The following is a 230686-nucleotide window of genomic DNA, read 5'->3' on the forward strand; positions in this document are numbered from 1 at the left end:
TGTAGGATCTAGAAATTGTACTGTTTACGGAATAAAGGCAGCTAAACTTATATCAGAGATTTTAACTAAAAATAATATTTCTATTATTAGTGGAATGGCTAGAGGAATAGATTATTATGGTCATATAAATTGTATAAAAAATAATGGATTTACTTGTGCTGTATTAGGATGTGGTATTGATATTGTATATCCTAAAGAGAATAAAAAATTATATGATATTTTATGTAATGATGGATGTATAGTATCTGAGTTTTTATTAGGGACGCCACCTTATGCTTATAATTTCCCAAGGAGAAATAGAATAATAAGCGGATTAAGTGATATATTAATAGTAGTTGAAGCAGGGAAAAAAAGTGGATCTTTAATAACAGCAGGTCTTGCTTTAGAACAGGGAAAGGATGTTTTAGTAGTTCCAGGATCTATATTTTCAGGGCAAAGTATTGGAGCAAATAAATTAATAAAAGATGGAGCCTATGTCTTTACAGAAGAAAAAGATTTATTTGACCTTTTAAATATAGAAGAGTATAGTTTTATGAAAAAAGATAAAGAAAAAAAATATAATGATAAGTCTATTGAAGGTAAAATATTTAAATATATAAATGATAATCCAATACATATAGATGACATAATTAGATTAGTTAATATTGACATTAAACAATTATATGAGGTATTATTTGAATTGCAGCTTAGGGAACAAATAATTTGTTTGCCTGGCAATTATTATGTAAAATCCTAATAATTGATTATTTATATAATAAAATTTATTAGACGAAACAGTGAGAATAAGGGGGTGTAACTCTGGTATATAGCATACCGGAGACCAGTATGGGACAGAGTTTAGTTATAGTAGAATCACCAGCAAAAGCTAAAACTATAAAAAAATATTTAGGTAAAAACTATATAGTTGAAGCATCTATGGGTCATGTAAGAGATCTTCCTAAAAGTCAATTAGGAGTTAATATAGAAGAAAATTATAATCCTAAGTATATTACAATTAGAGGAAAGGGAGAACTTCTAGGGAAATTAAGAAAGCAAGCTAAAAAAAGCGACAAAGTATATTTGGCAACTGACCCTGATAGAGAGGGGGAAGCTATATCTTGGCATTTAGTTCATGCTTTAAAATTAGATGAAGATAAAAAATGTAGGATAGAGTTTAATGAAATAACAAAAAGTTCAATTAAAAAAGCAATAGGTAAACCAAGAAAAATTAATGATAACGTAGTTGATGCACAACAAGCAAGAAGAATTTTAGATAGGTTAGTAGGTTATAAAATCAGTCCTATTTTATGGCAAAAGGTAAAATGGGGTCTTAGTGCAGGTAGAGTTCAATCCGTTGCATTAAGAATGGTTTGTGACAGAGAAAAAGAAATAAACGATTTTATACCTAAAGAATATTGGACTATAGAATGTGAAGTTCATAAAATTAATGGTAAAAGAGCTTTTAAAATAAAGCTTACAAAAAAAGATGGTAAGAAAATAGAAATAAACAATGAAAAAGAAGCTCAAGCTATATTTGATGAATTAAAAAATGGAGAATTTAAAGTTAAAAAAATAAAAAATAGTAAAAAGAATAAAAATCCACTAGCACCTTTTACAACAAGTACACTTCAACAAGATGCTTATAGAAAATTAAATTTTTCAACTAAAAAGACTATGTCAATAGCTCAACAATTATATGAAGGTATTGATGTTAAAGGATTTGGAACAGTAGGACTTATAACATATATGAGAACAGACTCTGTAAGAATCTCAAAAGAAGCTAAAGAAGCTGCAGCTAATTATATAAAAGAAACTTATGGGGAAGAGTATATTCCTAAAACAGAAAGAATTTTTAAAAGTAAAAAAAATATACAAGATGCTCACGAAGCTATAAGACCAACTAATGTAGCTATAAATCCAGAGATTGCAAAACAAAATTTAACACCTCAACAAAATAAATTATATACTTTGATTTGGAGAAGATTTTTAGCAAGTCAAATGGCTTCTTGCATACTAGATTCAACATCTATAGTAATAGAAAATGGAGTTTATGAATTTAGAGCAAGTGGTTCAAAAGTTAAATTTGATGGATTTATGAAGGTTTATGAATATTATAAAGAAGAAGAAAAAAAAGTTGTTAAAATTCCAGAATTAAAAGAAGATGAAAAATTAGAAGAAAAATCTACAGATAAAGAACAACATTTCACACAGCCACCAGCAAGATATTCAGAAGCATCCTTAGTTAAAACTTTAGAAGAAAACGGAATAGGTAGACCAAGTACTTATGCTCCAATAATTTCTACTATATTAGATAGAAAATATGTAGAAAGAGAAAAGAAAACTTTAAAACCAACAGAATTAGGTGAAATAGTAAACAATATAGTTAGTGAATATTTTAACCAAATAGTTGATTTAGAGTTTACAGCAGATATGGAAAGTAACTTAGATGCTGTGGAAGCTGGAAAAAAAGAATGGACAGATGTTGTAGATAAATTTTACAGTCCTCTTAAAAAATCTATAGAAATAGCAGAAAAAGAAATAGAAAAAATAACTATAGAAGATAAAGTAACTGATGTAATTTGTGAAAAATGTGGCAAAAACATGGTTATAAAACATGGAAGATATGGAGACTTTTTAGCTTGTCCTGGATATCCTGAATGTAAAAATACTAAGCCTATTGTAGAAGAAATAAATGTTAAATGCCCTAAATGCGATGGTAAAGTTCAAGTTAAAAAAAGTAGAAAAGGTAGAAAGTTCTTTGGATGTAGTAATTATCCAGAATGTGATTTTGTAAGTTGGTTTGAGCCTGTTGAAGAGAAATGTCCAGAATGTGGTTCTTATATGGTTAAGAAGCATAGTAAAGCTAAAGGTGATTATTACCAATGTAGCAATGATGAATGTAAGTTTAAAAAATATTTAGATGAAGATAAAAAGTAGAAATTTTATAGAATAGGCAGATATTATCAGTATTTAAAATATAATGTTGAAATAAAACAACCTGTATGTTATTATAAATAAGGACAGGCAACAATTCTAAATATTTTAAATTATCACAAAATTATAAAACTAGAATAAGAAAAGGAGTAAGATTTATAGTCTAGATATTGTATGGACTAAAGCTTATGAGGAGGAAATATAAATGAACTCGTTATTAGAAAAAACAAGAATGCTAAATAAAATATTACAGAAAACAGGTACTGAACCGGTAGACTTTAATGATATATGTGAATTATTAAGTAATGTACTATCTTGTAATGTGTATATAATAAGTAGAAGAGGAAAAATATTAGGTGCTAAATTCTATGCTAATTTCGAATGCGAACAAGTTAAGAATATAGTATGCAATGAAAAAAGATTCCCTGATTTCTATAACAATAAATTATTAAATGTACATGAAACTTTATCAAATTCAGAAAATCATGATAAATGTGTTTTCTATGAAGGTGAAGAATGTGAAGTTGATAATAAGTTATCAACAATAGTTCCTATAAATGGAAACAGAGAAAGATTAGGAACATTACTTATTGCTAGATTTGGAGAAGAATTTACAGATGATGATTTAATATTAGCAGAATATAGTGCTACAATCATAGGTCTTGAAATATTAAGATCTAAACAAGATGAAATAGAACAAGAAACAAGAAAAAAAGCGGTAGTACAATTAGCTATAGGTACTTTATCTTATTCAGAATTAGAAGCTGTAGAACATATATTTAATGAATTAGATGGACCAGAAGGTTTACTTGTAGCATCTAAAATCGCTGATAAAGTTGGAATAACTAGATCTGTTATTGTTAATGCATTAAGAAAATTTGAAAGTGCAGGGGTAATAGAGTCTAGATCTTTAGGAATGAAAGGTACACATATAAAGATATTAAACGACAAGCTTTTAGATGAGTTAAAGAAAATAAAATAGTAAATAATTAAGTTATGAATAAAAAGATCTTGCTAGTAAAAACTAACAAGATCTTTATTTTATTATATAGGAAATTATAAATTTTATTAGTAAGTTTATTAGATTAAAAGTGAAGTGATTTAATTAATGGGGCATTATTTGAAATTCTACTATAGAAATTTATTAGGAAAGTTAAGTGAAGTTAATAGTTTTTCTAGTAATATCTGTTTTTTATTTGTAAAGATGTTTTAACTTGTTTTATGAATACTTTATGTGAAATAGTATAGTATATAGATAAAATTTATAATAATTAGGTAGTATTTATATTAAAAATTAAATTTATTATTGAATAACATAAATCATTATGGTATACTACCTAATGAGAAAAATACACACATCGTCTGATTTATAAATGGTTCATAAAGGTTGTTTATGAGAGAAAGGCGATGGAGGTAAAAAACCAGGAGGGAAAAAATATGTCAGTTATTTCAATGAAACAATTATTAGAAGCAGGTGTTCATTTTGGACATCAAACAAGAAGATGGAATCCTAAAATGGCTCCATACATATTCACAGAAAGAAACGGAATCTACATTATCGACTTACAAAAAACAGTTAGAAAAGTAGATGCTGCTTATGATTTCATAAGAAAAGTTTCAGAAGAAGGAAAAGAAATTTTATTTGTAGGAACTAAAAAACAAGCACAAGAAGCTATAAAACAAGAAGCTATAAGATCAGGAATGCATTTTGTTAACAACAGATGGTTAGGTGGAATGTTAACAAACTTCTCTACTATCAAAAATAGAATAAATAAATTATTCGAAATTGAAAAAATGGAAGAGGATGGAACATTCGAAGTTCTTCCTAAAAAAGAAGTTTTAAACTTAAAAAATGAACAAGAAAAATTAGAAAGAAACTTAGGCGGAATAAGAAACTTAGGTTCTAATGAAAATATAGGTGCTATGTTTGTAGTTGACCCAAGAAAAGAAAAAAATGCTGTATCAGAAGCTAAAAAACTTGGAATACCAGTTGTAGCTATAGTAGATACAAATTGTGATCCAGATGAAGTAGACTACGTAATACCAGGAAATGATGATGCTATAAGAGCGGTTAAATTAATAACTTCTAAAGTAGCTGATGCTGTACTTGAAGGAAGACAAGGTGAACAGTTAGCTGAATAATAAAATTTTTATAAATTTTTATTGTTAAAAGCAAAATATTAAGGTAGGTAAGAGTTTCAATTCTTATTTACCTTTTGATTTACGAAATGGAGGAATAAAAATGATTACTGCTAAAATGGTAAAAGAGTTAAGAGAAAAAACTGGTGCAGGAATGATGGATTGTAAAAAAGCTTTAACTAAATGTGACGGAGATATAGAAAAAGCTGTAGAAGAACTAAGAGAAAAAGGATTAGCTGCAGCAGCTAAAAAATCAGGAAGAGTAGCAGCTGAAGGTCTTATAAGTACATATATATCAGATGACAAGAAAACAGCTTCAATATTAGAATTAAACTGCGAAACTGACTTCGTAGCAGTAAATGATTTATTTGTTGCTTTATCTAATGGTTTAGCTAAACAAGTAGCAGCTTCAAATGTTGAAACTGTAGAAGCATTAGCAGAAGAAAAATTTGAAAATGAAGATTTAACTGTAAAAGAAAAAGTTACAGAATTAATAGCTAAATTAGGCGAAAATATGAACTTAAGAAGATTCAAAAAACTTACTGTAGATAACGGAGTAATCGAAAGTTATATACACGGTGGTGGAAAAATCGGAGTTCTTGTTAAACTTCAATGTGAAAAAGATAGTGAAGAATTAGTACAAATAGCTAAAGATGTAGCTATGCAAGTTGCAGCTACTAATCCAATAGCTTTAAATAGAGATGGCGTTGATAATGAAACTCTAGAAAAAGAAAAAGAAATATATAGAGTTCAAGCTTTAAATGAAGGAAAACCTGAAAAAATCGTTGACAGAATGGTTGAAGGAAGAATCAACAAATACTACAAAGAAAACTGCTTAGTAGAACAAGTATGGGTTAAAAACGGAGATTATACTATAACTAAGTATTTACAAGAAAAATCAAAAGAAATCGGTGCAGAAATAACTGTTGCAGATTTCGTAAGATTTGAAAAAGGCGAAGGAATCGAAAAGAAAGAAGAAGACTTTGCTGAAGAAGTTAAAAAGCAAATGGGTAAATAATAAATGAAAAATAAAAGAGAACACAGGGTGTTCTCTTTTTTTAAAGGCATCTTATAAATTTTAAAAATAATTTAAAAACGAAAACTAGAAAATTAGGCTATATGATTTTTGTTAATTTGGAGGTATAATATATATGGATAAGCCAAAATTCAAGAGAGTTATGTTAAAGTTATCAGGTGAGGCTTTAACAGGCGAAAAAGGGTATGGCATAGATTTTAAATTTACAAACAAAATATCTGAACAAATAAAAGCCCTAATAGATATGGGTATTGAAGTTGGAGCAGTAGTAGGTGGAGGAAACATATGGAGAGGAAGAAGTGGTTCTGGTATGGATAGAACTACAGCTGACTATATGGGAATGCTAGCTACTTGTATAAATGCTCTAGCACTTCAAGATTCTTTAGAACAAATAGGTGTTAATACTAGAGTTCAAACAGCAATAGAAATGAAAGAAGTAGCAGAACCTTTTATAAGAAGAAGAGCTATGAGACATCTAGAAAAAGATAGGGTAGTTATATTTGCTGCAGGTACAGGAAATCCGTATTTTTCTACAGATACATGTGCTGCATTAAGAGCTGCGGAAATAGAAGCAGATGTCATATTACTTGCAAAAAAAGTAGATGGCGTTTATGATAAAGATCCTTACAAATATGAAGGTGCCAAAAAATATGACAAATTATCTTACATAGAAGTTTTAGAAAAAGGATTACAAGTTATGGATTCAACTGCAACTTCATTATGTATGGATAACAATATACCTATACTAGTTTTTGGCTTAGATAAGCCAGAAAATATAATTAGAGCTGTCAAGGGAGAGCCTATAGGTACTTTAGTTAGTAATTTAGATTAATTGATTTAGGGCTACTAAAATGAATAATTATTATTTATTTTCATAGTCCTTATTATAGAAGGAGGGTATTATATGATAAAAGAAATACTAACAAAAGCTGATGAAAAAATGAATAAAACTATTGATGTATTAAAGAAAGACCTAGCTTCTATGAAAGCAGGAAGAGCTACACCAGCTATGCTTGATAAAATAACAGCTGAATATTATGGAGCTGAAACACCTTTAAATCAGTTAGCTAATATTTCAGTTCCAGAACCAAGAACTCTTTTAATACAACCTTGGGATAAAAATTCTTTAAGTGATATAGAAAGAGCTATCTTAAAATCTGACTTAGGATTAAATCCTTCAAGTGATGGTTCAGTTATAAGACTTATAATACCAGAACTTACAGAAGAAACTAGAAAAAAACTAGTTAAAGATGTTAAAAAAACCGGTGAGCAATCTAAAGTTGCTATAAGAAGTATAAGAAGAGAATGCAATGATAAATTAAAAAATCTTAAAAAAGAAAGTGATATATCCGAAGATGAAATAAAGAAATCTGAAGATGATATCCAAAGTAAAACTAATAAATTTGTAAAAGAAATAGATGATATAATAACTAAAAAAGAAAAAGACATATTATCAATATAAATATAAATAACCTGCGAAATCGCAGGTTTTTATAATAATTCTTTAAAGTGTATTACTATAAAAATAAGTTAAGAATAAAATTTATATTTTGTAAAATGCAAAAGCTTAGTAATAAAGTGTTTACTTTTTAAACTAAAAAGCCTTAGATTTTACTGAAATTTATATTGTTAGTAGGATTTAAGAAAATTTACTTATAAAAACTATAATACTAACTAATTATTTGCTTAAAGATGTTTAATACTTATAGTATACGAAAGAGAGGTTATGTTTTGATATGGTAAGTTTTTTTAAGAAAAACGATAAAGATAAAATAGAAGAAAAAGATATTAAAGAAAATAATATAGATATAACAAAAGGTAATATTCCAAGTCACATTGCTATAATAATGGATGGAAATGGAAGATGGGCAAAAGAAAGAAATTTACCTAGATATATGGGTCATAAAGCGGGAGTAGAAACAATAAGAGAAATAGTAAAAGAGTGTAGTAAGTTAGGTGTTAAATATTTAACTTTATATGCTTTTTCTACTGAAAATTGGAAAAGACCAAAAGATGAAGTCTCTGCTTTAATGAAACTTTTAGTTCAATATTTAAGAAAAGAAGTTAAAGAACTTTACGAAAATAATGTTATTGTAAATACTATTGGAGATATAGAAAGACTTCCTGATCTTTGTGTAAAGGAACTTCAATCTGCATATGATAAAACAAAAGATAATACTGGACTTACTTTGAATTTAGCATTAAACTATGGTGGAAGAGATGAAATAATAACAGCTGTTAAAAACATTTATAAAGATATAAAAGAAGGAAAATTAAAAGAAGAAGAAATAAATAATGATACTATGTCTAATTATTTATATACAAAAGGTATAGAAGATCCAGATTTAATAATAAGACCTAGTGGAGAACAAAGATTAAGTAATTTCTTGTTATGGCAATGTGCTTATTCTGAGTTTTGGTATTCACATATAAAATGGCCAGATTTTAGAAAAGAACATTTACATAAAGCTATATATGATTATCAAAATAGAGATAGAAGATTTGGAGCTGTTAAATAAATCTATTTTAGACAGGAGAGAAAAGAATGAACAGTAGATACATAGGAGCTTTAATACTAGCACCTTTTGTCATATTTTTATTTTTAGGTGGCATTTATTTAAAGTATGGAGTTTTTGTTTTATCGCTAATGGGAATGTATGAGTTTTATAAAGTAATAAAAGAGAAAAAAATAAATCCTATAAGTATCATAGGATATATATTATGCTGTGTATATTATTTAACTTTAAATGGAGAAATAAATTATAAATTAATATTCTATGTTATAGTATTTTCTATATTTGTTATGCTTTGTATACCAGTTATTGACTTAAAATATAATTTTATAGATGTAGCAACTACTATTTTAGGATTTTTATATGTAGCTATATTTTTTAGTTTTATAGTATTAGTAAATCAAAAGGCTAATGGGAATTATCTTGTTTGGCTTATATTTGTTTCAGCATGGCTTTGTGATACTTTAGCCTATTATACAGGAAAGTTTTTTGGTAAAAACAAACTTTGTCCTAAAGTTAGTCCTAAAAAAACTATAGAAGGTTCTATAGGTGGAATTATAGGTAGTGTTATAGGTTGCAGTATCATAGGTCTTATAGCTACTAATAATGGTGTTACAATAAACATAATTCATTATATATTAATAGGACTTATATGTGGAATAGTTTGTCAATTTGGAGACTTAGTAGCCTCATCAATAAAAAGATTTGCCGGTGTAAAAGATTATAGTAATTTAATTCCAGGTCATGGTGGCATCTTAGATAGATTTGATAGCATACTTTTTTCAGGACTAGCAGTATACTATTATTTAACCTTTGTACTTACTTTATAAATTTAAGGCACATTAAAATAAAATTTAATAGTTAATTTTATATTTAGCCGTATGAAACTTTAAGCTTTCTTATTTTATATAGAAGGACTTAAAGTTTTTTTGCTTTTGTAAGAAAACTATATTTTTTAGAGTATATTTTAAAAAATAAATCAATAGTTTTTAGTAAGATATGTCTTTGTTTCTCATATTAATTAGTCAATTTGAATATATTATTTTGTAATACTTAATTTGGAGGAGAGTAATGAAATATTATGATAAATATAAAAATTTAATTAAATGTATTCTTATATTTTTTATGTTTTTTATAGTTACAATTTTAATTACTAGATATTTCAAACCTTTTTTCATAATAGTTATAATTAGTTTTTTGGCCTCTCCTTTGTACAATTTTTTATGTAAACATAAAATATTTAGTAAAAAATTAAGTGCCTTTTTAAGTATTTTAATAGTTAATTTAAGCTTATTTATAATATTATTTTTTATAGGAAATTTTTTAGTTAAATATATTATAATAATTAAAAAAAATTATACTAATTTTAGCTTAGTTATATCAAATATTTGGAGTAAGTTTAATGATTTTGTAAAAACCTATGGGTTAGATTTAAATAACAAAATAAATAATATATCAGATTTTGTAGTTAACAATGAAATAATAAGAAAAAGTGCCTCTTACACTACAGAATGGTTCTTAGCTTACATTATAGGTAATTTATCAACTTACTTTATTTTAGTAGATAAATATGCTATATTTAAACGTGTTGAAAAAAGTTTATCACCAAATCAAATGGTCATGTTAAAAGATAAAATATATAAAATTAATCAGATTGTAAAAATAGAATGTGTGTTAGTTTTAATAACTACTTTTGAAACTATATTAGGCTTTAAAATACTTAATATAGATAATTATTTTATATTAGGCATATTTTCAGGAATACTAGATATTTTACCTTACCTTGGAATAGCTATAATTTTTATTCCTCTTATCTTTTATAAAATATATACCAAAAATTATATTATAGCCCTTGGGCTTATCTGTCTTTATATATTATTAATGATAAACAGAAATATAATGGAAACAAAATTTATGAGTAATAAACTAGAGGTTTCTTCTTTATTAATACTAATATCACTTTATATAGGATTTAAAATTTTTGGCTTTATAGGTTTGTTTGTAGGGCCAATGTATATTATAACAACAAAAGAATTTATTAAAATTTAGATTAGGAGCGATACAAGTGAAAAATATTTGTATACTTGGAGCAACAGGCTCTATAGGTACTCAAACTTTAGATGTAATTGAAAGGGAAAAAGATAAATTTAAACTGATAGCTGTGTCTGCTAAAAAAAGTTATGATAAAATTATAGATATAATTTCTAAATTTCATCCTAAATATGCAGTTTTAATGGAGGAAGATTCATTTATAAAAGTTAGAGATTATTGTAATAATAATAATGAAAATACTAAAATCCTAATGGGAATGGAAGGATTAGTTTATATATCTACATTAGAAGAAGTTGATATGGTAGTAACTTCAGTTGTTGGTATGGTAGGTCTTTTACCTACTATGAAAGCTATAGAAAAAGGTAAAGATATAGCCCTTGCAAATAAAGAAACTTTAGTTGTAGCAGGAGAAATTATAATGAAAAAGGCTAAAGAAATGGGAGTTTCTATTTTACCAGTAGATTCAGAACATGGGGCAATATTTCAATGCCTTCAAGGAAATAAAAAAAGTGACATTCATAAAATAATTTTAACAGCTTCAGGAGGACCTTTTAGAGGTAGAAAAAAAGAAACTTTATTAAATGTAACATCAAAAGAAGCTTTAAAGCATCCAAAATGGAATATGGGAAGAAAAATATCTATAGATTCTGCAACACTTATGAATAAGGGGTTAGAAGTTATAGAAGCTCACTTTTTATTTGATGTAGATTATGATGATATACAGGTTGTAGTTCATCCTCAAAGCATGGTACATTCTATGATTGAGTATATAGATGGTAGTATTATGGCGCAAATTGCGTCAGCTGATATGAGACTTCCTATCCAGTATGCAATGAATTATCCAAAAAGAGAAAAAACTTTAATAGATAGGGTAGATTTTTATAAACTTAAAGAATTAACCTTCGAAAAACCAGATATGGATACTTTTATACCTTTAAAATTAGCATATAAAGCAGGAAAAATAGGTGGTAGTATGCCTTGTATATTAAATGCAGCTAATGAAGCTTGTGTTGAATTATTTTTAGAAGATAAAATAAAATTCTTAGATATTGGGAACATACTAAAAGAGTGTATGAATAAATTTAAAGTTGTAAAAGATATAACTTTAGATATTGTTATTGATACAGATAAGAAAGTAAAAAAATATGTAAAAGAAAAGTATTCAAATATTTAGATTTTAATTTTAATTGGGTTTTAAAAAAGGAGGATACATAATGTATATAATATGGGCGATATTAGCCTTTGGGCTATTAGTTATAGTTCATGAATTTGGACATTTTATCATGGCTAAAGCAAACGGCATAAAAGTTGAAGAGTTTTCTATAGGTATGGGACCTAAGCTATTTGGCATAAAAGGAAAGGAAACTGAGTATTTAATAAAGCTTCTTCCAATAGGTGGATATGTAAAAATGTTAGGGGATGAAGAAAAAAGTAATGATGAAAGAGCCTTTAATAACAAATCTCCAATAAGAAAACTAAGTGTAGTTATAGCAGGACCTATAATGAATTTAGTTCTTAGTGTAGTTTTATTTGCTATAATAGCATCTTTTAAAGGATATTTATCTCCTGTTGTAAGTAAAGTTGTTCCTAGTAATCCAGCAGCTGTAGCAGGAATTCAAGCTGGAGATAAGCTTATAGGGATAAATGAAAAGAAAATAGATACATGGGAAGGGTTTGTTACAGCTTTAAGTAAAACAAAAGGAGAAGCTGTAAATATAACATATGAAAGAAATAATCAAGAAAAAACGGTGAAAATTACGCCTATTAAAGATACAAAAGAAAATAGAAGTATAATAGGTGTATATCCTACAGCAGTTGAAAATGCTACTATTGGTCAATCATTAAAACGTGGAGTTTCAGAAACTAAGTTTTTAATAAAAGAAACTTTTGGATTCTTTGGAAAAATATTTAAAGGTCAAATAAATAAAAATGATGTAGGTGGACCAGTTTCTATAGTAAGAATTTCTGGTAAAGCAGCTAAGGCAGGAATATTTAGTTTAATGACATTAAGTGCTTATATAAGTGCTCAATTAGCTATATTTAACATAATACCTTTCCCAGCTTTAGATGGAGGACATATAATATTATTCTTATTTGAAATGATTACAGGAAGAAAATTAGATGACAATAAGGTAGGGGTTATAAATTATATAGGATTTGCTATTTTGATGGCTATTATGGTTTTGGTAACCATAAAAGATATATTGTATCCTATTAATATTTAATGTACATTTAAATAAGGTCTATTTAAATAAATTGAAATTCATAAGTGAATTGCTTGTTTACTAATAATACTTTGTTTATAAAAATATAATAATAATTTAGCAGTAGGAATATCTGTAAAGATTATTTACTAATCTAATTTTGATAAATATTAGAAAACAAAATATAATCAATCTTTATATTTTGTTTTCTAATTTGATATTTAGGAGATGGGAAACACTATGGAAAGAAAAACAACAAGAAAAGTAAAAGTAGGTAATGTTTATGTAGGGGGAAACTCTAAAGTATCCGTTCAATCTATGACCAATACTGATACTAGAGATGTAGAAAAAACTTTATCTCAAATAAAGGATTTAGAAAAAGCAGGCTGCGATATAGTAAGGTGTGCAGTACCAGATATGAAGGCAGCTGAAGCTATAAAAGAAATAACAGAAAAAAGTAATATACCAGTAGTTGCAGATATACACTTTGATTATAGATTGGCTTTAGAATGTATAAAAAACGGAATAAGCGCTCTTAGAATAAATCCAGGAAATATAGGAGATTTAGAAAGAGTTAAAATATTAGCTAAAGCCGCAAAAGAAAAAAACATTCCTATTAGGGTAGGAGTTAATTCTGGATCTTTAAAGAAAGAAATCCTTGAAAAGTACGGAAAAGTATGTCCAGAAGCTTTAGTAGAAAGTGCATTAGAGCATGTGAATTTATTAGAAGAAAATGATTTTAAAGATATAGTTATATCTATAAAATCTTCAAATGTAGTAGATATGATAGAAAGTTATAAACTTATATCTCAAAAGGTATCCTATCCTCTTCATTTAGGAGTAACAGAAGCTGGAACTTTGTTTAGTGGAACAATAAAGTCTAGTATAGGTATAGGTTCTCTTTTACAACAAGGCATAGGAGATACAATAAGAGTTTCTATTACGGGAGATCCTGTAGAGGAAGTTAGAATAGGAAGACAGATATTAAAATCACTAGGACTTTTAAATGAAGGCGTTGAAATAATATCTTGTCCAACTTGTGGAAGAACCCAAATTGATTTGATTTCTATAGCAAAAGAAGTTGAAAAAAGACTTGAAGGCTTAAGAAAAAATATAAAAGTTGCTATAATGGGCTGTGTAGTTAATGGACCAGGAGAAGCTAGAGAAGCGGATATTGGTATAGCAGGTGGAAAAGGCGAAGGCATCATTTTTAAAAAGGGAGAAATAATAAGAAAAGTAAAAGAAGAAGATATTATAGATGAACTTATAAAAGAAATAGAAAATATGTAGGAATTTAAAATGTCAGGCTCTATAGCCTGATATTTATTAGTAGGGGGAATAAAAAGAGTATGGAAATTGAAAAAGTAAAAGATTGTGATAAAAATGCGATCTCTTCACAAATTCCTATAGGTAGCGATTCTAAAATAATAAAAATCCAGTATTTTAAAAGACAACAAAAACTTAAGCTTATATTAAAATCTCAAAATGATTTTGACAAAGAAAGAGAAAATAAATTAAAGAATTTCATGAAAAAATCTTTTCACTTTTTAAAGAATATAGATATAGTTTGTTATAAAGATATATCTAATGTAACTTTAAAAGATATGTCAAACAAGTATTGGGTAGATTTAATAAATGCAGTAGGTGAAACACTTCCAATTGCTAAAGAATGTTTAGTTAAATCTAAAAGAGATATTGAGGAAGATACTTTAATATTGTCTTATGGTAATCAATTTTTATGTAAATTTCTAACTAAGAATAAATTAGAAAAAAAATTAAAATTTTATATGAAATCTATATATGGATTAGAATGCAGTATTAAATTAAAGTATGATTCTACAATAGAAACTAAAGATTACTTTAAAAAGAGAGATAGTATAGATAATTCTATTATAAAAAAAGTTATAAAAGAAAAAGCTATATCAAAATCTTCATCTCCTAAAAAGAGAAAAAATACATATAAAGAAACAAAAGATAGTTCTGTTATATTTGGTAGAAGTATTAAAGAAGATATTATAGCTATGGAAGAATTAGATCAAAATTCTGGAGTTGTAGTTGTATGTGGAGAAATATTTAAAAAAGAAATAATAGAGACAAAAACCGGTAGAAAAATAGTCACATTTTTTATTACAGATCTTACTAATTCTATGACAGTTAAGTTTTTCCCAAGACCTAAGGATGCAGATGAAATAATTGAACAAATAAATGAAGGTCTTTACTGCAAAGTAAAAGGAGAAGTAGTTAACGATCCTTATGCTAGAGAAGCGGTTATAATGGCTAAAAGCATAGTAAAAGTATCTAAAATAGAAAAAATGGATGGAGCTGAAGAAAAAAGAGTAGAACTTCATCTTCACACTCAAATGAGTGCTATGGATGGAATGACCTCTGCAGGAGATCTTGTTAAAAGAGCAGCTACTTGGGGACACAAAGCAGTAGCTATTACAGATCACGGAGTAGTACAAGCATATCCTGAAGCTATGGCAGCTTCTAGAAAAAATGATATAAAGGTTATATATGGAGTAGAAGCTTACCTTGTAGATGATGGTATACCAATAACTATAGGAAATGAAGATTATAAATTAGATGATACCTATGTTGTATTTGATTTAGAAACTACAGGTTTTTCACCTATAAATGATAAAATCATAGAAATTGGTGCAGTTAAGATAAAAGAAGGAAAAATAATAGATAGATTTAGTGAATTTGTAAATCCTAAAATTCATATTCCAGATAGAATAACAGAGCTTACAAGTATAGAAGATGAGATGGTAGAGGATAAAGAAACTATAGAAGTTTTACTTCCTAAATTTATGGAATTTACAAAAGATACAGTTTTAGTTGCCCATAATGCTTCTTTTGATATTTCTTTTATAAAGAAAAATTGTAAAGATTTAAACTTAGAATTTAATAATAGTTTTATGGATACAGTTACTTTAAGTAGATATTTATTTCCTTCATTAAAAAGATATAAATTAAATACAGTGGCAAAACATTTAGGGGTATCTTTAGAAAATCATCATAGAGCAGTAGATGATGCAAAGGCTACAGCAGATATTTTGCTTAAATCTTTTAAAATGTTAAAAGATAAAGAGATATTTGATTTAAAAACTTTAAATAAAGAATTTTTAGAGAGTATAAATATAAAAAAAGAACCAACATATCATTTAATAATATTAGCTAAAAATCAAAAGGGACTTAAAAATTTATATAAATTAGTATCTAAATCTAATTTAGAATATTTTTTCAAAAGGCCAAGACTTCCTAAAAGCCTCATAAATGAATATAGAGAGGGTCTTATAATTGGAGGAGCTTGTGAAGCTGGACAAATATATAAAGAAGTTCTTAAAGGAAAAACAAAAGAAGAGATGAAAAATATTATAGACTTTTATGATTATCTTGAAATACAGCCTTTAGGTAATAATGAATTTATGATAAGAAATAAAATAGTAAAAGATAATGAAGAACTTAAAGATATAAATAGAAAAATATGTAAATTAGGTGAATTTTATAATAAGCCAGTAGTTGCTACCTGTGATGTTCACTTTTTAGATCCTGAAGATGAAGTTTTTAGAAAAGTTTTAATGGCAGGACAAGGCTTTAAGGATGCAGATAATCAACCGCCCCTATATCTTAGAACCACAGAAGAAATGCTTAAAGAGTTTGAATATTTAGGAGAAGAAAAAGCTAAAGAAGTAGTAATAGAAAATACTAATAAAATTGCAGATATGGTTGAAGATGTAAAACCTATACCAGATGAGACTTTTCCTCCTAAAATAGAAGGTTCAGAAGAAGAAATAAAAGAGATGACTTTAAAAAAAGCTCACTCTATATATGGAGAAAAACTTCCAGAGGTAGTAGAAAAAAGATTAACAAAAGAGTTAAATTCTATTATAAATAATGGTTATGCAGTGCTTTATCTAATTGCACAAAAGCTTGTTGCTAAGTCTTACTCTGATGGATATCTAGTAGGATCTAGAGGATCTGTTGGATCATCTTTAGTAGCTACAATGTGTGATATAACAGAAGTTAATGGACTTCCACCTCATTATGTATGTCCTAAATGTACTCATAGTGAATTTTTTACTGATGGGTCAGTAGGTTCAGGAGCGGATCTACCAGATAAAAAATGTCCTAAATGTAATATAGATATGATAAAAGATGGACATGATATACCTTTTGAAACATTTCTAGGATTTGAAGGAGATAAAGAGCCGGATATAGATCTTAACTTTTCTGGAGAATATCAAGGGGTAGTTCATAGATATACAGAAGTTTTATTTGGTAAAGGACACGTTTTTAAAGCAGGAACTATAGGAACTATAGCGGAAAAAACTGCTTATGGTTATGTGAAAAAATATTTAGATGAGAGAAATATGACTGTAACTCAAGCAGAGATAGAAAGACTTTCTAAAGGGTGTACTGGGGTTAAAAGAACATCAGGACAGCATCCTGGTGGAATAATGGTTGTTCCTGCAGATAACGAAATATATAATTTTACTCCAGTTCAGCATCCAGCAAATGATATGGAAACAGATGTTATAACAACTCACTTTGACTATCACTCTATAAGTGGTAGACTTTTAAAACTTGATATACTAGGGCACGATGATCCTACGGTACTTAGGATGCTTCAAGATTTAACAGGAGTAAATCCTAAAAAAGTTCCTTTAGGAGATGAAAAAGTTATAAGTTTATTTACAGCGCCAGATGCTTTAGGAATTACAGAAGAAGATATAGATTGCCCTGTAGGTACATATGGACTTCCGGAATTTGGAACAAAATTTGTAAGACAGATGCTTGTAGATACAAAACCTAAAAGTTTTGCAGAGCTAGTTAGAATATCTGGTCTTTCCCATGGTACAGATGTATGGCTTAATAATGCTCAGTATTTTATAAAAGAAGGATATACTACTATAAAAGATTGTATATCTACAAGAGATGATATAATGATGTATTTACTTCAAAAGGATCTTCCTCCTAAAGATGCCTTTACTATAATGGAGAAAGTAAGAAAAGGAAAAGGACTAACAGAAGAAAGGGAAGCTTTAATGAAAGAGCATGATGTACCAGATTGGTATATTGAATCTTGTAAAAAGATAAAGTATATGTTCCCTAAAGGACATGCTGTAGCCTATGTTATGATGGCAATAAGAATAGCTTATTTTAAGGTTTACTATCCAAAAGCTTATTATGCTACATATTTTTCAGTAAGAGCAGATGATTTTGATGCAGATTTAATTGTAAAGGGAGAAGAAAAGATAAAGGAAAAAATGAAAGAGTTATATTCTGAAGGTAATAATTTAACTCAAAAGGATAAAGGACTTTTAACTATACTAGAGATATCTCATGAAATGTATAAAAGAGGAATAAGATTTTTAAAAGTAGATTTATATAAATCTGATGCTACAAAATTTCTTATAGAAGAAGACTCTATAAGGCCACCTTTAAGTTCTCTTCAAGGTGTTGGTAAAAATGCAGCTAAAAGTATTAAAGAAGCAAGAGCCGATGGAGAATTTATATCAAAAGAAGATTTAAGAATGAGAACTAAGGTTACAAAAACCGTTATAGAAACTCTTCAAAATCATGGTTGCTTAAAGGGGATGCAGGAAACAAATCAGATATCTTTATTTAATTTGTAATAGATAAACCCTTGCATTGACTTAGGTTTTACCAATAATTTATAATTTTAAATGAGGCTATACCTTTCTAACTTTTCCTTGAAATTCATATTTTACTATGATACAATTTAAATAGTATTTAGTTATATATGCTTTTTTATAAAAGAGTGGGTAGAAACCCGCTCTTTAATATTTGTAAAAAACGCAGCGAAAGTTGCGTTTTTAAATTAATAAAAATAATTGAGATTTTTATAGGTAAAGATATACTTATAAAGTATTTCGTATACAGAGTGTAAGGAGGTAATTATGAGTAAAAGTAGTATAATGAAAGAATTAAGAAAAAATATTGTTCCTATAGTAGAAGAATTAGAATATGAATTATATTTTATAGAATTAGTTAAAGAGGGAAAAGAAAATTTCCTTAGAATATATATAGATAACGATAAGGGTATATCATTAGATGACTGTGAAAAAGTTAGTAGAAGAGTGAGTGAACTTTTAGATGAAATTGACCCTATACCATATAGTTATTATTTAGAAGTATCTTCACCAGGAATAAGTAGAACATTACATACAGATAAACATTTAGAAAAGTATATAGGATATGAAATAACTATAAATTTATTTGCTCCTATAGATAAGAAGAAAAAGTTTGAAGGAAAACTATTAGAATTTGATAAGAGTGAAGTAAAGATAAGCGAAGAAGACAAAGAGGTAATAGTACCTAGAGAAAAAATTTCAAAGATCACATTAAAAGAAGAACTATAAATATAAGGAGGTTTAAAAAGGTGAACCAAGAATTTATTGAAGCATTAAAGGAAATAGTAAAGGAAAAAGGTATAAGTGAGGACCTTCTGTTTACAACAATTGAGGATGCTTTAGTTGCAGCTTACAAGAAAAATTATTATAAACATGCAGGTAATGGATATAATGTAAAAGTTACAATGGATAGAGAAAATGGAGAAATTCATGTATATGCACAAAAGAAAGTTGTTGAATTTGTAGAAGATGAAATTAACGAAATAAAACTAGAAGATGCAAGAGAAATTGATCCAAATTATGATTTAGAAGATACTATTAATATAGAAGTAACTCCTAAAAAGTTTGGAAGAGTTGCAGCACAAGCAGCTAAGCAAGTAGTTGTTCAAAGAATAAAAGAAGAAGAAAGAAGAATAGTATATAATGACTATATAGAAAGAGAAGAAGATATACTAACAGGAACAGTTTTAAGAAGAGATAAAGGAAATGTTCTAGTTAATATAGGAAAAACTGAAGCTGTACTTGGACCTAATGAACAAATTACAGGAGAAAGATATAATTTTAATGAAAAAATAAAATTATATGTTGTAGAAGTAAAAAATACTACAAAAGGACCTCAAGTTGTTATATCTAGAACTCATCCAGGACTTGTTAAGAGATTATTTGAACTTGAAGTTCCAGAAATATATAATGGAGTAGTAGAAATAAAAAGTATAGCAAGAGAAGCAGGTTCTAGAACAAAAATAGCTGTTCATTCAAATGATGAAAGTGTTGATCCTATGGGAGCATGTGTTGGTCCTAAAGGAATAAGAGTTCAAAACATAGTTAATGAACTTAAAAATGAAAAAATTGACATAATAAAATGGAGTAAACTACCAGAAGAATTTATAGCTAATTCTTTAAGTCCTGCAAAAGCTATTGATGTAGAAATAGATGAAGATAATAAATCTGCAAAGGTTGTAGTAGATGACAGTCAGCTATCTTTAGCAATAGGTAAAGAAGGCCAAAATGTAAGACTTGCGGCTAAACTTACAAGCTGGAAAATAGATATAAAAAGCAAATCTCAAGCAGATATGGCAAAAGAAAAAGAGGAAAATGATTTAGAAGTAGAATAATCCTAATGATACTTACTAACTAAATATTAAAAGTAGGTGATTAGTATGGTAAAAAAAAGAAAAATACCTTTAAGAATGTGTACTGGTTGCGGAGAATCAAAACCTAAAAAAGATCTTATAAGAGTAGTAAGAAGTAAAGAAGGAGAAATATCTGTAGATCTAACCGGTAAAAAATCCGGAAGAGGTGCATATATATGCAAGGATATTGACTGCCTTAATAAAGCATATAAATCTAAGAGACTAGAGAGAAATCTAGAATCAAAAATAGATGAAGATGTTTACGAAAGATTGAGAGAAGAGATAAAAGATGGAGAGTAAGTTTTTTCAGTTTTTAGGTATTGTGAAAAAATCAGGAAACCTTGTAGAGGGTTATAATAAATGTGAAGAACATGTAGTTAGAAATAAAGTTAGTCTTGTTATACTTTCAGGTGAAGCATCTTTAAACACACAAAAAAAGTTTACTACAAAATGTAAACTTAATGAAATACCGCTGCTTAAAGATTATGATTCACAAAGACTTTCTGATGTTTTAGGAAGAGAAAGCATAAAAGTTTTAGCTGTAAAGGATAAGAATATGGCAAATAAACTTTTAGAATTAAGCAAGGCATAGTGATATTTTTCTATGCCTAAAGAGTCGAATAACTAGCAATTATTAGTTTCGGGGGTGAACCAATTTGGCAAAAGTAAGAATTTATGAATTAGCAAAAGAATTAAATGTACCAAGTAAAAAACTTATAGAACTATTAAATGAAGAATTTAGTGTAAAAGTTAAAAATCATATGAGTGCTATAGAAGATGAAGATGCAGATCTTATAAAAGAATTATTAGGCGGTAATAAAGAAGGAAATAATGAAGATGATGAAGAAGAAAAGCCTAAAAAAGCAGGAAAAAAATCTAATAAAGATGATAAAGAAAAAGACAACAGTGGCGTTATAACTATGAATTCAGAAACTATAACTGTAAAAGAAATATCAGAAAAATTAGATAAATCTTTTGCAGAAGTTATAAAAGAGTTAATGCTTATAGGTGTAATGGCATCTGTTAACCAAGAAATAAACTTTGAAATAGCAGAAAAATTAGCAAATAAATTTGATGTAGAATTAGTAAAAGAAGAAAAAGAAGAAGAAGAAGATATTGAAGAAATATTAAAAGAAGATGAAAGCGAAGAAAACTTAGTAAAAAGATATCCAATAGTTACTGTTATGGGTCACGTTGACCATGGTAAAACTTCACTTTTAGATTCTATAAGAAAATCAGCTGTAACTTCTACAGAAGCTGGTGGAATAACTCAACATATAGGTGCTTATAAAGTTCCTGTAAATGGAGAATTCGTTACATTTTTAGATACTCCAGGCCATGCAGCATTTACAGCTATGAGAGCTAGAGGAGCTCAAGTTACAGATGTAGTTATATTAGTAGTAGCTGCAGATGATGGAATAATGCCTCAAACTAAAGAAGCTATAAGTCACTGTAAAGCAGCTGGCGTTCCTATAATTGTTGCTATAAACAAAATAGATAGACCAGGAGCTAACATAGATAAAGTAAAACAAGAATTAACAGAGTATGAACTTATACCAGAAGATTGGGGCGGAGATACTGTATGCGTTCCAGTTTCAGCACATACTAAAGAAGGTATAGATGACCTTTTAGAAATGCTAGTTTTATCTTCAGAAATGTTAGAGCTAAAAGCAGATCCAACTAGAAAAGCAAAAGGAACTGTTGTAGAAGCTAAACTTGATAAAGGAAGAGGATCTGTTGCTACATTACTTGTACAAAATGGTACTTTAAGAGTAGGAGATTCTATAGTTGTAGGCTCTACATATGGTAGAATAAGAGCAATGTTTAATGACAAACGTCAAAAGATTAAATCAGCAGGTCCTTCTACTCCAGTAGAAATACTTGGATTATCAGAAGTTCCAGAAGCAGGAGATAAATTCTATCAAGTAAAAGATGAAAAAACTGCAAGAGAAATAGCTAATAAGAGAAAAGAAAAATTAAGAGATGAATATTTACAATCAACTCATAAAGTTTCTTTAGAAGATTTATATAATCAAATTCAAGAAGGAACTGTTAAAGAACTTGGTTTAATTGTAAAAGCAGACGTACAAGGTTCTGTAGAAGCTTTAAAACAATCTTTAGAAAAACTTTCTACAGAAGAAGTAAAAGTTAGAGTTATCCATGGTGGCGTAGGTGCTGTAAATGAAACAGATGTTACACTTGCAACTGCATCTAATGCTATAATATTAGGATTTAATGTAAGACCAGATAATAATGCTCTAGCAGCTTCTGAAAAAGAAGAAGTTGAAATTAAAACATATAGAGTTATATATGATGCTATAGATGATATAAAATCTGCTATGATAGGTATGTTAGAACCTGAATATAGAGAAAATGTTATAGGAAACGCTGAAGTTAGAAAAGTATATAAAATATCTAGCGTAGGAACTATAGCAGGAGCTTATGTTCAAAACGGTAAATTAGCTAGAAATAGTAGTGTAAGAGTTATAAGAGATGGAATAGTAATATTTGAATCAGAACTTGCATCTTTAAAGAGATTTAAAGATGATGCAAAAGAAGTTGCACAAGGATATGAATGTGGATTTAGCGTTGAAAAATTCAACGATTTAAAAGAAGGCGACGTTATAGAAGCTTATGTTATGGAAGAAATAAAGAAAGATAAACTATAATTTCTGCATTATATAAAGGAGTGGTATACGTGGCTAATTATAGATCTGGTAGAATTAACGAAGAGATGAAAAAAGAAGTAAGTAATATAATTCAAAATAAAATAAAAGATCCAAGATTAAGTGCTATGGTAAGCGTAACTGGAGTAGATGTAACTAAAGATTTAAGTTATGCTAAAGTTTATGTAAGTATTTTTGGAAGTGAAACATCTAAAGAACAATCCTTAGAAGCTTTAAAAAGTTCTGTAGGGTTTATAAGAAAAGAAGTAGGTAAAAAAGTAAAATTAAGATGTACACCAAAAATAATAATAGAATTAGATGAAAGCATTGAAAAAGGCATGCATATAGATAAGATCCTTGATGAAATAAAGGAGAACAAAAAGCATGATAATTAATGACATTTTAAACAAGATAATGGAGAGTAATAATATAAATATTACTTTCCATACATCTCCTGATGGAGATTCTTTAGGAAGTGCATTAGCTCTTTATCAAGGGATAAAGAACTTAGGGAAAAAAGTTGATATACTTTCTAAGGAAGATATGCCAAAGACTTTTAAGTTTTTACCTTTCTCTAATAAAATAGATGGTAAAAATTATAAAGTAAAAGAAGATGTAGATTGTGTAATTGTTTTAGATTGTGGAAATGTTGAAAGAATAAATGCAGAATTAGATTTAGAAAATAGAAACTATTTTTTAATGAACATAGACCATCATATGTCCAATGAGTTTTATGGAGATTTAAATTATGTAAATACCGATGCAGCAGCAGTATCAGAAAGTGTTTATGAAATATTAAAAACTTTAAAGGTTACTATAGATAAAGATATAGCAAAGTGTTTATATACATCAATTATAACGGACACAGGGTCTTTTAGATATCCATCTACTACGGAAAATACTCATAAGGTAGCTGGAAATCTTATAAATACTGGGGTGGATTTTAGCTCTATTCATAGAGAAATATATGAAAATAAAGATTTTACAAGATTAAAACTATACGGAAAAGTTTTTGAAGAAATGAAACTTGTAGATGAAAAAATTTGTGTAATGAAAATTACTTACTCTATGTTAAAAGAAATTGGTTTAGAGGAAGCTAAGGATACTTCTGATGTTATTTCTATGGGAATGCAGGTTGGATCTGTAGAAGCTTCAGTTTTACTTAAAGAAGCAGAAGAAGGTATAAAAATTAGCTTAAGATCTAAAAAATTTGTAGATGTAAGAAAAGTAGCAGAAAAATTTTCTGGAGGAGGACATGTAAGAGCCTCAGGAGCATATGTTAAAGGAAAAACTTTACATGAAGTAGAAAAAATGATTATTGAATCTATAAAAGAAGAGTTGATATAATATGAATGGTGTAATAAATATACTAAAACCTTCAGGAATAAGTTCTTTTGATGTAGTAAGAAAAGTTAGAAAAATAGTTAAGCAAAAGAAAGTAGGGCACACTGGTACCTTAGATCCATTAGCATCAGGGGTTCTTCCTATATGTGTAGGTAAAGGGACTAAAATTTCTGATTATTTAATGAAAGATAAAAAAATCTATAGAGTAGAAATGAAGCTTGGAACTGTTACTGATACCTATGATAGGGAAGGTAAAGTTATAGATGAAAATGATGTAAATCTTTCAAAAGAAGAAGTTATAGAAGCTATAAAAAATTATATAGGGGAAATAGATCAAGTACCACCTATGTATTCTGCTATAAAAGTTAACGGTAAAAAACTTTATGAATTAGCTAGAAAAGGAATAGAGATAGAAAGAAAATCTAGAAAGATTAATATATATTCTATTAACATATTAAGTGTAGATTTACCTTATATAGTTTTTGATGTTAAATGTTCAAAGGGGACTTATATAAGAAGTTTATGCTATGATATAGGAAGAGACTTAAAATGTGGAGCTGTTATGTGGAATCTTCAAAGATTAGAAACGGGAGAATTTAACATAAAAGATGCTATAGAACTTCAAAAGTTAGATGAAAATAATGTAGAAGATTATTTAATTCCTATAGATGTAGCTTTAAGTTTATATGATAAAATATTTATAGATGAAAGATTTGAAAAGCATCTATTAAATGGTGTAACACTTAAAGATAGAAGTATAATAGAAAATATAGAAGAAGATAAGTTATTTAGAACATATTTAACTAACGATAAATTTGTTGGGTTAGGTATGAAAGATAAAAGAGGATTTAAAATATATAAGATGTTAATTTAGGAGAATATATTATGGTTATAGAAGATAATTTTACTAAAAAATTAGATTATAATACTTTTATTGCCTTAGGCAGTTTTGATGGAATTCATAGAGGTCATCAAAAACTTATAGAGCAAGCTGTAAAACTAGCTAAAAAATATGATTCTAAAAGTATGGTGTTAACCTTTAAGGAACATCCTTTAAATACAATAAATAAAGAAGCTGCTCCTAAAATTATACTAGATAATAAGATGAAATCAGAAATACTTAAAAAACAAGGAATAGATATAGTAAATTATATAAATTTTAATAAAGATTATATGGAGATGTCTCCTGAAGAATTTATAACAAATATAATTAGATTTTATAATGCTAAAGGTATAGTTGTAGGATTTAACTTTAGATTTGGATATAAAAATTTAGGTGACGTAGGACTTCTTAAAAAATTAAGTGAAAAATTAAACTTTAAACTTAAGATAGTAGAGCCTGTAACTTATAAAAACGAAGTGGTAAGTAGCTCTAGAATAAGACATGCCATAGCTCAAGAAGGAAACATGAGAAAAGCTAATGAAATGCTTTCAAAATGTTATACTTTAAGGGGAGTTGTTAAAAAAGGAAAGCAACTAGGTAGAACCTGGGGGTTTCCTACAGTTAATTTAAGTTATGATAATAAGTATATACTTCCAAGAGGAGGGGTATACTATACATTGGTAGAATATCATAATAATGTATATCAAGGGATAACTAATGTAGGATATAATCCTACTTTAGATGATGGTAAATTAAGCATAGAAACTCATATGTTAGGTTTTGATAAAGATATATATGGGGCAAAGATAGCTATAAAATTTATAAAAAAAATAAGAGAAGAAAAGAAATTTGCTTCTACAGATGAATTAGCTTCTCAGTTAGAGAAAGATAAAAACTATGCTCTATCCCAAAAATATAAATTGAATTGTGATAAATTAATTTACAAGTAAAAGTTAATTTGTTATAATTGTGGAGTGAACCTTATGCTAAGAATACTGAACGCCGACGGTACTCTTGGAATAGGGAGATAAACAATTTGGAGGTGCACTTATGAATAAGGCAAAAAAACAAGAAATAATGACTAAACATGCAAGACATGAAGGAGATACAGGTTCTCCAGAAGTACAAATAGCATTACTTACAGAAAGAATTAATCATTTAAACAGCCATTTAAAAATGCATAAAAAAGATCATCACTCAAGAAGAGGTCTTTTAATGATGGTTGGTAAAAGAAGAGGTCTTCTTAACTACTTAATTAATACAGATATCCACAGATATCGTGCTATTATAAAAGAATTAGGTTTAAGAAAGTAAGATACTAGAGCGGCTAAGACCGCTCTATTATTTTAAGAAAAGTTTTAAAGAATATTATGTTATTTATATAGTGATAATAATATTAATAAATTAGTTATATATCGAGAGGAGGTAAGCGCATGGTACATACTTTAAAAACTTCTGTAGCAGGAAGAGAAATGAAAGTAGAATATGGAAAAGTAGGTATGTTGTCTGATTGTGCTTTATTTATAAGTTATGGCGATACAGTAGTTATGGTCAACGCTAATGCTTCAAAAGAACCAAGAGAAGGAGTTGACTTTTTTCCATTAAGTGTTGAGTATGTGGAAAGATTATATTCTGTAGGTAAAATACCTGGAGGCTTTATAAAAAGAGAAGGTAAACCAACAGATACATCTATATTACATGCAAGAGCTATTGATAGACCTTTAAGACCATTATTTCCAAAAGGATATAGAAATGATGTTCAAATAGTAAATACAATAGTATCTGTAGAGCAAGATAATCTTCCAGAAATTTTAGCTATAAATGGCTCATCTTTGGCATTATGCCTATCAAGTATTCCATTTGCTACACCAGTAGGTGCAGTTTCAGTAGGATTAGTAGATGGTGAATTTGTTTGCAACCCTACAGTGGAAGAAAGAGAAAAAAGCACTATGAGCTTAACAGTTTGTGCAACTAAAGATAGAGTTATGATGGTTGAATCTGGCGGAGAAGAAATACCAGAAGATGTAATGTATGATGGTATAATATTTGGCTTTGAAGAATGTAAAAAAATTGTAGCTTTCCAAGAAAAGGCTATGAAAGAATTTGGAAAAGAAAAGGTTGAACCTAAATTATATAAAGTAGATGAAGAAATAGAAAAAGAAGTTAGAGAATTTGCTTTTGATATGGTTAAAGAAGCTATGTATATCATAGATAAAGATGAAAGAAACGAAGCCATGGATAAAGTTAAAGAAAAAATTGAAGAAGAATTTGGTGAAAAGTATCCAGATGCTGGTGCTGATATTAGTGATGTAGTATATAAAATGCAAAAAGAAGTAGTAAGAAATATGCTATTAAATGAACATAGAAGACCAGATGGAAGAGCTTTTGATGAAGTAAGACCAATAAGCTGTGATGTATCATTACTTCCAAGAACTCATGGAACAGGTCTTTTTACAAGAGGATTAACTCAAGTTATGACAGTAGCAACTTTAGGTGCTGTAGGTGATTCTCAAACATTAGATGGTATTGCTGAAGAAGAATCTAAAACATATATGCATCATTATAACTTCCCAGCTTATAGTGTAGGGGATACTAGACCTTTAAGAGGACCTGGTAGACGTGAAATAGGTCATGGAGCTTTAGCTGAAAGAGCATTAGAGCCATTAATTCCTTCACAAGAAGATTTTCCATATACTATAAGATTAGTATCAGAAGTTTTAAGTTCTAATGGATCTACTTCTCAAGCAAGTGTTTGTGGTAGTACATTAGCATTATTAGATGCAGGTGTTCCAATAAAAAGACCAGCAGCAGGAATTGCTATAGGACTTATAACTAGTGAAGACTTATCTAAAGAAGAAATTTTAACTGATATTCAAGGATTAGAAGATTTCTTTGGTGATATGGACTTTAAAGTTGCAGGAACTGAAGTTGGAATAACAGCTATCCAATTTGATACTAAAATACATGGTTTATCAGAAAAATGTATAAAAAATGCATTAACTGCAGCTAAAAAAGCTAGAATGAAGATATTAGGTATAATGGGCGAATGTATATCAGGACCAAAAGAAGAGTTATCTAAATACGCTCCAAGAACTGAGACTATAAGTATAGATCCAGAAAAAATAAGAGACGTAATTGGTGCTGGTGGAAAAGTTATAAATAAAATAATAGCTGAAACAAATGTTAAAATCGAAATAAAAGACGATGGAAAAGTATTTGTAAGCTCTAGTGACGCAGAAGGTGTTAAAAAAGCTTTAGCTATAATAGAAAGCTTAACTAAAGATGTTAAGATTGGAGAAATCTATCTAGGAAAAGTTACAAAAACAACTAACTTTGGTGCTTTTGTAGAAGTTTTACCTGGAAAAGAAGGCTTAGTTCATATATCTAAGTTAGACTTTAAGAGGGTAAACAAAGTAGAAGATGTAGTTTCTGTTGGCGATGAAATATTGGTAAAAGTAACTGATATAGATAACCACGGAAGAGTTAACTTATCTAGAAAAGATGCTATAGCTAAAAAAGAAGAAGAAAAAGAAGATTAGAAAATAGAAGGGCATGATTGCCTTTTTATTTTTTTATATGTTGTATTATATATTTTAGGAGGAAATGTAGTGTATAATTTGATTAAACTAAATAATGGTTTAAGAATAGTTCTAGAAAATATAGACTATGTAAAATCTGTTAGTGTAGGTATGTGGATAGAAAATGGTTCAAGAAATGAAAACAGAGATAACAATGGTATTTCTCATTTTATTGAACATATGATGTTTAAAGGAACAGAAAATAGAAATGCTTTTGAAATAGCAGATTGTATAGAAAGCATAGGGGGACAAATTAACGCCTTTACAGGTAAAGAGGCTACTTGTTACTATGTTAAAATATTAGATTCACATATAGATTTAGCTTTAGATGTTTTATCTGATATGATTTTTAATAGTAAAATGTTAAAAGAAGATATTGAAAAGGAAAAAGGAGTAATCATAGAGGAAATAAATATGAATGAAGATTCTCCAGAAGATGTTCTTTCAGATTTACATAGCAGTGCAATATGGGGAGAAGATCCAGTTTCTTATCCTATATTAGGAACTATTGATACTGTAAAATCATTTACTAGAGAAGAAATAGTAGATTATATGAATAGATACTATATACCAGAAAATTCAGTTATATCTATATGTGGTAATTTTGATACTAGTAAAATTCAGAATATGGTAGAAAAATATTTTGGAAGCTGGAAATCAGATAAAAATAAAAAAATAACTACATATTCTAATCCTAAGACATTTAATAGTAATCTTTTTAAAAAGAAAAATATAGAGCAATTACATATAAGTTTAGGTATGCCAGGTGTAGAACTTGGTAATGATCTTGTGTATCCTATTATTTTGGCCAATAATATTTTAGGAGGAGGAGCTTCTTCTATATTATTTCAAAAATTGAGAGAAGAAAAAGGATTTTGTTATAGCATATATTCTTATATGTCTTCTTTAAACAATACTGGTGTTAATGTTGTTTATGCAGGTTTAAATCCTAAGTATGCAGAGAATGCAATTTATCTAATAAAAGAAGAAATTAATAACTTTTATAAAAAAGGTATAAGTAAAGAAAAATTAATTAAAGCTAAAGAGCAATTAAAAGGTGGATATATATTAGGAATAGAAAGCACAAGCAGCAGAATGTTTAATAACGGTAAATCTGTTTTATTTTTAAATAGGATAAATAAGCCAGAAGATATTATAAATAAAATAGATGCAATAAATGAAGATAGTATAAGAGAAGCTATGGATATAGTTTATTCAAAGGGAATTTTAAATTCAGCCTTTGTAGGAGAAAATTTAGATTTAGATAAAATAACTAATATTATAGAAAAAAGTTCATATTCTTTTAAACAATCTAAGAAGAATTTCATATAATATATTTTGTAATAACTTCTAATTTTTTATCATAGTAATCAGTATAAATAATGTGATAAAATCTAGGAGGATTATTATGGATGATAATATAAAATATTATAGTGACATGGAGAGATATGAAATAATAAATGTTAATGATGGAGATAAATATGGATTTTTAGGTCAAAACGACGTAGTAATAGATGAGGATGGAAATTTAAAACTTTTAATAATAAACGAAAATAAAAGTAAATTTGGATTATTTGCTAAAAATCAATTTTTGGAAGTTCCTTGGGATCTAGTGAAAAAGATAGGGTCAAGAACAATAATATTAGACGCTGAAAGCGAGGATATAAAAAAAGCTCGTTAAGGAGTTGGATGAATGATGAAAATATTAGTACAAAAGTTTGGAGGAACATCTGTATCAGATGAAAAAAGAAGAAAACTAGTAGTTAAAAAGATAATTAAAGCAAAAAAAGAAGGTTATTATCCTGTAGTTGTTGTGTCTGCCATGGGTAGGAAAGGACAACCTTATGCTACAGATACCTTAAGAAGTTTAGTTGGAGATGAATTTTTAGGACAAAATATATTAGCTTCAGATTTACTTATGAGTTGTGGAGAACTTATAAGTACTGTAGTTATGAGTAAAGAACTATATAAAAGTAAAATAAATGCAGTGCCACTTATGGGTGGTCAAGCTGGAATAGTCACAGATAAAGAATTTAATAATGCCTCTGTAATTAGAGTAGAAACAAATAAAATATTAGATTTATTAAAAGAAGACAAGGTTCCAATAGTTGCAGGATTTCAAGGACAAAGTGAAGATGGATTTATAACAACTTTAGGAAGAGGCGGAAGTGATGTTACTGCAGCACTTTTAGGAGCAGCACTTAATGCTAAAAGCGTTGAAATATATACAGATGTAGATGGAATAATGACTGCAGATCCTAGAATAGTTTCTGATGCATCTTTAATAGAAGAAATAAGTTATAATGAAGTATTTCAATTTGCAGATCAAGGAGCTAAAGTAATACATCCAAGAGCTGTAGAAATTGCTATGAAATCTAATATACCTTTAGTAATTAAAAATACTTTAACAGACTGCGATGGAACTACTATAAGCAGTGTAGGAAATAGTAATTCTAAAAATGTAATAACTGGAATCACACATATGAGCGATAGAATGCAAGTAAATGTTCAACTAAAAGATAATAGTGAAAATAAAAGTTATAGAAGGCTATTTAATATATTAGCAGATAACTTTATAAGTATAGATTTAATTAACGTATTTCCAACTGAAAAAATATTTACTATAGATGATAAAGATTTTGATAAATTTGAAGCTTTAATGAAAGAAAAAGATCTTAAATATTCTTATGTTAAAGGATGTAGTAAAATTGCTATAATAGGAAGTAGAATGAGAGGAATTCCAGGTGTTATGGCAAAAATATTAAATGCTTTATCAAGAGGAGATATTGAAGTTTTACAAACTGCAGATTCTCATACTACTATATGGTGTTTAGTTCCAGGAGAAGATACTAAAAAAGCTATAAAAGTATTGCATGATGAATTTGAATTAGGTGTATAAATCTTCCTTAAAAAATTAGATATATAAAAATAAATGAATACTCTCTCTACCATATGAGCAAAATAATCATATGGTAGGAGGGAATTTCATGTCAGATGAGAAAAAAAATATTGAAAAAGAAAAAAGAGAATCAATAAAAGAGTTAGGTACTTTAAATGATTTACCTAAACAAGAAGATAGAATACAAGTGTTACCTATAATAGGCCAAATTGAAGGGCATATGGCAGTATCACCTCAAACTAAGGCCACCAAATATGAACATATAATTCCGCAACTTATAGCACTTGAGACTTCTAAAACAGTAGAAGGAGTTTTTATAATATTAAATACAGTAGGTGGAGATGTTGAAGCAGGTCTTGCTATATCTGAAATGATAAGAAGTTTAAGTAAGCCTACAGTATCTCTTGTTATAGGTGGAGGTCATTCTATAGGAGTGCCTTTAGCTACTTCAGCAGATTATTCATTTATATCTCCTACAGCAACTATGATAGTTCATCCTATAAGAATGAATGGATTAGTTATAGGTGTTCCTCAAACTTTTGATTATTTTAAAAAGATGCAGGAGCGTATATTAGAATTTATAGTAAGAACTTCAAAAATAGATAAAAAAACTTTAGAAGGCTTTATGCTTAAGACAAATGATTTGTTAAATGATATGGGAACTATATTAATTGGAAAACAAGCAGTTGATTGTGGTATTATAGATGAAGTTGGTGGTATAAGCAAGGCTTTAAAGAAATTGGATAGTTTGATAGAGGAAAATAATAAGTAATTATAAGCCATAGAATTTTAAAATTCTATGGCACTTTAATGCTTTTATAAGTAAAATATTTCTTTGTTTTTTATAAAATCAATATTTTTTCTTTTAGAATTTTATTTAAATGTGCCTTAATGAGAATTTTCTATTAACAAACATATCTTTGATATTTTAATAGAAAGGAATAATTAATTTTAGTGTAGAATTTATATAAGGAGGTGGATGAAAAGTGGCGAAAAAAACAAGAAGAAAAACTAAAAATACTAAAGAAAATAATAAATCTAAATTAAAAGGAAGTAATGATATAAATGGAATAATACTTATTTGTTTAGGGATTTTTGTGCTCTTTAGTGTATTTGCATCTAATTCTATGGGAATAGTAGGTGTTTTTATAAAAAAGATACTTATAGCCATGGTAGGCTTAGGCGCTTTAACATTTCCAATTCTTATGATATTTATAGGAGTATGTATTATATCTAAAAAGAATAAAATTAATTTTAATTCTAAGTTTTATGGAATAGTTATATTTTTAGTTACAACCTTATTGCTTATACAGATGGTTTTACTTGAAGAATATGATGGAAATAATGTTGTACAAGTTATGGAAAACTTTTATAACAGTAAAGATATCATTCATGGAGGACTTTTATCTTATTCTTTAGATAAACCACTTTTTAAACTTTTTGGAAGTGTAGGATCTTATATAATATTTTTATGTCTTTATATAATATCTTTTATATTAATATTCCAAGTTTCTTTAAGTAGCGTTTTTAAAGGAGTAAATTCAAAATCTAAAGATTTTACTAAGAAAATTAATGTTAAAGATGGCTCCGAAGATAAAAAAGAAAAAATGTATAGTGAACCTAATTATAAGGATGATGAAGACAGTAAGAAAGATAAATTTATAAAAAATGTTACTAATAAAATTAAAATTTTAGATTTTATGAAATCTAAAGATGATATAGAAGACTCTAGGGATAAAGATAAGAAAGAAGAAATAAATATAGTAGACAGTAGTGAAGACACAAATAGTAGAGAAAGCAGTAATATGCCTTTAGAAGATGCTGTGTCTATTGATGAGGAATTAAATAAAAAATTAGATCATGAAAGTAAAAACCCTATTGTAGATTATACATATCCAGGCTTAGAACTTTTAAAGGAAAATAATAAGTCTAAACTTGGTAAACAGGATAAACAAGAATTATTAGAAAATGCTAATAAATTAGAAGAAACATTAAGTAGTTTTGGTGTAGAGGCTAAAGTAATTCAAGTAAGTAAAGGTCCATCAGTTACTAGATTTGAACTTCAACCAAGTGTTGGTGTTAAAGTTAGCAAAATTGTTAATTTAGCAGATGATATAGCTTTAAATTTAGCAGCTTCAGCAGTTAGAATAGAAGCTCCAATACCAGGTAAATCAGCTGTTGGTATTGAAGTTCCAAACAAAGTTTTAACTCCTGTATATTTAAGAGAAGTTATAGAATCAGATAAGTTTACAAACTTTAATAAGGGGCTAGCCTTTGCTCTTGGAAAAGATATAAGTGGAAATTGTGCAGTGGCAGATATTGCAGGAGCTCCCCATCTTTTAATTGCAGGAGCTACAGGTTCTGGTAAAAGTGTATGTATAAATTCACTTATACTTAGTATTTTATATAAATATTCACCAGAGAACGTAAAACTTCTTATGATCGATCCTAAGGTAGTAGAACTTAGTATATATAACGGAATACCTCATCTTTTAATACCCGTTGTTACTGACCCTAAGAAGGCAGCAGGAGCTTTAAATTGGGCTGTAAATGAAATGGATAAAAGATACGAACTTTTTGCTCAAAACAATGTTAGAAGTATAGAAAGCTATAATAAATTATATGAAAAAGGTAAAATAGATAATAAACTTCCATATGTGGTTATTATAATAGACGAACTTGCAGATCTTATGATGGTATCAGCAAGTGATGTGGAAAATTATATAGCAAGACTTGCACAAAAGGCTAGAGCGGCAGGAATGCATCTTGTAATTGCAACTCAAAGGCCATCAGTAGATGTAATAACTGGTATGATAAAGGCAAATATACCTTCTAGAATATCCTTTGCAGTATCAAGTTCTATAGATTCTAGAACAATACTAGATATGTCTGGTGCAGAAAAGCTTTTAGGAAAAGGAGATATGTTATTTTTCCCATCAGGAGATTCAAAACCTACTAGAATACAAGGAGCTTTTATTTCTGAAAGTGAAGTAGAAAAAGTTGTTGAAAATATAAAGAAAAGTCAAGGAGAAGCAGACTATAGAGAAGAAATAATAGATAAAATAGATACAGCAACTAATGTATCTAATGGAGAAGAAGATGAACTTTTAGGAGAGGCTATAAAAATAACAGTTAACCAAGGTAAAATTTCAGCTTCCTTTATACAAAGAAGATTAAAAGTAGGATATAATAGGGCAGCTAGAATTATAGAACAGATGGAAGATAGAGGGATAATATCTCAAAGGGAAGGTAATAAAGCAAGACAGGTTGTTATAGATGAAAATGACCCTATTTATGGAAAGTATTTTGATAAAAATTAATTATTAAAGATAAATATATTTTATAGTACTTGTAAAATAATTAAAGTAGTTTTAAAATAGTTTTTAGGCATGTAAAAATAAATAATAAATTTATTTTTATGCTTTTAGGCACTAATTTTAAATAACTTTAGGAGGGCAAATAGTAAGTGAATAAGTTTAAAGTGGCACTAATAAGTTTAGGTTGTGACAAGAATAGAATAGATTCAGAAATAATGCTTAGTAATTTAAATGGAGAAGGAGTTATAGTAGAGGATCCTAAAGAAGCAGATGTAGTCATTGTAAACACTTGTGGGTTCATTGAAGAATCAAAGCAACAATCGATAAATACTATTTTAGAGATGGCAGAATATAAAAAAAGTTATAATTGCAAGGTTTTAATAGCTACCGGTTGTTTAACTCAAAGGTATAAAGAAGATATAGAAAAACTTATACCAGAGATAGATATAATTTTAGGAGTTAATGATTATGATAAGCTTTTAGATAGTATAAAAAGATTTATAAAAAAAGGAGATAAGAGTTTTTATTATAATTATAGTGATAAAGTTATAAATGAAGGAAGAAGAATTTTAACTACTCCATCCTATTCTTCTTATGTAAGGATAGCAGAAGGTTGTAATAATTTTTGTACATACTGTATTATCCCTAAAATAAGGGGTAAATATAGAAGTAGAAAGAAAGAAAACATATTAAAAGAAGTAGAAAATTTAGCATCTCAAGGAGTAAAAGAAATAATACTTATAGCTCAAGACACTACTATGTATGGAATAGATTTATATGGTAAAAAAATTTTACCAGAGCTTTTAAGAGATATTTCAAAAGTAGAAGGTGTAGAGTGGATAAGAATACTTTATTGTTATCCAGAAGAAATAACAGATGAACTTGTAAAAGAAATGGCAGATAACAAAAAAGTCTGTAAGTACTTAGATATTCCTATTCAGCATATAAGTAATAATATATTAAAAAGAATGGGAAGAAAAACTAACAAAGAGGCAATATTAAACATAATAGAAAAACTTAGAGAAAACATAGAAGGTATAACTTTAAGAACTTCTTTAATTGTAGGATTCCCAGGAGAAACTAAGGAAGATTTTGAAGAACTTAAAGATTTTATAAAAGATACAAAACTTGATAAAGTTGGAGTTTTTAAATATTCAAAAGAAGAAGGAACACCAGCAGCTATTATGGAAAATCAAATAGATGAAGAAGTAAAAGAAAAAAGAGAAGAAGAAATAATGATACTTCAACAAGGGGTTTCAAGAGATATAAATAGCGATAAAATAGGAAAATGCTATGATGTATTAGTAGAAGAATTTAAAGATAATATGTGGTATGGAAGAAGCTTTGAAATGTCACCAGAAATTGATGGAGATATATCTTTTAAAGGTAATAAAGATATAAAAATTGGTGATATAATTAAAGTTATGATAACTCATGCTTTAGAATATGATTTAATAGGAGTTGTTCAGGATGAATCTTGCAAATAAATTGACAATTTTAAGAATTTTTTTAGTTCCTATATTTCTTGTTTTTATTACAATTAAAGATATACCCTATGGTACAGTTATAGCTACAGCTATATTTATAATTGCTTCTATAACAGATAAACTTGATGGGTACATAGCAAGAAGTAGAAACCAAGTAACTAAATTTGGTAAGTTTATGGATCCTTTAGCAGATAAGCTTTTAGTTACAGCAGCATTAATTTGTTTAGTAGATTTTCAAATAATACCAGGAGTAGTTGCTATAATAATAATCGCTAGAGAATTTGCAGTAACAGGCCTTAGAACTATAGCTTCTTCAGAAGGTATAGTTATAGCAGCGAGTAAATGGGGAAAATTAAAAACAGTTATACAAATAATAGCCATAATATTTGGCCTTGTAAATTTAAATTACCATAACAATATATCTATATTAAATTTTATAATGGATGTAACAAATAAAAATTTACAAACAATCACTGATTTTATGATGATTCTTGCAGCTATTATAACTATAATATCTGGAGTAGATTATTTTGTTAAAAATAAAGAAGTAATTAGACATGATAAATAGGTTTAGTTATATATTTACTTGTCAATAATTAAAATAAAAGTTCCTTGAAGGGGCTTTTATTTGTATTTATTATTAAGGCATATTTAAATAAATAACTAGATAGTTTTTAGCTGTTTTGTAAAGTGATTTTTCTTTAGAATACACTTATAGAGGGATTTCTAGTGAAAACTAAAGAGAAAGTTTAAAAAAATAGCTTTGAATTTTTAATATATTATTTATTTTAATATGCAAAATGTTAAATTATATATTTACTACAAAGTTTAAATTTATGATTTTATTCTTGACCTTACTCTAAAAATAATATATAATTTTAATTAGAACGGATGTTCGTAAAATTAAGGAGGTAGGTTATTTTATGGCAAATAATATAAATACAGATAAATTAAAAGCAATAGAATCAGCAATGTCACAAATAGAAAAACAATTTGGTAAAGGTTCAGTAATGAAATTAGGAGAAGAAAGCATATTAAATGTTGAATCAATATCTACTGGAAGTTTAGATCTTGATATAGCCCTTGGAATAGGGGGAGTACCAAGAGGAAGAATAGTAGAAGTTTTTGGACCTGAATCTTCAGGTAAAACAACAGTAGCTCTACATATGATAGCAGAAGCTCAAAAGGCAGGAGGCACAGCAGCCTTTATAGATGCAGAACATGCCTTAGATCCTGGCTATGCTAGAAATTTAGGGGTTGATATTGAAAGTTTAATAGTTTCACAACCAGATACTGGAGAACAGGCTTTAGAAATAACAGAAGCATTAGTTAGATCTGGTGCAATAGATATAATAGTTATAGATTCAGTAGCAGCTTTAGTTCCAAGAGCAGAAATAGAAGGAGAAATGGGAGATTCTCATGTAGGACTTCAAGCAAGACTTATGTCTCAAGCATTAAGAAAATTAACCGGTTCTATAAATAAAACAAAATGTGTAACAGTATTTATAAACCAATTAAGAGAAAAAGTAGGTATTATGTTTGGAAATCCTGAAACAACTCCCGGTGGTAGAGCACTTAAGTTTTATTCATCTGTAAGACTTGATGTAAGAAGAATAGATTCTATAAAACAAGGAGATGCTATTTTAGGAAATAGAACAAGAGTAAAAGTAACTAAAAATAAAGTAGCTCCTCCATTTAAAAAAGCAGAATTTGATATTATGTATAACGAAGGAATTTCAAAAGAGGGAAATATATTAGACGTTGGTGTTAGAGAAGAATTAGTTCAAAAAAGCGGGTCATGGTATTCTTATAACGATACAAGATTAGGGCAAGGAAGAGAAAATGCTAAACAATTTTTAAAGGAAAATCCTAAAATGTCATTAGAAATAGAAAATAATATCAGAAAAAAATATAATTTGCCTATAAATGTAGAAGAAAAGGAAGCTTCACAAAATAATAAAAAAACTGAAACTACTAAAAAATAAATTTATTAATTAAATATATTTTTGCTTTAGAAAATAAAAAAATATTAATCTTCTATATTAGTTGATATCAGCTTGACAATGGAAAAGTTTTAATATAAAATTAAGACAAAATCTGGTTTAGCATATATGGTCCAATTGAATAGTATGACACCTTTTCTAAGCTTCATGTTACTTAATATATAAAGCTCAAAAAAGCAAAGGAGGTGTTTTAAATGGGTCCTATATATATAATAGTTGCAGTAGTTATAATAATAATATTGTTTATTATAGGTTTGTATGTTGTAGATAAAAAAGCTAAAGATAAACTATCGAAAGCAGCTGAAGAAGCTCACAGATTGAGAGAAGATGCTGAAAGAGATGTTGAATCTAAGAAGAAAGAAGCTATATTAGAATCCAAAGAAGAAGCTCATAGACTAAGAGCAGAAGTAGAAAAAGAAGTTAGAGAAAGACGTAACGAGGTTCAGCGTCTTGAAAGAAGAGTAATTCAAAAAGAAGAATCTTTAGATAAAAAGGGTGAAGCTCTTGAGAAAAAAGAAGATTTCTTAAGCAAAAAACAAGGCGAAATAGAACACAAAGAAAACAGTATCCAGGAGCTTTATGATAAACAAAGAACAGAACTTGAAAGAATTTCTTCACTAACTAGTGAAGAAGCAAAGGAAATATTATTAGAAGAGGTTAGAAAAGAAATAAAACATGAATCTGCAATGCTTGTAAAAGAAATAGAAACTAAAGCAAAAGAAGAGGCAGAAAAGAAGGCTAGAGAAATCATTACATACGCCGTTCAAAGATGCGCAGCAGATCATGTAGCAGAAACTACAGTACACGTAGTTAATCTTCCTAACGATGAAATGAAGGGAAGAATTATAGGTAGAGAAGGAAGAAATATCAGAACATTAGAAACACTTACTGGGGTTGATTTAATAATAGATGATACACCAGAAGCAGTCGTTTTATCTGGTTTTGATCCTATAAGGAGAGAAGTTGCCAGAATTGCTTTAGAAAAATTAATAGTAGATGGAAGAATTCATCCAGCAAGAATAGAAGAGATGGTTGAAAAAGCTAAGAAAGAAGTAGAAAGTGATATAAAAGAAGAGGGAGAACAAGCTACCTTTGAAACTGGTATACACGGTCTTCACATGGAATTAATTAGATTACTTGGAAGACTTAAATATAGAACTAGTTATGGTCAAAATGTTTTAAAACATTCCATAGAAGTAGCTTACCTATCAGGACTTATAGCTTCAGAACTTGGCATGGAACCAACACTTGCTAAGAGAGTTGGATTACTTCATGATATAGGTAAAGCTGTAGATCATGAAATAGAAGGTCCACATGCTATAATAGGAGCTGAAATGGCTAAAAAGTACAGAGAATCACAAACAGTTGTAAATGCTATAGCAGCCCATCATGGTGATGAAGAACCTAAATCTCTAGAGGCAGTGATTGTTCAAGCTGCAGATGCTATATCAGCAGCAAGACCAGGTGCTAGAAGAGAAACTTTAGAGGCCTATATAAAAAGGCTTGAAAAGTTAGAAGAAATTGCAAATCAGTGTGAAGGTGTAGAAAAGTCATATGCAATTCAAGCTGGAAGAGAAATTAGAATTATGGTTAAACCAGAAGTAATAGATGATGCAGAATGTACAGAAATGGCTAGAAATGTTGTTAAAACTATAGAAAGCGAATTAGAATATCCAGGACAAATAAAGATAAATGTAATTCGTGAAACTAGAGCCATAGAGTACGCAAAATAAAAACAAAATAATAAAAATAAATTCCTTTTAATTTTAAAATTTACTAAGATTTACAAAAATTAAAAGGAATTTTCTATTTTTTGTAGAATATATATACTAAATAGATATGACAATAAACAAAAATAAAGTTAATATAGGAGGTTTACTTATGGAAGTATTAAAAGTTTCAGCAAAATCAAGTCCAAATTCAGTGGCAGGAGCTTTAGCAGGGGTACTAAGAGAAAGAGGAGCTGCTGAAATACAAGCAATAGGAGCAGGTGCTATAAACCAAGCTATAAAAGCTGTTGCTATAGCTAGAGGCTTTGTTGCTCCAAGTGGTATCGATTTAATATGTATACCAGCATTTACTGATATAGAAATTGATGGTGAAGAAAGAACGGCTATAAAACTTATAATACAGCCTAGATAAAATTCACATAATATTTAAATATAAAGGGCTTGAATTAAATTCAAGTCCTTTAATTTGCGTTAAAAATATGTTAAATTATAATAGTATAAATATGATGTCAGATAAAAGGGAAAAAATTACACTGAATTATATATAATTATGAGGAAGACTTAAGAGGAGTGAGTGTATGAATATAAAGGCTATTCTTCAATTGATGAGGCCTAAACAGTGGATAAAGAATTTTTTTGTGTTTGCAGCTATAATATTTTCTGGAAACCTATTAAATTTAAATCTACTTAAAATTAACATTGTAACATTTATATTATTTTGCTTAACATCATCAACTATATACGTATTAAATGACATAGTTGATTTAGAAAAGGATCAAAAGCATCCAGAGAAAAGAAAAAGACCACTTCCAAGTGGAAAAGTATCTAAAAATACTGCTATAATTTTAGATATAGTTATATTTCTTGTTGTAATGTTTACATCTTATAAGTTTGTTAGTTATAGAATAATGCTTATATATATGACTTACATAATAACTAATATAATGTATTGTTTTAAGCTTAAAAACGTAGTTATATTAGATGTTATGCTTATAACATTAGGATTTGTACTTAGAGTTGAAAGTGGAAGTATAGCTACAGGGGTTAGAGTATCTCCTTGGTTATTTTTGTGTACTATATTGTTGTCTTTATTTTTAGCATTAAATAAAAGAAAAAGCGAAATTATAACATTAAAAGACAAGAGAGGATCCCACAGAAAGATTTTAGAAGATTATTCTATAGAATTATTAGATAATATGCTTACTATTGTAACGCCATCTATATTAATATCTTATTGTTTATATACTTTTAGTTCTGTACAAAGTAGAAGTATGATGTATACTATTCCTTTTGTATTATATGGTATATTTAGATATCAATATTTAATGACTAAAAATAACATTGGTGGCAAGCCAGAAGACGTATTTCAAAAGGACATCCCTTTTTTAGTAGATATAATACTATGGGTTTTGTCAATTGGTGTTATAATATACATGAAGCTTTAGGAGAGGGGTATATATAAATACTATGTATGGAAGTTTAGAAGTAATGAGTAATAAAAAAAATAGTAATAGTACTATTTATTATAAAATTATTATGATAATATCACTTTTATTTTGTATTTTATGGGTAAGTTTTATAAATACAAAGCCATTTTCAGATTTTCAGTATTATTATAATTTATCAGTTCAAATAGCAAATGGTGGTTCCTGGGGAAATACCTATACATCTGTAGGTTATTGTATAATACTTGGAGGAATATTTAAACTATTTGGAGCAAGTGTATTAAAGGCTAAAATATTTAATATAGTTCTTGCTTTTTTAAATAATTTTATTTTTTATAGATTATTAAAAAAATTAGATATAGATGAGAAACGTATGAAGATAGTTTTTACTATTTTTGCATTTTTCCCTAACAATATATTTTATACTAGTGTACTTGGAACAGAAATATTATTTACTACAATGCTTTTATTAGTTACTAATGTTTATTTTGGTAATTTTAAATATAAATATATATTACTAGGAGTATTAACTGGTGTAATAACTATAATAAAACCATTTTTTATGGTCTTTGCCTTTGCAGTATTTTTAGTTGAACTTTTAAAAGAAAAAAAGTTTTTACATTCTTTAAAATGCAGTTTAACTATATTTGTAGTTTCAGCTATATGTATAGCTCCTTGGATTTATAGAAATACAAAAATGATGGGACAATATACATATGTATCAAATAATGATGGTATAGTATTATACATAAATAATAATTCTGAGAATACTTTTGGAAGATGGATGGCAGCTGCAGATGTTAAAGATTCTTTAGTTAAAAAGGAAGAATATAAAAAAGCTAATATGACTGAAAAAAATCATATGTTAAAAAAAGAAGCTAATAAGTGGATAAAAGCTCATCCAAAGGAATTTTTAGTATTAGGTACAAAAAGACTTGTTAATACATATTTTTTAGGTGACGATATAGGATATAGTACCTATGGATCTGGTTTAAGTAGTCAAACTAAATTTAAAATGGTAGTAAAATCTACTATTCTTAAAAATATATTTTTTATACCAGCTATAATATATATATTACTTTATAGCATATTTATACTGTATAAAATCATAAAAAGACAAACAGAAACTTTAAATAAATTTAATTTATATATTACAGTAATATTTTACATGTTTACAACAATATATTTTGTAACAGAAGGACAAGCTAGATATGCCTTTCCTTTAATATTTATAATTATATATTTTTGGTTTTATATAGTAAAATATTTAGTATTACTATTTAAGGAGTTTATAAAATGATATATTTAATATTAGCATCGGTTTTCTTAAGTTCTTTAGGACAAATACTTGTAAAATACGGAGCAGGAAATTTAGATTTAAATTTTGCTACAGGAGCAATAAGTAGTATAATTCAAATTTTGAAAAACGTACCGGTAATGGCTGGAATAATAACTTATGGACTAAGCTTTCTTTTATGGATAAAAGTACTTAGTAAAGTTGAACTTAGTTATGCATATCCTATGGTTAGTTTAGGCTATGTTTTAGTTATGATATTCTCTTATTTTGTTTTTAAAGAAAATATAACTTTTATAAGAGTTTTAGGAGTTGTTTTTATAATAACAGGAGTAATATTAATAGCAAGAAGTTAGTGTTTTATATTTAATTTAATATATAGGTTTAATAAAGGGAGGCAAAGTAATGAATTTATCTAAAAAAGCTACTAAGATTGAACCATCTTTAACATTAGCAATAACTGCAAAAGCTAAAAAAATGAAAGCAGAAGGATTAGATGTAGTAGGATTTGGAGCAGGAGAGCCAGATTTTGATACACCTTCAAACATTAAAAACGCAGCTATAAAAGCTATAGAAGAAGGATTTACAAAATATACTTCAGCATCTGGAATAGATGATCTTAAAAAAGCTATAGCAAATAAACTTAAAGAAGATAACAATCTTACTTACAAAAACAGTCAAATAATTGTAAGCACAGGAGCAAAACAGTGTTTATCTAACGTATTTGAAACTATATTAAATCCAGGAGATGAAATTATATTAGGATCACCTTATTGGGTAAGTTATCCAGAACTTATGAAGTTATATGAAGGTGTTCCAGTATTTATTGAAACAAAAGAAGAAAAAGGATTTAAATTTACTGTTAGTGATTTAGAAAAAGCATTAACTTCAAAAACTAAAGGACTTTTATTAAACAGTCCAAATAATCCTACAGGTACTTTATATACTGAGGAAGAATTAAAAGAAATAGCTGAATTTGCTAAAAAACATGATCTTATAATAATTTCAGATGAAATATATGAAAAACTTGTATATGGTGATGAAAAACATGTAAGTATAGCTTCTTTATCAGAAGATGCTTATAATAGAACTGTTGTAATAAATGGTATGTCAAAAGCTTATTCTATGACTGGTTGGAGAATAGGATATGCAGCAGGACCAGAAGATATAATAAAAGTTATGAGCAGCATTCAAAGCCATACAACTTCAAATCCAAATTCTATAGCACAATATGCATCTGTTGAAGCTTTAAATGGAGATAAAACTGCATTAAATGCTATGGTAAAAGAATTTTCTAAAAGAAGAGACTATATGGTAGATAAAATTAACGCTACTGAAAACATTAGCTGTGTTAAGCCAAAGGGTGCTTTTTACGTAATGGTTAATATTTCAAAGCTTATAAATAAATCAGTTTGTGGGCAAACTATAAAGGATTCAATGAGTTTTTCTAAAATACTTTTAGAAGAAGAAAATGTAGCTGTAATACCAGGAATAGCTTTTGGATCAGATGAATTTATTAGACTATCATATGCTACATCTATGGAAAATATAGAAAAAGGTTTAAATAGAATAGCTGATTTTGTAGGAAAAGCACAATAATTTTATTAGTTTTACATTAATTTTACATTTTAGTAATTAAATGTGTTGAAAACTGTAGAATTAATGGTATAATTATAAATGTGTGCTATTAAACAAATTCATAAAAAGAGGTGGAGAACAAAATGGTAGAAAGAGAATTAGTAGTAAATGCTTCAACTGGCTTACATGCTAGACCAGCAACTTTACTAGTAAAAAAAGCATCATCATTTAAATCAGATTTATCAATCGAATTTAATGGTAAAAAAGCTAATATCAAAAGTCTTATAGGAGTTCTTTCTTTAGGAGTAGTGAAAGGCGCTAATATAAAACTTGTAGCTTCTGGAGATGACGAAACTCTAGCAGTAGAAGAATTAGCTAAACTAATAAATACATTAGAATAATATAAAAAATAAAAGGCTCTAAGAGGGCCTTTTATTTATAAGCTTTTCTTTTAGTGCTTAACCAAAAATAAATTAGATAAATACCAGCAACTCCTACTAAAATGTAAATTATTCTTCCTATGAAGTTGGCAGGTTCTCCAAAAATAGCTCCGATTAAATTAAAATTAAATAATCCTATAAGTCCCCAATTTAAGGCTCCTATTATAACTAATATAAATGATAGTTTGTCTATTAAACTTAATTTATACATATATGTATCCTCCTTTAAGGATGTAATTTATATCTTACTAAAGTATATTAGTTATGATAAGAAATAGAACTATAAATTTTTAAACTTAATTCTTATAAAAATAAATCATAAGTTAAATAAGATGGGGATATTTTCTTAAAATTAATAAATTAAATATTAGAAAAAAATAAAATTAAATATAATTGCATTTAATTTTTAATACATATAGAATGGAATTCTAACATTATACGAATATAATGTTTTTAAAAATAAAAAATATATGTTATAATGTGAATGAAAAATAATTATATATATATAATATACGCACGGAGGGATAGAATAAAATGAGAAATACATATAACAGTCCTTTAAATAAAAGATATGCATCTAAAGAAATGAGTTATTTATTTTCAGAAGAGATGAAATTTAAAACTTGGAGAAAGCTATGGGTAGCTTTAGCTGAAAGTGAAAAAGAATTAGGACTAAATATTACAGATGAGCAATTAAAAGAATTAAAAGATAATATTGAAAATATAAATTATGAAGTAGCAGAAGAAAGAGAAAAAGTAGTAAGACATGATGTTATGAGCCATGTATATGCTTATGGAGTTCAATGTCCAAGTGCTAAAGGAATTATACATTTAGGAGCTACTAGCTGCTATGTAGGAGATAACACAGATTTAATCATAATGAAAGAAGCACTACTTTTAGTTAAAAAGAAATTAGTAAATGTTATAAATTTATTAAGTAACTTTGCTTTAAAATATAAAGAAATTCCTACATTAGGATTTACTCATCTTCAACCAGCTCAGCTTACTACAGTAGGTAAAAGAGCTACATTATGGATTCAAGATTTAGTAATGGATATTGAAAAATTAGATTTTACAATAGATAGTACTTTAAGATTTAGAGGAGTAAAAGGAACTACAGGAACCCAAGCAAGTTTTATGGAACTATTTGATGGAGATGAAGAAAAAGTAAAAGAATTAGATAAAAAAGTAACTGAAAAATTAGGATTCTCAAAAGAATTTATGGTTACAGGTCAAACTTATACAAGAAAAGTTGATTCTGTAGTTTTAAATATGTTATCTGAAATAGCTCAAAGTGCTTATAAATTCAGTAATGATTTAAGATTACTTCAAAATATGAAAGAAGTAGAAGAACCTTTTGGTAAAAATCAAATAGGATCTTCGGCTATGGCATATAAGAGAAATCCAATGAGATCTGAAAGAATGGGAGCACTATCAAGATATGTTATAGTAGATGCATTAAACCCAGCAATAACTGCTTCAACTCAATGGTTTGAAAGAACATTAGATGATTCAGCTAATAAAAGAATATCTGTTGCAGAAGCTTTCTTAGCTTTAGATGGTGTACTTAACTTATATATGAATATATCAGAAAACATGGTAGTTTACGAAAAAGTTATAGCAAGTCATGTTGATAGAGAATTACCATTTATGGCTACTGAAAACATAATGATGGAAGCAGTTAAAAAAGGTGGAGACAGACAAGAACTTCATGAAAGAATAAGAGAACATTCTATGGAAGCTGCTAAAAGAGTAAAACAAGAAGGTCTTGATAACGACCTTATATCTAGAATTATAGAAGATGATTCTTTTGGACTTTCTAAAGAAGAAATATTAGCTTTAATAGATGCTAAAAAGTTTGTAGGTAGAGCTCCAGGTCAAGTAGTTGCTTTTGTAAATGAGGCAGTTAAGCCTATATTAGAAGAAAATAAAGATGCTTTAGGAGAAAAAGCTGAAATAACAGTATAAAATATTTAAATAACAAAGGCATGACATTAAGTCATGCCTTTATTTTTTTTATACTAGTTTTTGGCTAAGAATTCCTTCTAGATTAAGTTTTTGAACTCTTTTTACTATTTCTTCTTTATCTGTTGTATAAAGACCTTGAGCTTTCATTCTTTCAAAATATTCAGCCCCTGCAAAAGTATATCTATTTCTTCTTCCTTCTTTTGTAGTAAGTTTATAATTTGCATAAGCTATTAAATCACCTATAGCAATGCTCTTTGGAAGTATAAGCATTGGCATGCCTAGGCCATATCTTACAGCATTATGACCTGCAAGTGACCCCAAACAGATAGCTTCTGCATGTTAGAGCAAAGTGCAAATTTAAAATTAATTATTTTTCGAACTTCCAAAAAGTTTTATGTGTAAAGATCCAGTATCACCATCCCAAGTTATTTTCTCTACTAGAGAAGATATTAAATACTTTTTAGCTTTTAAATCTACTGTATCTATAGTTTTAGAAAAGCTCTTTAAATTCTCTATTATTAAGTCTAAATCTAGATTTACTTTTGATGATTTTAATTTATCATTTTTAAAGGATTCAATTTTAGATTCAGCCCTTTTTATTTCAGCTTCTCTTTTTTCTATTTCTTTTGATATATATTTTGATACTGTTTTAGAAGGATTTAAGGATAGTTGTTTTACTAAACTTTCTATAGCTTTTTTATTTGATTTAATAGAAGATTTTAATGTTTTTAATTCATTAGCCTCCTCTTTAGAGGAATAGATTTCTTTTTTTACTGAATTTAGCTCTTCAATTAAATTCCCCTTATTTTTAGTAATAGTTTTTAATCTATCTATAACTACAGTTTCTAATTCCTCTGTTCTTATATTTCCATTATCACAAAGCTTTCCTTTAGATTTTTTTTTATTAGAACATATATAAAAATAAGTTCTTTTCCCATCTTTATTTTTAGGTCCATGGGATATTACCATATTAGAGCCGCACTTAGAGCATTTTACTATTCCAGTTAATAAAGCTTTGTGAGTTTTGCCAAGTTTTGGAGCTTTAGCTTTATTTTTATCTAATATACTTTGAGTTTTAAGCCAAATATCAGATTCTATAACTCCTTTATGTTTAGCTATTACTGCAAGCCATTCTTTTTTATCTCTGTATTTATAGAGGCCTTTTTTCTTGTTATAAGTTAAAACACCATGAATTCCATCAGGGGTTCCTATACAAGTTATACCTTTTTCTCTTAAATAGTTAAATATTTCTTTACTTGATTTTGCATAGCAAGGATTTTGTAGAAGAAAAGATAAGCTGCTAGTATCAAAGGAGCCACCTTGTCTAGTTTTAAAATTATTTATCATAAGATACTTATGAAGTTTTCTTATTGATTTTAGTTCTATATATTTTTTAAATATAAGCTTTACAAGTTTAAGTTCTTCTTTTTTAGGAGAAAGTTTAAACATACTTCTTTCTTTCATTTCTTCATCAAAGAAGGATACTTTTTCAGATTTAAAACCTAAAGGACTTTGACCACCAAGCCAGCGACCGGTTTTAGAGAGTTCTAGCATATTATCTCTAACACGTTCTGCTATGGTTTCTCTTTCTAATTGAGCAAATACAGATGCAATATAAACCATGGCTTTTCCCATAGGAGAGCTTGTATCAAATTGCTCTTTTATGCTTACAAAGCTTATATCGTTATTTTGAAGTAATTCTAAAGTAGAAGAAAAATCAGCTACATTTCTACTGATACGATCTAATCTATAGCATATAAGAGTATCAAATTTTTTCTTTTTAACATCTTTAATTAACTGTTGAAATTTAGGTCTGTTAGTATTTCCACCACTAAAACCTTCATCTTCATAAATTAAAAATTCATCTATATCTAAATTAGTTTTTCCGTAGTTTTTACATAGATTTATTTGGTTTTCTATAGATTCACCTTTAGATGTGAACACAGATTTTCTACTATATATTGCAGCTTTCATATTTAAACCTCACATTTATATTTAAATTTTTAATATATCTATTTTAAAAATATCCTTATATTAGTTTTATTTAAATAGAAAGCTATTTATTAATATTTAAAGTAATTATTAATAGATAAGTTGTATTTAATACAAATTATTACACTAGAGACTCGTAAATGTATAATATATTACACTTTCTTACTTTTTATGATAAAATATTACACTTTTAAGAGGGAATATTTATAGAATATCATTTTCTGTTATATATTATTATTTATTAATAATGATTATAAGTGATAATCTAGAAAAGAGGAGTGTTTTATTATGATTAAGAAAAAATTATTAAGTTTAATTATTGGAACGGTTATTTGTACAGGTATGTTTGCCACGGCAAAGCCTACAACTGTTTCAGCAGCTTCACCGGCTACGGTTGCTAAGCCTATAGCAAAATTAATTAGAAATATCCTTAATACTTTTGGAGTTCCAAGTTTACACCAGTCGGGATTGGAGGCTGAAGCAAGAGCAGGAGCAGATGTGGAAAATTTATTTTTTATTCCACCTAAGTTTGAAAATAATAAGTTTTGTATAAGTGCATATAATTTTTTTAATAAAACAGGAAATGATATTATGAATAAAGTAGTGCTTTATACAGAAGACGGTGCAGCGCCTAGAGTTTATAATTTAAGAAGTGGTGATATGTTAGAGATAGATACAAGTCCAGGTACACCAGACTATATATTAGAATTCTTTGCACCGGGAAGTAGTCAGCCAATGGACACAATTTATTTAACAGAGGGTACTAAAAATCAAAATACAGGAGTTGCTTTAGCACAAAATAATAATATATATTATTTACAGAAAGAAAATAACAGAGTTATAAACGATCGCTTAATACAAGAATATTATGGAAATTATGATCCTAGTGCTTTAATATATATGCTGGATTCAGATAGAAAAGTTAGTCTTATAGAAAATACTATTAAATATGATAATAGGTGGGTATATCAAAGAGCTTATAGAAAAAGTAGAGAAATTGCAAAAAGTAGTGTAAGTACAGTTCATTTTGGACTTAAATCAGTATTATATTCTTGGTATGTAGGTAAAGATACTAACGTATTTACTATAGAGGAAAATGATTTAGTAAGATCAATTCCTGAATTAAATAACTGGTAAAAAGTAATTATAATATATAATAATGAATAAATAATTTTTATATTAAAAAATAAAACCATCCTAAATTTCATTTTAATTATAGGATGGTTTGTATACTTTTTTAGCTATTATGTATTTATTGTAGAATGTATGTTAAAAGATTTATCCAACTCTTGTACCATTAGGTACTGGCTTTTCAGGTTGTGCTAAAACAGGAATAATGCCGTCTGCATATCCAATATCAAAAAGCATTCCTTCAGAAATTTCTCCAGCCATTTTCTTTGGAGCTAAATTAACTATAAATAGTGCTTGCTGCCCTTCAATTTCTTTTGGATTTTCTCTTTCACCTTTCATTCCTACTAAGATAGTTCTTGTAAATTCACCGAAATCAACAGTTAGTTTAACTAATTTATTTGATTTTTTTACATCCTCAACTAATTTAATTGTTCCAACTCTTATATCGACTTTATCAATTGCATTCATATCTATACTCTCTTTAACTGGAGCTGTCATAATAGGTCCTCCTTTTTAGGCATATAAAAATAAATAATTTATCTTTATTCCAATTTAACGTATTTAACTAATTATAACATAATAAGAAATATTAAGGGTTAAGGATAGTGAATCTATCTATAATTCATCATGTAATTTTATTTGAATTATAAGTAGCAATTATTTAAAATATAGTTAGTAATTATTTAAATATATAACGTAAATTTAGTCTTTTATAATTTCTATACATTCATAAACTTTATCTGGGTCTGAGCCTATTCTTAATCCTTCATTTAAGCTATTAATTTTATTTATATCTTCTATAGTTAATTTAAAATCAAATATATCTGCATTTTCTTTTATTCTCCAAGGAGTTGTTGATTTAGGAATAGTTACAAATCCCATTTGTAAATTCCATTTTAGTATAATTTGAGCTATTGTTTTTTCATATTTTAAAGAGAGATCTTTTAAAAGCTGTATTTTAAAAACCTTACCCCTCATTAAGGGTGACCATGCTTCTAATTGTATATTCTTATTTTTACAGAATTCAATTAATCTATTTTGAATAAGTTTAGGATGAAATTCTATCTGATTTACTGCAGGCATAATTTCAGCATCTTCCATTAAATTTTTCAGCTGATTAACTGTAAAGTTACTTACTCCTATAGCTCTTATGCGCTTTTCTTTATAAAGTTTTTCTAAAGCTTTCCAAGTTTCTTTTTGCATCTTACTTGGCCAATGAATTAAATATAAATCAAGATAATCTGTACCAAGTTTTTTTATAGAAGATTCAAAAGCTTTTAATGTTTTCTCATAGCCTTGATCTGTTTTCCAAACTTTACTTACTAAGAAAATTTCTTCTCTAGGAACATTACTTTCTTTTATAGCAGTACCTACAGCTTTTTCATTGTCATAAAAAGAGGCTGTATCTATATGACGGTAACCGATTTTTAAGGCTTCTTTTACTGAATTTATAGTTATATTTTCTTCTTCCAGTTTGTATGTACCAAAGCCAAGCCAGGGCATTTTTACTCCATTTCTTAAAACTGTATAACTTTTTATATTTTTCATTTAAATCAACCTTTCATATATAATATAAATTTGTATGAAGTGAGCTCTGTCATATAGAAATTGATAAATTGTGTTGTTTATTATATTATAATAGTTAAATATTGAAAAAACATATTTATTTGATACTATTTTTAGAGAATTATATTTTAAATGTAATAAAAAAAAGGAGACTTATATACATATGAAAATGGACAATACAGATATTAAAATATTAAGAGAACTTCAAAAAGATAGTCGTTTATCTATTAGAGAATTATCTAAAAGGGTAAATCTATCACCACCTTCTGTAGCAGAAAGAATAAGAAAGCTAGAAGATAGGGGAGTAATTGAAGGTTATACTATAAAAATAAATGAGAAAGCTTTAGGGCTTAATATAGAATGTATCATTCAAATTGATTTAAAAAATAGTGGATTTGAGAATTTTAAAAAATTTATTTATAATCATCCTCGTGTAAAGTTTTGTTATAGAATAGCGGGACATTCTTGTATACTTGTAAAATTAAGCGTTGAATCTATATTAGAAATTGAAAAGTTTGTTGATTCTGTTGCAGCATTAAATGCTACAACAACTACTAATATTATATTTTCAAAGGTTCCTACTGATGAAAGTGTAGAGAAATTTTTTGTGAATATATAATATATTTAGTATAATATGGAATAAAGGAAGTGAAAAATATGATCTCTATAACAGCAGCAATAATTTTTATTTTATTTGGTTTTATTTTAATGAAGTATCCACCAAAAAGTATAAATAAAGTATATGGATATAGAACACCTTTAGCAATGAAAAATCAGGATACTTGGGATGAATCTCAAAAACATAGCGGATTTAGCATGATGATACTTGGAGCCTTTAATGGAATTATAGGTGTTTGGTCAATTGCTCTGCCAAGAGGTATTAATAATGAAAAGGTACAAACAATAATTTTATTAGTAGGTGTTGTAATTATGATAATTTTTGAAGAAATGCATTTAAGAAAATTATTTAATAAAGATGGAAGTAGGAAGAAACGGGGGAAGTAATGATAGGTTTAAGTTATGTGTAGAGTAGATTGATGACCTTAAAATTAGTGATTTAATAAAATATATTTAAAAGAGGAATATGATAGCCATATTCCTCTTTTTGGTATGAAAAATAAGTATTTATTTAAGGTAGAACTTAATGTTATCTTTTTATTATTATATTAATTAGCTATGTGTATAGAAGATGTAATAATTGGAAGGTAGAATCTTTTCTTTTTATTTATATGATAACAGCGAAGGATAACAATATCATTGATAATATAAGCATTATTACTAATAAAGGAGCTATGAATTTTAGCCATCTATCATAGGTTATATCTACCATTGACAAAGCTGCTAAAATAATTCCTGTTGGAGTTATAAAAGTTATAAGTCCATGGCCAAATTGAAAAGCACTTACTATAATAGCTCTTGAAATTCCTACAGTGTCAGCTAGTGGAGCCATTATAGGCATAGATAAAACTGCAAGTCCTGATGAGGAAGGAATAAATAATCCTAAAACCATAAAAATAAGTAGCATGACTATTGCAAAAACTGAACTATTCATTCCTTGAACAGAGTTAGAGAAAAAGTATAATAATGTATCTGAAATATTACCATTTTCAAGAACTAAATTAATAGATCTAGCTACTCCTATTATTAATCCAACACCAATTACATCTCCAGCACCAGCTAGAAAATTATCTACACATTCTTTTTCTTTTAAATCAGATATGATACCTACTATTATTGAAATAACTAAGAATAAAGCAGTCATTTCTGTAAACCACCATTTTCTCACAACAACACCATATACCATAATTATAAAAGCAGATCCAAAAAGTATAAGTATTAATTTTAATTTAAAATTAAGTTGAGGTATTTCTTTTTTATTATCATTATTTGTTAAAAATTTTGCTTCAATTTCTTCCTTTTGATCAAAGACCAGTGATTTAGATGGATCATCTTTAACTTTTTTAGCATACCTTAATACGTAGATTAAGGATATAATAAAAGCAATTACAAGTCCAACCATTCTAAGACCAATACCTTCAGTAAAGCTTATGCCTGCTGAATTTGATGCTATTACAGTTGCAAAAGGATTTACAGTTGAAAACATTGTACCTATTGTTGAACCTACATATATAATAGCTATACATACCATAGAATCATAACCGGTTGCTAAAAATATAGAGGTCAATATTGGATATAATGCAATTGTCTCTTCTGCAAATCCAAAAGTAGTTCCTCCAAGTCCTATTAATAAATTAACTAATATTAATAATATAAATTCCTTTCCTTTGGTTACTTTTGATAAACTGGCAAATCCAGATTCAAAAGCTCCTGTGGCATTAACTATAGATATAAGTCCTCCTACTACTAAGATAAATAAAACAATATCTATGCCATTGGCAGTTCCTTTAACTGGAGCTTGAACAATGTCTGATATTTTTTGAGGTGTTTGCTTAATTCTTTTGTATGTGTTAGGAATTGCAATTGGTTTATTAATACTTCCATCAATGAATTTATCTACTTCAATTTTTATATTTAAATCATCTAATGTTTTTTGTGTTGGTGGTTTAGTTGAAACGTTTCCATTTGAATTAGTTATTTCAAATTTTTTAGTTTCTTTTTTATAGTTTAATTTTGAATAATTACCGGCTGGTATAACATAGGTCAATATATCAGCAATAATTAGAACTATAAATAAAACAGTAAATGCCGTTGGAAATTTTAATCTTTTTTTCTTTTTCATAGGTAGTCCCCCCATATTAAAATCTATACCTTATTGTAAATATATAAATAAAACGGTAAAAATTATGCAATTTTAAAAAATTATAACTCAAATTATGCAATTTGTCTACCATTTATTATAATAAATGAATAAAAATAGTTAAAATAATTCAATAAATCTATATTTAAACTTATAATTCTGTGGAAAACTTAAAGTGAATTTATACATTTAGCTTTATTGTAATTATATGGTATAATTGTTAGGTTATACGAAAAATCTATGGAACCAATATTAGTAGTTTTATTGAAAATATATTAGCAGTTATATATTTTATACTTATGGTTCCACTTTTATATTTAGTATTTAAAGAAATAAAGAAAAAGGATGTTAAGATTAATAAATAATATAGGTAGATTATTTATTTAAAATTTTTTAAAATGAATGATAAGTGTAAAGATTATTGAAACAAAAGGATCAATGAAAATCTATGTTAGTTAGGTATAATTGTACTATACTAAAAATTATCGAGGAGGGATTAATTTGAATAATATATCAGATAAAAATCAAGAGGTAAATAAAGAAGCGATATCACTTAATTCCTATGAACAAATGGCGGAATATTATTTTAAAGATGTAGATACAAAACCATATAATGCTTACTATGAAAGGCCTGCAACGGTATCATTAATTCCAAAAGTAAAAGGAAAAAAGGTTTTAGATGCAGGCTGTGCAGCAGGATGGTATACTAAATACTTATTAGAAAAAGGAGCTGCTGTAACAGCATTAGATTTTAGTCCCCAAATGATAGAGATGACTAAAAAAAGAGTAGGGGATAGTGCTAAAATTATAAGAGCGGATTTAAATGAGCCACTAAGTTTTATCCATGATCAATCTATGGATGTTGTTTTGTCATCACTGGCACTTCATTATATTGAAAATTGGGATGGAGTATTAGGTGAATTTAATAGAGTTTTAAAAAAAGAAGGACAAATTATTATTTCTGTTCATCATCCATTTATGGATTTTACAGTATTTAATAGAGAAAATTACTTTTTGACAGAATTATTAGACGATGAATGGGATACTCCAAGTGGAAAGGTAAAATTGCAATTTTACAGACGACCATTAAGTAAAATTATAATGTCTATTATTGATTCAGGATTTACAATAGAAAAATTATTAGAGCCTATGCCTACAGAAGAATTTAAAAATAAACTGCCAGATGCATACCATAGATTAACTAAGAAACCTCAGTTTTTATTTATAAGAGCAAGAAAGAATTAATAATTTTTTTCGTATCTGTGATTTTTATCTCCTTTTATAAGATTTGATTTATTAATTTAGTATAAATTGGAACATATTAAGATAAAGAAATGTTATCACCACTTACATATATAAATCATATATTAGTAAGCGAGATAGATTTAGGGGAAGGTAAGGCTTGTGATAAGAAAAAAGGTTAAGAAAGTTAGAGTTTATTATCCAACTTCTGAAAATAAAGATGAATTTGAAAGAAGAATATCAAGAGCCTTAATTAAAGTTTGGTGTGATGATTGTCCTTTAGAAGTAATTGATAAAATTATAGATAAACTAGAAAAAGAGAATAAAGGGGCTTAAGTCCCTTTTTAAATTTTTAATAATATTATTATAAAAAAAGCTTAAGTTTTTAAGCTTTTTTTATTTTTATATTTAAATGGTATGTGACACTTATTTTTATCAGTTGTGATTTTTACTGAATATGGAAATATAAATAATTCGTTTTAAAAAGCTATATTAAGTAAAAAATATTTCTTCTTATCCAAATACTCCTCTATGAATAAGGTGTATATTTTGAGGGGAAGTTACTTTCATATTTATATGACCAGAAGTCTTTTGTCCAACAATTCTTATAATATATTTCCCGTCTTTAGGTGTAGTTAAATTTAGTGTAGATTTTCCATCAGATTTATGAATAGCTAAACTTTTATAGTTTGAATCTAAAACTACAACATAAAGCTTTCCTTTAGTAATTTTAGAGTTATCTACTATTTTTATTTTGTTACCCTTTGTAGATTTAAACTCCATTATATTCCATCTGCCTGAAAATTTACCAAAATCAAATTCTCTACTGTCCTTTGTTTCCTTTCCAGCAGGTAAATTTGTAACATTAGGGTCTTCTTCTTCACTTGCTAAATAATATTTAGAATCAATATTAACATAAACAGTTCTATATACACTTATTGCTAGAATTACAATGGCTAGGATAACTAAAGTAGGACGAAAATTTCTTGGAATATTAAATTTTTTCATATGAACCTCCATTTTTATAGTTGATTTATTTTTTATAGTGTTAGGATTTATGTTTAATGGAAAGTAGCTAGTATTAAATATTTTAATAAAATTATATATTATTATTTTACATATTATCCATTTATTATATTGAAATTGTTTATAATTGTCAATTTGGAAAAAATAATATTTTATAAAAAAAAGTATTGATTTAAATTTTTCTTTGTAATATCATTGTATAAAATGAAATATTTGGAAATAGAATATTCAAAAATAAAAAGTTTGTTTTATTTTCAAAATTAAATCCTTTACAGAAAAGAGGTTTGTTTATGAATATACTAAAAATAAAAGAATTATTAAATGAAATTAATAATATTTTAAAAGTGGATAGTGTAGGGATGCATGAAATATATGATGATAGACTTCATCCCTTGTCTACTACTAAAAATCCCTTTTGCAGTGTAGAAGAGTGGAAAGCTAAACATGAAAAGTTTAAAGTTAAAGTTTCACAAGAAGCATCTTTAAAAAGAACAATGAATAAAGAGATTGTTTGTATAGAAGATACTTCTAAAGATCCTGAATCTTCCAAAGAATTCTTTGAATTTGGGATTAAAAGTTTAGTAGTTTTTCCTATTATAAAAAATGATACAGTAATAGGATTGATTACTTGTATATCAATAAGTAAACCTAGGATTTTTGAAAAAGAAAAAATTGTACAAGTTGAAAACAAAATAAAAGAATTTATAGAGAACAAAGAACAGATAAAAGATAACAGATAAAAGATAACAGATAACAAATAAAAAATAATAAATATGGAAAAAAGACAGAAAACAAAGAAGAAAGAACAGATGAAAAATAATGAATAGGAAAAGATTAGAAGAACAAAAATTAAATAGTAGATAAAAAACTAAGATTAGAAAAATAAAAGTTAAATGAGAAAGAAAAAATAAAGATTAAAAAATAAAGATTAAAAAATAAAAATATTAGATAGAGATATTAAATAAAATATGGGATACTATGGGATGCTAGATTAGGTATTTGTTTAAAAGTCTAAAATCATTAGGGGGTTTAAATAATGAAAGTATGTGAAGCAGTATTAGACTATTTGATAAAGAATAATATTAAAACTTTATATGGCATTCCTTGCGGTACATTTAGTGCTATTGTGGATTGTATAGATGATTTTAATGAAATAGAATTAATAATACCTAAAAATGAAGGAGCAGCAGGATTTTCAGCTACTAAATATGCTAAAATTTCAAGAAAATTAGGGGTATGCATCTTAGGTGGTTCTGTTGGAGTTGCCAATGCTATGAATGGTATAGCAGAAGCTGAGCAAACTAAATCCCCAGTACTTATAATAGGTGGATATGTAAATCAGCCAGATCAGAATTTAGGGGCGATTCAGGAATTAGAAGGACATAGATTAGTAAAAGATATAGTAAAACACTATACTGTAGTAGAAAATGAAAAAGAAACTTTAACTAAAATAAAAGAAGCTATGGAAAAAGCATTAGAATATCCAAGAGGTCCTGTTTTTGTAGGATTGCCTATAAATATACAAAGACAAGAATATACTGGTGAAGATATAGAAAAAGTATCTATTAAAAATGGTGAAACTGATTATGCTTCATTAGATAAAGCAGTTGATATGATAAATGATTGTAAAAATGGGGTTATACTTTTAGGTGGAGGATGCCGCAAAGTATCCGATAAAATAAAAAAACTTGAAGAAAAATTAAACTGGAGAATATTTTATACGAGCGGTGGTAAAGGGATTATAGAAGATGATTATAGATTAAATATGGGAAACTATGGATTTTGTAGTACAAAGTTAGCTTCAGAATACATGAAAAGAGATGATATTGAATGCGTATTAGCTCTTGGTTCTCAGCTTGGAGAATTAGCTAGTAATTATTTTGATAAAACTTTATTTAAAAATAGAAAATTGATACACATAGATGTAGATAAAAGAGTTTTCCAAAAAGCTTTTAAAGCTGACTTACCTATAACTTCAGATTTGGATAATGCCTTAGATTATTTATGTAAAATAGATAAAAAAGATTTAAATAACGATATAAAAGAATTAAGAAATAAGCCTTATGTTAAAGATCATAAAGGATTGTCTGTGAGACTTTTATACGAAAACATAACAAATATTCTTCCTAAAAATACTTTTTATATGCAAGATATTGGTTTATCTATGGCTTTTGCCTATAAATACTTAAGTGTTCCAAAAGGGGGAGGGTTTGAATGTAACCCTACCTATGGTTCTATGGGAAGTACTTCAGGAGCTTTAGGGGTAAGTAGATTATATAAAGATCGTGTAATTGCTGTGTTTATAGGTGATGGCGCTTTCTATATGAATGTAATGTCAGAACTTTTAACTGCTAAAAAATATAACATGAATATAATCTATTTTGTAATTAATAATTCAGCTTTAGGGCTTGTAGCAAAAGGCCAAAAAATGGTATATAAAAGAGCACATAGTGGATTTTATGATGAAGATGTAGATATCCACAAAATAGTTGAAGCTATGGGGATACCATCTGTTAGAATAGATGATTTTAATCAAATCAAAGATTTAAAGGATTTATTAAAAGATAGAAAAGGGCCTATGGTAATAGAGGTTATTACTGATCTATCTGAAAACATATATATTGATAGATTTAAAACCTTAAAAATAGAAACAAAATAATAAAAAGGTATAACTACTAAGAAAACTATTCATTTTACTGAGAGATCTTAATTAATTTTTTAAAATATATTAAATTAAGATTTTTTAGAAGAATGGATAGTTTTTTATTTTTATCATAAATATTTATATAAATTAAGAGAAGATGTAAGTTTATTTAGGTACTAGATAGTAATTTAAAACCCCTCTATCATAAATGTTACATATAGATATAATAAAAATAGGGTATTATTTATTTACAAATATAAATTATTTTATATTAGATGATTATTAGGTTATAATATAATAAAAATATTATTTATCGGAGGGGATATCTATGAAAGAGGTAAATGATAATAAAAATTTATATGAACAATTTTTAAAATACTCCTATTATGATTTGAAAGAATTATTCAAAAAAGCTAAAAGTAAAGAAGAAAAAGATTTTTATATGGCTTTATCTAATATTGTTTTGAAAAAAGAACATAAAAAGGTTATAGGTAAACAATAATGGCTACTTATACTATATTTGCTGGAGTTAACGGTGCAGGAAAAACTTCTATATATAAGTCTACTTATTATAAGGAAAATAAAGATGAAAAAAGGATAAATACTGATGAAATGGTATCTAGAATAGGTTCTTGGAAAGATAATAATCTTCAAATTAAATGTGCTAGAGAAGCAATAAAGCTTATAAACTATTATATAAGGAATCATATATCTTTTAATCAAGAAACTACTCTTTCGGGTAAGAGCATTATTAGAAACATAAAGAAAGCAAAACAAAATGGATTTTATATAGTTATGAATTATATAGGGGTGGATAGCCCTGAGATTGCAAAAGAAAGAGTTGAAATTAGAGTTTTAAAAGGTGGACATGGGATACCAAAAGAGGCTATACAAAGAAGATACTATGAATCATTAGATAATTTAAAACAAGTATTAAATTTATGTGATGAGGTAAATATATATGATAACACAAAGAGTATCGAAGAAATAGCTTATTTAATTAATGGAATAATTGAATGGAAAAGTGAAAATATTCCTAAATGGAGCGAAGAAATTTTTAAAAAACTCTAGTATATTTATAAATATATTAGAGTTTTTTATTTATAAAAATATATTTAAAAGAACAAAGGATTTAGCCTATGTTAAAACCCATCTATCATAAATGTTACATATAGATATAATAAAAATGCTACTGATGAAACTAAAAATACAGTAAGAAAAGTATAGTATACTTTTTTACTAAATTTATTTTTAAAAGTAGAATTAATTTTTCTTTTTAATATAAAATAGAGTATTATTAATAAAAACCATATGTAAATAACAATTTTGTCTTTGTTCAAGGTATCACCTTCTTATATTAAAGTTGTATTACTACTTAGTACATATATAATATATAAAGTAGTTTTTTATAAAATTAAGGCAGAGCTTTGTTTTTATAAATTTACTTGTGTTTACATATATGGAATTATTATAAAAAAATTATAACATAGAAGATATAGGATTTGCTAGTTACTAGTATGTTATCTTAAAGATAGGCTATTATTTATTTACAAATATAAAATATTTTATATTAGACTAGTTTTTTTACAATGCAGATATATAAGTAGAAAAATGGTGGCTAGATTTGTATTATATATATTAGTTTAAAGATATAATCAATAGTATTTTAAAATTAAAGATATATAATAAAATAAGAATAGTGTACATCTTGATTTAAAGTATAATAATTAAAGTTTAACATAAAAATAAGTCTATCTACTTTTTTAATAAATATATAAAACTTGACTGCAAACTCTATATTTAATATATTGAAGTTAAGAGTATTACGTTTAAAGGTAAGTGGTTTATAGCCTATATTATAAGTGAAATTATCAAAATGATAATTAAGATTTATTTTTAATATCAAATGATTTTAGGAGGACATAACCTATGGTTAGCATAGAAACTTTAGATAATATTAGTAAAGATGATTTAGAGAGTATATTAAAGGTGTGGGAGTCGTCAGTAAGAGCAACTCATACTTTTTTAAAAGAAGAGGATATAATATCATTAATACCTCAAGTTAAAGAAGGAGTAAATTATGTTAGTAAATTTCTATGTGTAAGAGATGAAAAAGGGATAATAAAGGCATTTATGGGAGTAGAGAATGATAAGATTGAAATGCTATTTATAGATGGAAATAAAAGAGGCAAGGGTATAGGCAAAAAACTTATTAGTTATGCAGTTGAGGTTTTAAATATAAAGTATGTAGATGTAAATGAACAAAATATGCAAGCTGTAGGATTTTATAAGCATATGGGGTTTGATGCATTTAAAAGATCAGAACTTGATGATGGAGGCAATCCATTTCCTATTCTCCATATGAAACTTTTATAGGCTATATTATAATAGTTACGAATAAAACATAGAATAATTTCCATATAACTAAGTCATATGGAACAAATAAGCTTTCGTATTATAAAGTAATATTTATAATAGGAAAGCTAGTATTACGGATATAATAATTACTACAATAAATATAATTAAAAATTCCTTACTATTATCGTCTTTCATTTAAAATTCCCCCATAGTTACTCATCTATCAAAAATAGTTCTTCTACATTTGTTTTTAAAAGTCTTGACATTTTTATTGCTAGTTCTAAAGTAGGATTATATTTGTTATTTTCAATTGCATTTATAGTTTGTCTAGTTACATTGAGAAGGTTTGCTAAATCTTCTTGGGTGTATCCATATTTCTTTCTTAATTCTTTAATTCTATTCTTCACTTTTTCCACCCATTTTTTTCTTAAGTATAAGAGAACTTACATTTATTACAACACTTTGAGTTATAAATAATAAGAGCGGTAATCCAGCTTCAGAGTATTTAAAATAGTTATAAATACTCCAAATGATTAGAAAAATTGTTGTATATGCATAGGCTATTTTCATACTTTTTGATGTTATATATAGTTCCATTTCATCCATCTTTTTCATAACGCATTACTCCTTAAATGTAAAATTGTTTTTACATTCACAGTATATTATTATCAATAAATAATGTCAAGAACTTTTTACATTTTGTATTGAGAGTATATTTAGTATTATCTAGGTTTTAGTTGAAATTTTTAGATATGATATTGTATAACTTAAGATCATATAGAATATATACTTAAAAACTAAAAATAAAATAATTTAATAAATATAGGTTTATCAAATATAATTTTTCTTCAAATTTTAGTTGAGATTTATAAAATAATAAAATTAAATTATAATAATAATGTAAAGATTATTAAAGCGTTATAAATGGTAGTATATTAAAAGTAACTGTACAATTATACTAAGGAGGAAAAATATGAGTGATATTAAAAAAAGAGATATTAGAAATGCTGTTCGTTCTAGTTATGGGAAAATAGCTATAGAAAAGGGAAATAAGAGTGGATGCTGCAGTAAAACTATTAAGCTAAAAAAATCCTCTAAGGATATATCACGTAAAATTGGATATTCTGATGAAGAAATATCGACTATTCCAGATGAAGCTAATATGGGATTAGGTTGTGGGAATCCTCAGTTAATAGCTAATATTAAAGAAGGAGAGACTGTTATAGATCTTGGTAGCGGAGGAGGAATTGATTGTTTCTTAGCTTCAAAAAAAGTTGGATCTAAAGGATATGTTATTGGAGTTGATATGACATCTGAGATGATTAGTAAATCAAGAATTATTGCCAGTAAACATAGATATAGAAATGTGGATTTTAGATTAGGTGAAATTGAAAATCTTCCTGTAGCTGATAATACTTCAGATGTGATTATTTCAAATTGCGTTATAAATTTATCTCCTAAAAAACAAAGGGTATATGATGAAGCTTACCGAGTACTAAAAAAAGGTGGAAGACTTGCTATTTCAGATATAGTACTTATGAAAGAATTAACTGAAGAAATGAAGCAAGATGAGAAGCTTTATTGTGGATGAGTTACTGGCGCATCTTCAGTTGAAGAATTAAAAGTATATTTAGAAAAAGCAGGTTTTAGTGATATTACAATTGAAACTAAAGAAGTTTCAAAAGAATATGCTGAAAAGTGGGGACATAACTTAAAGGTTGGAGAATACATTATGTCTGCATCAATAAAAGCAGTGAAATCATAAAACTTTAAATATTATTTATATGAGAAAAATTTATGTTTACATTTAAAATATATTTTCATTAATAGCCTAAGTTAATACTTGTAATATTTTAATTATGAAATTGAATTTTCTTATATAATTTAAATGAGCTTTGGAATAAAAGATATTTAAAATCTTTTTTATCCCACAGCTCATTATTTTTACATTCAAGCTTATAAAAAATATATTAAGATTTCTTAGTCAAGTGATAGTTTTTCTAGTAATATATGCTTTTGCTATTTATCCATTTACAATTTCTCCGCCGTTTATATGCATAACTTCTCCAGTTGTGTAAGATGAGTCATCAGATGCTAAGTATACATAAGAACTTGCAAGTTCAACAGGCTGACCCAGCCTACCTAAACTTGCCTTTGCTCCAAACTCAGCAACTTTATTAATATCAAAAGATGAAGGAATTAAAGGAGTCCAAATAGGACCAGGAGCTACTGCGTTAACTCTTATATTTTTGGGAGCTAAAGATAAAGAGAGTGAACGGGTAAATGCAACAATAGCTCCTTTAGTTGAAGAATAATCAAGTAAAAGTTCATTTCCTTTATATGCAGTCACGGAAGTAGTATTTATAATTGAAGCCCCTTCTTTTAAATGAGGCAGAGCTGCTTTTACTAGATAAAACATGCTAAATATGTTTGTAGCAAAAGTTTTTTGAAGTTGATCTGCTGTTATATTTTCAATGCCGTTTTGAACATATTGAACAGCTGCATTGTTTACTAATATGTCTAATTTATTAAACTTAGCTATTGTATCTTTTATTGATTTATTACAAAAGTTTTCATCGGTTATATCTCCAGGTAATAATAGACATTTTCTACCTAAGCCTTCTATAATCTTTTGAGTTTCCTTGGCATCTTCATGTTCATCATAATAAACTATAGAAATATCTGCACCTTCTTTAGCAAAGGCTATAGAAGCGGCTCTACCAATTCCACTGTCTCCTCCAGTTATTAAAGCAACTTTATCTAAAAGTTTTCCGGAAGCTTTGTAGTTTGGGTTATCAAAAATTGGTCTAGGTTTCATGATAGACTCTATTCCAGGATGCTTTTGTTGATGTTGACCCTCAACAGATTTAGGAAAACTATTTATAAAATTTAAATCATCATTCATTTCAAAATCCTTCTTTCATTAATATCAAATATTTTATATCTTACCAGATAGTGTGATTAATACATTATCTATAGACTATGTAAGCAAATAACAAGTATCGAGGCACATTCAAATAAATAACTAGTCAGTATGCTAGTTTATTTTCATATGCCCAATTGGATTTTTATATTTTTTAGGTTTATAATTTCAATATAAAAATAGTATTACCATAGATAAAAGACTGTATTCTATTAAAAAAAGATATAGACAAGCTTAAAAGCTTGCCTATATCTTTTTTTATATTTCTATCTACTTTTTTATTAATTTAAGAGCTTATTTCCACTGATAAGTTTAGACCTATGCAAAGACATCTTGTTTAGTAAATTTAAAGTGAGCTATACCATAACAAATTATAGTCCATGCTATTAAAACAAGAATAGATAGTTTTACATTTATAAAGGTTATACCGGTGAATCTGTTGATATTTCCAGAAAGAAGCATTATACCATTGCTATAGGTTGTAAATAAAAAGGGAAGTATTTTTGTTATAAAAGGAGACTTTGGAGAGCTGCCTGAGTTTGTTAACATTAAAAAATTAGTAAATGTTAATATTATTATAACTACAAAATTTATAGATGTTGATGCAGAAGTATTTTTAACAAAAACAGATATTAAAGTTGCTAAGGATGCAGTGGCTATTATAAATAGAATTTGAAGACATAAAGATTCCATAAGAAATTGCCACATAGGGATAATGTGAGAGTGAGTGCCTATTTCAGCAATTCTCTGAATTCCTTTAATATGTTTAAAATCAAAGCCTACAACTACTGGTGATAGTAAATTACCAAATTTAAATACAATACCTATGATTATGAAAGTTAAAAATTCACAAAGAAATAAAGATAATGTTATAGATATTATAGAAGAAATAAATTTTGAAAATAAAATTTTACCTCTAGAAATTGGTTTCGTAAGAAGTACTTTTATTGTTGGAGGGTTATTTGCACCAGAAACTGTGTCACAGCAGCCTAGTATAATTATTAATGGTAAAAACAATATATTTAAAAATGAAAAGATCTCAGATGAAAATTTTGTAGCATTAAATTTATGGTTATAATCATTAGGATTTATATTATGATTAATATAGTAGTTATCCATATCTATTTTATTATTTATTGAGCTTTTTTGGGTAGTATTATCTTTGTATATGTTACTTTTTAGGTTTTGTAAATCAGTTACTTCTTCTTTTAAAATCTTTTTCCATTCACTCTTTTGTGGAGAAGCTAGTTTTTTTAAGGTCTTTGTATTTATTTTAAGATATTTATTTTGATTAACTAGACTTTGTCTTTCCTTAGTAGATAAAACAGAATTATTCAATCTTTTATTAATAGAAAGTAGGGATTTTTCGTTTTGCTGTATTTTTAATTTAGGTTTGTTAGATGAAGCTTTAAAACTATTAAATGTATTTAAATAAGATAGAAAGATTGTTACACAAAGGGTTGCTAGTATTAGTAAAATTCTTTTTTTCTTTATAATCTTTTGTAATTCATTAGTTACTAAATTAAATAACATTTACTTTTCCACCTCCGATTATGTCTATAAATTTTTCTTCTAAAGATGTATTATCTTTATCTAAAGTATCTATGGATTTAATTTCACCCTTATCAATAAAAGCAACTTTAGTGCAAATATTTTGTATCTCTGAAAGAATATGAGATGAAATTAAAACAGCGGTGCCATCTAGAGATATTTTCTTTATAATATCTCTAAACTCTATAATACCAATTGGATCTAAACCATTTGTTGGTTCATCAAGTATAAGAAGTTTAGGGTTTGATAGGAGAGCTTGACCAAGTCCTAGTCGTTGCTTCATTCCTAATGAATATTTTTTAACTTTTTTATCTATATCACTATTTAAATCTATAATTTCTATAATCTTTTCAATTCTTTCTTTAGAGATATTTTTATACATTCTAGCTATTTGCTTAAGATTTTCTCTACCAGTCATATAACCATATAAATCAGGATTTTCTACTATGGATCCAACATTTTTAAGAGCAGTTTCTATATTTTTTTCTACATTATGACCCATTATAAAAATCTTTCCTTTAGTTGGTTTTATAAGACCTACGATCATTCGTATTATTGTTGTTTTGCCTGCACCGTTTTTACCTAATAAACCTAAGATTTCTCCTTCATCAATAGTAAGATTTACGTTTTTAATTATTTCATTTCTACCAATGTTTTTCTTTAAATTTTCAATTGTTAATACATTCATTTTAAAAGTCTCCTCATGATTGTTTATTAAGGTATTTCTCCTTAAATGTATAATAGTATTTTTTTTACTAGATAAACCATTATTTCGACAATAAGATTTATTAATTATACTACTATTAACTTGAATTAATGTCAATATTATGAAAATAATTACAGTAGTAATTATTAGATATTAAGTAAATTTAATAGAATTTTTTTTATTTAGAATAGAGGAGTAGTGTGAATAAACATATATTCTCATAGGATTAAATATAAAGAAAGCTAGATAAAGGCAAGGGTAAAATGGAGCCTTGCACTTATCTAGCTTTTTATTTGATGTAAGTTTATTATTTTTCAATGGCTAAGTTAGTAGAGAAAATTTGAATTTTTCTATATAGCTAAAAAAATATTTATTTAATACATAGGGCATTAATGCTTTTTATTCTTCATTTTCTTTATCTTCTTCATCTTTTCTTAAGTTAGAAGTGGAGCCTTTATCCTTTGAGATTTTTCCTAATTTAAACTTGTCTAATTCTTTTTTTACGTCTCCGGTCATATAGCTTAATTCTGTAGCGGCAGTTGAAACTTCTTCTGTTGATGCTGTCATCTCTTCTGAGGATGCTGCGATTTCTTCTGAAGAGGCTGAAATTTCTTCTGCAATACTGCTAGAATTTTCTATTGTTTCTATTATTGAGTTCTTTTCTTTATTTATAAGAGAAGCTGATGAATTAACAGATTGTATTTTAGGGATAACATTTTTTACTGCATCTATTATATTGTTAAAGGAGATAACTCCTATATCAATCGTTTTACCGGATTCTTCAAGTTTAGTGCTGACTATTTTGCTAGATTCAATTATTTGATGATTTTCTCTAGATATAGTATCTATAAGATTACTTATTTCTTCTGAGGAATCTTTACTTTGTTCTGCAAGCTTTCTTATTTCATCTGCAACTACTGCAAATCCTTTTCCAGCGGCGCCAACTCTTGCAGCTTCTATGGCAGCATTTAAAGCTAAAAGATTGGTTTGCTCTGCGATGCTATTTATAAGGTCTGTTATGTTGTTTATTTTTCCTATGTTTTGTCCTAATTTATTGAGTTTTTTAACGAATTCATCAAAATTAGTTATTACTTTTGAAATAGAAGACACTAGGTCAATCATTTTTTCATTGCTTTCATTAGCAGTTTTTTCAATGCCAGTTGATGTAGAATTTATATCTTCTATGGAAAGTAGCATTTCATTTAGTGATTTTTCAAAATCGTTTAGTACAGAAGTTATTTTAGTTAAATCATTAGCTTGTGATCCTGTACCTTCTGCAACGTCTTGAATAGTTCTGCTTACATTTTCTGATGAAGAAGACATTTCCTCTGATATAGCACTTAAATTTTCTGAATGAGAATTAACTTTTTCGATACTTGACTTTACAGATAAAACTGTATGTTTTATATCTTCTTGCATAGAGTCAATAGCCCTAGTTAATTCTCCAACTTCATCATTTTGATTTAAATATTTTTTCTCTACATCTTTTGAATAATCACCAGATGCTATGATTTTTAAGTGAGATACAGCTTTAGTTATAGGGTTTACAATTGATCTTCCAATAAAATCAGAGAATACAACTCCTAAAATTAAGAAAATAAATGAGCAAATTAGCATGTAAATCATTATTCTTTTTACACCACTCATTAATACATTTTTAGGCGCTGTAATTCCTATAGACCATCCTGTAAGGTTTACTTTAGTAAAGCCTAAATATTTTTCCACTCCTTTATATTCATAGTCTCCAACGCCAGTTTCTCCGGCTATCATTCTTTCATATACTTTACCTAATTCTTTTAGTGATTTATCAGATTTTGATTGATTTAATATGTTATTACCACTTAAAACTAGCTGTTTATCTTTATCAGCTATGGTTTTACCTTCTTTATTTATCATAAATGTTAAACTTTTATCGCCATAACTAATATCTTTAACCATATTGCTTAGGGTCATTCCATATTCTATTCCAAGTAAAGCTCCTATAACTTTATCATTGTTATCTTTTACAGGAACTGCGAAAGTTATAATCATGCTGTTGTCTGCTTTACTTGATATTGGATCTGAAACTGCAGCATTTCCATTTAAGCATTTTTTAAAATATTCTCTATCGGATATATTAAATTTTTTATTTTCAGTGGATATAGCATTTCCTTTACTATCAGACAAAGTCATTCTTAATATATTTAAATCTTTTGCTTTTTTAGTTAGTATTTTTCTCTTTTCATCCCATTTTACTTTAGGGTCTTTAATTTCATTTATATCTGCTATTTGTTTTAATGAGTTTAATTGTCCTTGTAGTCTACTTTCAACTATTTGAGATGCTTCTTTAGCAGCATCTGGTAGGGTAGAATCAATATTTTTAACAAGTATTTTAGAGGATACAAAATAAGAAATTAATCCAAGACCTATACTTATACAAAATATTATTATTGCAAAATAAAGTAGAAGTTTTTTTCTTATCCCCATACCATTTTTACTCTTAGTCATTTTATCACTCTCCTTATGTCGTTATTATTCTAAAGTCATAAAAACAATATAATATTTTACTATATATTTTCGGTATTTTTAGAGTTTAATTTACCATTTTATAGTATAAATATTCATATATGTATATATTTTGAAGAATAATACATATGTTTACGTTTTCTTGAGATGTATATAAATTGAGATTATTTTTTGAAATCTTAAAATAATAATTTTCATATATAGGATGAATAAAAATGAATGAATTTTGGAATTATTTTGTAAATATATTATTTTGTTTTTAAAAAAAAGTTTATAAAATTTAAAATAAAATAAATCTCTTAATATATTTCTAAAATTATACAACTTCATTACATTGTGATTAATTTATTATTACATTGTTAAATTATGATTAATGCATGTATTAGTATTTCAAGGATATTTTATATCATTAACGTATCCTTGGATAAATTGTAAATATTATATAAAAAGGAGGAGGTTATATGAAGAGTAAAGCACAAATAAGTTTATTAATCCTTGGGATTGCATTTATAGCACTTGGGATATATAGAAAAGAAGTAAGCCTAATTTTAAAAAAAGCTATTAAGTTATGAATGGAGTGTATTGGAATTGGGTAATTTCAAAAGAAGAATAGTTCAATTTGCTACAGCTTTGGTAACTAATATAAATTTAAAAGGTTTTACTAAAGGGACTATATATAGAGGAAATAGCAAGAAAATATGTGTGCCTGGACTAAATTGTTATTCCTGTCCTGGAGCAATAGGATCTTGTCCAATAGGATCTCTCCAGTCAGTTTTAGGAGCAGCACGGTTTCATATTTCCTATTATATATTAGGGTTTTTAATATTTATTGGTGTTCTTTTTGGAAGGTTAGTTTGTGGGTGGATGTGTCCTTTTGGATTAATAGAGGACTTATTATATAAAATACCTTCTCCTAAGTTTAAAATTCACAAAAGACTTAGATTTCTAAAGTATTTAAAATATGTGATTTTATTAGTATTTGTAATTATAATTCCTATGTTTTTCACAAATAGTTTTAATATGGGAGAGCCTGCATTTTGTAAATATATATGTCCATCAGGAACGGTCCTTGGAGGAATCCCTTTAACTTTAATAGATAAATCATTAAGACCTGCTTTAGGCTTTTTATTTCAATGGAAGGTTAGTGTATTAGTTTTTATAAGTGTTTTATCAATTATAGTATATAGACCATTTTGTAGGTTTATTTGTCCACTTGGAGCCATATATTCTTTGTTTAATCCAATTAGTATTTTTAGTTTTAAAGTTGACAAAAATAAGTGTACAAGCTGCAGAGCCTGCAGTAATAAATGTAAATTAGATATAGAAATTTATAAAAAGCCTAATAGTTTAGAATGTATAAGATGTGGAGAGTGCATTAAAAGTTGTCCTACAAAAGCTATAAAACCTAGTTTTTCTATTAAAAATTCAAGTAAAAGTTCAAGTGAAAATTTAAAACAAAAATTAATGTAAAACTTAAATATCATTAAAAGAAGTTTTAGTGAAAATCTAAATAAAGGTTTAAATAAACTACTATCAAAACCTAAAAGAAAGGATGATATAAAAATGAAAAAAGTTTTTTTAGCTGCATTGCTTTGTATAACCTTAGCTTTATCTTTTACAGCTTGCAGTTCAAATTCAAGCGAAAAATCAGATGATACAAAAGCTACAGTAACGGAAAACCAAGATTCAAAAGAGGTGGAATCTGATGAATATATTTCTCTTGATACTATGAAATCTGTACCAAAGTTTAAACTTAAAGATGTAAAAGGCAAAGAAGTAAGTAATGAAATATTTAAAGATAAAAAACTTACTTTAGTTACATTTTGGGGAACATGGTGAGGCCCTTGTATAGGTGAAATACCAGATATGCAGGCTGCATATAGTGAAATTAAAGATAAAGATTTTAATATAGTTGGTATTGTGGAAGATGGAAAAGACAATGAAGATGGCGTAAATAAGATTTTATCAGAAAAAAAGGTTACATATACTAATATAATTCCAGATGATAAATTTTATGATGATTTTGTTTCCCTTGTAGGGGCATTTCCTACTTCAATATTAGTTAATGATAAAGGTGAAATTCTTAAAGCTAAATTACCAGGAAAAGATGTAAAACAAAAAAGACTATCCATATTAACTAAACAGGAAATATTAGATATATTTAAGGAGAATTCAAAAAAGTAAATTTTTCCTATATATAAAGCATTATTTGTTTCTATAAAGATGATTATTAAAAAACACTTAGTACAATATTAAATTTAAAAATGATGGGGGAAAATAAATGAAATTTAATAAAATAATTCTTATAGCTAGTTTAGTTGTAGTTACTACAATGAGTACTTTAGGATGTTCTAATTCATCAAGTAATAAAGATAAGAAAAATGAAAGTGTTAAAACAGAAGCTACTTCAACTAAAAAAAAGGTTGAGGGAAGTATTATCAAAGATTCAAATACACTTATTGATGAAGATGTTAAGAAATATTATGATGATTACTTAATTAAACATAAGAAAAGTATGGAAAAAACTATAAAAGAAAGACCAGAAGTAAAGGATATGGCTGAAGAAAATTTCAAAAAGATTGAAAAAAATCTTCCAACTTTCATAGAATTAAATCAAAAGGCAAAAGAGAGTTGTGCTAAAGGGTTTTACGTAGAAGGTACTATAAAAAGTTCTATGGAGAATAATGGAGAACATAAATTAAATATTAAAAGTTCTAATGGAAACAGTCGTAAGGAAGAACATATTGATGGTAAATTAGCTTTTTTATCAATTTATTCTAAAGATAAGGATACAGCTATAGATTATGATGCAAACAAAGATAAAGTAAAAAAAGTTACAAAGTTCAGTAAAAAGCATAGCGGTGAGTATCCATATCAATATGGTTATTTTATACACCAAGGAACTAATGCTCCAAGTGCTGATTTAAAATATATTGATTATAAAGGTAAAAAAGTAGTTTATGGAGAGAATAAATTTGAATCAATTGATAACGGTGGTAATAAATTTAAAATAATTTCAAAGTATTGGTACGATGCTAAAACAGGAATAATAATAAAAGAGCAGCAAGAGTCTTATAATGGTGATGGTAGTAAGTCAACTTATAGTACTGAATATACTATTAAATTTAATCAAAAATTTGATAAAGATACTTTTACATTTGATAAGAGCAAGTTAAAGAAATAATTATATAGTTAAGAGCTAAAAAGGGTAAATGGAATATATATTCACTTGCCCTTTTTTTATTCTTTATCTTCTGAAGTTTCTTTTAACTTAAATTTATCTAGTTGTTTTTTCGGCCCTCTGTCATGTGGTTTAATAAAACAGCAGCATTTGAAACTTCTTCTGTATTAAATACCTATGTCTATTGTCTTTCCTCATTCTTTTAGTTCATTGTTAACTTCTTTACTAAGGGATGTATATAATAAATTTTGATGTGTTAATCCTAAAAGGAAATGTGGTGGCCTTTATATAAATATTAAATTTGTTTATATATATGTGTTAAAATTTCTAAAAAAACTGATTTTTTATAGTATAATATTTTAATATGATATAGAGTATTAAGGAATATAAATATTAAAAAATTTTAAAGTTAATGGAATTAATAAAATAGATATAGAAATATATATAAAGCCTAATAGTTTAGAATGTATAAGATGTGGGGATTGCATTAAAAGTTGTCCTACAAAGGCTATAAAACCTAGTTTTTCTATGAAAAATTTAAGTGAAAGTTCAAATGAAAATTTAAAAGAAAAATTAATGTAAAACTTAAATATAATTAAAAAGAAGTCTCAGTGAAAATCTAAATAAAGATTTAAATAAAGTACCAGCAAAACCTAAAAGAAAGGGTGATATAAGATGAAAAAAGCTTTTTTGGCTCTATTGCTTTGTATAACTTTATTGTTATCTTTTACAGCATGCAGTTCAAATTTAAGGGAAAAATCAGATGATACAAAAGCTATGATAGGGGAAAATCAAAATTCAAAACCTATAGTAATAAAAAATAAAGATTCAAAAGAAGGAGAATCTGATGAATATATTTCTCTTGATACTATGAAATCTGTACCAAATTTTAAAGTTAAAGATGCAAAAGGCAAAGAAGTAAGTAATGAAATATTCAAACATAAAAAACTTACTTTACTTATATTTTGGGGAACATGGTGAGAGCATTGTATAAGTAAGATATCAGATGTGCAGGGTGCATATAATGAAATTAAAGATAAAGATTTTAATATAGTTGGTATTGTGGAAGATGGATACGACAACGAAGAGAGTGTAAATAATATTTTATCACAAAAAAAGGTTACATATACTAATATAATCCCAAATGAGAAATTTTATAATGAGTTTGTTTCTCTTATGGGGGACTTTGGTGGTGCAATACTAGTTAATGATAAAGGCGAAATTCTTAAAGCTAAATTACCAGGAAAAGATGAAAAACAAACAATACTACCAGTATTAAGTAAACAGGAAATATTAGATATATTTAAGGAAAATTCAAAATAAATTCAAAGTATTCCTACGATGCTAAAACAGGAATATTAATAAAACAGGAATTATGATAAAAGAGCAGCAAGAGTCTTATAATGGTGATGGTAGTAAGTCAAGTTATAGAACTGAATATACTATTAAATTTAATCAAAAATTTGATAAGGATACTTTTACATTTGATAAGAGCAAGTTGAAAAAATAATTATATATTTAAGATCTATAAAAGGTAACTTAAATTTTAAATTAAAAAAGATTAAAAAGCTTAATTAATATCTAAAACACAATTATTTATATTAAAATTGAAGGTAAGTAGGTAAATTTGTTTTTATGTAAATTTATCTACTTACCACTTTAATTTTATTATAAGTATATCTTAACAGTACAGATTCAAAAGTTTCTAGGGATGTTTATACAAAAATTCTCATATACTTTTTTAGTTTTAATCTTTTTAATGAAATGAGGCTTTTTAAAATTATATATTTTTAATTTTTTATATTTTTACTTTTAAAAAGTAGAATCCTTATCAGTTTCATCAGTTTCTTTTAACTTAAATTTATCTAGTTGTTTTTTTACGTCGTCTGTCATGTGGTTTAATTCAACAGCAGCATTTGAAACTTCTTCTGTAGAAGCTGCCATTTCTTCAGATGAGGCAGCAATTTCTTCAGAGGATGCTGAAATTTCTTCTGCAACACTGCTTGAGTTTTCTACTGTTTCAACTATTGAGTTCTTTTCCTTATTTATATGTGATGCTGATGAATTAACAGATTGTATTTTAGGTATAACATTTTGTACTGCATCTATTATGTTTTTAAAAGACTGAACACCTATTTCTATTGTTTTTTCTGATTCTTCTAGTTCATTATTAACATCTTTACTAGATTCTATTATTTCTTCATTTTCTTTAGAAATAGTATCTATAAGAGCATTTATTTCTTCTGAGGAATCTTTACTTTGTTCTGCAAGTTTTCTTATTTCCTCAGCAACTACTGCAAATCCTTTTCCAGCTTCACCAACTCTTGCAGCTTCAATTGCGGCATTTAAAGCTAAAAGATTTGTTTGCTCTGCAATGCTATTTATAAGATCTGTTATGTTATTTATCTTACCTATATTCTTCCCTAATTTATTAAGTTTCTTTATGAAATTATCGAAGTTAGTCATAACCTTTGATATTGAAGATACCAAATCACCCATTTTTTCGTTACTTTCATTAGCTGTATTTTCTATATCATTAGATGTATCATTTATATCTTCTATAGAAACTAACATTTCGTTTAATGATTTTTCAAAGTCGTTTAATATAGAAGTTATATTAGTTAAATCTTCAGCTTGTGATCCAGTGCCTTGTGCAACATCTTGAATAGTTGTGCTTACATTTTCAGCGGAAGAGGACATTTCTTCTGATATAGCACTTAAATTTTCTGAATAGGAATTAACTTTTTCTGTGCTCTCCTTTATAGATAAAATAGTATCTTTTATATCTTCTTGCATAGAGTTAATAGCTCTAGTAAGATCTCCAACTTCATCATTATATTTTAAATAGCTTTTGTCTACATCCCTTGAATAATCACCAGAAGCTATGATTTTTAAATGTTTAACAGCTTTAGTTATAGGGTCTGAAATAGATTTTCCAATAAGGTAGGATAGAGCTATTCCAACACCTAAGAAAATTAATGAAAATACTATCATGTAAGTCATTATTTTATTAACGCCACTCATTAATATATTTTTAGGGGCAGTGATTCCTATGGACCACCCTGTAAGTTTTACTGGAGTAAAGCCTAAATATTTTTTTACACCTTTATATTCATACTCTCCAACACCAGTTTCTCCTTTAACCATTCTTTCATATATTTTTCCTAAGCTTTCTAATGATTTATCAGTTTTAGATTGATTTAATATATTTTCACTACTTAAAACCAAATCCTTATTTTTGTCAGCGATAGTTTTTCCATCTTTATTTATTATAAAAGCGGCACTATTTTCACCATATTTTATATCTTTAATCATATCGCTTATACCTAGTCCGTTTTTTAATCCAGCAAGAACTCCAATAACTTTATTATTACTATCTTTTATAGGTACTGCAAAAGGGGTTATTACTGTGCCTTTATCAGTTCTGCTTTCTACAGGACTTGAAACAGCAGCATTTCCTTCTAAGCATTTGTCAAAGTAATCTCTATCAGAAATATTAAGCTTTTTATTTTCAGTGGAAATAGCATTTCCTTTAGTATCAGATAAATTTAATCTTATCATATTTAAATCTTTTGCTTTTTTACTTAATATTTTTCTCTTTTCTTCCCATTTTACTTTAGGGTCTTTAATTTCTTTTATATCTGCTATTTGCTTTAGTGAATTTAAATCGCTTTCTAATCTACTTTCAACGATTTGTGATGCTTCTTTAGCAGCATCTGGAAGGGTGGAATCAATATTTTTGATTAATACCCTAGAAGATATTGAATAAGAAATCAATCCAAGACCTATAGTAATACAAAATATTAGTAGTCCAAAATAAAGTAAAAGTTTTTTTCTTATTCCCATATTAATTTTATTTTTGTTCATTTTCAAGTCTCCTTATAATATAAATTATTACTAAGTTACTAAAACTAAATAATAGTTACTATTATTTATATTCGGATAATCTTTCTTTTAGTTTACTATTTTAGACAATAAATTTTATTTTTTATTAATATTTTGTAAAACGATATATATATTTGCGGCTATATATGAGATGAATATTGTTCTTATAAGATAGAAATTTATAAAAACCTAATATTTAAGAAGCTATAAGAGGGGAGAGTGGTACTAAAAGTTTTACTATATAATAGATGGAACTTTTAGGGGATATGTATACAAATAATAAAGGTAGGAAGATATAATTATATCTTGTGAACGTTTTAATCTTAGCGTATATTTTAATAATGTAGTTAAAATATAATTATAGAACAATAAAAAGAAAAATTTAAAATGACTAAATAAGAAAAAGTTTTTTCTAAATTTAGTCATTTTAATAATATTAATTTAGAAGATTTAATCAAAGGTTATAAGATTCTTTTATATTGATTTTCAAATTTTTATTAAAGTTTATAGAGTTTTTTCATATAGTTAATTTAAAAGTTTTAATTAAAGTTTATAAGAGTTTTTATATATTATAAATTGATTAAATTAAAAATAAGTTATTTTAAGAAAGAGTTTTTTGAAATTTCTCTAATATATTTTTATTCTTCAGAAGTATTGCTATCATCTTTATCTTCATTTAATAAAGCTTCTTCTAATTTAAATTTGTCTAATTGTTTTTTTACATCTTCAGTCATGTAGTTTAACTCTACAGCAGCATTTGAAACTTCTTCTGTAGATGCTGTCATTTCTTCTGATGATGCAGCAATTTCTTCTGAGGATGCAGAAATTTCTTCAGCAACACTGCTTGCATTTTCTACTGTTGCAATTATTGAGTTCTTTTCTTTATTTATAAGAGATGCTGATGAATTAACAGATTGAATTTTAGGAATAACATTTTGTACTGCATCTATTATGTTTTTAAAAGAATTAACTCCTATGTCTACTGTTTTTCCGGATTCTTCTAGTTCATAATTAACACCTTTACTAGATTCTATTATTTCGTTATTTTCTCTAGATATAGTGTCTATAAGAGCGTTTATTTCTTCTGATGAAGTTTTACTTTGTTCTGCAAGTTTTCTTATTTCTTCAGCAACTACAGCAAATCCTTTGCCAGCTTCACCAACTCTAGCAGCTTCAATTGCAGCATTTAAAGCTAAAAGGTTTGTTTGCTCTGCTATGCTATTTATAAGTTCTGTTATGTTATTTATCTTACCTATATTTTTACCTAATTTATTAAGTTTCTTTATAAAATCATCAAAGTTAGTTGTTACTTTTGAAATTGAAGAGACTAAATTAGCCATTTTTTCATTACTTTCATTAGCTGTTTCTTGAATACCATTTGAGGTATTATTTATATCTTCTATAGAAACTAACATTTCATTTAAGGATTTTTCAAAGTCATTTAATGTTGTGGTTATATTAGTTAAATCCTGTGCCTGTGATCCTGTACCTTCTGCAACATCTTGAATTGTTGTACTTATATTTTCAGAAGAAGAAGACATTTCCTCGGATATAGCACTTAAATTCTCAGAATGGGAATTAACTTTTTCCATACTTTCTTTTATAGATGAAACAGTAGTTTTTATATCATTTTGCATAGATTCAATAGCTCTAGCAAGATCGCCTACTTCATCATTATATTCTAAGTATTTAGTATTTACATCTTTTGTATAATCTCCAGAAGCTATTACTTTTAAATGGGCTATAGCTTCAGTTATAGGACCGGAAATGGATTTTCCTATAATAAATGATAAGAAAATTCCTAAGGCCATAAAAATTAGTGAAAATATTACCATGAAAAGCATTATTTTTTGAACGCCACTCATTAGTACATGCTTAGGGGATATAATAGCTATAGACCAACCGGTAATTTTTATTGGAGTAAAGCCTAAGTATTTTTTTACACCTTTATATTCATACTCTCCAACGCCAGTTTCTCCACTAACCATTCTTGTATATATTTTTCCTAAACTTTCTAAGGAGCTATCTGTTTTAGACTGTTTTAATAGATTTTCACTATTTAATACTAAATCCTTGTCCTTATCTGCTATAGTTCTTCCTTCGTTATTTATCATAAAAGTAAAGCTTTCTTCGCCGTATTTTATGTCTTTTACCATATCACTTAAACCTAAGCCATCTACTACCCCAGCCAAAGCTCCTGTAACTTTCCCATTGTCATCTTTTATAGGAACTGCAAAAGCTATTACTATGTTTTTATCTCCCTTACTTACTATTGGATCTGAAATATCAGTTTTTCCTTCTAAACATTTTTTAAAATAATCTCTATCAGATACATTGAATTTTTTGTTTTCAGTAGATAAAGCATTTCCTTTAACATCTGCTAAAGTCATGTTTAGCATATCTAATTCTTTTGCTTTTTTAGTTAATAATTTGTTTTTTTCTTCCCATTTTACTTTAGGGTCTTTAATCTCTTTTATGTCTGCTATTTGTTTTAATGAATTTAAATTTTCTTGTAATCTACTTTCAACTATCTGAGATGCTTCTTTAGCAGCATCTGGTAAGGTAGAATCAATGTTTTTAACTAGTATTTTTGAAGATACTAAATAAGAAATTAATCCAAGACCTATACAGATACAAAATATCAGTAGTCCAAAATAAAGTAGAAGTTTTTTCATGATGCTCATTGTGTTTTTGTTTTTACCCATTTGTCACTCTCCTTGGCCATAAATTAGTATACAATAATAAAATTAACAAAATGTTTTCTTTTATTTATTTTCGACAGTTATTTAGCTTAATTTACTATTTTAGACTAAAAATATTAATTTATAGTAATCTTTTATAAATTAATAGATATTTTTAAGCTTTTTTAAGAATATGTTCAAATTTCAAATAAATTTAAATTGAATTTAAGATGAATTAATAGGTTTTATATAATAAAAGGATATGTCCTAATGTTTAATAGAATAGTAGATAGTTGTTTATTTAATATCAGGACTATATTGTAGAAGATGGATGAGAAGGGTAGGGGAAACGGTATTATAAAGATTAATAATGAAAACAATGATGGTAAGGAAAATAAATATTAAAGATAGGGAGATTACATTCTTTAAAATAGAAGTGTAGTTAGTTACTTTGAAATAAGTGAGTAAAAGGACTCGTAAATTTATTAATAGGAGTCCTTTTACTATTTTTAAATACCTAGATGAATTAAATAACAGTTTTCTTTTTCTAATTTATCAGCTAATAATAACATTTTTTTAAAAATCCCAATAATCATAGTTCTTTCTAGTTCTATTTTTTCATAAGTATTACTAGTTAATTCGTAATTCCCAGTTAATTTGAACTTTCTAGGGGCCTCAGAAAATATTTTAATCCACCGGTTAAAAATATTTTTTATAGAAACTAATATATTATTAATTAGAGGGTTCTTCTAATCTGAATTTATCTAGTTTTTGTTTTACGTCCTCTGTCATATGAGTTAACTCAACAGCAGCGTTTGAAACTTCTTCTGTAGAGGCTGTCATTTCTTCCGATGATGCAGCGATTTCTTCAGAGGATGCTGAAATTTCTTCTGCAATGCTACTTGTACCTTCTACTGTTTCGATGATTGAGTTCTTTTCTTTATCAATAAGAGATGCAGATGAATTAACAGATTGTATTTTAGGAATAACATTTTGTACTGCTTTTATTATGTTTTTAAAAGATTCAACACCTATGTCTACTGTCTTTCTTGATTCCTCTAATTCATTAGTAACTCCTTTACTAGATTCTATTATTTGATGATTTTCTGTAGAAATAGCATCTATAAGTGTACTTATTTCTTCAGAAGAATTTTTACTTTGTTCTGCAAGTTTTCTTATTTCATCAGCAACTACTGCAAATCCTTTTCCAGCTTCACCAACTCTTGCAGCTTCAATAGCAGCGTTTAAAGCTAAAAGATTTGTTTGCTCTGCTATGCTATTTATAAGTTCTGTTATATTAGTTATTTTACCTATATTTTTTCCTAACTTATTAAGTTTTTTTATAAAATCATCAAAGTTAGTTGTTACTTTTGATATTGAAGATACTAAGTTAGCCATTTTTTCGTTACTTTCATTAGCTGTATGTTCTATATCATTTGATGTATTATTTATATCTTCTATAGAAACTAACATTTCATTTAATGATTTTTCAAAGTTGTTTAATATTCCGGTTATATTAGTTAAATCTTGAGCTTGTGATCCAGTGCCTTCAGCAACATCTTGAATAGTTTTGCTTATGTTTTCAGAAGATGAAGACATTTCCTCTGATATAGCACTTAAGTTTTCTGAATGTGAATTAACTTTTCCCATACTTGCCTTTATAGATAAAACCATTTCTTTTATATCTTCTTGCATAGATTTAACACCTTTAGCTAGTTCACCAACTTCATCATTATATTTTAAATACTTTTCAGGCACTTCTTTTGTATAATCCCCTGAAGCTATAATTTTTAAATGAGCTATGGCTAAAGTTATAGGAGTTACAATAGATTTTCCTATAAAATCTGATATAAGAATGCCTAAACATAGGAAAACTAATGAAAATATTAGCATGTAAAGCATTATTTTATTAACGCCACTCATTAATACATTTTTAGGTGTAGTAATTCCTATAGACCATCCTGTAAGTTTTACTGGAGTAAATCCTAAGTATTTTTTTGTACCCTGATACTCGTATTCTCCAACACCGGTTTCACCCTGTATCATTCTTTCATATATTTCTCCTAAGTCTTCTAAGGATTTATCAGTTTTAGATTGAGATAATAAGTTTTCACTACTTAATACTAGATTTGAATCTTTATCAGCTATAGTTCTTCCTTCATTATTTATCATAAAAGTAAAACTTTCTTTTCCATATTTTATATCTTTAACTATATCGCTTAAGCCTAATCCATCTTTTACGCCAGCTAAAACTCCTATAATTTTACCAGTATCATCCTTTATAGGTACTGAAAAAGGTACCACTACGTTTTTATCTGCTTTGCTTACTATTGGATCTGAAACATTAGCTTTTCCTTGTAAGGATTCTTTAAAATATTTTCTATCAGATATATTAATTTTTTTATTTTCAGTAGATACAGCGTTTCCCTTGGTATCAGAAAAAGTCATGTTTAACATATCTAATTCTTTTGCTTTTTTACTTAGTATTTTTTCTTTCTCTTCCCATTTTATTTTAGGATTTTTGATTTCTTTTATATCAGCTATTTGTTTAAGTGCATTTAAATCGTCTTGTAATCTACTTTCCACTATTTGAGCTGCTTCTTTAGTAGCTTCTGGTAAGGTAGAATCAATATTTTTAACTAATATTTTAGAAGATATTAGATAAGAAATTAATCCAAGACCTGCACTAATACAAAATATTAGTATCCCAAAATAAAGTAGAAGTTTTTTTCTAATTCCCATTTTAGTTTTATTTGTGTTCATTTTCCTCTCTCCCTATAGCAAAAATTATTAAATAATATTTCCTATTATCTATTTTCGATTATTATCTAGCTTAGTTTACTAATTTAGACCATAAATTTTACTTTATAACAAAATTTTATAAAAATATACAAATGTTTACGTTTTCTAAAAGTCGAATTTTGAATAAATTTATAATTATTTTTATTCAATTTTAAAATAGAGGAAAGTAAATAGAATTTTATTGATATAATTAATTTATATATTATGTTTTAGTAAGTTGTGAAAGTAGTAGTATAGGTAACCTAGATTTTTAGAGATTATTGTAATAGGGGTAAAGATATATAAATGTAGCAAATATGAAAATGAATTAATATGGCGGTATTTTAAAAGGTACCAGTAGATAGTAATAATAAAGGAGAAAAACTATTATGGATAAGAAATTAATTTTAAATAAAACAAAAGAATTTGTAAGAAGAAAGTTAGAGGGGGAGGGCTCAGGACATGATTGGTGGCATATTGTTAGAGTGTATAATAATGCTTTAGATATTGCTAAACAAACAGAAAATGTAGATTGTTTTGTTGTTCAGTTAGGAGCGCTACTTCATGATATAGCTGACCATAAATTTGGGTATAGTGATGAAGATAGAAGAAAAATCATTTTAGATTTTTTAAAGACCTTAAAAGTACAGGATGAAATTATTGAAGAAGTTGTATACATAGCTAATAATATTTCTTTTAAAGGTGGAACCAATAAACATGAGCTAGCTACAATAGAATCAAAGATTGTTCAAGATGGTGATAGACTTGATGCAATTGGAGCAATAGGAATAGGTAGAGCCTTTTCTTATGGAGGATATGCAAAAAGAACTATGTATAATCCAAACTTAAGAGAAGAAAATGAAAAAGAAATAAGAGAATGCTGTGACAGTGATACTATTAGCCACTTTTATGAGAAATTATTATTATTAAAAGATCTAATGAATACAGAAATTGGTTATAAAAAAGCCCAAAGAAGACATGAAATTATGGAAGAATTTTTAAATAATTTTTATGCTGAATGGAATGGTGGAATTTAATGTTAAAAAGATAATTAGATTTATATTTTGTATTTTAATAATGAATCTAGAAAAGTATATATTAGATAAAACTAGTTATATGAAAAATTTTGAAATTATTAAATATAATTAAACTAAATGATTTAGTGATGGTAAATTAGAAGGGAAGATTAGATGAAAAATAAAGATACTGCAAATATAGAAGTTAAAAATCTTATAAAAGATGCTTATTATAATTCAAAAAAGCATGGATTTTGGGAAGATGTTGATGTGAATAAATTAAGACCTTTTTTTAAAAATAAGGGAGGAATTTTAAATATACAAGATGTTAACTCTTTAAGTAACAGACTAATGCTTATAACAGGAGAGGTATCAGAAGCTCATGAAGCCCTTAGAAAAAAAGATTATGAAAATTTCAAAGAGGAGTTAGCAGATATAATATTAAGAGTTTCAGATTTAGCAGGAGGATTAGATATAGATTTAGAAGAAGAACTTAAAAAGAAAATGGAGAAAAACAAAAATAGACCTTATAAGCATGGAAAGGAATTCTAAGGGATATTATTTGTAAATAAATTGCAAATATAATGAAAAAAATTGATAAAGTGGATAAAAGAATAAAATTCTGTTATTTAGATTGTTTATTTTTGAAAGTCTATTGTTTTTAGTTTATTCCATATGTATAATTATATATATTATAGAAAATATTGACAAAAATTATAAAATAAACCATAATGGTGTTGGCAGTAAAATTTTATTTCAACAACGGGGGGAGAAACATGAAAAAACTTAAAACAATAATGACTATGATGTTGATAGCAGTTTTTGTTTCAACAGGATTAGCATTCACAAATGTAAAAGTTAAAGCTGCAAGTGGACAAAATATAGTAAGTTATGCAAGAAAATTTTTAGGAACTCCATATGTATGGGGAGGAACATCACCATCAGGTTTTGATTGTTCTGGATTTGTACAATATGTGTATAAAAATTGTGCAGGAATATCACTTCCAAGAACAACACAAGCTCAAATTAATGTAGGTACACCAGTATCAAGAAGCCAGTTACAACCAGGCGATTTAGTATTTCCAAGTACAGGGCATGTAGGTATATATGTAGGTAATGGTCAAATGATTCATTCACCTCATACTGGTGATGTTGTAAAAATAAGTTCAGTATATGCATTTTATGCAGGAAGAAGAATAAGTGGAATAACTTCATCTCCTTCATCAGGAGGATATACAAAAGACTTTATTGGTTCAGTTCAAAGAGATTTAAGACATTGTAGATGCTATTCTGGAGTAGCAACAGGAGTAATAGATCAAAAAACAAAAGAAGCTATATGGAAGTTTAGAGGAATTGTAGGGTTACCAGTTAATACTACTTTAGATAGTTCAGTAGTAAATGCGTTAAATCAAATTGTACATAAGCCAAGATTAAGCGTTAATGACAAGCGTGCTTATGCTATAAGATTTGTTCAATGGTGGATTGGAAGCAGTCCTAAAGATGGTTTATATAGTACTAAAACTAAAGAAGAGGTACGTCAATGGCAAATAAGAGCAAAAATATGGAGTTCATCTGGAGCAGATGGAATCATAAGAAGTAAAGATTGGGATGCAATATTAGCAGACTAATAAAAAGCAATATATGTTAAGGTAGGTATAAATTTTTATATCTACTTTTTATTTATATACTTTTTTTAGATAAATAGTAAATTAGTACTTGTATATTTTTGTAATAATTTGTAGAATAATATACATCATTGTAGAAATTATTGACAATATTGAAGAAATAATACATAATTTATCTCATATTCATATACAATTTAAAATAGGGGGAAAAGTATGAAGAAATTAAAAAAAGTACTAACAATATTATTAGTAGCAGTTTTTGTTTCAACAGGATTAACATTTACAAATGTAAAAGTAAAGGCTGCAAGTGGACAAGATATAGTAAGTTATGCAAAAAGATTTTTAGGAGTACCATATGTATGGGGGGGAACATCACCATCAGGTTTTGATTGTTCTGGTTTTGTACAATATGTATATAATCATTTTGGAATATCGCTTCCACGAGTATCAGAAAATCAAGTTAATGTAGGTACACCGGTATCAAGAAGCCAGTTACAACCAGGCGATTTAGTGTTTCCAAGACCTGGAGCACACCATGTATGTATATATATAGGAAATGGGCAAATAATCCATGCACCTCAGCCTGGTCAGGTTGTAAAAATAGTTCCAATATATTCATTTTATGCAGGAAGAAGAATAAGTGGAATTCAACAATATCCTAAGGTTTCAGATAATGCTAGACCAATAAAGTATAGTCAAATGATAATAACTCCTGATTCTCAAGCAGTAAGAAGTGCTCCAACTGATTCAGCTTCAGTTGTTAGAACATTAAGACATGGAGATGTAATAGATGTATATGCAGAGTATAAGGGATGGTCATTAATAGCAAGAGGAAGACAACAGCAATGGATAAGATCAACATATTTAGCAAGTAAAGTACCAACAGCAGATACAGGAAGAGAAAAACCAATTAAAACTGGATTAATGATGATAACTCCAGATTCACAGATAGCAAGAATATATCCAAGTGATACAGCTACAGCGTCTAGAACTTTAAGTCATGGAGATAGAGTAGATGTATATGCAGAACATAATGGATGGTGTTTAATAGGAAGAGGAAGAAAAGCACAGTGGATAAGAGGTACATATTTAGCACCAGTAGTACCAACAGCAGATACAGGAAGAGAAAAACCAATTAAAACTGGATTAATGATGATAACTCCAGATTCACAGATAGCAAGAATATATCCAAGTGATACAGCTACAGCATCTAGAACATTAAGCCATGGAGATAGAGTAGATGTATATGCAGAACATAATGGATGGTGTTTAATAGGAAGAGGAAGAAAAGCACAGTGGATAAGAGGTACATATTTAGCACCAGTAGTGCCAACAGCAGATACAGGAAATGAAAAACCAATAACAACAACTCGTTATAAAGTTATATCATCTTCAATAACAGCAAGAATATATCCAAGTGATACAGCATGGAGTTCTAGAACTTTGACAAGAGGAACTGTAGTAGATATATATGCAGAATATGGAGATTGGTATTTAATAGCAAGAGGAAGAAATGCACAATGGGTTAGAAAAAATGCTTTACAACCAGTTTAATTGTGTTAAATTAATATAACTAAAAACTAAATAAGTGATTTAAAACCTTGAGAACTTAAAAACTTTATTTTATGGAATGAATTTTAAATTCTTAAGGTTTTTTATTATAAAAAATTAAGTTGAGTTTTACGTTTACTATATATCTTTCATTTGTTTTAAGGATTTTAAGTTTTGGAGTAGGATTTTTAATTTCTAATTTAAGAATCCTATTTATTTTTCTATAAAGGGTCATTCATGAAATTGCTAAAATATGAGCAGCTTTTGATTTATTTCCGCTACAAAGTTTTAAAGTGTGCTGAGTAATTTTAGTTTCAACAGATTAAATCCTGTAAAATTAGATTTTTTACCTTGAATAAAAAGGGGTTAATTGTAAATAGTGGACATGAAATTTTAATTATATTTGCTGAAACTGTTTGTGTAGCTGTCCATAATGTGATTATTTTATAACCGGATACATAATATATTTTACAAGAAGTATTTATTTAAAAAAAGCGTAGCAGATTAAGCTGGAAATTAATCTGCTACGCTTTTTATTGTCTGTTTTAGAAAAGCATAAGCTAAGCTTAAGGTTGTTTATTAAGTAATACAATCTAACTTATTTAAATCTAATAAAGTTTTTTTACTTTAGTTTGCTCTTAAATCAATATCACCATTGTCGCTGGATATTTTAATTGGAATATCACTATTTCCTATTTTTTTATTAGAACTTTGTTTGTTACTGTCTTCATCTTTTTGTACGGATAAACCAAAATCATTAGATATTTTTCCGTATTCAGTTTTTAAATCAAAATTACCAGCTTGTTTTTTAGGTAAATTGACATCTATAGCACCATACTCAGATTTTAGATTTAAACCTTTAGTTAAGGGGTTAGAACTAGTTAAAGATATTTTACCGTTAGTTGCAGAGACATCTATTTTACCTAATACATTTTTTAGTTTAATATCTCCATAGCTATTTGAAGCGTTAAGATAACCAGAAATATCGTTAATGGTAACATTTCCGTTTTCAGAAGTAGTATCTACATTTCCTTTTATACTATTAACAGTAGTTGCTCCGTAAGAGTTTTTTAAATCTAAATCTCCAGTTATATTTTTTATAGAGATATTACCGTTATCACTAGAAACTTTTGCTCCTTTAGTTAGATTAGACACATCTATATTGCCATAGTTATTAGATATTTTAGCATACATTTTTTCAGGAATTTTAACATAAAGATATAAATCAGTATTAATGGGGCCATTATTTTCTTGATACATTTCATCAGTAGTTATATTTATAGTACTGCCTTCATCTATATTTACTAAAGAATCAATAGCACTAGCCATAGCTTTCTTGTTATTACCATAAATTGTTCCTTTAGCTCTAATTTCTATAGTATCTGTTTGGGATTTATCTATATATATATTTCCAATATTAGATTTTATATTGACAGTATCAGCATTTTTACGTTGAACCTTATAAGTTTTATTGAAATTTTCCGTAAGTTTATAATTAATTTTTCTTAAATTATTAAATCGAATGTGATCTTTATCAAAAGTCAGTACATTACTTGTTATAAACAATCCACCACATATAAAGATTAGAATAATAAACATAAATATGCTAGATCCGGTTATTCTAAATTTTTCATGGGCCTTATTAGAGAAAAATTGACATAGCAAAATTTCTACGCCTAAAAATATAAAGATGAAAGGCCAAAATTTTATAACACGGCCTACTAAACTTAAATCAACGAAAGTTCCTATTAAAAATATGATTCCTAAAAAAATCAGTGTAAATCCTAAAGTTATAGATCCAACTTTCCATTGACGCATTGTTTATTGGCCTCCTTTTTTATGGGGAAGTAATAATCTTTTGTTTCCGCTTAAAAGTTTAAGTCCAAAGAATATTAATATAAAAGATCCAATAGCTGTTTTAACATAATTTTCTATATGATAATCTATATTTATGTTAAGAATAGGGAAAACCATATTGTGTAGTAAGGACCATACTCCTATAATTATAAATCCATAAGCTATTATTTTAGGTAATTTACCATTAAAGTTAAAATCAAAACTTAAGGAATCATCAATTGGTGTACCAAGATATAAAATTTTTCTAACATCAAATATGCTGTAAAACCAGATTATAGGCATTAGAAAATTAAATATATGAAGATTAGTTAACTCACCTAAAAAAGCGGCACCTAAAAAGCATGACATAAGCTGGAGGCCTTTCTTTTGCACTCCAATATATAAATGACCAGCACCAGGTAATAATGAAAATGCATAAGCCCAAAATTTTTTGTTTTCCATAAAAAACACTCCCTAATTTAATTTTTGTTAAGCATGAAAAAATAAATAATAAATTTTATTTACTTTAATCTGCCTTATATATTTAGTATAGGACACACTTCTTAATTAAAAGTAGAAGAAAATATTAACATTACCTTAAAATAGTAATAAGTATTTCTTACGAAAAGGTAAATGTTTTCATATTTAAGGAGTTCATTATATATTAATATTTTTTACAGTAAATATCCATTGAAAATGCATGAAAATTCATGGTATTATTAACATATATAAGTATATATTGCTAAAAAACATTTCACTTCACTAAAGTATACACTCATAAATTCCAATCCTCTAGAGAGTAATCTCTGGAGTTTTTTTGTTGTTTGATGTGAAATTCTTGAAAATAGCTGTATTTCATGATTTGAAGTTTTTTATTTTAATGTATCAACTTTTTAATTTTACTACATAAAAGGTAATGTATTATAAATTGAAAATAAATAGAGGGTAAAGAATAAATTTAAAAAAGGATGAATATTTATGATTCAAATGATAGATGCTAAAAAATTATTAAAAGGTAGTTTAAATAAATTAGGAATGACTTCAAAGGATACTTTTGTCTTTGGGGAAGAATCTACTCACAAAAATCATTATACTAAAATTATAAAGTTTAATTATATATTAAAGAGTGTAGAGGAATTTAAACTTAAAAAAGAAGCGGATTTGATATCTAATGTAACTCTAAATAAAGTGCTTTATTATGGAAAGGATTTATTTGATTTAAATGAAAAAAAGAATTATATAAAGATATATAAATTTGATTGTGATGAATTTAAGGATGATTTTATTACTAAAATAGAGATAGGAAATTGTAAAGATAAAATAGATTTAAGATTTGGTGGTATATTAACTGGAATTGATTATAGGTATGCTATCCTTTTGATTCCAGACTATGAGGTGAATGGAGAAAGCTTTTTTAAAGATGCATTTCTTATTGATTCAATTTTAAAAAAGAGTTATTCATTTAAAAATATTATAGGGCAAAAGGAAGAAGTTTTAAAAATAGATAGTATATTAGTAGATTATAGTGGAGAATACATAGCTTTTAAAACAGGAAGAATTGGAGATTTTGAGAAAAAAGAGTTTTATGATGAGTATAAAAATGATTTAGTACAGAGTAGAAAGGTTAACAATATAATAGATAAAAGTATTACATTAGAACCTAAAAAGTTTAAGGATATAACAGATGAATGCAGTACAATAGAACCTAAGAAGTTTAAGGAGATAATGGATAAAAGTGTTACGGAGTTTATAGATAAAAAAGAGATCTATGACAACGAAGAAGATTTGATTATATGTGAAAAAGATGAATTTATAAATAAAGTAAAAAACAAAGTAAATCTAAATAGAGATAGAATTATTGAGAAATGTAAATTTGATAAGTCTGTAAGATTAATTAGTATGGATAATGATAAAATATATTACTTATTAAGGGATTTTAAAAGCAGTTTAAAGTATCTAAAAAGCTATGATTTTAAATCAAAAGAAATAAAGACTATAGAAGTAGAAGAAAAGTATGATTATATAGAAATGCATAACAATAAATTTTATGGTTTTATTAAAAAAGAAGATAGCTTCTTTGATGTATATAGTATTAGAGACAATTATAAGATACTAGAAAGTGATGGAGAAGCTTTTTATGTAGATGAAAAAATACTTGTTTCAGGAAATATTATTTTAAAAGATGATAAATTTACCCGTTACTTAAAAGTATATAATGTAAAAGATGGCAGTATACTAGATAGTTTTGAATTCACAAATATGTGTTTTGATTTTATAGAAAAAGTCATAGTATTTTGGTAAAGGGAGAAGAAAGATAATAATAGCTTCATAAATAGTAAGATAATAATTTATATATATGTGGTTAAACAAGATATAAAATGTTGATAGTTTATTAAAAATGGATGGTCTGTGAAAGGCTATCCATTTTATTTTAGGTTATGTATAGCATTGTTATTAGGATCAATAGAAGTTTATGAAGTTAAATCCATACACACCTAAAAAAGAAATAAAAGATATTAAAAAAGAAAGTATGTAAGATAAAAATTTAGTGAATGAATTATTAGAAAAATTATATAATATATTTCTTAAAGGTGATAACAATATACATATTATTAAAAGATATATATTTATATATTTAACTAAAAGAAATCCGCTAAAAACACATATTAATGTTATTAATAACTGAGGAATAAATTTTTGCATTATTAAATCACTAATAGAGTAGGGTAAATAGAATCCATTATTTTTAATATTGGCTTCAGATTTATTTAAAACAGATAATAAGTTATCTCCAATTACTAGAACTATTTCAATAGCAATGAATTTAACTATCAATTTATCAGCATATAGATATACTAATAATGAAATAATAAAGCATACTAAGCAGGAGTTTATTAGTAACTTTTTATTACATATAATTCTAGAAATTTCTTTATAAAAATAAAATTTATAATTAGTAGAGTATTGTTTTTCCATCAAATGTAGTGATGAGTTGTTTTTTTTGTTAAAGGTAACTTTATCTTGGGACATTGAGTCCATGTTTCCATAAAAAAAACCATCAGATAGGTTAGTAATAGATTTATAATAAGGAAGTATATTGTCATATTTTATATAATCAATTTTAACCATATAAATAATTAAAGCTATTGTTAAAGCTGTACTCATTATAATGGAATCATAATAATATATTGCTGTTAGTATTAATATTATAACTACTCTTAAAAAATCAGGGCGTTTTACCTGATGTATAAAAAAACAAACTAAGTTAGAGATTATATTAATTAAAGATGCTACTATAATAATCTTTCTAAATCCATAGATTTGAAGATTATTCAGTAAAATAACACCTATAATTAAAATAGACAAAAAAGTGGATTTTAGTATTATAAATAATTTTAAATCATTAACTGTTAAAACTTTTAATTCTATTAATTCAGGTCGTATATTCATAGTTGGTGCATCTTGCATAAGTTTTGCTATACAATATATAAAAATTATAACTGGAACATATTTTATATATTCAGGTTTAAGTGTAGATATCATTTCTTTAAAAGTTACAATTAGAAAAACTACTATTATTAAAAAAGCTAGAGTTTTTAATTTGTTTTTCTTTATTATTTTTAACATCTTTCTTTTTAAATTTAATAATGTAAACTTAATAATATTAATTTTCATAGCTATCCCTTATCATTGTTGTAATATTTTTTTTAGTTAAATCTCTAGGCACATAGTCTAGTAACTTACCATTTTTTAAAATAAGATATACATCACAAATTTTATTTAAACTTTCAATATCATGGCTAGATACAATAATTGTTTTGTCTTTTTCTCTTTCTGACATTATTAAATTTTCTACTGATTCAACTTGAACAGGATCTAATCCGTTGAAAGGTTCATCCATCAATATATTAGGTTCATTTCTAATTATCCCGATAGCAATACTCATTCTTTGTAGAGTTCCTTTAGATAAAGTATCAGGAAATGAATATTGATATTTTTCTAATTTTAAAGTATCTAATAAAGATTTAATTTTATTTATACTTTCTCTTTTAGAAAAATTTTTTATATTACACATTAGTAAAAGGTGTTCTTTTAATGTAAGGTCTGAATAATATACTGATGAATCTCCTATGTATGTTATTGGTAAGCTTAAAAAATCTTTGCTATTTATACACTTGTCATCTAAAAAAAGATTACCTTTATTACTTCTTATTAAACGACAGATTGTTTTTAATAAAGTTGTTTTACCTACACCATTTTTGCCAATTAAACCGTAAATTTTATTATTATCAAATTTATAGGATATATTTGATAATATTTCATTATTATCATAATCCATATAAATATTATCTATAGAAATCATTTTAGAGCTCCTTTGTTTAATTTTAATAAAATAAAAAATATAATCACTAAAGTTTTATTTTAAAAGAATAGAGTATAACATAATTGGAATTTCACATTTTTTATTCAATTAAATAACTGCATTATTAATTTGTATGTATACTAAGTGTATAGTAAAATAATATCATTATTACATATTTTATACAATATTCTATAATAAGGGAGAAAACCAATGAGTTGTTATTATTTAAAACAAAAAATAATTTAATCTAAGGACTGCTTAGTTTTAAATAACTAAACAATTCTTAGATTATTTATTTTAGGGGAATTAGATTTAAAATTAAGACAAATTTAATTTTTTTTCATGAAAATTAAGTCTATCTTAATTTTTTTATTTTATTAGCTTTGTTATAATAAAGTTACAAAAAATTAATGTATATACACTAAATAATAAAAAACGGAAATGTTATTTAAAATTTAGATTTAAATTATTATAAGCAAAGGATGAGAATATGATAGAAATTTCAAATGTTACGAAAAGTTATAATGGAAAAGTTAATGCAGTAGATAATTTGAATTTACGAGTAAGAGACGGAGAAATATTTGGATTTTTAGGACATAATGGAGCGGGAAAGACAACTACTATAAAAATGATAACAGGTATATCAGATCAAGACAGTGGTTCTATACTTCTAGATGGAATAGATATAAAAAAGGAACCTTTAAAGGCTAAAAAGCAATTTGGATTTGTTCCTGATAGTCCAGATATGTTTTTAAAACTAAAAGGAATTGAATATTTGAATTTTATGGCTGATATATACGACGTTCCAATAGATTTAAGAAAAGATAGAATTAAAAAATTGAGTACTAGATTTAGTATGGAACATGCACTTGGTGATAAAATTCAAAGTTATTCCCATGGAATGAGACAAAAAATAGTTATTATGGGAGTGCTTATACATAATCCATCTATATGGATTTTAGATGAACCTTTAACAGGATTAGATCCTAAGTCAGCATATATATTAAAAGAAATGATGAGAGAACATGCAGATGCTGGCAATACTGTTTTTTTCTCCACCCACGTTTTAGAAGTAGCAGAAAAAGTTTGTGATAGAGTTGGAATAATTAATAAAGGAAAACTTATGTTTTGTGGAAGCTTAGATGAACTAAAAAACAATATAAAAAACAATGACTCATTGGAAAATATATTCTTGGAGATGACTAAAGATGAATAAGCTATATATGTTAACAAAAATTTTATTGAAAAATAGTAGTGGAGAAAAATCAAAGAAAAAAAATAATAGAGCTTATTCCATATCAAAATTAGTTTTACCTTTATTAGGTATACTTTTTATGATACCTGTAGTTAATTCTATTTCTAAAATGTATGATGTTTTTGCTAATACTAATCAGCAAGATGTTATAATTAATGCAGGATTTTCTATAACAATAGTTGTAATATTTATTTTTAGTATCCCTTATATTTTAACAACGTTTTATTTTACAAAGGATATAGACGTGTTATTACCTTTACCTTTTAAATCCTATGAAATAGTGGGTGCAAAATTCATTACAGTATTGATATATCAATACTTAATGGCGTTACTTTTTTTAGTGCCTTCTTTAGGGGTGTATGGATATAAAAGTTCTTCAGGAATAGTTTACTGGATTACAGCAATCTTTTTGTTTTTGATATTACCTATAATACCATTAGTTTTATCTTCGTTATTTAGCATGGTAGTAATGAGATTTACTAATTTAGGAAAGCATAAAGATACACTTAGGGTTGTTGGCGGAATATTCTCTATTGTAATATTTTTGGGTATCAACTTATTAAGAAGTAATGAATCAAGTCAAGGAAAAACATTAGAACTAATTGCTCTTGGAAATAATTCTTTAGTTAAAACTATGAACTCTGTACTTCCTATAGCTAAATGGGGAACTCGTTCTTTAGTAGGAAATTCAATTAATGAAGCTATTTTAAGTTTATTTTTAGTTGTTTTAGCCAGTGTATTATTTATAATACTGTTTATAATCATCGGGCAAAAACTTTATTTGAATAGTATAATTGGAAGCTCTGAATCATTTTCAAAAAGAGAAAAATTGGATGATTATTATATTGGAAAAAATGTAAGTAAAAGTTCAAAGTTTAAAACTTATGTGCTAAAAGAAATGAGAATTGTACTTAGAACCCCAGCTTTTTTATTAAACTGTATTGTACCAGGTTTAATTTTTCCGATATTTTTACTAATAGGGATATATACAAAGCTTGATTCATATTTTTCAAAGGAAACTATAAGTGCAATCTTTTCAAATAAAGAAATAACAGGTTTGGTTTTAACTATAAGTTTTGCTGGTTTATTACTTTTATCATCTAGAACTATGATAGCAAGTACTGCTATATCTAGAGAAGGTCAAAATATGTTTATAAACAAGTATATTCCTATAAGTTATAGAAAACAAATATTGGCTAAAATTCTTCCAGATACTATTATGAATTCTATTAGTACTTTGCTAATTTTACTAATACTTGTTTTTATAATAAAGATACCAATAATGATTGCTATACTAATATTTATAATAGGCTTATTAGCTAGTATTATAAGTAGTGGTCTTGGTATGATAAAAGAAATTAACAATCCTATTTTAAATTGGGATAATGAGCAAAAAGCTGTAAAACAAAACAAAAATGCTATTAGTATTTTCTTTACATGTTTAATTTTAGGTGGATTAATAGTCTTTTTAGCTATTAAGTTTAGACCAAGTGCAACTATAGCAGTTATATCTATAATAATAATTTCATTAGTAGCAATTACAGGAATATTTAATCATATATTTACAACAGGAGAAAAAAGGTATTCTGAAATAGAATAAGGAGATTTCCTAGTATCTTAGTTTTGAAAATATAATAAATTTACTAATTTTATTTTAGTATAAAGCATAACAATAACACTACTTTAGAGCTTTATTTAAAAGACTTTAAAGTAGTGTTTTGTATGTGTATAAATTGAAAAGATTATAATGTTATGAAATGTTTATAGAAATGGTATCATTTTTCCCAAAATGCTATCTTTGTCTATTATGTCCTCTATTTCATAAACAGGAACTGAAAAATAAGGAAATCCTGATTGTCTTGGCCCTATTTCATATTGTTGGAAATAAATCATCAAATTTTTGTCTGCTATAAAATAATCTTGATCAGGTTTTACTCCTTTATATCCATCTTTATAAAGAACTGTCTTTTGCTTTTTTAGTTCTCTTTTTCCTATTTTTGATATTATGTTTATATAATCACTGTCCTTTTTAAATAAATCTTTAAATTCATATACTTTTCCTGTGTCAACGTCAAAATTTAGAGACTTTATGGAATTTATAGGATGAGCTCCTTTAAAATCTCCAAGTCCACTTAAATTAAAGCTTAACACACCTCTTTGATTATTTTTAATTTCATAGGATCCCATAATATATGTTGGAATATCTTCATAGTTAAGATCCGATATAAACTTTTTAGTAAAATTATAAATTTGTGAATTGATTTTTCTTTGCAATAAAAGATTATTCATACAATATACCATTGGATAATAAAAATTTATTCTAGGTGTTATAGTCCTAAAGGTGTTTGTCTTTACAGGAAACTCCATAATGACCCTCCATTAAATCTTTTATCTATATAGTATTCTTCAGTAATATTAAATGTTACTTCCCTAAAAAATTAGCTTCTGGTACAAAGGGTACCTTAATTTTATAACCATTTTTCTTTAAGAATTGTGCTTTTATTAGTACAAGTTCTGTACTTACTTCAAGAGCACAGGCTATTTGTTTATATGTAAAGTTCTTTGATGCTAAATCTAAAAAAGTATCAGTTTTAATAAGAAGTTCTGCTGCAAAGAAATTTGCTTCTATTTCTTTTGTAGATGTTTTAAAGGTTGTATATAAATTATCTTGGAACATATTGAGGAACTGTTTTTAGAAAAATCCACATGGAATAAAACTGCTTTTAAATGTCAAATTAGCGAGAGGACTTTAAGCAAATATAAAAATAAAGGGATAGATGAAATAAGAAAGATGTTTGATTTGGGGAGAGCGTTTGGCTAAGTTAAATGGGTTATTGTGAAATTATAGATATCTTGTGGTATAATAAGGAAAATATTTGTTTTGCTGGAGGATTATATGCTATATATACTAAAAAAATATTTAAAAGTAAAAGCAGAAAAGGATTATGCTATTTTTAGTATTAGAAATTTGATAGTTTGTATATGGATGGGATTATTATTTTATATGCAAGGAACTAAAGGACAGCTTCCACAATTAAATTTTTCTATTAGTGTAGTTTTTTCAGTTATTTTAATAATTTTTTCTTGCGACTGTATTACAAACAAATTATATACTTCTGTAAACAAAGAAATAACTAAAGAGGATAACTTTTATAAGAAAATAATAGCTAGCAATATAGCAGTGTTTTTAAAGAATATTTTTATTTTATTATATTATTGGGTATTGTGGATGTATACTTTTTAGGTTTTATCCAGGGGTTAAAATTAATTGGTCAAGTTATGATTTTAATAATTTTAAGTTTAGGGCTAGGAAATTTTATATTTATTTTCCGTAGTAAATTTTCTTCAAAAACTAAAAAAGATGTTACATCAGTAATTATTTCTATGATTTTAGGATTAGGTTTAAATTATCTTTATTATAAAGTAGGAGTCATAGTTCTATTTCCAGTAACTTTGATTATATATGGCTTATCATTAGTCTTCAATGAAAAAGAAAATAGTATAAATAGCTAGAAGTTTTTTATTATAAAAAATAAGAAAGGAGGTTTTTGTATGAATAAGAAAGTGATAGTTTGTCCTATAGGAATTGTATGTTTATTATTTGGAGTATTTTTATTTAGAAAATTTTTTATGTTTCTACCATTTTCCTATGAGGATTCTAATATCTTAGGGATAATGACTTTTATAGGTATAATTGGATTTTCATTTGGGGGAGTAGTACAAAATATAAATACTTTAAGAAGAAGAAAAGGAAATGTTATAAATATTATTTTATCTATAGTTTATATTGCAATATTTTTAGTTACTACTTTTTGCTTGCTTATTGCACTAGGATTTGGCCCCTTTAATCCAAATTCTATATTGTATAAGCTTTTTTTAAAGCCATAGTATGTGAAATGTGTTCTAAATATAACATAGTATATGGAGTTTTATTATAAGTTTTTTAAAAGTTATACTTTCCACTAAAGTAACCCTCCATTGAAAGTATAGTAAAATCAATGATATCATTAAAATATAGAAAATAAATACTTTTAGAAACAAGTTTTGTAAAACTAAAAAATTCAAATATATAAGTCTTAAGAGGAGAAATCTCTTAGGGCTTTCTTTAATTTAACTCCAAATGTTTGTCTGGCAGTGTATTGTATGATTTTAAATTTTAAAGAGGGGGTATTTTAATGTATAGACTTTTGAAAAAATACAGAGCAGGGGATAAAAAGGTTATAGAAAAAATAATAGAAGGATTTGTTCCTCTAATACTTAAAGAATCTTCAAGGTATATAGTTAAATGTTACGATTATGAGGATTTAGTTCAACATGGATAACTATCAGTTATAAAACCGGCCAATATGTACAAAGGCAGCGGTGAAAGCTTTAGATTTTACTGCATAAAGGCTATAAAGCAAAATTATAAAGCTCTTTTAAAAGGTGAAATAAAACATCACAGAGAAATTCCACAGGAAAAAGATGATATATTCTTATAAGTTTACTGTAGAAGATGAAGTTATAGCTTATGAAAAAACAAAGGAAATATATAAGGCAATAGACACGTTAAGTGAAAGAGAGAAAAATATTTTAAATGGATTTTATATAGAGAAAAAAACTATAAAGGATATTGCCAAAGAAAATGGCAGAAGTTACAACAACACAAGATATGAAAAAGATAAAATGGTAAAGAAACTTAAAAAGCAATTACAAAAGCAAATAATAGATAAAAAATAATAAATAGCAATTATAGATGAAACTTCTTTTCCCTTTGTCAAAGGAGTAAGCGACCATTAACAAATCAGAGATTTTAGTTTAACATTTAAGTAACTCAGATTTATTCTTCCTATTGTTAATGTAATTCCTTCTCCACTTGTCTAAGGAGTAAGCGACTATTGACAAATCAGAGATTGAGGTTCTTTCTATTTAGGGGGCGTGAAAATATGTATGATAGTTTAATAAAGCTTTTAGTGATTTTAAAAAAAAGGTTATAGCAGCTACACAAAACCAAAAATGGAGGCCTTAAATTTTATGTTTAGGGCCTTTGTTTTTTACTATATGTATTAGTTTGAATTTTTATAAAGATTTTTAAATATACTTTAAATTATTTAATTTTATCAGGATCTAAAACTGTCATTTCAATAACAGTTCCACATTTAGAACAAAATGTTACTTGTAAATCAGATCCTCCTAATCCTGTTTTTGAATTTAAAGATTTAACGGCAGCTACTCCACTTAACTTTCCTTTCTTTAGTATATTTGATCCACATTTACTACAAGTCTTATTCATATTACATAACCTCCTAAATTTAAAAAACTATAGTTGTAATAATTAATTTTTTTAAGATAAAAGTATGTTTTTATCTTATATTAATTTTTCGTCCATTTAATTACTTTTTTTACTATTTTAAACTTTGAAATTATATTTATTAATTATAGTAATTTAGAAACTTTATTTTTTTACAAATATATAAGTGAATTCATATATATAGGTGAACAACAAAACAAAGAAAGAAGGGGGATTTTAAAATGGCAGTAGCAGCACATAAAAATGATTCAGATATAGTATTAACTTTAGATGCAGGTTTAGATAAAGATGGGAAAGCAATATTAAGACGCAAAACAATATCAAAAATTAATGTAAATGCTAAGGATGAAGATCTATTTACTATAGCAACTGAAGTAGAAAAAGTATTAATGTATGAAGTAAGAGAAATCAATAGAGTAGATAAGAGTGCATTAGTTCAGGAAGGCTAGGCACAATTGATAATTTAAAATTAACAAATAACAATTGGAAATAGAATTTATAATTAACAATGAGCAATTAACAATTACTGTTGAAATTCCAATGGAATTTCTTGAACTATATTATAAAGAATTTTGTCTTAAAAAATTCTAACCAAAATTGTTAATTGTTATCTGAAAATTGCTAATTGAAAAAAGGGGGGTTTTTAAGTGAATAGAACATTAAGCATGAAGTTTATAACAGAGGAAGGAAAGAAAATTTCTTTTTCTATAAGTGATGTAAAAGAAGGTTTAACTAAAGAAGATGTATCTGGGTTAATGGATGTTATAGTTGAGAAAAAAGATGCCTTTGCATATGATTCACCAATCGTAGCAAAAGATTCTGCAGACATTATAGAAAGAACTACAGAAGAAATATATACAGCATAAAGCATAGGGTATTTAACATAAATGAGCCTCTACTTTTTAAAAGTAGAGGCTCTAATTATATTTGACAAACTATAATATAAAAAAATAAATTAGATTTCTTTCTCTTTCTCCTGTAGCTTTTCAACATATTCTAATCCTAATTTAACAAGCATTAGTTAAAGCTACTCTACTGTTTTTAGAGATGAGTTTTCCATTGAGTGAAAGTAGAGGGGCAGATATTGATATGGAATAGTATGTCAATGAGGATTGCAGTGAAATTTTAAAAAGTTAAATAGAATATAGGTTAAGAGAGTTATATATTAATACATAATATCGGTAGATTGTGAAGAGAATAGTGTTCTTTGAAAATTGAATAATATGGTGAAAATAGTGTGTGTAGATATAGAGATATTTAAAGAAAAATATGTTAATATATTATATATATGTATTTATTTTGTAGTTAGAGAAGATTGGGGTGAGAAAATATTTTATGGATACCAAAATAAAGGGTATAAAAATAGGAGAAAAAATTATTTTAATTGGAGATATTTTAGATTCGATAGAATTGTGCATTAAAAATAAAAGTCAACTTTCAACACTAATTTTAATTTATTCAACAATGGATAGTATGGCATATTTAAGTAAATCTAGTACAAAGAATACCGTTGCTAGAAAGGATTTTATAGAATGGACAGAAAAATATTTAGTGAAATATTTAGACAGTAATTGTAAGGGGATTGACTTATATGCAGCACGATGCGGTGTTTTACATTCATTTATAGAATCATCAAGTTTATCAAATGAAAATCAAGCAAAATTAATTAAGTATTCATGGGGTACAGCTGATAACAGTTTATTAAAAAAGGTTACTGATTCAAGGTATATATCATTAAATATAGAAAGTTTTTTACAAGCTTTAAGAAGAGCAGTTGGTGATTTTTTAAAAGATGTTATTGAAAATAATGATATGACAATTAACTTTGAAAATAATTCAAAAGACTATTTTAAAAATATAAATTTAAGGAATGTAAATTAAATTACTTTATTAGTAGATATGTTTTATAATGATTTAAAAAATAAACTATATTTAAAAACACCGTATTATTCAACTTTGAATTTTACGGTGTTTTTATGTCGTAATATAAAAGTATTATGAATTAATATAATGAGATAAATTAGATGAAATAATATACATAAAAAGTATTAAAAGTAATTTTAAGGTTGATATAAATATATATAGTTTTAACAATTTACTAATGAATACTAATTTTTATAGGATATCAGAAAGGGGTAGTAAGTTAGTATTTTTTTGATGTTTGTACTTTAAATTCTTTAGTAGCTAGCATATAAGCTTTAGGGTATAATTATGAAAAGGGAAAATTAAATGCCATGAGTTTGAAACAACTATAAAGTTAATTCAATATCTATGGCGGCTAAAGATAAAGAAATAGTAATTAACAGTAAAATTGAAAAATAGACTTAAAGAGGTGACTATCAAATGATAAAATTAGAATTTAGATTAGCAGAAAGAGAAGATTTAGATAATATTTTTGATATGTTTAAAGATGCTATTAATGAAATGAAGAAAAATGGTATTGACCAATGGGATAATATATACCCAGACAGGAATATACTTGAGGATGATATAGCAAAAAAGGAATTATATATAGGTGTATCTGAAGATGCAGTTCTATCTGCATATGTTTTAAACCAAGAATGTGATGAGCAATATGCTAATGGTACATGGAAATATCCTAATTCTACATATTATGTGATTGATAGATTATGTGTCAATCCAAAATTTCAAAATAAAGGAATTGGAACTTCAACAATGGAACACATAGAAAATGAGGTTGGAAAAATGGGGATAGATACAATTAGATTAGATGCTTTTACGTTAAATCCACATGCTGTAAAATTGTATGAAAAGTCAGGATTTTCAAAAGTGGGATTTACTAATTGGAGAAAGGGAAAATTCCATCTTATGGAGAAAAAAATTAATTCTTTCAAAGGATTTAATTTTACTACTAACAATTTATAGGGTATGATTGTTAATAATTAAGAAAGAATTGTAATTTATTGTGAGGCAAAAATGTTTTATTATAGATATTTTGTAAAATAGCATATAATTAACTTACAAGCTAAAAAATATTATTTATAACTAACTTTTATGGAGGAAATATATAATGAAAACAATACTATTTATAACTGACTTATATTATAAAGCAAAAGGAAGACTTTATTATGAAGAAGATTTATTTTTAACATCTAAACTAAGAGAAGATTTTAAATTAGTTATTTGTCATCCTGAAGATATTGAAGATTTTGAGAAAAATTTTGACTTAATAGTATTTAGAAATGCTGGTCCAATAGCTAATTTTAAAGATAAATATCAAGAGTTTCGTAAAAGAATCCTTTCTAATAATCTTAAAACTTATAATTCGTTTAATGGTAAGGCGGATATGAATGGTAAAGAATATTTGATAGATTTAACAAATAAGAAATTTCCAGTGATTCCAACCATTGATACATTGAATTCTTTTGAAAAACTACCTAATGCAACTACTTACGTTATAAAGCCAAAAGATGGTGCAGATTCAATAGGTATGAAGTTTTTATCCAAAGACGAAGTGTTTGAACAAGTTAGATCAGACAATAAAGATACTTTAATACAACCTTTAATCAACTTTGAATATGAGGTATCTTTCTATTTTATTGATAAACAATTCCAATATGCATTTTATGCACCAGATAAAACTAAGAGATGGGAACTTAAAGAATATATTGCTACAGAAGAAGATTTAGCATTTGCGAAACGTTTTATAGAATGGAATAATCTAAATTGGGGAATTCAAAGAGTAGATGCATGTAGAACTAAAGAGGGAGAACTTTTACTGGTAGAGTTAGAGGATTTAAACCCTTATCTTTCTCTTTTAGAGTTAAAAGATGGGACATGTAATAACTTTATAGAAGCATTGAAAAAATCACTTCATAAAGCTATTGAAGCATAAATTTAAAATTAGAGGTTTAGGCATATTAAAATAAATTAGCATACTGACCAGTTATTTATTTGAATGTGCCTTAGATAAAATTTTTTAGTAGATAGCTAAGCTTAGTACCCAAAGTTCTTATTTAACTCAATAAATTAATAAACAAACAATTTAAAAAACACCGTAAAATTCAACTTTGAATTTTACGGTGTTTTTATGTCGTAACATAAAAGTATTATTAATTAATATAAGAAGATAAATTGGATAGCCCTATAAATTTCTTAAGCTGCAGAAGGTTTCTTTTTTAAACTTGACAAATATTATAAATTATAGTACCATTTTCCTTGTTGTTCAACTACTATAAAGTATAGTAGTATAAAATAAAGTAAAATAAAATATAGTACATAGAAAGTGAAAGGAGACTTATTATGAATGAACAAAACAAAAAAATGGTATTGCTGGGGAGTGCGCCAATTCCAAAGGCACTTATGGCACTTGGACTTCCCACAATGATTGGAATGTTAATCAATGCCTTGTACAATCTGGTAGATACTTACTTTGTAGGTGGTCTTGGAACTGATCAGATGGGGGCAATTACTGTGGCTTTTCCCCTTGGACAAGTTGTGGTAGGTTTAGGATTACTTTTTGGAAATGGTGCTGCGGCATATCTTTCTAGATTGCTGGGGCGCAAGGACATTAAAACTGCAAACAAGGTTGCAAGTACTGCATTGTATAGTAGCGTTTTAACTGGGCTAATTATTATCATCTGTTTGCTTCTTTTTTTAAGGCCAATTTTGAAGCAGTTAGGTGCCATTGAAAGTGTCATGCCTTATGCGATTACTTATACTAGTATTTATATTACGTTCTCAATTTTTAACATATTCAATGTTACCATGAATAATATTGTGTCAAGCGAGGGTGCTGCCAAAACAGCTATGTGTGCGTTGATGTTAGGAGCTATACTTAATGTGATTTTAGACCCAATTTTTATTTATGTTCTTAATATTGGGGTTGCCGGTGCAGCTATTGCTACAGCAATTTCACAAATTGTTTCAACTTTAATTTACTTTTTTTATATCATTAGCAAAAAGAGTATGTTTTCCTTTAATATCAAAAAATGCAGTTTTTCAAAAGAAATCATGTCTGAAATTTTGAAGATTGGAATTCCTACATTGATATTTCAAGTATTGACAAGCCTTTCTATTGCAATGATCAACAGTGGGGCAAAAGAATACGGGGGTTCCGCTCTGGCTGCCATGGGACCGGTGACAAAAATCATGACTGTTGGTACTTTAATTGTATTTGGATTTTTAAAGGGCTTTCAGCCTATTGCAGGTTTTAGTTACGGTGCAAAAAAGTATGATCGTTTGCATGAAGTAATTAAAATTTCCATTCTATGGTCAACTATATTTTGCATTATTTTTGGTTTAATAGCCGCTATATTTTCTAAGGGTATTATGTCACTCTTTACCAAAGGAGATATGGAAATGATTCATGTAGGCCAAATTGCCCTTAGGGCAAATGGCATTTCCTTCATGTTGTTTGGTTTATATACTGTATATTCATTTTTGTTTCTTGTTATGGGAAAGGCGAAGGAAGGCTGTTTCCTTGGTGCTTGTAGACAGGGAATTTGTTTTGTACCAGTTATTTTCATTCTCCCAAGACTTTTTGGATTGAATGGTATTCTTTATGCACAGCCTATTGCAGATGTAATATCTGCCCTTGTAACTGTGTTTATGGCTGTCCATCTTCATAAAGAATTGGTTGTTGCAAAGTCAAATAGAACTATTTTATCAGAATAGTAGTATTAATTATGACAAGTGTTAAAATTGAACTCAATATGGATTTTTGCTTTACTTGCCTAATCCAAATATTCCATTTATGAAAGGAGTAAAACTATAAATTTTACTCCTTTTAAGTTTTTAGGGAGAATGTACCTCTACCTTCTCCTATTTTTGTATTTAAAACAACTATCTCTAAAGCTAAATGTCCTAAGGACAGTTATTTTCATGTGGAATTAAAAGCCAAATCCTCTTAGAGTTAAAGTTTTTTTAAACTAAGCCATATCATCTCGAAGTGCATCAATGATATTTTCTTTTTTAATCTTGTCTGTTGCATACAGCATTGTAATAAATACCACAATGAATACGGTAAAGGCACTGATTCCTATACTGATCCAAGGGAATACAAAATGGATATTTTCTGCACCACCTTTAATCATTCCTTTGTAAATTAGCCAAGAAGAAAGTATGGATAAGGGAAGACCAAAGAGTAGGGCTTTTATCCCATAAAAGGCGCATTCAAAGTTCATCATCTTTTGGAAATCTTTTTCAGACATTCCAACAGACCTAAGCATTGCAAGTTCTCGTCTTCTAAGCTTAATATTGGTTGAAATAGTGTTGAACACATTGGCAACTGCAATTAAAGAAATCATAATTATAAAAGTATAAGAAAACACATTGGCAATGAATATCATATTACGGTTAGAATCATTTATTTCATGTACATTTAATAACTTGTAGCCATCTGTAATTCCTTTAGCTTCAATTAATGTTTCCATTTTATCCATGGACTGTGATGGATTTTTTGATTTAAATGTAAAGCCTTTAGCAGTTACATCTGCTTTTTTAGTTTCAAATTTTTCTTTCATAGAATAGGGAGCCATTATTCTAAAAAAGAAGGGACTTTTTGCTCCAGAGTTTTTAAGCATTGGTGGTATATCCGGGGGAACAAATTTTTCTAGAAACTTAATGGTTACCTTTTTACCCTGTTTTGTATTTGTTTTGCCATTTATTTTTGGAGCTATGGTAAAATTCATAGAAGAATTTTTAAATATATTACCATAGGAATCAGAATCATTTCCTTTAGTGGTTGCACCCTTCATTGTTGCAACACTTATTAGTTTTGGATCTTTTCCTGTATATTCTTTTAAGGGTAATCCTAGATCTTTAATAATATTAAAATAAGTCTTATCATTAATAAATTGAAGATCTACTCCAATATCAACCTTTTTTCCTGTGGAATGAGAATCTTTTGATTTAAAGTAATTGTCTGAAAGAACATTATCTTTAACGGTTGAGGAATATCTTAAAACCTTTTGGCAAGAGCTTTCATAAACACCATCTGTTGTTTTAAGTTTATCGTAAAGGTCTAACATTTTATTATCTTTCATATCCGTTGCAGAAAGAGTAATGTCATAAGTAAAGCTTTCTTTTGCTTTATCTGATGTTTGTTTCATATAGGTTACAAAAGAACTAGTGGATATAAATAGAAGTATACTTAAAGCAAGGGATAACACAATGCTACGATAGCGTTTCTTGTTTCTTTTAAAATTCTTTAGAGCAAGGATTCCCTCTAAACCATAAATATGTTTGGCAAATTTTGAGATTTTCACAGTTTTATTTTGAATTTTAATTTCCTTTGTTTGACGAATACATTCCATAACCGGGGTACTTGCAGCCTTCCTTGCTGGAATATAGGCTGAAATTAAAATAGTAATCATGCTAAGGGTAGCGGCTAAGATGATTGCTGGAGCGGATATTTTTAAGGTTAAAGGTACATTGCTGTATAAAATATTTGAAAAATTCTTGGCTACAACTGAAAGTACAAGTCCAATGCTACCTAAGCCTACTATAATGCCAATAGGTATTCCAACTGCACTGATTAAAAGACCTTCAAATAATACGGAATTTCTAAGCTGCTTTTCTGTAGCTCCAACGGAAGATAAAATTCCAAATTGGTGTGTCCTCTCGTTCAGCGAAATATTGAAAGCATTATATATGAGGAAAATGGAACCTATCATTATAATGATACTTACAATGGCGCCAACTGAATATAAAAGCGTATTGAATATATTACTATCGGAAAGTCCCATAAAGCGTAGTACGTTATCGTTGAACTCGTAAGCATAATTTTTACCTGTGTCTTTTGCGTAAGAGTGAACACTTCTGGGATTTTTAAGTGTAAGAAATAAACTAAAGCTGTTTTCTTTGTACTTTGAATCTGCTTTAGTTATCAAAGTATAAAAAGGTGTAGAAGAATTTTGAAAACCGGGTTTTTGAGAGATGCCCACAATTTTATAAGTTCTCTTATCTTTTTCTACAAGAGTTTCCTTTCCTAAAGTGTAAGGATCCTTTTGACCTAGGGTTTTGTTACCACTTATACGATCTCCTATATTAAGGGAAAGGGTATCCCCTATAGATATTTTATCCCCACCTCTTATTAGTATGCTTGTTGGAATAACAATTTCCTTACTATTTTTTGGCAGTCTTCCGGAAATTAGGTTTATAGGTAAACTGTCAAAGGACTTATTATTAAATCCAGCTAGAAAAAGGTAAGGCTTTTTTTCGTCTTCCACTCCCTTAAGTTTTGCATAGCCTATATTTTGAAATGTTACGCTGTTAGAGATTTTCTCATTCTTACTTCTTTTTTCTACAAAGGAAGAAGGTGTATCTAAAAACTTAACGTGCCAATTGCCGGATTTATGGGCTGCACCATTTGCCATATAACTTAGTAGGGAAATCCCAAAGGTAGCAACAGCTGTAATCATGGCAGCAGATAAAATAACTCCTATAATAGTTACAAGAGTTCGTGTGCGGTTCTTTTTTAGTCCTTGAAGAGCGACTTTGTTAAAAACGTTCATTACTTTTAACCTGCCTTTCATCTCGAACTACTTTACCGTCTGCTATACCAATAATACGGTCTGCTTGAAGAGCGATATTTTCATCATGGGTAACAATAATAAGGGTCTGATGATATTTATTATGGCTTTCTTTTAAAAGACGGATAATCTCATCACCATTTTTGCTATCCAAACTACCAGTAGGTTCATCTGCAAGCATAACTGCTGGTGCATTCATTAAAGCTCGACCAATTGCAATACGTTGTTGCTGGCCACCGGAAAGCTGGTTTGGCAAATGAGTTTTACGACTTTCAAGTCCTAATAAATTAAGTAAGTCATTTAGCCTTTCTTGGTTGACTTTTCTTTTGTCCATCAAAATAGGCAGGGTGATGTTTTCTACTACATTCAAAGTAGGAATCAGGTTATGAAATTGGTAAATAAGTCCTACTTGACGCCTTCTAAAAATAGCAAGTTTTTCATTACTTTGTCCATATATATCTTGTTCGTCTAAATATATTTTTCCGCTTGTTGGAACATCTACACCAGCTATGGCATGAAGCAATGTAGATTTGCCAGAGCCAGAGGAACCAATTATTGCGGTGAATTCACCCTTTTCAATTGTAAGGGAAACATGATCAAGGGCGGTAACTTTGTTTTCTCCCTTACCGTAGATTTTACATAAATTTTTAATTTTTAAAAACTCCATTATGTGAGCCTCCTTTTTATGTTCTACCCATATAATAGAACTTTCATCTTACATCTTAGTGACTTTTAGGTGAGAGATTTGTCACTTTGGGAAACGAATGGAAAATAATGCGCCACCTTTTGGGTGATTTTTGGCAGTAATAGTTCCACCCTGCCTTGATATAATCATGTGGCAAAGAGACAATCCAATTCCGTATCCTGTGGTCTCAGAGTTTTTTCCACGATAGAACCTCCTAAAGAGGCAAGGTAAATCTTCTTTTTTAAAGCCTTTGCCGTTGTCTTTAATTGTAATCTCAGTAAAGAGAGGGTTGTCCTCACAAGCAATATTAAGAGTACCCTTATCTCCGGCGCCTTCCATGCAATTTTTTATGACATTTTGTATTGCTTCACAAAGCCAACCTAAATCCCCTAAAATTTTTATGTTTTTTGGAATATCCATTTCTAAAGAAATATTATGGAGCTCCATAGGAATTAAAAGAGGGTGAAGTGCGGTATTTATTAAGTGGTTCACATGGATTTCTTCTTTTTTAAAAGCTACAATACCAGCATCTAAACGGGATAACTTTAAAAGGGAAGTAATAAGCCAATCCATCCTAAGAAGTAATTCTTCAGCTTCCCTTAATAAGTTTTTACGTTCTCTTTCATCAGGATTATTTCTTAACAATGATAAAATCAAATTCACTGATGTAAGGGGAGTTTTAAGCTGGTGAGCTATGTCAGCCAGTGAATCAGAAAGATGCTCTTTTTCTTTTTTTAAGGCATCGTTTTGTTCACGAATTCGGAGCATCATTTTTGTTATTTCGCTGTGCAAAATGGAAAGTTCCCCTTCCTCCGATTCGCCAATATGTAGATGGTCAGCATTATGAAGCACAAGATCAATTTGCTCTGAAATTTTAGCAATGTTTTTATACCTTAACTTAGTAAATATAAAAAAAGCTGTACCAAAAGCTATTGTAAAAGTAATAGTAAGGATTCCTGCCCACTTATTTATTTTAAATCCTAGTATTATAAAGGTTGTAGCCATTAAAGAGAACAAAATGGCAAACTCACAAAAGTCTTTATTTCTAAGCATAGGTGCCTCCCAATCTATATCCTGTGCCTCTAACGGTAAGAATAATTTTAGGTTTTGTAGGGTCTTCTTCTATCTTCTTTCTTAATCTTTTGATATAGACTGTCAGTGTATTGTCATTTACAAATTCTCCTGCTGCGTCCCATAGTTCATCAAGGAGCGTTCCTCTTGTGATAATACTTTTAGGATTATTAATAAAAACCAAAAGCAAGCGGTATTCTAATGCTGAAAGAAAAATTTCCTCTCCATCTTTTTTAACTATTCCCTTTGTTGTATCCACATTAAGCCCATGAATTTGAAAATCTGGCATGGAGTGGCCGTTTTTTCGTAAGGCGGTTTTAATTCTTGCAATCAATTCACGAGGACGAAAAGGCTTTGTGATATAGTCGTCAGCACCCATATTAAGCCCAGTAACAACGCTTCCTTCATCGCCGTAAGCTGTTAGAAAGATAACTGGAATATTTTGAGCTTCTTTGATTTCTGTACAAACTGTAAAGCCATTTCCGTCAGGCAAAGAAATATCAATTAAGCTTAAGTCAAATTTGTTATGGGAAAGGGCAGTAATGGCTTCACTTCGAGTAGGGGAGTGAGTTACTGTAAATCCTTCCGAGCTCAGTAAAAGTATAAGGTTTTTAGCAATTGCTGTATCGTCTTCAACTAAAAATATATGTTTCATTTATTTTCACCTTTCTTTAAATTATTGATTATATATAAGTACCATGAGAAATAAAAGGTAATTTTCTAATAATAACACCTCATCATTTATTTTATTATTTCACGGTCAATAATACATTCAAGATCTATGAAATGTCTTTATATATTTTCCATAGCTTTATTGTATTGGTTTTAACAGAAATATACAAGCTTGGCTATATTATTTAATGTTACAAATCATTTGTATAATAGTAGAAATAATCATTGAAATGGAGTTGAATTTTTGTTATACTTTTTAGCGTATTGTAAAAAAATACATATAAGTAAATTTAAACAATAAAGTAAATATTTTAACTGTAAATTTACTTAGAAATTTTTAAATTATAACAAGATTAGGAAGTGACATAATGAAAAAATATTTAAGAATGATTAGAAATATAGTATTCTTTGGCCTAGTATACGGTATTATGCAAGTTATATTTATGTTTTTGTATGGAATTATGTATTCTTTGGTATGTAATACTAAATCATCTAAAGCTGTTGAAGAGGCTATAACAAATAATCTTTATATAGTAACTGCGGTTGGATGTGCTATAACACTTATTATTTACATGTTAGTATTAAAAAATAAAAAAGAAAACCTAGGGCAAAGATGTAATTTTGCAAAGATAAAAGGTTCTTATATAGCAAATTCAATTATCCTTGCTATAAGTACAAGTTTAATTTGTATTCCTATGGTGTATTTTTTATCAAGTAAATTTAAAAGTTACGGTCAAGTATCTGAAAGTATAGTTTCAGCCCATGGATCTCTTTTATCTATGATATGTATCATAGTATTAATTCCAATATTTGAAGAGATATTATTTAGAGGATTAATATTTAATGAGTTAAAGAAAAATATGAATATTGTTATTGCTGTAATAGTACAAGCTTTAATTTTTGGATTAGCCCATGGTAATATGCTTCAAGGCATATATGCATTTATACTTGGAGTAATATTAAGTATTTTATACATTTATACTAAGTCAATTTGGTCAAATATAATTGGTCATATAGTCTTTAATTTATTTGGTTCTTTAATTTTACCAATGATATTATCGGATAAAGAGAGTTATATAGCTATATGTTTAGGAGCAGGAATTATAGTTACAATAATTCTTTTAATCAATATGCTTAAAAATCATAAAAAAACAACAACAATCAACCAATTTAGTTAAGATAGAAAGAATGATCTATAAAGGTCATTCTTTTTATTTTGGAAACATATTCCGATTTATAGTAAAATAAGATTAATATAATATATCTTTAAGTAATAAAATATAAATCCTCATTTGAAAGGGTGATTAATTATGGAGAAAAAAGTGAGCATCCTTAAAGTAATGAAAAAAATATTATTATGTATTTGGTGGCAGGATATTAAAAAATCTGGTTTTATACTAAGAATTCTTAGCTTAGCATTTTCTGGTTTTTTAAGCTTTTGCGTTTATGCATGGCTATATGAATCTAATATGAATTTGTTTTTAAAAATAATTATAGGTTTTTATCTTATATCAAATATTTTATTATATTTTCCTGGGAAAAACTTATGGTTACATAAACGGGATAAACTTAAATATGATAACCTTAAAGATGATATATCTGAAGCTTCCTGGTACTTTATTCCTGATAGAATTTATTTTCTCTTTTCATTTATTATTCTTTTTATATATTTTAGGAAGATTCAAATAAATAACAATGGTAAAGTTAAAGAGGAAAACCATGAGGATAAAGTTAGTGGATGATATACAAAAAATATAGCTGTATAGAAGGGGATTAAAAAAAACAAATAAGCATATAAATTTATGAGAAAATAAATTTATATGCTTATAAAAGATTTCTACTAAGTATGAGTAATATTATTTGTAATTATACTTTTACTTTAATATAGTGCTATTTATAAGTAACGCTCTTGTTTGGATATAATGTAGTTCCTCCAATATGAACTCTTATATTATTAGTTAAAGGAACATTATATTCATTTACAACTGTTCTCCACCATTCCCATGCAAGGCCTGTACATTCTCTTGCCATTATTCTTATATTTTTTGAATTTGCAGGAAGTGGTATCTCTGTTGAAAAATGAGCTGTTCTATCACTCCAATTTCCATTCCAATTTTTATGAACTATTACCTCTTTTCCTTGTTCATCATAAGAAAATTCATCCCAACTTACTACGAATTGAGCAACATATGCTCCAGTATGATCAAGAGTTATTTTTCCCTTAGAATATTCTGTGGATTTAGTTTCAACATATTCTGTGTTATTATGGATAGCTGCAACAGAATTATCTTTTACAAAGGTGCTTGTATATGAAATTGGATAGCCTGGATTTTTAGCACTAAATTTTGAATTATTTAAAATTACTTCTCTTATTTTATCAAAATCTTTTGTTACTACCATATTATGTTTTTCTGCATCTCCGCCTAATACTACAGCTGTAAATGAACTATTATTTAAAATATTTTTGTATTCTACATTTCCTTTTACATCTACATTTTTGAATCCAGATTTTACTGCAGCTGAGAAAGCAGCTTTTACATTGTTACTTTTAGATGTTGTTTCTAATTTTACATAAATTGTTCTACCATAAGCTACATTTGATACTAAAACAGGAGGTGCTGATTTGCTTACTCCTTTACGAGTTAACTCATTATAAGTAACACTCTTATCAAATAAATCTGATGGATTATTAGGAAGCTCAGCACTTACAGTATAAAATATTTGTTTGTAAGCTACCACCATCACTTTTTTCTCACCACTTTGAATAGCGCTAAAATCAATTCCAAGTTTTTTAGTTGCATCACTAGCATTAATATTAAGAGCTGTAGATAACTGAGATTTACTATATACCATAGATTCGTTATATTGCATTCTAGCTGGCAAAGTTCTTGAATCTGAATTTTCATTAAGCCATTTAGTTACTTGTCCATCAATAGCACCAGTTACATTACTGTAATTTGGATTTTGAACTTTCACAACATTATTTTTTCCAAGACCAGGTAAATCTACGCTAATATTTATAGGCTTTCTCTTAGTTACTAATAAATTAGGTTGGTTATCTACAAAATCACTGTTTGCAAGTTGCAATGCTCCAGGATATGTTCTATCTTTCATTGAATCAATAACTGAAATATCCACAGGTGAGCTTGTAAGTGATCTTTTAATACGTTCAACAACAATAAATTTATCTGCTGTTTTTTTACCATCTTTAGGTACAAAGCTTTCTATCTTATCTCCCTTAGATGCTAAAACTTCATTTTTGTTGTAATCTAAATTACCTATTCCGTTATTAATAGCTTCTGCATTTCTTTGAGTTTGTGATACTTGTCTGTTTGTTTGACTAGCGAAAACACCAATTGGTTGACCAACAATGCTTAAAACTAATACTCCTGAAAATAATGTTTTGAAGCTTCCTCTTATTTTTTTGAAAATTTGCTTTTTCATCTTACATTCCCCCCTTATTAAGATTAAATAGTTGTTTTTTTAGTGTACTTATAGCATTAAGCTATATTAAGTAATGAGTTGTTTGAATGTCTTTGTTTATTACATTTATTATATTATGAAATTTAATTTTATTTTAAAATTTATCACAAAAGCTTAATAATTTGTCACAAACTATCGGATTATGTTTCAAAATATGCTTTTAAGATTCCAAAGTGTTAATAATATTCATAATTTTCTTAATAATAAGATTTTAATGTTAAAACATTAACTGATTTTTTAGGAAGAGGAAAAGGTAATTAAACTGATTAATAAGTTTAATTATTAAAATATTAAATGATTGTTTAAGAACCTGGATGAATCTAATAATTAAAATTGGCTGTTAAGGTGGATTTGGTGGAATGGAAAATTTGAGGGTTTCCCCTATGTATAAGTTAAGATAAAATACTGTAAATATTAATAATTAAAATCACAAGATTTATTTGGAAATATATTCTTTATATAGTAAAATAGTATCAATATATTATTATGTTACAAAGGAGAAAAACAAATGAGCTTCTATTATTTAAAACAAAAGAGGATTTCTATTACTAATAAATATTACATATATGATATTTCTGAAAAGCCTGTGTTTGAAGTTGTAGGAAACAAGATTACTGGATTAATTGATCAAATTTCTCTAGGATTTTTTCACTTAGGACATAGGTTTTGTGTTAATAATTTAAATGGACAAGAAGAATTTATACTTAGGAAGAAGCCATCAGTTATTTCCTCTAAATATGAGATATTAATAAATGATTCCGTAGTTGCTTCAATAATAGAAGGAAAAACATGCTTTAAACCTAAAATTTATATAACTAGTGATTATGGAAAGTTTGAAATCAAAGGTAGCATCTGGGCTAAAAATTTTACCATTCTTAAAGATGGATATGAAATAGGAGAGTTTAAGAAAACATTTTTTGATTTTACGGATTCTTATGAGATTTCTATATACAAAGAAGAAGGGGAATTATATAAGATAATTTTAGGTATTATAATAGCACTTCATAACTGTGGATATCAGGAAAAACCATATAGATAGTATATAAAAATAATAAAAATCAATACCGACATATTTGCTGTTTAAGGATAATTTCATAAATAATGATAATTTGTCTTTTAGTATTATTAAGTTTTTATTCACACTTTAAAAGAGGGGATATCTTATCTTTAAAAACTAGGGAAAAAAAGAATAGGACAAAAATGTAATTTGTATTTATTTAGAGAAACTTATTAGATTAGGGTGTTATTACTTTATAAAACTATATAAATCTGTGTAGGCCAAAAGATAACCTGTTGTGTAATATATAGTATTTTAAAACAAGGAGTAGTTTAATTGGAGAAAATATTATGAGAAAGATAAAAAGAGTTTTGTTTAGAATTAGAAATAAAAAAAAATATTTATTTAAAAATGGGACAACTTTAAGTGAAATGTTAAAATATGAATTGAAAGATAATAAAAAATTAATTAAGGAAAAAGAAACATCTTTATGGATTCCATCAGTTAGTTCTTTTATTAAATTATTATTGCTATTTTTAATAATTACAATAATATGTAATATAGGTGCATCATCTTATATATTATCACGTTTAAACTTTTATATTATTAATAAAATTAATGTTCCAATTATTAAAAGTAATACACCTATGTTTCAAAATTTAATTGCAATTAATACTGGAATAGGAGCTGTTTTAATAGGAGTAGCATTTTTTGTTGCCCAAAGTTTAATGGATAAAGAAGAACCGGATAAGGCTAGGGTGCTTCTTTATAAAAGTAAATTTTATCCTTTATTAAGCAGTGAAATTTTTACTTTCTTAATATTTTTAACTGGAAACTTAAATTATATGATTATAGTTGTTACAATGTTATTAGGATTAGCAACAATATATTCTCTTGGTAATACAGTAAGTATATTGATAAGAGCTAATAATTTAGAGAATGCCAAAAAAGAAGTTTTTGTTGATATATTAAAAAGGAGTTTTATAAAAATATGGAATAATGAAATTAATAAAAGAATAAGTAATAATAAATTTCGACAAAAGATACAACAATTGGTTAAAATATATAGCGGTGTTATTTCAATAAATAAGTTTGGAGCTATAAATAAAAATAAATATGTTAAAATCAAATCTCCATTTAAAGGAAGACTCGTTGATATAAATTTTTTAGAATTAAATATGTTAATTGATACAATTATTAATAAAACGTCAACAATAGACTTAATTTCAACTTTACATGAAGGAAGTTTAGATATATATTCTAATACCGAAAGAAAAATAAATGAACCAATAATAGTTATTACAGCAAGTATTTATTGTAAAATAACTGAAGAAACTACTTTATTAGAAGTAAGAAAAGATATTATTGAAGATAATGTTGCATTACTAGATGAAATTATTAGTAACATTAAGTTTATATTTATTGTTAATAACTATGAAGATAGTGAAGAAGAAGCAAGATTTGAAATATCTAAATTAAAACAGAGATGTCTACATTTAATTGGAATTGAAAGAGAAGACGAGTTGAAAAAAAATCTTAACTTATACAATCAGTTAATTAGAGAATTATATAAGTATATGAAGAAACAATATGGAGGGTTTTTTTCTAAACAGCAAGCACAAAGTGAAAGAACAGCTTTTTTTGGAGAACGCTTAAAGCCTTTAGATTGGATTTCAGACGATATCCGTAAAATATTTGATGAAGGACTAAAATCTGAAAATAAAGATATTATTAGAATCGTAGCATATACTCCGATTTCCTTAGCGCAACTTTCAATTAAGCAGGGAGATCATTTAATATATCAAAGTTTTATTTACTATCCAGAAATAATGTATATAGAAGGATATAAACAATTAGAAGATAATAAAGAACTAGCTGATTTTATGATTGATAGAAGTTGGAAATATATAACTGAACTATCAGATTACTACCTTGTTAATTTATATGATGAAAAAGAGTTATCAGACAAAGATTTTAATGATTTTTCATTTTATTTGTTAAAAGTATTTCAAAATTTATTAAAGCAAAGTTTCGATTATAGGGATATAAATAATTTTAAAATATTTTTAAAAAAAATGTTAAAGCTTTTTGATAGATTAGATACAGGATATTATATTAGAAATTTTCAATACAATAAAGTTGTATGTGATTTTTTAAATAATTCAAAACAAGAAGTACTGTTTGCTCTTGGAAGTTGGATTCTTTATGAATACAGAAAATTTAATGATAAAAAAATTCTTCATTTTTTTGAGAATATATTAATTAATTTACTTTCTGATATAACTGAAGTTACAAATTTATTTATAAAGGTTCATACGTTTGAGAAAGAAGATATATGGCAGTGGTCAAACTGGGAGTTTGATGAACACAATGATGATGATGAATGGTATAGTATTGGTATTTTAGACAAATTAGAAGTATTTTATTTAGTAGTATGTTTGAAAATTTTGGAAAATAAAACAGAAAATCAAATTAAAAATATAAAATTACCTTTTTCAAGAGAGTTAGCTTTTTTAGCGGAAGGTACAAGAAGTTTGATGAAAACTATTAAATCTATAGAGTCTGAAAAACATAAATGGCTTAATGTGCTATCGGAAGAAGCAATTTCAAAATGTGAGCAATTTAAGAATTTATTAATGAAATCAAAACAAGAGCAAGAAAATCTTGAGCAAGAAAAGAAAAGAAATACGAGAATTTCTCAAAAAAAGGTTAAAGAATTCAAATGTAATTTTATAAAAAATGTTGAATCTACATATGGATTTAGAAGTATTTTATCTTTTTATGAGTTGATAAAATTTGAAATGCAAACAGTTTTAACTGGAAATAATAAAAAATTTGGAATTAATACTTTTTTTGATAAATCAGCTTTTTTTGATGATGATATTGAGCCTTATTTTCAATTTAGGGGACTAGATGATGCTTTTAATTTTGGTAGAAGTATAATTGAAGGTGAAAACAAAACAATTATTAAAAAAATGAATGAATTAGTGGATATAATTGATAAAAGTGAATTTGAAAATTATTTAGATGGGGTTGAAGATATTTCTAAATTGATATTTATATCAGTTAATAATGCGGCTTATGATTTTTTTGAAAGAAAATTTGATAATAATAAATATATTCCTAAGTGGCATAGAGAATTTGGGGAAAATAATGCAAAAAAATATTCAAAAGAGATTACAGGGATATATAAGCATAAAAATTATAACATTCCTGTTTATAATGTGTTTTGTGATAAAAATGAATTTGAGATTTTTATTGTTGATATATCTAAAATAGGAAAAATGATACAATATTCACCTATAGAAAATGAGAAAGATCAGTCAGAAGTATTTAATTATTTTACTATTGATGTACAAGAAATAGTAAAAGGGTCACAAAAAGAAAGAGAAATTTTAGAAAATCCCCCTAATTGGTTAATTAAAAAGGGTGATTCAAATAAACAGTCATTATATATTGAGGAACGAGTTATTATACAAATTTATGAAAGGTTTGACTTTGTTTTAGAAGAAAGTGCACCAGGGGTTAGAATTTGTATCAAATAATAAGAATCATAGTGAAATGTAAATTGGGGGTAAATAGAAAGTTATTGCATTAAAAAGTTTTATCAATTAATAATAATAATATAGTTTACTCCTCAAAAACAAAAAAATTGTATTAGATAATATTTATACTAGGTTATCTAAAATAAGGATTGAAATTTATTTTAGTGATATACCTTTTTAGAGTCATATTATGAGGATAATATAAAAATAAATAGAGGATTATGTAATGAAAGGATATTTTGATGAATAAACATGTATTTCAAATAAATCTTAACACTGATGTTCTCCATAAATTGAGAAATAAAGTAAATGAACAACAAAATATTTCATATAATAAAACATATAAAAAGAAGTATCGTGCATGGGATAAAATTTGTGCAATAATGAACAGGCTTGATGATACAGTATATTATTTAAATGGACTTAAGTTAAATACTGGTATATATACTAGAAGTGCATTTGATTTTTATAACTTTATGAATGCTGCGTCTGTAGTAATAGATTGTATAAAAGAGTTATCAAAAATTTTTGATGTACCGAACGATAAATTTAAAAAGTCAACAGAGATTTTTAATCAGTCTGGTAAGGATGGTAAAGGAACAGATGAGAAATATTTTGAATATTTGCGTTCTTTATGTTCAGTTCATCCAGTAGAAACAAGTAGGCATAAAAGATATCAAGATAACGACGTTGAATGTAGTCCGTATGTAATTTGGAATAATAGAAGAATATGGATTAATGATAACTGTGATATTCATGCAGTTGTTTATACAAGTAAAGATAAAAATATAAATAAAAGGGTTCAAATATATATACCACAAATATTTAAATATGTTAAAACAAGGCTAGAGTTTGTTGGAGAAATAATAAACGCTATTGATAAATATCAAAAGCAAGTTATTTGTGATTTGAGGAATACACCTATAAAAAAAGAAGAAGAATTTGATAATTATGTTGAGTATCTAAGAAATTTAAACAAAGAGTTGAAAGAACGATTTGGTTTAGAAGTTTGGCATCCCTTTGATAACATTATTAATTTATTTGAGCTTAGGTTATCAAATCCACAAAACCAACATAAGATAAATTTATATCTAAATGTATTAAGATATGCTATTTCATTTGAACATAATAGTATTCAAAATATGAGTTATAAAGGTTTTGAAAATAATGGATTATTGTATCCTGAAAAAAATATAGAAACATCACTATATATTCAGTTACAATCACCTTATAGTGGAAGTGATGAACGAGGAAGATACAATTATAATTTAGAGAAAATTAGTTATTTAAGTTATGATTCAGGTTTTGATAACAAACAATTGGCGTATATACAATTGGAAGAAGCATGTCCGTTTTTTGAAAAATATGTTTCATTTGAGAATGCTAAAGGTGATTTTGAATGTTATGCATTAGTTAAACTAGCATTGTATTTAGAATGTTTAGAAAATAACTGTATGATTAATAAAAATGTTCCTAATGATTTAAAATATCGTGAAAGGCTATTATCTGATGACGAAGAAAAAGAATTGTTTAATAATAAATAATTTTAAATATATAAGTATGATATATTTTATAATATAAAAGGGAGAAAGTATTATGATAGTTACGACATGGAATAATGGCAGTTATAATTCTTCTGGTTCAGGATATGGGGTTAGAATTTCTAAATTAAATAGGGCTGAATTTTTCAATGAATCTTGGGATAAGGTAGTTATTCATATTGGTGAAGTAGAAAATACTGTTGATATACATATTAACAATACTTTTTGGGGGAAGTGTCCAGAATTACGAAGTATTGAGATAGGTAAGTATTTAATTAAGAAAGGATTAAATACTTGGGAAAAGGGAAATCCTCATAGGGTTTTATTAATTCATAAACATAATAATGAGTTTATATTAAAGGTTGATAATTAATAAAACTATAGTAATATCTTAAAATAAAGTAAGGATATATGACGTTTTATTAAATTTATAATACAATTACACCATAGGTACTTTAAATTCCCTAAACAATAATCTTCCTAGTTCCTTGCACTTTGCTTTAACAAGCTTCTGTATGTCCTACGAATAATCCGGACTTTTCTCCAGCACAGAACATATTGTCAAGACCCTTTATTTTCATGTCATCAGTTCTTGGAGCTACAGATAAATATCTTACAGAATTACCTTTACCTCCTGCATAAGGGTCTACATATTTTACTTTTTCAAGGCCTTTTATTTTTCTGAGTTTTTCTAGAGGATAATAGCAAGTCATGAGTTTTGCATGACCTGTATCTAGTACTACGATATTTTCTGCAAATTCTCTTAGAGCATATTGCTGACAGACTTTAATTTGTAATTTATCTAAATTTATATCTTCTTTTGGAACTTTTAAAACTAATACGCCAGTTTTTTCTAGTTCATCTACTAATTCTTTTGACATGGTATCTTTTGAAAGTTTACAAGAACCACTAAAGGCACCTAAAACATCTTCTTTTCTTTCTCCTTGAAGATCATCTATTCCAGCCCTTTGACTTAAACTTATTCTTGGTCCAAAAGCAGGACATCTTAGTATACACATAGAGCAGCCGTTTCCGTATCTTAAGCAGTTACCCATAGGACCTGTGGAACCTGTAGTTTCTATAAATACGTCACCTTCTACATAAGTTCCATCAGATAAATAGATTCCTTTTATTTTATTGCCATCTTTTTTTACATCTATAACCCTAGATATTAGATTTATCTTTATACCCATAGACCTTACATAATCTCTTACTGCCGGTTCTATTGTGTTAACATCATAAAGCCATGCATGTTTATGTCCTGGGAAATCTATATTTTTATGTCTACTATTTTCATCTGTAATGTTTATTAAATCGCCACATCCTAAAGCCATAAGTTCTTCTGAGGCTGTGTATCTTCCGTTATTTCTCATTATTCCGCCTACGTTTCCAAGACCTAAAATCATATCAGTTCTTTCAAAAAGGCTAACGTCCGCTCCTGCCTTTTTAGCACTTATAGCAGCTGCACATCCTGCCCAACTAAAATTGTTCCATAATTATTTTAAAAATTCAATGCTAATTTTCCCCTTATTATTATTGGCATTACTATTCCATACTACTTTTTTTACTATAGATTTAATAAAATTTTGTTTTTCTGTAATATCTATTTTATCAAAGTTTTTTAAGAATCTTCTTATATTATTAGATAAAACAACCACGTTTTCTCCGTCAACTTTTGAAAACATTTTTTGCCTTTCTATTTTTAATAGTTCTTCATTTAAAGTTGTATTTTTATTTGCAAGTTCATTTATTTTTTTAGATACTATATCTATAGATGGACCTTCAAGAAGAACCAATTTATCTGTTAAAGAATTTATATCCTTATTATTTTTATTAATTTGTTTTTTTAGATTTTTAATTATATTTGAATAGTCTATAGAGTTATTTTTTTGTTTTAAATAATTATCTAATGTAGTATTGTCTACTGATATTTTTCTAAATGTATTTATAACTGTTTCTTCTACAATATCTATTCTTAACCACTTAGAGTTACATTTTTCTTTAGTTCCTTTTTTAGAACATACAAAATATACATTTCTAGTTCCATCTTTTCGTTTATGCCCAGGTCTTATATACATGCTGTTACCACAACTACATTCAACAAGATGTGCTAAAAAGCTTTCATTCGATATTCTAGGCTTAGATTCTATTGCCCTATCTTTTATATTGCTATTAGCAGATATAAATGTTTTAGAATCTATTACAGGTTTATGATTGGAAACAGCTACAAACATTTCTTTAGCATTAAATAATTTTTTGCCTTTTTTTCTAGGTCTACGATTATAAACTAGATATCCATTTCCATTTAGTTTTCCAAATATACTATATCCAATAGATTTTAAGTAGTTTGCGCTTAGTTCATTTGATTCTACATAAGTTGGATTACTTATAATATTTGAAACTGTTTTAGGTGATATATTGAGCAGTTTCCCAACCTGGTATGTAGAGTAGCCTTCAGCTATTTCTTTAAATACAGATTCAATAAGGTGTTGTTTTTCTTCTATTAATTCTAAATAAGTCTCTTTTTTACCATTATTATTAACTATAGTTTTACTTTTATATCCAGTAGGTGGAGTTCCGCCACTCCAACGTCCCATTTTAGCAAGCGATTTCATATTATCTTTAACTCTTTGAGCGATATTCATTCTTTCCATTTCTGCAAAAGATGCTAAAAGCATCATCATCATTTTACCAATAGGAGTAGAAGGATCAAAACCTTCAGTAATACTAACTAGTTTAACATCATGATTTTCTAACTCATTAAAGGTATTTACGAAATCAACTATGTTTCTTGCTATTCTATCAACTTTATAAACAGCTATTATATCAAACTGCTTATGTTTAGCAAGTTCTATCATTCTTTTGAAAGCTGGTCTATTGGTATTTCCTCCTGAAAAACCTTCATCTTGAAAAATTTCAAATGTACATTTTTCTTTTCTCCTAAAATAATCTTTACACATATCTATTTGATTTTTTATACTTTCTCCTGTATCTGTTTCTCTAGATTTACGAGAATATATAGCTATGCGTTCCATTTATTAATTCTCCTTTTTTCTTTGATTTCTTATAAGAGTAAAAGTTGCATTTAATGCACTTTCAATTTGTAACTTTTCAGTATCGGTTAATTCTAAGTCATCAAGAAGTAATTCATCACTTGATAATATAAGTTTAATTGTTTGTTCTATATCTGTTACTATGTATTCTTTATTAGTTTCTGTAGCCATTAATTCATCTACAGACACATTTAAAGTATTAGCAATTTTTTCTGCTGTATTAGAATTCAAACTTTGTCTTTTACCACTTTCAATTTGTGAAATAGTAGAAACACCTACTTTCGCATCTTTAGCCAATCTGTAAGCACTCATACCTTTTTTTTCTCTTATTTTTTTTATATTTAAACCCATTATAGATATATTCATTTTAAATTCTCCTTTATGTTTAATTATAAATATTTCCGTAATCAAAAATATTTTATCATTATGTTTACCCATAGTCAATTAATTTTTGTACTTTTATAGGGTTGAAATTTTCGAAAGCGAAAATAATTTAAGCAATAAAAAGGATTTATGAGAATTATCAAAATGGTTTTGATAAATAACAAAAAATAGTAATATATATGCTTTGAATATTTTCGTAATGTGAAATATAATCAATACATGCTTTCGATAACGAAAGGAGGTCAAGGATGAATAAATTAAAAGAAATATTAATAAATAAAAAAATATCAACTTATAAATTAGCAAAAACTGCAGGAATAGGACAAGCTACTGCACATGGATTAGTACACGGAAATAGAGAACCTAGAATTTCTACAGCTAAAAAAATAGCAAATGTTTTAGATTGTTCTATTGAAGATATATTTTGCAAGGAGGCAAAGTAATGAAAATTAAAGTAAAAGTTATTTATGTGGATGGAGTAAAAAAGATTATCATAAGTAAATGTTAATGCATATCATGATATTGAAAAATATTGTAGGAGGTAAATGTGAACATAGAGGATATAGAAGTTGAAGTAATATCAACTGAAAAAACTCCGGCTTTGGTAACAGAAGCAGTACTAAGACTATATGAAAACAATGCTTCAAAAATATTAGATATGGATGAAGAAGAATAATATAACAAATAAGGATGTAAAGTGATTAACTTATGTGAATTTAGGTTTTATGTTTCATAAAAAAGTACAAGCTATAGAAGGGAGATATAATGTTGAAAAAAATAATTTTAAGATATTTAAGTATAAGAAATTTTAAAGGTATAAAAAATCTAAACTTAGAGTTTGGACAAGGTACTAACATATTTGGAGAAAATGGATTAGGTAAAACTTCAATACAAGATGCTTTTACATTTTTATTATTTGATAAAGATAGTAAGGATTCAACTAAGTTTGATGTGCAACCATTAGATAAAAATAATAATCCTATTCACAACTTAGAAACAGTAATTGAAGCAACACTAGTAATTGATGGTAGAGAAATAGTTTTAAAAAGAGTATATAAGGAAAAATACAGTAAAGTTAGAGGTACAGCTAATACAGAATTTAAAGGCTATGAAAATAAGTATTATGTGAATGAAGTACCTAAAAAAGTAACTGAATATAAAAAATTTATAGATGAGTTATTAAATGAAAAGATATTTAAATTAATAACAAATCCTATGTATTTTTCAGCATTACCATGGAAGAATAGGAGAAAGATTATATATTCAATTATTGAAAATGTAGATAATATAGATGTAATAAAATCAAATAAAGACTTGAAACCATTAGAAAAACACATAAAGGATAAGATGTTAAATGATTTTATGAAAGCTAATAAGTCTAAAATAAGACAACTTAACAAAGACAGGGAGCAAATACCTTCACGAATAGATGAGCTTAATAATTCAATGAAAGAACTTGATTTTGATGCTTTAGAGTTTCAAAAGAGAAGTATTACTGCGGGAATAAAAAACATAGATAAAAAAATAATAGATAAAAGTGAAATTAATAAAGGTTTGATAGAAATTAAAAATAAGATACTTGAAAAAGAATATAACTTATCTCAATTAGAATATGAACTTAAATTGAAAGGTAATAAACCTAAAGAAAATTTAGAATCTAAAATAAGAATGACTGTACAAAGAATAAAGCATTCTAATACTAATATTCAAGAATTAGAAGGAGATATTCAAAGAAGAGACACACATATAAAAAATACTTTAAAACCTAAAAGAGATAAACTTTTGAAAGAATATAGGGATATTAAAGTATCAACTTTTGAAATAGATGAAAATAATTTTATATGTCCTACTTGTAAAAGAAAATTTGATAACGAAGATATAGAAAATAAGAAGATAGAACTTGAACAAAACTTCAATATATCAAAGGCAAAGAAATTAGAAGAAAACATAAAACAAGGGAAAATGGTTGCAGAAGAAAAAAAGGACATAGAAGAAAGAATTAATTTATTACAAAAAAGATTAGAAGTTCAAAGAGAAAATATTAAATTATATCAAAATACATTAGAAAATTTGAAAAGTAAATTAAATAGTATAAAGGATGTAAATATAGAAGATACAGAGGAAAGTAAAAAACTAAAAGAAGAGATAGAAGCATTAAAGAATCAAGTGGAAGACTTTAAACAAGTAGATATATCAGAACTAAAAAAGAAAAAAACAGATTTAAGTATGGAATTAGAATATATAAATAGTCAATTAGCTTATAAAGAAATGAATCAAAAAACACTAGATAGAATTAATGAATTAGAAGAAAAAGAAACTAAATTAAGTGAAAATATAGCAGAACTTGAAGGGTTAGAGATTCTTTCAGAAGAGTTTATAAGAAGTAAAGTTAAGTTATTAGAAGACAAGGTTAATAGTAAATTTAAATATGTAAAATTTAAAATGTTTAATAATCAAATTAATGGAGGGTTAGAGGAGTGCTGTGAACCTTGCATTGATGGAGTTACATTTACAAGTAATTTAAATACTGCTGCAAAGATTAATGCAGGGCTAGATATAATAAATACTTTATGTAGCCATTATGGTGTACAAGCTCCAATATTTATAGATAATAGAGAATCAGTTAATCAGCTTATAGAAACTAATTCTCAAATAATTAATTTAATAGTTAGTACAGATAAAGAATTTAGAGTGGAGGTAATGTAAATGACAAATAAAAATAACAGTTCAGTAGCATTATTAGAAAAGGAAATGGTATATCAAGTAGGAGAAGAAGAAGTTAAACTTACAGGGAACATAGTTAAAAATTATCTAGCAAGAGGTAATAAACAAATAACAAACAAGGAATTAGTTGTTTTCATGAACTTATGTAAGTATAGAAAGCTTAATCCATTTTTAAATGAAGCATATTTGGTTAAATTTGGAGAAGATGCTCAAATAGTTACAGGTAAAGAGGCTTTTATGAGAAAGGCAGAAGAAAATCCAAGATATAAAGGTCATAGAGCTGGAATAATTATTGTTAGAGATAAGAAGGTAATGGAACTTGAAGGATGCTTTAAACTATCAAGTGATACATTAGTAGGTGGATGGGCTGAAGTTTTTGTTGAAGGAAAAGAAAAGTCAATAGTATCTAAAGTTTCAATTGCTGAATATGGAAAGCATCAAAGTACATGGAAGAGTATGCCAGCTACTATGATTAGGAAAGTTGCACTAGTACAAGCGCTAAGAGAAGCATTTCCGGGAGATATTGGTGCTTTATATTCTAAGGAAGAAATGGGAATAGATGAATCTAAAATTGTTGATGTTCATCAAGAAGTTAAGGAAGAGATAAAAGAAGAAGCTAATAAAGAAGTTATTGACATAGAAGATACAGAACCAGTAAAAAATGAAAAGCATAAAGAAGAAAAAGAAGAATTTATTGAAGCTGAAATTGTAAATGAAGAAGATGAAGAGCAGGAGGCTCCATACTAATGATTAAAGTATTAGCTTCAGGAAGTAAAGGAAACTGTTACATTATTGAAGCAGGTAAAGAAAAACTTTTGCTTGAATGTGGAATTGATTGGAGAAATATACTTAAAGGCTTAAATTGCAGTGTTGAGGGAGTTAAAGGATGTTTAATAAGTCATAAACATTTTGATCACTGTAGAGCTTTTAAAAGAGTGTTAGAGAACATAAGAAAGATATATGCTCCAGTAGAAGTGTTTGAAAAATATAAGTGCCACAATTTGCATAAGACAAAGATAATAGAAAATAAAGATAAATTTAAAGTAGGAAATTTCAATATAAGGGCATTCAATTGTCAGCATATTAATTCAGATGGTTCACAGTGCCAAAATTTAGGCTATTTAATACAACATGAAAAGATAGGAAAAATACTATTTGTAACGGATACTTGTTATTTAAAATATAAATTTAAGAATGTGGACCATATCCTTGTAGAATGCAATTATTCGGAAAAATACATGGAAGATTTAGAAGCATATCAGAAAAGAACAGTTAAGTCTCATATGAGCTTGCAAACATTAAAAGAGACGCTAAAAAGCTGGGATTTATCTAATACCAAGACAATAACATTAATTCATTTATCATTAAATAATAGTAATCAAACAGAATTTAAAGAAGAAATTGAAGGTTTAACCGGTATACCTACTTATATTGCAGTACCAGGTATAGAAATTTAATAGGAGAATTTATGATGCAAGGATTAACAACAATAATATTTTTGATAGCAATTATAGTAATAGTTGCTAAATTATTAGGAGGAAAAAATAATGAATAAAGTAAATTTAACTGGACGTTGGACAAAAGATTTAGAGCTTACATTTTTACCAGGCAATGGTACAGCTGTAGCAAAAGGGATTCTAGCAGTGAATAAAAAATTTAAAAAAGAAGGACAACCTCAAGCAGATTTTTTACCAATAGTTATTTGGAGGAAACAAGCAGAATCAACATCTAATTATTGTGGCAAAAAAGGTGATTTGATAGGTATTTCAGGAAGAATTGAAACTAGAAATTATACAAATAAAGAAGGCAATACAGTATATATTACTGAAATTGTAGCAGAAGAAACTGACTTTTTGAATTTTAAATCTAACAATATTACTGGTAATGTTGATAATAATCAAGTTGAAGACTATGGAAAAGATATTACTCCAGTAGATGAAGGAGATATACCTTTTTAACAGAGGTGATTTTAGATGCTAGATAATTGGTATGTATTATGTGTAGCTATATTAAATAAAAAGCCATTAAGTATTGAAAAGGCTTTTGAAATTTATAGAACAGGAAAAATAGATAAAAGAAGAAAGTGGAAAGTTAAAGATTTAGAGGATATATATATATATTAAAAAGAAAAGGGATAACTTATGTAGAATTAGCAGAAATATATGGTAGTAATGATAGCAGTATATGTTATCAATTAAATAAATTTATTAGAGAGAATAAATATATTAAGAAATAAGGATATATGAAATACAATTTTGGAAATTAATTATCAATTGATAATCATATGAAAGGAAGCTTTGAAATGATTAACTTAAAGGATCTATATGAATTACAAAAAGAATTAGATGATTATATTTTAGAGAATAAGAAAAAGAAGATAGATGAAAAAGAACTTCTAACAGATACAATATTAGCTTTACATGTAGAAGTTAGTGAACTAGCAAATGCAACCAGGATATTTAAACATTGGAGTAATAAAGGTCCTATGGAACGTGATGAAATTTTAGAAGAATATGTAGACGTATTACATTTTTTCTTATCAGTTGGTAACCAGTTAGGATTTAAACATAAAGAAATAGAAGATGCCTTTTTTAAGAAAAGGCAAATTAATATAAATAGAGTAAAGGAAGGGTATTAATGAAATATAGGTTTACTGATGCAGAAATAAAAAAGCTTCTTAAAAATCTTGTAATAGTAGTAGATACAAGGGAGCAAGTTAATAAACACATACTAGATTATTTTGATTTAAAGAAAAAAAGGTATATAGTTCAAAAATTGGATCAGGGAGATTATTCAGCTTATATAGAATCAAATGAAGAAACTAAAATATTAGGGGTTAATAGAGATTGGTATTTTTCAGATGAAATTGCAGTAGAAAGAAAAGGATATGTTGATGAACTTATAGGGAATTTTGTTGATAGAGATAGGTTAGAAAATGAATTTTTAAGATTAGATAAATATAATACTAAAACTGTATTTATTATAGAAGATAAAAATGGATATGAAAAAATACTAAAAGGAGATTATAGAAGTAAGTATAGGCCAGCTAGTGCAATAGGTACAATGGAGACTTTTATAGCAAGATATGGATTGAATTTGCAGTTTATAGACAAAAAATATAGTGGATTTAAGATACATCAAACACTACACTATCATATAAGAGAAATACTAAAGAATAAAGGATATATAGAAAAGTCAGCTTAGGAGGTGGAGGTTTGGAAATACAAGATATTGATTTGAAAGAACTTATAGAAACAGAAACAGGAGAAAAATTTAATAAACAAGGGTACGTTAAGTGCCCTTTTCATATGGAAAAAACACCTTCATTAAAAGTAAAATTTAATTCAAATACGAACAAAGATTTCTTTAAATGTTTTGGCTGTGGATCTTGTGGTGATGCAATTGATTTTATAGAGAAATATAAAAATTTAGATTATATAAAGGCCAGAGAATATTTAGGTTTTCCAATAGAAAAAACTGAAAAAGAAAAAGATAAAGATAAAATATTAAATAGGGTTGAATGGGAACTTAGAGAGTATAGAAAAGGTCAAAAATTATTAGGGCTATTTGAATTTATTGGACAAAAGGGAGAAATACTTTATTATAAAGCAAAATTTGACATAGGAGAAGGTAAGAAACAATTATCTTATTATCATATAAAGGATGGAAAAGTAATAAACAAAAGAGGTACTAATGAAGTTCCATATAATCTATATAATGTTTTACAAGCTATAAAAGAAGATAAAGTAATAATAGTTGTTGAAGGTGAAAAAGATGCTAATACAATAAATTCTCTCTTAAAAAATATAAATTATGTATCAACTAGCTTAAAAGGGTGTAAAGAATTAGAAATATTAAAAAAACATAGATTAAGAATTTATGTTATTGGTGATACTGGACAAGCTGGAGAGAAATATAAGTGGAATGTTTATAATACATTCAAAAATTATTGTAAAGAATTTAAATTTATAAATCTTCCAGGAATAAAACAGTTAGGTGATAACAAAGATGTAACTGACTGGGTAGAGATTGGCCATAATAAGAAAGATTTAATTACAGCATTTAATAGGAGTTTAGATTTAAAAAATAAATATGAGCTGCAGCAAGATACAGGAGGAATTTATAAGACAATATTTAAAGAGAAATCAGATGATGTATTAGAAATAAAAAAATATATTACTGATTTTAGATTAGTTGAAGCAACTAGGATTGAATTTGTTGAAGAAGAAGAAGAAGGAATAAAATTAAAATTTAAAAGTATTACAGGAAATATTATTGAAAGAACAGGCAAAAGTACAGCATTTGATGATGTTAAATCTTTTAAGCACTTTTTAGGATCTATGGATCTTGTTTTTGATGGAAGAATAGAGGATTTAAACAAATTAAAAGGATGGATAAATAAATTTTTTGCAATAGAAAATCAAAGAGTTTATTCAGGAATTAAATTTATAGAAAAAAATGAAAGATTAATGTTTGTAGAAAACAATGGAGCTATAACTGAAAATGGAATAAATAAAAATATTAAAAGTGATGGAAGAAATAATGCTGATATATTAGAAATTAATTCAATAGAAAAAGGTGAGTTAAAAGAATTAATTAAACATCTTTTTAAATTTGCAAGTCCTGAAAAATCTATAAGTATTATTGGAACTATTATAAATAATTTAGCAGTATATCAATGTGAAAAGCTTAAATATAAATTGCATCACCTTTTAATAGTTGGTGAAAGTGGTTCTGGTAAAAGTACAATACTTGAAAACATAGTGGCTCAAATTTTAAATTATCCTAAGAAAGATATAAAAGCTATAGGATTAATAAGTAATTTTGCATTAATAAAGAGTTTAAGTGATGGAAATTATTCAATGTTATTTGATGAATTTAAACCTTCTAGTTTAGATAGATATAAAATATTAAATTTAAGTGAAACACTTAGAAATTTATATGATAGAACAACTATAAGTAAAGGTAATAAATCTTTAAAAACAACTGATTTTAATTTAAGTAGGCCAGTAATAATTGCAGGTGAAGAAAGTTATCCAAACCAGGAAAAAGCATTAATAGAAAGAAGCTCTATAGTTTATTTATCTAAAAGAGAAAGAACAGAAGAAAATACAAAAGCTATGGAATGGTTAATAAAAAATCAAATATTATTAAACAAACTAGGTAGAAGTCTAATACAATTAATTTTGGAAATAGGAGTAGATGGCTATAGGAGAATAAGATGTGATTGTAACTCTGAAATGAAAGGGTTAAATAATAGAATTTTAAATACTGCTATTAATGAAAGTTGTGGAATAAGGATATTAAATTTATTGTTAGAAAAGCATAGATTAAAACAATTAACTGAATTTGATAAGTATATTACTAAAAATATAAAAGTTGAAGTTTTAGAAGGTGCAGGAGATACACAAAGCTTAGTTGAAAAAATGTTACTTTTGTATAATGACATGATAGATGATGGAAGAGCGCTAAATTCTGATGATGTAGTTAAATATAGAGGTGATGGATTATTTATTAAAACGTCCGAAATGATAAATCAAATACATGAACATGTAGCAAGAGTAAATGCGGACATTATTCCATTAAAGTTAAGAGATTTTAAAAAGCAAGCTAAAAAAGCTGGATACGTAATAGGGTTTTCCAATAAGTTAATAAGAATAGAAAAGAAAGTTATTAGATTTGATACTTATGATGTTGAAATGTTAAAAAAATTAAAGATAAGTGCAATTGTTCCGCCAGATTTTACAGAAGTTATAGATGAAAAAGAAAAAATTATTCCTTTTGATTTAGGTAACAAAAAATAAAAAACGTTACCTAAGTGTTACTCAGATTGTTACCCATTTAAAGTATTGGTATTGCTATTATATATATATATAGTAACAAAGTAACATAAATATAAAAATAAACTACAGGTACGGATAGTTATTTATATATGTTATAAAAAGATAGGTACATTATTTTTACAAAAATGTTACTAAAGAAAAATACATCTTAGGTGTTATAATTGGTGAATTTAATACACATTAAAACAGTAACATTTTGTACTAAATTGAAAATGTTACTGTAAAATTAAGAGGTGATATTAGTGAATTTATATAAAAAAACAGAATACATGTTATATAATTATAAAGATTTAATTGCTAAGGAAATGAATCTTACTTTAGATATTAGAGACTTAAAATTAAATTATGAAGGTATAAGAGCAGCTCAATATAAAGAACATACAGGAAATACTAATAAATTTAATAGTAATGTAGAAAATGAAATAATATCAAAAGAAAAGAAAATTGAATATCTTGAATCAGTAAAAGAACATATACAAATAAAAATAAAGAAAATAGAAAGTGCTATTGCTGCATTAGAAGATAGGCAAAAGAAAATAATAGAATTAAGATATTTTAATAAATTAAGTTGGAATAAAATATCTGAATTAATTAATTTAACTGAAGTTAGTTGTAGAGTTATAAGAAATAAATCAATTAAAAAATTACAATTATTATTATTTAATGATAAAGTAACGTAAATATATTGATAAAATAACGAAAAACTATATAGTAATGTTTTGTATATATATAATATAATAAGAACATGGAAAGTTTAAATTACAGAGAATATTAAATTATAATTTGTGTAGTAACATAAATATTTTTGTTATTATAATAAGGCACTTGTGTACAGGAATAAGATTTATCTTACACCTAGTATATAGGTGTTTTTATTTTTAGTATATTTAATCATTTAATATAGTATATTTGAAAGGCTTTGAATGAATTTTTTAATAGTAAAAATGAACAAAAGAATTAGTGTGAGGTGAGGTGGTATTGGGTGATATAAGGGCACCAAGTAAGGAAGTAATAAAAGAGGCATATGAAACAGGTAAATATACTTTTAAAAAATTATCTAGTGAATTTGGAATTAGCTTAGGAACCATAAAAAGCTGGTCTAAAAGAGATAAAGATAAAGGTATTCCATGGATCAAGAATAAGTTAACAAAATCTACAATAAAGAATAAATATAATAACATAAAAAAGCAAGTTGAATCAGAACAAGTAAAGGATATAATAAATTCTAAATTCACAGATAAACAGAAGCTTTTTTGTATTTATTATATAAGATGTTTTAATGCTACAAAGTCATATTTAAAAGCATATGATTGTGATTATATTACAGCCAATACAAATGGTCCTCGATTACTTGGAAATGCTAGTATAAAGGAAGAAATACAGAAATTAAAAAAAGATAGATTTAATAAGGCTTTGTTAAGTGAAGAGGATATCTTTCAAAAATATGTTGATATAGCTTTTAGTGATATAACTGATTATGTTACATTTGGGAAGAAAAAAATAGTTGTACCAAGTAAAAAAAGTAATAATAAAACTACTACACTTGAAATTAATTATGTTGATTTGAAGGATAGTAATAAAATTGATGGAACTGTTATAAGTCAAATATCACAAGTGAAAAATAATATATCAGTAAAATTGAATGACAAAATGAAAGCACTTAAATGGTTAAGTGATCATATGGACATAGCAACAGAAGAGCAAAAAGCTAGAATTGAAGTTTTAAGAAATAAAGTAAAGATTGATGATATACAACCAATAAAAGTAGAATTTGTGAAAGCAAGTGAAAAAAATGAATAAGATTAAGTTTAGAATAAATGATCAATTTTTTCAATTCATAGATGATTGGGAAAGTAAATTTTATTTCCTGGTGGGAGGATATGGAAGTTCCAAGAGTTATCATGTTGCAATAAAGATTATAAAGAAGCTTTTAGAAGAAAAAAGAAAAGTTTTAGTAGTTAGAGAAGTATTTGATACTATAAGAGATTCTTGTTTTGATTTACTACAAGAAATTGCAATAAATATGGGTGTATATAATACAATGCAGTTTATGGTTTCACCAATGCAAATAAGATTCTCAAATGGTAGCAAAATAATATTTAAAGGCATGGATAAACCTTCAAAATTAAAATCTATAAATGGTATATCTATTGTATGGATAGAAGAATGTTCAGAAGTTAAATATGAAGGCTTTAAAGAAATCTTGGGAAGATTAAGGTATCCAGGTGTAAAAAACCACATAATACTTTCTACTAATCCTGTAAGCAAAAGCAATTGGTGCTATAAGTATTTTTTTCAAGATAAGAGTAATAATATTTTTATTTTAGATGATGAAGAATTATATGAAAAAAGAGTTATATTAAGAAATTATACATATTATCACCACTCAACAGTTGATGATAATTTTTTTGTACCTAAAAGTTATATAAAACAGTTAGACGAGCTTAAGATACATGATGTGGATTTATGGCGTATAGCTCGTAAAGGTAGATTTGGAGTTAATGGTAAAATTGTATTCCCTCAGTTTCAAATGATGGATCATGATAAAGTGATGAAAGAAATAGAACATATAAATAAACCTATATTAAAAAATGGAATGGATTTTGGTTTTGTTACTTCTTATAATGCTTTATTAAAATTAGCAGTAGATCATGATAATAAAGTTTTATATATTTATGAAGAGTATTATAGTAGAGATAAAACAGATATAGAAATATCAAAAGATATAGAGGAATTTAAGAAAACTAGAGAGATTATTAAAGCAGACTGTGCAGAGCCTAAAGCCATAAAGTTTTATAGGCAGCAAGGATTTAAGATGAAAGCTTGCAAAAAGTTTAAGGGATCAAGAAAACAATATACTAAGAAAGTAAAGAGATTTCATAAAATTATTTGTTCAGATAAGTGCGTTAATACTGTATATGAGTTAAAGAATTTAACATATAAAGAAAACAAAAATGGAGAAATAATAGAAGATGAATTTAATATAGATCCACATACATTAAGTGCTATTTGGTATGCTTTAGATGATTATGAAGTATCAAACTTAAAGGGAAGTGGAATGAGAGTATTTAAGTAAGGAGGAGATTATGTTTTCATTAATAAGTCCAATTAAATCAAAAGGTCCAATGACAACAATTCAATGGCTAAAAGAAGAAATAGATGAATTTTTACAATCAGAAGATAGAAATTTTATGCTTACTGGACAGAGATATTATGAAGTAGATAATGATATATTTAATAGAAGGATAACAAGGGTTAGAAAAAATGGTACACAAGAAGAAATTAAATTTAAAGCTAATAATAAATTAGCACATGGTTTTTATAAAAATCTTGTTGATGAAAAAGTAAGCTATTTGTTAGCTAAGGAGTATACTTTAAAATCAAATAATGAGCAGTATATAAAGGAGATAAGTTCTACTGTAGGGAAACATTTTCAAGATACTTTGAATGAACTTGGATATGAAGCTTCTAATAAGGGAATAGGATGGTTACATATTTTCATTAATGATGAAGATGAATTTGATACTATGGTTATACCATCAGAACAAATAATTCCTTTGTGGAAAGATAAAAATCATAAAGAGTTAGATAGACTAATAAGATTGTATGATGTAGTTGCTTATGAAGGAATTAGAAAGAAAATATTAACAAAGATAGAAGTGTGGTATCCTGATAAAGTTGAGTATTATATTAAGGATGGTGAAAATATAATACTTGATAGTGAAAAATATTTAGATGTAAAAGGAAGCATAGGTCATTATTTAAAAGATGATGAGTGGTGTGCTTGGGGGAAAATACCTTTTATACCTTTTAAGAATAATAGGATTGAAAAACCTGATATAAAATTTATAAAAAGCTTAATTGACAATTATGATTCTAGCAGAAGTGATGTGGCGAATTTTATTGATGAAGTCAAAAATATTATATTTGTACTTAAGGGTTATGGTGGTGAAGATCTAGAAGAATTTATGGATAATCTTAATTATTTCAGGTCTATATGTATTGATGATCCTCAAGATGGAGCCGTAGATACTCTTACTCCTAAAATGGATATTGAAGCCATAAAGATTCATTGTGAGCAGTTAAAAAGAGATATAAATGAATGTGGACAAGGAGTAAGTAAGGATATTGATAAGTTTGGCTCATCACCATCAGGAATAGCGTTAAAGTTTTTATATAGTGGAATAGATTTGAAATGTAATTCTTTAGAGGTGCTTTTTAAAAGAGCTTTTGAAGAATTATTATATTTTGTGAATATTTATTTAAGTCAATGTAGTAACTACACTTATGATAATGATGAAGTAGAATTAATTTTTAATAAGAATATTAAAATAAACGAATCAGAAACAATAGATAATTGCATTAAATCTAAAGGAATAATAAGTAACAAAACTATGAGAGCAAATCATCCATGGATTAAAGATGTTAAACAAGAAGAGAATCAGATTAATAAAGAAAAACAACAATGTGAAACTGAATTTAGTAAAATAGTTGTACCTAAAGAGAAGATGAATGATGTGAATAAAAAATATTTATAACTTATTTTAAAATTAAAGTCTTAAAATTAAGGCTTTTTATTTTGCCTTTTTTCTTAATTTGAAGGCGTAAAAGAATAAATATAAGAACTATATTTCAGGAGCAACACCTGTAAAAAGCGTAGATATAGGAGGTATATAAATGAAAGAACTATTAAAAAAATTAGACCTAAAGGATGATACCATAAATAAAATCCTTGAACAGATGAAGAATGACAAAATTTATATTACTAAAGAAGAAAATCTAGAAGAGAGATATAGAAAACTTAAAACTAAAAAAGAAGATATAGAAAGTCAACTTAAATCTTCAAATAGTATGATAGAAGATTTTAAAAATAGTAAGTCAGATAATGAAAATCTTCAAAACATCATTATGCAACATGAAGATACTATAAAAAATTTAAAACATGATAGTGAAGTTAAAATAAGAAAGCTAACTTTGGATACTGCTATTAATGAGGCATTAATGAAAAATAAAGTTAAGCATGCTGAATTGTTATTATCTAAATTTGATAGAGATAAGTTAGTTATCAATGATGATGGAAAAGTAATAGGATTGGATGAACAATTAAATAAATTTAAAGAAACATATAAAGATATGTTTGGAGCTAGATTAAAAGGTGCTACACCTCTAAATCCAGATACTAAACCAACTAAATCAAATAATTGGGATTACTTAGTTAACAATGCTGATAATATGACAGCAGAACAAATAGCAGAGGCATATAACAATATTAAATAGAGAGAGGAAGATTAAATAATGTCAGTAAATAGTTTTAAACCACAACTTTGGGAAGGAGCGTTACTTGCCAATTTTCACAATACATCTATAGCAGACGCAATATCAACTAAGCCAACAGATATTAAAGGCGATAAAGTAACATTTAATAGAGTTGGTGCAGGATCAGTAAAAGATTATACAGGAACTATATCTTGGGATGATATAAATACAACTCCTATAGATATGACTTTTGAACAAAAGAAATATTTTGCATTTTCACTTGCAGATATAGATAAAGTCCAACTAAAGGGAGACGTTATGAAAGCTACAACTGCTGAACATGCTTCAGTATTGGCTGAAAAATATGATAGTTATGTTTTGAATAAGTTAGCTTCAAGCAAAAGTAATTTATTAACTACTAAAAAATTAACTCCTGATAGTGTTTATGATTCAATAGTAGATATGGGTACTAAATTAAGCAAAAATAAAGTACCTAAAACGGATAGATTTGTAATAGTAGATGCAGAAATATTAGGATTATTATCTAAAGACCCTAGATTTATTATAAATCCTAATGTATTAGAAAATGGATTTGTAGAAGGACAAAAAATAAATGGTATGCAAGTAATGTCTAGTGAAGAGTTGCCAGCAGGAAACATAATAGCACATCACAAAAGTGCAGTAGGAGCGGCTAAGCAATTAAGTGAAACTGAGGCTATGAGATTACAATCATCTTTTGCAGATGGAATAAGAGGATTATGTGTATATGATAGTGTGATTCTAAGAGATGAAGCTATTGTAGTACAGCCATATACATTAGAGCTTAACTCACCATTAGTTGAAGGTGAGGATCAATAGGAGAGGTTATAATACCTCTCTATTTTTATGGGTGATAATATGGATATTAATATGTTACTAGAAAAGATAAAAAGAAGAAGTAATGTATCTATTAACCAAAAGGATGAATTACTTAATGATTTTATTGAAGAAACACAGCTTGAAATAAGTGAGTATATAAATTCAAATGAAATACCTAAGGTATTAGAAAGTGTTTTAATAGATATAGTGATTATTAAGCTTAATAGATTAGGTAATGAAGGCTTATTAAGTGAAAGTTTTAGTGGAATATCACAAACTTATATTGATGATTTACCAAAGTATATATTAAAAAAATTAAGAAGAAATAGAAAATTACCTAGATAGGATGATTTTATGAGCATAAATAGCAATATAAGAAAATTAAAGTTAGAAATTAATAAGCCTATTATAAGCGAAAGTGGTGCTAGAAAAGATAAATGGGTTTATGAAGGTAATAGTATTTTAATATCTATTTATGAAGTGGATAATAGGATAAATACATCTAGTGTTAGATATAATGAAAGTACTCATATAGGTTTGACTTCTAGTAATAACGTTAACTCTTACAATTGTAGATTAATAGATGAAAATACAATATATCAAATTAAAGGTATGATAACTCATGGTAGATTAAATCAATTATTTTTAAAGGTGATAAAAAATGGATAGCCAACAATTTAAATTTAGCTGTGACAATTTTAAAAAATCATTTTTAAATAAAGCTAAAGGAAATGTAACAAAGGCCTGTTTGGTTATATTAAAAGATGCAAAGAAAAATTGTCCTTTAGATCAATTAGATATAAAAGATAATATGTTTTACAGTGTAGTTTTAGATTCAAATAAAGTTGTGGGTACAGTAGGAAATACTTTAGAAAAGTCAGTACATTTGCATCAAGGTACAGGAGTTTATGTTAAAAATAAAAACGGAGAAAAAGTTCCAATTAAATATAATAAATCAAGAAATAAAAATGATAACTCTAAGGGTAGAAATATTGGAGCACCAAACCCATTTTTACAAAAAGCTTTGGTGAATAATATGAGTAAAATACAAGAAGTTTTAAAGGAGGGATTACTATAGAAAATATAATTATTAAGTATTTAAATAATAAGAAAAACTTAGTGGATTTGATTGGTAAAAATAGATTATTCCCTCTCTTTACACTTGATATAAATAATCCGTCTTTAGTATATAACTATACACCTATAACAACAGATTATGTAAGTCAAACACAATTAGAGATTAAAATAATATGGAATGATTATGACAAGTTAAAAGAAATTGAAAAAGAATTAAAAAGAATATTAGCTATGAAATCAGATGATTCATATATAACTTATGATGGAGTTACTTTTAAAAGTATCCTAAGTGGGGGAGGTCTTTTGTTTAGGGATGACTTACAAATATATGAGGATAGTTTGATTTTTATTATAAATTTTAAATATGAGAGGAGTTAAATAAAATGCCAATTAATAAAGATGATATAATGCTAGGTGCTGGAGAGGTATATATGTATGAATTTACTGGAGATACTATTCCAGAACATGCAGAAATAGAAAATGATGAACATAATGTAGGACACTGTAGTGGAGGGTTTAAGATAGATTATAAACCTAAAAAATATGATGTTAAAAATCAATATGGAAGAGTAGTTAAAAGTTTCATAACTAACGAACAAATAACAGCTAAAACAGGAATAATAACATGGGATCTTAATAAACTATCCTTATTATCAACAGCTACTATTGATGAAGATGCAGAGAAAAATGTAAGAACTCTTACTTTTGGTGGTGGTGGATCACTAAAGACTGTATTATTAAGATTTGTTCATGAAGAAAATGGTAAACACCTTAGATTTACAATGATAGGTCAAGGTGGTAATGGATTTGGATTAGATTTTGGTGATAAAGAAACCACTATAAATGCAGAGCTACAAGGAGTGGAACATATTAAAAACTTCTTAGCATCATTTGAACAAGAATTATAGGGGGATTAAAAATGATAGATATAGATATGATAAATGATAAACCTATAGAAATAAAATTAAAAGGGGAAGTAGTGAAAGTTAAACAGCCTACTTTTTACTTAGCTAAAAAAGTAAGAAGTTATGAAAAAAATATAGATGATTTAAGTGAAGATGAAATCTATAAGAAACAATCTAATATTCTTATAGATTTTTTGAATAATAATACTACTAATAAAAAATTTAATGATAAAGATATTGATAACATATCTTTTAATTCAATAAAAGCGTTATATAAGGAACTTATAAAAGCTATATTAGGAGCAGAAGAAGACCCAAAGTAAAAATTCCACTTCCAGAAGGAGAAATAGGTGAAGCTATAATAAATAAATATTTTCCTATTGATCAGTGGGAGAAGGAATTTACCAATACAACTGCTGATATAAAAAGTATAAGTGAATATACAGGACTAGATTTTAATAATATCTATAACCTTTCATATTCACTTTTTTTATTATATAGAAAAGAATCTTGGATATATGGATTAAAACAAACAGAAAAAGGTAGGGAGTTTTTATCAATTCTGTGGGATCTAAAGCAAGTGAAAGCTGATTATAAAAAAATAAAATCTTTTGATAATAATCTAATGGCAAAGGAGGTGGATGTAGATAAATGGCCAGTGGAGTAGAATTAGCACCTTTAGTAGTCAATGTAAGAATGAATTTAAATAATTTTAATGTAAGTATGACTACAATAGAGCAGAGAACTACAGAAGTTTCAAATAATGCTGAAAGCAAATTAAGTAAAATAGGCAAGAAATTAAGTGATATAGGGTCTAAAATGACTAGTAAGGTTAGTTTGCCTATGCTTAAAGTTGGAAGTCAAAGTTTTAAGTTAGCATCAGATTTAAATGAAAGTGTAGATAAGGCTAATAAGGTATTTAAAAATAATGCTGATGTAGTTAATGAATGGTCTAAAACATCAGTTGAAAAAATGGGAATAACTCAAACTGGTGCTTTAGAAATGGCAAGTAATTTTGGAAATATGGGATCAGCAATGGGATTGAGTTCAGAGAAGTCCATGCAATACTCTATGAGTTTAACTGAACTTGCAAGTGATATGGCTTCTTTCAACAATATAAGTATAGATAGAGCTAAGGATGCATTAACTGGTATTTATACTGGTGAAACAAAGGCATTACAATCATTGGGAATTACAATGAGCGAAACGAATTTACAACATTTTGCTGAAAGTCAAGGAATAAAGAAGAAAATAAAAGATATGACTGAAGCAGAAAAAGTACAGTTAAGATATAACTATGTTATGTCTGAGACAAAAGATAGGCAAGGTGATTTTTCTAGAAATAGTGATGAAGCTTCAAATGCTACTAAAATATTTTTTGCTTCTATAAAAGAATTAGGAGCGACTATTGGGGAGACTCTAATACCTATCCTTACTCCGATGATTAATAAAGCAAATGACATAATTAAGAGTTTTTCGGGTATGAGTGATGAGACTAAAGGATTTATAGTGAAAGCGGGATTATTTACTATAGCTTTAGGACCTGTATTAAGTATACTTGGCAAAGGAATAGGGTTATTTACTGGTATAACTGGAGCAATAGGAGCAACAGGTGTAGCAACTGCTGGAGCTGGAGCTGCTGCAGGAGGAGCCGCTGCAGGACTTGGAGCATTAGGAAGTGTAGCATTACCATTAGTTGGAACTTTAGCGGCTGTTGCAGGTGGAGCTGCTTTATATGTAAAAAACAATGAACTTATGAATGGTAGTTGTTTAAAGTCACGTGAAGAAATAGGTAAAGTTGGAAGTGTTTTAGAAGTTTTACATGGTGATATAGCATTAACAGCTGATCAAATGGATAAAATGAATATAAAACATAAGGAGTGGAGTAGTAAAATTTCACCACAAACTCAAAAAGCTTTAACTGAAACTTCGGACAAAATAGCAAATTTTAATTTTGAATTAAGGAATTCAAACGGATTAGATGGGGTTATAAGTAAAAAGCAAATAGATGGTTTAAAGAAAAGAAGTGATAGTCTTTTTAATGAAACTATACAAAAAATAAAGCAAAGAAGTCCGCAAGTTCAAAAACAAATGGGAGATTCATTTAAGGCAGATGATGGTGTTTTAGATAAAAACGAAAAAGTATTAATGAACTTTTTAAACAAATCTCAGGATAAGCAAATAAAAGAGGTTCAAGGTTATCAAAAGCAAATAAATGATATATATGCTAAAGCAGCAAATCAAAACAGAGACTTAAAAGAAGATGAAATAAAAACTATAGAACAATTAACTCAAAAAATAGGAAATGTTTCTTTAAATAATACTGTAAAAAATAATCAGGAACTAATAGCTGCTAAGGCTGATTTTAATGCACGAATAAAAAACTTGGATATGAATGGGTTATCAAAATTATTATCAGAGAAAGCTAAAGCAAGAGATAAAGAAATGAAGTCAATAAAGTTAAATTATGATAAACAAATAGAAACATTAAAACTTTATAGGCCTAAAATGAGTAAAGAAGAACAAAAAATTTGTGATGAAAAAATTAAAAAATTAGAAGGCTTAAAAACTAAATCTATTAAAAAAGAAAAAGAAAAATATCAAGGCTTTTTAAAAACTGCCATGGAGAAGTATCCTCAATTAATAGATTATGTTGATACATCTAATGGGAAAATTATGAGTGATGAAGAGCAAAATAACTACAAAAGATTAACAAGATATTCTCAGCATATGCAGGGTATGATGGGAATTAATAAAACAGGGTACTATAACATAAAGGATACAACTACAGGACAAATGCATCAGTGTTATGTGGAAGTAGACGAAGCTTCTGGAAGAATTGTTGGTAGTTGGGATAGAAGTACAGGAGAGATATATGGTAACCCTATAAAAGCTAGAGAAGATATAAATCAAGACTTAAAAGATGGTGTGCCATTTGAAAATATAAAAGGAAAATATAATGGTGTGTGGGAAAAAATATATAAAAAAGCAATAGAGATTCAAAGTGAAAAAAATCCTAATGTATTTGATTGGGTATCAAATCTTTGGGAGGATGCTAGAAGATATGTTATAGAACATCCTCTTCAAGCTTTAGGGAGTATAGTGAAAAGTGGATTAGGAATACCGGGATATGCTTATAATGGTCTTGAATATGTTCCTTTTGATGGATATATGGCTAGGTTGCATAAAGGAGAAAGAGTGTTAACAGCAGAGGAAAATGAAGTTTATAAAAAAGGTAGTGGAGATATAAAAGTTACAAATAATTTTTATAGTAGAATGGAATCTCCTTATGAGGTTGCAAAAGCAACAAAAAGAAGTATAAGAGAATTACAATTTTCATAAGGAGATGATTATATGGAGTGTAGTATAAAATTAATAAATTTAAGAAATAAAGAAGAAATAAACATAGAAAGTTATGTAAAAGAGAATGGAGTTTTATGTACTAAATTTCAAGACAACCAGCCAAAAGGAGAGTTCACAAAAATAAAAGGTGTTAATCAAATTGGACAAAGTGTCAATTCTACATCTCTTACAGAAAGAGATATAGTTTTAGAAGGCATAATAATAGGAAAAGATAGAAATCAAGTTGAAATATTTAAAAAGCAATTAGTATCAATTTTAAATCCTATGGATAAAATATTAATCCAATATACAAATGATTATGTAAAAAAAGAAATTAAAGTAGTATCTATATCTGTTCCAGTATTTTCAATAGAATTAAATACAAAAAATTTATTAGGTTTTATGGTTAATTTAGAAGCCCCCTATCCATTATGGCAGGATCAAAAAGAAAGTATAACAAATATTGAAACTTGGGAAGGTGGATTAGAATTCCCATTTGAATTAACTTCATCAGGTTTTGAATTGGCTAGAAAAGGACCTAATGAAATAGAATTAGTAAACAGTGGCCAAATGGAGGCTCCATTAGAATTTTATTTTAAAGCACCAGCACTAAATCCTAAAATAATTTTAAATAATAATCAATATATAAAAGTTAATAAAAAAATTAACGATGGAGAAATGTTGTATATATCAACTGCTTATGGAATGAAAAGAGTTGAAATAATAAAGTCAGATGGAAGAAAAGAAAATGCTTATAATTATATTGACATAAATAGTTGCTTTTTTAAACTTTTTACTGGATATAATATTATAAGTTATAGTACAGAAGGAAGTTATATTCCTCAGTCAGTTATAGTCAAGTATAAAAATCAGTATTTAAGTTTATAGGAGGTGATTTTATGTCAGAGTTTGGAGGATTTTTTAATAGTGTTGCAGGAGATAGAAGATATAAAGCAGAAGACTTTTCAAATTATTTTAAAACTTTTATAACCACAGGTGTTAACCCACATCCCCAAAGTTTAAAAGTATTAAAAAAATCAAATAGCCAAGTAGAAATAAGTGGAGGTTCTGCATGTATTAATGGATATTTATATTTAAATTCAACATCATTAATTAAAACTATACCAGTAGGGACAACTAGACAGGATAGAATAGTGTTGAAATTAGATCTGATAAACAGAACTTTAAATGTTAAGATTAAGCAAGGTACAACAAATAAGCCACCTACATTGCAACGAGATACATCTACTTATGAATTGAGTTTAGCAAAAATAAATATAAGCGGGTCTAATTTTTCTATAATAGATGAAAGAATGGATAGTAATGTATGTGGATTCATGAGTTTTACTGGAAAAGCTGATATACAACAAATATGGGATAGATTTAATAGTGAATGGAATAGTTTAAAAACAATGTGGCAAAGTTGGTTTAATAGTATGCAAGGACAAAGTATTAGAGGGGTTTATATACAGAAAGGTAGTCCATCATCAAGTAAGGTGGGAGATATATGGATACAAACACTATAAAAATAATAAATAGTAGTTTTCAATTTTTAGGAGATATAGAAGATTATATATCTTTTTATTTTGTAAGAAATTTTACTAAAGCTAAGGAATTTCAAATAGTAGCTCCCATAAAGTATATCAATATATTAAAAGATGATAACATAATTTTTATTAGTCCTAAAAAAGCTGGTATTATAGAAGAAGTTTCAATAGATGAAAGTAAAAAGATTATAACAGCTAAAGGTAGGGATTTGAAATCTGTATTATGTAGGAGAATAACAGTTCCACCAATAGGAAAGGTACATGATGAAATAAAATCTAATGTAGAAAGTGTAATAAAACATTATGTAATAAATAACTGTATTAATCCAGTAGATAGTAAAAGAAAAATGCTTCAATTGAAAATAAATCCTAACAAAAATAGAGGTAAAACTATAGCTTGGCAATCTAGATTTAAAGTACTAGATTTAGAATTGGAGCAGATATGTAATTGTGTTGGTATAGGATTTGAAGTCTATATAGATTTAGAAAAAAAGAAATTTATATTTGATATTATTGAAGGAAGAGATAGAAGCGGTGGAAATAGTACAGTTATATTTAGTGAAGAATTTGATAACATAACTGATTCTACCCATACAAATAATTCACTTTCATATAGAACTATGGGATATGTAGCAAGTCAAGATGAAGAACAGGATATAGGAATTAAAGAAGTATTTAAAGATAATGCTACAGGCCTTGAAAGAAGAGAATTGTTTATAGATGCTACAGATATAGAGGAAGATGATAAATTAGGTGATAAGGCAAAATCTAAATTAGCAGAATATGATTATATAACTTCAAATGAAAGTACTGTTATAAATTCAAATTTTCAGTATGAGAAAGATTGGAATTTAGGAGATATTGTATTATTAAAAAATACTTTAGGTAAGTCCGCTCAAAGAGTAGTAGAAGTTACAGAAATTTATGAAGGAAATAGAAAAATAGAAATAGTGCTAGGAAGTGTAATTCCTTTATTTACAGAAAAAATAACAAACGAAATTAGTAATATTTCAAGTAGTGTAAGCAATGAAAAACCTAGTAAAATTTGGAGACCTTCTATAGATAATGATGGAAATTTAATATGGAACTTAAATTCTTCTTTAGATACTCCAGATATGAAAAATATAAAAGGTCCTAAAGGTGATAAAGGAGATCAAGGGGTAAGGGGTTCTAAAGGTGATAAGGGTGATACTGGAGCAACAGGTTCAACAGGACCACAAGGTATTCAAGGTACTAAAGGAGAAGGAGGAGCAACAGGACCAAAAGGAAATAATGGAATAACTCCTATTATTGGATCAAATGGCAACTGGTTTTTAGAAACTACAGATACAGGAAAGCCGTCAAGAGGAATACAAGGAGATAAAGGAGATAAGATTAACCATCGATGGAGTGGAACGATTTTAAAGTTAGAAAACCCAGATGGTAGTTTTGATTCAGGAGTTAATTTAAAAGGGGATAAAGGAGACCGAGGATCAAAAGGTCTTAAAGGTGACACAGGAGAAAGAGGCCCTCAAGGAGTACAAGGACCAGCAGGAGATGGCCAATCCTATGTAGTATTTCAAAAGTATTTTACTGCAACGGAAGGGCAGAAAAATTTTACTTGGAATGATGGTTATGTATATCCAGTAGGTATTAATGCTATTGCTGTTTATATAAATGGAATGAGAATAGGAAATAAAGCTTTTATAGAAACAAGTGGAAATTCAATAACAACAAAAAGAGCTTTAATTAATGGAGAAATTGTATTTATAGAAGCGATGCAAGCAGTAAAGGATTTACAAGGGCCACGTGGACCTCAAGGAGTACAAGGACCAAAAGGAGACAAAGGTGAGACAGGAGAAAGAGGATTAAAAGGAGATAAAGGCGATACAGGAGCAATAGGACCAAGAGGTTCTCAAGGATCACAAGGTATACAAGGACCTAAAGGAGATCAAGGATTAATTGGATCAAAAGGAAATAATGGAATAACCCCTACTATTGGAAGAAACGGAAACTGGTTTTTGGGTTCTACAGATACAAGAAAACCATCACGAGGTATTCAAGGGCCAAGAGGAATTCAGGGTATACAAGGACCTAAGGGTGATAAAGGAAATACTGGAAGTGTAGGACCAAGAGGGGCAACAGGTAGTAGAGGACTACAAGGACTACAAGGACTACAAGGACCTAGGGGGAATACTGGTCCACCAGGAAAAGATGGAACACAAATTATAACCTCTAAAGCACAACCATCGGGACATATAAGAGGACGAGTTTGGATACAAACATTATAAAAAGGAGATGATTAAATGACAGTAAAAAAAGCTGTATACAAAGTTGATAATGGTAGTGGTTTTGATGATATATTTTTTAAAACTAGTGAAGATATGATAGTAAATCAAGTTCAATCACTTGGTAAAAATGGATACAGAAAATTACCAGGAGGAGTGATACTACAATGGGGATTTTATATGACTCCTTCTGGAGGGCATAATGATTCAACAGAAGGTATTTACTATAAATATATAAATAATCTTTCTTTACCTACATCATTTACAAATAGTGATTTTTGTTTTCTAGCTTTTACTACTAATGCTAGAAATTGGGCTTTTGGTGCAGCCAATAATAGGAGTAGTGTTAATTTAGGGTGTGCCAATATTTTGAGAGCTTCACAGAACGATAGATTAGGAATTTATTGGTTTGCAATAGGACATTAAAAAGGAGATATTGATTATGAGATATATATTTTTAGAAGATAATTACTTTGGCTTTAAGGATTCAGAGGTTAATAACATAGAAGAGACAGATGTAGAAATAACAGAAGAAATTTATAATAGATTTTTTAGAGAGCAAAGTCAAGGAAAAGAATTTACAATAAAAAATATAAATGGTTCTACGTTTGAAGAAATATTTGAAAAAGTTATTATAGAACCAGTAGATCCACAGAAAGTAGAAGCAACACCATTTGAAAAGCTTCAACAAGAAAATGAAAAATTGAAAAAACAAATGGAAGAAACACAACAAAGTATGGCTGAAATAATGAATTTAATAGCAATGCAACAAGGAACACCTAAACAGTAAAAAGGTGTATTTTTTATGTTAAAAAATAATAAATAAAATAAATTATTTTGATAGGAGGATGCTAGATATGTTTAAATTTGATAAGGAAAGTGGTTGTACAAAAATTTGGGTAACCTTAATAATGAATGGAACTTATAGCTATAATCAGGTTCCAAAACTTTTGAATCTTAGAGATTGTGTGAATGAGGTTTTGATTGAGGTAGGTTTTATAACAAAATAGATAATAAATAGTTAAGACTTTTTAAAAGTTTTTTTATTATTAATTTAACATTATATGAAAGAGAGTAAAAAATGGATAAACAAAAAATATTTAATGTAATGGTAGCAACTATAGGAACGTGGTTTACTTGGTTATTTGGAACATGGGATAACGCTTTAATAGTTTTAGTAGTATTTATGTGTTTAGATTATTGTACAGGTTTATTAAGAGGAGCGGTAAATAAGGAATTAAGTTCTGATGTAGGATTAAAAGGTATAGCTAGAAAAGTAGTTATATTTATAGTGCTTATTGTGGCTGTAATGTTAGATAGGTTATTAAATATGGGAAATTGGATGTTTAGAAGTTTAGTAGCATATTTTTATATAGCTAATGAAGGAATAAGTTTATTAGAAAATTGTACTCAATTAGGTGTACCAGTTCCTGAAAAGCTTAAAGAAATGCTAGTGCAATTAAAAAAAGGAAATAAAAAAGAAATATAAAAAGGACAGGATTAATAGTTTTGTTCTTTTTGTTTTGTCAAAAATAGTTTGAATTTTAGGAGGAATTTATTATGAAAATAGGAATCGATTGTGGTCATACCTTATCTGGATCAGATTATGGAGCATCAGGAATTAAGGAAGAGTCTAGATTAACTAGAGAAGTAGGAACTAATGTTATAGCAAAATTACAAGCTTTAGGTCATAGGGTAGTTAAGTGTTATAAGGATACTTGTAGTAGTTTAAATGATAGTTTAAGTTATAGAACTAATACAGCTAATACTAATAACGTTGACTTATATGTATCTATTCATTTTAATTGTTTCAATGGATCCGCTTATGGTACAGAAGTTTATACTTACCAAGGAGAGAGAACATCTAAAGCTGTTAGTGTATTAAATAATATAGTTGGATTAGGTTATACAAACAGAGGAATAAAAGATGGTTCAAATTTATATGTAATTAGAAATACAAAAGCTGAAGCAATGTTAATAGAATGTTGTTTTTGTGATAACAAAAATGATATGAATAGATTTAATTCTGAAAGCATGGCAAATGCAATAGTTAAAGGATTAGTTGGAAAGACTACAAGTACAACAGCTGGTGACAATAGTTCTAATACTTCAAATTCTGAATTATATAGAGTAAGAAAATCATGGGAAAATGTTAGGTCACAAGTAGGAGCTTATAGAGTTCTTCAGAATGCTATAGATGAATGTAGAAAACATTCAGGATATAAAGTATTTAACTCTAGTGGTAAGCAAATTTATCCATCAATTAAGTCTTATCCAGTATTAAGACAAGGTAATAGTGGTGAATATGTTATTAAGCTTCAACAGATGTTGATTACAATTGGTTATCCTGTAGGATATTATGGATCTGATGGAGTATTTGGAGAAGGTACATTAATAGCAGTGAAAGCTTTTCAAAGAGATTGCAATTTAAATGTAGATGGAGTTGTTGGGTTAGATACTTGGAAAGCGTTAGAAAGGAATATGAGATAAGATTTAATGGTAACTACAGTTTTTTACTATAGTTACCTTTTTGGCTAGTATTAGTATAAATTTTTGTTGAGATTATTTTAGCTAAATAAGCAATGTGAATAATTATAAATAAAAATGATAATGGTAATAAAACATATAGGATTTTTTATTTAAATAATATGATGAATTTTATTGCGTATAAAATAGTTTTACTTATTTTAATATTAATACAAAAAATCATACATATTTTTAAATTTTATGTCTAGGCTTATTTTAGTAGAGTTAACTAGTATATTGAAAAAATGTACAAAATAATTCTTAAATTACAATTATAGATATAATCTGAAGAAAAGATTGTAAAAATAGTAACAATTAAGAACTATACTATGTCGAACATAAGTTCTTGTATTTGGATTAATATTCCTGTATAATTTAATTATTACAATAAGTAATAGGGGGATTACATTTTGGTTAAGAATAATATCAAAAATACATATGAGTGTAGTAATGAGTTAGAGGGAAAAAATAAATTGATTATTAAAACTGTTATATTAAATAATAAAAGAAGGGTTATTATTAGAAAAAAATGATATAATTATACTAAAGTAGAAGGCTAACTAGGTTTATCTATAGCCTAACCTTCTATTTTATATTAGGTGTAATTTTATATGTACTGCACATCCTGCCCAGCCAGCACCAATTACTATTACTTTCATGTAATACTACACCCCCAAATTTTATGAAAATTTATAGGAAAACTATTTTAATTCATATATCATAAATATAATTAATAAAATGGTTATATAAGCTTAGAATGAAATATCAATAAATTTATATAACCAAAAGTTTAAAGAACAACTATCATAAAGACTAGTTATTTATTTAAATCTTAATTAAGCAGAGATTAACTTGAAATTATAATTATACACTTGACAATTATTATTTAATACATATAGATTGCTGCGTCAATTTTTTTAAGTTTTATTTGTTATTTAATAAATGTTAATTGAATTGTCAATTGTTATTTTCTATTTGATAATTATAAATTGAATTACCAATTGTTTTCATTGTTATTTGTTAATTGATAATTGTCAATTAGATTAAACCTCACATATCCTTTATAAATGAAAAAATCTAAACCACAAATATTAGGTTTTGATTTCATAACTTGATATAAATTCAAATTTTTATTGTTATTTGATAATTATTAATTGATTAAATAAATCTTCTTCCTCTAAATATATACTCTGGATCTGTTTGAAGTTTACAAAGTCTTTTAACTACATGACCTTTAAACCTTGCAGTACAGGTTCCGCAAACACCTTCACCACAGCACATTTTAGCATTATTACAACAGGAAGTTTTAACCTTTCCATCTAAAAATTCTAAAAGTTTATAAATGATTATATCCTGAGCTGAACAATGTATTAATCCAACATTTTTCACTTTCATTATGTTTTTAATGTTATCCTTTAAGCTTTTAGTTAATTCTCCACTAAAAAGTGTACTGCTTTCTATTAAATCTACATTATATAAATCTAAGTATTTCCTTATTAATATGTCATCATATGAAGTTTTGTCAATTATAGCTATAATCTTGTTTCCATTAGCATATAATTTTTTCATAACAGGTACCATAGGTGCTTGCCCTATACCTCTAGCGATTAAAATGCAAGTACTATCTTTAGTTTCCTTTAAATTTTTAAGGCCTAAAACTCCATTCCAAAAAGGTCCTCTTACAAGAAGCTTTTCTCCTTCATCTAAACTGGTTATAGTTTTAGTTTTAACTCCTTGAACTTCAATTGCTACCTTTATAAAGTTTTCTTGAGTATCTACATCCATTATTGAAATAGGTGCGTCATAAAATTGTGCGTCTTCCATTTTTCTTAAAAATACAAAGCTACCAGGATAAATTAAATCTTGAGCTAACTTATGAGTTACTCTTATAGTAAATATAAATGTACGGTCTTGTATGTTTTCTTTTTTTAATATGGTTCCTGTATAATTTTTTCTGCCCTCCTTAGCTTTCTTACCATTCCAAACATATTCTTGATATATACAAACTCCCTTCCAATTGATGCAATCACAGAATTTCTTTCCGGAAAGTTGGGAACACAATAAGCAATCCCCAGTTTCTGCTAGATGACAAGGGCATCATTCCTATATTAAAAGACGATAAATTAGATACATTTTCCAATATAAGATCTATTTTTTTTTGCCTTCTATTAAAGGTATGATTTTTAAATATTGACCATCCCACAGAATTTCTTTTATTATAGATTTAAATAATCTTTTCTTTTTTATAGGATCAGAAACTACATCTATATTTCTATTAAAAGTTTCTAGTGCACTTATATATGAAGTTATATCTACTTGGGCAGAAGTAAATTCATTTTCTTTTATTTTCTCTTGTTCTAACTCTAGATTTAACTTACCAGTTTCTTTGTTTATATTTGTTATTTCATCTAATATGATATTTGATATATTTTCATCTTCAATAAGAGATAGTTTCTTTACTAGGTTAGAAACAGATTTTTCTTTTTCTTTTATAGCACTTTGCAACATTTCAATCTTATTAGTAATATCATTTTTTTTAACTTCTTTTGATTTTTCTGAAGCATGTTTAAGTTTGTTAAGAAAAATTTCTTTGTTAAATAATTTAATTTGGCTTATACTATATTGTTCTGCTTGGTCTACTCTAAGATTTTTATTGTCACAGTTATTCTTATAACTAGAATTCTTGTTACTACATACATAATAACTATAAGTGGTACCAGGATTTTTTTTGCTTTTATGACCTGTTTTTACTATCATATTGCTTCCACATTTAGCACATTTAATAATACCTGATAATATTGCTGTGCTAGATGTTCCTTGTCTGCCAGAAGTTTTAATTTGCTTATCTTTTTGTTCTTCAAGTTGATGTTGTACTTTTAGCCAATCTTTAGAAGAAATTATACCTTTATGTTTTCCAACTGCTGCAATCCATTCAGATTTATCTCTTTCTATTCTTATATCTTTTGTTTTATTGAAAGTAAGAATTCCATTTTTATTAGGTATACCAAAAACATTTATATTTTGATTTTTTAAAAAATTAATTATAGATTCTGTGCTTTTAACATAAATAGGGGATGTTAATATTTGTTTTAAAGTTGCAGTAGATATATCTCCTCCATTTTTCCCTTTAATACTATTTTCAATACAGTATTTCCTCACTTGACTCATACTGCCTAATTCCAAGTATCTTAAATATATTAATTTTACTATTTTAATTTCTTCTTTATTAGGAGTTAGTTTCATCATTTGACGTTCTTTTCCCGTATCATCAATTAAGATTTCTTTTTTAGAATCAAATCCGAGAGGAGTTTGACCACCGAGCCAACGACCTTTTTTAGCTAATTGCATCATACCACCTTTTACTCTTTCAGCTAAGCGTTCACGTTCCATTTGTGCCATTGCGGCTAAAATAGATATCATAAATCTACCAGCAGATGTAGTAGTATCATATGGTTCTGTAGCACTTAAGTATATAATTCCAAGTTTATCTAATTCATATAAAAAATTATGTAAATCTCTAGCGGTTCTTCCTAAGCGGTCTAGTTTATAGCTTATTACATAATCTATTTTTTTATCTTTTATTAGTTTCATTAATTCAATAAATTGAGGTCTATCTGTAGTTTTACCACTCCAACCTTCATCTTGAAAAATTTTTAATTCATATTCTTTATTGTTGAATTTATAATCTATAAATCTTTTACAAGTATCTATTTGTGCTCCTATAGAGTCACCTTTACCAGTAAAAAGAGATTTACGTGTATATATTGCTATGGTTTTCATTGAAAGCACCTCCTATAATTATTTTATAATTAATATACTGAAAGGTAAATATGTAAAATAGGGTAAAATAAAACCCAGTACAAAGGAGCAATTTGTATTTGGGTTTATATTTATAAATATGAAATTAGAGTTTGAATATAAATTTATAATAAATTATTATTTTTATATTTTTCTAAAAGCGTTTTAAATTTAGGTTCATCAATTATACTATTATAAATAGAATAATTATAAATAACTTTAAAAGGCAAACCATTTTCAAGAGCTTTAGTTATACTTTTATAGAATCTTTCTTTTTCATTTTTACTCAAAGCAATTTCTGCATCGCAAGATAAAACGTAAGGATTATTATCTTCAATAGATTTAGCAGCTGATATTTCTTTCTCTGCTGAATCTATTTTATTTATTTGTCTATATAAATTGGCTAAATTAAGATGGATTTTAAAACTATTAGGTTTGAGCTTTAATGCCTTTTTATAAATATTTAAAGCTAAGTTATATTTTTTTTGTTTGCTATAAATAACTCCACAATTAAGTAATGCTAGATAATGATTAGGTTCAAGATTTAATACTTTAGTAAAATCATCTAAAGCTAAATTATATTTTTGGGAATTTAAGTAAATAATACCACGATTATATAATATTTTATAATTATTGGGATTAATTTGTAAAGCGCTAGTATAATCAGTTAAAGCTAAATCATATTTTTCTAACTTAGCATAAAGTGCACTCCTAATACATATTGCAGAGTAGTATTTTGGATTAAGTTTCAAAGCTTCATTACAATCCTTTAAAGCTAAATCATATTTTTTTTGTTCATAATAAATGATGCTACGATTATATAATATTTCATAATCATCATAGTGTATCTTCAAAGCTTTATTACAATCTTTTAAAGCTAAATTATTTTTCCCTTGTAGACTATATATAATACTACGATTAGATAAGGCTAGATAATGATTAGGGTTAATTTTTAATGCTTTATTATAAGCTTCTAAAGCTAATTTATAATTGCCTAATTCTTTATAAATAAGGCCTCTATTACATAGTATAGAACAGTTATTGGGATTTATATCCAATGCTTCGTTATATTTTTCTAAAGCTTTTTCATAATTTTTATTATTATATAAAACTAAAGCTTCATTAAATAATTCATTAGATTCAACTTTTTTTTTAATTTCTTTAATAGAGGCGAGTTTATCTAAAGAATTTTTAAGATCAGTTAATTGACCTAGTACAGGGTGGTGATAATTAAAGTTTTTTAGTGCAGTTTCTTTTTCTTTAAATGGCAAATCAGTTCTTGTTAATATATAATATGATGTTACACTTATAAGAAGAGCCCAGGCTCCGTCTTGAATAATTTTTAATTCTTCTGAAAAATAATCTATATCTTTTATTGCTGCATGTACAAATTTGCTTCTTACTTTCCATATTGGGTCATATATTTTACTGCGACTATATCCTAATTGCTGTTTAATAAAATTTATGAGACCTGTTTTACTAGCTGAAGGACTTATAGCAAATTTAGTTTTACACTTTGGACACGTTGCCGTATTATTTTCTTGGTTCCATAATTCTTCTGATACGCCTTCCATTGCAGTAGCCCAAAATATTAATTTTTCTTCTATGTGGTTTGTTAGTAATCCTTTCCTTAACCATCTTAATATATGGTATAGTTCTTCTGGTAATTTTATTCTTAAAAATTTTGTTAAATCAAGGTTTCTTGCTGGATTATATGAAGTTATTTTCATTGTTGAATTTTTATCAAATGGAATATTGGGACATTTAGTAATATTTATAGTGTTATCATTAATATTGGTTGCAACATCCCAAGATATAATTTCAAATGGTCTAAGTGTCAAGAATGTAAGCCAAGAACATAAATTTTCTATACATTGATTAGCAACTAACCATTCTTTTCTGTTATCATTTACATCAACAACAGCAGTAACTTTAACATGACGTTGTTCTTTTGCTTTATTAAATAGTTTTGTTAATTCTTTAGGTGGTATTTTATTTGTGGCTCCAATTATTACTTCTTTTTCTGATAAATCTTTTGTTTGGATTTTTACTTCTGTATCAGTTTCTTCTATTTCTAATTCTTCAATACTTTTTCCTACAACATTATCAGGAAAATTTACGATTGCACTTACTTTATATCTCATCTTTTTACCTTCTTTCTGTTTAGATTAGATATGAACTGTTTTATATTTGGCATATATTTTACCAATAATAATTTTTATTAATATGAAAATCTTAATAATATACAATTATAACAAAGTAGTATAAAAACATAAACAAATAATGGAATTATGTTTTTATCTAATAATTTTAAATTTAAATAATATTACTCATACAATTAGTCTATTTTACAACTTCTAGAACATATGTTCTTGTAAAAATAAAACAAAAGTGGTAATCTATAATTGATGGATGCGGAGGGGTAGTAATGAATAAAAAAATTTTATTGCTGAAAAATATAAAATCAATAATTAAAGATAATAGAAGTGTATTTGAGAAAAAAACGGTAAATAAAAATTCTTATGATAAAAATATATATTGCAAAAAGCAACTATCTAAAATTTGATAGTTGCTTAATTTAGTAATTGAAGTATTAATTGTTTTATTAATTACCAGTCTTTTTAATTTTCTCTATTAGTTTATTAACATCAAAACCTACTGATTCAAGATTTTTAAGTAAATCTTCAACTTCATTAGGGTCTAAATCATAAGGATAAGATTTATCTATTTCCATTTCATATTTATGTCCATCTATTGTAGATTTAAATATCTTTGAATTTGAATCATCAGTTCTTCCAAGGAGATAGTCAGTTGTCACGTTAAAGAAATTTGCTAATTTGAGGATGGTCTCTCTATCTGGAAACCTGTTATCTTTTTCCCAATTTGCAATAGTTGTTTTACCAAAATTAAGAAGTTCAGCAAGTTTTCTTATTGAATATTCTTTTTCTTGTCTTAAACTTCTTAAACGTTCACCAAATGTTGCCATACCTTATCCCTCCTTTCACAATAATTATAACATTTTGAGGACAATTTAAAATAATTGTACTCAAAGTGAATATTTTTTTAAAAATAATACAAAATATATATTGACAGTACCCAATAAGGGGACTATAATAAAATCGTACTCAATAAGAGTACTGAAAAGGAGGTGATTTTATGAATAGAAAGTTTAAAAAGCTTAAAGCATATAGACAATTAAAAGGAATTAATCAATCTGTAATAGCTGAATTATTAGGAGTTAGTCTTAATACTTATAATTTTAAAGAAAATGGGAAAAAATCTTTTACTTTAGAAGAAGCAAAACAAATAGCAGATTATTTTGAAACTTCTATAGATGAAATTTTTTTTAATAATTCAGTACCCAATGTGGGGACAGAAAGTTCAGCCTAATAATATTTTATCCAGTGTTTTGATTTTTAGTTTAGTAAAAGAAGGATGTAGTGTGAAAAATTTATAGATTATAATTTCATAAATTAGAGCAATGTTATCACCACTAGATAAGATAAAACATAATATGGATAGCAGAAAGTAATTTTAAGAAAGGAGGAAGAATAGTGGCTAAGATATTAGGGGTTAAAGTTGAATATCCAGAAGGTGTAGATCCTAAAGAAGGAGAGAGAGAATTACAAGAAAAAGCAATGGAAATATTAGCAGACTATTTAGTTGAAGAACTTCCTCCAAAGGCAATAGATGAAATGATTTATAGGCTAGAAAACTCTTAGATAAGTAAGGCTGAAAAGCCTTTTTAAAAAATTTTGTTAACTAAAAAATGCATATACTTACCCACTAATATGTATATGCTAGAACTTGTTAAATAGTACCAAAATCTTTGTAACTAAATGAACTAATTTGAACGGGAGTAGGCGAAGATAAGAGCCACACCATAATAAAATGAAAGGTCACTGTGATAATAGTTAGTTGATTTAGTTACAAGGAAGTGAAGAGGTACAAAGAAAGGAGAAATTTAATTATGGCAAAGCAGATAAATATAAAATATCTTTATCTTAAAAATTTTAAAGGTATTAAAAATCTAAAGATTGATTTTTCAAAAACTACTAATATATACGGTGAGAATGCAACAGGGAAAACAACTATTTTTGATGCATTTACATGGCTAATGTTTGATAAAGATAGTCAAGGAAGAACTGTAGGAGACAAGGAAGCAAATTTTCAAATAAAAACTTATGATGAAAATGGAAATATAATGCATGGATTAGAACATAGTGTAACTTCAGTTATTAATGTAGATGGTAGAGATACAATATTAACTAAAATTTATAAAGAAAAATGGACTAAAAGACGTGGAGAGGCTGAAAAGCAACTTACTGGACATGAAACTTTATACAGTATTGATGAAGTACCAGTTAAGAAAAGAGAATATCAAGAAAAAATCAATAGTATCATTGATGAAAAACTTTTTAAACTAATCAGTAACCCACTTTACTTTTCAATTAATATGAAGTGGCAAGATAGAAGAAAAGTGCTATTAGAAGTTATAGATAATATTACAATGGATACAATTATAAATTCTAAAAGTAACTTAAAGTCTTTAGAAAAGTTACTACTAAATAAAGATGTAGGGGATCTTAAAAAATCTATAGCAGCACGTAAAAAGAAATTAAATGATGAAATAAAGAGCATACCTTATAGGATTGATGAACTTAATAACTCTATCCAGGAGATTAATTTTGAAGAATTGGAACAACTTTTAGAAGCTTATCAAAATAATCTTAATGATATTGATGAAAATTTACTTGATAGCAGTAAGGTTAACAATGAAGTATTAAAGGAAAAAGACAAGATATATTTACTAAAATCTAAACTTAAAGATATTGAATATAGAGCACAAAGTAAAATTGATAACGAGCAAAGAGAACTAGAAGATAATACAAATAAATTTAACTATGAAATTAATCGACTTAAAAGAAGCATAAAAGAAGCAACTCTTAGAAAAGAATATTTAGAAAAAAATATTTCAAGATTAGAAGAGGCTAATAATGGCTTGAAAAGTAAATGGTACGAGGAAAATTCAAAAGAACTTCATTTTGATGAAAAACAATTCATTTGCCCAGTATGTAAGAGACCATTTAAAACAGAAGATATAGAAAAAAAGAAGAAAGAAATGCAAGGAAATTTTAATTCGAATATAGCAAATAAGTTAAAACAAATAAACGCAGAAGGTATTGGCAATAAGGAAAAAATAGAAGAATATCAGGAACAAATTAAAGGCCAAGATGAAGATATAAAAGCAATGAAAGAAAAATTAGCTATACAGCAAAAATCTAAGAAAGCAGCAGAAAAGATTCTAGCAGATTTTAAACCAGTCCTTAATTTAGAATTTAACGAGGATTATCAAAAGATTAAAAATGAAATAGAAATACTAGAAAAAGAAATATCTCAACCAGTAGAAGTTAATGATGAAATATCAGAATTAAAAGGTAAAAAAATTGAACTTTTACAAAATATTGATGACATTAAAAAACAATTAGCATCTAAAGAACAAAATGAAAAATTTAAAGTTAGAATATCAGAATTACAAAATCAAGAGAAAAAACTAGCTCAACAGATTGCAGAACTAGAAGGTCAGGAGTTTATGTGTGAAGAGTTTATAAAAACAAAGGTTGAACTTTTGGAAAGTAGTATAAATAACAAATTCAAATATGTAAGCTTTAAGTTATTCGATACACAAGTAAATGGAGCAGTTAATGAATGCTGTGAGGCTCTTATAAATGGAGTACCTTTTAGTAATTCAAATACAGCTTCACAGATAAACGCTGGATTAGATATTATAAATGCTTTATCACAACATTATGAAGTATCAGCTCCAATATTTATAGACAATAGAGAAAGTGTAAACAATCTTATAAAAACAGATGGTCAAGTAATAAATTTGATAGTAAGCAAAGATAAAAAATTGAAAGTGGAGGTAATATAAAATGCCAGATAAAAAAACAACAGCTATAGCATTAGCAAAGGAAGATGCTTTAAATCAAGTTACTAGTAAGATAGCAGATTTGAAGAAAAATAATGAAATAATTTTTCCTAAAAATTATTCAGTTTCAAATGCAGTTAATAGTGCATGGTTATTACTTCAAGGAGTACAGAATAAAGAAAAAAAACCTGCGTTAGAAGTATGTACAAAAAATTCAATTATTGGCTGTCTTTACGATATGTGTTTACAAGGGTTATCTCCAGCTAAAAAACAATGTTACTTTGTAGTATATGGCAATCAATTACAACTAATGAGAAGTTATATGGGAACTGTAGCAGTTACTAAAAGATTAAGCGGTATTAAGGATGTTAAAGCTTATTGTATTTATGAAGGTGATGAGTTTGAACAGGAATATGATGTAGATACTGCAACACTTAAAATATCAAAGTATGAACCTAAGTTTGAGAACATTGATAATTCTAAAATAAGAGGAGCTTTTGCAGTAATTGTCGGTGAAGATGGCCCAGTTCATACAGAAGTTATGAATATAAATCAAATAGAAAAAGCATGGGCTCAAAGATATGGTAAATCCAAAAGTGATACGCATGTAAACTTTGCTGAAGAAATGTCAAAAAAAACTGTTATTAATAGAGCTTGTAAAATGTATGCAAATACTTCTGATGATAGTGAGTTACTGATAGATGCTTTTAACAATACAGATATATCAAGTACTGAAGAAAGGTCATCAAGAAATGTTCAGTATGAAATTAAAAAAGAAATAAAAGAAAAAGCTAATTCTACACCTATAGATATTGAACCTGAAACAACCTCAGAAGTAGTAGATGTTGAGCCTACAGAGATAAAAGCAGAGCAAACTACTATAGAAGGACCTGATTTTTAATGAAATTAAAAATATTAGGTAGTGGTAGCAAAGGTAATTGCTATTTACTACAAGGGAAAAATGAAACTTTAATTTTAGAAGCTGGAATAAAATATAAGGATATTTTAAAAGGTTTGAATTTTAATCTTAATAATATAGTGGGATGTTTAGTATCTCATGAACATAAAGATCATAGCAAAGCTATGAGAGATATTTTAAAAAGTGGGATAGATACTTATACAAGTTTAGGTACAGCAAAAGCAATGCCTCAAGAAAGTTATATTGAAACTTGTTATAGACTTAACTTTATAAAATCAGAAAAACAATTTAATGTTGGTAATTTTACAATACTACCATTTCAAACTCAACATGATGCAGCAGAACCACTTGGATTTTTAATTCAACATAAGGAGCTAGGAAAATTACTTTTTATAACAGACAGTTATTATTGCCAATATAAGTTTACTGGATTAAATCACATTCTTATAGAGTGTAATTATAGTAATGAAATTCTTCAGAAAAGAGAATTACCGCAAAGACTTAAAGATAGAATTGTAAAATCTCATTTTGAATTGGGTAATGTAAAAGAATTTTTAAAGGCAACAGACCTAAAAGAAATTAAAGAAATAGTTTTAATACATCTTAGTGATAACAACAGTAATGAATTACAATTCAAAAAAGAAATAGAAATTTTGAGTGGAAAACCAACTTATGTAGCTGATAAAGATTTAGACATTGACATGAATGTATATAAATTCTAAGGGAGGAGGAATGGAGATGGATAAAGACACAAAAGAAGCACTTTCATATCGGTTGAATGTTTTATATGCATATTTAGAAGATTTAAAACTAGAAAATGCAAAAGAAGAAATATTAGATCTTTTAAAAGAAGCGCAAGATGGTGTAATAGTTCCATTTTAGAAAATGCCCTCTGCAAAGGGCATAATCTTAAAAATTATTCTATAAAACTGGATAAGAGCTCTGCAAAGCTCTTGTCCCCATTATACAACGCATATATGTAATATTTCAATATTAGTATATATCAGTATATGAAAATTTATACAAAGGGGATGGAAAAATGAGAAAACAAGAAGCATTGTATCACATAAATCATTTAATTAATTTAAATGAAGGTGATGATAAACAAGCTCTTAAAATAGCTAAAAAATCTATAAAGAAAGAATATAAATATAAGTTTTGGGCAAATGTAGTAATCTTCATAGGAATATTAATAATCTTTGGAAGCTTTGTATTGATGGCTAAGTTTATGTACTACAGATAAAAGGAGTGATAGGCATGACAAAAAAATATTATTGGTTGAAATTAAAAGAAGATTTCTTTGAAGAAGATACGATTCAATGGCTTGAGGAACAAGAAAATGGAAAAGATTATTGTTTGTTTTATTTAAAATTATGTCTTAAATCCTTAAAGTCAAATGGAGTTTTAATTCGAAATGTAGGGCAAATACTTGTACCTTATGATATTAAAAAGTTAGCAGATATTACTAATACTAAACCAGATACTGTAATTGTTGCAATGGAAATATTTAAAAAGATTGGCTTAGTTCAGGTATTAGAAAATGGAGAAATTTATATGACACAACTTGAAAATATGGTTGGAAGTGAAAGTGAGTGGGCAAAGAAAAAAAGAAAGCAAAGATTAAAGTCCAAGCATAAGGACAATGTCCCCAATTTGTCTCCACAATGTCCGACAGAGATAGAGAAAGAGATAGAGTTAGATAATAGAAATAGAGATAGAGATAGAGATGAAGAGAAGGAAGAAAATAAATTATCATCAACTAATGCTAAAAAGTTTTCAGATGTAATTGGAATTTTTAATAATAATATTCATATGGTAACACCATTAGAGTGTGAAAAATTAAAAGAATGGTCTAAAGATATTACCTATGAAGTTATTATTAAGGCAATTGAAGAGTCTGTATATTATAACAAAAGGTCTATGGGATATATAAATGCAATATTAAATAACTGGTTTAATAATAATCTTAAAAGTATAGAAGATGTAAAAGCATATTTAAGGGATAGAGATGATAAGAGAGGAGTTAAGCATAATGCAGGATATAAAGGAAATAATAAAAAACCAGAAGATGAAGGAATTGGAATTATCATATGATGTAAAACAGATACCTAAATGTCCTGTATGTGGAGAACCAATAGGAATAGAAGTTAAAACTGCATTTGGAACAATTACAGGACCTAGAAATTGTAAGTGCAGAAGAGAGAAGTTAAGGAAACAGGAATTGGAGTCTAAGAATAAAGAAAAACAAATGAGATTACAGAGAATTTTAAAAAATAGTATGTTAAATAAAAGATTCAGAGAATCTAATTTTGAAAATTGGAATCATGAGGTAGGAAACGAAAAGCTCTTTAAATTGGGCAAAAAATATGCCTATGATTTTATAAAAATGAAGAAAGAAAATCAAGGTATGCTTATTTATGGAGAACCGGGAAATGGAAAAACTTATTTTTCAGCATCCATAGCAAATGAATTATTGAATAGACTAATACCTGTTATATGTGTAGGAGCTATAGGGATTACAGAAAGAATAAGCCAAAGTAAAAGAAATTGGGGAGATGAAGGAATATTTACAGTCTTAAATAGTTTAGATAACGCTGATTTATTAATTATAGATGATTTAGGAACTGAGCCAGATAATAAATGGACCAGGTCAATGATGTATCAGGTGATAGAAAAAAGGAATAGTTCAAATCTTCCTGTGATTGTAACAACTAATATAAGCATAGATGAATTAAAAGAAAGATATGATGATAGAACTTATAGTAGATTAAGTGAAATGTGTATGTTTATAAGAAATACAGGTCCAGATATTAGAATGGGAAAAGGTAAGAAAAAGACAAAAGAGTTTCTAGAAAAATTAAATAAATAAGGTTGGAGGAAAAAGTATGTGGATTAGAAGTCAAAGTAAGGAAGTTCTGTCAGAATCAAAACAAATAATAGTGGAAGGTAAAGAAATAATAGATCAGGGTTATTTAAGATTAGGAACTTATGAAAGTAAGGATAGAGCAATTGAAGTATTAAATATGATAGAAGACAGAATTATGAATGGTAGTAGATTTGATGAAATACAGAATGGGAGAAGGAAGACTAGGGATTTTGTATTTCAAATGCCAGAAGTATAAGAAGGAGTGTATATTATGATAACTATATTAGTTAAAGAACCAGAAACAAACATCAAAGAAGATAGATTAGGGAATATTATACTTGAAAATTCAATACTAAAAGCAGCTTTTATAGAAAGTGTAAGAAAACAAGAACAGTATAAAGATTTACTAAAAGAAGGGCTGGAATTATTAGATAAACAGAAAGAAGAAATAGAAAGAGTAAGTTATAGAATTAATATGTGGTCAGATGAAGCAGTAAGATTATATAACGAGCAGGGCAATTTAGATAAGGTCTTAAAAATTTTAAATAGAGAGATATTAATGTATGAATTAACTAAGATTAAGGAGGAAATATAATTATGAAATCAACAGGAATTGTAAGAAAAGTAGACAAGCTCGGAAGAATAGTTTTACCTAAAGAATTAAGAAAGGCATTAAATATAAAAGAAAATCAGACAAGTTTGGAAATATATACAGAAGGGGAACAAATAGTATTAAAGAAATATGAACCAGCGTGTATATTTTGTGGAGAAGCTAATGAAGTTATGAATTTCAAGGGCAAAAATATTTGTGAAAAGTGTATGAAGGAGCTGAATGAATAGTGAAAATAAATGAGTTAGTAGAAAATTTAAGCTGGCCTTCAAAAGATTATATAACAAAGGATGGAATTATAAGAAGAACGGATCCAGAAGAAATATAAAAGATAGGAATAAGATTATATGAGGGTAATGCTTTGAAAAAGTTATTCTCATATGAAAATCAAATAAGAAGGTAGATTTATGAAAAGATGTGCTATTTGTGGTAGAAGTCCAGGAGAACAACACCATATAGTTAGAGCAGCAATGGGAGGAATGCTTTATGCCAAGTAAATATGGTTCAAAGAAGATCGTTATAGATGGAATTACATTTGATAGTAAGGATGAAGCAAGATACTATGAGTATCTTAAAAAGAAAAAATCTAAAGGAAAGATAGTAAACTTTGAATTACAGCCAAAGTATACTTTGATACCAGCGTTTAAAAAGAATAGCAAAAGCTATAGAGCCATGACTTATACACCTGATTTTATTATATATAATCTTGATGGTTCTGAAGAACTTATAGATGTTAAAGGATTTAGTACTCAACAAGGAGAGATTAGGAAAAAATTATTTGATTATAAATATGCTGATTTAAAACTTACATGGATTTCAAGATCTTTGAAATTTGGTGATGAATATGGATGGATTGAATATAGTGAGTTAAAGAAAAAGAGAAGTGAAGAGAAAAAAAGAAAGGAGAGAAAATAATGGGAAAACAGCTTAAAATAGTTGATAAAGATACTGGAGAAGTGATTGAGAATATAGAGTTTTCAGGAGGATACAATGTGCAATATGCTTGTAATGAAGATGTTGGAAGAATTCATAAAGTAACTAAACTTGATAATGGAAAATGGGGTAATAAGCATTGGATAAAAAATTATATTTATAGACCTATAGCTCAAAAATTAGTTGATAGATATGACTACTTTAAAGGAACAAGACCAGAACAAATATTATTTATAGAGGATGAAGACTATATAGGAACTGAAACAGAGAAGCCAGATTGGATAATGAGGATAAAAAAAGCAAATATGCAGCTTACGGAGTATACAAATTATAAATTTATAATAGAGTCTAGGGAATGGTGGATGTCAAGAATAAGCAGAGAGCAAGTAATAGCTTTAATATATAGTATGTTAAAACATATTGATGGAGATAGCTTAAAGAAACCTGATGTAGAAGGATGGAATGAGTTAATCGGAACTATGGGACAAGGATGGGAAATTACTAAGTCCCCAATACCTAACTTATTAGAGAATTTTACAAAAGAAGATTTTAAATTTTTAAAGAAAGCAGATAAGCAAGTTACAATATATGATTATATTAATTCTGAAAAAATTGGAGGATAAAAAGGGGCTTGATTGCCCCTAAAGAGAAGTTATGCAGTCAGAAAAATAATTAAGTGTGCATAAGAAGGTGAATAATGAATGGCATTAGACATGGTAAATATAGCACAGGAAATATATACTGCAGCTAAGAGGTTACAAAAGAGTGGAGATAAACTTTTTACTCTTGCTAGGCAATATGCAGAAGCGGAGCAAGAATATAGGCAGAATTTAGGAATAGAAATAATGAAACTTAGAGAAGAAAAGGTACCAGTAAGTATAGTTGGAGATGTAGCAAAGGCAAATGTATCTAAACTTAAATTTAACAGAGATATGGCAGAATTCAAATACAAGGCTGGTAGAGATAAAGCACAATCATTACAGGCAGAAATAAGTGCTTTACAGACATTATATAAAAGGCAAGAAGATATTTAGGTCATAATGTAAAACAGCAATTTAAGTATATAAAAATATAGTTAATATAGTGTTGGAGGGTTTGCATAATGATAAATAAAGATACATTAAAAAAAGTAGAAGACAGATTATATAAATATTATAGACAACTTAAGTGGATAGATAAATTAGAATATGTATGCAGAGAACTTGAAGAGCAAAAAGGGAAAATAAGAAAAGACATAACGGAAACCAATATATCACTAGAAGAAGAAAGTATAAGTATAGCATATGAAGAGAGAGTTCAAAATTCATATTCATGTTCTTCTTATGCGGAGAACGAGGTTATAAGACAGATAAATAATTTAGAAAAAGAATGGAAGTATGTAAGAAATAAACTACTTAAAAAAAAGGCTAAGATAAGAGAATTAGAAAGAGAAGTAGCTCCTTTAAAATATAATATAGATATGTTAACAGAAGAATCTAAAAAGTTTATAGAGTGGAAATATGCAGAATGTAAATCAACTGATTGGATATCAATTCAATTATATGGTGGAGTTAGAAGTACTGCTTATAGAAGGCACGAAGAAATAATTAAGGATATAGCACAATAAAAATAATGTATAAATATTTCATAATTAATAATCATATTAATGAAATAGGAGATGATAATATGAAAGAAATTTCTTGCCAAGATATAGTTAAACAAAAGTTAGATATTATTATTAGGCAAATTGATGATATTAAGAAAATAATAGGAAAAGAAAAAATGCAAATTAATAGTGAAAGTAAAAATAATACAACTGAAGAGTTTTTAAGAAAGTTTATGGATGATTAATTTTCATCCATAAACTCATTAAGAAAATCTTCTACGTTAGGAAATTGCTTCTTTATTAAATTTTGAAGTCTTAATAATTCTTGTTGGAAATCTGGTGCTAAATAATTATTTATGCATTGGATATCTTTACTATCTAGAGAGGGTATTACTATTAATAATAGATTAGAATATGAATCTTCACATAATGCTAAATACCCTTCGTTAAAATTTAATATGAAAGAATCACTAGTATTTAAAGTATTTTGTTGATAGTCATAATAAGTTACAAAATTATCACATATATCTACTATAGATCTACCCTTATCTGATAAATAAAACCATTTATATTTATTGGATTTTGTTCCGAATATTAACTTGTTTATTATTTTTTCCACAGAAATCATCTGTTTTCCTCCTTTTTATAACAACGTCCTATTAAAAAATCTAGGTAATTACAAACTTTATCAAAATTAACTTTTTTAAATTTCTTTTTTAAATAAAATTTTATAAAGAATAATTTTATAAAATCAGTTTTTGAAAGTAATATTCTATATTGTATTTCAAATTTGAATATATCTTCTAAAATAGAATGCAATATTTGTCTTGTATTCAAATTATCCTTTAGAATACTATCTTTATATCCTTTGAATCTCTCAGCAAATTGGGTTTTTGATTCATTGTAAGCTTGTATAGTTTCCATACGCTTAAGAATCTTAGATATATTGTGAGATTTATATGTTACATATATTGATAGCATAAATCCTAATAGGCTTGAAAGTGAAACTGCAAATAAAAAATATATGTTATTATTTAAATTTATTATAAAAGTATTCAAACATTATGTCACCACCTTCATGATACATTTTATCATATAATATATAAATTTCCATAAATATAAATATTTAATAAAAAATTATGGGACAAAAATAGGACAAATTTGAGACAAAATTAATAATAACATCTGTTATTATATATATAAGTTATTAGGACTAATTATCCGAATAAAGTAATAATAATTAATGGTACTGGGGTTATTTTGGAATGTATGTAAATGATAACTTATATTTATAGTAGAAGGTAAGAGGTATGATAATAGGAAAGATATTAGAGGTACGAAAATCCAAAGTACATAAAAAATTAAACAAGAATAGAAAAAATAATAAGAAAAAGAAGAAAATTAGGAGAGGTAAAGAAAATCTCTCCTTTTCTTATTATATGGAAATGATGAAACATGATAGTTATTATAGAGGTAAAGGTGGAGCAAATATAGAAGAGCCAGAGGGAGACTAATAAATAGAATGATATATGCAGCTAAAAAGAAAAAAAAAGAAGGAAAAACTCCTAAAATGTAGAAATAAATATTACATTGAGAGGAGGTAGAAATATGGGAAAGAAATTAAGTGGTTCATGTGGAACTGGTAAAAAGATAATTGAAAATTTTGAACTGTTTTATTGTAAATTAAGAAAAACAACGAGAACAGCGGAACCAAATGGCCAAACAGCTTATACGTTTGATGTTGATTTTGAAAAACAATCAGGACATTTTTGTATATGGTTAAATAAGGATAATAAAATTGATGAAAGCTCAACATTGGATATGGGGTTTGAGAAATCATTACCTTTATATAATGACCCCACACTAGAAGATCTAGCCAAAAAAATGTTAAAGTCTAATGGCATATTGTAAATGATTAATATAACAATAAAACAAATATAGTAAAAGGCACTTTTAATAGGGTGCCTTTTTTATTTATAAAAAGGATGTGAGGATATGCTAAGTATTTATACAAGCTACAGATGCAGAACTTGTAAAAATGAATTTGTAGTGCTTACAGAAGAAGTGGAACAGCAAGCTAAAAGGAATAGATACTTGGTATGTCCTTACTGTTCCAGCAGAAGAGTTAGTAAAGAGAAAATAGCAGATAGTTTAAAAGAGTGTATGCAGGAGCGAAGTTATAGAAGAGTTAAAGGGGCAATAAGGCAGATGTGAAGAGGAGGAAATGATTGTTATAAAAAGAAAAGTATAAATTTATCACAGGGATTTGTTGACTTATGTAGAATAAAAATACATGAGGTGAAAATTTTGATAAATATAAAAGAAAGAGTAAATTTGTTAAAGAAATTTATTAACTCATGTAGAATAAAAACACATGAAGTGAAAAATTTGATAAATACTAAAGAAAGAGTAAATAAGGAAAATAGGATTTTAAAAATCAGTATTTTAGTAAGTATTATTGGAAGTATAATTTTCCTTAGTGTTTTAAAATACACTTATCCTAATCTGTCTTATTCTGAATGGAATAGTATATTATCAAATTTTGTAGCTGGAGCTTTTGGAGGTATAATTACATTAACAACCGTATATATAACATTAATAGGGAATAAATCTCAAGAATATTATAAAATTAAAAAAGATATGCAGCTTAAAGTTTGTGAGGATATAATAAGAAAAATTAATGAAAGTGTAACAAGTATACAGAAATCTTTTAAAGAAAACCGAGGTAAAAAATTGCTGCAACTGATTAGTGAAGAAATATTTATACATGATTTAAATGATGATGTAAGTAAAACTATAAAAGAATTAATTAATGTATACATAGCAAATGATTTACTATTGGTAGATATATATTCAGAATTTAAGGAGTTTAAAAATCATATGGATGGACATAATACATGTTTAAAATCAATCAAAGAAAACTATAAAAGGGATAAGTATGATAAGGAATTAAATTCAAATCTTATATATTTGTATGAATGTTGTTTGGAAAATATGATTGAATATTTAGAATTATTCAGAGAAGAAATATATAGGCAATTTTATAGCGATATTTTAAAAGACGAGATATATAAATATAGCGAAGTACTTGAAGAAAGAAGATTAGTTAAATATGAAAGGCTAGTAGATATGTTATCACAGGTTGATACTCCAGATCGCATTGATGAAACTTTGGAAGAAAAATATAAAAGAATAAAGGAAAGTGTGGATAATTTAGGCACAACAGCATAAGAATATAAATAGAATGAATGAGATTTATATAAAGGCAGTATAGAGAAAAATACAAGATAATATAAGAACTTTTTGAGCTCATAAGAGCTCTTTTTTTTTATGTAAGGAATAAGTAGTAAATAAATGAAGAAAGAAAAAGCACAGGAGGATAAAATGGAATTAAAGTACATAAATATTTCACAAATTAAGCCATATGAAAATAATCCAAGGAATAACGATGAAGCTGTTCAGAAAGTAGCTGAAAGTATAAAGGAATTTGGATTTAAGGTGCCAATCATTATTGATAAAAGAAATGTAATAATTACTGGACATACTAGATATAAAGCAGCAAAAGAATTAAAAATAGAATCTATTCCAGTTATTAAAGCTGAGGATTTAACAATGCAACAGGTAAATGCCTTTAGAATAATGGATAATAAATCAAGTGAAATTGCTAGTTGGGATTATGAATCACTTTTAAAGGAAATGGAAAGTTTAAAACTTGAAAATTATGATATACAATTTACAGGATTCCAACTTGAGGAAGTAGAAAGGTTATTTGATGAATATAATCCTAAAGAAATTCAAGAAGATGAAACATTTGACATAGAGCATGAAATTAACTCAATAGAAGAGCCTATTACTAAGAAAGGTGACATATGGTTTTTAGGAAATCACAGATTGCTTTGTGGAGATAGTATATTAGAATCTGATGTGTCAAAATTAATGGATGGGCATAAAGCTAAAATGATATTCACAGATCCACCTTATAATGTTAATTATGAAGGTGGTACGGAAGAAAAACTCACTATTCAAAATGACAATATGTCTGATAGTGAGTTTTATAATTTTTTGTTAAGCGTATTTAAAAATTATTATAGCCTAATGGAAGAAGGGGCAAGTATTTATGTTTGTCATGCAGATAGTGAAGGTGAGAATTTTAGAAGAGCATATAGGGAAGCAGGACTTAAACTTGCAGAGTGTATAATCTGGGTAAAAGATAATTTTGTCATGGGAAGGCAGGATTATCATTGGAGACATGAACCTATACTTTATGGTTGGAAAGAAGGAAAAGGGCATTATTTTACAGATGATAGAACTCAGGATACTGTTTGGGAGATATCAAAGCCTAAAAGAAATGCAGAACATCCTACAATGAAACCTATTTCTTTATGTTCTAAAGCAATAAAAAATAGTAGTAGGCCTAAAGATATAGTTGTGGATTTATTCGGTGGAAGTGGATCAACTTTAATGGCAGCAGAAGAAACAGAAAGAATATGTTATACAATGGAGATTGATGAAAAATATTGTGATGTTATAGTTCAAAGATATATTAATCAATATGGCGTTGATAAAGTATTTTTATTAAGAGATGGAATAAAAACATCATATTCAGAAGTAGAATAAAGACATCTTAAAATCCTTGCTATTAATACACTTTAGAGTGATTAATGTACATGAAGAAAAACACATAAGGAGGATTTTATGATGAGAGCATTATTTGGAAGGAAAATTTTAAATTTAAAAGAGCTTAAGGAACTTACAAGGAAAGCAAAGAAGGAAGGAATGAAGGGCGAACCTTATGAGGTTACAAAAGAAGTTAAATTAAATGATAAGGAATTTATAGAATTTGTAAATAATTTTTGTAAAGATCAATCTTGGATAACAAAAGAAGATGGGGGATGTAATTCAAAAGGAGAATTAAGATGCATAAGAGTTAAAAATACAAAAACAAATAAAAGCATCTTAGTAGATTCAGAAGGATATACATACCCAAGATACACAGCCCTTGAAAAATAAAGCCTGAAAGGGCTTTTTTTAGTAGATAAATAGCTTGATAATACTGTGTTTTAGAGTGATTAATGTATGTAACAAAAACACAGCGGAGGGAATTTTATGAAGAATCAAGCATATGGAATCGAAATTGAATTAACAGGGTTATCAAGAGAAAAGGCTGCAAAGGTGATTTCAAAATATTGGAGAAAAAAAGCTATTTATAAAGGCGGCGTATATGATCAGTATGAGGTAAAAGATCAATCAAAAAGAATATGGAAAATAATGAGAGACGGAAGTATAGTACCTCAAAAGAATTTATTCGGAAGAATAATAACTGCAGGAGATGATTACAAAGTAGAAGTTGTGTCACCAATATGTGCATATGAAGATATAGAAAGTATTCAAGAGATGATAAGACTTTTAAGAAAGGCTGGAGCTATAGCTAATAAAAGTTGTGGAATACATGTTCATATAGATGGGATAAATCATAATGAAAAAAGTTTAAGAAATCTTATAAATATTTTTTATAGTAAACAAGATTTAATATACAAAGCATTAGAGGTAGACAAAAGAAGAGAAAGAAACTATTGCAAAAAGGTAGGAGAAAGATTGGTAAAAAGAGTTAATAATAAAAAACCTAAAGATTTAGAAGAAATGGCGGATAGATGGTACAAACCATACTGCAGTCCTAGAAATACTCATTATCACGTTAGTAGGTATCATGGATTAAATTTACATTCAACTTTTACAAAAGGAACAGTAGAATTTAGATTTTTCAACGGGACAACTCATGCAGGAAAGATAAAGGCATATATACAATTTTGTTTAGCAGTAAGTAATCAATCTATAATTCAAAAATCAGCAAGTGCAAAGAAAACTAAAACAACTAATGAAAAGTATACTTTTAGAACTTGGCTTTTAAGACTTGGACTTATAGGAGAAGAATTTAAGACTTGTAGAACTCATCTATTAGCAAATTTAGAAGGTAATGCTGCATTTAGATATAGGAGGGTTTCATAGAAGAAGTTCAAAAGCTTCTTTTTTTTAATAACTAAAGCTGTGTATGAGGTGATAACTTATGATAAAGAAAAGTAAAAATGATGAACTATTAGAAAAGAGTGATTTATTAAAAGATAACAAGAAAATAAATTCTAAAGTAGAAGAAGCTCTTTTAAAAGTAGCTTTAGGTTATGAATATGAAGAAACTGAAATGATAGCTAGTAAAGGTGGTAAAGCTTCAAGAGTTAAAAAAATTAAGAAAGTAGTTCCACCAGATACAACGGCTATAATATTTTGGCTGAAAACAAGGAATCCAAATAAATGGAGAGCTAGATTAATGATGGATGAATAAATTATAAATTTAAATAATTAAGCGAGGTGAGGTGACTATGTAGAATGGCAAGACAAAGAAGTCCGGATAGTTTAAAAGCTGAAGAATTGTATTTAAAAAGTAATGGAGAACTAGAGTTAGTTGAGATAGGAAAACAATTGAATGTTTCTCCAGGGACAGTCCGATCTTGGAAAAATCGTTATAAATGGAGTGATAAATTACAAGGAAATAATAGTGCAACGTTGCAAAATAAAATAATACCAAATAAACGCAACGTTGCAAAGAATAAGAAAGATAAAAAGATTAATGGAGTAACAGGAGCAAGAAAACGCAAAACCAACACAAATGGCAAACGTGGGGCACCAAAGGGCAACAAAAATGCAATAGGTAATAAAGGTGGAACAGGTGGACCTTTAGGCAATAAAAAAGCTGAAAAGCATGGATTCTTTTCAAAGTATTTACCAGATGATACTTTAGATGTTATTCAGGAAATAGAGAAAAAGAACCCATTGGATATTTTGTGGGAAAATATTATTATTCAGTATGCAGCTATTATAAGAGCTCAAAAGATAATGTTTATAAAAAATCAAGAAGATACAACTAAGGTGTTAAAGAAACAAAAGGAAACAACTGGAGTAACAACAGATAGTTGGGAGAAAGAATATGAATTACAGTTTGCATGGGATAAGCAAGCGACATTCTTAAATGCACAGAGTAGAGCGATGAGTGAGTTGAGAAATCTAATCAAACAATATGATGAAATGCTTAATGCTAACTGGGATATAGCTACTGAAGAACAAAAATTAAGAATTGAAAAGCTTAAAGCTGATATAAATAAAGATGATGGTAAAGACAAACCTATAGAGATACTAATCAAGAGGAAGGGTGAGGATTAGTGGCTATAGAAAAAGAAGTCAATCCACACTTTGAAGATTTTCTGTTTGATTGGAATTATAAGTTTTACTTTTTAGTTGGAGGTTATGGATCATCTAAGAGTTACCATGTAGCTTTAAAATTAATACTTAAACTATTACAAGAGAAAAGAACAGCTTTAGTAGTAAGAGAGGTATATGATACCATCAGAGATTCATGCTTTTCTTTATTTGATGAAATAATAATTGAAATGGAATTAGATGATAGGATTAAATGTGTTACTTCTCCTATGCAAATAAGATTCTCTAATGGTTCTAAGATAATTTTTAAAGGCATGGATAAACCAGCTAAACTTAAATCTATAAATAATGTTTCTATAGTATGGATAGAAGAATGTTCAGAAGTAAAGTATACAGGCTTTAAAGAATTGCTAGGAAGATTAAGACATCCAATATTAAAGTTACATATGATTTTATCTACTAATCCAGTATCAAAGAATAATTGGTGTTATAAACACTTTTTCATAGATAATAAAAAGAAACTTTTCATTTTGGATGATAAAAAACTTTATAAAAGAAGAATAATCATTAAAAACAATATTTATTATCATCATAGTTTAGCTGATGATAATTTATTTTTGCCTAAAAGCTATATAGAACAGTTAGATGAATTAAATGTATATGATCCTGATTTATATAGAATAGCTAGAAAAGGAAGATTTGGTGTTAATGGTAGAAAAGTACTACCTCAATTTGAAAAATCTCCACATTATAAAGTACTTGAAGCTATTCATAGTATTAAAAGGCCTATTTATAGAGTTGGGATGGACTTTGGATTTGAAACTTCATATAACGCCATAGTTAGGCTGGCAATAGATAGTGAAAATAAAATTTTATATATCTACTGGCAATACTATAAAAATCAAATGACAGATGATAAAACTGCAATAGAAATATCAGAATTTAAGAAAACACAGGAATTAATCAGAGCAGATAGTGCAGAACCTAAGACTATTAAATATTATAAGCAAGAAGGATTTAATATGAGAGGTGCTAAAAAGTTCCAAGGAAGTAGACTTCAAAATACTAAAAAGATTAAGAGATTTAAGAAAATAATTTGTTCAGAAGATTGTCCTGATGTTATAGACGAATTAGAAGATTTAACTTATGCAGTAGATAAAGATGGAGAAATTATAGAAGATGAATTTAGTATAGATCCGCATACATTTAGTGCAATTTGGTATGCACTTGATGGCTATGAAGTATCTAATTTGAAAGAACATAAATATGATGAATCGTTATACAACAAAGGAAAAGGAGTTATTAAAAATACAACTACTGATCCATATGGAAGGAAAGGAGGTACAGTGTTCTAGTGGAAAAACAATCAAAGACAATAAGAGATACATTATTAAAACTTCCAAACAATGAAATAGCTGAAAGAAAACGTGTATTTATTGATTATTACTATTACAAAGGAAAATCTATAGACTTAGAAAAGGCAAAGCAAAGCCCAGAACTATACGGTCAGAACTGGCAAGTGGATGATAATGTTGATTACAAACCTACTCAGGATATTAGGAACAAGGTAAAACCTCTTTTGAAGAAACAAGCACGTTGGATGTTTGGTAAAAAGCCTACTCTAGTATTTAAAGCAGATGATTTAAAAGATAAAGAGCAATGTGAAGAATTAAGAAAGTTTATTGAAGATGTTTTTGAATATAATAATTTTTGGAATAATACTAGAAAAGCTTTCTTAGAGGTTATCATAAAGAAAAGAGTGTTATTGAGAGCGGAAGCTAATCCCGGAGAACCAATTGTAATTAAGTATGAAAGTATAGAAGACTTTTATTACAAAGAGAAGAATGGAAAGTTATTAAAAGCAATTTTCTTTGAAGAAGATGAAATGAATGTATTTAAAGAGCAAGACAAAGATAAAATATATTACCTTCATACTTATTATTATAAAATAGATGAAAAAACGAAATTACTTCAAGCTTGGTATAAGAAAGAAACATATAAGAATACAGAATTACAAAAGGAATTAACAATAGACCAAAACACAGGATTTTCTACTATTCCATGCTGGTTAATACGCAATGGCGGAGAATTAAATAATACTTTTGGAGAATCAGATGTTACAGATTTAAGAGATGCACAAAATCAGTACAACAGAAGGAATTCAGATTTTGCAGACGCCTTAAAGTTTCAAATGTTTGGCTCAGAGGCTATTATTGATGGTAACGAAGATGATGTAAATAAACTTAATATTGCACCAGGAGCATTACATGCTATAAAAACTAGAGATGAACTTGCAGAAAATGGTGCACAAGCTACAATTCAAAGGCAGGAATACAATATAGGTAATAGTGAAGCTATGAACTCTTATCTTGATAGAGCTGATAGTGATATGAAAGAGACATTAGATATGCCTAAAATAAGTGATTTAAACAATATCCCTTCAGCAAAAGCAATGATTTATTTATATAATGACTTAATTGCTAGATGTGAAGAAAAGTTTAATGATTGGGAAAGACCACTGTTATCTCTAATAAATTTTATAATTGAAGCAAGCTCAATTTGCTATCCAGGAATATTTGATAAAGCTTGGGTAAATATGAATTATACTAAGCTTATTAAGCAAAATTATCCTATTCCTAATGATTTAGATGAAAAGAAAAAACTTGCAATAAATGAAGTAGAAGCAGATGTAAGAAGTAGAAAGTCATATATTAAAGAATATAGTGATGAAGAGGATTCAGAAAAAGCTTTTAAAGAAATATTAGAAGAAAAAGCAATGATAGTTAATTCAGAATCTGATCAATACAATAAAGCTTTAGATGCTGAATTGGATAATATAGATGATAAGTCTAATGTTGGTAATGAATAATGAATTTATACCAACAAAGAGTATTAGAAGCTAGAAAAGAATTTTTAAAGCTTAATAACAAACAAGAAAAAGAGTTATTAAGAATATATCAGGAATTAGCTAAGCAATTAAGCAATGATATAGCTAATTGCAGAACTATTTCCAAAGATGCTTATTTAAAGCATTTAAAAGAAATAGTACAAGTTAATATTAACCAGTTAAACTCTCGACTAAGTGCAATAATAAAGGCTAATATAGAAACTAGCTCACAAATTGCAAGTGCAGTTGAGAATTTTTATTATCAACGGATTACAGATGATATAGCCTTATCAGCAATATTTAATAGAATGGTTTTAAATATATCTAGAAAAACTGTAAGTAAGCTTATTCAAGGCGGATATTATAAAGATGGTAAAACATTAGATCGAAGACTATGGAGCGTCACTAAAAGCAATGCTAAAGATATAGATACTTTAATTAAAGTCAATGTATTAAAGGGTGCTAATGCTAGAGAATTGGCAAAGCAAGTAAATAAGTATATTAATCCAACTAAAGTATTAAAAGCTCATGCATTAGAAGATGGAATGAGTAAAAAGATAGCATATCAATCACAAAGACTTGCTAGAACTTCAATTACTCATGCTTTTAGTGAAACAACGATTGAAAATGCTAAAAATAACCCTTTTAATAAGGGAATAAAGTGGAACTTGAGTGGAAGTCATTATATAAGAATGCATGGGAAAACAGATATTTGTGATGAGTATAATGGAAGGATATTTAAGCCTAATGAAATTCCACTTCAACATCCAAACTGTATCTGTTATTTTACAGAAGAAAATGAATATATATACAAAGCAATTGATGAATTAAAAACATGGAGCAGAGGAAATACTAATTCTAAGCTAGATAAATGGTATGAAAAAAATTATGATTTGATGAATATATAAATAAGAAATCTAAAGTAGAAAGATAAATATGAATAATTTATGTTAAAATCATATGGAATAGAAGATTAAGGATACTTACTGAATAAAATGGTAGGTATTTTTTTATCATGATTAAAATAGGAGGAAGTTATGAAAATAGATTTTGAGAAATAGAAAAAAATTTATTAACATAGGGAAGATATTATTATTTAAATATAGCAAATTAATTAAACAATTCATAAGACTTACTTTGGTGTCATTGAAAATAATACAGCAGGTGATTTATAATATAAAAAGATAATTAAAGGAGTGGTTTTATGAAACAAGGAATAATATATACTATTTCACTAAATATAGAAGAAAATAATAAAAAGTTTTTTAGATATTATTATACTAAATGTTGGGATAACCATAAACCTAAAATTATAGCAATATTATTAAATCCTTCAAAAGCTACATTAACAAGAAATGATAAAACATTAGATTTTTTAACGGAATATTTTATAAATAAAGGATATGGTAGTATGACAATTCTTAATTTATTTTCTTTTATGTGTACATGTTCTAATAAAATATCAAATACCAAACAAGAATATGAAAAAAAGAATTGGCAATATGTAAAACGATATATAAATAAAAATAAGGAAAAAGATTTTTTTATTGGTTGGGGAAATAGTTTTTATTCTATTAAAAATGATAAATTTATACAGAAAGCAAAGGGTAAAAAGAAAGATATAGAAAGTTTTTTTAGGAAGAACAAGTTAAAAGATAAAGTATTTTGTTTCAGATCACAGTGGGGGAAGGCATTGCATCCATCTAGATATAAAGAAAATTGGGAATATGGCAAATATTTTTTGAATTAGTGATTTAATATTATTAAAATTAAAGTCTTAGAGATAAGACTTTTTTATTTTTGTCTTTTTTAAGATTAAAGACGTTAAAGAATAATTTTAACAGCTCTAAAGTGGTTCAGTAGCACGTTAAAAACTGTAATTAGAGATTAAGGAGGAAATATAACAATGGCAAAACTTAAAGAAATATTAGGAAAAGAGTTATTTAAGCAGCTTTCAGAAGATAAGCAAAAAGAGTATAAGAACAAAGACTTAGAGGATGTAAGTGGTGGTAATTATATACCAAAGCAAAGATTTGAGCAAGTAAATGAACAGGCTAAGGAATATAGAAAACAAGTTGGAGAAAGAGATACCCAAATATCTAAACTCAAAGAAGAATATAAAGATGTTGATGGCTTAAAAGACAAAGTTACTGAACTTGAAACTGCTAATAAAAATCAAAAGGAAACTTATGAAAAACAGTTGAATGATATAGCTTTCAATAATGCTTTAGAAAAATCATTAGGGTTTTTCAATGTTAAGGATAAAAAGCTTATTATGGCACTTATAGATAAAGATAAGCTTAAAGTTGATGGAGAAACAGTTATAGGACTTAAGGAGCAGATTGAGCCACTTCAAAAGAGTCATGAGTACTTATTTGAAAAAGAAATAAAAGGTACTGGAACATTTGGTACTGGCGGAGGTAAAAATCCAGAACCAACTAGTACTAACTTTGCTACAGAATTAGGGAAACAAAAAGCAGAGGTTATGAAGTCTAAAGGGTTAACAGATTTTGCTAAATAAAGGGAGGTATGAAGAATGAAACAATCAAGCTACACAATAGGAGCTAAACAAAATAAGCTAAGATTAATTGCTGGAGATCATTTTATCACGTTACCATTGAAAATTAGAAAAGGTGATGTTAAAGATTTACTAGATTTAAATGAGGTTCTATTAGCGGGTATGTTAATTACTAAGGAGGGAAAACCAGTAACATCAACAGTAGATAAAACAGATGCATTTGGTGTTGTATATCAAGATATATCTTTTAAAGGTTCAATGTCAGCAACCGCTAATAAAGAAGATGCGACAGAAGTTGTGCCAGTATTGGTTCACGGTGCTCTATATGAATCAGCAGTTAAGTTTAATTCAGATGAAACTATAAAATCAGTAGAAATGAATGCATTAAATCAAATAATTTTTGGAGAATAAAAAGGAGGAAAATATATGCCTAATTTAAAAGATTATATAAATTCAAAAAACATAGCTCTTTATATTAAAGAATTACCAACAGAACAAACCATAGATAAAGCTTTATTTCCAGATAAAAAAGTTAGTGGAACAAAGTTAGAAATGGCTAAGGGTGCTAAAAAGAAACCAGTAGCATTAAGAATGAGTACATTTGATGCAGCAACAAAAATGAGAGCATTAAGTGCAGACTTAACAGTAAAATCTACAGAGATACCTTTTTTCAAGGAAGGCATGGGAATTGATGAAACAACCAGAAGAGATTTACAAAATGCTATAGGTGCTAATAATGAAAACTTTGTGAATTCATTACTAGGGCAAGTGTTTGAAAATTATTCTAATTTAGTTGATGGTGCTAATATAATATCTAAAAAAATGAGATCATCAGTAATACAAAATGGATTATTAAATTTTACCTCAAAAGATGGAGATATTGTGGTAGATTATGGAGTACCATCTAATCATAGAGAGGTATTAACAGGTGGAGATAAGTGGACAAATCCTGATGCTGATATTATAGGTGATGTTAGAGCAATTCAAAAAGTTATTACACATGATCAATATGGAAAACCTAAAACATTATTACTTACTGAAAACACTTTTGATAGTACATTTTTAGTTAATAAAGCTATTACAAATCATATTAAGAATAGTAATTTGAATACTTCATTAATTTTAAGTCAAGCAAATTACATTCAATTTGTAAAAGAGGTACTCCAATTAACAGTTGTATTTTTAGAAGATGCTACTTATATTCCATCAGAAGGTGCTGATCCAGTTCCATATTATGCAGATGGTAAAGTAACACTTATGAGCGGAACAACTTTAGGAAATACAGTTTATGGTACAACTCCAGAAGAATTCGATAAGCAAAGTGGTTCAAGTAAATTAGATACTTATATAGTTGATAAAGGAATTGCGGTTACAACAATGATTAAAGAGGATCCTGTTAGTGTAGATACAAAAGTATCAGTAATGCCAATTGTAAGTTTTGACAGAGCAGACGAGGTATTCTTTGCAACAGTATATTAAAACTATTTTTTATTTTTAATAATGAAAGGATGATTAAAGATGGCTAAAAATAAAAAAAACACTACTGAAAAAACTTTTAATGCAGTAGCAAAACAATATATTAAATATGGTGGAAAACATATTAAAACGGGAGAAAAATTTAAAGTTAATGAATCGGATGTAAAAGAATTAGGTAAGTATAGTGAAATAGAAGTTATTGAAGAGGATAAATTTAACCAAGAGGATAACAAAGGCAACGAAGAGAATGAAGAAGGAGAAAATGGTGGTGAATAGTTATGGTTCTTACACCTTTAGAAACATTAAAAATAAACCTTAATGAAAGTCAGTATCCTGTATTTTCTGATGATGAATTAAATAATCTTTTAGCGGTTAATGATAACAATGTATTAAAGGCAAGTTGGAGAGGTTGTCTTATGAAAGCTAACACAGATAAAAAAATAAAAGTAGGACCTATTGAGATAGAAAATGCTGATCCTGATTATTGGAACAATCTTGCTAGTATTTATCAGGCTGATTATTTAAAATCTTTAAGTTCAGCTACAGTAACAACAGGATATAAAACATCTATGAGAAGGGCAGATGGTTGCTAATGGCTAAATTAAAGGCTAAAAAGATTATAGATGCAATAAATAAAGGAATAGAATTAAATCCAATATCAATTGAAATACGTGGAGTTAAAAAAATATTAGTTGATGGAGCATTTGAAGAAGTTCCATTTGAGAAAACTCTTAATGTTCTTATATATCTTGATAATAATTCAAACAAGATAGAAATTGATAGTAAAACTAAAGGTACATCTTATAGTAGTAATAAATATAAAATGATTGCTGATAAAGATGAAGATATAGAAGTTAATCCTAAAGAGTCTATTGAGTTTGACTGTACAGAAGGACACATGAAGATAAAGGCTGTGTACCCAATGGTAATTGAAGGTACTATTTGTGGGTACATGTGTGACCTTGAAAGGATAGATTGATATGAGTTTTAAAGCTATTGAATACATTACAAGAAAAAAAGCAGGTATGAGTATTTTATGTAATACAATAGCTAAAGGATTAGAAGCACAAGCTAAAAATACTGCTTACTGGAAAGACAGAACTTCTAATGCAAGGCAAGGAATTAGTGGAGGAACAAATGGCGGCAATGGTAACTACAATATATATTTAGAGCATGGTGTTGATTATGGAACGATATTGGAAGAAGGATCTAAACCGCATACTATAAACCCTAAGAATGGCAAGTACTTATATTGGAAAGGTGCAGCACATCCAGTAAGGCAAGTACATCATCCAGGAACAAAAGGGTTTAAGGCTTTTGAAAAAGTTCTACAAGGCAACAAAGCAATGGTTAAAGCTGCAGTTATTAAATATTGGAGTGATTAAAATTGAGATTAGCAATTAGAAATCAATTACTTAATGAAATACCAGAATTAAAAGAATGTTATGAGCCTAATATTCCAACTAAAGAAACTAAAAAACCATATGTAGTAACGGTAGCTAAAGATGATAATGATAACGGAGAAGTAGTTGGTTTTATAAGAAATATAGAGTTGTGGTTTTATGATAAAAAACTATCTTTTAAAAGTCTTGATATATTAATAGAAAAAGCTATTAAGGCATTAGATTTAAAAGTTATAACTAATCCTAAAACTGGAGATACATTTACATGTAAGTTTAATGGTGTAGTAGGACAAGATGTAGTAGACGTAGAATGGGATGCAAATGCAAAAGGAATAAGCTTTACCATAATAGCACTCCATGAAGAAGAAGAAGCTAACACAGATACTTGGCTAGATTCTTTAAATGATTATACTAAGCAAATAACTAATTATCCTGTATATCTAAATAACTGGAAACAAAACTTTGAAGTACCTTCTATACTTTGGAGAGTAAGTAAACAATCTAAAGAAAGGGAATCTAACGCTCTTATAAGAGAAAGTAAAACTCTTATATGCCACATAGCTAGCAACAACAAAAATGAAATTAATAAGTTATTAGATAGTATAGAAGATAAACTTATTATAGATTTAAAGATACCCTTAGATATAGAAGATAGGCGCTATCTTACTATAGAAACTATAGAAGAAGATAGAGAAGCGGATATGCTTAGTAAAGGACAACTAACAGTTAAGTTTTTTAGGAGAAAGATGGTAACAATTAATAATGGTCTTACTATAGAGAAAATCTATGGCAGAGGAAAATTGGAAAGAGAGGATTAAATTTATGGCCAATAAAGAATCTACAATAAAAGTAAAAGTAGATAATATAGAAATAAAATATTCTTTAGAGGATTTTAAAAATAATGCTGAAGCACTTGGCTACGAAAGAGAAGTAGTTGCAGGTGCTTTATTTAATTGCAAAGAAAAACAAATATCTAAAATAGAATTTGAAAACAGAGTTAAAAGCTTTTTAGGAAAGAAGGTTGAATAATGGCTACAGGAACTTGGAATGAAAAAGATAGAAAAAATCTACCTGGGTTTTACAATAGATTTAAGACAAAAGCGGAGGAGAGATTAGGTTCTGGAATACATGGTATTGTAGCAATGCCAGTAAAAAGTAACTGGGGACCAGTTAAAAAAGTTTTTTCTGTAAAAGATTTAAAAGAACTAAAAAAATTAGTTGGAGATAATAGTGATTTTACAGCTTATAAATTAGGAAGGCTAGCTATCCTAGGTAATCCTAAGGAACTATTGTTATGTAGACTAACAGATGGAACAGAAAAAACTGAAACATTAACATTAAAAAATGAAGATCAAAAGGAGTGTATTACACTAGAGACTAAATATCCTACAGATAGAAATTTTAATGTAACTATAAAACCCAATCTTATAGAAATAGATAAAAAAGATTTTATTTTCTATGAGGGCACAAAAGCATTATTTACTATAAATGCATTAAGCGGAGCAGTAGAAGAAATAATCAAAAAAATAAATTCTAATGTTGAAAATAATTATGTTGTAGCCAAGAAGGTAGCTGATGTAAATGGAGTATTAGAAAGTATAGTTAATATACCATTAACAGGTGGAAACAATGGAATATCTAATGTTACAAATCAGAATTACTTAGATGCAATGAGTGAATTTGAGAAATATAAAATTGATGGATTTTGTTTAGATGGTATAACAGATTCTTCACTTCACAATGCAGTAAAAGAGTGGGTTATAAAAAATAAAGAATTAGGTATAAATGTTATAGCGTATCTAGGTGGTGCTAAAGAAGAAAAGATTGAACAAGCTAATACAAGATCTAAGCAATTTAATTATGAAAATATAGTAAATATATACGGAAACGGAGTGTATGAAGGCATTACATATACTCCAGCAGAGACTGCATGTTATGTAGCAGGACTAGCAACAGGACAGCAACTAAAAGAAAGTCTATGTAATCAAAAGACTATTTTTGAAGATGTAGAACCAAAACTAAAAGCAAAAGAAATAGAATATGCTTTGGCTGCAGGAACCTTAGTATTATCTATAGATGATAATGATGTAGTAGTTGTAGATGATGTAAACACACTTAAAAACTATCCAGATGATAAATCAGATGTATTTGGTTCAATCCGTGCAGTTAAGTTTATGAATGCAGTAGATACTGATACAGCTATGAAAAGAAAAGGTTTTGTAGGTAAATTTAATAATGGTGATACAGGAAGGACACTTATAATATGTGCTTTAAAGAGGTATTTTGAGACTTTAGCAAAAGAAAATGTTATAGATAAAAATTTTACAGTTCAAGTTGATAAAGAGTTACAAGAAACAGCTAAACCAGAAGAATTTTTCTGGAAATGGGATGCTAAATACCTTGATGTTATTAAGAAAATTTACGGTACTGGATATGTAAGAAGATAGAAAGGGTGTGTTGTAAATGAAATTAGATGCAAGTAGAGTTTGTAATGGAACATATGGGAAAGTGTATATAGATGGTGAGTGGCAGTCTCATGTTAATGAATGTACTGCTGATGTTGAAGTAGATGTAAAAGACATTACTACATGTGGTAGTGAGTGGGTAGGACACAAATGTGGAGCCAAGAAAGGATCAGGAAGTATAAAAGGCTTCCATGTAACGAGTAAAATGATTAAGCAAGGATTTAAAAGATTTGAACTATTAACTAGCCTTGAAGATCCTGAAGCTTATGGACATGAGCGTATTCGATTAATAAATTGTATGGCTACTAAGGTGAATTTAGTTAATTTCAAAGGTGGAGAAGTAGTAGAAGAGGAAACTCCTATAGTTTTCGACGACTATGAGTTAGTAGATCCAATAGAAGCGGAATAAGAATAAAAAAATGAATTTTAGGAGGAATGTGTAATGAGTAATGTAAATGAAGAAAAAATACTAAATATGAAAGAAGGAGACATATTAAATCAGCTTTTAACAGGCGAAGAGGAATTACCTACTGCAACAGTAATAATGGATAGATTAAAAATCAAACTAGAATTAAAAGGATTAACAGAAAAAGAAATTAGTAAAATAAAAAAAGAGTGTACTACTAGAGAAAAAGTTAAAGGAAAAGGATGGCAGAAAAAATTAGATGATAATGAGTTTGATGCGGGACTAATTGTAGGAGCTACTACAAATATAAATTGGAACGATCCTAAATTATTAGAAAGCAAAAATGTAAGTGATGGAAAACAGTACATTAGTAGAAAACTACTGGCTGGTGAAATAACAAACCTTGTAAACAAAATTTTGGATTTGAGCGGATTCAATGATGAAATTGAGGATGCTGAAGATATAAAAAACTAATAGAGTCAGGAGGACGAATCACAGGGCTTTATAATTTGTTCGTAAAGCACAATATGTCTCCTGACTTTGTTATGTCTAGGAACTCTATAGTGAGGAAACTTCTCCTCACTTTTTCTAATTATGAAATAGAGCAGGAAAAGAAATCTTGTGAAGAGGCTAGGAAGTGATATAGCTGGCTAAAAAAGAAATATATAGGATTGGAATAGGAATTACTGTTTCTGGAGATAAAGAAACCAAAGCCAAACTTTCTACTGTAGAAAAAATGGCAGAGAAAACTAAGAAAAAAATGAAGGCACTAGATAAAATAAGAGCAGGGCCTTCAGCGAAGTTAAAGGATAATGCTTCAAAAAAAATAGATAGAATTAAGTCTAAAACAGATAAATTAAATAATAAAAAAGCTAAAATTAAATTAGAAGCTAAAGATAAAGCTTCTAGAGTTATAGGCAGAGCACAGAAAAAGATAAATGGATGGATAAAAACTGGTGCTAAAAAAATAATTTCTATAGGCTTAGCTGGTACAGTTGCATTAGGTGGAGTCGGTATTGCTTCATCTATTAAAACCTTTAGTGATTTTGAATATGGAATGAAGACTGTACAAGCCACAAGTCAAGCAAGCCGGTCAGATTTAGTAAAACTGACCGATACTGCTAAACATTTAGGGGCTACAACTGCTTTTAGTGCAAAAGAAGCTGCTAGCGGAATGAATTATCTTGCTATGGCAGGATATAAAACAAATGATATTATATCCTCTATGCCAGGGCTGTTAAATGCAGCAGCGGCAAGTGGAGAAGATTTAGCTAGCGTATCAGATATTATTTCTGATGCAGTTACATCTTTTGGATTGAAAGCATCTGATACGTCTCGTTTATCGGATGTTATGGCAAGTGCAAGTGCTAATGCTAATACTAATATAGGTTTACTTGGAGAGTCTTTTAAATATGTTGGTGCTACTGCTGGTGCCATGGGTTATAGCGTTGAAGATGCTAGTATTGCTTTAGGACTAATGGCTAATGCTGGTGTAAAAGGAAGTATGGGTGGTACAGCATTAAAAAATGCAATGGTTAATATGGCTAGTCCAACTGATAAAATGCAAGCAATAATGGACAGATATAATATATCTGTGACAGATTGCAATGGTAAAATGAAATCTCTTAAAAGTGTAATGGATATGTTAAGAGAAAAGATGGGAGGACTAGACAAGGCTACTCAATCGGCAGCTGCTAGTCATCTTTTTGGAAAAGAAGCTATGTCTGGAATGCTTTCAATTATAAATGCAAGTCCTCAAGATTATGATAAATTAACAAGTGCTATATATAATGCAAAAGGTGCTTCAGAAAAAATGGCTAATACTAAATTAGATTCTCTAAGTGGACAATGGACTATATTAAAAAGTGCAGTTGAAGGAATGCAAATAGAACTTGGAGAAAGACTAGCACCATATGCAAAGCAATTTGTTAGTTGGTTAACAGCAAAGATGCCACAAATAACAGATAAAATTGTTAAGTTTGTAGATTATATAAGTAAAAATACTACTAAAATTAAGGCACTAGCTAAGAGCATAGCTGGCATAGGAGCTGCTAGTATTGGATTTTCAGTAGGTAATAAAATTGGTAGTACTATTTCAGGAATAAGCAAATTTTCTAAAATATTTAAAGGTGCTAAAGTGGCAGAAGGAACAGCTAAGGCTGCTAGTGGATTAAAAAAGTTTGGATTATTAGCAAAAATACTTCCAGCAGTATTAAGTCCAGCAGGTCTTGCTATAGCAGCAACTGCAACAGTAGCAGGAACAGCATATGTAGCAAATTCAAACCTAATGAAAAGAAGTATCTCTGATACTACTGAAGAATTAGGTCCTATGGAAAAGATAATGAATGTTCTTAATGGACGCATTCATAAGTCTAAGGCTGAAATGCAAGGGATGGGACTAATTTATGAAGACTTTGGCAAGAACATTGGTAGTGGTTTTAAAAAGAGAGTAGAAGAATCTACTAGATCTATAAGAGACTTCCAACTTTACTTGAATGAAATTAATTTAGATGGGAAAATAGATAAAAATGAGAGCAATGAATTTGATAGAAAAGTAAATGAAATGTGCAATAGCGCTATAAAAACTATTCAATCTAAAAAAGATGAAACTCAAAAAGCCTTTAGAGATTTATTTATGGATGATGGGAAGATGAGTGCTAGTGAACAATCTACATTAGATTATTTTAATAAAAAATATGATGTTCAAGTAGGGAGCGAAAAAAAATTACAAGAACAAATCTACAATGTTAAGAAAGAAGCAATTGCAAAGCATGGTAAATTATTAGATGAAGATATTAAAAAAATTAAAGAGTATCAAGATCAAATGACTAAAATTCAGCTTGAAGCAGTTGGTGGAAATGCAGACGAAATAAATTATGCTAAAAACAAATTTAAAGCAAGAGCACAGGGATTGGACATAAAGGATGCTTCAACACTACTAAAAGAATCAGCTAAAAAAAGAGATGATTCTATAGTAGAAATAAAAGCTAAGTATGACACATACATTGATAAATTAAAGTCTGAGTTAGAAAACCCAAAGCTTGATGCAGCTAAAAGGGGTCATTTGGAATCAACATTAAATGAACTTGAAAAAGCTGAAGCAGGGAAAATAAAATCACAGCTCAAATTGCACAATGAAAATTTAAATACATTATATTCATACAATCCGAATTTAAAAGGAAAACTTAACAAATATACAGGAGCTGAATTGACTGGAGAAGATATTGACTCTCAAGGTGCATTACAAAAAATGAGAGAAAGTTATAAAGGGCTTGAACAAATAACTAGAAGTGGTAACTATAGAATATATGATTCTAATAGTAAAATGTGGCAGAATCTTCAAGCAGTAGTTGATAAAAATACTGGCGAAATAACAGGCTTATATAACATTCGTACAGGAGAATGTGGAGGATATACAGATCAATTATCAAGCAAAGTCAAGGAACTTTCCAGGAGTCATACAGATTTAAATATGAATGCTACACAAGCTTTAAATTTACTAAATCAAGCTTATGTTGATGCAAAAGGAAGAATAGTTACTAGTGCAGGAGAAGTAATAGCTAATTTAGATAATGTAACAAGAGGTGCTAATGGTACAACAAATGGTATATTAACTCTTAATGGAACACCTATAAGAATTTCTAGTAATGCAGATGGGACTATAAACAATATGGATCAAGTAAGAGGTGCTGTTAATAATATACCTAACTCTAAAAACATTCAGACTAGTAGTAATGCTGATAAAACAAAAAGCAAAACAGATAACCTTACTAGTTCCGTTAATAATATACCTCAATCTAAAACTATTACAATAACCACAATCTTTAAAAAAGTATTTAAGTGGATTGGAGAGAAAGCAGCCAATTTAAGTAGAAATGTAGGACCTGCTATGCCATTAATACCAGGAACTGCAAGTGGAACTAGTCAATTTAAAGGTGGACTGTCCACAGTAGACGAAAAAGGTTGGGAACTATCGGATAGGCCAGTTTCAATTATAGGACAACATAGAGGTAATCCATTAACTTATATGTCTAGAGGTACTAAAATATTGAATCATATGCAATCAGTAAGAGATATGAAAGCTGAAGTAGATAGACAAGTAAATAGCAGTATTTCAAAGCAACCTCCTCAGCAACAAATTCAGTATAAAGTTGTACAACCACAGCAACAATTGCAAGTAGCTGGTATGGGAAATGTTAATCTAGGAGGGATTAATGTAAACATACAGGATAACGGAGATGTTGATAAAATAGTACAAGAAGCAATGAATGATTTTGGATATAAGCTAAAAGAAGCTCTTACAAATATAAAAAAATAGGTTATAATAATTATATAATTTATGTAAAAAGGGGAATAAAAATGAAAAAAGTAATTACTATCTTAATATGTTTTTTGTTTGCTTTTAGTTTAATAGGTTGTAATAGAAATAATAAGATAGAAAAAATAGCGGATACTGATAATCAAGCTATAAATAATATTTCTGAAAATGGTATTGATGAATATTTTACAATATTAGATGAAACAATAAATGGATATGTGAAGTTATCTAATGAATTTAAAGAAAAATATAAAACTTATTCTAAAAATCAATTGATTGATTATGATAATAAAATAAAAAAATATATTAAAAGGTTTGGTGAAGCAAGAGAAAAAGTAGGAACTTATAATGATAAGTTTAATGAAGTTTATGATAATGTATTAGGAAGTCTAAGGAACTTAAGTGAGGCATCGAATATATTGATTAATGAAGATAAAACAATAGAAAAAACAAAAAATAAAGCAATAAAAAAGTATAATGAAAGTGTAGATAAAATGGAAGGTATATTAAAAAATAAAAAAAATTTAAAAAATATGATATTAGAAAGTTCAAACTAAAAAATACACTCTTATTAATATAAAGAAGTAATTAAGAATTTTTTCTATATATGATATATTATATCATAATATGTTATAATATATCAGAAAAGGGGGAGGGACTCATGAAAAAACTTTTAATTACTATTATTTTAGTACTAACTCTAATTAGCTTGATAGGTTGTGGTAGTAAAAATGAGAATAAAAATAGTACCAAGGAAACTAAAACAGTATCACAGCAAAATAAGAGTGAAAAAAATAAAGAGATAGAAGAATCAAAACAAGAAGTTGTAGACGATAATAAGAATTTAAAGAACAATGAAAATAAAAATAAACCTATTGAACCAAAAGATCATAAATCAGAAATAAAAACGTCTATAAAAGATACATTTAATAATGGAGATTATACAAATGCAAAACTTACTAGTATAACTATAAATGAAAATTTAGGAACTGATGTATCTAATGATTATATAGCACTTGTATATCTTAAATTTGATATAAAGAATAGACGTAAAACAGGAAATAAAGTTATGAGAATGTACTCAGATGATTTAGTTGCAAAATTAGCAGATCAAGGAATAACAGATATAAGTGAAGCAGCAATATTTTGGGAAGATGAATACAATAGCAGAAGTGTTAAATATGCATATGAATATAAAAATAAAGGATTTTATATTATGGATGTTGCAGGAGAGTAAATAGTAAGTTAAATATAAATTTTAGAGATGCTAGTTTTTAGTGTCTCTTTTTTGTTGTAGGAATTTTATGATTAGAAATAAATTGCCAACAATATAATAAAAAAATATTCTAAAGTGAGGTGGTATACATTGGACGTATATTTAAGAAATGATAAAGAAAAACAAACTTTTCATTTTCCTGTTAACCCGATAGATAATATAACTGTAAATAGAAGTAAAAAATATAATACTGTTGATATTTTAGATGTAGGTGAAGTAGATTTAAGTGATAAAGGTAAGAAAATAAAAGAAATAAGCTTTAATACATTGTTACCTGTTGAGTATGATACTTATTGTAGATATAGAAGTATTCCTAATCCAGTTGAAACTATAGCTAAATTAGAAAAATGGATGGAGCAAGAAGATCCATTAAGGCTTATAATTACAGATTTTAATTTTAATAGTTTAGTAAAAATATCTGATATATCAGAAGAAGGAAGAGCGGGGGAAGATGGAGACAAGTATATAAACATTAGATTTAGAACACATAGGGATATAAAAATACAGAAATTACCTTCTAAAACTGCTACAAAAAAAGTTACTTTGAAAAGCAATAGACCAAGTACAAAATCTAATTCTAGAGTGTATACAGTTAAAAGTGGAGATTCTCTTTGGAAAATAGCTAGGTGGTGGTATGGCAACGGAGCTAAATGGGGTATTATATACCAGAAAAACAAAAGAGTTATAGGATCTAATCCAAATAGAATATATCCAGGGCAAAGATTGGTGATGTAATGGAGATTATTCTTAGAAATAAATATAAAATAGAAAACTTAGTTAAATCAATTTTGTTAAGTGAAGCGTTAGATGGAATAGCTTATACATTGGAGTTACAAGTTGCTAAAACAGAAGAATTAAAAAGATTAGGAATTCCTAAAGGCTCAACAATAAAATTAATAGATATTAGTGCAAATACTAATAAATCTACAGTAATATTTAATGGGATTGTTTGGACAAGAAATTCTTCTAATAAAAATAAAGAAATGCGTCTCAGATGTAAGGAAAGGACAGTATATGTAGAAGAGAGTGAAGATGAATATATCTTTCCAGCAGGGCAGACAGCTACACAAAGGATAAAAAAATATTGCTCTGATTGGCATATACCTTATGCTAGTTTAATTAACACAGGAGTTAAGTTAGCTAAAACCAAGTGTAGAAGAGAAAGTATTTTAAGCATGATGTCAAAGGATATTAAAGAAACCGCACAAAAAGGTGGCAGTTTATATAAGATTAGAATGTTAGATAGACTTAATATAATTAAATTAGGAAGTAATAATACTATATGGAGATTAGAAACTATAGCAGAAGATATAGAGGAAACTAGTAGTTTACAGGGAGCTGTAACTCAAGTCAAAGTTCTTGGAAAAAATGATAAAGATGAAGCTAAATCTCCTGTAATAGGTGTTTATAAGAAAAATATAAATTATGGCACATTACAAAAAGTTGTGCAAGATTCAAAAGTGACTAATGGAGAACAGGCTAAGAAAAAAGCTAATTCACTATTTAATACAGGAGAAGAAAGTGTAAAAGTATCTTGTGCTAAAGATATAAACACTATTAGAAGTGGAGATGTAGTTAGTCTAAATGGAACTAGATACTATGTTATAGATATTACACATAGAATAGGAAGCAATGAAGGCATGGATATTACATTAGGCCAATGGGATTATGTGAAAAGGAGGTTCTACAGTGGAGATATTTAATGAGATAGCAAGGACAATAAAGGAAGATACAAAAGGAAGTATAAGTACTGCAGTTACATCTTTAGAACTTCAACTTGGGACTATAACTAGTACAGGACTTAAAGTTGATAATTTTAAATATGAAATTAAAGATTATTTAATGCTAGATTATTTAAAGTTAGAAAAAGAATATAAGACTGAAATTGCAGGAGAGCACCCACATAGCCACATAATTAAAACTCCTAAAGAATTAAAAGCAATATCCACTGGTAATAGAGTGTTGGTAGCAACAGTTGGAAATGAATACATTGTAGTAGGGAGAGTTGCAAATGCCTAGTTTATTTCCAGAAGATATGAACTTTGAAGAAAATAATATAGAAGAATTGGAGGAACCTTTACAATTTAAGGGTTCTTATTTATTTGATTTTTCTAAGGGTGAATTTGTAAAAAATCCTGATGGAACTTTAGTTAAATGTGATGATTTGCAAGCATATAAACAATGGTGTGAAATTGCTATGCTAACAGATAGATATATGTATGTTTTTAGTGAGTTATTTGGACAAGAATTCCATGGAGCATTAAAAAATAATTTAAATAACAGTGCTTTAGAATTAGAAATAAAAAGAATAACAAAAGAAACTTTAATGGTGCATCCACGAAGCAAAGATGTAACCAATTTTTCTTTCAAATGGTCTGATAACAAAGAAGAAGTTCATTATAAATATGAAGTTATTACAATATACGAAGAGAAATTTACACTCAATAAGATTATGAAAGTGGGGTGATATGTTTGAGTATAGAGGATTTTATACCAGATTATTTAAAAGAAGATGCAGATACTATACATGAAAGAATGTTAGAAAAAGCTCCATCAGGAGTAAGTACAATAGAAGGAGATTTCTTTTGGGATATAACACGACCAGTAGCTGAAGAAATAGGAGAATATACACAATTAAAATTAATTCATGATATACAATTACCTTTTGTTAAATATAGTTATGGACAGTATTTACAATCCAAAGGGGAAGAAGAAGGGGTTTTTATTAAGCCAGCGGTTAAAGCTAGTGGAAATGTACAGATAAAAGGAACAAATGGAACAATTATAAAAAAAGGAAAAATAGTTGGAACTACAGCAACAGAAGAAGTTGAGAGTATAGAATTTGAAGTGGTTGAAAGTAATGAAATTGATGAAAGCGGTGTAGTTGATGTTAAAGTACAATGCTTAAAAGCAGGAACAATAGGTAATGTGTGTAAAGGTAGCATAAATGTATTAATGTCACCTATAGCAGGAATTAAAAGTATTATAAATTTAGAAGATTTTACAAGTGGGATAGATATAGAAAAAGACGTTGATTTAAAACAAAGAATATTAGAAAAAAAGCAAAAGCCAATTACTTCAGGAAATAAATACCATTACGACAAGTGGGCTAAAGAAATAGAAGGTGTTGGTGATTCAAAAGTATTTCCGTTATGGAAAGGACCAGGAACAGTAAAGGTAGTTATTGTAAATAGTAACAAAAGATCTCCTGATAAAAATTTAATAGAAAAAGTATTTAAGCACATAGAAGAAAATAGACCTATAGGAACAACGGTTACAGTAACTGGTGCAGTAGAAAAAGATATAAAAGTTAATGCAAAAATACTTTTAGCTAGTGGTTTCAATATAGGTGGTATTCAAGCGGAGTTTATTAAACTTCTAGATAATTATTTGAAAACTATTTCTTTTAAAACGACTTATATTAGTATAGCAAGAGTAGGAAGTTTACTTTTAAGTACTCCAGGAGTATTAGATTATACAGAGTTGAAAATAAATAATTCTACAGCTAATATTGGTTTAGAAAACGAAGAAATACCTGTATTAGGTACTATAGAATTGGGGGTGTAATAATTGTACCCTGATAAAATAGATAAATTTACAGAAAAGTTTAATAAATTAGATAACAATACTTATGTTATTGAGGAAAAAGTAAATGTAACAGATGGTATATATAAAGGATATTTAAAACATGACAATGTAAGTAAAACTAGTGTAAGAGTTTATACTGGTTCTAAATTAACTGGTTCTAAATTAGAGAACTTTATATTGTCTACTCCATCTAAAATGCCTTGGAAGTTAGAAATTAAAATATTTTCATCTATAAGTCCTGTTTATATTACTTATGAAACTCAAGGCGATACTATTGAGGCAGAAGATATAAATAAAGTTCAGGGAAGCATAGTTAATACACAAACTGCATTAAATAGGGAAATTGATAGAGCAACTACTAGTGAAGATGATATACGAGATAATTTAAGTAAAGAAATTAATAGGGCTAAAGATACTGAGAGTACTTTAAATGATAATATTAATAATGAAAATGCTAGGGCAACTAAAGCTGAAAAAAATATCAATAATAATCTTAATTCTGAGATTAACAGGGCAAAAAATAGAGAAAATGTTATAGAATGTGATTTAAATAATTATAAGCAAAGTAATGATTCAGAAATACAAAAATTAAAAGAAAAAGATGTTCATTTAGATAATGTAAAATCTGATAAAACATATGTATATACTGAATTAAATAAAAGATATTTAAAAGACCAGGTATTTACTAAGGAAGAAGTACTAAAAAAAATACAAAATGTTATAGGAACTGCACCAGAAGCACTAGATACTTTAGGAGAAATTGCAAGAGCTCTAAATAATAATAAAGATTTTGCAGCAACTATGACAAGTCAGCTAAGTAAAAAAGTTGATAAAGTTCAGGGTAAAGATTTAAGTGATGAGAATTTTACTAATGTGGAAAAGATAAAGTTAGCGGGTATTCAAAATAATGCAAATAGATATGTACATCCACAAAATCACCCAGCAACCGTTATTGTACAAGATGAAACCCATAGATTTGTAAGTGATGTAGAAAAGAGAGTATGGAATAATAAAGTTAATAAGTCTGGTGATACTATAACAGGCTCTTTAAATATAATTGGTATAGCAGCAGATAGACCTTTAGTTGTAAGAGGAATATCAGGATGTGATGGTTCTAGTGAAACACCAAGCGAATTATATTTTAATTATGATTCAGACTTACCAGTACATTTTGGTACTTCTATTATAGTAGATCCTAAAAGAAAAATTATTAGTGCTACAAGTGATAATACATGTAAATTAAATAATAAAACATATAATTACTATTTGGATTATAACAATTTTACTAATAAACCAGATGTTTATACTAAAAATGAAAGTAATAATAAATTTGTAACAAAAGGACAATTAGGTGATGCAGGTTATGGAGATATGCTTAAATCTGTTTACGATAAAAATAATAATGGTAAAGTTGATGTATCAGAAAATGCTGAAAAATTAGGTGGAAAATCTCCAGGAGATTTTGCACCATCAGGATATGGATTAGGGACTTTATGCACACAAGCTGGGGGAGATTGGAACAATTATTGTTACAATACAGGATTTTATATGGGGCAGGGATTGAAGAATTCACCGACTAAGTCAGATTGGTACTATATGATTATAATGGTTCATAGGTCAGATAAAACTGGGTGGTGTTCTCAAATGGCTATAAATTTTGGAAATGCAAAGATGTATATAAGAAATCGAGTTAATGGGGTTTGGAATGAATGGGATTTAATTTTAAATGATAAAAACTTGACTACTTGGAATGACTTAAAGGGGGTATAAGTTATGTATGGTTCTATAAAATATGGTGTAAATAAATATGGACAAGAACTTATAGTAACAGAGGACGAAATAGAATTATATAGACCAGATTTATTAGCTTGTTTACCTCCATTTTTAAGAGAAATACCAGAATTTAAAGCATGGAATGATGTTGTAGGATATGAAATAGCATTATTAAATTGGAAAAGACAAGATTTACTTAAACAGTGTTTCATAGATACTGCTACATGGGGATTGTATCTTTGGGAAGAAGAATATGGAATACTTGCAGATTTAAATAAAAGTTATGAAGAAAGAAGAGAAATAGTAAAGGCAAAAAAAAGAGGACATGGGACTGTAACTAAAAAATTAATAAAGAATATTGCTGAAGCTTTTAGTGGTGGAGAATGTGAAGTTATAGAACACACTGAAAGCTATTGTTTTACAATAAAATTCATAGGTATTAAAGGTATTCCTAAAAATTTAGCAGCCTTTAAAGAAATGATAGAAATAATTAAGCCTGCACACCTTGATTATGATTTTAAATATACTTATACAGTATGGAATTTCTTAAAAGATAAAAACTTAGTTTGGAACACTAAAAAAACTTGGAATCACTTAAAAGTTTATTAATAAAGGAGATGATAAGCTTGAAAACTACAGGTAATTATGGTTTAAAGAAACCAGATGGAAATGATGTAGTAAACATTGATGACTTAAATTATAATTCTGATGTGATTGATAGAAAACTAAAAGAAGTTGAAAATAAAGCATCTAATATAAAAGTTCCAGTAACTTCTGTTAATGGTAAGACGGGCAATGTAGTGCTTACAGCAGATAATATAAAGGTAGAAGGAAGTAAGTCACTTAAGTCGCAATTTGATGATATGACGACTTCAATTGGGAATAAAAGTTCTCTAAAGACTTCCAATAAAACAAACCTTGTTAATGCAATTAACGAGCTTTTTACTTCTGGCAATAATGTTAAGAGTAACACTGTAGACGCATTATTGCGATTAGATGATAGTCTACAGCTTAGTAGGAATAGTAACTGGAGTGAAATAATAAAACAAATTGCTAATGTAGAAACTGGTTATGGTGTTGGAGATATAATAGAACCTAACAATATTGAAATAGTTGGTGATAATGTATTTAAACATGCTTGGAATCGTGAAGACGTAGACCTTAATGCGGATATAATTATTGATAGTGATAGTAATATTTATTTTTCAGATGGATCGACTTTGTTTGAAATGTCAAAAGAGGGTAAAGACATTTGGAAAAGTGAATATGGGTATAAAAGCTATTGGCGTATAACTAAATTAGCAATAGATAAAAATGATAATATTTATTATGGCAATGATGATGGAACAGTTAGTAAAATTAGTAGTACTGATCTAGGAGGAAGGGCATGGTATAAATACATTAATTTTGGCCATTATTGTGATTGGTATATAGATGATATATTAATTTCCAAATCATATTTGTATGTTACAGGTTATTATCATGAAGATGGGGTAAAAGACCAATTAATATTAAAAATGGATATAGATGATGGTAACATAATATGGGGTTTGCAACCAAATTGTAGCTGGCTTGAGATTGCTATCGATAATGAAGGATTCCTTTGGTATTATAATAATGATTTTCTCAGAAAAATTTCTAATGATGGGGAAACCATTTTAGAAATTCCACTTGCTATTGAAGATAGCGAAGAAATAGCTTTTGATAAACAAAATAATATTATTATGTCTTATTCTAGTAATATAGTTAAAATGTCTTGTGATGGAAAACAAATTTGGAGAATTATTAATTATGATGTCGCTGACGGTTCTTTATATGTTGATAATAATAATGATATTCTTACCTTTTCTTTAAATAAAACGTCTAAAATATCTAGTAAAGGAAATATAGATTGGTCATATAGAAGTTGGGGGAAAAATGCAACAGTAGATGAAAAATCAAAAGATATTTATTTTGGACATATGTATGGAATAACTAAGGTAATCTTACCAAAAATTAAATATAAAATTGTTAAATAAGGAGAGATGTTTATGAAGTATCTATTTTATGATGAAAGTGGAATTGTATATCTTACATACAGTGTAGCTCCACCAAAAAATTTACTAGACAACAATGATTATGTTTCAGTAGATTTTTTAGATGATCCAACAATAAAAGAAGGTAAAAAAGCTATACTAAAAATTAATAAGGAGAATAGACAGCCTTTTTACGAATATATAGATGTTCCAGTATCTAAAGAAAAAACTTTAGAAGAGAAAATTCAAACATTAACTGAAAACTTAGCTAAAGAAAAAATTAATAATATGAAGAAAGATTCTTTAGCTACTAAACTTACAAAAGAATTAGCTAATTTAAAAATAGAAGTTATGAAATTAAAGAAAGGTGGTAATGAATAATGAGTTTTTGGAAAATGGCTTATGATATGAGAGCAATAGGAGTAGATTTATTAATGCAAGCAGTTGTATGTGTAGAAAATCCTTTTGGAGAAATAACACCAGAAGAATTTAAAACTATATGTGGACAAGAGTTTACTTCACAATAGAAAAATAATATGTACATTTATACTTATTAGTGTATATTGTTGTGTATTTATAAATTGTAGTATGTATTGTATAATTTCCCAGAAGGGGGATTTCACATGGCTACTATAAGAAAAAATATAACATTAGATCCACAAGTATATGAAGATTTTTGCAAGATAGCTGAAACCAAAGGAATAAGAATGTCAACTTGGATTAATGCAAAGATGAAAGAGTTTGTAGAGAAAAATGAAGCAGCTCTTGAAGAAATGAAAAATAAAATGTAAGAGTATCTACATATTATATGAAAGGAAGCGATTTTTATGGCAAATAAATTAAATGGTGAAGAAGGAATAAAAAGTGTAGGTGCATTACAAGAATTTTATTTTGCATGTAATAAAAAGAATGGTCCTATGACTGTAGACATTGATGTATTATTTAAAAGAAACAGAAAGTTAGCTTTTCATTGTTTAGTTCCTATTGTTATAGCATTTGATAACACTAAAACAGCAATATCTATAATGTGGGAAGAAGCTGACTATACAAGAGAAGAATTTAGAGAGATAGGTTTATATGGTACATACAGCTGCCAATATATAAAGATGAAATATCTAAAAACTAAAAGAATTCTCGAAATAAAATCAAGTGATTCAAATAAAATTATTAGAGTTAATGCTATATAAATAAAGGGCACTCAATAGAGTGTCTTTTATTTATAGTACAATAGTATATATTTATAGATATAAATGTATATTTTGGGTAAATGAAAAATATTGCGATACAACTGAATAAAATATTTAAGGCAAAATTAAGACCTGCAGGTCTTTTTATTTTGCCTATTTTTAATAGAAAGAAGGCATTAAAATGGATAAACAAAATATTTTTAACACAGTAGTAGCAGGAATAGGAACTTGGTTTACTTATGTTTTTGGAGCATGGGATACTGCATTAGCAGTATTAATTGGTTTTATGCTTATAGACTATTTAAGTGGGATAGTTGCATCGTATACTAATAACATTCTTAATAGCAAAATAGGATTTAAAGGTATTTTAAAAAAGAGTTTAATATTATTAGTTTTAATACTAGGGGTGCTATTAGATAGATTACTTAATGATGGAACATGGGTATTTCGTACTCTTATTTGCTACTTCTACATAGCAAATGAAGGATTAAGTATTATAGAAAATGTAGGGAAGTGTGGTGTGGATTTTCCACCAGCAATAAAAAATGCTTTAACACAATTAAAGGAAGAAAATAAGAAGAATATTAAAGAGCAGGACAAATAGTTTTGTTCTTTTTTGTTTATCAAAAATTGAAGGTTAGGAGGAATACTAATGAATATTAGAAATGCAAATTTAAGTTTTGGAAGTATGAGTTATGGAAATAACCCACAAGAGATTGATTTACATCACGCAGAGGCTAGTTCTTGTACAGTTCAAGCAATACATGATTGGCACAAAAATGGCAATGGCTGGGCAGGAATAGGATATCATTATTTTGTTAGAAAGAATGGGGAGATATGGAAAGGAAGACCTGATAACGCTATAGGTGCTCATGTTGCAGGACATAACACAAATACATTAGGTGTTTGTGCAGAAGGTTCTTATATGACGGAAACAATGCCACAGGATCAAAAGAATGCAATTATAGAATTAGGTAGATATCTAAAATCTAAATATGGAATTAATAAAGTATATGGACATAGAGAAGTAGGAAGTTCTAATTGTCCTGGGACTAATTATCCATTAAATGAAATTAGAAATGCTATACTAGGGGGCTCTTTTAGTGGCTCAGTCTCGACATCAAGTAGTAGTTCAAGTTCCTCTAATAGTGGAATAGTTTATGGACAAGGTGGAGCAGGTGGAAAATCCTACTACAATGTAAAAGAGGTTCAAACGATGCTAACTAAGATAGGTTATAACTGTAATGGGATAGACGGTATCTGGGGAGCAGGTACTTTAAATGCTGTAAGATGTTTTCAAAAAGATTGTGGACTTACAGTAGATGGAATAGTTGGTAATAACACATATAGAAGAATAAAAGCAAATTATCAAGCTATATTAGATAAAGAAAAAGGAATTTCAAAACCTTCAACAAATTCAAATGGATTATACAGGGTTAGAAAATCATGGTCAGATTCTAAAAGCCAAGTAGGTGCTTACAAAGATATAAATAATGCAAAAGAAGAATGCAATAAACATACTGGGTATTCTGTATTTGATGCAAATGGAAAAGTTGTTTATTCAAAAGCTAATAGATCTACACCTGAAAAGGAAAAACCATCTACTTCTGCAAAAAATTCAATAGTAGGACAAAGTCAAGTATCTGCAGAGCAAATGGCTCAATTTGTATTAAAAAATAACAGCAAACCAAATATAACTTGTACTATACAAGAATTAGCCAAATTATTCTCAGAAGAAGGTGCTAAGGAAGGAATAAGAGGAGATATAGCCTTTTGTCAAGCTATAAAAGAAACTGGATTCTTTAAATATGGTGGAGATGTTAAATCTGGACAAAATAATTATGCTGGTATAGGTGCTACTGGTGGAGGTGTAGGAGGTGCTAAATTTTGCACACCTAGACAAGGTGTTCAAGCACAAATACAACATTTAAAAGCTTATGCAAACAAAGAAGCTTTAAAACAATCACAAGTAGATCCAAGATTCGGATTAGTTACTAGGGGTATTGCGCCTAACTGGGAAGACCTTAATGGTAAATGGGCAGTTCCGGGTACTAATTATGGACAAGAAATTTTAAAATTATTTAATTTAATGAAACAAATAAAAATAGAAAAAGTTACAAAAGCAGAAAATTCTAGTTTGATTTTATATTATGGAGATTTTGATAAAAAAGGAGCTGAAATATTATCAGACAAAATAAATGTGCCATATATGGCCTTGAGAGATTTCAAAGACTATAATTTTAAAACATTATTTAATAAAATTTATATGGTAGGAGGTACTGAAAAAACTATTGATAATTGTGTATCTTTTGCAGGTAAGGATAGATTGGATACCTTACAACAGGTTTTAGATTATATAAAATAAAAAAATGTGGAAAGCTTTATTTAGAAATTTTAAATAATAAAATGGGTAGTTTCGTATTTAAGACTACCCATTTTATGCTAATTATGCTAAATAATTTTGTATGTTTTCTTCAGCACAACCCACATGTTCTCTATAATAATTCATTCCCTCAATAGCGTCGTCAAAAGAGTTTATTATTAATTCTTCATAATTATTTAAATCATTAGAAGATGTAATAAGTATTCTGCTTTTACCAGTCTCTGATTTTGTAGTATTTTCTACTACTATATTTTTAAATTTATTTTCAAGTTCTTCTTTAGTTAAGTTTGAAATCATGTACTGCTTTCTACCATTTAGTTTTAATCTTACGAAACTATAAAAAGCTTTTATGTCAAAATAATTGCCTGTATAACCAGTTCGTATGTATTCTAAAGATTTATTATTTTTAATAAGCATATCTTTTACAATAGTAAAACATTCTCCAGAATTAATTTTATTGTTAGCAGGTGATTTCTTTATTTTATTTTCTTTAGATTGTATTTTTTTATTGAGTTTATTTTCTTTTTCTTTACAATATCTTAAATATATTTCGGCACAAACTTGACAATCACTAGAAGCTCTGTGACTATCTAAATCTAAATTTAAATGCTTTTTTATAGTAGGCAATTTATGATTAGGTAATTTTTTGAATATTTTTCTACTTAATTTAACAGTATCTATTTTATATTTGCTACCAATGCGTCTTTTTACATAATAAGAATTAGCAAGTAAAAAACCAATATCAAAGTCAATATTATGGCCTACTATAGGTAAATCATCTATAAAATCTATTAGTTTACCAATACATTCATTTATAATTGGTTTATTTTTAACAGCTTCATCGGATATAAAGGTTAAATTCCAAATTTTATTTGGTATATGTATTTCAGGGTTTACTAAAGTAGAATATTCATCAATAATTTTTCCGTTTTTATATTTTAGAGCACCAATTTCAATTATTTTGTCATCTGTAGAATCTAAACCTGTTGTTTCAAAATCAATAACTACAAATTCATTAAATATATCATTTGATTCAAATATATAGTTATTTTTTAAACTCCATGAAAATTTTTCAATATGTTCTAATCTTGTATTTATATCTTTTAAAATATCAGGATCTAAGGTTTTAAACAGTTCAGATTTTTTATATTTTCTAAGTTCAATATAGTTATTTTTAATATTTTGTAATAGTTCTTTTTTTTCATCAGAAGATAGCCCATAACAAGTATTTTTATAGTCATTCCATTTATTGGTGAAACTATCGATTTCATTTTTTAGTTGACAATAACATTTTCTACAGAATCCATTTCTATATTCTCTAAAGAATAGCCAAAATTTTTTATTACACAATTTACAGTTACTCATTCATAAATCTCCTTTTTATTTACAATGTATATTTATATATTAACTTTCATTAATGTCTTATAATAAATAATCGTGGTTAAATATCAAAACATAAGGTATATCATCTTTATTACTATCAGCATCTGCTTTCTATCTACTAGCCGCCTCTTTGGAAGGTAGCTACCCCTTTTTAGGCAAAAATTACATTCTCTACATCCATTCATATTACAAGTGTTCATGCTTATTTTTCAAAAAAATAGCTACAGGCTCTATTTAGGTAACCAAAAAAAGGAGCAATTAGATACCCTTTTTTTCACCTTTTTTAAAAAAATAGATACCTCTTTTGAAGTAAAAACACATTATATTGGATAAGTTATTTTATAAAAATTAAAGTGTATACAAAATTACTTTAGATTTTAATTAAAAGAGTAATTTGTATACATTTTTGTATACAAGATAAAACTTGATATAACTAAGATTTAAGAAGATATGTATACATAAAAATTTTGTATACACATTTATTTTTGAAATAGTTATTAGTTACCTTGAATTTTAATAATAATTGTACAAAATGTAAAATTTTATAGTATAATATGATGGATTATTAATATAACTAAGGGGGAAAAGTAGATGAAACATTTGTTTTTAGAAAAAATTTTTAAGTATGATGTTAATAAAAGAAAAAAAGGAAATCTAGAAGGATATGTTTATAATTCAAAATTAGGATATTGGGTAGATAGGCTAATGAATCCATGTATAAGTGATGTGAATTTTATAAAACCTCAAACTAAAAAATGTGACATTGAAACTGGGGAGGATAAAAAAGGTGAATAAAGTTGATTATTTAGTTATTGCTGATAGTAAAGATTTTACTAGTGATTATATAACAATAGAATTAAATAAGAGGAATAAAAATTACTTAAGGATAAATAGAGATAATTTTAACAGTTATGAGATAGAATGGGATGTACTAAATGAAGTTTTAAAAATAGGGATACAAGATACAATATATGTAATTAATAAAGATTTAAAAGGAGTTTATTATAGAGCACCAGTATATATAAGATATTATTCGCAAAGTAACTATGAAGAACAATTATATAAAAGTCAATGGATGGCATTTGTAAAAAACATTATATGTTTTGAAAATGCAAAGTGGATTAATAATCCAGTAGATACATATAAAGCAGAAAATAAAATGCTTCAATTGAAATATGCAAAGGAATTAGGTTTTTTAGTTCCTAAAACTGTTGTAATTAATTCTTCAAGTCCTTTAATTAATGAAGAAAAATTATATGCAGTAAAATCTATTGATACATTATTTCTTAGGAATGGAGAAGAAGAATGTTTTTTATATACCAATACTTTAAGTGGGGAAAATATAAACAATGCTGAATTGAGATTAGCTCCGTTAACAATACAGGAATTAATAACTCCCAAAATTGATTTAAGAATAACTGTAATAGAAAATAATGTATATTCAGTAAAGATTATAAAAAATGATAATGGAATTAAAGATGATTGGAGAAAAGAAAAAGAAGATGTTAAATTTATCCCAATAAATATACCCAAAGAAATAGAAAATAAATGTATAAAATTAATACAAAAATTGGGGCTTAAATATGGTGCTATAGATATGGCAATTTGCAATAATAATTATTATTTTATAGAAATTAATCCAACTGGGGAGTGGGCGTGGTTAGTGGAAACTGCTAAATTGCCAATATATAAGAGTATTGTAAATGTATTAACAGAATAGGGGAGGGTTATTATTTTAAAGTTTTTAAGTGAAAATGTTTTTCCAATGATAGGAAATTTGAATACTGAAAAGAAACTTAATACAAAAATAAATGAAATCAATACTTACGACAGTGAAGATATATATGCATATCCATGTGAATTTATTAAATTTGATGACTTTTCAAGAAAAAATCATGTTGAAAGAGAATACAATAAATCAATAGAAAGAATAAAACAATTTGAAGAAAAAGCAAAAGCTAATTTAGTTGCTATATCTATTTCTGTTACTATAATGTTTGGATTAGTAGATACTCTAAATCAAATATATGAAAAATATAATAACTTATTGATGAATATTATACTTAGTATTAATAGTATATTGATTATATTTTTTATGCTATATGGGGGAATAATTGCACTAAAAGTACTTATGGAAAAAAATATTGTATATAAAATAAGTGTTAAAGAATTACAATTAAGTGATGAAAGTCTAAAAAAAATTTACGGAATGGATGCTGAATTAAATGAAATTAATAATACCATAAGAAACAATTATATAAATACAAGTTATAAATGTATAAGAAATGCTTTGATTTTATTATGTATTATATTTATATTAGGAGTATTACCAATTAATAATAAAAGTGATAAAGTGAGCAGTGAAAAAAAAATAACTTTATTTGATAAACGGTTGTCAAATTTACAGAAAACAAAAGATTATACTAATAATTTAATAAAAGAACAAAATGATACTATTAAGAAATTAATAAATAAGTTATCTACATTAGAAAAACAGTTTAAAAATTAAATAAAGAAAGTGGTACAGTTAAAAATAAATAATATATTAGTGTAATATTTATTTTTTATGTAATTTTATAATATTATTTTCTTTTTTTTATAGATATTTATATGGTTTAAAAGTATATTGGTTATATAAAAGGATATTGGCTTTGTTTCTAGAATAATTACATATACTGGAATGAGGTGGTTTATGTGGTTAGAAATAGACTTAAAGAAATTCGTATGAGAGAGTATTTAATGAACCAAAAGGAGTTTTCAGAAAAAGTATTAAAGTTAAGTCTAAGTACTTATAATCCTATAGAACAAAATAAATCACAAGGTAATATAGAAACAATATTAAAAATAGCTAAGGCTCTTAATAGATCAATAGAAGAAATATGGTATATGGTCTAATAAGGGCCTTATTTTTTTGCTTTAAAATACGCATATACAAATTTTTTATGTGGACAGGCAACAATATACGTATATATACATATAAATATATTAAAAGAATGAAAAATACACACAAAGCCATATGTAGATTTTCACTCATAAGTCATGAATTTTAGTCAAATGTGTGTAAAAGTGATTAAATAGGAGGTGTTTGTTTTGTCTAAAAGGATACAAGTAAGCTTTAAAGAAAATAAAAGAGACTTAGCACTTTATAAATATGTGAAAAATAAAAATGATATAAGTTGCTTTGTGAAAGATGCTATAGAATATTACTTCCAATGCAATAGTTTAGGAAATGAAATTAAAAGCAGTGTATACAGAGAAAAATTTGATATTTAAACAAAAAAATAAAAGCCTCTAAAAGGCTAAAAATATGCCAAGACGCTAAAAGTGAGTTACACTTGCTATCGCTTCGTTTCTCTACACTTCTAGCTTATGCAAAGGATAAAAAAGTGTTACAAATATATAGTTAAAAAACTGCAAGTTAATAATTTGTTTACATGAATTTACTAATTATTTCTACTGCAGTAACGATTCCTATACCAATCCAAGTTAAAGGACACATAAAAAAACCTTCTTTCATTTTATTAATTTAATCTTAGTATTTATCAAAAATCAATATTTTATACAGGGGGATTTATGAAAATATGTATTATTTATTCTAATACTAAAGTTGAGAATTTTAAAAGGAAGCAAAGGAATAAACATAACTCTAATGTTGAGCTAGTAGCTAAACATATTAATTCAAATAATAGATTAAAGAAAGAAGCAATACTTGTCTTAGGAACTATTTTCTATGTTCAAGATGTAGTTTCAGCTGCAGGTGATTTAGGAAAGATAGACAAAGCAGGAAACACAATTTTAGATATTGTTAGAAAAATAGGATATTGGTGTTGTATTATAGGTTGCATAATAGATATAGTAAAAAGTTTAATGCAAGGAGATACAAAGTCAATTGGTAAAATAATGATGAAGTATGCATTAGCATTTACTGCATTATATTTTTTCCCTTGGCTACTAGATCTTATCAAAGGAATATTTTCTTAGGAGGATTTATAATGGAATGGATAAAAAAACTTATAGAAAGAGGTCAATATCATGCACCAGAAAATAGTTTTGTATTCAGAAATAAGCTATTAGAAATTTTATCTACTAATGCTTATTGGATATGTATGTTTATGGGCATAGGAGGTATATTAGCATATTTATGTGGATATAAAAAAGCTGGGAGATTAACTAAGTTTTCTATAGTAATATATTGGGTGGTTGCTGCGATATGCTCAAAAAAATAAAATCAATGAAATTAAGAGATTACTTTGAAATACAAAAAACTAATTATAAGATTTTAAAACTTACACCAGATACAAGCATAAGAAACTATAACAGTTTTAATATAGCTAAAGCTATTCAGTATATGTATAAAAACATATCTAAAAGAATTCACAGAGAAGAAAAGAAATTCATAATTGAAACTTCAACAAAATGTTCTTATATGATTGATATACAAAGAAATAATGTAGATTTTTATTTTGTAGTTCCAGAAAGATATTTGGGACTCATAAAGGAAAAAATTATAGAAACATGGCCTAAGGTTACTATTGAAGAAGTGGACAATATAAAAGAATTTTCTAATAAAGCGATGAAATGCCAATTAAATTATAAGAAGGAAGATGCTCTTAGTTTACGACTAGATAAAAAGTCTAATGAGCCTTTAAATTCTATACTTAATGTATTAGACATTTTAAAAGAAGATGATAGAGTAGGAATATTTTATAATTTTGAACCTGTAGTTCAAAGGGGATGGAGAATAGAATATCAAAGGACTATAAATAAATTAAAAAATAATGAACCTATAGACAAAGAAAAATTTAATGTTAAATACATTATAAAAGAAGGAATTATCTTATTGATGAATTTATTGCAAGATTTATTAGACATAGTAGGGGATTTTGTAGGAGTAGAAAACAATAAAAAAGAACCTTCATTAGCAGAAGTAGCAATAACTTCTTTAATGGTAGAAGATAAGAAAAAGTTGAGTAGAAGTACAATAAATAAAAAAGATTCTATTGTACTTAATACACAGATACTTGTGTTATCTGAAAGTAAAAATATTAAAAGAAAAGAAAATAATGCAGTAGCAGTATTAGAATCATATAATTCTATTAGTGAAGATAACGAGTTGATATATAAGAAAATAAAAAATGTTAAGAAAAACAATTTCTATGTTACAGATTTTAAAATAGCTGGAGTAGAAGAAAATAAATTAAGTATAGAGGAATGCCAAAATCTTTTACAACTTCCAGGAAGGAAATTACTGCAGCAACATAAGGTTATACAAAAAATAGATACATTAGAAACAGAAGTGCCAGAAGAATTAAGAAAAGGTTCTAAGCTAATAGGCATAAATGAATATAAGGGAAGTAAACAAAATACCTATTTAACTACAGATAAAGATTATAAAAATTTAGCGCTTACCATAGTAGGTCCAACTAGAAGCGGAAAGACTTCATTTATGGGGAATATAGCAAGAAATAGTATAGATGCAGGAGAATGTATTATAGTTTTAGATTATATAGAAAACTGTTCTTTGAGTGATGATATAAAGAAATGTATTCCAAATGATAAGGTGTTAGAAATTAATCTATATGATCATACTAAACTTCAAGGGCTAGGATATAATGAGGCAGTATCTGATAGTGATGATACGTTTATACAATATGAAAGTGCTAAAAAGCAAACAAGTCAATTGATTACATTAGTAAATTCTATCAACATTTCTAATAGTGATTTTACACCTAAAATGGAAAGGTATTTAACTTCAGCTAGTTTAGTAGCATTTATAAATAATGGAGCTATCAAAGATGTATTTAAAATACTACAAAATCATAATTTCAGGAAAAAATGTATAAATAATATACCTGATAATCAAAGAGAAAACTTAGAAGAGTATGTAGAATATTTAAAGGAACTAGATGAATGGTCTAAAGGCACTAAGGATAATCCATCACAGATTATAGGAACTCATTTTAGTTATATTTCTGGTATTATAGATAGAATCCAAAAATTAAAATCTAACACTTATATGGAACTTATGTTAAAAAAAGATTGTAGTGAGAATGTTAATTTGTTAGAGGAAATTAACAAAAATCAAGCTATATTTATAAAAATGCCTGAGAACATGTTTGCAACACCAGAAGAGAGAGACATAATGACTACTTACTGGTTAACTAAAATATGGATGTGTGCACAAGCTAGAGCTTGGAAAATTAAAGATAGATATAAAAGAAAGACTGTTACTGTATTTACAGATGAGATAGCACAATTGAAAAGTTCTGAAGAATTTATAGGAAATAAATTAGATCAAACAGCTAAATTTGGAATTAAGTTTATATTATCTACTATGTATATAAATCAACTAAGGATTAGAGAAAAGTTAAGAACTGCTAATACCTCATATATAATTATCTCAGGATCAGATAAAGTTAATTATATGGAATTAAAGGATGAATTAAAGCAATTTGGATATGAGTTAGAAGATCTTATGAATTTAAAAAGATTTTATTCACTTAATTATATAAAATATGAAAAAGGGTATTGGGCAGGGATTACTAAATTACCATTACCAATAAAGTAGGAATAATCTTCCTGCTTTATTTTATTGTGAAAATTATGGTATAATTAGCATGTTTTTATAGGTAAGGAGGGTTAAGGAATTGTGCAGTAAAGATAGTAAAGAGTTTATAGAAAGAGCAGAAGAAATAATAGATAAGTGCATTAAGTTTTTAAGTGAAAAAGATTATTTAAATATATCAAATATTATTGATAAGACAGATAATATATTAATATTGTATAAACTAGGAGAGATATTGCTAGAAGAAAAAATAGATGATTTGTATAGAAAATGTTATGAAAAAGCATTATATATAGAAACAGATAACTTAGAAGAAATATATTTTAAAGGATTAATAGCTTATTACTTAAAGCAAAGTAATAAATCAAAAGATTATTTTAAAAGAATATTGAATTCAAATTCAGAAGAAATAAAAGATTTATATTATCAAGGAATGGCAGCAGTATGTTTGAACGGGAACGATTCGTGGCTAAGTTATTATAATAAGATATTAAAAACAAAAATAAAAAAAGTGGATGACTTCTATTACAAAGGAATAGTATCTTGTTATTTAAAAAAAGATGATATAGCAATAAGGTATTTTGATGAATTTCTTAAAAATACAAATAATACAAAAGATATATTCAACATATATAATAAAATATTAAATTTGTATTATAATCAAATGTATGATTTTAAGAAAAGTGATTTAATAAAAAAATTTATAGAAAAAATATTAGATATAGGAATTGATGATGTAAATCATATAAAGCTATTATATGATTTAGGAAAAATGTATGGTGAATTTGAAAATGAAAATCAAGTTGTATATGAAAAATTTTTAAAAAGAATAATAGAAATTGCACCTGAAAAAGAAGGAGATTATATATGCAAAGGAATTAGCTGTTTGTTATTAATAACTTATAATGAAGGTAAAGGACAAAAAAAATTAAGCATCAATAGTAAAAAAGTAGATTATTATAATAAAAAGGCTCAAAAAAATTATTGGAATCTTGTAAAAAAAGTAGCTACAGGTAGTAAAGAATTAAGAGAAGAGATTTTTAAATATAATACATTCACCCCATTTTTACATGAATTTCTTGATAAAGAAAATACTAATGACGAATTATATCATTATACTAGTATAGAGGCACTTAAAAGTATTTTAGAGAAGCAAGAACTTTGGCTAACTAAAAGTGAGTTTTTAAATGATCCAACAGAAAATTCATATATAACAGATATTAAGTGGGATTTTGATTCATGTAAATTAGATAAAAAATTTTTAAACGAAATTAAAGATGAGCTAAAACATATTTATTCTAAAAAAGAAGAAAGTATAAAGAAAGATGTGTACATTCTTTCAATGACTACTAATAAAGATAATTTACCTATGTGGCAAAATTATTCTAATTCTGAAGGATATAATATAAAATTTAATAAAAATAGATTAAGAAAAAGATTTTCAAGTTTGAACAGAAAAAAATATACATCATTTTTAAAAAGTAAAGTTAGATATATTGATAGAGAAGATGAAGAATGGATAAATAATGAACATAATAAGAAAATAATATATAATTTAATTCAACAAATTTATGATAGTGGCAAAAATGAAAATGTTGATGAAAAATTGATTAAAACAGTTATAGTAAGTCATTTAAGAATAATGGCTTTATTTATAAAACATCCTGGATTTCAATATGAGGATGAGTATAGATTTGTTTTTATACCTAATTTTTGGGGTGTTAATTATAATAATATGGATTTTAGAACGAAGAAAAATGTATTAATACCATTTATAAAAATACCTATAAATGAAAGTGATCTAAATAACAATAAAACTTTAGTAGAAAAAATTACTATGGGTCCATTATGTGATAAAGAATTATGTGAAAGAGGTATTAGAGATTTTTTAAACTTAAAACATATAAAAAAACATAATGGTGATGACATAAATATAGATAAATCAGATATTCCTTTAAGAAGTATTTGATAATTTATTGAAGAATTTAAAGAGCCTTTTAAGGCTCTTTTATTGTTATTCTAATTAATGTTTTATAGTATTTTCTACCTATATTTTTACGGTTTTCCCATCTAAGTACATTATTATATGTAGTTCCTAACATAGTAGCTAATTTGGTTTTGGAAAGATTATTTTTAAGTCGATAATCTTTTATGATTTTAGGATAATCCATATCTAAAAATTCATAGTATTCATCATAAAAATATTTTTTATCTACATTAAACAATTTAGCTAATTTCATAGACAATTCTTGTGGAGGATATAAACCTCTAGTTTCATAATCTTTAATTAAATACCTTCCTTGTTTTTTACTTAAACCTAATTTTACAGCTAAATCCATTTGGGACCATCCCATTTGAAGTCTATGAAATTTTATCCATTGACTAGGGGTATCAGGTGTTGTATTATATGTTTTACATTTATTTAGATAAATTATATATTCTTTCCAAAATGTCGCATTTTTGTATGACAAGGGCAATATTCGCTACCAGCATCAATGCAGTCCTTTATTTCATAGTCCATATAGATACCTCCTACAACACTCTACTATTAAGATATTTTTTTAACTTGAATTTTGTTACAAAATAACGGGATTAATTTTAAATTTTAGTAGATTAGAATGATTTGAACTGCTTCTATTATATAAGTAGTATAAAGAAATATTTTAAAGTGATTTAAATGGATAGTATTTTAGTTGAGAGAGGATTAAAGACAAAGAAGGTTTTAGGGGATAGAAGAAAAGATTGTGTAGTACTTGCAATTTTTTCTACTGTATTAGAATTTAGGTTTTGGCTTTTACCACTTTCAATTTGTGAAATAGTAGAAACTACTACTTTTGTATCTTTAGCCAGTCTATAAGCACTGATACCTTTTTTCTCGTTTTTTTTATATTTAAACTTATTATATATATTTATTTTAAATTCTCTTTTATGTTTCATCAAAAATATTTCCGCAATCAAAAATATTTTATCATTATGCCTACTTATAATCAATTGATTTTATGTTTTTAGGAGAGTGGATTTTTCGGAAGTGAAAATAATTTAAGCAATAAAAAGAATTTCTGAGAATTATCAGATTAGTTCTTATAAATAACTAAAAATAGGAATATATATGCTTTGAATATTTTCACAATGTGAAATATAATCAATATATACTTTCGAAAACGAAAAAGGAGGATAAATAAATTAAAAGAAATATTAATAAATATAAAAATTAACTTATAAATTAGCAAAAACCGCAGGAATAGGACAAGCTACTGCTCGTGGATTAGTCTACGTAAATAGAGAAGCAAGGCTTTCCTTTTAACTAGGTTACCAAAAAATAAAAAAAGTAACCTAAAGGTAACCTAGTTAAATCAGTGCGATTACTATATCCTTTATATAGATATATATATAAGTTACTAAGTTACCTAAATATAAAAACAATTTACGTATAGGGATATTTGTTCTTATATATTATAAAAGATAAGCAAATTATTTTTATAAAAAGGTAACCTTAATAGGAGATATTTTAGATACTAGTATTATTAAGATTAAAAGGTATTAAAAAAGTTACCTTTTGAAAATTTATAAAAGGTAACCATAGTTAGAGAGATGGGGGATTATAAATTGGAAGAAAATAAATTTAAAACAATAGAGACTTATTTGTATAATTATAAAGATGTAGATATATTGAATCAATTAGTAGATATTAAAATAAAAAAATTAAAAAATGATATAAATCTTAGAGCAATAGGATATGAAGAAAAAACAGGACCTACAAATAAATTTAATAGTGATGTTGAAAATGAGGTTATTAGAAGAGAAAAATATGTTCAAAAGGAAATAGAATTATTACAAAGAGAAAAAGAAAATAGAATAAATGAAAAGGAATTAATCGATAAAATTATGGAACTATTAGAATATGAAGAAAAAAAATTAGTTGAATTAAGGTATTTTAGTAAACCTACAAGAAGCTGGAATAGTATAGCACAAGAGCTTAACCAATCAGTAGATAATTGTATTAAAGTAAGAAGAAAAATAATAAATAAAATGTCCCAGTTATTGTTTTAGTATTATTTCATTATTATTATGTTATTGAAACATTACTATTTAGTAGTGTTTTGATGTTATATAATAGTATCATAGAAAGTTTAACAGGGATTACAAAAATATTAAATCATAAATTATATAGTTAGGTAAATATTCTCTGTTATATAACTCATTTATAAAGAGTGGGTTGATAGAAATATATTTCCTATTATGTGAAGTATGAGGTGAATATTTATAATAAAAGTGCTTTGATAACATCAAGGTGCTTTTTTTATATAAAAATCCCTAAATTAAATTAATAAAGGAGATAAGAAAAATGGTAAAACCAAGACATCCAACAGCTTTGTTATGTAGCGATAATAATTTTATATATCAATGAATTTAATTTAAATTGATTAGATAATTTTGATAAATAATTATTAAATATTACCATAAAGAATATTTAAAAAAAGTAATTAAATTAGAAAATAAGAGAAAAGTTAACCATGTTCTTTTAGTGAGGTGATATTATCATTACGTTAACAGAGATAAACAATGCAGTTGAAAAACAAGTAAAGGAAGGGTTAAAAAAAACCAAATACAAAGACACTATATTTTCTTCTGCAAATATTAAAGAAAATACAATAAGACCTAGTTTTAATTTGGAGCTCAAAAACAATAAAACAAGTCTATTAAACGGAGAAGCCATTCAAAGAGAATTTGATATAAGGCTTTTTTATTTTGCAAAGAGCAAAGATGATAGTAAGTTTGAATTGATGGAAATGCAGGATATTCTCAGTAATATATTTAAAGATGCTATAAAAATATCAGAGGATTATTATATAGCTACGTTTAAATGTGAATTTGATGTAAAACAAGATGAAGGGTTTTTAACATTAATGCTGAGAAAATTATATTGTTTGGAACAAAAAGAAGAAATTGGGGAACCTTTAGAAAAAATTATTTTAAATGAAAAGGTGGTTTTTTAAATGGCAAATACATTACCAGATATAAACATTGCTTTTAAGCAACGTGCACAAACTTTTATTCAAAGAGGCGATAACGCTATTTTGATACTTAAAGATGATACAGATAAAACTTTTGAATCTGTAGAATATAAAGATTTAATAGAATTAGAAATAGATAAGTCAAAATATACAGAAGAAAATCTACAATATATAAAAGATTGCTTAGAGAGCAATCCAAACAAAGTAATAGTTGTAAGAATAGACACTGAAGAAGAATATAGTGATGCTTTAAGTACAGTAAAAAATTTATATAATACTGGATGGATAAGTCTTGTTAGTAATGCCCAAGCAGATTATGATGCATTAATTCAGTGGATTAAAACTAGAAGAGATGTAGACAAAAAAACTTTTAAAGGCATAGTGTTTAACCCTACAACACAGCCAGATTGTGAAGGGATAGTTGTATTAGGAAACTCAAAAGTAACATTTAAAGATAATAAAAGAGGACAAAAAGAAGGATATGAGTATCTTCCAAGTCTTTTAGGATATATAGCTAGCGCTGGTATTGATACTGGAACAACATATATGACTATGAAAAATCTTAAGTCAGTTTTAGAACCAGTTAATATAGACCAAGAGATACAATCAGGTAAGTTAATTCTAATAAATGATGAAAATACAGTAAAAATTGGATTAGGTGTAAATAGTTTGACTACTTTTACAGAAGGTAAGGGAGAAGATTTTTCTCTAATTGAAGTTATAGAAGCAACGGATTTAATAAAAGATGATATAAAAAATACATTTAAAAATAATTATGTAGGAAAATTCAAAAACAAATTAGATAACCAAATATTATTTATCAGTGCGATTAACACTTATTTTAAGAATTTAGCAGCGAGAGATGTATTGGACAATGCATTTAACAATAAATGTTATATAGATATAGAAGCTCAAAGAAAAGCATGGATAGAAAGTGGAAAAACAGAAGCAAAAGAATGGGCAGAAGAAGAAGTTAAAGGAAATATATTCAAGAGAGATATATTTTTAGCTGCAAATATAAAAATATTATCAACTATGACAGATTTAGATTTTTCAATAACTATGGAATAAGGAGGTTTTTTTATGTCAAAATCAAATAATGTTATAACTGGAGATAAAGGAAGAGTTTGGGTGAATACAGAATTGTGGGCAAATCTATCTTCTATAGAAGCAAAATGTTCTTTAGAAACTGATGATATAAGATTTGTTGGTGATCCCAAAAAATATACACTTATAAAAGGAAATAATATAGAAGGTACTATAACAATTAAAAAGACAGATTCAAGAGCACAAAAATTATTAGCAGAAGGGTTTAGAACTCTTAATATGCCAGATGTAGAAATCATAATTGCAACAGGAACAATAAATGGTAAAAAGACAGAACGTGTGAAATTAGAAAATGTAGTATTTACAGAGCTTCAGCTTGCAAAGTTAGAAGCAGGTGAAATGGTAGAAGAAGAACTTCCATTTACAGCATCTTCATTTGAATATTTAGAATTAATATAAGTTTTATATATCCAATTATATATTTAGAAAAGAGGTAGTAATTAATATGAAAAAAGCTAAAAAATTAACCTTAGAGGATTTTATTAAAAAGGCTACAGATAAACATACTAAAAGAAAAAAAGTGGTAGATATAGATATTGAAGGTTTTGGATTAATAACATTCAAAAGACCTTCTGATTCTGATCTTTTAGATTTCAAAGATGTTTTAGCTAATAGCGTAAAGGTAACAAAGGATGAGAAAATTGATAAATTAGATTATAGGCAAATGTTAGAAGCTTCAAAAGAACTTTTGTATAATACTTGCGAATTTTTGCATAGCAAAGAGCTTATGGAAGAATTGCAATGTGGAGAACCTTTTGATTTACCTGTAAAAATATTTGGTATTGATGAAACTATAGAATTAGCTCAAAAGGTTTGTGAGGCTTTTGAAGATAATAAAACGGATATTAAAGAACATATAAAAAACTAATAAGAGGTGATAATGACGAGGGCGGGGAACTTTTTTGGATTAGTTACTATATAGATAAGGGAAACTTACCTCTAACTTATTACCTCAATTTAAGTGTTACAGAAAAAGTATTTTATATTGAAAGTATGAAATTCAATATGGAATTAAAAATAAAATATGATCAAATGAAATTAAAAGCTATATGTGGGAATGGTAAAAAATAGCCTTCTTTTTCTAAATCTTTAAAGAAGGGAGGGAAAGTATGGCTTTAAATATGAATAGCCTTGTATCTTTAAATGATAAACTGTCTGATAATTTAGTTAGAGTAAATAAGAATGTTCAAAAAATGTCTACTCAAATGCAAAAATCAGCTCAAGAAGCTGCTGATTTTGTTAATAAATTTAAAGGTGGATTTGAAAGTATAGGAAATAAAGCGATAAAAACAAGTAGTGTTATAGCAAAATCCTTAGGAAAATCAGCATTTAAAACTGGCTTGAGCGAAGCTATGGATATGGAGGGCTTTAGATTAAAATTAGAAAGTGCCACAAAATCTGCTAAAAAGACTGGTAAGATTATGAATTGGAGTGTTAACTATGCAAATTCTACTCCATTTGAAACAAAAACAGTTTTGGAAGCTTCTTCAAGATTGGAAGCTATGGGAATGAGTGCTAAAAAAAATATACCATTATTGGCTGATATGGCAGGTGCTACAAATAAACCATTGATGGAAGCTGTAGAAGCTCAAGCTGCTGCTCAAAATGGACAATTAGGTAAACTAGAAGAGTTTGGTATTAAAAAGACAGATATTATAAAAAAAGGTAATCAGATGTTTAGAAATGCTCAAATTATTAATAGTAAAGGTGAGATTAAAGATCAAAAGAAATTTAATCAAGTCTTAAATGCACTTATGATTGAAAGATATAAAGGTGGAGCAGCTAAATTAGGTGAAACTGTAAAAGGAATGTGGGATACAGTAAAAGGGGTTACAAAATCCTCTTTTGCAAAAATTTTAGGAATAACAGCCCAAGGTACAATAAAACAAGGTAGCTTATTAGACATAATAAAAGGGAAGATAAAACAGGTTGCAGATACTTTAATAAAATGGCAATCAGATGGAACTATGGATGCAATAGCTAATAAAGCAGCAGAAGTTTTTTCTACTATATATAATGTTATAAGTGATTTATTTAGCTTTATAATTAAACATAAAGATACAATACTTGATATAGCTATAGCATTTGCAAGTTTTTACACTGCAATAAAAATTATAAATACATTAAGAAAAACTTTATTTGGAATTCAAGTAGCTATGTTCCTTTTAAAAAATACATTACTATTAAATCCAATATCTTTGATGTTGGTTGGCATAGCAGCTTTGATTGCTGGCTTTGTACTATTGTACAAAAATTCAGAGACTTTTAGAAATGCTATAAGTCAAATAGGACAGTATATAGCAACTAATATATTTCCGATTTTTCAACAGATGTATCAATTTTTTATCACTAATATTTTACCAGTTTTAATTCAGTTAGGTAATTTTATAATGGCTAATGTTCTTCCAATTTTACAACAATTAGGAAGTTTTTTAGTAAATATATTAGGTATTGCTCTACAAGGATTATGGAGTATATTAATGCAAATTTGGACAGGTGTTATAGTACCTTTGTATAACTTCTTTGTTGCTTATATATTACCTGTAATTCAAACTATAGGTCAAGTTATTTTATGGCTTATAAGTACTGTATTAATGCCTTTGGTTAGTTTTATATTAGGCAATCTTATGGCATCCTTTCAAAATGGATTCCAATTTATTTTAGGTATAGTAAGTACAGTAGTAGGAACAATGAGTGGAGTTATTCAAGGTATATTAACAATACTTCAAGGAATAATAGATTTTGTAATAGGTGTATTTACTGGAGACTGGGATAGAGCATGGGAAGGTATTAAGGAAATATTCAGCGGTATTTGGCAAGGTATAGAAAGTGTAGTAAAAGGGATATTGAATGGAATAATAGATAGCATAAACTGGGTTATAAGAGGGATGAACAATATATTAAGTTTTAAAGTTCCTGACTGGGCTCCTAAATGGATGGGAGCAGGAAAAACAGTAGGAGTTAATATACCAGAAATATCTAAATTTGCAAAAGGTACCAAATATTCTCCAAGTGGTTTAGCATTAATAAATGAAAAAGGCGGAGAATTAAGAAAACTGAGTAGTGGAGAAACTATAATACCTGCACAAAAATCAAGAGAGATTTTGAATAATGCATCAAGTCCAAATATAAATATATATATCCAAGGAAATGTTGGTAGTGAAGAATTTTTTGATCAAGCAGGTAATAAAATTGCAAGTAAAATTAAGTTAGCATTAGGAAGTATGTAAAAGAGTATCTTAAAAGGTACTCTTTTTTATAGGAGGAGAAGGTATGGCAGATATATTTTTTAGTACTTTAGATAGAAAACAGATTTATAAGTTGCCTGTTTTACCAGAAGAAATGCCTGAATTAAGCCAATCAAGTTCAAATGAAGAATTTGAAACCTTTAATAATGGAGTATATAATTTCATGGGTAATGTAGGATTAGTATCTTTTTCAATAGATAGCTGGCTACCTGCTTATCCCAATAAATACAAGTGGGTTAAAAGCCAAATTGATCCATATTTACTTATAAATATGTGGAGAAAAGCAAATTTAAAAAAAGAACCTTTACGTGTAATTATAAATAGAAATAAGAATGATTTTTTACCTACAGAGCTTTTAAATTGGATTGTAACCATAGAATCCATATCTTGGCACGAAAAAAATAATAATGATATAGCTTATAATGTTAGTTTAAAACAATATAGGGTGATAGAATAATGTGGAATTTGTATACTTCTTATATAGTAGGTAAAGGATATATAAGCAAAAATATAATAGGTTATTCTAATAATTTTAGTTGGAGTAATGATACAGATACATTATGTACTCAAATATCTTTTGATAGTATATTAGATTTGGCAGAAGGAAGAAGTAAGATTGTTCTTAAAAAAGATAATATAGTAGTATTTGAAGGTGTAATAGTAAATAAAACTAATAAAGAAAACACACATAGCTATACTGCAATGGACTATGCATGGTATTTAAATAAAAATAAATATGTAATGCAGTTTAGAAATGTTAATGCAAAAACAGCTATACAACAGATTTGTAATAAAGTAGGTATTAAAACTAAAATAATTAATTTAAGAACAATTATAAATAAAATTTATCACCAAGAATCTTTAAGTGATATTATAAAAGATATATTAAAGCAATGTAAGAATGAAATAGGTGAAGATTATATAATGGAAATGCAAGGAAAGACATTATATATAAATAAACTTATATATTTAAAAGTTAATTCAAAACTACTAATAGGTAAGGATTATAGTGTTAGTAGAAGTATAGAGGATATGCAAAATTATATAACTGCAGTAAATAATGATGGTAAAATTTTAGCTACTATAAAAGACTCTAATTCTATCAAAATTTTTGGAGAATTAAGAGATTTAATAAGTGTAGACGATAAAAATAGTAGTCAGTCTTATAATATATCTAAAAATACACTTAGAGAAAAAAATAAAACAAAGAAAGAATTAACTTTTAATACTATAGATACTGGCAAAGGTATTTATATAAATTGTAATAGATTAATTAATATTAATTTAAATAAATATGGTGTAAGTGGATGGTATAGAATAAAGAGTACACAACACACACTATCAAGTGGAACACATAAGATAAGTGTTACTGTAGATTTTAGTTAAGAGGTGATTAATTGAGTTACGATATAGATTTTGCAAAATGGTTAAAAGAAAGAAATAACAAAGAGAATATAGGAGTTATTAAAGGTAAAGTAGTAGAGGGAGGAAGAGATTATATAATAAGTATTCTTGATAACCAAGTATATTTAGATAGGACTAATTCTACTTTATGTAACTCTTTAAAAGATAGAGTAGAAAATAGAAATATACAATTAAATGATAATATCTATAATGCAAAAATAACATATAATAATATGTTAAATGTAGAAGATGAAGTTTTAGTTATTGCAAATCAAAGCAATAACTATTTTTATATTATAGATAAGATAGGAGGGTCTTAAATGGCTTTGCTCCCAGAAGAAAGTTCAATAATAGAAGATATAAAAACAATAGAAGAAAAAAAAGTAGCGACTTTAGGAAAATCTTTTTTATTTGATTTTAATGAGGGCGATTTTGTATTAAAAGATGGCAATCCTGTTGAAATAGATGGAATTGAAAGTATTAAAATATGGATAGAGAAAGTGTTAAGAACTGATAAATTTAAATTTAAAGTTTATGAGAAACAAAATAAAGAGTTAGAATATGGAGTTACTATAAAAGATTTATTAGTTGGAAGTTATCCTAAACCTTTTATTTTAAGTGAATTAAAAAGAGAGGTAAAAGAAACGCTGTTAAAGCATCCTCAAATTGAAAATTTAGAGGATTTCACAATTGAGCATAAAGGTATTAAAACTCTTGTGGCTTTTAAAGTTAAATTAAAATCAAAGACAAATGCTTACACAGAAATAGAGGTGAAATTTTAATATGATAGAAACTAAAGAAAGCATTCAAAATAGAATACTTTCTAATATATCTGATAAATATGATAAGAGCGAAGGCTCTTTTTTTTATGATGCAGAAAAACCAGTTGCTATTGAATTAGAAAATATCTATAGTGAACAACGTAATATATTAAATAACGCATTCGTTAATACTGCAGAGAATGCATGGCTTGATAGAAAAGTAGCTGAACAAGGAATATATAGAAAATTAGCTACTAAATCTAGAGGTTTTGTTACTATAAAAGGTTCTGTAGGTGCAAAGATTAACAAAGGAGATAAAGTTGCTAGTGATATTGTTAATTTTATATGCTTAGAGGATAAAACATTTGATGATGATAAGCAAGTTAATTGTTCAATTAAATGTGAAGTTGAATGTGAAGTTGAAGGAAGTATTGGTAATGTCCCAGTAGGAGCTATTAAATATTTTCCTATAACTTTACCAGGGTTAATAAGTGTTACTAATCTAGAAAAAATTGATGGTGGTTACGAAATGGAAACAGATGATTCTTTAAGAAAAAGGTATGAAGAAAAAGTTAGAACACCACCAACTAGTGGCAATAAGTATCATTATAGAAATTGGGCTACAGGAGTTATAGGCGTCGGTGATGCAAAAGTATTTCCATTATGGAAAGGTGCTGGAACAGTAAAAATAGTAATTATAGATTCTAATAAGCATAGTGCTACAAAAGAATTAATAGATAAAGTATATGATTATGTAGAAGAAAATAGACCTATAGGAGCCGATGTTACAGTAACTGGAGCAGTAGAAAAAGATATAAGAGTTAATGCAAAAGTTGTATTAGCTAGTGGATATAATATAAGTAATGTACAAGAAGAATTTATTAAACTTATAGACAAGTATTTAAAAGAAGTTGCTTTTAATATTTCTTATATTAGTATAGCAAGAGTAGGAAATATATTATTAAATACTCCAGGAGTTTTAGACTACAGTGAATTAAAAATGAATGATATTACTAACAATATTAGCCTAGAGGATGAAGAAATCCCAGTGCTCGGTAATGTAGAGTTGGGGGTGTAGCTATTGTACCCTAATAATATAGATGTATTTATAGAAAAATTAAATAAACTTGATAATAATACTTATGTTATAGAAGAAGTAGTAAATGTGACAGATGGTATATTTAAAGGATATTTAAAACATGATAATGTAAGCAAATCTAGTGTAAGAGTTTATACTGCACCTAAATTAACTGGTGATAAAATAGACAACTTTATATTGTCTACTCCATCTAAGACTCCTTGGAAGTTAGAAATTAAAATATTTTCTGATGTTTCACCGGTCTATGTTACTTATGAAACACAAGGAGATACAGTTGAAGCTGAGGATATAAATAAAGTTCAAGAAAGCATAGTTAATACACAAACTGCATTAAATAGTGAAATTAATAGGGCAACTACTAGTGAAAATAATATAAGGGATAATTTAAATGAAGAAGTTAATAGAGCAAAGAATAATGAAGAAAATTTAAATAATCAAATTAATACTACTAATAGTAATTTGAATAAGGAAATTACTAGATCTATAGATTCTGAAAACAATATTAATGATGAGCTTAATTCTGAGATTAACAGGGCAAAAAATAGAGAGAATGTTATAGAATCTGATTTAAATAATTATAAGCAAAGTAATGATTCAAAAATACAAAAATTAAAAGAAAAAGATGTTGATTTAGATAATGTAAAATCTGATAAAACATATGTAGATACTGAATTAAATAAAAGATATTTAAAGAATCAGGTATTTACTAAAGAAGAAGTTTTAGAAAAGATAACAAATGTTATTGGTACTGCTCCACAGGCTCTTGATACATTACAAGAAATAGCAGAATCACTAAATAATGATGAAGATTTTGCCGGAACTATGACAAGTCAACTAAGTAAAAAAGTTGATAAAGTTCAGGGTAAATCTTTAAGTGATGAAAATTTTACTAATGTAGAAAAGGTAAAACTAGCAGGTATAGAAAATAATGCAAATAGGTATGTACATCCTCAAAACCACCTAGCAACGGTTATTTTACAAGATGAATCCCATAGATTTGTAAGTGATTCAGAAAAGAGAGTATGGAATAATAAAGTTAATAAGTCTGGTGATACTATAACAGGACCTTTAAATATAATTGGTACAGCAGCAGATAGACCTTTAATTGTAAGAGGAATATCAGGTTGTGAAAGCTTAAGTGAAACACCAAGTGAGTTATATTTAAATTATGATTCAGACTTACCTATACATTTTGGTACTTCTATTATAGTAGATCCTAAAACAAAGACTATTGGTGCTACAAGTGATAACACAGTTAAATTAAATAATAAATCCCATGATTACTATTTAGATTATAACAATTTTACTAATAAACCAGATGTTTATACTAAAAATCAAAGTAATCAACTGTTAGACCAAAAATCAAATAATAATCATACTCACGATGATAGGTATTATACTGAAAGTGAATGTAATAATAAATTTGTAACTAAAGGCCAATTAGGTGATGCAGGTTATGGAGATATGGCTAAATTGGTCTATGATAAAAATAATAATGGTAAAGTTGATGTGTCAGAAAATGCTGATAAAGTAGGAGGAAAATCTCCAGAAGATTTCTTATACAAAACAGGGAATAATTACTTAGCATTTGGAAGTACTGGTCAAAGTGTCAGCAATAAGTGGTATCAGGTAATGAGTTGGAAGGTTGATGGCCAGTATAATAATTTTCAAACAAGAATATTTTTAACTCAAAGAGGAAACATGAATCATACTGGTGAGATTAATATTAGAGGAGAATATGGAACTAACAGTTGGAGTAGCTATGATGTTAAACTTGAAGGTTATAATTTAGACTCAAAAGAAACATTTTTATTAATAATGGATAATTCAAAGAAAACAGCTAGCTTATATTATAAAAAAGCTTATGATTGGGATTTAACTGTTGGAATTATTGCTATAAATTATTTAAGTGGAGCTGCGTTTAGTTATGATAACAAAGCAACTAATAAAACGACTACTCCTACAGGGGATATATCTTTATTAGCTAAGAAATATTCAACTACTTGGAATTATTTAAAGGGGGTATAGGTTATGTATGGTTCTATAAAATATAGCACAAACAAGTATGCTTCTAATAAAAATATATCCGATGAACAAATAAAACCTTATACTCCTGATTTGATGAAGTATTTACCCAAATGTTATAGAAAATCAAAAGTAATGGCGAATATTGAGACTACAAATGCAAAGGAATTGGGAAGACTTTATTATTTGAAAAAAGATTTATTAAAACAGTTTTTTATAGATACTGCTACATGGGGGTTAACTTTATGGGAAGAAGATTATGGAATAAAAACAGATTTAAATAAATCTTATGAGGATAGAAGAGAAGTTATTAAAGCTAAAAAGAGAGGTCAAGGTACTGTTACTAAAAAAATGTTAAAAGAAGTGGCTGAAGCTTTCAGTGGTGGAGAATGTGAAATAATAGAACACCCTGAAAGCTATTCTTTTACAGTAAAATTTATAGGTATTAAAGGAATTCCTATAAATTTAGCTGCTTTTATAGATATGTTAAATATAATAAAACCAGCTCACTTAGCTTATGATTTTGAATATACTTATTCAATTTGGAGCTTCTTAAAAGGTAGTAAATTAACATGGAGTATGGTTAATACAAAAATGTGGAAAGAATTAAAAGCGTATGATAACTAAAGGAGGTATATAATTTGAAAACTACAAGTAATTATGGATTAAAAAAACCAGATGGAAATGATGTAGTAAATATAGAGGATTTTAATTATAATGCTGATATAGTAGATAGAAAAATAAAAGATGTTGAAACTAAAGCAAATAGCATAAAAGTTCCAGTAACTTCTGTAAATAATAAAACAGGAAATGTAGTACTTGCAGCGGAAGATATAAGAACTAAAATTGGTAAATCTGTTGAGTCAAAATTTGATGATATAACAAAAAGTATTGAAACTGTTAAAAGTAGTAAAGTAGATAAAGTATCAGGGAAAGGTCTTTCAACACAAGATTATACTACAGCAGAAAAGCAAAAACTTTCAGCAATAGCAAGTGGGGCAAATAGATACACACATCCTAATACACATCCAGCAACTATAATTTCACAAGATGCAACTCATAGATTTGTTAGTGATTCAGAAAAAAATAATTGGAATGGTAAAGCTAGTAGAAGTCATAGACATAGTTCAGCGGATATTAATCAAGATTCAAGTCATAGATTTGTTACAGATTCAGATAAAGCTAGTTGGAGTAGTAAGGCTAATGGAAGGCATAAACACTCGGAAGCTGATTTAATCAATCCATCTCAATCTATTGGAAGTGCAGGCTATAGAAAATTACCAGGAGGATTAATATTACAATGGGGAGCATCATCAACTGGATCAAGTGGTCAAACTGGTACAAGTAAATCACTTTTTTATAAGACTATTGGTATAAATTTACCTATAGCATTTCCACATGAGTGTTGTTATGTAGATGCATCAGTTCTTTCGGGATTTATTGTTAGTAACGCATATCCAACTGGAGGAACTAGTAAGACACAAATAACTATTAGTGTAGGTAATTTTGGTGGCATGACAGCTAATAATAATCTTACAGTTAGATGGTTTGCTGTAGGATACTAAGGAGGTATAGTAGGTGAGATATATATTTTTAGAAGATAACTACTTTGGCTTTAAGGATTCAGAGGTTAATAACATAGAAGAGACAGATATAGAAATAACAGAAGAAATTTATAATACATTTTTTAGAGAGCAAAGTCAAGGAAAAGAATTTACAATAAAAAATATAAATGGTTCTACGTTTGAAGAAATATTTGAAAAAGTTATTATACAACCAGTAGCTCCACAGAAAGTAGAAGCAACACCATTTGAAAAGCTTCAACAAGAAAATGAAAAATTGAAAAAACAAATAGAAGAAACACAACAAAGTATGGTTGAAATAATGAATTTAATAGAAATGCAACAAGGAACACCTAAATAAACAGTAAAAAGGTGTATTTTTATGTTCAAAAATAATAAATAAAATAAATTATTTTGAGATGTAACGGAGTTTAAATTAACAACGTGTAAAAAAGGTTATTTAAGTGCTATTTTAGATTTAAATGATAATAGTATTAAGTACTTCAAATAACAATAAATTGGTGTTTGACACATTAGATCAAGCTATAATTGATAATGGTCTTATAGAAGGATTCTGGGGTACTCTTAAATCAGAAATGTATTACTTGAAAAAGTTCAATACATATGAAGAATTTAAAGAAGGGATAGATCAATATATAGAGTTTTATAATACTAAAAGATTACAGAAAAAGTTAAAAGGTATGACTCCGATAGAATATCGAAATCATACCTTATCAATATAATTTTTTATTATTTTACTTGTCTACTTGACAGGGGGATGTTCACATAGGAGTGGTTTTTTATAGTATAGTATCTGCATTTTATGGAGTATTGTGTATACTGACCTATATGACTTTAAAAAATATGCCATTACCTTGGTAATAAGAAGTTAAATAATAGTTTAAATATTTTCTCTTAATGAATTTAAATTATTAAGGAAAACTGCTGTTATTATAAAAAGAAAGCAAAAGAACCTTAGATTTAATCTAAGGTTCTTTTATTATTTATGTATAATATTATTTCAATTTTGCTTCAAATAGGAAAGGTTTAAATTCTAGTTCATAGTTATCAGATGAACCTTAAAAAAACCGCACTTTCATTAAAAAAAGGCGGTTTAAACTAAAAACAAATTAATATTGTAAAGAGAAGAGAATAGTTTTCTTATAAATATATTCTTTAATTTATCTATCTTAAAAGAGCACTCCAAGTATTTGGTCCAACAATAGCATCTATTAAAAGATTTTTATCCTGTTGGAATTTCATAACAGCTTTTTTAGTCATAGATCCAAATACTCCGTCAGCTCCATGTCCTCCTAAATTATATTTTTTAGATATTAATATTTCTTGTAAAACTTTAACTAAAGATCCCTTAGCACCTTGTTTTATAGTTATTAGTGCAGCTTTAGTTTTAGGGCCTAATATTCCATCTTCAGCTAAACCTTTATTATAGCTACTATTTAAAGCTTTTTGAAGTTTTTTTATAGTACTTGAAGATGAATATTTTTTAGAACTAGAACTAGGTTTTGAAGGAGGATTATAAGAGGCATTTGATTTTATAGTTTTACCAACTAAACCTTTTACAATAGCGTCAGCCATTTTTTCTGCGCTAAACATATTCATATCATTTTTGGAATCTACAAAGCAGCATTCTATAAGCATTGCTTTAGGATCTGTGCTTCTTACTACATATAAATTTTTACCATCTTTTATTCCTCTATTTCTATAACCTAAACCTACTATATTATTAAGCACTGAAGTTGCCTGACTAAACTTACTTGCTCCATAGGTATAAATTTCTACTCCAGTTCCACCACCAGCATTAAAGTGTAGGGATATAAATAAATCCAAATTTCCTGAGTTTGCTTTTCTAACTCTTGTGGATAAAGAAGAACTTACAGAACTTGCACTATCTACAGTACAGTTTACAACTGCATGTCCAAGTTTTTCAAGTTTCTGCATTACCTTAAATCCAACCTCTCTTGTTAAATTAGTTTCTTTTCTATATCCAACGGCGCCATAATCTGATCCGGATAGAGTATGGCCCATATCTATTCCAATTCTCAATTTTATCACTCCTTATGCATATCTATTAATATCATATGTAATGTTTTGATATTTTGTTAATTTAGTAGTTAATTTTTAAAATTCCGATTAATAATGGTTTTACAAATATATTTTGCTTATGTATAATTGATTATAATAGGATTATAATGTAATAATGTCAGAATTATGCCTATACAGCGTATTTTCAATATAGTGCATTTTATGGACATATATGACTTTGTTTTTAATTGGGAATTATGGATTTTTATAAATTAAAATAGATTAAAGATAAGTAGATTCAATAGATAACAGGTTTATATGAAATTTATATTGTTAAAATATACAATCTCTTAAGTGGGAAGTATTTTTTAGCCCTGTAATCTTTTATTTTTAAAACATAATTTGTAAAAATTTTACAACCATATATTATTAAGTTAATATACATAAATGATTATATGATATGCTAACTTGGTTTATTTTAGGTAGACTTAAAATTCCATGATTTAAATTAGTTTAAGTATAAAAATAAGTGTTCCTTATAGAAAAAATAGTATTATTAGCGTATTTTATAATCATGAAAGGTGGTTAAAATGAAAGAAAATTTTTATGAATTTATTATTAATGAATGCCCTATAGGATATGCATATTATAGAATAATGCTAGATACAAATAATAACCCATCTGACTATGAAATTCTAGATGTCAATTCTAAGTTTGAAGAGTATGTAGGATTAAAAAAGAAATCTCTTTTAGGAAAGAAAATCACTGAAATTTTCCCGGATATAAGTAAAGCAGAAAAAGATTTAATAAAGATATATGGCGATATTGCTCTTAATGGCGGAAACAGGGAAATTGAATGGTTTTCTAATATACTAAAAGGACTTTATAATATAAAAATATCTTCTCCTAAAAAAAATTATTTTATTACATATGTAACGGATATAGGGGATACTGAGTATGATTCACAGTCTTTTGAAGATATGAATGAAAAATATAAGCTCTTGTTTGAAAATGCATCAGAATCAATTGTAATAATTCAAGATGAAAAGATACAAATGTTTAATCCAATGTTAGAAAAATTAACAGGGTATACTAAAGAAGAATTGGATACAAGTTTTGCATTGTATTTTATTCATCCTAAAGATAAAGAAAAAGCAAAAAACAACCACCATACAAGGTTAGAAAATAAAACTTTTAAAAGTAAGCAAGTATATAGATTAATAAGAAAAGATAAAAAAGTCATTTGGATAGAAACTAATGGAGTTAAAATAAAATGGAATGGTAGACCAGCAGTTCTTAACTTTATAACAGATATAACGGAAAGTAAAAAAGCAGAGGATGCTTTAAAAAAAAGCGAAGAAAAATATAGACTATTAACAGAGAATACATCAGATGTTATATGGATATTTAATATACATAGAAATAAATTTACATATGTAAGCCCTTCAATGTATTATTTAACAGGATATAAAGCGGAAGATGTGGTAAATAAAACTTTAGAAAACTCAATATCTCCTAAGTCCTTAGCTATTTTTAAGGATACAGTTGAAAAAAATATGAAAGAATTTATAAAAAGACCTAACTCAAATAAGCATTATATTATGGAAATTCAACTCTTTGGAAAAAACAAAAGTCCTATATGGACAGAGGTATCAATAAATTTTAGATATAATGATAAAAGGGAAATAGAAATTTTAGGGGTAAGTCGTAATATAGAGGAAAGAAAAAAATCTGAAAAAGAAGTTACTTATTTAAGTTATAATGATCAACTAACAGGCCTTTATAATAGAAGGTTTTATGAAGAGAAACTAAAAAAACTAGATAGAGAGGAAAATCTTCCTTTAACTTTAGTTATGGCTGACTTAAATGGATTAAAACTTACAAATGATGCCTTTGGTCATTTAGTTGGGGATAAACTTTTAAAAAGGTTTTCTAAGATTTTAAAGGAAAAATTCAGAGAAAATGATATTATAGCTAGAACTGGTGGAGATGAATTCGTTATTTTGCTTCCTAAAACAAGCTGCCAAAAAGCAGAAAAGATAGTTTATCGTATTAAAAAATCTATATCTAAAGAAAAAATAAATAATATTGTGTTATCTGTTTCCTTTGGATGGGCTACAAAAACTAGTGTTAACCAAAGCGTAGAGAAAATATATACCCAAGCTGAAGACAATATGTATTATAAAAAACTTTTAGAAAGTACAAGTATGAAAAATCAAACTATAAAGCTTATAATTGAAAGTTTATATAGAAATAATAATATAGAACAAGAGCATTGTGAAAGGGTAAGCAAGCTTTGTAAAAAAATGGGCATAGTATTAGGTTTAGATAGCAACAAAGTAGAAGACCTTAGACTTCTTGGATTATTACATGACATAGGTAAAATAGGTGTTAATGAAAGAGTTTTAAGTAAATCTGAAAAATTAAATAGAGGAGAATGGCTTGAAATTAAAAGGCATCCTGAAATTGGCTATAAAATATTAAAATCAGTAAACGAATTTTCACATATAGCAGAATATGTATTATGTCATCATGAAAGAGTTGATGGAAAAGGTTATCCTAGAAATTTAAAAGGAGATGAAATTCCACTTCAAGCTAAGATATTAAGCGTTGTAGAGGCATATGACATAATGACAAGTGGCTATCATTATAAATTAAGATTAAGTGAAAAGCAAGCAATAAATGAATTGAAAATGAATTCAAATACTCAGTTTGATCCTAAGGTAACTGAAGTATTTATAAAAGAAATTTTAAGTAAGAAATAGGTGAGGGGTATTAGTAAGTACTCTTCATCTATTTTTATTTTAATATATTTTAGCTTTTTAATTTATTAAATAGTTTTTCTTAAAATATGTTTTTAAAAATAAGTATCAAGATTAAAGTTTAATTTTTAAAATTTGTTATAGGAATATTAAAGTATATATGGAAATAATATTTACTTATTATATAGGTAGCTATTTTAATTTCATTTAAAAAAAGTCTTTGCATTTTAAAAAAATTTCTGTATTATAAATATAATATATATTGGCATAGCTTACTTTAATTTTAATATTATAACTTAAAATATGATTTTCTTTCATATATATATGTAATTTTAATAATTAAAAAACCTTTTAAATTTACACAATATATTATGTAAGTTTTATTTGAATTTTTTAAATTTAAATTTAAAAGTATATAAAATTAAAACTATTTAAATGTATTTATTTAAATTGGTTTAGGGAAAGATAAACAAAAGAAGATATGGGGGGATTGGTTTGAAAAAAAAATTATTATTAATTACAGTAGAGCCATCTACTAGAGACAAATATTTAAAAGAGCTGAATTATTTTTTTAAGGACCATCTAGAAATTGAAGGCTATAGTATTAAAGAAGGTATTAATGGGTTAATTGAAGGAGATTTAGCCCTTATTACATCACTACTTCTTACAAACATTGCAAAAAAGCATTTGCCTAAAAATACAAAAATAATATATATGACTAGGACTTTTTCACATAACAGTTTAAAAGAGTTATATAATTTGCCACAAAATACAAAAGCTATGTTTGTTACAAATGAAAGTATTAGTGCTATAGAGTCTATTGCTACATTATATGAATTAGGACTTACAAATATTGAATTTATACCAGTCTATCCTAATATGGAAAACATACCAAACCTTAAAATAGCAGTAACTCCAGGACAGCTTAATTACATGCCCTCAAGTGTAGAAAATATAATTAATATTGGATGGAAAGTTCTTGATTTATCAACTTTAATGGATATAGGTACAAAACTTGATATTATGAAT

General features: G+C 27.2%; 238 protein-coding genes and 5 pseudogenes (2 of these 243 cut by a window edge). 202 read left to right on the top strand and 41 right to left on the bottom strand.

Translation table 11 applies throughout. The features are described 5' to 3' along the window. From dprA to ABDZ71_RS04145, 40 genes are all read left to right on the top strand, one after another. Positions 1 to 736, top strand: the 3' portion of a protein-coding gene (gene dprA, locus ABDZ71_RS03950; protein ID WP_343759083.1) for a DNA-processing protein DprA. It extends 347 nt beyond the left edge of the window; the window shows 736 of its 1083 coding nt (coding positions 348-1083); its start codon lies off the left edge, out of view; the stop codon is at positions 734 to 736. An 89-nt stretch (positions 737 to 825) separates the two neighbouring features. After that, positions 826 to 2916, top strand: a complete 2091-nt coding sequence (topA, locus tag ABDZ71_RS03955; RefSeq protein WP_343759085.1) for a type I DNA topoisomerase — start codon at positions 826 to 828, stop codon at positions 2914 to 2916. Between the two features lie 202 nt (positions 2917 to 3118). Next, on the top strand, positions 3119 to 3895 hold the full coding sequence (gene codY, locus ABDZ71_RS03960; protein WP_343759087.1) for a GTP-sensing pleiotropic transcriptional regulator CodY: 777 nt from the start codon (positions 3119 to 3121) through the stop codon (positions 3893 to 3895). A gap of 455 nt (positions 3896 to 4350) precedes the next feature. Continuing rightward, a complete protein-coding gene (gene rpsB, locus ABDZ71_RS03965) occupies positions 4351 to 5055 on the top strand; it encodes a 30S ribosomal protein S2 (RefSeq protein WP_343759089.1) in 705 nt (234 codons plus the stop codon). Between the two features lie 100 nt (positions 5056 to 5155). Further along, positions 5156 to 6070, top strand: coding sequence for a translation elongation factor Ts (gene tsf / locus ABDZ71_RS03970; RefSeq protein WP_343759092.1), 915 nt, complete (start codon positions 5156 to 5158; stop codon positions 6068 to 6070). 133 nt (positions 6071 to 6203) lie between these two features. Next, the gene (gene pyrH, locus ABDZ71_RS03975; RefSeq protein WP_343759094.1) at positions 6204 to 6920 is read left to right on the top strand and encodes a UMP kinase; all 717 of its coding nucleotides are present in this window, start codon (positions 6204 to 6206) and stop codon (positions 6918 to 6920) included. 72 nt (positions 6921 to 6992) lie between these two features. Continuing rightward, complete coding sequence (gene frr / locus ABDZ71_RS03980) at positions 6993 to 7550, top strand: ribosome recycling factor (RefSeq protein ID WP_343759097.1); 558 nt, start codon at positions 6993 to 6995, stop codon at positions 7548 to 7550. 274 nt (positions 7551 to 7824) lie between these two features. Continuing rightward, positions 7825 to 8607, top strand: a complete 783-nt coding sequence (gene uppS, locus ABDZ71_RS03985) for an undecaprenyl pyrophosphate synthase (RefSeq protein WP_343759099.1) — start codon at positions 7825 to 7827, stop codon at positions 8605 to 8607. Between the two features lie 26 nt (positions 8608 to 8633). Continuing rightward, positions 8634 to 9431, top strand: a complete 798-nt coding sequence (locus tag ABDZ71_RS03990) for a phosphatidate cytidylyltransferase (protein WP_343759100.1) — start codon at positions 8634 to 8636, stop codon at positions 9429 to 9431. A 241-nt stretch (positions 9432 to 9672) separates the two neighbouring features. Next, a complete protein-coding gene (locus ABDZ71_RS03995) occupies positions 9673 to 10650 on the top strand; it encodes an AI-2E family transporter (RefSeq protein ID WP_343759102.1) in 978 nt (325 codons plus the stop codon). Positions 10651 to 10666: 16 nt separating this feature from the next. After that, positions 10667 to 11827 (top strand): 1-deoxy-D-xylulose-5-phosphate reductoisomerase, encoded by a 1161-nt coding sequence (locus ABDZ71_RS04000; protein WP_343759104.1) that lies wholly within the window; start codon positions 10667 to 10669, stop codon positions 11825 to 11827. A 40-nt stretch (positions 11828 to 11867) separates the two neighbouring features. After that, a complete protein-coding gene (rseP, locus tag ABDZ71_RS04005) occupies positions 11868 to 12878 on the top strand; it encodes an RIP metalloprotease RseP (protein ID WP_343759106.1) in 1011 nt (336 codons plus the stop codon). A gap of 219 nt (positions 12879 to 13097) precedes the next feature. Continuing rightward, on the top strand, positions 13098 to 14147 hold the full coding sequence (gene ispG / locus ABDZ71_RS04010) for a flavodoxin-dependent (E)-4-hydroxy-3-methylbut-2-enyl-diphosphate synthase (RefSeq protein WP_343759108.1): 1050 nt from the start codon (positions 13098 to 13100) through the stop codon (positions 14145 to 14147). 59 nt (positions 14148 to 14206) lie between these two features. Continuing rightward, a complete protein-coding gene (locus ABDZ71_RS04015; RefSeq protein WP_343759110.1) occupies positions 14207 to 18496 on the top strand; it encodes a PolC-type DNA polymerase III in 4290 nt (1429 codons plus the stop codon). Between the two features lie 285 nt (positions 18497 to 18781). Then, positions 18782 to 19243, top strand: coding sequence for a ribosome maturation factor RimP (gene rimP / locus ABDZ71_RS04020; RefSeq protein ID WP_343759112.1), 462 nt, complete (start codon positions 18782 to 18784; stop codon positions 19241 to 19243). A gap of 20 nt (positions 19244 to 19263) precedes the next feature. Continuing rightward, on the top strand, positions 19264 to 20349 hold the full coding sequence (nusA, locus tag ABDZ71_RS04025; RefSeq protein ID WP_343759115.1) for a transcription termination factor NusA: 1086 nt from the start codon (positions 19264 to 19266) through the stop codon (positions 20347 to 20349). Positions 20350 to 20394: 45 nt separating this feature from the next. Beyond that, complete coding sequence (gene rnpM / locus ABDZ71_RS04030; protein ID WP_343759118.1) at positions 20395 to 20667, top strand: RNase P modulator RnpM; 273 nt, start codon at positions 20395 to 20397, stop codon at positions 20665 to 20667. Continuing rightward, positions 20657 to 20959, top strand: coding sequence for a ribosomal L7Ae/L30e/S12e/Gadd45 family protein (locus ABDZ71_RS04035; protein ID WP_343759120.1), 303 nt, complete (start codon positions 20657 to 20659; stop codon positions 20957 to 20959). Before rnpM ends, ABDZ71_RS04035 begins: the two co-directional genes overlap by 11 nt. Positions 20960 to 21023: 64 nt before the next feature. Next, a complete protein-coding gene (infB, locus tag ABDZ71_RS04040) occupies positions 21024 to 23036 on the top strand; it encodes a translation initiation factor IF-2 (RefSeq protein ID WP_343759123.1) in 2013 nt (670 codons plus the stop codon). 29 nt (positions 23037 to 23065) lie between these two features. Next, on the top strand, positions 23066 to 23428 hold the full coding sequence (gene rbfA, locus ABDZ71_RS04045) for a 30S ribosome-binding factor RbfA (protein WP_343759125.1): 363 nt from the start codon (positions 23066 to 23068) through the stop codon (positions 23426 to 23428). Continuing rightward, positions 23418 to 24380, top strand: a complete 963-nt coding sequence (locus ABDZ71_RS04050) for a DHH family phosphoesterase (protein ID WP_343759127.1) — start codon at positions 23418 to 23420, stop codon at positions 24378 to 24380. The genes rbfA and ABDZ71_RS04050 overlap by 11 nt, the downstream gene beginning before the upstream one ends. 1 nt (position 24381) lies before the next feature. Next, complete coding sequence (truB, locus tag ABDZ71_RS04055) at positions 24382 to 25251, top strand: tRNA pseudouridine(55) synthase TruB (RefSeq protein ID WP_343759129.1); 870 nt, start codon at positions 24382 to 24384, stop codon at positions 25249 to 25251. 8 nt (positions 25252 to 25259) lie between these two features. After that, complete coding sequence (locus ABDZ71_RS04060; protein ID WP_343759938.1) at positions 25260 to 26210, top strand: bifunctional riboflavin kinase/FAD synthetase; 951 nt, start codon at positions 25260 to 25262, stop codon at positions 26208 to 26210. Positions 26211 to 26310: 100 nt separating this feature from the next. After that, positions 26311 to 26574 (top strand): 30S ribosomal protein S15, encoded by a 264-nt coding sequence (gene rpsO / locus ABDZ71_RS04065; RefSeq protein ID WP_343759132.1) that lies wholly within the window; start codon positions 26311 to 26313, stop codon positions 26572 to 26574. Between the two features lie 119 nt (positions 26575 to 26693). After that, positions 26694 to 28799 carry a polyribonucleotide nucleotidyltransferase gene (locus tag ABDZ71_RS04070; RefSeq protein ID WP_343759134.1) on the top strand — a complete coding sequence of 702 codons (2106 nt, stop codon included), beginning with the start codon at positions 26694 to 26696 and terminating at the stop codon, positions 28797 to 28799. Between the two features lie 69 nt (positions 28800 to 28868). Then, on the top strand, positions 28869 to 30170 hold the full coding sequence (locus ABDZ71_RS04075; protein WP_343759136.1) for a M16 family metallopeptidase: 1302 nt from the start codon (positions 28869 to 28871) through the stop codon (positions 30168 to 30170). A 76-nt stretch (positions 30171 to 30246) separates the two neighbouring features. After that, positions 30247 to 30519: a YlmC/YmxH family sporulation protein gene (locus tag ABDZ71_RS04080; protein WP_343759138.1), complete on the top strand. Its 273-nt coding sequence runs from the start codon at positions 30247 to 30249 to the stop codon at positions 30517 to 30519. A gap of 15 nt (positions 30520 to 30534) precedes the next feature. Continuing rightward, positions 30535 to 31737 (top strand): aspartate kinase, encoded by a 1203-nt coding sequence (dapG, locus tag ABDZ71_RS04085; protein ID WP_343759940.1) that lies wholly within the window; start codon positions 30535 to 30537, stop codon positions 31735 to 31737. 88 nt (positions 31738 to 31825) lie between these two features. Next, on the top strand, positions 31826 to 32509 hold the full coding sequence (locus tag ABDZ71_RS04090) for a ClpP family protease (protein WP_343759139.1): 684 nt from the start codon (positions 31826 to 31828) through the stop codon (positions 32507 to 32509). A 214-nt stretch (positions 32510 to 32723) separates the two neighbouring features. Next, a complete protein-coding gene (locus ABDZ71_RS04095; protein WP_425544689.1) occupies positions 32724 to 35057 on the top strand; it encodes an FtsK/SpoIIIE family DNA translocase in 2334 nt (777 codons plus the stop codon). Between the two features lie 146 nt (positions 35058 to 35203). Further along, entirely contained in the window at positions 35204 to 36541 is a 1338-nt protein-coding gene (gene rimO / locus ABDZ71_RS04100; RefSeq protein ID WP_343759141.1) for a 30S ribosomal protein S12 methylthiotransferase RimO, read from the top strand. Further along, positions 36525 to 37109, top strand: a complete 585-nt coding sequence (gene pgsA / locus ABDZ71_RS04105; RefSeq protein WP_343759143.1) for a CDP-diacylglycerol--glycerol-3-phosphate 3-phosphatidyltransferase — start codon at positions 36525 to 36527, stop codon at positions 37107 to 37109. Before rimO ends, pgsA begins: the two co-directional genes overlap by 17 nt. A gap of 355 nt (positions 37110 to 37464) precedes the next feature. Further along, positions 37465 to 38526, top strand: coding sequence for a recombinase RecA (gene recA, locus ABDZ71_RS04110; protein WP_343759144.1), 1062 nt, complete (start codon positions 37465 to 37467; stop codon positions 38524 to 38526). A 212-nt stretch (positions 38527 to 38738) separates the two neighbouring features. Beyond that, entirely contained in the window at positions 38739 to 40277 is a 1539-nt protein-coding gene (gene rny / locus ABDZ71_RS04115) for a ribonuclease Y (protein WP_343759145.1), read from the top strand. Positions 40278 to 40425: 148 nt separating this feature from the next. Next, the gene (locus ABDZ71_RS04120; RefSeq protein ID WP_050607215.1) at positions 40426 to 40686 is read left to right on the top strand and encodes a stage V sporulation protein S; all 261 of its coding nucleotides are present in this window, start codon (positions 40426 to 40428) and stop codon (positions 40684 to 40686) included. Positions 40687 to 40852: 166 nt separating this feature from the next. Beyond that, a complete protein-coding gene (locus ABDZ71_RS04125; RefSeq protein WP_343759149.1) occupies positions 40853 to 41719 on the top strand; it encodes a decaprenyl-phosphate phosphoribosyltransferase in 867 nt (288 codons plus the stop codon). 22 nt (positions 41720 to 41741) lie between these two features. Continuing rightward, the gene (locus tag ABDZ71_RS04130) at positions 41742 to 43019 is read left to right on the top strand and encodes a hypothetical protein (RefSeq protein ID WP_343759151.1); all 1278 of its coding nucleotides are present in this window, start codon (positions 41742 to 41744) and stop codon (positions 43017 to 43019) included. Next, positions 43016 to 43369: an EamA family transporter gene (locus tag ABDZ71_RS04135; protein ID WP_343759153.1), complete on the top strand. Its 354-nt coding sequence runs from the start codon at positions 43016 to 43018 to the stop codon at positions 43367 to 43369. Before ABDZ71_RS04130 ends, ABDZ71_RS04135 begins: the two co-directional genes overlap by 4 nt. Before the next feature lie 49 nt (positions 43370 to 43418). Further along, a complete protein-coding gene (locus ABDZ71_RS04140) occupies positions 43419 to 44612 on the top strand; it encodes a pyridoxal phosphate-dependent aminotransferase (protein ID WP_343759155.1) in 1194 nt (397 codons plus the stop codon). Positions 44613 to 44734: 122 nt separating this feature from the next. Continuing rightward, a complete protein-coding gene (locus ABDZ71_RS04145; protein WP_343759157.1) occupies positions 44735 to 44992 on the top strand; it encodes an HPr family phosphocarrier protein in 258 nt (85 codons plus the stop codon). Between the two features lie 31 nt (positions 44993 to 45023). Here the strand turns inward: ABDZ71_RS04145 and ABDZ71_RS04150 are convergent, their stop codons facing one another. Beyond that, positions 45024 to 45242: a DUF378 domain-containing protein gene (locus ABDZ71_RS04150; RefSeq protein WP_343759159.1), complete on the bottom strand. Its 219-nt coding sequence runs from the start codon at positions 45240 to 45242 to the stop codon at positions 45024 to 45026. 323 nt (positions 45243 to 45565) lie between these two features. Between ABDZ71_RS04150 and purB the strand changes: the two genes are divergently transcribed. Next, complete coding sequence (gene purB, locus ABDZ71_RS04155) at positions 45566 to 46999, top strand: adenylosuccinate lyase (RefSeq protein WP_343759162.1); 1434 nt, start codon at positions 45566 to 45568, stop codon at positions 46997 to 46999. A 48-nt stretch (positions 47000 to 47047) separates the two neighbouring features. On the opposite strand, the pseudogene ABDZ71_RS04160 reads toward purB, so the two are convergent. Continuing rightward, positions 47048 to 47338: pseudogene (locus tag ABDZ71_RS04160) on the bottom strand (FAD-dependent oxidoreductase); the annotation flags it as partial. Between the two features lie 24 nt (positions 47339 to 47362). Continuing rightward, a complete protein-coding gene (locus ABDZ71_RS04165) occupies positions 47363 to 48973 on the bottom strand; it encodes a recombinase family protein (RefSeq protein ID WP_343759164.1) in 1611 nt (536 codons plus the stop codon). A 306-nt stretch (positions 48974 to 49279) separates the two neighbouring features. On the opposite strand from ABDZ71_RS04165, the gene ABDZ71_RS04170 reads away from it, so the two are divergent. Beyond that, positions 49280 to 50128: a hypothetical protein gene (locus ABDZ71_RS04170; RefSeq protein WP_343759166.1), complete on the top strand. Its 849-nt coding sequence runs from the start codon at positions 49280 to 49282 to the stop codon at positions 50126 to 50128. A 141-nt stretch (positions 50129 to 50269) separates the two neighbouring features. Here ABDZ71_RS04170 and ABDZ71_RS04175 read toward each other — a convergent pair whose 3' ends face one another. Both ABDZ71_RS04175 and ABDZ71_RS04180 read right to left on the bottom strand, forming a co-directional pair. After that, positions 50270 to 50620: a tRNA-binding protein gene (locus ABDZ71_RS04175; protein WP_343759168.1), complete on the bottom strand. Its 351-nt coding sequence runs from the start codon at positions 50618 to 50620 to the stop codon at positions 50270 to 50272. Between the two features lie 204 nt (positions 50621 to 50824). Next, complete coding sequence (locus ABDZ71_RS04180) at positions 50825 to 51670, bottom strand: aldo/keto reductase (RefSeq protein WP_343759170.1); 846 nt, start codon at positions 51668 to 51670, stop codon at positions 50825 to 50827. Positions 51671 to 51851: 181 nt separating this feature from the next. On the opposite strand from ABDZ71_RS04180, the gene ABDZ71_RS04185 reads away from it, so the two are divergent. Further along, complete coding sequence (locus ABDZ71_RS04185) at positions 51852 to 52307, top strand: Lrp/AsnC family transcriptional regulator (protein ID WP_343759172.1); 456 nt, start codon at positions 51852 to 51854, stop codon at positions 52305 to 52307. Between the two features lie 38 nt (positions 52308 to 52345). Beyond that, a complete protein-coding gene (locus ABDZ71_RS04190) occupies positions 52346 to 52693 on the top strand; it encodes an SdpI family protein (protein ID WP_343759174.1) in 348 nt (115 codons plus the stop codon). A gap of 220 nt (positions 52694 to 52913) precedes the next feature. Here ABDZ71_RS04190 and ABDZ71_RS04195 read toward each other — a convergent pair whose 3' ends face one another. Next, positions 52914 to 54428: a YfcC family protein gene (locus tag ABDZ71_RS04195; RefSeq protein ID WP_343759176.1), complete on the bottom strand. Its 1515-nt coding sequence runs from the start codon at positions 54426 to 54428 to the stop codon at positions 52914 to 52916. Between the two features lie 519 nt (positions 54429 to 54947). Between ABDZ71_RS04195 and ABDZ71_RS04200 the strand changes: the two genes are divergently transcribed. Both ABDZ71_RS04200 and ABDZ71_RS04205 read left to right on the top strand, forming a co-directional pair. Continuing rightward, positions 54948 to 55691 (top strand): class I SAM-dependent methyltransferase, encoded by a 744-nt coding sequence (locus ABDZ71_RS04200; protein ID WP_343759178.1) that lies wholly within the window; start codon positions 54948 to 54950, stop codon positions 55689 to 55691. A gap of 159 nt (positions 55692 to 55850) precedes the next feature. Then, on the top strand, positions 55851 to 56024 hold the full coding sequence (locus ABDZ71_RS04205) for a hypothetical protein (RefSeq protein WP_343759180.1): 174 nt from the start codon (positions 55851 to 55853) through the stop codon (positions 56022 to 56024). A 177-nt stretch (positions 56025 to 56201) separates the two neighbouring features. Here the strand turns inward: ABDZ71_RS04205 and ABDZ71_RS04210 are convergent, their stop codons facing one another. Further along, on the bottom strand, positions 56202 to 56696 hold the full coding sequence (locus tag ABDZ71_RS04210; protein WP_343759182.1) for a hypothetical protein: 495 nt from the start codon (positions 56694 to 56696) through the stop codon (positions 56202 to 56204). Positions 56697 to 57004: 308 nt separating this feature from the next. Between ABDZ71_RS04210 and ABDZ71_RS04215 the strand changes: the two genes are divergently transcribed. From ABDZ71_RS04215 to ABDZ71_RS04235, 5 genes are all read left to right on the top strand, one after another. Beyond that, positions 57005 to 57454 (top strand): GAF domain-containing protein, encoded by a 450-nt coding sequence (locus ABDZ71_RS04215; protein ID WP_343759184.1) that lies wholly within the window; start codon positions 57005 to 57007, stop codon positions 57452 to 57454. Positions 57455 to 57750: 296 nt separating this feature from the next. Beyond that, on the top strand, positions 57751 to 59373 hold the full coding sequence (locus ABDZ71_RS04220) for a thiamine pyrophosphate-binding protein (protein ID WP_343759185.1): 1623 nt from the start codon (positions 57751 to 57753) through the stop codon (positions 59371 to 59373). 313 nt (positions 59374 to 59686) lie between these two features. After that, positions 59687 to 59860: a hypothetical protein gene (locus ABDZ71_RS04225; RefSeq protein ID WP_343759186.1), complete on the top strand. Its 174-nt coding sequence runs from the start codon at positions 59687 to 59689 to the stop codon at positions 59858 to 59860. Next, positions 59860 to 60429, top strand: a complete 570-nt coding sequence (locus ABDZ71_RS04230) for an ATPase (protein ID WP_343759188.1) — start codon at positions 59860 to 59862, stop codon at positions 60427 to 60429. The genes ABDZ71_RS04225 and ABDZ71_RS04230 overlap by 1 nt, the downstream gene beginning before the upstream one ends. 858 nt (positions 60430 to 61287) lie before the next feature. Further along, positions 61288 to 61734 (top strand): GNAT family N-acetyltransferase, encoded by a 447-nt coding sequence (locus ABDZ71_RS04235; RefSeq protein ID WP_343759189.1) that lies wholly within the window; start codon positions 61288 to 61290, stop codon positions 61732 to 61734. A 194-nt stretch (positions 61735 to 61928) separates the two neighbouring features. Here the strand turns inward: ABDZ71_RS04235 and ABDZ71_RS04240 are convergent, their stop codons facing one another. Both ABDZ71_RS04240 and ABDZ71_RS04245 read right to left on the bottom strand, forming a co-directional pair. Further along, on the bottom strand, positions 61929 to 62123 hold the full coding sequence (locus ABDZ71_RS04240; RefSeq protein ID WP_343759190.1) for a helix-turn-helix transcriptional regulator: 195 nt from the start codon (positions 62121 to 62123) through the stop codon (positions 61929 to 61931). Continuing rightward, entirely contained in the window at positions 62113 to 62331 is a 219-nt protein-coding gene (locus tag ABDZ71_RS04245) for a hypothetical protein (protein ID WP_343759191.1), read from the bottom strand. Before ABDZ71_RS04245 ends, ABDZ71_RS04240 begins: the two co-directional genes overlap by 11 nt. Before the next feature lie 358 nt (positions 62332 to 62689). On the opposite strand from ABDZ71_RS04245, the gene arsM reads away from it, so the two are divergent. Then, positions 62690 to 63481: an arsenite methyltransferase gene (gene arsM, locus ABDZ71_RS04250; protein ID WP_425544690.1), complete on the top strand. Its 792-nt coding sequence runs from the start codon at positions 62690 to 62692 to the stop codon at positions 63479 to 63481. A 258-nt stretch (positions 63482 to 63739) separates the two neighbouring features. On the opposite strand, the gene ABDZ71_RS04255 is transcribed toward arsM, so the two are convergent. The 4 genes and pseudogenes from ABDZ71_RS04255 to ABDZ71_RS04270 form a co-directional block, all read right to left on the bottom strand. Continuing rightward, positions 63740 to 64621, bottom strand: a complete 882-nt coding sequence (locus ABDZ71_RS04255) for an SDR family oxidoreductase (RefSeq protein WP_343759192.1) — start codon at positions 64619 to 64621, stop codon at positions 63740 to 63742. A 336-nt stretch (positions 64622 to 64957) separates the two neighbouring features. Then, a complete protein-coding gene (locus tag ABDZ71_RS04260) occupies positions 64958 to 66172 on the bottom strand; it encodes an ABC transporter permease subunit (RefSeq protein ID WP_343759194.1) in 1215 nt (404 codons plus the stop codon). Between the two features lie 37 nt (positions 66173 to 66209). Then, a pseudogene (locus tag ABDZ71_RS04265) lies at positions 66210 to 66878 on the bottom strand (ABC transporter ATP-binding protein); the annotation flags it as partial. Positions 66879 to 67295: 417 nt separating this feature from the next. Then, complete coding sequence (locus ABDZ71_RS04270; protein WP_343759195.1) at positions 67296 to 69383, bottom strand: methyl-accepting chemotaxis protein; 2088 nt, start codon at positions 69381 to 69383, stop codon at positions 67296 to 67298. Positions 69384 to 69862: 479 nt separating this feature from the next. Between ABDZ71_RS04270 and ABDZ71_RS04275 the strand changes: the two genes are divergently transcribed. From ABDZ71_RS04275 to ABDZ71_RS04310, 9 genes are all read left to right on the top strand, one after another. Next, positions 69863 to 69973 (top strand): CD1871A family CXXC motif-containing protein, encoded by a 111-nt coding sequence (locus ABDZ71_RS04275; RefSeq protein ID WP_343759197.1) that lies wholly within the window; start codon positions 69863 to 69865, stop codon positions 69971 to 69973. A 16-nt stretch (positions 69974 to 69989) separates the two neighbouring features. Continuing rightward, positions 69990 to 70871 (top strand): 4Fe-4S binding protein, encoded by an 882-nt coding sequence (locus ABDZ71_RS04280; RefSeq protein WP_343759199.1) that lies wholly within the window; start codon positions 69990 to 69992, stop codon positions 70869 to 70871. Between the two features lie 93 nt (positions 70872 to 70964). Next, a complete protein-coding gene (locus ABDZ71_RS04285) occupies positions 70965 to 71240 on the top strand; it encodes a hypothetical protein (RefSeq protein WP_343759200.1) in 276 nt (91 codons plus the stop codon). A gap of 27 nt (positions 71241 to 71267) precedes the next feature. Next, on the top strand, positions 71268 to 71585 hold the full coding sequence (locus ABDZ71_RS04290; protein ID WP_343759201.1) for a thioredoxin domain-containing protein: 318 nt from the start codon (positions 71268 to 71270) through the stop codon (positions 71583 to 71585). 97 nt (positions 71586 to 71682) lie between these two features. After that, entirely contained in the window at positions 71683 to 72585 is a 903-nt protein-coding gene (locus ABDZ71_RS04295; protein ID WP_343759203.1) for a hypothetical protein, read from the top strand. Positions 72586 to 73026: 441 nt separating this feature from the next. Beyond that, complete coding sequence (locus ABDZ71_RS19900; RefSeq protein ID WP_425544696.1) at positions 73027 to 73164, top strand: 4Fe-4S double cluster binding domain-containing protein; 138 nt, start codon at positions 73027 to 73029, stop codon at positions 73162 to 73164. 93 nt (positions 73165 to 73257) lie between these two features. Then, entirely contained in the window at positions 73258 to 73563 is a 306-nt protein-coding gene (locus ABDZ71_RS04300) for a TlpA family protein disulfide reductase (RefSeq protein WP_343759204.1), read from the top strand. Between the two features lie 27 nt (positions 73564 to 73590). Continuing rightward, positions 73591 to 73905: a hypothetical protein gene (locus ABDZ71_RS04305; protein ID WP_343759205.1), complete on the top strand. Its 315-nt coding sequence runs from the start codon at positions 73591 to 73593 to the stop codon at positions 73903 to 73905. Between the two features lie 52 nt (positions 73906 to 73957). Beyond that, entirely contained in the window at positions 73958 to 74092 is a 135-nt protein-coding gene (locus ABDZ71_RS04310; protein WP_343759206.1) for a hypothetical protein, read from the top strand. A gap of 302 nt (positions 74093 to 74394) precedes the next feature. Here the strand turns inward: ABDZ71_RS04310 and ABDZ71_RS04315 are convergent, their stop codons facing one another. The 3 genes from ABDZ71_RS04315 to ABDZ71_RS04325 all read right to left on the bottom strand — a co-directional run bounded on the left by ABDZ71_RS04315 (position 74395) and on the right by ABDZ71_RS04325 (position 81911). Continuing rightward, complete coding sequence (locus tag ABDZ71_RS04315) at positions 74395 to 76449, bottom strand: methyl-accepting chemotaxis protein (protein ID WP_343759207.1); 2055 nt, start codon at positions 76447 to 76449, stop codon at positions 74395 to 74397. A 656-nt stretch (positions 76450 to 77105) separates the two neighbouring features. Beyond that, entirely contained in the window at positions 77106 to 79172 is a 2067-nt protein-coding gene (locus ABDZ71_RS04320; protein WP_343759210.1) for a methyl-accepting chemotaxis protein, read from the bottom strand. A gap of 708 nt (positions 79173 to 79880) precedes the next feature. Further along, positions 79881 to 81911, bottom strand: a complete 2031-nt coding sequence (locus ABDZ71_RS04325; protein ID WP_343759211.1) for a methyl-accepting chemotaxis protein — start codon at positions 81909 to 81911, stop codon at positions 79881 to 79883. Between the two features lie 407 nt (positions 81912 to 82318). Between ABDZ71_RS04325 and ABDZ71_RS04330 the strand changes: the two genes are divergently transcribed. The 4 genes from ABDZ71_RS04330 (at position 82319) to ABDZ71_RS19905 (ending at position 86124) form a co-directional block, all read left to right on the top strand. Continuing rightward, complete coding sequence (locus tag ABDZ71_RS04330) at positions 82319 to 82966, top strand: HD domain-containing protein (protein ID WP_343759212.1); 648 nt, start codon at positions 82319 to 82321, stop codon at positions 82964 to 82966. 153 nt (positions 82967 to 83119) lie between these two features. Then, the gene (locus ABDZ71_RS04335) at positions 83120 to 83497 is read left to right on the top strand and encodes a MazG nucleotide pyrophosphohydrolase domain-containing protein (RefSeq protein ID WP_343759214.1); all 378 of its coding nucleotides are present in this window, start codon (positions 83120 to 83122) and stop codon (positions 83495 to 83497) included. A 224-nt stretch (positions 83498 to 83721) separates the two neighbouring features. Beyond that, positions 83722 to 84573 (top strand): NlpC/P60 family protein, encoded by an 852-nt coding sequence (locus tag ABDZ71_RS04340; RefSeq protein ID WP_343759215.1) that lies wholly within the window; start codon positions 83722 to 83724, stop codon positions 84571 to 84573. A 210-nt stretch (positions 84574 to 84783) separates the two neighbouring features. After that, on the top strand, positions 84784 to 86124 hold the full coding sequence (locus ABDZ71_RS19905) for an NlpC/P60 family protein (RefSeq protein ID WP_425544691.1): 1341 nt from the start codon (positions 84784 to 84786) through the stop codon (positions 86122 to 86124). A gap of 624 nt (positions 86125 to 86748) precedes the next feature. Here ABDZ71_RS19905 and ABDZ71_RS04350 read toward each other — a convergent pair. Together ABDZ71_RS04350 and ABDZ71_RS04355 are read right to left on the bottom strand one after the other, a co-directional pair. After that, complete coding sequence (locus ABDZ71_RS04350) at positions 86749 to 87939, bottom strand: DUF4097 family beta strand repeat-containing protein (protein WP_343759216.1); 1191 nt, start codon at positions 87937 to 87939, stop codon at positions 86749 to 86751. Between the two features lie 3 nt (positions 87940 to 87942). Beyond that, complete coding sequence (locus tag ABDZ71_RS04355) at positions 87943 to 88419, bottom strand: hypothetical protein (protein WP_343759217.1); 477 nt, start codon at positions 88417 to 88419, stop codon at positions 87943 to 87945. Positions 88420 to 88935: 516 nt separating this feature from the next. Between ABDZ71_RS04355 and ABDZ71_RS04360 the strand changes: the two genes are divergently transcribed. Continuing rightward, positions 88936 to 90258: a hypothetical protein gene (locus ABDZ71_RS04360; protein WP_343759219.1), complete on the top strand. Its 1323-nt coding sequence runs from the start codon at positions 88936 to 88938 to the stop codon at positions 90256 to 90258. A gap of 159 nt (positions 90259 to 90417) precedes the next feature. Here the strand turns inward: ABDZ71_RS04360 and ABDZ71_RS04365 are convergent, their stop codons facing one another. Together ABDZ71_RS04365 and ABDZ71_RS04370 are read right to left on the bottom strand one after the other, a co-directional pair. After that, entirely contained in the window at positions 90418 to 91632 is a 1215-nt protein-coding gene (locus ABDZ71_RS04365) for a hypothetical protein (RefSeq protein WP_343759221.1), read from the bottom strand. Next, positions 91622 to 92320 carry an ATP-binding cassette domain-containing protein gene (locus ABDZ71_RS04370; protein WP_343759224.1) on the bottom strand — a complete coding sequence of 233 codons (699 nt, stop codon included), beginning with the start codon at positions 92318 to 92320 and terminating at the stop codon, positions 91622 to 91624. Before ABDZ71_RS04370 ends, ABDZ71_RS04365 begins: the two co-directional genes overlap by 11 nt. Positions 92321 to 92810: 490 nt before the next feature. Between ABDZ71_RS04370 and ABDZ71_RS04375 the strand changes: the two genes are divergently transcribed. After that, a complete protein-coding gene (locus ABDZ71_RS04375) occupies positions 92811 to 93536 on the top strand; it encodes an ABC transporter ATP-binding protein (RefSeq protein WP_343759226.1) in 726 nt (241 codons plus the stop codon). Further along, complete coding sequence (locus ABDZ71_RS04380) at positions 93529 to 95175, top strand: putative ABC transporter permease subunit (RefSeq protein ID WP_343759228.1); 1647 nt, start codon at positions 93529 to 93531, stop codon at positions 95173 to 95175. The genes ABDZ71_RS04375 and ABDZ71_RS04380 overlap by 8 nt, the downstream gene beginning before the upstream one ends. A gap of 161 nt (positions 95176 to 95336) precedes the next feature. On the opposite strand, the gene ABDZ71_RS04385 is transcribed toward ABDZ71_RS04380, so the two are convergent. Together ABDZ71_RS04385 and ABDZ71_RS04390 are read right to left on the bottom strand one after the other, a co-directional pair. Next, positions 95337 to 95942, bottom strand: a complete 606-nt coding sequence (locus tag ABDZ71_RS04385) for an RsiV family protein (protein WP_343759230.1) — start codon at positions 95940 to 95942, stop codon at positions 95337 to 95339. A gap of 55 nt (positions 95943 to 95997) precedes the next feature. Then, positions 95998 to 96252, bottom strand: coding sequence for an ImmA/IrrE family metallo-endopeptidase (locus ABDZ71_RS04390; RefSeq protein ID WP_343759232.1), 255 nt, complete (start codon positions 96250 to 96252; stop codon positions 95998 to 96000). A 219-nt stretch (positions 96253 to 96471) separates the two neighbouring features. Here ABDZ71_RS04390 and ABDZ71_RS04395 point away from each other — a divergent pair, with 219 nt between their 5' ends. From ABDZ71_RS04395 to ABDZ71_RS04410, 4 genes and pseudogenes are all read left to right on the top strand, one after another. Continuing rightward, positions 96472 to 96819, top strand: coding sequence for a hypothetical protein (locus tag ABDZ71_RS04395; protein WP_343759233.1), 348 nt, complete (start codon positions 96472 to 96474; stop codon positions 96817 to 96819). A 35-nt stretch (positions 96820 to 96854) separates the two neighbouring features. Beyond that, positions 96855 to 97088, top strand: a complete 234-nt coding sequence (locus ABDZ71_RS04400; RefSeq protein ID WP_343759235.1) for a hypothetical protein — start codon at positions 96855 to 96857, stop codon at positions 97086 to 97088. Between the two features lie 39 nt (positions 97089 to 97127). Continuing rightward, complete coding sequence (locus tag ABDZ71_RS04405; protein WP_343759237.1) at positions 97128 to 97463, top strand: hypothetical protein; 336 nt, start codon at positions 97128 to 97130, stop codon at positions 97461 to 97463. Positions 97464 to 97750: 287 nt separating this feature from the next. Continuing rightward, a pseudogene (locus ABDZ71_RS04410) lies at positions 97751 to 98294 on the top strand (sigma-70 family RNA polymerase sigma factor). Positions 98295 to 98661: 367 nt separating this feature from the next. On the opposite strand, the gene ABDZ71_RS04415 reads toward ABDZ71_RS04410, so the two are convergent. Further along, entirely contained in the window at positions 98662 to 98847 is a 186-nt protein-coding gene (locus ABDZ71_RS04415) for a hypothetical protein (RefSeq protein ID WP_343759239.1), read from the bottom strand. A 239-nt stretch (positions 98848 to 99086) separates the two neighbouring features. Here ABDZ71_RS04415 and ABDZ71_RS04420 point away from each other — a divergent pair, with 239 nt between their 5' ends. From ABDZ71_RS04420 to ABDZ71_RS04445, 6 genes are all read left to right on the top strand, one after another. Further along, positions 99087 to 99314 carry a DUF1659 domain-containing protein gene (locus ABDZ71_RS04420; RefSeq protein ID WP_343759241.1) on the top strand — a complete coding sequence of 76 codons (228 nt, stop codon included), beginning with the start codon at positions 99087 to 99089 and terminating at the stop codon, positions 99312 to 99314. A 198-nt stretch (positions 99315 to 99512) separates the two neighbouring features. Continuing rightward, positions 99513 to 99731: a DUF2922 domain-containing protein gene (locus ABDZ71_RS04425; protein WP_343759244.1), complete on the top strand. Its 219-nt coding sequence runs from the start codon at positions 99513 to 99515 to the stop codon at positions 99729 to 99731. Between the two features lie 469 nt (positions 99732 to 100200). Then, on the top strand, positions 100201 to 100746 hold the full coding sequence (locus tag ABDZ71_RS04430) for a hypothetical protein (RefSeq protein ID WP_343759246.1): 546 nt from the start codon (positions 100201 to 100203) through the stop codon (positions 100744 to 100746). A gap of 462 nt (positions 100747 to 101208) precedes the next feature. Further along, positions 101209 to 101751: a GNAT family N-acetyltransferase gene (locus tag ABDZ71_RS04435; RefSeq protein WP_343759248.1), complete on the top strand. Its 543-nt coding sequence runs from the start codon at positions 101209 to 101211 to the stop codon at positions 101749 to 101751. Between the two features lie 145 nt (positions 101752 to 101896). Then, entirely contained in the window at positions 101897 to 102721 is an 825-nt protein-coding gene (locus ABDZ71_RS04440) for an ATP-grasp domain-containing protein (RefSeq protein ID WP_343759250.1), read from the top strand. 407 nt (positions 102722 to 103128) lie between these two features. Further along, on the top strand, positions 103129 to 104502 hold the full coding sequence (locus tag ABDZ71_RS04445) for an MATE family efflux transporter (protein WP_343759252.1): 1374 nt from the start codon (positions 103129 to 103131) through the stop codon (positions 104500 to 104502). Between the two features lie 254 nt (positions 104503 to 104756). Here ABDZ71_RS04445 and ABDZ71_RS04450 read toward each other — a convergent pair whose 3' ends face one another. The 4 genes from ABDZ71_RS04450 to ABDZ71_RS04465 all read right to left on the bottom strand — a co-directional run bounded on the left by ABDZ71_RS04450 (position 104757) and on the right by ABDZ71_RS04465 (position 109771). After that, positions 104757 to 107342 (bottom strand): ABC transporter permease, encoded by a 2586-nt coding sequence (locus ABDZ71_RS04450; protein WP_343759254.1) that lies wholly within the window; start codon positions 107340 to 107342, stop codon positions 104757 to 104759. Continuing rightward, on the bottom strand, positions 107329 to 108027 hold the full coding sequence (locus tag ABDZ71_RS04455; protein ID WP_343759256.1) for an ABC transporter ATP-binding protein: 699 nt from the start codon (positions 108025 to 108027) through the stop codon (positions 107329 to 107331). The genes ABDZ71_RS04450 and ABDZ71_RS04455 overlap by 14 nt, the downstream gene beginning before the upstream one ends. A gap of 81 nt (positions 108028 to 108108) precedes the next feature. After that, on the bottom strand, positions 108109 to 109098 hold the full coding sequence (locus ABDZ71_RS04460; protein WP_343759258.1) for a sensor histidine kinase: 990 nt from the start codon (positions 109096 to 109098) through the stop codon (positions 108109 to 108111). After that, positions 109091 to 109771: a response regulator transcription factor gene (locus ABDZ71_RS04465; protein WP_343759260.1), complete on the bottom strand. Its 681-nt coding sequence runs from the start codon at positions 109769 to 109771 to the stop codon at positions 109091 to 109093. Before ABDZ71_RS04465 ends, ABDZ71_RS04460 begins: the two co-directional genes overlap by 8 nt. A 385-nt stretch (positions 109772 to 110156) precedes the next feature. On the opposite strand from ABDZ71_RS04465, the gene ABDZ71_RS04470 reads away from it, so the two are divergent. Together ABDZ71_RS04470 and ABDZ71_RS04475 are read left to right on the top strand one after the other, a co-directional pair. Next, positions 110157 to 110966 carry a CPBP family intramembrane glutamic endopeptidase gene (locus ABDZ71_RS04470; RefSeq protein WP_343759262.1) on the top strand — a complete coding sequence of 270 codons (810 nt, stop codon included), beginning with the start codon at positions 110157 to 110159 and terminating at the stop codon, positions 110964 to 110966. 132 nt (positions 110967 to 111098) lie between these two features. After that, positions 111099 to 111530 carry a hypothetical protein gene (locus tag ABDZ71_RS04475; protein ID WP_343759264.1) on the top strand — a complete coding sequence of 144 codons (432 nt, stop codon included), beginning with the start codon at positions 111099 to 111101 and terminating at the stop codon, positions 111528 to 111530. Positions 111531 to 111678: 148 nt separating this feature from the next. Here ABDZ71_RS04475 and ABDZ71_RS04480 read toward each other — a convergent pair whose 3' ends face one another. Then, positions 111679 to 113232: a thiol-activated cytolysin family protein gene (locus ABDZ71_RS04480; RefSeq protein WP_343759265.1), complete on the bottom strand. Its 1554-nt coding sequence runs from the start codon at positions 113230 to 113232 to the stop codon at positions 111679 to 111681. Between the two features lie 547 nt (positions 113233 to 113779). Between ABDZ71_RS04480 and ABDZ71_RS04485 the strand changes: the two genes are divergently transcribed. From ABDZ71_RS04485 to ABDZ71_RS04500, 4 genes are all read left to right on the top strand, one after another. Then, positions 113780 to 114310 (top strand): LURP-one-related/scramblase family protein, encoded by a 531-nt coding sequence (locus ABDZ71_RS04485; RefSeq protein WP_343759268.1) that lies wholly within the window; start codon positions 113780 to 113782, stop codon positions 114308 to 114310. Positions 114311 to 114618: 308 nt separating this feature from the next. After that, positions 114619 to 117813 carry a hypothetical protein gene (locus tag ABDZ71_RS04490; RefSeq protein ID WP_343759270.1) on the top strand — a complete coding sequence of 1065 codons (3195 nt, stop codon included), beginning with the start codon at positions 114619 to 114621 and terminating at the stop codon, positions 117811 to 117813. A gap of 242 nt (positions 117814 to 118055) precedes the next feature. After that, entirely contained in the window at positions 118056 to 119357 is a 1302-nt protein-coding gene (locus ABDZ71_RS04495; RefSeq protein ID WP_343759272.1) for a hypothetical protein, read from the top strand. 52 nt (positions 119358 to 119409) lie between these two features. Then, positions 119410 to 119727, top strand: coding sequence for a hypothetical protein (locus ABDZ71_RS04500; protein ID WP_343759273.1), 318 nt, complete (start codon positions 119410 to 119412; stop codon positions 119725 to 119727). A gap of 133 nt (positions 119728 to 119860) precedes the next feature. Here ABDZ71_RS04500 and ABDZ71_RS04505 read toward each other — a convergent pair. The 3 genes and pseudogenes from ABDZ71_RS04505 to ABDZ71_RS04515 all read right to left on the bottom strand — a co-directional run. Further along, a pseudogene (locus ABDZ71_RS04505) lies at positions 119861 to 120832 on the bottom strand (FAD-dependent oxidoreductase); the annotation flags it as partial. An 18-nt stretch (positions 120833 to 120850) separates the two neighbouring features. Continuing rightward, positions 120851 to 122389 (bottom strand): recombinase family protein, encoded by a 1539-nt coding sequence (locus ABDZ71_RS04510; protein ID WP_343759274.1) that lies wholly within the window; start codon positions 122387 to 122389, stop codon positions 120851 to 120853. Between the two features lie 3 nt (positions 122390 to 122392). Beyond that, positions 122393 to 122773 carry a helix-turn-helix domain-containing protein gene (locus ABDZ71_RS04515; protein WP_343759275.1) on the bottom strand — a complete coding sequence of 127 codons (381 nt, stop codon included), beginning with the start codon at positions 122771 to 122773 and terminating at the stop codon, positions 122393 to 122395. Between the two features lie 266 nt (positions 122774 to 123039). On the opposite strand from ABDZ71_RS04515, the gene ABDZ71_RS04520 reads away from it, so the two are divergent. The 31 genes from ABDZ71_RS04520 (at position 123040) to ABDZ71_RS04670 (ending at position 149100) form a co-directional block, all read left to right on the top strand. Next, positions 123040 to 123234 carry a helix-turn-helix domain-containing protein gene (locus tag ABDZ71_RS04520; protein ID WP_343759277.1) on the top strand — a complete coding sequence of 65 codons (195 nt, stop codon included), beginning with the start codon at positions 123040 to 123042 and terminating at the stop codon, positions 123232 to 123234. A 104-nt stretch (positions 123235 to 123338) separates the two neighbouring features. Next, positions 123339 to 123467, top strand: coding sequence for a hypothetical protein (locus ABDZ71_RS04525; RefSeq protein ID WP_343759279.1), 129 nt, complete (start codon positions 123339 to 123341; stop codon positions 123465 to 123467). Positions 123468 to 123556: 89 nt separating this feature from the next. Next, on the top strand, positions 123557 to 125497 hold the full coding sequence (locus ABDZ71_RS04530) for a DUF2813 domain-containing protein (RefSeq protein WP_343759281.1): 1941 nt from the start codon (positions 123557 to 123559) through the stop codon (positions 125495 to 125497). Next, a complete protein-coding gene (gene bet / locus ABDZ71_RS04535) occupies positions 125498 to 126262 on the top strand; it encodes a phage recombination protein Bet (RefSeq protein ID WP_343759283.1) in 765 nt (254 codons plus the stop codon). It abuts the gene before it with no gap. After that, the gene (locus ABDZ71_RS04540; RefSeq protein WP_343759285.1) at positions 126262 to 126972 is read left to right on the top strand and encodes an MBL fold metallo-hydrolase; all 711 of its coding nucleotides are present in this window, start codon (positions 126262 to 126264) and stop codon (positions 126970 to 126972) included. The genes bet and ABDZ71_RS04540 overlap by 1 nt, the downstream gene beginning before the upstream one ends. Before the next feature lie 90 nt (positions 126973 to 127062). Next, positions 127063 to 127473, top strand: coding sequence for a single-stranded DNA-binding protein (gene ssb, locus ABDZ71_RS04545; protein WP_343759287.1), 411 nt, complete (start codon positions 127063 to 127065; stop codon positions 127471 to 127473). Between the two features lie 15 nt (positions 127474 to 127488). Beyond that, positions 127489 to 127638, top strand: coding sequence for a hypothetical protein (locus ABDZ71_RS04550; RefSeq protein WP_343759289.1), 150 nt, complete (start codon positions 127489 to 127491; stop codon positions 127636 to 127638). A gap of 179 nt (positions 127639 to 127817) precedes the next feature. Then, a complete protein-coding gene (locus ABDZ71_RS04555; RefSeq protein WP_425544692.1) occupies positions 127818 to 128153 on the top strand; it encodes a dUTP diphosphatase in 336 nt (111 codons plus the stop codon). Next, complete coding sequence (locus ABDZ71_RS04560; RefSeq protein ID WP_343759291.1) at positions 128153 to 128719, top strand: ERCC4 domain-containing protein; 567 nt, start codon at positions 128153 to 128155, stop codon at positions 128717 to 128719. Before ABDZ71_RS04555 ends, ABDZ71_RS04560 begins: the two co-directional genes overlap by 1 nt. 11 nt (positions 128720 to 128730) lie before the next feature. Further along, positions 128731 to 131319, top strand: coding sequence for a CHC2 zinc finger domain-containing protein (locus ABDZ71_RS04565; protein WP_343759293.1), 2589 nt, complete (start codon positions 128731 to 128733; stop codon positions 131317 to 131319). A 281-nt stretch (positions 131320 to 131600) separates the two neighbouring features. Continuing rightward, positions 131601 to 132038: a sigma factor-like helix-turn-helix DNA-binding protein gene (locus tag ABDZ71_RS04570; RefSeq protein WP_343759294.1), complete on the top strand. Its 438-nt coding sequence runs from the start codon at positions 131601 to 131603 to the stop codon at positions 132036 to 132038. 298 nt (positions 132039 to 132336) lie between these two features. Next, positions 132337 to 133158, top strand: a complete 822-nt coding sequence (locus ABDZ71_RS04575) for a terminase small subunit (RefSeq protein ID WP_343759296.1) — start codon at positions 132337 to 132339, stop codon at positions 133156 to 133158. Next, the gene (locus ABDZ71_RS04580) at positions 133151 to 134434 is read left to right on the top strand and encodes a PBSX family phage terminase large subunit (protein ID WP_343759298.1); all 1284 of its coding nucleotides are present in this window, start codon (positions 133151 to 133153) and stop codon (positions 134432 to 134434) included. The genes ABDZ71_RS04575 and ABDZ71_RS04580 overlap by 8 nt, the downstream gene beginning before the upstream one ends. 10 nt (positions 134435 to 134444) lie before the next feature. After that, positions 134445 to 135896, top strand: a complete 1452-nt coding sequence (locus ABDZ71_RS04585) for a phage portal protein (RefSeq protein WP_343759300.1) — start codon at positions 134445 to 134447, stop codon at positions 135894 to 135896. A gap of 139 nt (positions 135897 to 136035) precedes the next feature. After that, positions 136036 to 136635: a phage scaffolding protein gene (locus tag ABDZ71_RS04590; protein ID WP_343759302.1), complete on the top strand. Its 600-nt coding sequence runs from the start codon at positions 136036 to 136038 to the stop codon at positions 136633 to 136635. 18 nt (positions 136636 to 136653) lie between these two features. After that, on the top strand, positions 136654 to 137472 hold the full coding sequence (locus ABDZ71_RS04595; RefSeq protein ID WP_343759304.1) for a hypothetical protein: 819 nt from the start codon (positions 136654 to 136656) through the stop codon (positions 137470 to 137472). Positions 137473 to 137511: 39 nt separating this feature from the next. Then, positions 137512 to 137817 (top strand): phage head-tail connector protein, encoded by a 306-nt coding sequence (locus tag ABDZ71_RS04600; protein WP_343759306.1) that lies wholly within the window; start codon positions 137512 to 137514, stop codon positions 137815 to 137817. Positions 137818 to 137826: 9 nt separating this feature from the next. Further along, positions 137827 to 138141 (top strand): hypothetical protein, encoded by a 315-nt coding sequence (locus ABDZ71_RS04605; protein ID WP_343759308.1) that lies wholly within the window; start codon positions 137827 to 137829, stop codon positions 138139 to 138141. Beyond that, complete coding sequence (locus tag ABDZ71_RS04610) at positions 138134 to 138550, top strand: hypothetical protein (protein WP_343759310.1); 417 nt, start codon at positions 138134 to 138136, stop codon at positions 138548 to 138550. Before ABDZ71_RS04605 ends, ABDZ71_RS04610 begins: the two co-directional genes overlap by 8 nt. A gap of 41 nt (positions 138551 to 138591) precedes the next feature. Beyond that, positions 138592 to 138927 carry a hypothetical protein gene (locus tag ABDZ71_RS04615; protein WP_343759312.1) on the top strand — a complete coding sequence of 112 codons (336 nt, stop codon included), beginning with the start codon at positions 138592 to 138594 and terminating at the stop codon, positions 138925 to 138927. A gap of 5 nt (positions 138928 to 138932) precedes the next feature. Next, on the top strand, positions 138933 to 139457 hold the full coding sequence (locus ABDZ71_RS04620) for a hypothetical protein (RefSeq protein WP_343759314.1): 525 nt from the start codon (positions 138933 to 138935) through the stop codon (positions 139455 to 139457). 11 nt (positions 139458 to 139468) lie between these two features. After that, the gene (locus ABDZ71_RS04625; RefSeq protein ID WP_343759316.1) at positions 139469 to 139777 is read left to right on the top strand and encodes a hypothetical protein; all 309 of its coding nucleotides are present in this window, start codon (positions 139469 to 139471) and stop codon (positions 139775 to 139777) included. A gap of 328 nt (positions 139778 to 140105) precedes the next feature. Further along, the gene (locus ABDZ71_RS04630) at positions 140106 to 142796 is read left to right on the top strand and encodes a phage tail tape measure protein (protein WP_343759318.1); all 2691 of its coding nucleotides are present in this window, start codon (positions 140106 to 140108) and stop codon (positions 142794 to 142796) included. Positions 142797 to 142808: 12 nt separating this feature from the next. Further along, complete coding sequence (locus tag ABDZ71_RS04635) at positions 142809 to 143684, top strand: phage tail domain-containing protein (protein ID WP_343759320.1); 876 nt, start codon at positions 142809 to 142811, stop codon at positions 143682 to 143684. An 11-nt stretch (positions 143685 to 143695) separates the two neighbouring features. Further along, positions 143696 to 144322, top strand: coding sequence for a hypothetical protein (locus ABDZ71_RS04640; protein WP_343759322.1), 627 nt, complete (start codon positions 143696 to 143698; stop codon positions 144320 to 144322). Further along, complete coding sequence (locus tag ABDZ71_RS04645; protein ID WP_343759323.1) at positions 144304 to 146613, top strand: Gp37-like protein; 2310 nt, start codon at positions 144304 to 144306, stop codon at positions 146611 to 146613. Before ABDZ71_RS04640 ends, ABDZ71_RS04645 begins: the two co-directional genes overlap by 19 nt. A gap of 15 nt (positions 146614 to 146628) precedes the next feature. Continuing rightward, a complete protein-coding gene (locus ABDZ71_RS04650) occupies positions 146629 to 147036 on the top strand; it encodes a gp53-like domain-containing protein (RefSeq protein ID WP_343759325.1) in 408 nt (135 codons plus the stop codon). A 16-nt stretch (positions 147037 to 147052) separates the two neighbouring features. Further along, the gene (locus tag ABDZ71_RS04655) at positions 147053 to 147400 is read left to right on the top strand and encodes a hypothetical protein (protein ID WP_343759328.1); all 348 of its coding nucleotides are present in this window, start codon (positions 147053 to 147055) and stop codon (positions 147398 to 147400) included. A 67-nt stretch (positions 147401 to 147467) separates the two neighbouring features. Next, positions 147468 to 147620 (top strand): hypothetical protein, encoded by a 153-nt coding sequence (locus ABDZ71_RS04660; RefSeq protein ID WP_343759330.1) that lies wholly within the window; start codon positions 147468 to 147470, stop codon positions 147618 to 147620. 71 nt (positions 147621 to 147691) lie between these two features. Beyond that, complete coding sequence (locus ABDZ71_RS04665) at positions 147692 to 148099, top strand: phage holin family protein (protein ID WP_343759333.1); 408 nt, start codon at positions 147692 to 147694, stop codon at positions 148097 to 148099. A gap of 71 nt (positions 148100 to 148170) precedes the next feature. After that, positions 148171 to 149100 carry an N-acetylmuramoyl-L-alanine amidase gene (locus tag ABDZ71_RS04670; protein ID WP_343759335.1) on the top strand — a complete coding sequence of 310 codons (930 nt, stop codon included), beginning with the start codon at positions 148171 to 148173 and terminating at the stop codon, positions 149098 to 149100. Positions 149101 to 150294: 1194 nt separating this feature from the next. Here the strand turns inward: ABDZ71_RS04670 and ABDZ71_RS04675 are convergent. The 3 genes and pseudogenes from ABDZ71_RS04675 to ABDZ71_RS04685 all read right to left on the bottom strand — a co-directional run. Then, positions 150295 to 151233 (bottom strand): annotated as a pseudogene (locus tag ABDZ71_RS04675) (sulfide/dihydroorotate dehydrogenase-like FAD/NAD-binding protein); the annotation flags it as partial. A gap of 51 nt (positions 151234 to 151284) precedes the next feature. Further along, the gene (locus tag ABDZ71_RS04680) at positions 151285 to 152916 is read right to left on the bottom strand and encodes a recombinase family protein (RefSeq protein WP_343759337.1); all 1632 of its coding nucleotides are present in this window, start codon (positions 152914 to 152916) and stop codon (positions 151285 to 151287) included. A 143-nt stretch (positions 152917 to 153059) separates the two neighbouring features. Continuing rightward, a complete protein-coding gene (locus tag ABDZ71_RS04685) occupies positions 153060 to 155078 on the bottom strand; it encodes a tetratricopeptide repeat protein (protein ID WP_343759339.1) in 2019 nt (672 codons plus the stop codon). 284 nt (positions 155079 to 155362) lie between these two features. On the opposite strand from ABDZ71_RS04685, the gene ABDZ71_RS04690 reads away from it, so the two are divergent. Next, a complete protein-coding gene (locus ABDZ71_RS04690) occupies positions 155363 to 155500 on the top strand; it encodes a hypothetical protein (RefSeq protein ID WP_343759342.1) in 138 nt (45 codons plus the stop codon). Positions 155501 to 155539: 39 nt separating this feature from the next. On the opposite strand, the gene ABDZ71_RS04695 is transcribed toward ABDZ71_RS04690, so the two are convergent. Next, positions 155540 to 155920, bottom strand: coding sequence for a helix-turn-helix domain-containing protein (locus ABDZ71_RS04695; protein ID WP_343759344.1), 381 nt, complete (start codon positions 155918 to 155920; stop codon positions 155540 to 155542). A 170-nt stretch (positions 155921 to 156090) separates the two neighbouring features. On the opposite strand from ABDZ71_RS04695, the gene ABDZ71_RS04700 reads away from it, so the two are divergent. The 17 genes from ABDZ71_RS04700 to ABDZ71_RS04780 all read left to right on the top strand — a co-directional run bounded on the left by ABDZ71_RS04700 (position 156091) and on the right by ABDZ71_RS04780 (position 166024). Next, on the top strand, positions 156091 to 156324 hold the full coding sequence (locus ABDZ71_RS04700; RefSeq protein WP_343759347.1) for a helix-turn-helix transcriptional regulator: 234 nt from the start codon (positions 156091 to 156093) through the stop codon (positions 156322 to 156324). Between the two features lie 164 nt (positions 156325 to 156488). Then, positions 156489 to 156656 carry a hypothetical protein gene (locus ABDZ71_RS04705; RefSeq protein WP_343759349.1) on the top strand — a complete coding sequence of 56 codons (168 nt, stop codon included), beginning with the start codon at positions 156489 to 156491 and terminating at the stop codon, positions 156654 to 156656. A gap of 248 nt (positions 156657 to 156904) precedes the next feature. After that, a complete protein-coding gene (locus ABDZ71_RS04710; RefSeq protein ID WP_343759351.1) occupies positions 156905 to 158869 on the top strand; it encodes a recombinase RecF in 1965 nt (654 codons plus the stop codon). 1 nt (position 158870) lies between these two features. Then, positions 158871 to 159767: a recombinase RecT gene (locus tag ABDZ71_RS04715; RefSeq protein ID WP_343759353.1), complete on the top strand. Its 897-nt coding sequence runs from the start codon at positions 158871 to 158873 to the stop codon at positions 159765 to 159767. After that, entirely contained in the window at positions 159767 to 160507 is a 741-nt protein-coding gene (locus ABDZ71_RS04720) for an MBL fold metallo-hydrolase (RefSeq protein ID WP_343759355.1), read from the top strand. Before ABDZ71_RS04715 ends, ABDZ71_RS04720 begins: the two co-directional genes overlap by 1 nt. Positions 160508 to 160523: 16 nt before the next feature. Beyond that, a complete protein-coding gene (locus tag ABDZ71_RS04725; RefSeq protein WP_343759357.1) occupies positions 160524 to 160667 on the top strand; it encodes a hypothetical protein in 144 nt (47 codons plus the stop codon). Between the two features lie 157 nt (positions 160668 to 160824). After that, positions 160825 to 161028 carry a hypothetical protein gene (locus tag ABDZ71_RS04730; protein WP_343759359.1) on the top strand — a complete coding sequence of 68 codons (204 nt, stop codon included), beginning with the start codon at positions 160825 to 160827 and terminating at the stop codon, positions 161026 to 161028. Between the two features lie 14 nt (positions 161029 to 161042). Next, positions 161043 to 161879: a phage replisome organizer N-terminal domain-containing protein gene (locus ABDZ71_RS04735; RefSeq protein ID WP_343759361.1), complete on the top strand. Its 837-nt coding sequence runs from the start codon at positions 161043 to 161045 to the stop codon at positions 161877 to 161879. After that, positions 161818 to 162654 carry an ATP-binding protein gene (locus ABDZ71_RS04740; protein ID WP_343759363.1) on the top strand — a complete coding sequence of 279 codons (837 nt, stop codon included), beginning with the start codon at positions 161818 to 161820 and terminating at the stop codon, positions 162652 to 162654. Before ABDZ71_RS04735 ends, ABDZ71_RS04740 begins: the two co-directional genes overlap by 62 nt. A gap of 16 nt (positions 162655 to 162670) precedes the next feature. Continuing rightward, positions 162671 to 162907 (top strand): hypothetical protein, encoded by a 237-nt coding sequence (locus tag ABDZ71_RS04745; protein WP_343759365.1) that lies wholly within the window; start codon positions 162671 to 162673, stop codon positions 162905 to 162907. Positions 162908 to 162922: 15 nt separating this feature from the next. Continuing rightward, positions 162923 to 163246, top strand: a complete 324-nt coding sequence (locus ABDZ71_RS04750) for a hypothetical protein (RefSeq protein ID WP_343759367.1) — start codon at positions 162923 to 162925, stop codon at positions 163244 to 163246. Between the two features lie 2 nt (positions 163247 to 163248). After that, positions 163249 to 163491: an AbrB/MazE/SpoVT family DNA-binding domain-containing protein gene (locus ABDZ71_RS04755; protein ID WP_343759369.1), complete on the top strand. Its 243-nt coding sequence runs from the start codon at positions 163249 to 163251 to the stop codon at positions 163489 to 163491. A 256-nt stretch (positions 163492 to 163747) separates the two neighbouring features. After that, positions 163748 to 164176 carry a DUF1064 domain-containing protein gene (locus ABDZ71_RS04760; RefSeq protein WP_343759371.1) on the top strand — a complete coding sequence of 143 codons (429 nt, stop codon included), beginning with the start codon at positions 163748 to 163750 and terminating at the stop codon, positions 164174 to 164176. After that, positions 164176 to 164817, top strand: coding sequence for a putative metallopeptidase (locus tag ABDZ71_RS04765; RefSeq protein WP_343759373.1), 642 nt, complete (start codon positions 164176 to 164178; stop codon positions 164815 to 164817). The genes ABDZ71_RS04760 and ABDZ71_RS04765 overlap by 1 nt, the downstream gene beginning before the upstream one ends. Before the next feature lie 78 nt (positions 164818 to 164895). Next, positions 164896 to 165228: a hypothetical protein gene (locus ABDZ71_RS04770; RefSeq protein ID WP_343759375.1), complete on the top strand. Its 333-nt coding sequence runs from the start codon at positions 164896 to 164898 to the stop codon at positions 165226 to 165228. 68 nt (positions 165229 to 165296) lie between these two features. Beyond that, complete coding sequence (locus ABDZ71_RS04775; protein ID WP_343759377.1) at positions 165297 to 165800, top strand: hypothetical protein; 504 nt, start codon at positions 165297 to 165299, stop codon at positions 165798 to 165800. Between the two features lie 59 nt (positions 165801 to 165859). After that, complete coding sequence (locus ABDZ71_RS04780; protein ID WP_343759379.1) at positions 165860 to 166024, top strand: hypothetical protein; 165 nt, start codon at positions 165860 to 165862, stop codon at positions 166022 to 166024. Here the strand turns inward: ABDZ71_RS04780 and ABDZ71_RS04785 are convergent. Both ABDZ71_RS04785 and ABDZ71_RS04790 read right to left on the bottom strand, forming a co-directional pair. Beyond that, a complete protein-coding gene (locus tag ABDZ71_RS04785) occupies positions 166021 to 166407 on the bottom strand; it encodes a hypothetical protein (protein ID WP_343759381.1) in 387 nt (128 codons plus the stop codon). The genes ABDZ71_RS04780 and ABDZ71_RS04785 overlap by 4 nt on opposite strands. Then, on the bottom strand, positions 166404 to 166838 hold the full coding sequence (locus ABDZ71_RS04790) for a hypothetical protein (RefSeq protein ID WP_343759383.1): 435 nt from the start codon (positions 166836 to 166838) through the stop codon (positions 166404 to 166406). Before ABDZ71_RS04790 ends, ABDZ71_RS04785 begins: the two co-directional genes overlap by 4 nt. A gap of 251 nt (positions 166839 to 167089) precedes the next feature. On the opposite strand from ABDZ71_RS04790, the gene ABDZ71_RS04795 reads away from it, so the two are divergent. The 42 genes from ABDZ71_RS04795 (at position 167090) to ABDZ71_RS05000 (ending at position 200665) form a co-directional block, all read left to right on the top strand. Continuing rightward, positions 167090 to 167293, top strand: a complete 204-nt coding sequence (locus ABDZ71_RS04795; RefSeq protein WP_343759385.1) for a hypothetical protein — start codon at positions 167090 to 167092, stop codon at positions 167291 to 167293. A 94-nt stretch (positions 167294 to 167387) separates the two neighbouring features. Continuing rightward, on the top strand, positions 167388 to 167690 hold the full coding sequence (locus ABDZ71_RS04800; RefSeq protein WP_343759387.1) for a hypothetical protein: 303 nt from the start codon (positions 167388 to 167390) through the stop codon (positions 167688 to 167690). A gap of 84 nt (positions 167691 to 167774) precedes the next feature. Further along, positions 167775 to 167993 carry a hypothetical protein gene (locus tag ABDZ71_RS04805; protein ID WP_343759388.1) on the top strand — a complete coding sequence of 73 codons (219 nt, stop codon included), beginning with the start codon at positions 167775 to 167777 and terminating at the stop codon, positions 167991 to 167993. Between the two features lie 93 nt (positions 167994 to 168086). After that, entirely contained in the window at positions 168087 to 169010 is a 924-nt protein-coding gene (locus ABDZ71_RS04810; RefSeq protein WP_343759390.1) for a hypothetical protein, read from the top strand. Positions 169011 to 169163: 153 nt separating this feature from the next. Next, positions 169164 to 170396, top strand: coding sequence for a DNA modification methylase (locus ABDZ71_RS04815; RefSeq protein WP_343759392.1), 1233 nt, complete (start codon positions 169164 to 169166; stop codon positions 170394 to 170396). A gap of 81 nt (positions 170397 to 170477) precedes the next feature. Beyond that, positions 170478 to 170789: a DUF6329 domain-containing protein gene (locus ABDZ71_RS04820; protein WP_343759948.1), complete on the top strand. Its 312-nt coding sequence runs from the start codon at positions 170478 to 170480 to the stop codon at positions 170787 to 170789. Between the two features lie 96 nt (positions 170790 to 170885). Then, positions 170886 to 171785, top strand: a complete 900-nt coding sequence (locus ABDZ71_RS04825; protein WP_343759393.1) for an amidoligase family protein — start codon at positions 170886 to 170888, stop codon at positions 171783 to 171785. Positions 171786 to 171843: 58 nt separating this feature from the next. Then, positions 171844 to 172116, top strand: coding sequence for a hypothetical protein (locus ABDZ71_RS04830; protein ID WP_343759395.1), 273 nt, complete (start codon positions 171844 to 171846; stop codon positions 172114 to 172116). A gap of 44 nt (positions 172117 to 172160) precedes the next feature. After that, the gene (gene terS / locus ABDZ71_RS04835; RefSeq protein ID WP_343759397.1) at positions 172161 to 172991 is read left to right on the top strand and encodes a phage terminase small subunit; all 831 of its coding nucleotides are present in this window, start codon (positions 172161 to 172163) and stop codon (positions 172989 to 172991) included. Next, positions 172991 to 174343, top strand: coding sequence for a PBSX family phage terminase large subunit (locus ABDZ71_RS04840; RefSeq protein WP_343759400.1), 1353 nt, complete (start codon positions 172991 to 172993; stop codon positions 174341 to 174343). Before terS ends, ABDZ71_RS04840 begins: the two co-directional genes overlap by 1 nt. After that, positions 174343 to 175857: a phage portal protein gene (locus ABDZ71_RS04845; protein ID WP_343759402.1), complete on the top strand. Its 1515-nt coding sequence runs from the start codon at positions 174343 to 174345 to the stop codon at positions 175855 to 175857. Before ABDZ71_RS04840 ends, ABDZ71_RS04845 begins: the two co-directional genes overlap by 1 nt. Then, entirely contained in the window at positions 175857 to 176783 is a 927-nt protein-coding gene (locus ABDZ71_RS04850) for a structural protein (RefSeq protein WP_343759404.1), read from the top strand. Before ABDZ71_RS04845 ends, ABDZ71_RS04850 begins: the two co-directional genes overlap by 1 nt. Before the next feature lie 296 nt (positions 176784 to 177079). Continuing rightward, a complete protein-coding gene (locus tag ABDZ71_RS04855) occupies positions 177080 to 177625 on the top strand; it encodes a DUF1643 domain-containing protein (RefSeq protein ID WP_343759406.1) in 546 nt (181 codons plus the stop codon). Between the two features lie 156 nt (positions 177626 to 177781). Continuing rightward, the gene (locus ABDZ71_RS04860) at positions 177782 to 178396 is read left to right on the top strand and encodes a phage scaffolding protein (RefSeq protein WP_343759408.1); all 615 of its coding nucleotides are present in this window, start codon (positions 177782 to 177784) and stop codon (positions 178394 to 178396) included. 15 nt (positions 178397 to 178411) lie between these two features. Continuing rightward, positions 178412 to 178804: a hypothetical protein gene (locus ABDZ71_RS04865; protein ID WP_343759411.1), complete on the top strand. Its 393-nt coding sequence runs from the start codon at positions 178412 to 178414 to the stop codon at positions 178802 to 178804. 15 nt (positions 178805 to 178819) lie between these two features. Beyond that, complete coding sequence (locus ABDZ71_RS04870) at positions 178820 to 179872, top strand: major capsid protein (protein WP_343759414.1); 1053 nt, start codon at positions 178820 to 178822, stop codon at positions 179870 to 179872. 39 nt (positions 179873 to 179911) lie between these two features. Beyond that, positions 179912 to 180145, top strand: a complete 234-nt coding sequence (locus ABDZ71_RS04875; RefSeq protein WP_343759416.1) for a DUF7210 family protein — start codon at positions 179912 to 179914, stop codon at positions 180143 to 180145. Between the two features lie 2 nt (positions 180146 to 180147). After that, entirely contained in the window at positions 180148 to 180462 is a 315-nt protein-coding gene (locus ABDZ71_RS04880) for a hypothetical protein (protein ID WP_343759419.1), read from the top strand. Next, entirely contained in the window at positions 180462 to 180848 is a 387-nt protein-coding gene (locus ABDZ71_RS04885) for a hypothetical protein (RefSeq protein ID WP_343759420.1), read from the top strand. The genes ABDZ71_RS04880 and ABDZ71_RS04885 overlap by 1 nt, the downstream gene beginning before the upstream one ends. Before the next feature lies 1 nt (position 180849). Then, on the top strand, positions 180850 to 181254 hold the full coding sequence (locus ABDZ71_RS04890; RefSeq protein ID WP_343759422.1) for a hypothetical protein: 405 nt from the start codon (positions 180850 to 180852) through the stop codon (positions 181252 to 181254). A 2-nt stretch (positions 181255 to 181256) separates the two neighbouring features. After that, positions 181257 to 182090 (top strand): hypothetical protein, encoded by an 834-nt coding sequence (locus tag ABDZ71_RS04895; protein ID WP_343759423.1) that lies wholly within the window; start codon positions 181257 to 181259, stop codon positions 182088 to 182090. Positions 182091 to 182094: 4 nt separating this feature from the next. Beyond that, positions 182095 to 182301: a YqzN/YkzM domain-containing protein gene (locus ABDZ71_RS04900; protein ID WP_343759424.1), complete on the top strand. Its 207-nt coding sequence runs from the start codon at positions 182095 to 182097 to the stop codon at positions 182299 to 182301. Beyond that, entirely contained in the window at positions 182301 to 183719 is a 1419-nt protein-coding gene (locus ABDZ71_RS04905; protein ID WP_343759426.1) for a phage tail sheath family protein, read from the top strand. Before ABDZ71_RS04900 ends, ABDZ71_RS04905 begins: the two co-directional genes overlap by 1 nt. Before the next feature lie 16 nt (positions 183720 to 183735). Continuing rightward, the gene (locus ABDZ71_RS04910) at positions 183736 to 184146 is read left to right on the top strand and encodes a phage tail tube protein (RefSeq protein WP_343759428.1); all 411 of its coding nucleotides are present in this window, start codon (positions 183736 to 183738) and stop codon (positions 184144 to 184146) included. A gap of 33 nt (positions 184147 to 184179) precedes the next feature. Next, on the top strand, positions 184180 to 184617 hold the full coding sequence (locus tag ABDZ71_RS04915; RefSeq protein WP_343759429.1) for a phage tail assembly chaperone: 438 nt from the start codon (positions 184180 to 184182) through the stop codon (positions 184615 to 184617). A gap of 262 nt (positions 184618 to 184879) precedes the next feature. After that, on the top strand, positions 184880 to 188461 hold the full coding sequence (locus tag ABDZ71_RS04920) for a phage tail tape measure protein (protein ID WP_343759431.1): 3582 nt from the start codon (positions 184880 to 184882) through the stop codon (positions 188459 to 188461). A 41-nt stretch (positions 188462 to 188502) separates the two neighbouring features. Then, a complete protein-coding gene (locus tag ABDZ71_RS04925; RefSeq protein WP_343759432.1) occupies positions 188503 to 189018 on the top strand; it encodes a hypothetical protein in 516 nt (171 codons plus the stop codon). 104 nt (positions 189019 to 189122) lie between these two features. Next, positions 189123 to 189698: an LptM family lipoprotein gene (locus tag ABDZ71_RS04930; protein ID WP_343759434.1), complete on the top strand. Its 576-nt coding sequence runs from the start codon at positions 189123 to 189125 to the stop codon at positions 189696 to 189698. Between the two features lie 129 nt (positions 189699 to 189827). After that, a complete protein-coding gene (locus tag ABDZ71_RS04935; RefSeq protein ID WP_343759435.1) occupies positions 189828 to 190472 on the top strand; it encodes a LysM peptidoglycan-binding domain-containing protein in 645 nt (214 codons plus the stop codon). Next, positions 190472 to 191440, top strand: coding sequence for an XkdQ/YqbQ family protein (locus tag ABDZ71_RS04940; RefSeq protein WP_343759436.1), 969 nt, complete (start codon positions 190472 to 190474; stop codon positions 191438 to 191440). Before ABDZ71_RS04935 ends, ABDZ71_RS04940 begins: the two co-directional genes overlap by 1 nt. Next, complete coding sequence (locus ABDZ71_RS04945; RefSeq protein WP_343759438.1) at positions 191427 to 191756, top strand: hypothetical protein; 330 nt, start codon at positions 191427 to 191429, stop codon at positions 191754 to 191756. Before ABDZ71_RS04940 ends, ABDZ71_RS04945 begins: the two co-directional genes overlap by 14 nt. Next, on the top strand, positions 191749 to 192204 hold the full coding sequence (locus ABDZ71_RS04950) for a DUF2634 domain-containing protein (protein WP_343759439.1): 456 nt from the start codon (positions 191749 to 191751) through the stop codon (positions 192202 to 192204). The genes ABDZ71_RS04945 and ABDZ71_RS04950 overlap by 8 nt, the downstream gene beginning before the upstream one ends. 5 nt (positions 192205 to 192209) lie before the next feature. Further along, entirely contained in the window at positions 192210 to 193304 is a 1095-nt protein-coding gene (locus tag ABDZ71_RS04955; RefSeq protein ID WP_343759440.1) for a baseplate J/gp47 family protein, read from the top strand. A gap of 3 nt (positions 193305 to 193307) precedes the next feature. Next, positions 193308 to 195095, top strand: a complete 1788-nt coding sequence (locus ABDZ71_RS04960; protein WP_343759442.1) for a pyocin knob domain-containing protein — start codon at positions 193308 to 193310, stop codon at positions 195093 to 195095. A 3-nt stretch (positions 195096 to 195098) separates the two neighbouring features. After that, positions 195099 to 195707 (top strand): YmfQ family protein, encoded by a 609-nt coding sequence (locus tag ABDZ71_RS04965; protein ID WP_343759443.1) that lies wholly within the window; start codon positions 195099 to 195101, stop codon positions 195705 to 195707. A gap of 17 nt (positions 195708 to 195724) precedes the next feature. Then, complete coding sequence (locus ABDZ71_RS04970) at positions 195725 to 197116, top strand: NHL repeat-containing protein (RefSeq protein WP_343759444.1); 1392 nt, start codon at positions 195725 to 195727, stop codon at positions 197114 to 197116. A 12-nt stretch (positions 197117 to 197128) separates the two neighbouring features. Next, on the top strand, positions 197129 to 197494 hold the full coding sequence (locus ABDZ71_RS04975; RefSeq protein ID WP_343759446.1) for a hypothetical protein: 366 nt from the start codon (positions 197129 to 197131) through the stop codon (positions 197492 to 197494). Further along, the gene (locus ABDZ71_RS04980) at positions 197494 to 197640 is read left to right on the top strand and encodes an XkdX family protein (protein WP_343759447.1); all 147 of its coding nucleotides are present in this window, start codon (positions 197494 to 197496) and stop codon (positions 197638 to 197640) included. The genes ABDZ71_RS04975 and ABDZ71_RS04980 overlap by 1 nt, the downstream gene beginning before the upstream one ends. A 96-nt stretch (positions 197641 to 197736) precedes the next feature. Next, positions 197737 to 197904, top strand: a complete 168-nt coding sequence (locus ABDZ71_RS04985; protein ID WP_343759448.1) for a hypothetical protein — start codon at positions 197737 to 197739, stop codon at positions 197902 to 197904. Between the two features lie 36 nt (positions 197905 to 197940). After that, positions 197941 to 198300, top strand: a complete 360-nt coding sequence (locus tag ABDZ71_RS04990; protein ID WP_343759450.1) for a hypothetical protein — start codon at positions 197941 to 197943, stop codon at positions 198298 to 198300. A gap of 181 nt (positions 198301 to 198481) precedes the next feature. Beyond that, positions 198482 to 198904, top strand: coding sequence for a phage holin family protein (locus ABDZ71_RS04995; RefSeq protein WP_343759451.1), 423 nt, complete (start codon positions 198482 to 198484; stop codon positions 198902 to 198904). Between the two features lie 48 nt (positions 198905 to 198952). Continuing rightward, positions 198953 to 200665, top strand: a complete 1713-nt coding sequence (locus ABDZ71_RS05000) for an N-acetylmuramoyl-L-alanine amidase (protein ID WP_343759453.1) — start codon at positions 198953 to 198955, stop codon at positions 200663 to 200665. Positions 200666 to 200746: 81 nt separating this feature from the next. Here the strand turns inward: ABDZ71_RS05000 and ABDZ71_RS05005 are convergent, their stop codons facing one another. Beyond that, positions 200747 to 202048 (bottom strand): 3'-5' exonuclease, encoded by a 1302-nt coding sequence (locus ABDZ71_RS05005; protein WP_343759455.1) that lies wholly within the window; start codon positions 202046 to 202048, stop codon positions 200747 to 200749. A gap of 609 nt (positions 202049 to 202657) precedes the next feature. Between ABDZ71_RS05005 and ABDZ71_RS05010 the strand changes: the two genes are divergently transcribed. The 9 genes from ABDZ71_RS05010 (at position 202658) to ABDZ71_RS05050 (ending at position 210600) form a co-directional block, all read left to right on the top strand. Then, on the top strand, positions 202658 to 202861 hold the full coding sequence (locus ABDZ71_RS05010; RefSeq protein ID WP_343759456.1) for a hypothetical protein: 204 nt from the start codon (positions 202658 to 202660) through the stop codon (positions 202859 to 202861). Beyond that, on the top strand, positions 202854 to 203786 hold the full coding sequence (locus ABDZ71_RS05015) for an ATP-grasp domain-containing protein (protein WP_343759457.1): 933 nt from the start codon (positions 202854 to 202856) through the stop codon (positions 203784 to 203786). The genes ABDZ71_RS05010 and ABDZ71_RS05015 overlap by 8 nt, the downstream gene beginning before the upstream one ends. 45 nt (positions 203787 to 203831) lie before the next feature. After that, positions 203832 to 204575, top strand: coding sequence for a hypothetical protein (locus ABDZ71_RS05020; protein ID WP_343759458.1), 744 nt, complete (start codon positions 203832 to 203834; stop codon positions 204573 to 204575). Between the two features lie 185 nt (positions 204576 to 204760). Beyond that, a complete protein-coding gene (locus ABDZ71_RS05025) occupies positions 204761 to 204961 on the top strand; it encodes a helix-turn-helix transcriptional regulator (protein ID WP_343759460.1) in 201 nt (66 codons plus the stop codon). 195 nt (positions 204962 to 205156) lie between these two features. Then, complete coding sequence (locus ABDZ71_RS05030; RefSeq protein WP_343759461.1) at positions 205157 to 205339, top strand: hypothetical protein; 183 nt, start codon at positions 205157 to 205159, stop codon at positions 205337 to 205339. 300 nt (positions 205340 to 205639) lie between these two features. Further along, entirely contained in the window at positions 205640 to 206047 is a 408-nt protein-coding gene (locus tag ABDZ71_RS05035) for a hypothetical protein (RefSeq protein ID WP_343759463.1), read from the top strand. A gap of 11 nt (positions 206048 to 206058) precedes the next feature. Continuing rightward, entirely contained in the window at positions 206059 to 206292 is a 234-nt protein-coding gene (locus tag ABDZ71_RS05040; RefSeq protein ID WP_343759465.1) for a hypothetical protein, read from the top strand. Next, on the top strand, positions 206277 to 208634 hold the full coding sequence (locus ABDZ71_RS05045; RefSeq protein ID WP_343759467.1) for a type IV secretory system conjugative DNA transfer family protein: 2358 nt from the start codon (positions 206277 to 206279) through the stop codon (positions 208632 to 208634). The genes ABDZ71_RS05040 and ABDZ71_RS05045 overlap by 16 nt, the downstream gene beginning before the upstream one ends. Positions 208635 to 208713: 79 nt before the next feature. Then, a complete protein-coding gene (locus ABDZ71_RS05050; RefSeq protein WP_343759468.1) occupies positions 208714 to 210600 on the top strand; it encodes a DUF2971 domain-containing protein in 1887 nt (628 codons plus the stop codon). Between the two features lie 28 nt (positions 210601 to 210628). On the opposite strand, the gene ABDZ71_RS05055 is transcribed toward ABDZ71_RS05050, so the two are convergent. Beyond that, on the bottom strand, positions 210629 to 210970 hold the full coding sequence (locus ABDZ71_RS05055; protein WP_343759470.1) for a helix-turn-helix domain-containing protein: 342 nt from the start codon (positions 210968 to 210970) through the stop codon (positions 210629 to 210631). 334 nt (positions 210971 to 211304) lie between these two features. Further along, a complete protein-coding gene (locus tag ABDZ71_RS05060; RefSeq protein ID WP_343759471.1) occupies positions 211305 to 211568 on the bottom strand; it encodes a helix-turn-helix domain-containing protein in 264 nt (87 codons plus the stop codon). Positions 211569 to 212237: 669 nt separating this feature from the next. Here ABDZ71_RS05060 and ABDZ71_RS05065 point away from each other — a divergent pair. The 16 genes from ABDZ71_RS05065 to ABDZ71_RS05140 all read left to right on the top strand — a co-directional run bounded on the left by ABDZ71_RS05065 (position 212238) and on the right by ABDZ71_RS05140 (position 225595). Continuing rightward, a complete protein-coding gene (locus ABDZ71_RS05065; RefSeq protein WP_343759473.1) occupies positions 212238 to 212681 on the top strand; it encodes a sigma-70 RNA polymerase sigma factor region 4 domain-containing protein in 444 nt (147 codons plus the stop codon). A 506-nt stretch (positions 212682 to 213187) separates the two neighbouring features. Continuing rightward, positions 213188 to 213628 carry a phage tail terminator family protein gene (locus tag ABDZ71_RS05070; RefSeq protein WP_343759950.1) on the top strand — a complete coding sequence of 147 codons (441 nt, stop codon included), beginning with the start codon at positions 213188 to 213190 and terminating at the stop codon, positions 213626 to 213628. Then, the gene (locus ABDZ71_RS05075; RefSeq protein ID WP_343759475.1) at positions 213629 to 214717 is read left to right on the top strand and encodes a phage tail sheath C-terminal domain-containing protein; all 1089 of its coding nucleotides are present in this window, start codon (positions 213629 to 213631) and stop codon (positions 214715 to 214717) included. Between the two features lie 12 nt (positions 214718 to 214729). Continuing rightward, a complete protein-coding gene (locus ABDZ71_RS05080; protein ID WP_343759477.1) occupies positions 214730 to 215152 on the top strand; it encodes a phage tail tube protein in 423 nt (140 codons plus the stop codon). 46 nt (positions 215153 to 215198) lie between these two features. After that, a complete protein-coding gene (locus ABDZ71_RS05085) occupies positions 215199 to 215621 on the top strand; it encodes a hypothetical protein (protein WP_343759479.1) in 423 nt (140 codons plus the stop codon). Positions 215622 to 215862: 241 nt separating this feature from the next. Continuing rightward, the gene (locus ABDZ71_RS05090) at positions 215863 to 217983 is read left to right on the top strand and encodes a phage tail protein (RefSeq protein WP_343759481.1); all 2121 of its coding nucleotides are present in this window, start codon (positions 215863 to 215865) and stop codon (positions 217981 to 217983) included. Between the two features lie 43 nt (positions 217984 to 218026). After that, complete coding sequence (locus tag ABDZ71_RS05095; RefSeq protein WP_343759483.1) at positions 218027 to 218458, top strand: hypothetical protein; 432 nt, start codon at positions 218027 to 218029, stop codon at positions 218456 to 218458. After that, a complete protein-coding gene (locus tag ABDZ71_RS05100; protein WP_343759485.1) occupies positions 218458 to 219387 on the top strand; it encodes an XkdQ/YqbQ family protein in 930 nt (309 codons plus the stop codon). The genes ABDZ71_RS05095 and ABDZ71_RS05100 overlap by 1 nt, the downstream gene beginning before the upstream one ends. 11 nt (positions 219388 to 219398) lie before the next feature. Next, positions 219399 to 219725 (top strand): DUF2577 family protein, encoded by a 327-nt coding sequence (locus ABDZ71_RS05105; RefSeq protein ID WP_343759487.1) that lies wholly within the window; start codon positions 219399 to 219401, stop codon positions 219723 to 219725. Further along, positions 219726 to 220187 carry a DUF2634 domain-containing protein gene (locus tag ABDZ71_RS05110; RefSeq protein ID WP_343759489.1) on the top strand — a complete coding sequence of 154 codons (462 nt, stop codon included), beginning with the start codon at positions 219726 to 219728 and terminating at the stop codon, positions 220185 to 220187. 1 nt (position 220188) lies between these two features. Then, complete coding sequence (locus tag ABDZ71_RS05115) at positions 220189 to 221244, top strand: baseplate J/gp47 family protein (protein ID WP_343759491.1); 1056 nt, start codon at positions 220189 to 220191, stop codon at positions 221242 to 221244. A 3-nt stretch (positions 221245 to 221247) separates the two neighbouring features. After that, positions 221248 to 223293: a hypothetical protein gene (locus ABDZ71_RS05120; RefSeq protein ID WP_343759494.1), complete on the top strand. Its 2046-nt coding sequence runs from the start codon at positions 221248 to 221250 to the stop codon at positions 223291 to 223293. Positions 223294 to 223296: 3 nt separating this feature from the next. Continuing rightward, positions 223297 to 223917, top strand: coding sequence for a YmfQ family protein (locus ABDZ71_RS05125; protein ID WP_343759496.1), 621 nt, complete (start codon positions 223297 to 223299; stop codon positions 223915 to 223917). A 14-nt stretch (positions 223918 to 223931) separates the two neighbouring features. Further along, positions 223932 to 224855, top strand: coding sequence for a gp53-like domain-containing protein (locus tag ABDZ71_RS05130; protein WP_343759499.1), 924 nt, complete (start codon positions 223932 to 223934; stop codon positions 224853 to 224855). A 13-nt stretch (positions 224856 to 224868) separates the two neighbouring features. Beyond that, on the top strand, positions 224869 to 225213 hold the full coding sequence (locus ABDZ71_RS05135; protein ID WP_343759501.1) for a hypothetical protein: 345 nt from the start codon (positions 224869 to 224871) through the stop codon (positions 225211 to 225213). A gap of 121 nt (positions 225214 to 225334) precedes the next feature. After that, a complete protein-coding gene (locus ABDZ71_RS05140; protein WP_425544693.1) occupies positions 225335 to 225595 on the top strand; it encodes an IS3 family transposase in 261 nt (86 codons plus the stop codon). A gap of 442 nt (positions 225596 to 226037) precedes the next feature. On the opposite strand, the gene ABDZ71_RS05145 is transcribed toward ABDZ71_RS05140, so the two are convergent. Then, positions 226038 to 226925 (bottom strand): N-acetylmuramoyl-L-alanine amidase, encoded by an 888-nt coding sequence (locus tag ABDZ71_RS05145; protein WP_343759503.1) that lies wholly within the window; start codon positions 226923 to 226925, stop codon positions 226038 to 226040. A gap of 560 nt (positions 226926 to 227485) precedes the next feature. On the opposite strand from ABDZ71_RS05145, the gene ABDZ71_RS05150 reads away from it, so the two are divergent. Both ABDZ71_RS05150 and ABDZ71_RS05155 read left to right on the top strand, forming a co-directional pair. Beyond that, on the top strand, positions 227486 to 229660 hold the full coding sequence (locus ABDZ71_RS05150) for a PAS domain S-box protein (RefSeq protein WP_343759505.1): 2175 nt from the start codon (positions 227486 to 227488) through the stop codon (positions 229658 to 229660). Positions 229661 to 230152: 492 nt separating this feature from the next. Beyond that, positions 230153 to 230686, top strand: partial view of a sigma-54 interaction domain-containing protein gene (locus ABDZ71_RS05155; RefSeq protein ID WP_343759507.1) — the 5' end (the start) only. It continues 1500 nt past the right edge of the window; only the first 534 of its 2034 coding nucleotides appear in the window; it begins with the start codon at positions 230153 to 230155; its stop codon lies off the right edge, out of view.

This window comes from Clostridium oceanicum, from assembly GCF_039521385.1.
Classification (GTDB): Bacteria; Bacillota; Clostridia; order Clostridiales; family Clostridiaceae; genus Clostridium_F; species Clostridium_F oceanicum.

Excerpts from the sequence above, each read along its gene's own strand:
- ABDZ71_RS04390 (WP_343759232.1), bottom strand. The coding sequence starts at position 96,252 with ATGTTCCAAGATAATTTATATACAACCTTTAAAACATCTACAAAAGAA.
- ABDZ71_RS05080 (WP_343759477.1), top strand. The coding sequence starts at position 214,730 with ATGTCAAAATCAAATAATGTTATAACTGGAGATAAAGGAAGAGTTTGG.
- ABDZ71_RS04270 (WP_343759195.1), bottom strand. The coding sequence starts at position 69,383 with ATGACTAAGAGTAAAAATGGTATGGGGATAAGAAAAAAACTTCTACTT.
- ABDZ71_RS04510 (WP_343759274.1), bottom strand. The coding sequence starts at position 122,389 with ATGGAACGCATAGCTATATATTCTCGTAAATCTAGAGAAACAGATACA.
- ABDZ71_RS04700 (WP_343759347.1), top strand. The coding sequence starts at position 156,091 with ATGAATAGAAAGTTTAAAAAGCTTAAAGCATATAGACAATTAAAAGGA.
- ABDZ71_RS04330 (WP_343759212.1), top strand. The coding sequence starts at position 82,319 with ATGGATAAGAAATTAATTTTAAATAAAACAAAAGAATTTGTAAGAAGA.
- ABDZ71_RS04620 (WP_343759314.1), top strand. The coding sequence starts at position 138,933 with ATGCCAATTAATAAAGATGATATAATGCTAGGTGCTGGAGAGGTATAT.
- ABDZ71_RS04215 (WP_343759184.1), top strand. The coding sequence starts at position 57,005 with ATGAATATACTAAAAATAAAAGAATTATTAAATGAAATTAATAATATT.
- ABDZ71_RS04920 (WP_343759431.1), top strand. The coding sequence starts at position 184,880 with ATGGCAGAGAAAACTAAGAAAAAAATGAAGGCACTAGATAAAATAAGA.
- ABDZ71_RS04475 (WP_343759264.1), top strand. The coding sequence starts at position 111,099 with ATGGAGAAAAAAGTGAGCATCCTTAAAGTAATGAAAAAAATATTATTA.
- ABDZ71_RS04890 (WP_343759422.1), top strand. The coding sequence starts at position 180,850 with ATGAGTTTTAAAGCTATTGAATACATTACAAGAAAAAAAGCAGGTATG.
- ABDZ71_RS04825 (WP_343759393.1), top strand. The coding sequence starts at position 170,886 with ATGAAGAATCAAGCATATGGAATCGAAATTGAATTAACAGGGTTATCA.
- ABDZ71_RS04735 (WP_343759361.1), top strand. The coding sequence starts at position 161,043 with ATGACAAAAAAATATTATTGGTTGAAATTAAAAGAAGATTTCTTTGAA.
- ABDZ71_RS04520 (WP_343759277.1), top strand. The coding sequence starts at position 123,040 with ATGAATAAATTAAAAGAAATATTAATAAATAAAAAAATATCAACTTAT.
- ABDZ71_RS04650 (WP_343759325.1), top strand. The coding sequence starts at position 146,629 with ATGACAGTAAAAAAAGCTGTATACAAAGTTGATAATGGTAGTGGTTTT.
- ABDZ71_RS05110 (WP_343759489.1), top strand. The coding sequence starts at position 219,726 with ATGGCTTTGCTCCCAGAAGAAAGTTCAATAATAGAAGATATAAAAACA.
- codY (WP_343759087.1), top strand. The coding sequence starts at position 3,119 with ATGAACTCGTTATTAGAAAAAACAAGAATGCTAAATAAAATATTACAG.
- ABDZ71_RS05035 (WP_343759463.1), top strand. The coding sequence starts at position 205,640 with ATGAAAATATGTATTATTTATTCTAATACTAAAGTTGAGAATTTTAAA.
- ABDZ71_RS04685 (WP_343759339.1), bottom strand. The coding sequence starts at position 155,078 with ATGAGATATAAAGTAAGTGCAATCGTAAATTTTCCTGATAATGTTGTA.
- ABDZ71_RS04900 (WP_343759424.1), top strand. The coding sequence starts at position 182,095 with ATGGCCAATAAAGAATCTACAATAAAAGTAAAAGTAGATAATATAGAA.
- ABDZ71_RS04430 (WP_343759246.1), top strand. The coding sequence starts at position 100,201 with ATGGATACCAAAATAAAGGGTATAAAAATAGGAGAAAAAATTATTTTA.
- ABDZ71_RS04950 (WP_343759439.1), top strand. The coding sequence starts at position 191,749 with ATGCCTAGTTTATTTCCAGAAGATATGAACTTTGAAGAAAATAATATA.
- ABDZ71_RS04090 (WP_343759139.1), top strand. The coding sequence starts at position 31,826 with ATGTCAGATGAGAAAAAAAATATTGAAAAAGAAAAAAGAGAATCAATA.
- ABDZ71_RS05045 (WP_343759467.1), top strand. The coding sequence starts at position 206,277 with ATGCTCAAAAAAATAAAATCAATGAAATTAAGAGATTACTTTGAAATA.
- ABDZ71_RS04150 (WP_343759159.1), bottom strand. The coding sequence starts at position 45,242 with ATGTATAAATTAAGTTTAATAGACAAACTATCATTTATATTAGTTATA.
- ABDZ71_RS04235 (WP_343759189.1), top strand. The coding sequence starts at position 61,288 with ATGGTTAGCATAGAAACTTTAGATAATATTAGTAAAGATGATTTAGAG.
- ABDZ71_RS04145 (WP_343759157.1), top strand. The coding sequence starts at position 44,735 with ATGGTAGAAAGAGAATTAGTAGTAAATGCTTCAACTGGCTTACATGCT.
- ABDZ71_RS04335 (WP_343759214.1), top strand. The coding sequence starts at position 83,120 with ATGAAAAATAAAGATACTGCAAATATAGAAGTTAAAAATCTTATAAAA.
- ABDZ71_RS04365 (WP_343759221.1), bottom strand. The coding sequence starts at position 91,632 with ATGAAAATTAATATTATTAAGTTTACATTATTAAATTTAAAAAGAAAG.
- topA (WP_343759085.1), top strand. The coding sequence starts at position 826 with ATGGGACAGAGTTTAGTTATAGTAGAATCACCAGCAAAAGCTAAAACT.
- ABDZ71_RS04255 (WP_343759192.1), bottom strand. The coding sequence starts at position 64,621 with ATGAATGATGATTTAAATTTTATAAATAGTTTTCCTAAATCTGTTGAG.
- ABDZ71_RS04995 (WP_343759451.1), top strand. The coding sequence starts at position 198,482 with ATGGATAAACAAAATATTTTTAACACAGTAGTAGCAGGAATAGGAACT.
- ABDZ71_RS05055 (WP_343759470.1), bottom strand. The coding sequence starts at position 210,970 with ATGGATTTAGCTGTAAAATTAGGTTTAAGTAAAAAACAAGGAAGGTAT.
- ABDZ71_RS04795 (WP_343759385.1), top strand. The coding sequence starts at position 167,090 with ATGATAATAGGAAAGATATTAGAGGTACGAAAATCCAAAGTACATAAA.
- ABDZ71_RS04740 (WP_343759363.1), top strand. The coding sequence starts at position 161,818 with ATGCAGGATATAAAGGAAATAATAAAAAACCAGAAGATGAAGGAATTG.
- ABDZ71_RS04440 (WP_343759250.1), top strand. The coding sequence starts at position 101,897 with ATGAAAACAATACTATTTATAACTGACTTATATTATAAAGCAAAAGGA.
- ABDZ71_RS04625 (WP_343759316.1), top strand. The coding sequence starts at position 139,469 with ATGATAGATATAGATATGATAAATGATAAACCTATAGAAATAAAATTA.
- ABDZ71_RS05125 (WP_343759496.1), top strand. The coding sequence starts at position 223,297 with ATGTATGGTTCTATAAAATATAGCACAAACAAGTATGCTTCTAATAAA.
- ABDZ71_RS04730 (WP_343759359.1), top strand. The coding sequence starts at position 160,825 with ATGAGAAAACAAGAAGCATTGTATCACATAAATCATTTAATTAATTTA.
- ABDZ71_RS05040 (WP_343759465.1), top strand. The coding sequence starts at position 206,059 with ATGGAATGGATAAAAAAACTTATAGAAAGAGGTCAATATCATGCACCA.
- ABDZ71_RS04445 (WP_343759252.1), top strand. The coding sequence starts at position 103,129 with ATGAATGAACAAAACAAAAAAATGGTATTGCTGGGGAGTGCGCCAATT.
- ABDZ71_RS05100 (WP_343759485.1), top strand. The coding sequence starts at position 218,458 with ATGTGGAATTTGTATACTTCTTATATAGTAGGTAAAGGATATATAAGC.
- ABDZ71_RS04610 (WP_343759310.1), top strand. The coding sequence starts at position 138,134 with ATGGATAGCCAACAATTTAAATTTAGCTGTGACAATTTTAAAAAATCA.
- ABDZ71_RS04750 (WP_343759367.1), top strand. The coding sequence starts at position 162,923 with ATGATAACTATATTAGTTAAAGAACCAGAAACAAACATCAAAGAAGAT.
- ABDZ71_RS04855 (WP_343759406.1), top strand. The coding sequence starts at position 177,080 with ATGAAACAAGGAATAATATATACTATTTCACTAAATATAGAAGAAAAT.
- ABDZ71_RS04285 (WP_343759200.1), top strand. The coding sequence starts at position 70,965 with ATGAAAAAAGTTTTTTTAGCTGCATTGCTTTGTATAACCTTAGCTTTA.
- ABDZ71_RS04130 (WP_343759151.1), top strand. The coding sequence starts at position 41,742 with ATGTATGGAAGTTTAGAAGTAATGAGTAATAAAAAAAATAGTAATAGT.
- ABDZ71_RS04585 (WP_343759300.1), top strand. The coding sequence starts at position 134,445 with ATGTTTTCATTAATAAGTCCAATTAAATCAAAAGGTCCAATGACAACA.
- ABDZ71_RS04015 (WP_343759110.1), top strand. The coding sequence starts at position 14,207 with ATGGAAATTGAAAAAGTAAAAGATTGTGATAAAAATGCGATCTCTTCA.
- ABDZ71_RS05060 (WP_343759471.1), bottom strand. The coding sequence starts at position 211,568 with ATGAAACATAAAAGAGAATTTAAAATAAATATATATAATAAGTTTAAA.
- ABDZ71_RS04530 (WP_343759281.1), top strand. The coding sequence starts at position 123,557 with ATGTTGAAAAAAATAATTTTAAGATATTTAAGTATAAGAAATTTTAAA.
- ABDZ71_RS04480 (WP_343759265.1), bottom strand. The coding sequence starts at position 113,232 with ATGAAAAAGCAAATTTTCAAAAAAATAAGAGGAAGCTTCAAAACATTA.
- ABDZ71_RS04310 (WP_343759206.1), top strand. The coding sequence starts at position 73,958 with ATGATAAAAGAGCAGCAAGAGTCTTATAATGGTGATGGTAGTAAGTCA.
- ABDZ71_RS04885 (WP_343759420.1), top strand. The coding sequence starts at position 180,462 with ATGGCTAAATTAAAGGCTAAAAAGATTATAGATGCAATAAATAAAGGA.
- ABDZ71_RS04830 (WP_343759395.1), top strand. The coding sequence starts at position 171,844 with ATGATAAAGAAAAGTAAAAATGATGAACTATTAGAAAAGAGTGATTTA.
- rseP (WP_343759106.1), top strand. The coding sequence starts at position 11,868 with ATGTATATAATATGGGCGATATTAGCCTTTGGGCTATTAGTTATAGTT.
- ABDZ71_RS04865 (WP_343759411.1), top strand. The coding sequence starts at position 178,412 with ATGAAACAATCAAGCTACACAATAGGAGCTAAACAAAATAAGCTAAGA.
- ABDZ71_RS04135 (WP_343759153.1), top strand. The coding sequence starts at position 43,016 with ATGATATATTTAATATTAGCATCGGTTTTCTTAAGTTCTTTAGGACAA.
- ABDZ71_RS04930 (WP_343759434.1), top strand. The coding sequence starts at position 189,123 with ATGAAAAAACTTTTAATTACTATTATTTTAGTACTAACTCTAATTAGC.
- ABDZ71_RS04775 (WP_343759377.1), top strand. The coding sequence starts at position 165,297 with ATGATAAATAAAGATACATTAAAAAAAGTAGAAGACAGATTATATAAA.
- ABDZ71_RS04140 (WP_343759155.1), top strand. The coding sequence starts at position 43,419 with ATGAATTTATCTAAAAAAGCTACTAAGATTGAACCATCTTTAACATTA.
- ABDZ71_RS04315 (WP_343759207.1), bottom strand. The coding sequence starts at position 76,449 with ATGAACAAAAATAAAATTAATATGGGAATAAGAAAAAAACTTTTACTT.
- ABDZ71_RS04495 (WP_343759272.1), top strand. The coding sequence starts at position 118,056 with ATGAATAAACATGTATTTCAAATAAATCTTAACACTGATGTTCTCCAT.
- ABDZ71_RS04230 (WP_343759188.1), top strand. The coding sequence starts at position 59,860 with ATGGCTACTTATACTATATTTGCTGGAGTTAACGGTGCAGGAAAAACT.
- ABDZ71_RS05020 (WP_343759458.1), top strand. The coding sequence starts at position 203,832 with ATGATAGGAAATTTGAATACTGAAAAGAAACTTAATACAAAAATAAAT.
- recA (WP_343759144.1), top strand. The coding sequence starts at position 37,465 with ATGGCAAATAATATAAATACAGATAAATTAAAAGCAATAGAATCAGCA.
- bet (WP_343759283.1), top strand. The coding sequence starts at position 125,498 with ATGACAAATAAAAATAACAGTTCAGTAGCATTATTAGAAAAGGAAATG.
- ABDZ71_RS04435 (WP_343759248.1), top strand. The coding sequence starts at position 101,209 with ATGATAAAATTAGAATTTAGATTAGCAGAAAGAGAAGATTTAGATAAT.
- ABDZ71_RS04555 (WP_425544692.1), top strand. The coding sequence starts at position 127,818 with ATGATTAACTTAAAGGATCTATATGAATTACAAAAAGAATTAGATGAT.
- ABDZ71_RS04925 (WP_343759432.1), top strand. The coding sequence starts at position 188,503 with ATGAAAAAAGTAATTACTATCTTAATATGTTTTTTGTTTGCTTTTAGT.
- tsf (WP_343759092.1), top strand. The coding sequence starts at position 5,156 with ATGATTACTGCTAAAATGGTAAAAGAGTTAAGAGAAAAAACTGGTGCA.
- ABDZ71_RS04490 (WP_343759270.1), top strand. The coding sequence starts at position 114,619 with ATGAGAAAGATAAAAAGAGTTTTGTTTAGAATTAGAAATAAAAAAAAA.
- ABDZ71_RS05010 (WP_343759456.1), top strand. The coding sequence starts at position 202,658 with ATGAAACATTTGTTTTTAGAAAAAATTTTTAAGTATGATGTTAATAAA.
- ABDZ71_RS04660 (WP_343759330.1), top strand. The coding sequence starts at position 147,468 with ATGTTTAAATTTGATAAGGAAAGTGGTTGTACAAAAATTTGGGTAACC.
- ABDZ71_RS04245 (WP_343759191.1), bottom strand. The coding sequence starts at position 62,331 with ATGAAAAAGATGGATGAAATGGAACTATATATAACATCAAAAAGTATG.
- ABDZ71_RS04190 (WP_343759174.1), top strand. The coding sequence starts at position 52,346 with ATGATCTCTATAACAGCAGCAATAATTTTTATTTTATTTGGTTTTATT.
- ABDZ71_RS04460 (WP_343759258.1), bottom strand. The coding sequence starts at position 109,098 with ATGCTTAGAAATAAAGACTTTTGTGAGTTTGCCATTTTGTTCTCTTTA.
- ABDZ71_RS04220 (WP_343759185.1), top strand. The coding sequence starts at position 57,751 with ATGAAAGTATGTGAAGCAGTATTAGACTATTTGATAAAGAATAATATT.
- rpsO (WP_343759132.1), top strand. The coding sequence starts at position 26,311 with ATGAATAAGGCAAAAAAACAAGAAATAATGACTAAACATGCAAGACAT.
- ABDZ71_RS04325 (WP_343759211.1), bottom strand. The coding sequence starts at position 81,911 with ATGAACACAAATAAAACTAAAATGGGAATTAGAAAAAAACTTCTACTT.
- ABDZ71_RS04125 (WP_343759149.1), top strand. The coding sequence starts at position 40,853 with ATGAATATAAAGGCTATTCTTCAATTGATGAGGCCTAAACAGTGGATA.
- ABDZ71_RS04465 (WP_343759260.1), bottom strand. The coding sequence starts at position 109,771 with ATGAAACATATATTTTTAGTTGAAGACGATACAGCAATTGCTAAAAAC.
- rpsB (WP_343759089.1), top strand. The coding sequence starts at position 4,351 with ATGTCAGTTATTTCAATGAAACAATTATTAGAAGCAGGTGTTCATTTT.
- ABDZ71_RS04560 (WP_343759291.1), top strand. The coding sequence starts at position 128,153 with ATGAAATATAGGTTTACTGATGCAGAAATAAAAAAGCTTCTTAAAAAT.
- ABDZ71_RS04360 (WP_343759219.1), top strand. The coding sequence starts at position 88,936 with ATGATTCAAATGATAGATGCTAAAAAATTATTAAAAGGTAGTTTAAAT.
- ABDZ71_RS04665 (WP_343759333.1), top strand. The coding sequence starts at position 147,692 with ATGGATAAACAAAAAATATTTAATGTAATGGTAGCAACTATAGGAACG.
- ABDZ71_RS04600 (WP_343759306.1), top strand. The coding sequence starts at position 137,512 with ATGGATATTAATATGTTACTAGAAAAGATAAAAAGAAGAAGTAATGTA.
- ABDZ71_RS04420 (WP_343759241.1), top strand. The coding sequence starts at position 99,087 with ATGGCAGTAGCAGCACATAAAAATGATTCAGATATAGTATTAACTTTA.
- ABDZ71_RS04180 (WP_343759170.1), bottom strand. The coding sequence starts at position 51,670 with ATGAAAAATATAAAAAGTTATACAGTTTTAAGAAATGGAGTAAAAATG.
- ABDZ71_RS04915 (WP_343759429.1), top strand. The coding sequence starts at position 184,180 with ATGAGTAATGTAAATGAAGAAAAAATACTAAATATGAAAGAAGGAGAC.
- ABDZ71_RS05150 (WP_343759505.1), top strand. The coding sequence starts at position 227,486 with ATGAAAGAAAATTTTTATGAATTTATTATTAATGAATGCCCTATAGGA.
- ABDZ71_RS04635 (WP_343759320.1), top strand. The coding sequence starts at position 142,809 with ATGGAGTGTAGTATAAAATTAATAAATTTAAGAAATAAAGAAGAAATA.
- ABDZ71_RS04500 (WP_343759273.1), top strand. The coding sequence starts at position 119,410 with ATGATAGTTACGACATGGAATAATGGCAGTTATAATTCTTCTGGTTCA.
- pgsA (WP_343759143.1), top strand. The coding sequence starts at position 36,525 with ATGAATCTTGCAAATAAATTGACAATTTTAAGAATTTTTTTAGTTCCT.
- ABDZ71_RS04300 (WP_343759204.1), top strand. The coding sequence starts at position 73,258 with ATGAAAAAAGCTTTTTTGGCTCTATTGCTTTGTATAACTTTATTGTTA.
- ABDZ71_RS04670 (WP_343759335.1), top strand. The coding sequence starts at position 148,171 with ATGAAAATAGGAATCGATTGTGGTCATACCTTATCTGGATCAGATTAT.
- ABDZ71_RS04590 (WP_343759302.1), top strand. The coding sequence starts at position 136,036 with ATGAAAGAACTATTAAAAAAATTAGACCTAAAGGATGATACCATAAAT.
- ssb (WP_343759287.1), top strand. The coding sequence starts at position 127,063 with ATGAATAAAGTAAATTTAACTGGACGTTGGACAAAAGATTTAGAGCTT.
- ABDZ71_RS04805 (WP_343759388.1), top strand. The coding sequence starts at position 167,775 with ATGCTAAGTATTTATACAAGCTACAGATGCAGAACTTGTAAAAATGAA.
- ABDZ71_RS04765 (WP_343759373.1), top strand. The coding sequence starts at position 164,176 with ATGGGAAAACAGCTTAAAATAGTTGATAAAGATACTGGAGAAGTGATT.
- ABDZ71_RS04770 (WP_343759375.1), top strand. The coding sequence starts at position 164,896 with ATGGCATTAGACATGGTAAATATAGCACAGGAAATATATACTGCAGCT.
- ispG (WP_343759108.1), top strand. The coding sequence starts at position 13,098 with ATGGAAAGAAAAACAACAAGAAAAGTAAAAGTAGGTAATGTTTATGTA.
- ABDZ71_RS04320 (WP_343759210.1), bottom strand. The coding sequence starts at position 79,172 with ATGGGTAAAAACAAAAACACAATGAGCATCATGAAAAAACTTCTACTT.
- ABDZ71_RS04595 (WP_343759304.1), top strand. The coding sequence starts at position 136,654 with ATGTCAGTAAATAGTTTTAAACCACAACTTTGGGAAGGAGCGTTACTT.
- ABDZ71_RS04515 (WP_343759275.1), bottom strand. The coding sequence starts at position 122,773 with ATGAATATATCTATAATGGGTTTAAATATAAAAAAAATAAGAGAAAAA.
- ABDZ71_RS04450 (WP_343759254.1), bottom strand. The coding sequence starts at position 107,342 with ATGAACGTTTTTAACAAAGTCGCTCTTCAAGGACTAAAAAAGAACCGC.
- purB (WP_343759162.1), top strand. The coding sequence starts at position 45,566 with ATGAGAAATACATATAACAGTCCTTTAAATAAAAGATATGCATCTAAA.
- ABDZ71_RS19905 (WP_425544691.1), top strand. The coding sequence starts at position 84,784 with ATGAAGAAATTAAAAAAAGTACTAACAATATTATTAGTAGCAGTTTTT.
- ABDZ71_RS05115 (WP_343759491.1), top strand. The coding sequence starts at position 220,189 with ATGATAGAAACTAAAGAAAGCATTCAAAATAGAATACTTTCTAATATA.
- ABDZ71_RS04715 (WP_343759353.1), top strand. The coding sequence starts at position 158,871 with ATGCCAGATAAAAAAACAACAGCTATAGCATTAGCAAAGGAAGATGCT.
- ABDZ71_RS04655 (WP_343759328.1), top strand. The coding sequence starts at position 147,053 with ATGAGATATATATTTTTAGAAGATAATTACTTTGGCTTTAAGGATTCA.
- pyrH (WP_343759094.1), top strand. The coding sequence starts at position 6,204 with ATGGATAAGCCAAAATTCAAGAGAGTTATGTTAAAGTTATCAGGTGAG.
- ABDZ71_RS04470 (WP_343759262.1), top strand. The coding sequence starts at position 110,157 with ATGAAAAAATATTTAAGAATGATTAGAAATATAGTATTCTTTGGCCTA.
- ABDZ71_RS04080 (WP_343759138.1), top strand. The coding sequence starts at position 30,247 with ATGGATGATAATATAAAATATTATAGTGACATGGAGAGATATGAAATA.
- ABDZ71_RS04640 (WP_343759322.1), top strand. The coding sequence starts at position 143,696 with ATGTCAGAGTTTGGAGGATTTTTTAATAGTGTTGCAGGAGATAGAAGA.
- ABDZ71_RS04295 (WP_343759203.1), top strand. The coding sequence starts at position 71,683 with ATGAAATTTAATAAAATAATTCTTATAGCTAGTTTAGTTGTAGTTACT.
- ABDZ71_RS04350 (WP_343759216.1), bottom strand. The coding sequence starts at position 87,939 with ATGCGTCAATGGAAAGTTGGATCTATAACTTTAGGATTTACACTGATT.
- ABDZ71_RS04760 (WP_343759371.1), top strand. The coding sequence starts at position 163,748 with ATGCCAAGTAAATATGGTTCAAAGAAGATCGTTATAGATGGAATTACA.
- ABDZ71_RS04870 (WP_343759414.1), top strand. The coding sequence starts at position 178,820 with ATGCCTAATTTAAAAGATTATATAAATTCAAAAAACATAGCTCTTTAT.
- ABDZ71_RS03990 (WP_343759100.1), top strand. The coding sequence starts at position 8,634 with ATGAACAGTAGATACATAGGAGCTTTAATACTAGCACCTTTTGTCATA.
- ABDZ71_RS04375 (WP_343759226.1), top strand. The coding sequence starts at position 92,811 with ATGATAGAAATTTCAAATGTTACGAAAAGTTATAATGGAAAAGTTAAT.
- ABDZ71_RS04455 (WP_343759256.1), bottom strand. The coding sequence starts at position 108,027 with ATGGAGTTTTTAAAAATTAAAAATTTATGTAAAATCTACGGTAAGGGA.
- rimP (WP_343759112.1), top strand. The coding sequence starts at position 18,782 with ATGAGTAAAAGTAGTATAATGAAAGAATTAAGAAAAAATATTGTTCCT.
- ABDZ71_RS04485 (WP_343759268.1), top strand. The coding sequence starts at position 113,780 with ATGAGCTTCTATTATTTAAAACAAAAGAGGATTTCTATTACTAATAAA.
- ABDZ71_RS04880 (WP_343759419.1), top strand. The coding sequence starts at position 180,148 with ATGGTTCTTACACCTTTAGAAACATTAAAAATAAACCTTAATGAAAGT.
- ABDZ71_RS05000 (WP_343759453.1), top strand. The coding sequence starts at position 198,953 with ATGAATATTAGAAATGCAAATTTAAGTTTTGGAAGTATGAGTTATGGA.
- ABDZ71_RS04755 (WP_343759369.1), top strand. The coding sequence starts at position 163,249 with ATGAAATCAACAGGAATTGTAAGAAAAGTAGACAAGCTCGGAAGAATA.
- ABDZ71_RS03995 (WP_343759102.1), top strand. The coding sequence starts at position 9,673 with ATGAAATATTATGATAAATATAAAAATTTAATTAAATGTATTCTTATA.
- ABDZ71_RS04745 (WP_343759365.1), top strand. The coding sequence starts at position 162,671 with ATGTGGATTAGAAGTCAAAGTAAGGAAGTTCTGTCAGAATCAAAACAA.
- ABDZ71_RS04975 (WP_343759446.1), top strand. The coding sequence starts at position 197,129 with ATGAAGTATCTATTTTATGATGAAAGTGGAATTGTATATCTTACATAC.
- ABDZ71_RS04380 (WP_343759228.1), top strand. The coding sequence starts at position 93,529 with ATGAATAAGCTATATATGTTAACAAAAATTTTATTGAAAAATAGTAGT.
- ABDZ71_RS04165 (WP_343759164.1), bottom strand. The coding sequence starts at position 48,973 with ATGAAAGCTGCAATATATAGTAGAAAATCTGTGTTCACATCTAAAGGT.
- ABDZ71_RS04690 (WP_343759342.1), top strand. The coding sequence starts at position 155,363 with ATGAATAAAAAAATTTTATTGCTGAAAAATATAAAATCAATAATTAAA.
- rnpM (WP_343759118.1), top strand. The coding sequence starts at position 20,395 with ATGGTAAAAAAAAGAAAAATACCTTTAAGAATGTGTACTGGTTGCGGA.
- ABDZ71_RS04990 (WP_343759450.1), top strand. The coding sequence starts at position 197,941 with ATGGCAAATAAATTAAATGGTGAAGAAGGAATAAAAAGTGTAGGTGCA.
- ABDZ71_RS04070 (WP_343759134.1), top strand. The coding sequence starts at position 26,694 with ATGGTACATACTTTAAAAACTTCTGTAGCAGGAAGAGAAATGAAAGTA.
- terS (WP_343759397.1), top strand. The coding sequence starts at position 172,161 with ATGGCAAGACAAAGAAGTCCGGATAGTTTAAAAGCTGAAGAATTGTAT.
- ABDZ71_RS04175 (WP_343759168.1), bottom strand. The coding sequence starts at position 50,620 with ATGACAGCTCCAGTTAAAGAGAGTATAGATATGAATGCAATTGATAAA.
- dapG (WP_343759940.1), top strand. The coding sequence starts at position 30,535 with ATGAAAATATTAGTACAAAAGTTTGGAGGAACATCTGTATCAGATGAA.
- ABDZ71_RS04940 (WP_343759436.1), top strand. The coding sequence starts at position 190,472 with ATGGAGATTATTCTTAGAAATAAATATAAAATAGAAAACTTAGTTAAA.
- ABDZ71_RS04910 (WP_343759428.1), top strand. The coding sequence starts at position 183,736 with ATGAAATTAGATGCAAGTAGAGTTTGTAATGGAACATATGGGAAAGTG.
- ABDZ71_RS04195 (WP_343759176.1), bottom strand. The coding sequence starts at position 54,428 with ATGAAAAAGAAAAAAAGATTAAAATTTCCAACGGCATTTACTGTTTTA.
- ABDZ71_RS04540 (WP_343759285.1), top strand. The coding sequence starts at position 126,262 with ATGATTAAAGTATTAGCTTCAGGAAGTAAAGGAAACTGTTACATTATT.
- ABDZ71_RS04275 (WP_343759197.1), top strand. The coding sequence starts at position 69,863 with ATGAAGAGTAAAGCACAAATAAGTTTATTAATCCTTGGGATTGCATTT.
- ABDZ71_RS04985 (WP_343759448.1), top strand. The coding sequence starts at position 197,737 with ATGGCTACTATAAGAAAAAATATAACATTAGATCCACAAGTATATGAA.
- ABDZ71_RS05005 (WP_343759455.1), bottom strand. The coding sequence starts at position 202,048 with ATGAGTAACTGTAAATTGTGTAATAAAAAATTTTGGCTATTCTTTAGA.
- ABDZ71_RS05075 (WP_343759475.1), top strand. The coding sequence starts at position 213,629 with ATGGCAAATACATTACCAGATATAAACATTGCTTTTAAGCAACGTGCA.
- ABDZ71_RS04980 (WP_343759447.1), top strand. The coding sequence starts at position 197,494 with ATGAGTTTTTGGAAAATGGCTTATGATATGAGAGCAATAGGAGTAGAT.
- ABDZ71_RS04785 (WP_343759381.1), bottom strand. The coding sequence starts at position 166,407 with ATGATTTCTGTGGAAAAAATAATAAACAAGTTAATATTCGGAACAAAA.
- ABDZ71_RS04645 (WP_343759323.1), top strand. The coding sequence starts at position 144,304 with ATGGATACAAACACTATAAAAATAATAAATAGTAGTTTTCAATTTTTA.
- ABDZ71_RS04415 (WP_343759239.1), bottom strand. The coding sequence starts at position 98,847 with ATGAATAAGACTTGTAGTAAATGTGGATCAAATATACTAAAGAAAGGA.
- ABDZ71_RS04720 (WP_343759355.1), top strand. The coding sequence starts at position 159,767 with ATGAAATTAAAAATATTAGGTAGTGGTAGCAAAGGTAATTGCTATTTA.
- ABDZ71_RS04050 (WP_343759127.1), top strand. The coding sequence starts at position 23,418 with ATGATAATTAATGACATTTTAAACAAGATAATGGAGAGTAATAATATA.
- frr (WP_343759097.1), top strand. The coding sequence starts at position 6,993 with ATGATAAAAGAAATACTAACAAAAGCTGATGAAAAAATGAATAAAACT.
- ABDZ71_RS05085 (WP_343759479.1), top strand. The coding sequence starts at position 215,199 with ATGAAAAAAGCTAAAAAATTAACCTTAGAGGATTTTATTAAAAAGGCT.
- ABDZ71_RS04815 (WP_343759392.1), top strand. The coding sequence starts at position 169,164 with ATGGAATTAAAGTACATAAATATTTCACAAATTAAGCCATATGAAAAT.
- ABDZ71_RS04550 (WP_343759289.1), top strand. The coding sequence starts at position 127,489 with ATGCTAGATAATTGGTATGTATTATGTGTAGCTATATTAAATAAAAAG.
- uppS (WP_343759099.1), top strand. The coding sequence starts at position 7,825 with ATGGTAAGTTTTTTTAAGAAAAACGATAAAGATAAAATAGAAGAAAAA.
- ABDZ71_RS04680 (WP_343759337.1), bottom strand. The coding sequence starts at position 152,916 with ATGAAAACCATAGCAATATATACACGTAAATCTCTTTTTACTGGTAAA.
- rny (WP_343759145.1), top strand. The coding sequence starts at position 38,739 with ATGGGTCCTATATATATAATAGTTGCAGTAGTTATAATAATAATATTG.
- truB (WP_343759129.1), top strand. The coding sequence starts at position 24,382 with ATGAATGGTGTAATAAATATACTAAAACCTTCAGGAATAAGTTCTTTT.
- ABDZ71_RS04370 (WP_343759224.1), bottom strand. The coding sequence starts at position 92,320 with ATGATTTCTATAGATAATATTTATATGGATTATGATAATAATGAAATA.
- ABDZ71_RS04850 (WP_343759404.1), top strand. The coding sequence starts at position 175,857 with ATGAATTTATACCAACAAAGAGTATTAGAAGCTAGAAAAGAATTTTTA.
- ABDZ71_RS04710 (WP_343759351.1), top strand. The coding sequence starts at position 156,905 with ATGGCAAAGCAGATAAATATAAAATATCTTTATCTTAAAAATTTTAAA.
- ABDZ71_RS04580 (WP_343759298.1), top strand. The coding sequence starts at position 133,151 with ATGAATAAGATTAAGTTTAGAATAAATGATCAATTTTTTCAATTCATA.
- ABDZ71_RS04185 (WP_343759172.1), top strand. The coding sequence starts at position 51,852 with ATGAAAATGGACAATACAGATATTAAAATATTAAGAGAACTTCAAAAA.
- ABDZ71_RS04725 (WP_343759357.1), top strand. The coding sequence starts at position 160,524 with ATGGATAAAGACACAAAAGAAGCACTTTCATATCGGTTGAATGTTTTA.
- ABDZ71_RS04605 (WP_343759308.1), top strand. The coding sequence starts at position 137,827 with ATGAGCATAAATAGCAATATAAGAAAATTAAAGTTAGAAATTAATAAG.
- ABDZ71_RS04905 (WP_343759426.1), top strand. The coding sequence starts at position 182,301 with ATGGCTACAGGAACTTGGAATGAAAAAGATAGAAAAAATCTACCTGGG.
- ABDZ71_RS05095 (WP_343759483.1), top strand. The coding sequence starts at position 218,027 with ATGGCAGATATATTTTTTAGTACTTTAGATAGAAAACAGATTTATAAG.
- ABDZ71_RS04210 (WP_343759182.1), bottom strand. The coding sequence starts at position 56,696 with ATGAAAAAATTTAATATTCCAAGAAATTTTCGTCCTACTTTAGTTATC.
- ABDZ71_RS05140 (WP_425544693.1), top strand. The coding sequence starts at position 225,335 with ATGATAATAGTATTAAGTACTTCAAATAACAATAAATTGGTGTTTGAC.
- ABDZ71_RS04405 (WP_343759237.1), top strand. The coding sequence starts at position 97,128 with ATGAATAAGAAAGTGATAGTTTGTCCTATAGGAATTGTATGTTTATTA.
- ABDZ71_RS04780 (WP_343759379.1), top strand. The coding sequence starts at position 165,860 with ATGAAAGAAATTTCTTGCCAAGATATAGTTAAACAAAAGTTAGATATT.
- ABDZ71_RS04395 (WP_343759233.1), top strand. The coding sequence starts at position 96,472 with ATGCTATATATACTAAAAAAATATTTAAAAGTAAAAGCAGAAAAGGAT.
- ABDZ71_RS04355 (WP_343759217.1), bottom strand. The coding sequence starts at position 88,419 with ATGGAAAACAAAAAATTTTGGGCTTATGCATTTTCATTATTACCTGGT.
- ABDZ71_RS04340 (WP_343759215.1), top strand. The coding sequence starts at position 83,722 with ATGAAAAAACTTAAAACAATAATGACTATGATGTTGATAGCAGTTTTT.
- ABDZ71_RS04170 (WP_343759166.1), top strand. The coding sequence starts at position 49,280 with ATGATTAAGAAAAAATTATTAAGTTTAATTATTGGAACGGTTATTTGT.
- ABDZ71_RS04820 (WP_343759948.1), top strand. The coding sequence starts at position 170,478 with ATGAGAGCATTATTTGGAAGGAAAATTTTAAATTTAAAAGAGCTTAAG.
- ABDZ71_RS04120 (WP_050607215.1), top strand. The coding sequence starts at position 40,426 with ATGGAAGTATTAAAAGTTTCAGCAAAATCAAGTCCAAATTCAGTGGCA.
- ABDZ71_RS04035 (WP_343759120.1), top strand. The coding sequence starts at position 20,657 with ATGGAGAGTAAGTTTTTTCAGTTTTTAGGTATTGTGAAAAAATCAGGA.
- ABDZ71_RS05090 (WP_343759481.1), top strand. The coding sequence starts at position 215,863 with ATGGCTTTAAATATGAATAGCCTTGTATCTTTAAATGATAAACTGTCT.
- ABDZ71_RS04695 (WP_343759344.1), bottom strand. The coding sequence starts at position 155,920 with ATGGCAACATTTGGTGAACGTTTAAGAAGTTTAAGACAAGAAAAAGAA.
- ABDZ71_RS04225 (WP_343759186.1), top strand. The coding sequence starts at position 59,687 with ATGAAAGAGGTAAATGATAATAAAAATTTATATGAACAATTTTTAAAA.
- ABDZ71_RS04800 (WP_343759387.1), top strand. The coding sequence starts at position 167,388 with ATGGGAAAGAAATTAAGTGGTTCATGTGGAACTGGTAAAAAGATAATT.
- ABDZ71_RS04260 (WP_343759194.1), bottom strand. The coding sequence starts at position 66,172 with ATGTTATTTAATTTAGTAACTAATGAATTACAAAAGATTATAAAGAAA.
- ABDZ71_RS04290 (WP_343759201.1), top strand. The coding sequence starts at position 71,268 with ATGCAGGCTGCATATAGTGAAATTAAAGATAAAGATTTTAATATAGTT.
- ABDZ71_RS04875 (WP_343759416.1), top strand. The coding sequence starts at position 179,912 with ATGGCTAAAAATAAAAAAAACACTACTGAAAAAACTTTTAATGCAGTA.
- ABDZ71_RS04400 (WP_343759235.1), top strand. The coding sequence starts at position 96,855 with ATGATTTTAATAATTTTAAGTTTAGGGCTAGGAAATTTTATATTTATT.
- ABDZ71_RS04385 (WP_343759230.1), bottom strand. The coding sequence starts at position 95,942 with ATGGAGTTTCCTGTAAAGACAAACACCTTTAGGACTATAACACCTAGA.
- ABDZ71_RS04630 (WP_343759318.1), top strand. The coding sequence starts at position 140,106 with ATGGCCAGTGGAGTAGAATTAGCACCTTTAGTAGTCAATGTAAGAATG.
- ABDZ71_RS04860 (WP_343759408.1), top strand. The coding sequence starts at position 177,782 with ATGGCAAAACTTAAAGAAATATTAGGAAAAGAGTTATTTAAGCAGCTT.
- ABDZ71_RS04965 (WP_343759443.1), top strand. The coding sequence starts at position 195,099 with ATGTATGGTTCTATAAAATATGGTGTAAATAAATATGGACAAGAACTT.